The following is a 188,574-nucleotide window of genomic DNA, read 5'->3' as shown; positions in this document are numbered from 1 at the left end:
TTGAGGGAGGAGCACAAGATCAAGTTCTACAACGGCCCAGCTCCTAGAGGCCACGTCGCGAAGCTGCTTAGGTACTTCTCGGAAGCCCTCGGCGTGGAGGCCAGCGAGTTCTTCAACCCCCATAGGCTCGAGGAGACCTGCTTCGGTGCCGTCTGCGTGCTGTACGAGGCTCGGGCCACAGCACCCCGCACCTTGTTCTCGGGCGACGCGTTGGCCGTCGTGGTGAAAAGACACGTAGTGCCGACTCCGGCGCTCTACGAGAAGGTCTTTGAAAGGTTCGGGCTGGTAGCCGCGGTCAAGGCGTCCGAGCAAGGGGTGAAAGCGTTCCTGTACGGGAACGACCTCCTCCTCGAGAGCGTCCTGGAGATCTACCCACCCGTCGACAGCTACGTGGCAGTCGTTGACGGCGTAGACGGGCTCGTGGTCGGTGTAGCGAGGTGGGACACAGGGTCAAGGGTTTTCAGGAACATCTTCGACGTAGGCCTCTACTTGAGAGGATTTGGATAGCTGCTTTAGGTAACGTTTTTTAAGTTTTAGACTTAATAAATTGAGTTCAGACCCTGGTTCAATTATTTGAAAGACGGTTGCGAGGTTTGTTATGCCAAGAAAAATGAAAGTGAAAACGGTCTACGGGCTGACGATCGACCTAGTAATCGACAAGGCGGAGAAGGACAAGGTCTTTGTCGTCCTGCCGGACGGTAAACAAGTTGAGATGAAGGTCATTAAACACGACCCTGACAGGGTCATTCTGGACTACGACGGGGTATACTTCTCCATACTACTGGCAGGCGAGCACGCGTACATCAACACCCAGCCCCTCCTCGTGAGCAGCATCTCGGAGATCTACGAGGCGCCGGTAAAGAGGAAAGTATCCGAGGAGGCGAAGCCCGTAGAGCCGGGCGGTAGGGTTATCAAGGCCCCCATCTCCGGGAGGATAGTGGAGGTCAAGGTGAAGAAGGGGGACAGGGTCAAGCAAGGAGACGTCGTCGCGGTAATGGAGTCCATGAAAATGGTGATCGAGGTAAAGTCCCACCTGGAGGGCGAGGTTCTAGAGGTGCACGTTCAGAGAGGGCAGGCCGTGGGGAAAGACGCTCCTCTAGTCACGTTGAAGTAGTCTACAACGGTATGTTGGAGTGCTTCTTCGGAACTATCCCGACGTACTCCTCCCTCTTCCTCTTCACGAAGTCTAGAGCCGTCGCGATCTTGAACCTCGTCTCCGCAGGGTCTATGACGTCGTCGACGTAGCCGAGCTCCGCTGACAAGTACGGGTTGGCGAAGATTCTCCTGTACTCCTGGGTCTTCTCCTCGTAGAACTTAGCGGGGTCGGGCCTCGTCTCGGCCTCCTTCCTGTAGAGGATCCTCACCGCGCTCTCCGGGCCCATGACGGCGATCTCCGCTGTGGGCCAGGCGTAGGTGATGTCGGCGCCCAGCGACTTACTGCCCATGGCAATGTAGGCGCCGCCATACGCCTTCCTCATGATCACGGTTATCTTTGGGACGGTCGCGTCAGCGTACGCGTGGAGGATCTTGGCCCCGTGCCTTATAATCCCGCCGTGTTCTTGGTCTACACCGGGCATGAAGCCGGGTGTGTCCACGAACGTTATAATAGGCAAGTTGAACGCGTCGCAGAACCTTACGAACCTCGCGATCTTGTTAGAGGCGTCAATGTCTATGACCCCTCCCTTCTCGGCCGGCTGGTTCGCGACAACGCACACGCTGTGCCCTCCCACCCTGGCGAACCCCACGACAGCGGACTTGGCGAACTCGGGCTGTATCTCTAGGAACTCCCCGTTGTCAGCCACGCTCACCACGACCTCCTTTACGTCGAAGGGCTTTACGGGGTCTGTAGGGACAACGGCGTACAGGTTGTCCAGCCTCCTCTCAACGGGGTCCTCCGTCGGGATATACAGGGGCTCCTCGTTCGAGTTGCTCGGGAGGTAGGACAGTAGCTTCCTCGTCAGCGCGAAGGCCGTCTGCTCGTCGTCCGCGACGATGTGGGCCACACCGCTCTTAGTGGCGTGGACGTGGGCCCCGCCCAGCTCCTCGAAGGTCACCTCGACGCCCGTCGCCGCCTTGACCACCTCAGGGCCGGTGATGAACATGTATGCCTGCTTAACCATGACGACAAAGTCCATGAGAGCGGGGCTGTACGAGGCGGCGCCGGCGCACGGCCCCAGCATAACTGCTATCTGGGGTACCACACCGCTCGCCTTGACGTTGGCCGCGAACAGCAAGCCGGAGCTGTGTAGGCTCGCCACCCCCTCTTGGATGCGGGCTCCACCCGAGTCGTATAGGCCTATCACCGGTGCGCCGTACCTGACCGCCATCTCGATCAGGTGGGCTATCTTCTCTCCGTGGACTTCGCCTATGCTACCCCCGAAGACTGTGAAGTCCTGTGCGTACACGAAGACAGGCCTACCGTCGACCCTTCCGTAGCCAATTATGACACCGTCCCCGTAGATCTTCACCTTGTCCATACCGAAGAACGTGCTGCGGTGCGTCCTGAGCCACTGTATCTCCTGGAAGCTGTCCTTGTCCAGCAGCAGGTTCAGCCTGTCCCTGACCCAGAGCTTCCCCTTCTTGCGCTGCGCCTCTATCTTGTCCTGCCCGCCCCCGATCACGCTCCTATCTCTAATACCTCTGAGCTCGTTTAACAGGTCTTCGTGGCTTTTCGACATCACTTCGTCCTCCTCAGTACGCTGATCGCCGTGATAGTCCCAACACCACCGATGTTGTGAGCAAGCGCGATCTCGGGCGACGACGCCTTGTAGCCCGGGAAGTCCCCTCTCAACTGGAGGTAGGCCTCGGCGACCTGGTACACGCCAGTTGCCCCGACAGGGTGCCCCCTCGCCTTGAGCCCACCACTGAAGTTCACCTCGGGCTTGTCACCCTTGGCGAACCTGCCCTCTCTCCAGAGCTTCGGTGCCTCCCCCTTAGGGGCAAAGCCGATATCCTCCAGGGCGAGGAAGCCCGTTATGCTGAAGGCGTCGTGAACCTCTGCGTAGTCGACGTCTTTAAGGGAAATGCCGGCGCGCTTGACGGCCTCACTCGCCGCCGTGACAGTCGACTCCATTGTCAAGAGGTCTCTCCTCGAGGCCAGGTCGACGCTGTCGGTGGCCATAGCCACAGAGGCCAGCTCTACCAGGACGTCCTTACCCGTCTTCTTCGCGACTTCTTTCGCCCGCTCCTCGCCTCTGACAAGGATCACTACTGCAGCGCCGTCTCCTATAGGGGAGGCGTCGAATAGGCGGATCGGGTCGGCTATTAGTGGGCTGTTGAGGATGGCTTCGAGAGTCGTCTTTCTAGGGAGCTGCGCGTACGGGTTGTAAGACGCGTACTCGTGCATCCTAAGCGGCCAGTAGGCGAAGTCCTCCCGGTTGTATCCGAACTTCTCCATGTAGTACCTCATTACCATGGCGTTCAGGCCCGTGAAAGTTGCCCCGTAGATCAGCTCGTACTGAGCGTCTGAGGCCTGGGCGAGGGCCTTCGTGGTCTCGCTCGTGACGCCCTCCGTAAGCTTCTCCACGCCTCCCACAGCGACGACGTCTGCTAAACCCGACTTCACGAGCGCGTAGCCTGTGTACACGGCCGCCCCGCCGCTACCGCAGGCTGCCTCTACTTTGAAAGCGGGCAGACCTCTGAGCCCGGCGAAGTCCACTAGGAGAGGCCCTAGGTCGTCCTGCTCCATCAGCACGCTGGACGTCATGTTGCCCACAACGACCGCGTCCGGCCTCAAACCCCCGGCGTCCTCTATCGCCTTCCACAGGGCCTCGGAAAACAGGCCTCTAGCACTCTTTTCGAAGAACCTGCCGATCTTGGTCATCCCGGCGCCCACAACGTAAACTTTTTCCAAGGTCCCACCTGTGCCTGAATAGAGGATTCCCCTTTTGGTATATAAGGATAAATTGACTCGCTTGAAAAAAGCCTACCTACTAGTTGCCATGCCGTTTAAAAACGCAAACAGACCAATTTTCCAACGGGGTTGAGATACGAGCGCTCTGGAGTACGACGTAGTAAGGTATACTGTGAGAGTTGCGCTGAGGCTCAGCGTCGACGACTCGACGGTGAGCGTTAGAGACGCCGCAAGGGTATTGAGGTTCCTCAGAGAAAACCCCGACTACCTTGTCAAGGTCAAGAAGGGGATGCTGTACTGCGGGGTCTGCGGGAGGGGGCCGTTCACTAAGAGGGGCCTTTACCTCCACTTGACCAGGGTTCACGCCGAAGAGATCGCGCGGGCCGTCAGGCAAGCCCCCGAAAGCCTGCGTAAGCTCTAGGGATCGTAAGCTTTAAGGATACGGAAAGCTCACCTAGTATAGCGCTGGAGCTCTTTCTGTGTGGTGTCCCAGATGGTTAAGTGGGCTACAGTACTGGTCATACTTGCGCTACTAGTCTCGCTCCTCTACACCTCGCTCGCCTTGTACAGCGAGAAGAGCGAAGTCGACAGACTCACGCGAGAAAACGAGTCCTACTCCGCACTCTTGAGCAGCCTGAATAAGACGCTTGCGGAGGTCTCGGCGGAGTACTCCAGCCTACAGCTACGCTACAGAGAGCTAGAAGGCCGGTACAACGCGACCTACGCAGAATACCAACAGGTGGTGGCCTGGCTCCAGGGCAACGCATCCTACTACAAGCAGTTGCTAGCGGAGTACGAGCGGGAGGTCGAGCTACTTAACAGAAGCCTGGTGAACAACATAACCTACTACGAGAGCCTTGTCAGCGCACTGAGGGGCAATCTGAGCCACTACGTCGAGTTGGCTGGGAACCTGAGTGCCGAGCTTGAGATTGTGAGGTCGTGGCTTGCCGGGAACCAGTCATTCTTCCTCGACCAGCTCCTCCTCGTGAGCGACGAGCTACACTCTCTCAGGGCAGCGGTCTCGCAACCCCTCGGCGTACCGACACTGATCAGCAGCAACACGAGCTACGTGAACTCGTTCATCACACTAAACGTTAAGTTGGCCGGCAGTCTCGACCTGGCCCTCCCGCGGGACAATCTGATAGATGCCTTAGTCAATTACACGCTCGTGAACTTCTACTACCAGTACGACCCGGTAGTGCTGAGGGACTACTGGAAACCCGTCAACGAGACACTGATCGACAGGGGTGGGGACTGCGACGACTTGGCGTTGTTCGTCTTCTCCTACCTCTACTCTAGGGGCTACAACTACACGTACCTGGTGGCTTTCGAGAGCCGGGGTTACGGGCACGTAGCCGTGGTGACCTACGCTGGCGGTGCCTGGTACTTGATAGACCTCGCCGGCGACTGGTTCAACGGGTACAGCTGGTTCTTGAGGATCGACCTCGCCCGGGTGGCCTCCACCTACACAGTGAGGGTACCGCCACTCTCTGTCCACCCAGACGTCAAGGCCTGGTTACTCTCCAACGGGTTCGCGAGCCTCGTAAAAGTGAGGAGCAACTACGCCCCGTCCTCCGGCGACATCGCCTCGATCATGAGGTCCTGGAGCAGTTACTGGGCCTCTCTTGGCTACCCCCAGTACAGGTTCTACCTCGTAGGCTACAGCGTATACTATACGTCGAGCGATGTAGGCGACGTAGCAGGCTACCTGAGCAGCTTGGTTTCAGGCGGGGGCTAGCTCCTCCCTCTTACCCTCCCTCTTAGTTGTAGACCTGTCACGACGAATTCGCTGTTGTAGACCTTGAAGGCGAGCACGTTTACAGCAACCACTTCTGCTAAGCTCGAGGCAAGAGCCACGTAGAAGTACGTGTAGTCTCCAATGGTACTCGACAGGCTCAGCAACAGCGGCATCGGGGCGACCGTGAGGCCCGAGACTACGGAGGTGAGCGTGTTGAGGCCCAGCCCGGTGAACTGGACTATTATGGCGAGCCCGAGCATAACCATCGTAAGCGGGGTCACAATTATGCCGGCAGTCCTCTCGTCGCTGACCAGGCCCCCAATGACCACACCCAGACCGCCTGAAAGAAGTGTGCCCAGTACCGCTGTGACCAGCATGAACAGTATCGTGTTCAGGTCGATCACTTGAGACGTAGCGGGGTAGCTCACACCCGCGGCTTGGGGGGTTAGCTGGCTTGAGAGAGACATGCTGAAGAGGGACACGAAGAGACTGCCGAATAGCACGGCCCCCATTATGACGGCCGCTACGATAGAGGCTACGATCTTAGCCAGCGCTATGTAAACCCTCCTAACAGGCTGCGACAGGAGCAGCTCGAAGGCCTTCTCAGCCTTCTCCACGGCGCTTGCTTGAGTGGCGAAGCCCATAGTGAAGGACATAAGTATTGCGACGACGAAGGTCGATGCTATACCGAACCCGATGTCGGTGTTCACCCTTCCGTAGTCGAGCACCCTCCCTTCGTACACTATCTTTATGTCTAGACCGACTGTCGTGTTGCTGTAGAAGTTTATAGTAGTGTTCGACCTCAAAGCCGCCAAGGCGTACCTGAGCGCCTCGTTGAAAGAGCCCTGCAGCAGTAGGGGTGGTAGAGAGCCTATGCTGGTGAGCGACAGGGAGCCGAGAGGCGTGTACGTGACTAGCCTGGGAGTCGAGTTGAGGGCCTCGCTGCCGAAGCCTCTCGGTATTACAACTATTGTGCTGAAACCAGGTAGCTCAGAGACGCCTGTGACGAGTCTCACCCTGCCGTTCAGCGTGTTGTTTAAGTAGGCTACGAAAGCCCTAGACAAGGTCGTGTTGTCCTCGTCTACAACCCCGATTACACCTGTATTCTGGTTGACCACCGACCTTATCCCCGTGTTCATGAAGGAGCCTAGGGATACGTAGAAGAGGGGTATCACTAAGAGCGCTACGAGGAAGCCCGGGTTCTTGACGATGGCCTTCACTTCCCTCTTGAGGAGGGACCTAAACACCATGGTGCTTCACCGCCCTCAGGAACACCTCCTCGAGGTTGGAGGCCGAGTAAGCGGATTTAAGCCTTTGTACCTCCCCTTCCGCTATCAGTTTTCCCTTGTATATGATCCCTACCCTGTCGCACAGGTTCTCCACTTCGAGCATGTTGTGGCTGCTCAAGATCACGGTGATGCCCTCTCGCTCCCTGTACCTCTTGATCAGCTCCCTGACAAACATGCTCTTCTCCACGTCTAGGCCCGAGGTGGGCTCGTCTAGGACGAGAACCCTGGGGTGAACGGCCAGCGCGACGCTCAAGGCTAGAATCCTCTTCATGCCCTTACTGTACTTCTTCACCGGCTCCTCGATGAACTCGCCTAAGTCGCTTATCGATATCGCCTCGTCGATCCTCTCCTCTAGCTCCCTCCCCTTGAACCTTATCGAGAGCATGAACTCGATGAAGTCGTAGCCGGTGAGGTCTCTGTAAGCCCCCGCCTCCTCGGGGAGGTAGCCGATCATGCTCCTCACAGCCATCGGCTGGCGTACCACGCTGTAACCCTCCACGAGAACGTCGCCGCTGGTCGGCTTAAGCAGAGTGGCGATTATCCTCAGCGTAGTCGTCTTCCCGCTGCCGTTCGGACCAACCAGCCCGTAGATCTCCCCCCTCTTAACGGTGAAGCTCAGCCCGTCGACCGCGACCACTCCTCCCCGGTAGACCTTTCTAAGATTGCTAACAACGACGCTCTCGCTCATTGTACCAGCCGGTCTTCCTCGTAAGCGTCTATCACGCAAAGCATTTAAAATTAGATGTGTAGTCACGACTCACGGGGCTGTACTCGTGGCGCGGATCGACGCCGTGATAGCCGGTGTGAGGGTAGGCGACAACAGCCCTGTCAGGCTCATGGGCGTGGTCAACGTGTCCCCGGAGTCCTTCTACAAGGGTAGCGTGAAAGCGAGTGAGGGGGAGCTCATCAGAACCGTCGAGGCGTTCTTGAAGAGCAGCACCGACTTCTTGGACATCGGCGGAAGGTCTACAGCACCCTACCTTAAGACGGACGTACCGCTCGAAGTGGAGCTGGAGAGAGTCGTCTGGGCCGTGAAACTCGTCAGGGACGTGTTCGGCGACAAGATCCCGATATCCGTCGACACCACCAGGTCTAGGGTCGCGGAGGAGGCCCTGAGGGCCGGGGCAAACATAATAAACGACGTCTCTGGCCTGCGCGAGGACCCCAGGATGGCTACTGTGGCGAGAGATTACGGTGCGCCGTTGATCGTCGTTGCCAGGGTACCTTCGTACAGGAGCGGCGTCAGCCCGATCGACCAGGTCATTGAAGCGGTTAAAGACTCCTTATCCAGGGCCGTGGATAGCGGCGTCGACGAGAAGGCAATCGTCGTAGACCCCGGTATTGGGTTCAACAGGTTCCAAGAACTGCCATGGTACGTGTGGGACTCCATGGTCCTAGCCGAGCTAGAGAAGATGAGGGCGCTCGGGCGGCCCATCCTGGTCGGCGTGTCCAGGAAGTCGTTCATAGGAGAGGTAACGGGCCGTAGAGACCCCGCTGAGAGGCTGTACGGTAGCCTGGGCGCGACCGCGATCGCCGTATACAACGGGGCACACATCGTAAGGACCCACGACCCGGCGGAGACGCTTGACGTCGTCAAAGTTGCGTCCTTCATCAGGCGCCTCAAGAGCCAGTATACCTCCTGGTAGACGTGGACTCTCGTAGGCGTCGTCCAGGAGACCCCGGCGCGACAACAGCGACAGGAGATCTACTCGTCAAGGGACGTTATTTCACTCATTATCTCCTTGTACGACGGCGGCTCTCTCCTCGCAGGGACGATCTCGATGTAGACGTGCTTGAACCTAGGGTCGGCCTCCTTGACCCTGCTCTCAATAGAGTTGGCCAGCTCCTCTGCTCTCCTCACGTCCATGTTCTCGTCCACCTCTACCTCCAACACGAGGAGGTACTCGTCCTCGGTCAACATGGCCGCCTTGAAGACGTTCACGTCCTTGACTTCGCGGAGGGAGAGGACGCTGTTGAGCACTTTAACCAGTACGCTTTTCGGCGGTGCGTGACCGGTCAACACCCTGTAGAATCTGTAACCGATGGAGAAGGATATCGCGACTACGACTCCCGTTATTATTATGCTGCCTATCACGTCCACCAGGCCTGACCCCGTGTAGAGGGCTATGAAGGAGATGATCCCCACGAGGGTGTCTGCCAACGAGTCCACCATTGTGCTTTTGGCGACCGGGTCTGTGTTCTCCCTCGCCAGGTAGTAGGCACTGTAGAGTAGGGGCACGGTGTTCAGGAATGTCGAGGCCAGGACTGCGTGGAGCGAGATGGGTGTAGAGTACACCTCGGACACCCTGCCGAGAGACGATACTACCCTGTTTACCGCGAATCCTAGTATCGAGCCCGAGAAAATCATCAAAGCGATAAGGCTAGTCGCGTAAGACCTCCTCTCAACCCCGAACGGGTACTCGAGGGTTCTACGCACCCTCCTCAGCCCGACCATCATTGCTATGAGCCCAACAGTGTCCGTCAACTCGTTCAGCGCGCCTATTTGGACGCTGATAGAGCTCGAGAAGAACAAGCTTACTACGAACAAGACGGTAGAGGTCGAGTTGAAAACAATACTCAGCTCGACCGGATTCAAACTAGGATATCCACCTATGTTGATATATGGGGTTGGAACCGGGCCTTATAAAACTAGTGGCCAAGGTACTTTTCTCTCAAGTACTTCAGGAGGTACTCTACGTTGTACTCGCTGCCAAGCGCTCTCCTTAGAAGCTCCTTCGGCGGGTAGGTGCTCCCGAATCTGTGCACCCGGTTTCTCTGCCACTCCTTGATAGCGCTGAGATCCCCTTTCGTCACCTTCTCTCTCAGGCCGACTTCTCTCTCCATGGCGTACATCATCTGCGCCGCTACGATGTTCCCGAGAGTGTAGGTGGGGAAGTACCCTATAGAGCCCATGCTCCAGTGGATGTCCTGGAGAACACCCTCGCTGTGCCTGCCCGGCCTGACGCCGAGCAGCTCTTCCATGTAGTTGTTCCACAGCTCTGGGAGGTCTTCTACCTTCACCTCACCCGTTAACATGAGTTTCTCGAGTCTCGCTCTCAACACGATGTGCATGTTGTACGTTACCTCGTCCGCCTCCGTTCTAATGAGGCTCGGCCTTACTACGTTGAAGTACAAGTAGACGTCCTCCGGAGTGTACTTCTCTATGAACGGGAGGTGCTTCTTCAGCACTGGATAGATCAGCTCGACGAACTCCCGGCTGCGCCCAACGATGTTCTCCCAGAACCTGCTCTGCCCCTCGTGCACGCCGAGGCTGGCCCCCGTCGCGATAGGGGTGTACTTGAGGGCGGGGTCTATCTGCAGCTCGTAAGTCGCGTGCCCGAACTCGTGGACTGTGGATAGCAGCGACCTCTTGAAGTCGAACCCCTCGTACCTCGTGGTTATCCTGACGTCGTCCAGCCCGATCTCGATCGTAAACGGGTGGGCCGACACGTCGAGCCGGGCCCTCTCGCCCAGCGGGTAGCCGAGCATCTTCAACACCTCGCTGTTCACGGCCTCCATCCACGCCCTCTCGTACTTCACGTCCTCCAGCGGGTGCTTCTTGGGGTACCTGCCCTCTGCTTCGACCTTCCCGAGTATTCTCTTTAGCTCCGAGGTCAGAGGCGTCAAGATGTTGTCGACGTCCCTCGTCGTCAGACCCTCCTCGTACAAGTCTAGCAGCGCGTCGTAGGGGTGGTCCCTCCATCCGAGGCAGTCAGCCTTCTCCCTGGTCAGTTTCACGATCTTCTCCAGGTACGGCTTGAACTTGTTGAAGTCGTCGGTCTCCTTAGCCGCCCTCCAGGCGTGCATGGCCTCCTGCGTCGTCTTCTCCAGCTCCGCCAACAGCCGCGGGGGGATGGCCCTCATGATCCTTATCTCCCTCGCCAGAACCCTCACGACCCCCCTCTCGTAGTCGTTGAGACCCTCGATCTTCTCGGCTCTCTCGACCAGCTGCGTGAACTCGGGGCTGAGAATGAGTTTTTGGGCTAAGAGACTCAACTCGGCTCTAGCGACAGCCCTCTCCTCCACTCCTCCCCTAGGCATGTAGGTCTCGCTGTCCCACGAGAGGAGGGCCTGGGCGTGGCCTATTGCCCATATCGCCCTGTACTTCTCGAGGATCTCCTTCACGACCTCGTTTTCGAAAACCAAAGAGCCCACCAGTCCTCTTTAACTTGGGCGACAATTTAAAATTCACCGTCGGCCAAATAATAGAGTAGGTCGCACACTCGATGAGCCCACCGGTCGTCATCCTCGCGGGAGGTCTGGGCACGCGGCTCAGGCCCCTAACGGAGGTCCTCCCCAAACCCATGGTACCGCTCGGCGGGAAGCCTCTGATAGCCCACCTCGTCGAGAGGTTTCAGGAGATGGGGTTTCACAGGGTCTACATCGCCGCGAACTACAAGGGGGCCCTGGTCAAGGAGTACGCCGAGACAGCGGGGTTGCCCGCCGAGGTCAGGATACTCGACTCGAAGGACACCATAGACGGTGTAAGGCTCATAGCCGAGGAGCTGGGGGACGAGGTCGTCGTCTCCATGGGAGACTTGGTGACGAGCATCGACGTGGGCGACCAGTACAAACTCCACCGCGAGGCGGGCGCGGACGCGACCGTATCCCTGACCAGCGTGGACAACCCGCTGCAGTACGGGCTCGTGATGGTGGACGAGAGCAAGAGGATACTTTTGTTCACGGAGAAGCCTGTAAGTCTCGAGGTCTACCTCCTCAGCCTCGCCTTCTACAAGACGAAGGGTGCGAGCTCCTACAGTAACCTTGTCAACGCGGGCATCTACGTGCTGGGCGACAATGCTATGAAGCTGATAATGGCTAACAAGTCCCTGCTAGACTTCGGGAGGCACTTGTTCCCCCTCATGGTCGAGGAGGGCTACAGGTGCTACGGGTACGTTACCCCTCCGGGCGTCTACTGGGAGGACATAGGGACGATAGAGAAGTACAAGAGGGCTATGTGGGACGTGATCAGCGGGGGCGTCCCCGGCTTCAAGTTGAACGGCGAGACGGTGTCCAGCGGGGTGCACGTACACAAGACCGCGGACGTGAGGGGCGAAATACTGCCACCGGTCTACATTGGCGAAGGCGTAGTTGTAGAGGAGGGGGCTGTGGTAGGCCCGTACGTGAGCTTGGAGGGGGGTAACTTCGTCGGGCGGGGTAGCCGCGTGGAGAACTCTATACTGTGGCGGAGAGCGGTCGTCGGCCGCAACACGTACGTCAGAGAGTCTATATTGTTGAACGACTCAGTTTTAAGTGACGGTGTGAAGGTTGTCGACTCCGTTATCGGCTCGGGTAACAAGGTCGCCGAGGACGTTTTCTCGAAAGTCCTACCCAACAAGGTGGTCTAGGTGCCCCAGTTCTACGACAACAGGATAATAGGTGTCCCGAACAGGGACTTCACGCCGGACGAGGCTGCGAGGCTAGGGGAGCAGTTCGGCTCCGCGCTGGGCAAGGGCTCCTTGGTAGTTAGTGGGAGGGACTACAACCCAGCGTCAAGGATGTTGAAGAGGGCCTTCACCTCCGGGCTCATGAGCGTGGGAGTAGAGGTAATGGACTTCCACGAGTCGCTCAGCGGGGAGATCTCTTTCAGCATAAAGAGGTTCGGGGCCAAGGGTGGCTTCCTGTTCACGACCTCGCACTCCGTGAAGGACTCCATTATGCTAAAGCTGTTCAAGTCCCCCGGCTACGAGCTACTCGCGAGCAGGTTGAGCATCGGGGAGTCGGAGGTCAAGAGGGTTGGGCTGGGCGAGATAGGCTGGGTCATGTACTCGGAGTACATCCACAAGCTATACGTGTCGGCCCTCCTCAGCTTCGTTAAGGTCGACGAGATCATTACGAGGGGGTTCAGGGTCGTAGTCCACACCGCGTACTCACCCGCCGACACTATAGTGCCCGACGTGTTGAAGGCTCTGGAAGTCGACTACGTCCTCCTACACAACGTCAAGGCCAAGGCTTACGAGTCGATGTACCCGTTCACTAAAGAGCTCGAGAGAGTGGCCGACATAGTCAGGGCAACGGAGGCCGAGATAGGCGTTGTAGTGAACAACGACGCCTCCTCGCTTGTAGTTCTGGACGAGAGGGGTAGGATACTGCTGCCAGAGGAGCTGATGATGCTGATAACGCTCAACGCTCCCAGGGGCTCGCAGGTCATAGCCGAGACAAGAGTGCCGGGGGTCTTCAAAGAGCTCCTCGCCTCGAGAGAAGTGTCGGTAGCGGAGGTCGGCAGTGAGGAGAACTTGATCGACGCGATGTACAAGGCGAGGCCTTTCATAGCGCTCAGGCACACTGGACACTTCGCCGTACCCCTATTCAGCCTAGGCTACGACGCCCTCATAACGCTCGTTAAACTCCTCGAGTCTCTCGCCTTCGCGAAAACGAGGCCCTCGGCACTCGTGGACAAGTACAGGTCAAGGGCCTACGCAGAGGTGGGCAGGTTGAAGGCGGAGGAGGTCGGGGCCGCGAAGCAGGGTCTTAAGCCCACGATATACGGTTTCTCGGAGTACACGCGGGAGGTCCTGCGCTACCTGGTTTTCAACCCAGAAGACCAGACGTACTCGCTCCTGGAGGCCAGGCTCTAGGGTCACATATAAACCGGGTTTTCATCATACCGATAACTGGGTTCTAGGCGGTCGCATGCTGAGAGTAGAGGACCTCACAGCGAGTTACGGCCTCGACAGCGGCCCGGTGGTCAAGAGCGCCAGCATAGAGCTGGGAGACGGGGAGGTCGCCCTGGTCACCGGCCCCTCGGGCTCGGGCAAGACGACGCTAGTCCTCGCGATCACCGGCGTCTTAAAGCACCTCCTCAACGGCCACGTCACGGGCAGGGTCTCGCTAGACGGCGTAGACCCGCTGGACCCGCACGGCTTCCGGAGAGTCCCCCTGGTGACCGGCGTGGTGCTGCAGGACCCCGACAGGCAGATCGCGATGCCTACACCGCTCGACGAGCTCGTCTTCACACTCGAGAACGTGGGTTACGAGACCTTGGTGGCGGTCGAGAAGAGCAAGAAGGTGCTGGAGTTCTTCGGCCTCGGCGCGAAGGCAAGCGAGCACGTCGAAAACCTCTCCCTCGGCGAGAAGAGGAGGCTAACGATCGCTTCGGCGGTTGTCCACGACCCAGGCCTCTTGATACTCGACGAGCCCACCGCCAGCCTGGACCCGTGGGGGGTGAAGAACGTGGTGAACTTCGTGGACAAGGCCAGGAGGATGGGGCTCTCAGTCCTTCTAGTGGAGCACAAACCCCTGTTCTTCCGAGACTTGGCCGACAAGACCTACAGAATCGAGCGGGGTGTGCTGGTGGACTCCCCGCCGCCCCCCGCAGGCCTTCCTGTTCGGCGGTCAGCGAGAAACAGGGAGGGAGGCGAGTCGGTCCTCGAGGCCGAAGACCTGGTCGTAGGGTACGGTGAGCCCGTACTGAGAGCGGACAGCATCCGCGTGGGGAGGGGTGAGGTGGTCGTGGTCGCCGGCCCGAACGGGTCGGGTAAGACGACGTTGCTGAAGACCATAGCCGGCTTCCTCAAGCCGCTATCCTACAGGAAGGTGAAAGCGAGGAGGGCCTTCTACGTGCCGCAACATCCCGACTTCACGTTTATACACAGGACTGTCGAGGGCGAGCTGAGGGACGCGGCGAGGTCCGTGGCATTCGGCGAGCTCGCCTCCATGTACCCGTGGTTCGACCAGGTCAGACGCAGGAACCCGTTCACCCTGAGCCACGGTCAGCGGAGGTGGCTCGCCAACCTCGTAGCCTACGGGTACTCCAGGGACTTAATTCTCCTGGACGAGCCCAGCACAGGCCTGGACGACGTGATGTTCGGCGAGCTTGTGAGGGCTGTGAGGGCGCTGGCCGAGAGGGGTGCTGGGCTACTGGTCTCGACTCACGACCCGAGGCTACTCCTGGAGCTGGCCGACAGGGCGTACTTCGTGGATGGGGGGCGTTTGAGAGAGGTCGACCCGGTCTGGCTCGGGCTGGAGATGTTAAGGGCGGCGGGTGTGAGGCTTGGCTAGGCCCTCTGCATCCCTCGGCTTCCTAGTAGCCCTCGGGCTATCACTAGCGGCCTTCGTCCTAGAGAACGAGGCCGTCCTCCTCGCCCTGTCACTGGCCTGTTTAGCCGCCTCGTTTAAGAGGCTTAGGAGGGTCTACTGGGTGTACGCCCTGTACGCCGTCGGGTTGACCGGTGTATTCGTGAACGCGGTCTTGTTCAACAACACGGGGAGCACCGTGTTCCACCTCCTCGGCTACCCGGTGAGGAGCGGCGCAGTAGAGGGCTTCGTGAGGGTGTCGCTCAGGCTCCTCCTCATAGCTGCCGCTGGCTCCTGGTTCATCACCGAGTACACACCAGTCGAGGTGGCGAGGGGGCTCGAGAGGGAGCTGGGAGTTCCCAAAGGGGTCGCATACGCGGTAGCCTACGCTTTCAGGCTCATGCCCCTCGTTGCGAGGGACTACAGAGAGGTCGAGTTCGTGAGGAAGGAGAGGGGGAAGAGGGCCGTCCCGGTCACCCCGAGCGACCTGGCAAGCATAACAACTCCACTCCTGCGAATAGGCTACGAGAGGGCGTTGTGGACAGGTATCTCAATGGAGTTACGGGGCTTCAGTCTGAGGAGGGTCAAGCGGGAGTTCAGGCTTCTATACCGCTGAGAACGTTGAGGCCGTGTGGAGCCGTACGGCGGGTTCTTGTCGTCGGGTTGTGTGTAGCGAGTATGTGAAAGTATATTTGGTGAACCCAGTCAAATATCAAATTAAAGTCGTGGTGGAGTCGATGGAGGCACGAGTGTCTTTAGCAGTAATAGCTATTGTCATAGTCGTTGTGGCAGCTATAGGTATCGGCCTTTACTACCTCACAACCTACTCTATCCCTAAACCAACCGCTACACCAACCACGGCCTTTACTTCGCCAACTTCAACTATCCCTACAACAACTACGCCGCCGTTAACAACGTCGCCGGCATGCCAAAACATCCCTGACAAAATCACAATCGGGATGTCTATAAGCTTGAGCGGGTCGTTCGCCTTGACTGGTCAGCAGGGGCTATGGGGGATCAAGGCTGCGATAGACTGGGTCAATAACGTCTACGGCGGGGTACACATATGCGGTAAAACGGTGAAGCTAGACCTCAAGTACTACGATGACCAGTCCAGCAAGGACCTAATCCCCAGCTTGTACGAGAGACTAATCACGGTGGACAAAGTCAACTTCCTGTTCGGCCCATACGGGTCGCCTCTTACCATAGCGGCTGCCCCTGTAGCTGAGAGGTACGGGATGCTGCTCGTGAGCTGGATGGCCAACAGCGACAAGCTCGTGCAACAGGGCTTCAAGTTCTTTGTCATGGTCCCCGCACTCGCGAGCACTTTGTGGCACACCGCCCTTGATATGGTCCACACTCTTGACCCCAACGCTACTGTGGCGATACTCTACAAGCAGGACGAATTCAACACCATGGTAGCCCAGGGAGCCTACTCGAAGGCCCAGCAACTCGGACTTAGAGTAGTCTACTTCAAGTCCTACCCAGTCGATATTACCGACTTCACCCCCCTATTCACCGAGTTGCAGACCACACACCCCAGCGTTATACTGATATGCTCGCACGAGAGGGACGGCATGCTCGCTATGCAGCAGTTGATACAACAGAATATAAACGCCAAGCTGATCGGGATAGCAGTCGCGGCATCCCTCCCACAGTTCTACCAGAACTTCGGTAAGATGGCCGAGGGGATCATCGACGGTACGCACTGGACACCCTACGTGAAGTGGTCTCCTGAGGTAGCCAAGCAGATGGGCTACGAGTGGTTCGGCCCGACCGAGCAGGAGTTCCTACAGCTCTTCCAACAGGTCGCCGGCCCGGGTAACCAGCCGTCGTACCACGCCGCAGCGGGTTTCGCCGCGGTCCTGACGCTCGTCAAGGCCATTGAGCTGGCCCAGAGCCTAGAGCAGAGGGCCGTCAGGACCGCCTATAACGAGCTCAAGTTGATGACGATCTACGGTCCGTTCCAGATCAACGCAACAAACGGCGCGCAGATCGGCCACAAGATACTTGTCGGTCAGTGGCAGGCGGGGAAGTTCCAGGTAGTGTGGCCACCTGCCGCAGCCTCATCGAAGCCTGTCTACCCGATACCAACATGGCAGGAGAAGGAGGCTGGCGCACTGGCTACTCCCACCCCGTAGGCCTTTTTTATCCGGACCACCTAAACTCTAAATAGAGTTCGTTTAGAAGTGGGATTTTAATGACAACGTTACTAGACTTATTGACCTTCAACATCGTGTCCGGGGTGATGTTGGGGCTTCTCTACGGGCTGGTAGCCCTGGGCTTAACGTTCGTCTACGGAGTTCTCAGGTTCGTCAACTCCGCACAGGGTCAGTTCCTCATGCTGGGGGCGTACATCGCGTACTGGATGTTCGCATTGTACGGCATTTCACCGCTAGACTCTATCCCCGTAGCCGCGGTGATAGGTGGTGCTCTAGGCTTCCTGATGTTCTACGGGTTTGTGAGCAGGTTGTTGAACACGCCTCCGATCTACACATTGATCGCCGCTTACGCCGTCTCGATCATCCTGGAAGAGAGCACTAAACTGGCCTGGGGGCCAACCTACAGAGGTTTCATATACGACATAGGCTCTGTGACATTTCTCCACTTCACAGTGCCCCTACTTAAGGTTGTAGGGGCGGTCCTCAGTCTCGCGATGATCTTGGGGATGTACGTACTACTGTACAAGACCTCGTACGGTAGAGTCATAAGGAGTGTGGTCCAGAGCGACGTTGGGGCTATGCTCTGCGGGATAAACACATCGAGAGTCTACGCGGCCGCCTTCTCCCTGGGTATAAGTCTCACGGTCCTGAGCGGGGTTCTTCTCACCTACTACGTCTCAAGCGGGATAAACCCCTACATGGGTCAACCCTACACCGACATTGCGTTCGCAATATCGGTGCTAGGGGGTCTCGGTTCCCCTGAGGGAGCTCTCGTCGGGGGTCTCATATACGGTGTCGTCGAGATCCTGTCCTTTACGGTATACTCTCTAGTACCCGGCCTGAGCGCTTACGCTCTGAGTAGGTTCACCGACTTTGTAATACTAGTGCTAGTCCTACTACTCAGGCCTCAAGGCTTATTTGGGAAGAGGTGATACGTGTGAGGCCCCGTGGAAACCTCTCGCTGACAGCGGGTCTCCTTCTCCTCGCATCGCTTCTTGTACTGAGGATTCTTCTCCCCGCCTATTCTCAGCTCGTCTTCCTCATAGTGTTCTACGTCGTCCTCGGAATAGCGTTCAACATCTTCACAGGCTTCAGCGGGTACGTTTGCTTCGGCTACTCCGCGTTCATAGCCCTTGGATCTTACGGAATGGCCCTGGTGTTCAAAGAGCTGGCGGCGAGTACTGTCAACATGTTCGTTGTGATAGCAGCCGGTTTAGGTATGGCTGCGCTACTAGCTACAGTACTCGCGATCGGGATAGGCGGCGTCTCTCTTAGGTTGAGGGAGATCTACTTTGCGATCGCGACGATCGGCCTCAACAGGGCGGTGAGGTTCTTCATAGAGGGCGCTAACGTATGGGGCGGGGCCGAGGGGTTGATCATAGCTGGCAACATCATTGTCAACTACGGGGACAAGGCTTTGTCGTTCGTTTCCATCGACTTCGCCGACTACACGTTAATCGCCCTAGGGGTGATCACGTTTGTCCTCTCCTACAAAATATCGCGGTCGAGACTAGGCTACGCCCTGCTCTCGATCAAGGAGGACGAGGACGTCGCCGAGGCTATGGGGGTTAACACTACTAAGTACAAGCTAGTCGCGTTCACTATAAGCGCCGTCCTAGCCGGTTTTCTCGGGGCTATAAAGGTCTTGAAAGACCAGGCCGTCTACCCCCCAGACGCGTTCTCCCTGACTCTCACCATCGAGGCGATTCTTATCACGCTGATAGGCGGGAGTGGTACCGTGATAGGCCCCGTCGTCGGCGGCCTCGTGTACTCGGTGATGAAGTACTTCCTGACAGCATACTTCCCCGGACTTCAGCTGCTGATCCTCGCCCCCCTGCTAATTATCATCGTCGTGGTCTTCCCTTACGGCTTCATAGGGTGGCTACGGTTGAGATATAGGAGCCTAAGGGAAGTCTTGATCTAGGGTGGAAGCGTGCCCCGAAGAGAAGTATTGATTGTCGAGCACGTCTCCAAGTCTTTTGGCGGTATCAGGGCCCTGGTCGACGTGAGTTTCAAGCTTTACGAGGGCGAGAGCATCGCTATAATCGGCCCTAACGGGGCGGGCAAGACGACATTGTTCAACGTCATCAACGGTATCTACCAGCCCGACTCAGGTCGGATAATCTTCGAAGGGGTAGACGTCACCAAGCTACCCCCGCACAAACGGGCCCAGATGGGCTTGTCGAGGGCCTTCCAAATACCCCGACCTTTCCCCTACCTGACAGTCTTCGACAACGTAATGGTCAGCGCCCTATTCTCACCAAAGAAGCTCGGCGTGGACCAGGCCAGGACTGAGGCTTTAAGCACCTTAGAGCTCGTTGGTCTAATAAGAAAGAAGGACGAGCTGGCGGCGAACCTAACGGCCCCCGAGAAGAAACTGCTCGAGCTCGCGAGGGCGCTCGCGAAACAACCTAAAGTCCTCCTACTAGACGAGATAGTGGCTGGAATGCCCCCCGCTGAGGTCGACAGGATCATGAAGCTCGTCAAGGAGGTTGCCGACCGAAAGGGCATATCTTCGGTAGCGTTCGTCGAGCACGTGATTAGGGCCGTACAGCACGTGGACAGGGTCCTCTTCCTTTACCAGGGGAGGATACTGGCCGAGGGTCCACCACGCGAGGTCCTCGCAAACGAGTTGGTAAGGAGGGTCTATCTTGGAGAGGTCGTCTAACGGGTGTTCGCCGTGCTAAGGTGTGAGAACATCGTCTCCGGCTACGGGGACACTCAGATCCTATGGGACGTGAACCTTCACGTCGAGAAAGGCGAGATAGTAGCAGTGCTAGGCCCTAACGGAGCAGGCAAGTCTACACTGCTGAAGACGATTATGGGGATTGTAAGACCCTGGCGTGGCAGGGTCTACTTCGAGGGAAGGGACATAACCCCCTTACCCGTCCACGAGAGGGTCAAGCGAGGTCTCAACATGGTCCCTGAAGGGAGAGCGCTCTTTGGGGACATGACAGTGTACGAGAACATCGTCATGGCGTTGAACGCGCTACCCAAGGACAGGAGACGGGTTGACGACGTACTGGAGCTCGTCTACAGCCTCTTCCCAGTGTTGAAGGAGCGGCTGCAACAAAAGGCTAAAACGCTGAGCGGGGGCGAGCAGCAGATGCTCGCAATTGCGAGAGCATTGGTGACAAAGCCCAGAATGCTACTCCTAGACGAGCCGACGCTGGGGCTTAGCCCCAAGCTGTCTATGGAAGTGATCAAGACGGTGAGCAAGCTCAGAGAGGAGCTCAATCTAACGATTCTGGTAGTCGAGGAGAAAATAAAAAACGCGCTAGAGGTCTCGGACAGGGTCTACATTCTCAACGAGGGGCGCATAGTTAAGGAGGTCCCGAGGCCGGAGTTCCAGCGCGAGGAGGCTCTCCTCGAGAGCTTCCTGGGCCTGTAACGGGCCTCACTCTGTGACAAGGCTGTTGATGAACTTGTTCACGTCGTCGATACCGTTCTCCTCCAGGAACTTTTCGATACCTCTAACGACCTCTAGCATCGCCCTCGGGTCCACGAAGTTAGCGGTACCGACCTGTACAGCCTTGGCACCCACGAGCAGGTACTCGAGGGCGTCCTCGGCGGTCATAACCCCGCCGCTCGCTATTACTGGTACGTCTACAGCCCTAACCGTCTCGTAAACGGCCCTCAGGGTCAGGGGCTTGATCGCGGGGCCCGAGTAGCCCGCCACGACGTTGGCGAAGACGGGTCTCCTCGTCTTCAGGTCCACGGCCATAGCTCTGTAGGTGTTGCCTACCGTCAGGGCGTCGGCGCCGCTCTCGACAGCGGCTTTACCCATGGCCGCGATGTCCGTTACGTCGGGCGCTAGTTTGACTATGACCGGCTTGTTGGTCTTAGAAGCCGCGAGCCGCGTAGCCTCCCTTATACAGTCCTCGCTGAGCGCGCAGCTCCTACCCCCCTTCTCGAGGTTGGGGCACGAGAGGTTGACCTCGTAAGCCCTTATCAGGTCGCCAGCGGTTTCGAGGACCTCTATGACCGTAGCGTACTCGCTCGGCGTGAAGCCCGCTACGCTCGCGATGAAGACGGCGTCCCTGTACTTCTTCAGGGCCGGGGCCTTCTCCTCGACGAACGCTTTAGCGCCTACGCTCGGTATCCCTATCGAGTTGAGGAGCCCGCAGGGGACCTCGTGTATCCTGGGGGGCGGGTTGCCCTCTCGCGGCTCTAGTGTGACGCTCTTCAACACCACCGCTCCCAGCTGACCCGGGTCGACGAAAAGCTCGTAGGCCACCGGGTCGTAGGTGCCCGAGGCGTTCATGACCGGGTTCTTGAGCGTCAAACCGGCTATCCTGACACTCAGCTTAACGCCCACTCCACTACACCTCCAACTCCCTCACGTCGAACACAGGGCCGTCTCTACACGCAAGCTTGTAGCCGTGGACCGTCCTCACCACGCAGGATAGGCACGCACCCAGCCCGCAGCCCATCCTCTCCTCTACGGAGGCGTACGCTTTGAAGGGGGTTTGCTTCAGTAGCCTGATCAACCTCTTCGACCCGCACGTGTAGACCGCCGAGGGGTTCTCCTCGAACAGGACCCTCCTGACGTTCTCCAGGCTACTGGTGCCTTCCTCGTCGTACAGCACGTAGACCCTGGACGAGAATCCCTCGACGAGCTTGTTCCCAGTGGCGAGGTCCTCTCCACGCCCTCTGAAACTGCCCACGGTGACCACGCTACACCCTGCCTCTCTCAGCTTTTTACCGAGGTACGTGAGCGACGCGAGCCCTACACCCCTCGCGAGGAGCAGCGCCTTACCGGGGCAGTCCAGGGGGAACCCCCTCCCAAGCGGGCCGAGTACGCTGACAACGTCGCTCTCCCGTAGCTCGGCCATCGCTCTAGTACCCCTACCGGTCACCTTGTAGAGGATCTCCAGGACCCCCCTCTCCTCGTCGTAGTCGTAGACCGTGAAGGGTCTCCGCAGCAACACCTCGCGGCCGTCTACCTTCACCATGACGAACTGGCCGGGGTCCACCCGGCCTAGACTGCAACCGCCCAGCACGAGGCGCTTATACCCCCGCGCCACGCCAGTGTTCGACACCACAAGACACTCGGCTACTCTCACGAGCCGAGACCTCAGGCGCGCTTAACTATCCCTACAATTTGGACACCCATATAACGCTACCGACAACTGCCGTAGTGTCTCAGCGACTCGGCGTTTGGTTAGCGGGTTTATTAAAACCTGGTGATAGAAATCTTAATAACCAGGTTTTAAGATCAGACCCACACGGTGGTTCCATGTTACTGGAGTTGGCCTCCCTGCTAATAGTCGTGCTCACGGCGTTGGCGCTGTACTTCGCGGCTAAGAAGACGAGGTACACAGCGATCGACTACACAGTGCTGGGGCTCGTCGGCGTTGTCTTCGGCGTAGTGTTCGTACCGTGGTGGACAGCCTACTACGTGGTCAAAGCGGTAGGCGGGCCCGTGGTGGCTAGGCTGCTGACCTACGGCTTGTGGTTCATGGCGGCCCCAATGGCGGCCGTCCTCATAAGGAAGCCCCTGTCCGCCTTCCTCGGGGAGACGATAGCCGCTCTCATCGAGAGCCTCATACCCACAGCGGGCGGCTTGACAAACCTGGTCTACGGCTTTGCTCAGGGGCTAGCCAGCGAAGTGGCCTACGCCGCCGGGGCCTACAGGAGCTACGGGATAGTGGTCTCGACGCTGGCCGGAGGCCTAGCGGCCTTCCCCGCCGTGGCCCTCGACGCAGTGTTGTTCGGGGACATCTACCCGTGGGACTACATGGTGTGGATAGTACTGGGGGCCTTCGTTAGCGGCCTGATATACGGGGCTATAGCCTACCTCGTTGGGAGAGTCGTGAGGCCGTAGTCTCTTTAAACCCCTTTTTCCGAATCCTTCTTCTACTAGGGCTCTGGTTGTGGCCAAGTGCAGCCTTTGCGGCAGGCCAGCGGTGTACGTCAACAGGGTCAACAAGACCGCTTACTGCAGGCAGCACTTCATCGAGTACTTTGAGAGGAAAGTGAAGAAGACGATACGTAAGTACAGGATGCTGGGCAAGACCGAGCACATAGTCGTCGCGGTCAGCGGCGGCAAGGACTCGATGGCCCTACTCTACTTCCTATGGAAGATGTCCAAGAAGAACCCCGGGTGGAGGGTCTCAGCCCTTATCGTAGACGAGGGGATAAGGGGGTACAGGGAGTACACCATAGCGAACTTCCTCAGAGTAAACGAGAGGCTAGGCGTCCCCTACAAGATCGCCTCCTTCAAAGAGTACTTCGGGATGACGCTCGACGAGATAGTGGAGGAGGGTAGGAGGAGGGGCCTCCCCTACCTCCCGTGCGCTTACTGCGGGGTTTTCAGGAGGTACCTCTTGAACAAGGTGGCGAGGGAGATGGGCGGTACAGTACTGGCTACGGCGCACAACATGGACGACGTTGTACAGACCTTCGTAATGAACCTAGCGAAGGATACGCTAGACAAGCTGGCTAGGCTCGCGCCCGTCACGGGCATAGCGTCGCACGAGAAGTTCGTGAAGAGAATAAAGCCGTTCATAGAGGTGACGGAGAAGGAGACCAGCATATACGCGCTGTTGAACGGGCTTATAGAGCCCGAGTACCACAAGTGCCCGTACGCCGAGTTCAACGTCAGGTTCAAGATAAGGAAGATGGTCAACGAGCTCGAGGAGGCCCAGCCCGGCACTAAGAACAGCCTGCTGAACAGCTACCTGAGTATAGTCCGCCTTCTCGGCGAGAAGAAGCAGGTCGGGGAGGTGAAGACCTGTAAGATATGCGGGGAGCCGTCTTCGCACGAGGTCTGTAGGGCGTGCCAGTTCAGGATCGGGCTGGGCTTACTAGAGAAAGGAGTCTACGAGTTGAAGAGAGACCTATGAGCAGGCCGATGTACATTGTGGCCACCAGGGCCTCAAGCGACAAGGACGCGCTCGAACACGTAGTGGAGAGGTTCTACCCGGGTTGGGGTATACAGGTCGTCTCGCTGGGCGGGGTCAGGTCCAGCGAAGCGCTCGCCGAGGGCCTCCGGGGGCTCGACGGTAGGGCTCTCTACAAGCTCTACATCGCCAACAGAGAGGACGCGGAGTCCGGTGTGCTCCCCTCCCGGTGCTCGCCTACGACCGTAGTCCACGTCGTCGGGAAGGCCAGGGTGAGGAACATGAGGCTGGAGGAGATACACCACGAGGTCGAGAAGGCTCGCGCCAAGCTCCGGCTACGCTTGTACTTCGAGAACGGCTTGTACAAGTTCACCCCATCGATGCCGGGCGCCAGGCCGGTCGTGGGGGAGCCCGAGGTGTACCACGACATAATGGCCTTCAGGGTCCCCGAGTTTGCCAAGGGTGTGATAGGGCTGGAGCCCGGCTGGTACATTGCTCTAAGAGACCTCGGCGGGCGCCATATTGTGTTCAGCGGGGGTGAGCCGGCCGGGTTCTTCAAGATAAGGGACGACCTCGGAGTCGAGCCCTACACTGGGCGTAGGCCCGAGAGCGTGGACATCGCGGACTTGGCCGGGGCTAACAGGGAGTTCGTTTCAAAGCTAGTGGAGGCGACCCTGGACTGGGTGAGGAGTCTCGGCGACTACGACCACGTCCTAGTCCCGTGGAGCGGCGGCAAGGACAGCACAATGGCGCTCTACCTCGCGCTCAAGCTGTTCGGGAAGAGCAGGGTGAGTCCCGTCTTCGTCGACATCGACGTCGACTTCCCTGAGAACAAGCTCTTCGTCGAGGAGGTCTCTAGCCGGCTCAAGCTAGACGTAGTCGTGAAGAGGCTCGAGCTCAAGCCCCGTATACCAGTCAACGGGCTACCAGAGCACTCCAACAGGTGGTGTTCGAGGCTCAAGGTCTCAAAGCTGGAGGAGGCCTACAGAGAGGTATGCGCGGGAGATACGAAGTGCCTCGTGTTAGTTGGGGACAGGGACGTCGAGTCGGAGTCCAGGAGCTCTAAACCCCCGTTCTTCGCCAGGGGCAACCTCACTTACGCCTACCCTCTCAAGCAGTGGAGCACGCTCCTCCTACAGGTCGCCACCATAGTATTGGGGGTACCCCTGAACCCGCTCTACGAGCAGGGCTTCTACAGGCTGGGCTGCTACATCTGCCCCTCGTTGAGGGGCTGGGAGGTGGAGTTGATAAAAAACTCGCCTAGGCTAAACCGGCTCCTAGGAGAGGAGTCTTTCCGGGAGTTCCTGAAGAAAAGGGGGTTCACTTCGAGCTCTTGAGTTCGTTTATCCTCTCCTCAACTCTCCTAAGCGTCTCCTGGAGGTAGCTCTTGAGGCTCTCAAGGTACTGTAGCTCGGCCTCCCTACTCCAAGGAGCCACGGGGGCTGCTGTCTGCGGTGCCGCCCACCACAGGTACCAACCGGGCCTCATCCACGGGGGGAGGTGGCTCCAAGGTCCATGACCCGGCCACGGCCCGTAAGGTCCTCTCCACCACATTCGCCTCACCGAATTTAGAAACATATTTCAGTATCTTATAAACTTTTTCGTCGCAGGCGTGCGGCGTGCAGGCCGCTTCACCCTATAGGCCTCTCGACTATCTTGAAAGGCCTCCTGTAGAAGATGGCCTCCGCGAGCTTCCTCCTCCCCGAGTCCAGGATCCTCCAGAAGGTGGCCTCTGAGACCCCCATTCTCGCGGAGGCCTCGCGTACACTCAGGCCCTCCAGGTACGCGAGGCGGAAAGCCTCGACCTCGTCCTCGTACAAGACCACGGCCTCCAGGGGCGGTGAGACCTCGCCGCTCTCTAAGGGGACGTACACGACACCGTAGTACCTGTACTCGACGAACCGTGGGACGAGAGGCCTCCCCGGCCAGAACCTCCCGTGGCGTGCGCCGTAGCGTCTTCCGTGCCTAGGCAAAGGGACACCTTCGAAGAGGGCTCCCGTTAAGGTGTTGTTGGTCAAAAATACGTCACATGAGGGATTTAATTGTTTCGCGCAGGATCCTCAGGCCCTCCTTGGCCTCCTCCTCCCCGATGACGAGCGGGGGTATGAGCCTTATAGAGCTCTTCCCACACCCCAGCAGGACCAGTCCTCTCCTCAGCGCCTCCCTTACTACCCTGTTCCTGAAGTCGACGTCGGGCTTCCTGCTCTTCTTGTCTGTGACGAACTCCACGCCCCACGCTAGCCCCATGCCCCTGACGTCGCCGACCTTCTCGAACTCCTCCTTCAGCTTAGCCAGCTCTTCCCTGAACAACCCCTCAAGTCTCCTAACGTTTGGCAGGAGCGTCTTGACCACCTCTATGACCTTCAGGGCGACGACCGAGGCGAGGGCGTTGCCGCCGAAGGTGTTGCTGTGCATCCCGGGCTGCTTGAAGTCTAGCTCGGCCCTGTACACGGCTGCGCCGATGGGTACGAGGCCGCCGCTGAGGGCCTTCGCCGTGGTGATGACGTCGGGGACGACGCCGAAGTGCTCGATAGCCCACATCGCACCCGTCCTCCCCAGCCCCATCTGGACCTCGTCGTCTATTAGGAGGACCCCGTAGTTCCTCGCAAGCTTCGAGAGCTCGGTGAAGAAGTTCTTGGGGGGCACGACGTAGCCACCCTCGCCCTGGACCGGCTCGAAGAAGATCCCCGCGAACTCGTCCCATGGGGCGAGCTTGTCGAACACGTACTCCTCGATAAACTCGATCACCCTGTTGACCAGCTCGTCCGGGTGCTCGTACCCGTCTATACCCCACAGGTTCCTGTACGGGTTGGGGTACGGCACGTAGAACACGCCGGGCATCCAGGGGAACTGCCTCTTCTTATGCACGCTCTTGCTGGCCGTCAGGGCGAGCGTGCCGTGGGTCCTCCCGTGGAACCCACCGATGAAGCTTATGAAGAGAGGCCTTCCAGTCGACGTCTTGGCGATCTTGAGAGCGGCCTCGTTCGCCTCAGTCCCGCTGTTGCTGAAGAAGACCTTCTTCGGGAACTCGCCCGGGGTCTCCTCGGCGAGCTTCATGGCTAGCCTGACCTGGTAGGGGTTGTAGAAGTCCGTGCCTGCAGCGTGAGCTAGGACGTTGGCTTGCTCCACTAGGGCCTTGACCACCTCCGGGTGGCTGGGGTAGCCGAGGTTGTTTACCCCAATACTACTCGAGAAGTCGAGGTACTTGTTGCCGTCGACGTCGTACAACCAGACGCCCTCTCCTCTCTCGATCACTAGCGGTAGGTTCTCGGGGTCGTGGGTCGTTGTCGCGACGTACTTGTGGTGCAGGTAGATCCACTCACTAGACTTGCCACCCATCCTGCTCAACCCTTCGGCATTGTATGATTTATACGCCTACGGTTTATATAGTAGAGCTTTGCCTCGCCTATACGCGAATAACGGGGCGTATTGGAGCTGGTTCAGGACTATATCCTCCTGACGTGGGGGAAACCTAGGATGTCGACGAGCTCCTTCATCACGGCTAGCGTGGCGACCACGAGCGCCTCCCTGAAGGCCCTGGCCTCCGGGTCCGACTCGCCCATCACCCTGTGGGACTCGTAGAACTTGTTCACTAGGTTGCTCAGGCTCATCGCGTACTCTAGGACCCTGTTGGGCTTCAACTCCCTGTACGCGGACAAGACGACTCTCTCGAACTCGGCTAGCGCGTCCAGGATCTGCTCCTCGACCTCGCTGGGCTTGTAGCCGCCCCACTCGAGCGAGGAGGCCTCGGCCTTCAGCCTCTCCATGTTCTCCAGGGGCTCCAGCCCCTTCAGCTTCCTGAGGATGCTCTGTAGCCTCACGTAGGAGTAGAGCACCGTCGAGCCGTACAGGGCCTCCTCCAGCCTTGACGGGTCGAACGTTAGGACTTTAAAGGGCTCTACGGACAGTAGCAGCCCCCTGGCGTTCGCGACCGCCAACTCTCTCAGGGTCTTCTCGACGTCCTCCCGAGCCGCCGGCTCTAGCGTCCTGGACTTCCCGGTCTCGTAGTAGACCTTCGAGACGACCGCGTAGTAGTCCTCAACCAGCTCGTCGAGCGTGTAGTAGACCCCCCGCCTACCGCTCATCCTCATACCCTTCAGCTTCACGAGCTCGTAGACGAAGTGCACCAGGCTCCTGGCCTCCCTCTCGTATCCGAGCAGGTATAAGAGGGCCTTCACCTGCTTCTGCTCCCTCGACTGCTCGCTGGCTATGACGTTATAGACCACGTCGGCGCCCGTCTCCCTGAACTTGAACACGCTGTAGGATACGTCCCTCGTCACGTACAGGGTAGTCCCGTCGCTCCGCTCGATGATGAACTTGCCCGGCCTGTCGGGGCTGAAGAGCTCCCTGACAAAGCCGCAGTCCTCGGCAGCCTGGTCTAGGTCGACAAGTAGAGCGCCGGCCTCCCTCCTCGCGAAGGGCTTCGACTCTACTATCTTTACGACCTCGTGCGCCCCCTCCAGGACCTCCTTGGAGCTCTCCCAGTCGAAGGCGTCGAAGTGGATGTTGAGTCTGCCGAGGGTCTCCTTGAACCCCTTGACCACGCTCTCCGAGACCTCGTGGAACAGGCTCAGGGTGGCTGGGTCCTCCTCCTCGCACCTCTTCATGAGCTTCCTGACATCGTCCAGAGCCCTCCTGTCGTCGAGGATCCTGGAGGACAGGGCTAGGTAGACTTCGGGTGCCCGCACGGCGAGCCTCCTCACCAGGAAGGACATCTTCGCGTGCTCCCTCGACAACTCGGTGTACCGCTCCAAGCTGTCCTTCAAGGCCTTCAACTCGACCGCGTTCGCGAGGGCCTTCTCGAGACCCGACAGGACCGTTGCCAGTCTCCTCGCGACCTTGGCCGCGCTCTTGTTGAGAGACCTCATGGCTAGCAGAGACCTGAGTTCGTCTAAGTGGCTCCTGGGCACGGCCCCTTCTCCCCCCGCCCACTCAACGAACCTAGCCAGCGCTTCCCAGAACGCCTTCTCCGCCTCCCTGACCTCTCTCAGCAGTCTCCTCTCCTCGATGAGCAGGTTCGTCAGCGCGTAGACTATGCCGTACCAGTGGTCTGTCTTGAACTCACCGCCGGGCTGGACGCCGGCCTCTTTGAGGATGGAGACACCGTACACTAGGAACGCGACCTGCCTGCCCATGTCGTTCACGTAGAACCTCCTGTTGACTCTGAACCCTAGTTTAGACAGCAGCCTCGCGAAAGTGTCGCCGATGACGCTGTTCCTCCCGCTACCCACGTGTAGGGGGTGGACGGGGTTCGCGCTCGTGTGCTCCACTACCACGACCCTCCCCCCGCCCACGCTCCTCAGCCTCTCCTCAACCCCTCCACGGAGTACGTCGTCCAGGACTACTCTGGCGAGCCTGTTGAAGTCGATCGTCAGGTTCAAGTAGCCGTTGACAAACTCGGCCCTAGCAACGTAGCACTCGTCCTTGTACTTGCTGGAGGTGAGCGCCTCTATCAGCCTCCCAGCCGCGTGCGGCCAGTCCTTCTGGTCTACGCCGCCTAGCTTAAACAAGTAGTGGAGGGCTATGGAGTAGTCCCCGATGCTCCGGAACGGGGGCCTCGACACCTTAAGCCTGCCCGTCTCAAAGGCATCCTCGACCGCCCGCCTGTCTACACCGATCGTCGCCGGCGCGAGCTCGGCAACGGCCTCGCTTAAGCACCTCGCTATGTAGCCCTGCGGCTTACTCATCCACCACTCCCAGCGTAGTCTTACCTAAACTTAGTATTGAAGCTATTAAAACTGTTCGCTAAGAAAAAGGCAAGGCCTAGGCCGAGGATACGAGCTCGGCTAGCTTCTTCTTGAACCTGGCCCACCACTCCACGACCGACTTCTCTCCCTCGACAGAGAGCTTCTCCGTCCACGTCTTGTTAGCGTACTCGGCGGCAGCCCTGGAAATGTAGTCGAACACCTTCCTGCTCTCCCACAAGGTGGGCTCGGCAACGTGGGACTGGTACTCGGCGAGCCTCCTGTAGAGCCTCTTGTAGAACTGGACGGTGTCGTCTAGACCGTAGTAGTCGGCGTAAAGTGAGGGTAGTAGCTTCTCTGCCCAGCCCCTGTGGAACCTGCAGACCCCGGAGTCGTCTATCATCAGCTCCATTACAGCCCTCTCGTAGCTCTTGGCCGCGAACTCCTCCGGGTCTAGGAAGACGCCTGTGTAGAGCGTCCAGTACCTCCCAAGGACTGGTAGAGGGGCCACCATGCCGGGCGTCCAGTAGAAGTTCGGGGTTATGTGCCCTTCCTCGCCAAACGAGGCGTAGACCGCGAGGTCTACGAACCTAATCTTTCTCTCCTCAGTCCTCTCCTCGTAGAGGAGGTCCAGCACTTTGGCGGCCGACCTGAGACCCCTATCGGCGATGAGCCTCAGTACGGGGTTGGTGCCCCAGGCCATCGACTCGATGATCTCTTCTGCGAGGTCTGCGTTGGTCTTGCTGTGTTCCACCGTGTAGTTGAGCGGGTTGAAGAACGGCTTCGTGTGTAGCGAGACCTCCTCGGGTCTGAGCAGCCCGTTCTCCAAGGCGTCGAACACGAACGCGATCAGGTTGCTGAGCTCTATTGCGTCGAAGCCGTAGGCATCGGCTAGCTCGACGAGTCTCTCGGCCTCGTGGAGGTCGAAAACGCCGATCATAGGCCCGAGGCCGTTGTAGGGCTCGTAGTCGGTCTTGTACCTCCCCTTCCTCACCTTCTTGCACGCGACGGGGCACGGCTCTCCGCACGTCTTCCAGCTCTTCGACTCGATAGCCTCCTTGTTAAAGGGCTCCCAGTAGTACTTCATTATGTAGTTGAAGAGCTTCTCGCGCACGTCGTTGGGGAGGTAGATCATGTTCCAGTTGAACATCGGCGTCTGCGTCCTTAGGTGCGGGTAGTTGGAGCCGAAGGTGCCCCCGGTGTTCAGTTTGGGGTCGTACCTGTACTTGGTCCCCGCCTCGATCACCGCGTTTATGTACGGCTTCCCCAGCTTCTTAACGGTGTAGTCGCTGATCGCCCTGAGCTCGGTCATCTCCCTGGGCAGGTCGGCCGACCTGTCGTAGCTGCCGCTGTACGCAATAGCGGCTACGTTGTGCGCCCTCAACAAGACGCTACCTGGCCCGCCTCTCGCTGCGAGGTCCTCGCTCCCGTAGTCTATCTCGCCATTGAAGAGCGTCGCCGAGAAGAGCGCGCCCAGGCTCGTGTACTTGGACGCGGGGCCGACGGCCACCACCCTACTGTAGCCCCCCTTGAAGAAGTCGGGGTGCTTGTCGACCACGTACTTCGTCAGGGCGTAGGTGCCCTTGAGCCCCCTGTAGCCCCTCCACACGCTCTCCACCTCGCTATCCTCCACTTCGCTGAAGGAGACCTCTACAGCACCATCCTTGTGGCCCCTCAGGAGTACTATCGTGGGCCTGCCGGCCGCCCCCTCTACCACTATGCTGTGGAGTCTTGCGGCTAGTTGGTAGGCCGCCCCGCCCATCGCGGCAACGTGGAGCCCGCGGGTCTGCGGGCTCCTGAATACAGCGACCAGCCTGTGGACTCCGTAGAGCTTGCTCCCCGCCAATAGTCCAGTGCCGATCACGAGGGCGTTGTCGGGGTGGTAGACCGGCTTCTTCCACGACTCGTAGACTTCGCTGTGTAGCTTTACGCCGAGGCTGACCGGGCCCCTGACCTCGCTCAGGTCGTACTCTGCCAGCCTAGACGTCTTTTCGCCGGGGTTGACGAAAACAACCCTGTACTTCAGGCTCACCCGTAAACACCCCTGTTAACGCTATTTCCAATTCTCTATTCAAGCGGTTTTAAACGATATCCTTCCGACGCGTTGAGTTCTTTTCAACAGGTGTTTAAACGCGCGGACTAGACGGGGGCGGCCGCCTTAACACTTAAAAATTCTGGGCGTTGAATAATAGAAGAGCCAAATCGTAAGGCGAAGCGCGGTAGTGGCCATGGAAATTCTGTGGATCCTAGTAGCCGGGTTAGGGGCGTTCCTCGTCGCGTGGATCGACGGGGCGAACAACGCAGCTAACAGTATAGGCGCCCCCATCGGCTCGGGGGCCCTCAGCCTGAGGAGGGCGCTCGTCTTCGCCTCGATATTCGAGTTTGTGGGGGGCGTGATCTACGGGCGCTTCGTATCGGTGACCCTGCTCAAGGGCATCGTGGACGTAAACGCCGTGAGGCCGGTGGACTTGATCGTCGGCATGAGCGTTGCGCTCGTCGTGACAGGAGTGCTGGTGACCCTGATAACGAGGATGAGGATACCGATGAGCATAAGCCAGTCCATAGTAGGGGGGATAATAGGCTTCGGTCTAGCGGCCGGGGGGGTCAACGCCGTCCTCTGGCCCGAGGTCTCGTTTATCGTCGCAGCGTGGGTGCTGGTACCCTTCCTCGGTATAGTCGCGGGGTTTGCCGAGTACAAGTTGTTCAGCCAGGTGAGGAGGTTCGTGACCGGTAAGAGGGCGCTACTGTCTGGCATTGTCCTCTTCTACCTCACCGTCTTCATGGCGATATTCCTATACCTGCTGGAGTCGGCGAGCCTAGAGAACCTGGTATACTCCGTAACCCTAGGCCTACTAGGTGCGGCGCTACTGACCGGGGTGTACTACCGCTACGTTTCGAGGAGGATGCCCGAGGACGAGATCGAGGCCAGGGACTTCGTGTACAAGACCCTCCTCATCTCCAGCTCGGCTACGATGGCCTTCAGCCACGGGGCGCACGACGTGTCCAACCCGAGCGGACCCCTGACAGGCGTCCTGCTCACGGTGTTCACGGGCCAGGTGCCGAGCGGGAAAGTCGACATCCCCTACCCTGTCACAGTCTTCTCAGCGCTAGGTATCGCTACGGGGATACTGACGTGGGGCTACAGCGTAGTGGAGACGATCGGTGAGAGGATAACCCCGCTGAGCGTCGAGTCGGCTTTTGTCGCCCAGTTCTCGGCGTCCCAGCTGGTGCTGGTCGTCACGAGGCTCGGGATCCCGACCTCTACGACGGGGGCGATAGTAGGAGCGATAGCTGGCGTGGGGCTGGCCCGTGGAGTCTCCTTCGTGAACATGAGGCTCGTGGCCAAGATAATAGGCTTCTGGTTCCTCGGGGTCGCCTTAACAGCTCTCGCGACGTTTGGGCTGGTCTACACGATCATCTCTATCTGAAGCCAGGTCGTTATGAGGATGTGTAGGTAGTCGGCCGCCTCGGCACAGGAGTCAACAGCGTTCTCGAGGTCCCTGTTGAAGTCGTGTATCAGTATGGCGAGGGTGCTCGGCTTGATCACGTCCGCGTAAACGATGAGCTTCCCCCTGTTGTCGACGTCCACTCTGTCCGCCTCCTCTTCGATCTCCAGGACTTTGTTTACCAGCTCTAGGGCGCGCTTGTGCTCCCCGGTGATCAGCCTCTCGGTCGCCTCGGCCACGTGACTGGCTGCCTGCAACACCATGTCGGCCAGCCTGTTGAGCCCGTCCCTTATAGGGGAGGGTACCTCGAGGTAGGGCATGATCGTGAGCTCCCTAGCAGCCTCCTTGACGTTGTCGCTTATCGCGTCGAGCCTCTTGATGAAGTGGAGTATGTCCTCCTTGACGCTCGGCTCTAGTCTCGAGTTCTCGATGACCTCTATGAGCCTGAGCCTGCTCTTGTTGGCCTCGCTCCTAGTCTTCACGACCTCGGCCAGGAGGCTCCTAGCCTCGCCGACTCTGACCTCGTTGAGGAGCTTCAGGGACTTCCTGAAGAGGTCTATGGACTTGATGAGGTTCTTGAGGTACTCCCTGAGAGACTCCAGCGCCTCCTCCGGCATTATGTCGCTGAGAGATATCGGCACTATACCACCATACAGGTCTATATTAACCCACCCTCTTATAATAACCCCCGTGTATGGAGATGAGCGGGAAGGGGGCTATCGGCCTACCCGAGCCCGACAAGGAGACCTGCTTGTCCAGGCTGGTCTCGGCGAGGAGGAGTGTTAGGAGGTTCAGGGACAAGCCTCTAGATTTGAGAACGGTCTCGCAGCTTCTCTGGGTGTCGTACGGCTACGTCACCTCCAGGAGGAGGGTGGTCCCGTCCGCCGGCGCGTTGTACCCCATGGAGGTCTACCTGGCGGTGAAGACGAACGGTGTAGAGGGCCTCGACCCGGGAGTGTACCTGTACGAGCCAGAGTCGCACGGGCTGCGCCAAGTCAGGCCTGGAGACCCGGCCGGCTACCTCTACGAGGCGTGCCTGAGGCAGATGTCGGTCAAGGAGGCCCCTGTGAACATCGTGATAGTGGGGGTACCCGAGAGGATCGTTGCGTGGTACGGCGACCGGGGCTACCAGTACATGGTGTTGGAGGCGGGGCACATCGGGCAGAACATATACTTGGCCGCTACGGAGATGGGCCTCGGCACCGTGGCTATAGGGGCCTTCGACGACGACCACGTGAGGAGGGTCCTCGGCCTCCGCGAGAGCTACGTCCCCCTATACATCTTCCCCGTCGGCTACCCGAGGTGAGTCACGGCTTCCCAGACTTGAGCGATAGGAACTTCTCCACTGGGGCCACCGTCAGGGTGGCGAGCCTCCTCCTGTGGTACAGCTTGACGCACCTAACGTACACCACGTAGTCCGGGTGGGTTAGCGAGACCTGCCTCTTGACCCTCTCCGCTATGACTCTTATAGCGTCGCTCGTGTGTGCCGGGAGCCTCGTCTCCCTCCAGTACAGCCTGCCGTGGAGTGTCACCCTGTAAGTCTTGTCGACGGGTATCTTCTCCTCCGCCAGCCTGCCGGCCTCCTCGGCCACCACCTCCACGAAGGGGTCTAGGACCACGTCCACGGGTACTACCCTGTAGATAAGAGGCGACAAGGTGGCGCCCCTCAGCGTGTCCACGGCCTTGTAGGGGTCGGGGACTTTCGCGAGTATTACGGAGGGCCCCGTGTCCACGACCGTTAGGTCTCCTAACAGCCTCCTGAGCTCGCTTAGTACAGCCCTGTAGTTCTCGCCGCCCTGCTCGTGGGTTATAATCAGGTTGAAAGACAAGCCCTCAACCCTTCCAGACCTGAGCGTTAAATTGATGATAGCGTTTGATAAGCTTATAAAATTGGGCTGGACCCAGCTATGCCGGTATACGTTGTGACGGTCAGCGGGGAGATACCCTTAAGGTCTTCGAGGACCAGGCCGAGGTTCTACAGGAGGCTGGTCGAGAACCTGAGGGACGCTGTGGAGAGAGCTGGCGGCAGGGTCCTGGGGCACGAGGTGGTCGAGGCGAAGGTAATTTTGAGGACGGACGCCGACGTCACGGAGGCGTTGTCAAAGGTCTTCGGCGTCCACAGAGTGGGGGTTGTCGCGGAGTACCAGTTCAAGGACTTGAAGGACCTGGCCGCGTGGGCGAGCAGCGAGGCCAGGGACCTCGTGGCTAACAAGAGGTTTGCTGTGAGAGTCAAGAGGAGGGGCTCCCACGACTTCACCTCTCTAGACGTGGCGAGGGAGGTGGGGGCGGCCCTAAAGGAGTACTCGGCCGGCGTGGACCTGGAGAACCCGGAGGTCACGGTGGAGATAGAGGTCAGGGGGAGTAGGGCCTTCATCTACAAGAGGGCCGCCGAGGGGCCCGGCGGCCTGCCGGTGGGTGTCGAGGGGAGGGCCCTAGCCCTGTTCAGCGGCGGCTTCGACTCCCCGGTGGCGGCCTGGCTTGTGGCCAAGAGGGGTGTTCAAGTAGACTTCCTACACTTCACCCTGGGGTCTACGAGGGCCACTTACCTAGCCTTCAAGGTGGCCAGGGAGCTATCGAGCAGGTGGCTGCACGGCTACAGGCCCAGGTACGTGGTAGTGGACTTCAGGAAGGTCGTGGCAGAGGTCGCCTCGAAGGTCGGCTGGCCCATGAGGCAGGTGGTACTGAGGGCGCTGATGTACACCGCGGCGAGTAGGCTGGCGGTGGCGGGCGGCTACAACGCCATAGTCACGGGGGAGTCCATAGGGCAGGCTTCGAGCCAGACCCTCAGGAACCTCCAAGCCGTGGAGGAGTATGCTAAGCCCTCTAGACCCGTCCTCAGGCCGCTTCTGGGCTTCGACAAGGAGGAGATAGTGGCGCTCTCGAGGAGGATAGGGCTCTACGAGCTGTCATCCAAGGTCCCCGAGGCCTGCGCAATAGCGCCGAGCAGGGTCGAGACCCACGCTACATCTGGGATGGTGGAAGAGGAGGTGAGGAAAGTAGACATGGCCCTGGTCGAGAAGGCGGTCGAAAGGGCCAGGTCCTTCGATACGTTGTCCTCGAGGCCCGATGACGTGATACCGAGCGACGACGTCGAGATCGACTTCATACCAGAGGACGCCCTACTGGTAGACGCCAGGGAGTGGAGGGGGGTAGACGACGGGTCTCTACCGGGGGCAGTACCTCTCTCGAGGTTAGACCCGGACAAGGTTCCCCGCGACAGGGTGGTGGTCGTTTTCTGCGACACGGGCGCGATAAGCACAGTGGTAGCCGAGGTGTTGAGGAAAAAAGGGTTGAGGGCTTACAGCCTCAGGGGCGGGCTGAAGAGGTGCGGTGAAGGAGGCTAGTTGTGGTTCTCGTAGTCCAAGATCGAGAGCTCGATTAAGGAAAAGACCGCCTTGAAGCGGGAGATCATCTCCGCCCTCCAAGCGACCTCGTCGTAGTCCTCGTTGATCTGCCTATACGCCTCCACCACGTGGACCAAGACGGGCATTATGGGCGTCTCGCGCTCGTAGACAACCCTGTCCTCCACTTCGTCGTATACGACCGTGAGGTCGCGGTCGCTGAACCTGTAGACGTTGATCAAAAGCCACCTCCTATCCTTCCCCCTGTAAAAGACCTCGGTGTGAACCAGCTTGGGCTCGACATCCACGGACCCCGACATCTTCTCCCCACTTTATTCTTCATTAGAGCGGGCTCCTTACTATAGTGGAGGTGTTTTAAACCTTGCGGAGAAACTTCCACGGTGTTATAATACAGTATATGCCCTGAACACGGTATGCATCCCCTCCAGTCCGCAGGATACTATTTAAAGCCCCACCTAGAATATAGTGTCTGTGAAGGGCCCGTCGCCTAGCCAGGATAGGGCGCCGGCCTCCTAAGCCGGAGGCCCGGGGTTCGAATCCCCGCGGGCCCGCGTACGCTTATCTAAAGTATTAAACAGCTGGGGCCCGAGTCGAGTAGCGTTAAAAAGGGGTTTCGTTACCGTGGGCTTCTAGGCCGCCTTCCTCTCTAGGACGACTACTCCCTCAGGGTTCTTCAACCTTAGAGCCAGGCTTGACCAGACCCTGAAGACGTGGTAGCCGTCCTCGGGCCCTACGTAGTCTACTTCGGCGTTGCCGCCGTAGACCACGTCTACCACGCCCTGTGCCGCCGAGACCAGTATCCCCTTCCCATCGGGCAGGCTAGGGGTCGCCGCGACATCGTCCACCAGCGCCTTAACCCTCTCCAGGTCTGTCACCCCTGTCTTCTCGCTCACGGAGAGTAGCCTGGCGTAGTCGGCGGGGTTGAGGAAGAGCACGTACGGCCTGGGCAGCCCCTTGCCGGCGAGGTGCGCGACCGCCCTCGCCACGTCCGCGGGTGCCTGCCCAGGCGTCTCCCAGCCGCCCATCTCTAGCCTGACCCCACCCTTCTCTAGCAGCGTGGAGGCGACCAGCCGGTCCTCCTCTTGTGCTAGCGTGTAGGCTGCCTTGAGCCCCTCGGGCGCCTCGAGCAGGCTGTTTGTGGCTACGGCGTAGTCTACAGCCTTCTGCGAGACGCGGAACCTGAAGCTCAGCTCCTTGAGCGGCAGTACACTCCTACCCTCCGCCACCGACTCCACCGGCACCGCCTCCACGCCTCTCCCGGCGGTCACCGAGGGTAGCCTCCTAGCGACCGTCCTCGCGCTGGCCACCGCCTCCTTCACCCTGGAGGCCACGGCTTCCTCGAGCCTTAGCTCGGCCTTAGCGGGACCGCCAGCCCCCTGGCCGCCGTCGGGGGCTCTAAGCCCCGTCAACTCCTCGACCTCCTTCGCCCCCTTCTCCAGCTCTGCGACCTGCTCCGGGTCCATGGACTTCAGCAGGGCCAGGAACTCGCCTACGTGAGTCTTCTCCTCCCTCGCTATGTCCTCGAAGACCCTCCTAACCTTCTCGTCGTCGATGCTCCTAGCCAGCTGGAGGTAGAGGCTTATGGCGTCGAGCTCGGCTATTATGGCTAGGCGGAGGGCGTCGGCGACCTCCTCCTTGCTTAGCCTCCTCCCAGGAGGGAGTTCTAGGGGGTGTTTAGACAGCACTTGTACAACTCACCTAAGTAGAGTATTACCGCGAAAAATAAAAAATATTACTCACGCTCGGTCGTTGCGTTCTACCGGGGACGTGCTAGTGGACCCCGTGCCCCTGCTCCCGCGCGTACAGGCGCGCTTCCAGCGTTCTACTAGACTTTCCTCCTGTGCCTCTTGTAGGACTCGGCGGGCATTACCTCCATTATCTTCTCGTACAGGCCTATGTACACGTAACCCTGCTCTGTGACGTAGTAACCCGACCCTCTTCCCGCGCCCTCCCTGTAGACAAGGCCGAGGCCCTCCATGAGGGCGAGGACTTTACTGCACCTGTCGAGTGGGAGGCCGCTGGCTGTGCACACCCTCGTCTTGAGGGCTGGCTGTTCGTCTCTTATGGCTGTCAACAACTCGTACACGATGTCGTGGCGGCAGCGCTTCGCCCTCGCCAGCATGGCTACGCACACTTTAACTCGAGGTTCACGCTCTCTACTCTACTGACCTTTTTCACATCGGCCTCCTCGTCGACCTCGGCCGACTCTACGTAGACGAGCTCCCTGACCTCGGCGTCCTCCTCCACAACGACCTTGTAGGCCTCAACCCTGTTCGCCTCGGAGCCCTTCCTCAAAACGACCTCGTACCCTACCACCTTGTCGACCTCGGCGTCCTTCTCCACTGTGACTTTACAGGCGTTTATCTCGCCCCTAACCCTGGACTTCTTCCCGACCACGACCTCTCTCGCCACGATCTTCTCCGCCTCGGCTTCGCCGCCCACCCTGATCACGTCGACCTTAATGGCCTTCGCCTTGATGGAGCCCCCGACAACGACCTCGCCGCCGACGAGGCCGCCCTCAACCCTCGCAGAGCCCCCGACCTTGAGTAGCTTTTTCACGTCGGCGTCCCCTCCCACCTTGATCGAGCCCCCGACAACGACCTCGGCTGCCCTCAGGTTCCCGGTCACGCTCGCCGCGCCGCCTATCTTCAGGGCCTCGACCTCCAGGTCCCCGTCGACTTGTAGAGACCCCCCTACGTCGATCCTACCCGCTTTGATAGGGCCCCTCAACTTGACGCTACCGCCAACCCGGAGCTCCTCTATGCCCACCGAGCTCACCCTGTGACCACTTTAGTCTCACAGTCTAAAATAGGAGACTCACGAAATGTGAGCTTTTGTATACCCGTGAGTAACTAGCCCTTTAGTACAGCTTCGAAGCCCACCCTCAGAGGGGTCTGCAACGCATGGTATAGACCCGAGGACATCGGGCTTTCGCGTTTTCCTCGTCTCAAGACACCAACCTCTCTTCCAGAGACGCTGTCCCGATACGTGTGGTGCCGGCTTGAAGCCTCTGGTACCTAGCCCTTGACCTCTGACACCGGGGCCGCGTGATGTAAGGATTCGGGAGGCACCCCTACCTCTCCACGGGGGGCGCGGACTGCGGAAGCGCGTGAACAGCAGTTTTGTACCCCACGGCAAGGGTACTAGCAAATCAACCTGCGTAAACAAAACAGGCCCCGGGACCGGTCCAAGGGGTGGTCGAGTGAAAAATGGGGTGAGGGGATACAGGCTTACTTGCACTTCTTGGCCTTCTTCTCCTCGGCCTCAGCCTTGGGTTTCGCCTCGGCCTTCTCTTTCTTCGACATGCGCCCACCTCGGCCTTCACAGTAGTCTACAATGGCCTCAGTATAAAACCACTAAGAGCCGCAAGGGGTCAGCTCTCCACCTCGTCAACGCTGTAGGACCCAGGCCCGCACAGCCCTCTGGGCCCCTAGCGGCCCTACCGTTGGCCAACTTCACTACTTCTTCCACACGTATGCTTACCGCGGTACCAGACCACATCTATGACACCGCTTGCGGACCCTGACCCGTGTAGGAGAGTCATGGCCGGTAAAAAGATAAAGCACGCCTAGGGCGGGCAGTGCGGGTCTGCCGAGGGCTAGGGGTGTGGAAAAAACGGGATGGGCTCATCCCGTGGTCTTGTAGATGGTGTAGTAGGGCATCAGCATAGGAGGCCCTATCTCGACGCCGTGTACGTTCTTGGAGTGCACCACCATCAAGTTGCCCTGTAGTAGTGGTATGAACGGGGCGTCCTCCGCGAGGATCCTCTGGACCTGTACGTACAGCGCCTCTCTCTCGGACTGGCTCGTCTTGACCATGGCCTCCCTGAGCAGGTTGTCCACAGTCGAGTTCGCGTATCCCGAGCCGGTCCACTTGTTAGCCGTGCTCAGCAGGAAGGGGGAGAGGAAGTCGTCGGGGTCGATGTAGTCGGGGTACCAGCCGAACAGGCTCAGCATCATCCTCCCGTTCCTAGCGTTGTCCACGTACGTAGCCCACTCGGCGCTCTTGACCTCGACCTGTATCAAGCCCGTTGCCTCGAGCTGGCTCTTGATCAAGGTGGCGACGTCCGCCTCTGTGTCCCCGTAGTGGGTCGGTGTGTACCAGAGCTCCAGCTTCAGCTTGTTCGACTCGCTGTACCCGGCCTGCCTCAGCAGCTCCCTCGCCAGCGTCAAGTTGGGGCCGGGGCCGTAGGCGTCCTTGAAGGCGTCTATGTGGCTCCACATGCCGGCCGGTACGAGGCTGTAGAGAGGCGTCATGGTGCCGAAGAACACCCTCTCGGCGATCTCGCTCCTGTTGAGGGCCGCCGCAATAGCCCTCCTGACGAGCACGTTGTCGACGGGGCTTATCTTGGTGTTGACTATTATGTACCTTATGAAGGAGCCGGGTATGCTCTCCACGACGAAGTTGGGGTTGCTACCGAGCGCGACGTAGTCCTGGGGCCTTAGGGTCCTCCAGGCGATGTCCACTTCGCCGTTCTCCAGCGCGAGCCTCAGCGATGTGGCGTCCCTGTAGAACTTGATCACGACGGTCTTGGTCATCGGTTTCTCGCCGTAGTAGTAGGGGTTGGCCTCTAGGACTATGTACTCGTCTCTCTTGAAGTCCTTAATACAGTACGGCCCCGCCCCACCCCACGTCGCGTCGCTCACTATCTTGTCGTCGGGGTAGTTCGGGCTCACAGGGAAGTACGGGGGCGTGGCCGCTAGCGCGAGGAAGTAGCTCGCCGGGGTCTTGAGCTTGAACTTGACCGTGAAGTTGTCGAGCGCGACCACGTCGTCCACGAACTCGGTGACTAGCCAGGAGGGGTCGCCCTGGATCTTCATAACCCTCTTAACGCTCCTCACCACGTCCTGGGCAGTCACCTGCCTCCCGTCGCAGAAGTACACGTTGTTCCTCAGCTTGAACACCCATTCAGACCCGTCGGCCGAGACGCTCCAATTCGCTGCTATACCCGGTACCAGCTGGTCTGTGCCAGGCTTGTACTTCACGAGCCCGTCCATAATGTTGGTCAAGACCTCCCAAGTGAAGAAGTCGTAGGCGTTGGAGGGGTCAAGGTCTGTCACCTTGTCTGTGACCCCTATAACGATCTTCTCTGCGTAAGCGGGTGTTGTAGTCGTAGGCTGGACCGGCCTGATTGCGAGGTAGTAGTACGAGGCGACGGCCACGGCGGCCACTAGGACGACGGCTACGGCGATGAATATTCCTCTACGCATCAAACCCCCACCACTTTTCCAATATGTAATAGTCCGTTCGAGTTAAAAGCATATTTGTGATAAACATTGGTGAAGCCATATTACCGGGTGCGTAATGGCATGGGTTTGCTTAGATATGTGGCTATAAGAGGTACGTTGATCATACCCACAATCCTCATCCTCTATACCTTGGTCTTCATAGTCCTCAGAATCCTGCCGGGCAACCCCGTACTCGCCGCCCTGGGCACGAAGAACATACCGGAAGAGCAGTTGAAGGCCATCATGGCGGAGCTGGGCCTCGACAAGCCCCTCTACATTCAGTACTTCGAGTACCTCGTCAACTTCCTGAGGGGCGACATGGGGATGTCCATGGTTGTGAGGGGTAGGCCTATAGCAAGCGACATAGCCGACAAGCTCCCAGCTACGCTGGAGCTGACTGTCTGGAGCATTCTCGTGAGCCTCGTCATCGGTGTGGGGACCGGATACCTGGTCGCTAAGCGGAGGAGCAGGTACCTAGAGGCCTTCGCGAGGGTCTTCGGCTCAGTCGTGTTCGTGGTCTTCATACCCGCGCTCGGCCTAGCCCTCCAGCTGGTCTTCTCGAGCTACCTCAAGATACTGCCGACCGGCGGGAGGATATCGAGTATCGAGGGTTTCAAGCCCATTACAGGGATCTACACACTCGACGCGATTCTCGAGTTGAACCCCCGCGCCTTCGTAGACGCCCTCTCCCACCTAGTACTGCCGTCTATCACACTCGGCCTCGTCATCTCCGGGCCATACATCAGGCTGGCCCTAAACAACCTGGAGGCCGTCATGTCGTCCAAGATGGTAGACGCGTACAGGTCGAGGGGGATCAGGGAGCCCAAGGTGGTAAGGCACGCTTTCAAGCACGTCTTGATCCCCATAGTCACCTACACGGGTCTACAGTTCTCGCTCTTGATGGGAGGCGCGGTCTTGACCGAGACGACCTTCAACTGGCCGGGTATCGGGACATACCTCGTCGACAAGGTCATGTACAGGGACTACACGGCTATACAGGCTGTTATACTGATCTTCGCCTTCATAGTCGGCTTGACGAGCCTCATCGTGGACGTGGTCTACGCCTTGATCGACCCGAGGGTGAGGTACTAGGGTGGTGGGGTTGAGACTCGCCCACGTATTCAGAGACGCCTACATAGTCGCGGGCCTAACAATAATAATCGTCTTCGTAGTACTCGCCCTCCTAGCCGACGTTATAGCCCCCTACTCCCCAGTCGAGTCCGTAGGTGCGCCACTGCGGCCGCCCAGCCCCGAGCACATAATGGGGACAGACAACCTAGGCCGGGACATCTTCTCGAGAGTTGTCTACGGGTCTAGGATAGTCCTGGCGATCGTAGCCCTCTCTATAGCCTTGAGCGGCTTCGTGGGTACCCTAGTAGGCCTCGTGAGCGGCTACCTCGGTGGTCTGCTCGACAGGGTGCTGTCTTTCGTCATGGACTCGATATACGCCTTCCCATCCCTAATACTCGCCATAGCCTTCTCGGTGGCCTTGGGGCCGAGCCCCGTGAACGCCGCTGTAGCGATAGCCGTCGTCTACGTGCCGACTTACTTCAGGATGATCAGGGGCCAGGTCCTCAGCGTGAAGAACGAGGGGTTCATCGAGCAGGCCCGCGTACTCGGCCTGCCCCCCTCGAGGATCGTGGTGAGGCACATACTACCCCACGTCTCGAGGACCATGATGGTGGTCTTCAGCATGAACAGCGCCGACGCCATCTTGACGGAGGCCGCACTGAGTTTCATAGGCTTGACAGTCCAGCCCCCAACCCCGGACTGGGGGTTCGACTTGTACAAGGGGAGGGGCTTCGTCCTGGACGGCAAGTGGTGGCTCATGGCCTACCCGGGCCTCTGCATAACACTCCTGGCCCTGGGCTTCGCCCTCGTGAGCGAGGGTGTCTCGAGAATAACGGGTGCGAGGTTGAGGTAGGTTGCCCGGCCACGTCCTAGAGGTCAAGGACTTGTGGGTGAAGTACTACACGCTGAGCGGGGTGGTGCACGCGGTCTCCGGCGTGTCCTTCAAGCTGAGGAGAGGCGAGATGCTGGCGGTGGTGGGCGAGAGCGGTAGCGGGAAGTCCACACTAGCGTACGCTCTGATGAACATGGTCCCGAAGCCGGGTAAGATCGTAAGGGGGCGCGTCTTACTTGGCGGCACGGACCTGTTGACCCTCACGCCAGAGGAGCTCAGGAGGGTGAGGGGGAGCAGGATATCCATAGTCTTCCAAGACCCGTTCACCACTCTCGACCCTCTCAGGAGGGTCGTCGACCAGTTCACCGAGTTCCTCATGGAGCACGGCCTCGACAAAGCCGCGGCGCTGCGTGTAGCGAGAGAGTACACTGAGGCCGTCGGACTGCCGGGGCGAGTGCTCGAGTCCTACCCGCACCAGTTGAGCGGGGGGCAGAAGCAGAGGGTGGCTATAGCGATGGCGATCAGCCTGAGCCCCGAGGTGGTCATCGCGGACGAGCCTACTACAGCGCTGGACGTGATAGTCCAGAAGCAGATCATGGACTTGATAGACGATGTCAGGAGGAAGTACAAGTCCTCGTTCATCCTGATAACACACGACCTCGCCCTGGCCCTCGAGAGGGCAGACACCGTCATGGTGATGTACGGGGGTTACGTGATGGAGTACGCCGATAAGAGCGAGCTGGTCCGCGACATGTGGCACCCCTACACGAGGGCCCTCTTCGAGTCTCTGCCCAAGCTCGGCCAGAGGGGGCTGCCCAGCTTCCTCCCCGGCTACCCGCCCGACTTGAGGAACCCGCCCAGCGGCTGTGTGTTCCACCCGAGGTGCCCCCTGGCGAGGGAGAAGTGCCGGGCCGAGCCACCGCAGCTCGCGGAGGTCTCGAAGGGGCACTACGTGGCCTGCCACTACGCGGGGGTGGTGGGATGAGCGGCGTTGTCGAGCTAAAGGGCGTCGTCATGGACTTCGAGGTCAGCTTGCTTGGTCGTAAGAAGAGGGTGAGAGCGGTCGACAACGTGACGCTCAGCATCGCGGAGAACGAGATATACGGCCTCGTGGGTGAGAGCGGTAGCGGGAAGTCGACTATCGGGAGAATCACGCTGAGGCTCTACAAGCCTACAATGGGCAGGATCTTCTTCGAGGGGGTCGACATAACGGACTGGAGCGAGAGGAGTTTGAGGAGGGTGAGGAGGAGGATGCAGCTCATCCCCCAGGACCCCTACAGCGCCATAAACCCCGTCCAGACGTTGGGCGAGGCCCTAGCCGAGCCCTTGATCGTCCACGAGAAGCTCGATAAGCGGGAGGCCCTCGATATCACGGCGAAAGCCCTCGAGGAGGTCGGGCTTGTGCCCCCTGAGGACTTCATTCACAGGAAGCCCCACGAGCTGAGTGGGGGCCAGTTGCAGAGGGCGGTGATAGCGAGGTCCATGATACTGAGGCCGAGGTACGTGGTCGCGGACGAGCCGACCAGCAACCTAGACGCCTCTATCAGGGCCTCGATCGTCAAGCTGCTCTTAGACCTCAAGAACCGCTACGGCTTGTCCATGCTCTTCATAACACACGACATAGTACTGCTCAGCCTCATAGCAGACAGGGTCGGGGTTCTATACATGGGGCAGCTCGTCGAGGAGGGGCCCGCAGACAAGGTCGTGAAAGAGCCGCTACACCCGTACACGAAGGCCCTCCTGTCGGCCATACCCCGCGTTGGGGGCGAGGTCGAGACAGAGAAAGTAGACCTGAAAGGAGAGATAGGAGACCCTTCCAACCCGCCGCCAGGCTGCCGCCTCCACCCCAGGTGCCCGTTCGCGACGGAGAGGTGCCGCAGAGAGGAGCCGCCCCTCGTCCGCGTTAACGGGAGGTGGGCGAAGTGCTGGCTGTTCTACGGTAAGTAACTATTTTTCTGACCGTGAGACCTGCAGAGGCCGTGCCATAGCGTCCAAAGAGTCGTGTGCGGAGTTGAGCGGGGAGCACGGTTCTGTAGCCGACCACGCCCTGCTCGAGTAACCGGAGCCTCGCGCAAGTCCCTGAACCCTACTCGGGACCCCGAGAGCGCTTCACGTAGCCCTGCTGTGAGGCCGCGGCCACTTGGGCGCTTGCGACCTGTGGCGCCTCCAGACCAGGCCCCAGCAGGCCTACCTGCCTTAGGCATCCAGCTTGCGAGCTCTACCTCACGGCTGCTCGTTGGCCTACGGGCCGGTGCGCGGGCTCAACACGGTTCAAATCGAAAGCCGGGGTGGCATATGATGCGGAGGAGAGGTCTACCCGGCTTTATTGAGGTAGTCCTCGACGATCTTAGCCAGCTCGTCCATTCTCTTCACGCCCTCTACCTTCACGCTTCTTCCAATCTTACCGCCGTTCTCGACCGTCATTATGAGAGTCGTGGGAGAGGCGTGGACGTCGAACTTCTCGAACGCCTTCGAGGCCGCCTTGCTCCCGCAGTCCTTGCTGAACCAGTTGCACAGGACTACGAGGTAGCTGAAGGGGTAGGCGTCACCCAGCAGCTTGACGAACGGGTACCAGTACATGTCGTAGACTCTACATGCTGGGCACTTCGCGTTGTCGAAGTAGACCACGTAGTTGCCCGGCTCCAGCTTCTGGGTGAAGTCCTCGTCGTCGACGGATATCAGCACCCACTTAGAGTTCTCCCTCGAATACCTGTACACGCCGTGAGGCGAGTCCACGTCGACCTGGTCGAGCGAGAGCCCGACCTCGCCCCTCGCAAGAGTGCTCTTCTCCTCTGCCCTCAGCAACTTCTTCAGTATGGCGATAAGCAGGTCGCGGTCTTCCAACGCTCAAGCACCTCTGTATTAGAGGCCAAGTAATATTATTGTGTTGTTTATAAATTAAACAGCTTCAAGGCGAGCTCTATGACCCCCACGTTTAGAGTCTACAACGGAGGCGTGAACCTTGTGTTCGGCGTCAACGGCCTCGCGGAGTTAAAAAACGTGTTGTCGTCGATGCGAAGGCCTGTTATCGTGACCGGGAGGCGGTCGGCCGTCGAGAGCGGCGCGCTAGCAGAGGTCACCAAGGTACTCGAGGAGAGCGGTGTCAGCTACGTGGTGTACGACAGGGCGACCCCCAACCCGACGCTCCAGCAGGCAGAGGAGTTGGCCGAGTACTACAGGAGCGAGGGCGGCGTGGAGTTCGTCGCTATAGGTGGTGGTAGCGTGATAGACCTGGCGAAGTCTGCCAGGGTCCTCGTCGCCGGGGGCGGGAGTGTCCGCGAGTACTTCTACGGGATGAGGCAAGCGCCCAGGGAGAAGCCGCTACTGTTCGTCGTGAACACCACGCACGGGACGGGTAGCGAGGTGGACAGGTTCGCCGTCCTCACCGACGAGGGCGAGCTCGAGAAGAGGGGCTTCCCGGCGGGCTACCCCGACTACGGCGTAGACGACCCGAGGTACACCCTGACGCTGCATGTCAACCAGTCGGTCTACACCAGTATAGACGCCCTATCCCACGCGATCGAGGCGGCGACGTCCAGGGCGTCCAGCCCCTACACGGAGTTGCTGTCCGTCGAGGCGTCTAGGAGGGTCTTCGAGTACCTGCCCAGGGTAGTGGGAAACCCGAGGGACTTGGAGGCGAGGTACTGGCTGCTCTACGCATCGATGCTCGGGGGAGTCGCAATAGACCACTCGCTGACGCACCTGGGGCACGGCCTAGAGCACGTGCTCAGCGCCTACAACCCCAAACTACCCCACGGGGCTGGCCTCGCGCTCGTCCACGCGAAGCTGGTCGAGTACATCTACAAGGCGAGGCCCGAGGCGACTTGGCGGATCCTCTCCGCTATAGACCCCGGCCTGAGGCCTAGAAGCGAGGACGCTCAAAGGGCTGCGTCCGCTTTCAAGGGGTTCCTCGAGAGGGTTGGGTTCGGTGAAGGGCTGGGCGACTACGGGTTCACGCCTGGGGAGGTGGAGCGGCTGTTCAAGAGCATTGTTTCGAGGAAGAGCATGAAGAGGTACGTGGAGCTGGCCCCCTTCGAGGTGACAGAGGGCCTCCTATCCGAGGTCGCGGCGGGCCTGCCCTATTAGCAAAGTTAACTTTATTAACTTTGGTTTTAATTAAACAGTTAGGAATCCGAAAGGGTGAGTTAGATGAGTGAGCTGGGCAACCTCATATACACGCCTCAGAGGGCTAGCGGCGAGGCGATCACCAAGGTTGAGTCCCACACACCTAGGATCCACGCCCCCGACAAGGTGAGCAAGAACACCCCGTTCAAGGTCAGGGTCGAGGTGGGGCCGCACCCAAACACCGTTGAGCACAGTATCAGGTGGGTCGAGCTCTACTTCAAGGAGGAGGGCAGGGCCTTCAACCCCGTGTTCTTGGGGAGGTACGTGTTCGAGCCGGTCTACCACGAGCCCGTGGTCGAGGTAACCCTCAAGCTAGCCAAGAGCGGGAGGCTCATAGCCGAGGCGTACTGCAACCTCCACGGTGTATGGGAGTCCTCCAAGGACATACTCGTCGAGTAAAGAGGTGTCGTTTTTGGGCGAAAACAAGAAGTATTTTTTCGTGCTCAAGTCCATCGAGCTCTACAACAGGTTCCGGGCCCCCGAGGCAGAGGCTAGGCTCGTAGACGTGAGAGAAGACGGCACCGTGGTCGTCGAGTTCCAGGGGTCCTTCTGCCACACCTGCGGAATCAGGGACTGGGTCGAAGACCTCGCCTACGTGATGAAGAGCCTGGGCGGGGACGCCGAGTTAAAGGAGTACATAGAGCCGGAGGGCGAAGAGGACTATAAGAGGGTCGGCGTTTTCAGGGTAAGTAAAGTGCCGGACAGGTTCGATGAGGAATGGTCGACGAAGTAGACCTGAAGATAATCGACAAGCTGTTGAAGAACGCCCGGTCCACCTACAGCGAGATCGCGAGAGAGATCGGTCTAAGCGACGTAGCGGTGATGAAGAGGGTCCGGAAACTAGAGCAGGAGGGCGTCATAAAGAAGTACACCGCTATAGTAGACCCCTGGAAGCTCGGCTACAGTAAGGTCAGTATAACGGGTGTGAACGTCGAGCCCGACAAGCTGTTCAACGTGATAGAGGAGCTCAAGAAAAGGGACTACGTGAAGCATTTGGTAGTGACCTCCGGCGACCACAACGTGATCGCGCTCATATTCGCGAGGTCGTCCGAGGAGATGATAAAAATACACGACGAGATATCCCGGTTGGACGGGGTCGTCAAGGTCTACCCAGCTATCGTGAGCGACGTTATCAAGGACGAGATGAGGGTCTAGCCCCCCGCACCTGCCACACCCACTCAGTCTACACCCCTGCAGTAGGGTGCGGCCCTTTTGTGCGAGGTGTATTTGAAGGCGGGCTCAGTAGTATACACCTAGGTGAGACGCCCCCTGGCGGGGAAGGTAGAGGAGGTCTACTTACTGTCCAAGCTGATGTGCAAGCTGTACGCCGCGTCTAGGAGAGACACCCTCACTAACATCTCGAGGAGGCTGGGCGTGTCTGTGCAGGAGTTGAGCAGGATAATGCGTAACAAGGAGCCGGTCAGCGCTAGAAGGGCGGCCGACCTGGTCTCTAGGCTGGCACACGTCGACGAGGACGCCGAGCTCAGGAGGAGCATCCGCGAAGCCCCGCTGCCCTTCCCCCACTTGAACAACTTGACTTCACGATACCCCCTCAGCCTATACTGCTTCCTGTACAAGGCCATAGACGCGGTTAAAGACCTCGAGTTCGGCTACATAGTCACCGTGGAGGGGGCCGGGCTGGTCCTGGCCACCCTAATGGCGGTAGCCCTCGGGAAGAGGCTGGTCTACGGTATAAAGGCGGCTAAGGTGGCCGGGGGCCGCTCCTTTACAGCTGGTCAGGGCCCGGCCTACTCCCTCGACGCGACTCGTCGAACCGTCTCCTTCCCCAGCGCACTGGACCTCAAGGGGGAGAGAGCCGTTGTCGTGGACGGGGTGGTGTGGACGGGGGCGACCGTGAAGTCCATGTCCAGGTACGTCGTGAAGAAGGGGGGTGTGGTCGAGGCCGGCGTTTTAATGGTGACGACGCGAGAGGTGGTAGAGATGCTGGAGAGGGAGCTGGAGTGCCCAGTGCACGCCCTCCTGACTCTATGACGACGTGTACGCTGGCGGGGTGAAAAACCTAGGAGACGAGGACCTCCACGTCTACCTCGAAGACCCTCCCACCGCGCAGCACCTTGAGCGTCACGTAGCCCCTGTCGATAGCCTCCTCAACCGCCTCCCTCAAGTCGCTGGTCCTCGCGAGCTCCCTGCCGTCAGCCTCCAAGAGGATGTCCCCGTCCCTCAGACCGCTGTGGTGCGCGGGTGTCCCCGGGATGACCCTGGCCACTATAAGGCCCTTCTTCACTCCCAGCCTGTAGAAGCCGGCCACTGTGGGGTTGAGAGGGGCGACGTAGACGCCTATCCACGCCCTGACAGGCCTGCCGTACCTCTCGATCATGAGTATGAACCTCTTCACTGTGTTGATGGGTATGGCGAAGCCTATGCCCTGGGCGTAGGGGACGATGGCGGTCGTCACCCCGATGGCCTGGCCGCGGAGGTTGACCAGCGGCCCCCCGCTGTTACCCGGGTTTATCGCGGCGTCGGTCTGGACCAGGTCCTCGAGCATAAGCTCCTCGGTGTAGATGTTCCTGCCCGTCGCGCTCACGACGCCCATCGTGACGGAGTGCTCGAAGAGCCCCAGGGGTGAGCCGACGGCCAGCACTATCTCGCCGACTCTTATCTGCCTGGAGTCCCCGAGCTCTATGGGAGGTTTGTAGTCCGGTACCTCAAGCAGTGCGAGGTCCCTGCTTGCGTCGGCTGCTATCACACCCGCCTCGTGCGAGTAGCCGTCGCTGAAAGTCACGGCTACTCTAGAGGCGTTCTTGACAACGTGAGCGTTCGTGACGGCAATTCCCTTCCCCACTATGAAGCCGGAGCCGAACCCCCTCAACGACTCGTAGCCGAAGAAGAGCAGGGGCACCTTGATCTCTGTGGCCACCGTTATAACCGAGTCCTTGACCCTCTCGACGATGCCCGCGATCTCCTCGTTGAGCTCCTCCAGTCTCACCTAGACCACCTACTCCTCCCCTGCCTCCACTTTGTAGAGTAGGTACCTGTCGTAGAGGTCCGTGGACAGTATGTCGAGGAGGGCGATGAGTATGAGCTCCTCGTCCTGGCTCAGCTCCTCCTTATTCAAGAGCTCCACAGCCCTCTCGAGTATTCCCGCAGCACCCTCCCCGCCCTCGCCCCGCTTCCAGAGGAGCTCGATGTACTTCGCCTTCATGTTGTTGTAGAGCGTGTCCAGCTCGTCTGCCAGGTCAACGGCCTCGTCCTCGCGCAGCTGGAAGTACCTCTCGACCGCCCTAGCGAGCTCCCTTCTCTCCATGAGGACACCTGTCTATAAGTGTGGGCAAGGGGCTATATGTACATTACCCTTAGGCCTACCTAACGCCGCAAACTATTTTTACCACGCATCCACCTTATTGAGAACCGTGGTCCTGTCATGGTGGAGTTTACGCACCTCCTTTTCGCGATCCTCGCGGCCCCCTACATCGCCGCTGTCTTGATGTACACCGCCAGGGCGGTGAAGGGGCCCACTGTACCCGACATAATCCTCGCAGTCGACTGCATATCCTACGACCTCGCAGTTTTCCTAGCCCTCCTCTCGGTCTACTACCAGTCACCCCTCATGATCGCCCCGGCCATCCTCCTAGCCCTCTGGGCGTACCTACTAGACGTCTTCGCCTCCAAGTACCTGGTCTCCAAGGAGGTGGGGGCTTGACGAGCGACCTCGTCTTCTGGGCGGGGGTCGTGGTGGTCTTCGTAGGAGGGGTCTTCGACTTCATAGCGGGGCTGGGGATGCTGAGGTTCCCCAACTTCTACGTCAGGCTCCACGCGGCTACGATAGGGGCCATCTACGGCGCTGTCCTACCGCTGATCGGCGTGGCCCTCATGGCCCTCGGCTCGCCTATACCGAACAACGCCTTTATCGCGGGCGGCTGCCTCGCCACAGCGCTCGTCCTCTTCCTCGTGGCGCCCATAGGAAGCCACCTGCTAGCCTACGCAGCCCACAAGGCGAGGGCAGTGGAGTGGAGCCCCGTCGTGAACCAGCTGGGTGAGGAGGAGTGATACTGGTCTACCTCACCCTAGTCTTTGCGGGCGTCCTAAGTACGCTATTCACGTACTTGGCTGTCACAGAGAAGGACCTACTGAAGGCGGCGGCTTACTCGGCTGGGCAGAGCATCGCCTACAGCATTCTGTTCCAAGTCTTCGCGGCGACAGACATACTGTTGGCCTACATCGCCATCTCCGTCGGCGTTTACTCAGGGCTGCTGATATTCATTGTGAGTAAAACCGAGAGGTTCGAGGTGTAGGATTTGGGCAGGAGACTGCTGGGGATGGTCTTCGTCTACTCCCTCGCGCTGGCGCTAGCCCTAGTAGTCTACGCTACCGGTAGCCTACAGCCCCCCCACGAGATCAAACGGCTCGGGATCTTCTACGTGGAGGAGACCTTCTTCGGGAACATGACCGCGATGAGCCCGGAGGCCGTGACCGCTATTGTGTGGGACTACAGGGGTCTCGACACGGTCTACGAGACAGCCGTCTTCTTCCTCGCCGTAGTAGCGGGTCTAGCGGTGTTCAGGGTCTCCAAGACCCCACCGTTGAAGAGGGGCGTGGGGCTGACGGAGATATCCCGGACCTCCACGAAGATAGTGGCGGCCCTGATAGTCGTGGTCTCAGCCTCTGTAGCCCTCCACGGCCACCTAACGCCGGGCGGCGGGTTCCAGGGCGGCTCAACCCTCGCTATAGCCCCCCTACTGGTGATCCCGATATTCTCCTACTACGCGCTCCTCGCGAGGAGGCTGACCCCGGGCCTCCTCGTCGCCCTCAGAGGGCTGGCCCTGACGGCGATAGGCCTCGTGGCTCTCCTGCCGGTGTTCAAGGGCCTCGAGGTAGTGACAAACATAAAGTTCTACCCCGCCTACATCCTGGGCCAGCTCGTCAGCGGTAGCCTGCTCCTCTACAACTCGTCGGAGTACATAGCCGTAGCCTCCGGGTTCGCTGCGGTTTTCCTCTACCTGTCCTTCGAGGAGGAGTTCCACGAGGAGGAGAGGGGCGAGGACCATGGGTGAGGCCGGGCTAGTGTGGAGCCTTCTCGTAGGGCTGCTGGCAGTCAACCTCCTGGTGTCCGTCTACGGGATCATTTACGGGAGGAGCCTGACGAAGAAGCTGATCTCCCTGACGATCTTCTCGGACACGGTCTACGTCTTCTTCATAATGGTGGGCTACAGGCTCGTCTACCCCACTGTACCACCAGTCTACGTGGAGCTTACACGCGACCAGCTGGACTACCTGGTGAAGCACGCGGTGGACCCTGTACCCCAGGCCCTCGTATTGACGGGCATAGTCATCGGGATGGCCGTGAACGCCCTGATCGGCTTCGGGATCATTCAGGCCTACAGGCTGAAGAAGACCGTGACCGCGAGGGAGCTGGTCGGTTTCGAGGAGGTGGAGTAGCGTGTTCAGAGAGGTCCTAGTCACCCTCTGGCTATTCCTCTTCTACATCGTCTACACCGGCAGCACCACCCCGTACGACATAGCCACCGGCTTGGCCGTCGCCGCGCTCGTCGGGGTCCCCGCCTCGAGATTACTCGTGTCAGACGAGAAAAAGCTACTGCAGGCCAGGCGCTACATCCACCTCTTCTACTACGCGCTGAAGTACATGACCGTGATCGAGTTCAAGGCGCACATGGACGTCGTGAAGAGGGTGTTCACGACGAGGCTGAACCCGGGCATCGCGAAGATACCCGTCTACGCCAAGAGCAGGTACGGGAGGCTGTTGATAGCCGTCTCGATCACCAACACACCGGGCACGGTAGTGGTCGACGAGAGAGACGGCTGGTTCTACGTCAACTGGATAGACGTCACCTCGACCAAGCCCGAGGAGGCGAGGCTGGCTATAAGCGCAGAGTTCGAGGACTACGCATTCAAGATATTCGAGTAGGGGTGGGACCGTGAAGAGCCTGGTAGGGCTGGTCCCGCTCGCCACCGTCCTAGGGGCCTTCACAACGCCCGTCGTCTACCTCGTCACGAAGTCTAGGAGGGCCACGTTCGCTTACGCGACGCTCTTCTCCCTGTCCGCGCTCGTTCTCAGCCTGGCCGTCGCCGTGGAGGTCTACGCCGGCAAGGAGGTCGTCGTCTACAACGCGGGAGGGTGGCCGGGGCCTGTCGGGATCGTCTACGTGGTGGACGGGGTCAACGCCCTCCTCGCGCTGGTAACGGCGTTCGTCTCCTTCCTCGTCTTCGTGTACAGCTACGAGTACATACGAGACTCGGGCTACCCGTGGTACCTGATGATGCTGCTCGGGGCCGAGACGGGGCTGCTCGGCGTCATATACACGGGGGACGTCTTCAACCTGTTCGTCATGATCGAGGTCACGGCGATATCCAGCTACGGGCTCGTCATGTACTACAGGTGGAGGGCCACCTCGATCGTCTCGGGCCTGAAGTACGCCTTCATCGGCGCTCTCGGGACCACGGGCTTCCTCCTCGCACTCGCGATAGTATACGCCGTGTTCGGCAGCCTGAACCTGGTCGACATAGGCCTCAAGGCCATGGGCTACCCGGGCAGCTCGGTGACAGGGGGGCCGCTAGAAGACGCTGCGCTAGCCGTCGGGCTTGTCCTCGCCCTCTCGCTCTGGGCCTTCACGATCAAGAGCGGTGTTTTCCCCAACCACTTCTGGCTCCCCGACGCCCACCCGGCCGCCCCCACCCCTGTATCCGCCCTGCTCAGCGGGCTCGTCGTCAACGCTGGGGCGGTCTCCCTGTACAAGGTGCTGTACCTCGGCTTCAGCGCGTCTCAGCTACCCGGGGTGAGGGTAGTCGTGGAGTCGGTCTCGCTCGTCGCGCTGGTGACAGGGTTGGTCTCCAGCTTCCTGGGAGGCCTACTAATGGTCGTCCAGGCTGACGTGAAGAGGCTCATAGCCTACTCCACAGTCATGAACATGGGGTTCGTCTTCATGAGCATAGCTACGCTCTCGCCTATAGGAGTACTGGGCTTCGTCTACTACACGGTGGTCCACTCGCTGGCGAAGGCCACCCTGTTCCTCTCCGTGGGGCCGGTGATCAGGGCCGCAGCCTCGAGGAGGCTCGACAGGATAGCGGGTCTCGGGCGGAGTATACTGCCTTCGGGCGCGGCCCTCGCGGTGTCGACCCTTACGCTCGCCGGGATACCGCCCCTACCGGGCTTCCTAGGGAAGCTCCTGATATACCAAGCCCTCTTCCAGTACAACGTCGCTGCGGCTGTCCTGTTCGTGGTATCAAGCGCAGTAGGGCTGGTCTCCTACATGAGGCTCTTCTACGTCCTACTCGTCTCCCCACCAACCCAGACCCCGGCGCCCGTCCACGCGCCGCTCATGAAGAGCGTGCTAGTCGTCTTGAGCGCCCTCCTCATCGCGGCAGGCCTCGTGTTCACCTTCAGTAGGTCTGCCTTCGACTACGTGTTCTACGAGCCGGTCAAGGCCGTGGGAGACGTCGCGTCGTACCTCAGGTCTCTGAGCACCAGCCTCTACGGGCTGCCCGGATAGCGCCGTTTTTTGCTGTCGCAGTCAATACCGTTAGTCCCACCCGAGTAGCCCCTCCTTGATCACACAACGAGTGGGATTCACGTAAAATTTTGTTTGTATAATGTATTTATAAGAGTCATTACGGTTAACTTTACATGGGGGGCTACTTGGACTTCATGAATTTTGCTTTCCTCTGCCGGAGCAAGCCCGCGTCGAAGAATCTGAGGGTCGCGGTGATCGGCGCTGGGCCCGCCGGCCTCGCCGCGACGGGCTACCTTGTCTGCCGGGGCTTCGAGGTCGACGTCTTCGACAAGCAACCTCTCCCCGGGGGTATGATGGTCTTCGCGATACCTCCCTGGAGGATCCCGAAGCAGAGGGTGCTCGAAGGCGCCAAGAGGCTGGAGGAGGTCTTCGGCGTAAGGTTCTACACTAGGACGAAGGTGTTCGCTGGAGAGGTGAGGCACGAGGAGGGAGACTCGCTGGTCGAGAAAGGCGTCACCCTCGAAGAGGTCGTCAACGACTACCACGCCGTCCTGATATCGACGGGCACCTGGGAGTCGAAGATACCCAGGCTCCCGGGCGTGGGCTCCGAGGGGGTGGTCTCAGCCCTCGACTACCTCTACAGGGTCAGAGTCTTCGAGCTCGGCTTCACGGCGTCGCCTCCACCGAGGTCTAGGAGGGCTGTCGTGATAGGGGGAGGCTACAGCGCTATCGACGCGGCTGAGCAGGCCAGCAGGATGGGCGCTGACGCGACTATAGTGTACAGGAGGACCGTCAGAGAGGCGCCGGCCGGCGTATACGAGGTCGAGAGGGTCAGGAGAGAGGGAGTGGACTTCGTGGAGCTCGCCTCCCCTGTCGAGGTGGTAGCCGAGAACGGCCGCGCGAAGGGAGTGAGGTTCCAGAGGATGAGGCTAGGACCCCCGGACGAGTCGGGGAGGCCTCAGCCGGTCCCCGTCGAGGGGGCCGACTTCGTCCTCGAAGCAGACCTAGTCATCTTCGCGACAGGAGAGGCACCCACCCCGCCGGTCACGCGTAGCGAGGAGGTCTTGAGGAAGCTGGGCCTCAGCCTCAAGAAGGACGGGTCTGTATCGGTGAACAAGATCTACCAGACCAGCAACCCGAAGGTCTTCGCAGCAGGAGACGTGGTGACTGGGCCCTCTAGGGTCGGGCCCGCGGTAAAGTCCGGGCTGTACGCGGGGAGGTTCGTCGAGAACTGGCTCGAGACGCAACTGGTTAAGGCCCCACTGACTGCGAGGTGAGCCCGCGTGGCGTCCGCTCCCCAGCCCAAGTACCTTAGGGTAATAGACCTGGGAGCCTGCATAGGCTGCGGCGCGTGTGAGGCGGCGTGCGACTTCCTACACGACGGCAGGCCGTTCATCAAGGTGTACAGGACATCGCTGGGTCTGGACATACCCCTCTCGTGCTTCCACTGCTCGAAGGCACCCTGCGTAGAGGTCTGCCCGACCGGCGCCATGACGAGGGACCAGTCCGGGGCGGTGTACGTGGAGAAGAGCAAGTGTATAGGCTGCCTAGCCTGCCTCTACGCCTGCCCGTTCAGCATCCCGGAGCTGGAACCCGTCCTCAAGGTCTCCAGCAAGTGCGACCTGTGCAAGCCGCTGAGGGAGACGGGGCTGACACCGGGTTGCGTGTCTATGTGCCCGGCCGGCGCTATCCTGTACGGTGAGGAGGCCCTCGTCTACGAGGCCGGCAAGAAGAGGATAGCGGAGTCGATGGCAAAGGCTAGGTTCGAGGCGTTAAGGTAGCGGGTGTATGGACGCCCTCCACGCGGCTGCCCCGGCCCTGGCGCTCAGCGTAGTGGCCCTCGCCCTCTCGGCGGGCAGGCGCGGCCCAGCCGGGTTGCTCCCGGCTCTCTCATCGGCATGCTTGTTCGCTTTCGCCGCGCTCCTCCTGTATAACTACTCGGTAGTCGACTGGGTGTCGCTGGTACTCTCCGTGACGTCTTTCGCTCTAGTAGTTGTCGTCACGCTCTACACAACCTACTACGTTGAAGCGGAGAGGCTACCGAGGTCCCTCCCCTTGCTGGTCTCGCTGTTCGGCTTCTCCATATCGTTGACCTACCTGGCGGTGAACCTCATCTTATTCGTCATAGCCTGGAGCTTCATGGAGATAATCGGCTTCGTGCTCGTCAGGATCGGCGAGGAGTACTCGACGGAGGGGTCGCTGAGAGCTGCTAGGGGGTACCTGCTCACCTCAACGACCGCTTTCGAGATAACCGCGTTCACGCTCATCGTTCTCTCCGTCCCGTCGATCGTGTCGTCATACTCCCCGAACGCCCTGTACCAGCCCTTCGCCGGCGCCACCCCGGTGGTGGAGGTCTCAAGCCCGGTGCTCCTAGCCCTCCTCCTCGCCGGGTTCGTCGCCAAGGCGGCTCTCTTCCCCCTCCACTTCTGGCTGCCGGGAGCCCACTCGACAGCGCCCTCGCCGGCGTCCGCCCTGTTAAGCGGCCTCACGACGCCCCTCGGCTTCTACGGGCTCCTCAGGCTGAGCGAGATAGTCGACCTTACGGCTTGGTCGCAGTCGCTGGCCTACCTCCTGCTGGCCATGGGCCTGTCCTCCATCGCTTACGCGGGACTGGAGGCGCTGGGGCAGAGAGACGGCAAGATAATGCTGGCGTACACGACTATCCTGACCAACGGCTTCACAGCCTTGCTCTTCGCGCTCTACCTGTCCAGCCCTATTAGCACCCTCCTACTGGTGGCCGTAGTGCTCGTAATGCTAATGCAGATGGGCTACAAGACCGTCCTGTTCTGCGGAATGGGGCTAATAGAGCTCGCGTACGGGACGAGGTACATCCAGGGCCTCGCGGGCGTCTCCCAACAGCTCAGGACCTCCAGCCCGGGAGTGCTGATAGCGGTGTACACACTCATCGGAGTGCCCGGCACGGTCGGTTTCCTAGCGAAGCTCCTGTCGATGTACCTGCTACTCAGCGGCGTCGTCGAGGGAGGCGGCCCTCCAGCGGTCGCGGCCCTAGCGGGGGCCGCCCTCTACATAGCCCTCTCCGCAGTAGTGGGGGTGAGGGTCCTCTCGGTGTACACGGCGAGCATGAGGTCCAGGAGGCCGCCCCTCGAGTTCAAGCAACCGAACACCCCGCTTGAAGCCGCGGTTCTGGCGATGGGCTTGCTGAGCCTCGCCCCGTCAGCCCTGCTACTACAGGGCCTGGGCGGGCCGGGGTGGCTTGCAGCCCTGGCCGTGTCGACGCTCCCGATCCCGCTCTTGGTCTCCCTGCTACAGACCGCCAGGGTGGTGACCGGCGTTGCCCGAGCCCCTGCTTAAGGCCCTGGTCGACGCCCTCTCAATGGGGCTCGTGCTAGCGGGGGCCCTCTCGGTCGACTCGCGCCCGAGGCTCAGCAGGGCGCTGAGGCTGGCGGGCTTCGCGGTGCCGCTGGTCTCCCTGGTCTACGCTCCCTACGGGCTCCTGTGGTTCCAGTACTTCTTCCTGGTCCTCTCCTTCCTCGTCTCGATCGGCGTGAGCCTGCACAACGAGGACTACTACAGGATCGTGTACGGCTCGGCCTCGTACCCTCAGGCCGTCATAGACCTCAGCCTAGTCCTGCTCGAAGTGGCGTTCTCCTCGGTCAACCTCATCGAGCTATTCGTCGCCTGGTTCACACTAGACCTCGTCCTCCTCCTCGTGATCCTGCTCGAGAAGGGGATGGAGAACTACAGAGTGGCCGTCACGTACATAGTTCTGAGCATGCTCCCCTGCGACCTCTCCCTGTTCACTTTCTGGGTGCTCGTCTCGGGCCGCACAGGCGTCTACGAGGCGTTCACAGCGAGCTTCAGCGAGCTCGCGGCAACGCCCGCGAGCGTGGGCCTCCTCCCCGCCCTGCTACTCGTGGTCGGCTTCACGGCCAAGCTAGCCCAGTTCCCCATTCACATGTGGCTACCGATCGTCCACCCGGAGGCCCCCTCGCACGGCTCCGCCATCCTCAGCGGCCTGGTCGTGAAGCTAGGCGCCTTCATGCTCCTCATGACGCAGACCCTGTTCCAGTACCCGGCGGTGGTCAACGCCGTCCTGGTCGCCCAGGGCCTGGTCTCGTCGCTGTACGGTTTCCTGGCCGCGTCCGCCCAGGACGACCTGAAGAGGCTGCTCGCCTACAGCACCATAGGCCACACCGGGGTGATAACGGTCCTACTAGGCCTAAGGGGCCTACTACCCGTGGACACGGCTCTTCTGGCTGTCCTCTACGTCTTCTACCACGGCTTGACGAAGACGCTCGGCTTCCTCAACGCGGGGCTCCTAGAGCAGGTGGCCGGCTCGCACAACCTTTACGACCTCGGCTACGTGGACAGCGTGGCCCCGGAGGCCACCACGCCCGCGGTCGTGGCGGCCATGAGCCTCGCCGGCGCCCCGCCCACGCTCGGGTTCACTATGAAGGCCCTCACCATATACGCCGTCTTGACAGTTGCGCTGAGCCGGGCGGCCTCCCCCGAGGGCCCCGCTTGGTGGGCGCTTGTGGTCGCGGCCGCCCTGGTGGTCTCGAGCGTTCTCTCGGTGATCTACAGCGTCAAGCTGGTGGCCTCCTACACGTCCTCGCCAGCCAGGGCCGGGCTTAAGAAGCCGGAGGTGGGGAGGCTCGAGGTGGTCAGCGAGAGGTTCCTCTCCGGTCTAATAATCGCGAGCCCGGTTCTCGCGCTCCTGTTGCCGTCTGCCCCCGCAGTCTTCGTGCTCGTGTCCTACGCAGCCCTCGCTCCCTTCGTCATCGGGCTCCATCTCAGGAGGGCCGCGTTACCAGAGGAGAAGCCCTGGGCTACGGGTGTCGAGCTATGACGTCCTACTTCAAGTCGTCTATAGGCAGGGTGTTGGAGGAGCTTAAGGAGAAGACGGTGAGCAGGCTCAGGAGGAGGGGGCTGACCCTCCTAGACGTCACGTCTTTCACCATGAGGCTGGGCGAGAGGGTGTTCTCCACAGTCTCCTACGTATTCGAGAGGCTGGCGGTTGTCTTGAACAAGATACAGGTGAGGATGATAGAGCCCATGATCATGGCGGCCATCTGGTCGTGTATAGTCTTCGTGGTAGTAGTGCTCGCATCGCTGCTGTTTAGGTGATGGCCGTGGAGGAGGTCCTCGCAGCCACTATCGCCACGTCCGCCACACTAGTCCTGCCGCTCTTCATGGACGGCGTCGAGAGGAAGGTAAAGGCCTGGGTCCACTCCAGGATCGGCCCGCCGGTCACCCAGACTCTACTCGACGCCCTCAAGCTGTTGAGGAAGGAGACGCGCGTCTTCGGCTCGATACCATACTACTTCTACCTCTCGTCGACGGCCGCTGTCCTGACAGCACTCGGCGTGTTCAGCGCTTACATGTACTTCGCCACGCTCAACACCGCGTACGTCGTCTACACCTTGGTCTTCTACCTCACGTCGCAAGCCGCGCTAGCGTTGTCGTATTTAATCATCCCAAACCCATACAGTGTTATAGGAGGTTTCAGGGAAGTCTTCGTGTCGCTCGCCAACGAGCCCTTCATGGTCCTAGGAGTAGTCCTCTACTCGGTCTCCTTCTCGTCCCGGCCGGGTCTCTGGGGCTACGTGGCAGCCGGCTTCTCGTTCTCCGCAGTCCTTGTAGCGAGCTACGTCTCCAGCCGGAGGACTCCGTTCGACCTGAGCGAGGCCGAGCCCGAGATCGCCTCAGGGGGGTTCATCGAGCTGAGCGGCAAGGCCCTGTTCCTCGCCCTCTACAACCTCCTCTTGTCGAGGTCCCTCTCGCAGCTGATACCCCTGTCCCTCGTGGCAATGGCCGCGGGCCCGGGCGGCCCGCTGGCGCCCCTGGCCTACCTGGCGTCACTCGCCGGCGTGTGGGCGTTGTACGGGCTCGCCTCGACTCTCATGGGAAGGGCTAGAGTCGACACGGCGTTCAAGTCCCTTGTCAAGCTCTACCTTGTCCTCATAGCGGGCGCTTTCGTGGGGCTGGTGGTGTAGATGCCCGGGGTAGAGGAATACGTAAGGCTGGCCCAGGAGCGGGGAGGTAAGTGGGTCGCCCACGGTGACACGGTACACCTGGTTGTCGACCCCTCCGACCTGAGGCCCATAGCCGACAAGATCTTCAACGAGTACGGCGCGAGCTTCAGGACGTGCGTGGGGACGGACGAGAGGCCTTTGAACAACCACTTCTCCATAACTCACCTGTTCACAGACGACAGGAGCGGCCTCTACATAGCGTTGAAGTCCTACCTAGACCCTGAGAACCCCGTAGCGCCGAGCATCGCGGACGTGGTCCCGGCGGCCGACTGGTGCGAGCTCGAGGCCTGGGACATGCTGGGTATAAGGTTCGAGGGGAGGAGGCTGGAGAGGCTCGTCCTACCCTACTGGTGGCCCGAGGGCGTCCACCCCCTGAGGAAGGAGTTCGACTACAAGAGCAGGCCCGACGTCTCGCTCGCGAGGAGCGAGAGGGTCGCGCTGAGGAAGGAGGTGGGCACAGTCCCGCTCGGCCCCTACCACCCGGCGCTGCACGAGCCGGAGTACTTCGAGCTCTACGTCAAGGGGGAGAGGGTCGTAGACGTGAGGTACAGGGGGTTCCACGTACACAGGGGTATTGAGAAGCTCGCGGAGTCGAGGATGAACTACCAGCAGGTCAACTTCCTCGCGGAGAGGATATGCGGGATATGCGGCTTCGAGCACAGCACGTGCTACGCCCTCGCAGTGGAGAAGGCCGCGGGGGTGGACGTCCCGGAGAGGGCGCAGTTCATAAGGTCTATAGTACTGGAGGTCGAGAGGCTCCACAGCCACCTGCTACTACTAGGCGTCGCCTTCCACTTACTGGGCTACGACGCGGGCTTCATGCACATGTGGCGCGTCAGGGAGAGGACCATGGTGCTGGCAGAGACGCTGACCGGCAGTAGGAAGACCTACGGGATCAACCTCGTGGGGGGCGTGAGGAGGGACATCAACGAGGAGAAGAAGAGCAAGGTGCTTTCCGAGCTAGGGGGGCTCGTCAAGGACTTCAAGAGAGTCGTCGAGATCGCTGTCTCGGCCCCCAACGTAAAGAGGAGGCTGGCGGGCACCGGCCTACTCCCCAAGGAGGACGCGCGGAGGCTGGGGGTCGAGGGGCCCGTGGCTAGGGCCTCGGGGATAGACAAGGACGCGCGGAGGGACCTGCCCTACGCCGCCTACAAGTACGCCTCGTTCAGAGTACCCGTCTACACCGAGGGCGACAACATGGCGAGGGTCCTCGTGAGAGTGGAGGAGGTCTTCGAGTCCGTCTCGATCATAGAGCAGCTGCTCGACAAGTTGCCCAAGGGGCCGATCATGGCCGAAAAGGTCGAGATACCCCCGGGCAGAGTGGGCGTCCAGGTCGTGGAGGCCCCAAGGGGCGGCGACATACACTACGTCCTCACGGGTGACGGGAGGCCCTACCGCTGGAGGGTCAGGGCCCCGACCTACGCGAACATACCGGCTCTAAAGGTCATGCTGAGGGACCAGCGACTCGCGGACGCCCCGCTCACCATCGCCAGTATAGACCCGTGCTTCTCGTGCACCGACCGCGTAGTCGTCGTAAGGGACGACGGGGTGGTGGAGAGGCTGGAGGTGGGGGCGTCGTGGTGAGAGTACTCAAGCCAGTGGAGCTGATAGTCGTCGCCTCGGAGAAGGGGAGGGTCACAGTGAAGTACCCCTACCAGGAGCCTCTCGTCACGAGCGACTTCAGGGGGGCTATCAAGATAGACGCGTCCAAGTGCATAGGCTGTGGGGCGTGCGTCAAGGCCTGCCCGCCCAACGCACTGGAGCTCATGGAGTCCCCCGACAGGCTCGTGATAAGGTACTTCGTCGGCAGGTGTATATTCTGCTGGAGGTGCGTCGACGTCTGCCCTGTCAAGGCAATCGTCGGCACGCGTGAGTTCGAGCTCGCCACCGACAAGGTGGAGGACCTCTTCAACTACACGGTCCACAGGAGGGCTGAGTGCCGGGAGTGCGGCAGCGGGTTCGCCACGAGGAGGATGGTCGAGTACGTGACCGAGAAGTCCGCTGTGTCGGAGTACTACGCCAACGAGTGCCCGGAGTGCCGGAGGGCGAGAGTGCTGAAGGCGGCCGCGAGGAGGAGGGGCGGTGTCTGAGAGCGTCAAGAGGAGCATATGGGTATACCACCTCAACACCGGTGGGTGCAACGCCTGCGATATCGAGGTACTCGACGCCCTCACGCCGTGGTTCGACGCGGAGAGGTTCGGCGTCAAGCTCGTCCCCTCGCCCAGGCAGGCCGACGTGATACTCTTAACCGGCCCAGTGACTATCGAGGCCCTCCCCAAGGTCGTCAACGCGATAGAGGCCATGCCCAGGCCCAGGTACATCATAGCGCTAGGCTCGTGCGGCGTCGGCGGCGGTATATGGCACGACACCTACTCGACGATAGGCGGGGTGAGGGAGCTGCTCAAGGTCCTCGAGGCCCGCGGGGTGAAGGTGGACGGCGTCTACTACGTCCCGGGCTGCCCCGTTAGGCCCGAGAGCATACTGTACGCCGTCGCCCTCTTCAAGGGCCTAGTCGAGAAGAAGGTCAAGAGCGAGGTGGCGTACAGCGAGTGAGGTTGTGAGAGTCTACAAGTGCACCCCGAGGGAGTACAGGCCCCCGTTCCCCAGGCACTTCATAGCTGACATCCACCACTGCGTAGAGGAGGCCTCGATGAGCCCGGAGAGGGCGAGGGAGGTACTCCCCGAGGACGTCTTCAGGGAGCTGGTGAGCAAGCGGAGAGCGCTGGTCACGGACCGCGAGCATGTCGGGAGAATTCTCGGGAGGGAGCTCTTGGGTGAGAGCTACCTGGTGCTCTCTCTCGAGGGCGGCGGCCCGGGGTTGCAGTAATATAGCTTGGGGGCAGATTATGAAGTTGGGTGGAGGCGTTGTTGAAGTCCCAGATCATACACCCCGAGCTCCTCTACGAGCTGTCTAAGCTCGGGCACACAGACGTGTTCGTTATCGCAGACGCGGGGCTCCCCGTACCGCTTGGGAAGAAGAGGATAGACCTGGCGTTCGCGCCGGGTAGACCGAGGTTCCTGGAGGTCTTGGAGGTGGTGTTGAGGAACGTGGTGGTCGAGAAGGCAGTTCTAGCCAACGAGATAAAGGACCGTAACCCCGAGGTGCACAAGAGGGTACTCGATTTGATCGAGGCCAACAAGGCGTCGTGGAAGAACTTCGAGCTGAAGTACGTGCCCCACGAGGAGTTCAAGGCCGTATACGTGGCCTCGTCCAGATTCGTGGTGAGGACAGGCGAGTACACGCCGTACTCTAACATAGCCCTAGTCGCCGGCGTCCCCTTCTAGGAGTGGGGCCGCAGCCCACCTTGGGTACCGCATGTAGTAAAAAGAGCTAACGTATATATCACACGAGTTTATAGAGTTATTTCAAGTCTGTCAACGTGAGCTTCATGATAACAGTCCTCGGTAGTATACACGTGGACTTCGTAATTAGAGTTAAGAGGTTCCCACACCCGGGCGAGACAACACTCGGGCACGGGTTCACGATACTCCCCGGGGGTAAAGGCGCCAACCAGGCCGTGGGCTGCGGCAGGCTAGGGCTAAAGACCTTCATGGTGGGTAAGATCGGCAGGAGCTTCCGCGCGATGCTCGTCGACAACTTCAAGTCTAACAACGTCGACACCTCCTACATCGCGTTCTCCGACGAGCACGAGACCGGTGTAGCTGTTATCTACGTCAACGACGAGACGGGCGAGAACATGATCGCCGTCGACCCCGGGGCGGACTACGCTTTGTCGAGAGAGGACGTAGACAGGGCTGAGCCGGCTCTCTCCGCATCCAAGGTGTTCCTGACCCAGCTGGAGATACCCCTCGGGCTCGTCGAGTACTCGCTCGCGAAGGCGGGCGAGTACGTCGACTACGTGGTGTTAAACCCCGCTCCCGCAAGCAGTTTGCGGGGAGAGGTCTTGAGACACGTAGACGTTATCACGCCCAACAGGTCGGAGGCCTCGCTGCTCACAGGTGTAAGGGTGACCGACGTAAAGAGCGCGGTGGAGGCTGGTCAGAGGCTGATTGAAATGGGTGTAGAACACGTGGTTGTGACGATGGGGTCCGAGGGCGCAGTCCTCGTCGCGAGAGACTACGCGCTGTTGTTCCCGGCGTTCCGGGTGAGCGTCGTGGACACGACTGGTGCGGGGGACGCGTTCAACGCCGGCCTGGCGTACAGCCTGGCCGCAGGCCTCCCCCTCCCGGAGTCCGTGAAAATAGGCGTCGCGGCAGCTGCTATAAAGGTGACGAAGCCGGGCGCCCAGACTGGGCTGCCGTGGAAGGCCGACCTAGACGTCTTCACACAGAGGAGGGAGTTCCAGGAGTACGAGCCGGTCGTGGTGGCCTAGATGAGCACACCCCCCGCGGTCAAAGCCGTCAACTTGACCAAGACTTTCCCGGGCGTCGTCGCTCTAAACAACATCGACTTCGACGTCATGTACGGCGAGGTCCACGCCGTAGTGGGGCAGAACGGGGCCGGGAAGTCCACGCTCGTCAAGGTACTGAACGGTATACACCCCCCTGACAGAGGCGAGATCTACGTCGACGGGAGGCAGGTGAGGATCAGGAGCCCGGCCGACGCTAAGAGGCACGGTATTACTCTTGTACACCAGGAGCTCATGGTTTACCCGAACCTCACAGTAGCGGAGAACATATTCGTGTCGAGAATGTCGCGCGGCCGCACGTCCGGCTTCGTCGTAAGTAAGAGGGAGCTGGACGACTACGCCTCGAAGTACCTTAAAATGGTCGGCTTGGACGTCGACCCCTCTACGAAGTTGAGAGACCTCGGGGTAGGGGAGCAACAGCTGGTGCAGATAGCTAGGGCGCTCGCGGAGGACGCAAAGGTGATCTGCCTCGACGAGCCCACAAGCGCCCTCACACCCGGCGAGGTGGAGAGGTTGTTCAGCGTGATAAGAGACCTGAAGTCGAGGTGGAGGGCTGTTGTGTACATAACGCACTACATCGACGAGGTCTTCAGGATCGCCGACAGGGTCACCGTGCTACGCGACGGGGTGAAGGTAGCCACTAAGAGGGTCTCGGAGACCAGCGCGTCCGAGGTGGTCTCCCTCATGCTGGGGAGGAGCCTGTCAGAGTTCTACGCCTATAAACCAGCCGCCGAGACCGCAGGGCACCCCCTGTTAGTAGTCAAGAACCTGAGCACGCAGCCGACTAGGCCTTCCGAGGTGCCTCTCAGGAACATCAGCTTCGAGTTGATGAGGGGCGAGGTACTGGGGGTCCTAGGCCTCCTAGGCTCTGGTAAGACCGAGCTGGCTAAGTCGCTTATCGGTATGCAGAGGGTGGTCTCTGGAGAGGTGTGGGTCGAGGGGAGGAGGGTGGAGATAAGGAGCCCCCTCGACGCCGCGAAACTGGGGATCTTCTACCTCCCCGAGAACAGGAGGTTGGAGGGCATAGTACCTCTCATGAGCGTGAAAGACAACATCCTACTGCCGTCAATAGACCTGGTCGCGAGGTTCGTCAGGAAAAGAGTCCTAGAGGAGGCCATAGCCGGCGACTGGGTTAGAAGGCTCAACATCAAGACGCCCTCCTTGTACACGAAGGTGTCTAACCTGAGCGGGGGGAACCAGCAGAAGGTGGTCATAGCCAAGGCGCTGGCGCGCAGGTCTAGGATACTCATATTCGACGAGCCTACGATGGGCATAGACATCGGCGCTAAGGTGGAGATCAGGAGGATCATTGCCAGACTGTCCGAGGAGGGACACTCGATCATCCTGGCCACCTCCGACGTCGACGAAGCCCTCACGCTCTCCGACAAGATCCTCGTCTTGTACAAGGGGGAGGTCAAGGGTTATTTACGTAGAGGAGAAGTAAGTAGAGACAAGGTCGTGAAGTTGATGTCCGGCTACGGGGGTTGAGCCGTGGGCTTAAAGGGGACCAGCCTGTCTGCTCTCGTGAGGAAGTTTCTGTCTCTCGAGGAGTCCAAGCCGCTCGTCGCGCTGGTAGTCCTGTACCTCGCCTCAGCTGTGATCTCGCCCTACTTCCTAACGGTCTACAACCAGAAGATCCTGCTGTTACAGGCCTCGCCACTGGTCATGCTCGCCCTTGGCGAGTCCATGATCATCATGATGGGGAGTATCGACCTCTCGCCCGGCTCGACCATGGCGCTCGCAGGCCTAATAGCCGCACTCGCGAGCAACGTTTACGGGTTCCCCGTAATACTGAGCGCGTTGATCGGGGTCGGAGTGGGCGCTTTGATCGGCCTAGTCAACGGCCTGGCCGTGACCAAGGCGAAGATCCCGTCCTTCGTCGCGACGCTCGCCTCTATGGTCGCCGCTAGAGGCCTGGTCCTCCTCGTGACGGGCGGGACGTCTATATACGGGCTAGTGGGCTACGAGTGGCTTACAGACGAGACAGCAGGCCTCGCCAACATGGTCTGGCTGTTCATCGCCTTCACCGCCTTAACGTACTTCATACTGAAGAAGACCACGCTGGGCTTGAAGGTCTACGCTATAGGCGGCAACGAGGAGGCTGTGAGGTACTCCGGGTTGAACGCGGACAACGTAAAGATCGCCGTGTTCACGATAGCGGGGTCTCTCTACGCCATCGCCGGCCTGATGATGAACGCCAGGCTCCAGGCCGCCTACCCGTGGACAGGCTACGGTAGCGAGCTCGACGCCATTGCGGCCTCGGTGCTAGGCGGGATACAGCTCACAGGCGGTGTCGGGTCGCCCGTGGGCTCGTTCATAGGAGCCTACATACTGACATTGATATCAAACATACTCATCCTCCTCGGAGTGAACCCGTACCTCCAGTGGGTGGTCAAAGGCTTCATACTAGGTGTAGCGGCCCTCACGCTCACCCGCGGGCTACGCTACGTCAAGTGAGGCTACCTCGGTAAACACGTCTTCTATTTCTATTTTCTATCTCTATAAGTGCGAACTCATGTTCCGGTTAGACTTATATACTACCTGGCTGAACTAGTTATTTAAAGTGCGACAGTTGAGTCCTATGGGTAAGGCTCTGTCTAAAACCATAACCTACGTCATTATAGCTATTGTCGTCATCGCCATTGCCGGCGGGCTCGCGTACTGGTACTACAGTAGCCAGAGACCCTCTGGGATCAAGGTAGGCCTCTTCATAAGCAACTTGGGCAACCCGTACTTCGCGCTTCTACGCGACGGTGCTCAAGCGGCTGTAACCGAGCTCAAGAACAAGGGGGTCAACATAGAGATGGTGGTCTACGACGCTAAAGACGACCCCTCGCTCCAGTCCAACCAGATAGAGACGGCTGTGGGCCAGAGGTTCAGCGCCCTCGTCGTCAACCCCACGGACATACAGGCCATCCAGCCGTCCCTGAGCAAGGCTAAGAGTGCTGGCATACCCGTTGTGACGACAGACCGTGACGTCGCCGACAAGACCCTGAGGTTCGTCTTCATCGGTACCGACAACGTTAAGGGCGCTGAGCAGGCGGCTAACGCGCTGATCCAGGCCCTCACAGCGAGCGGTAAGCCGACTCCGTGGAATGTCGTGATACTCAACGGTATCCCGGGCACTACCGCCGCCATTGACAGGAACAAGGGCTTCCACAACGTCCTAGACCCGCTTGTATCGCAGGGTAAGGTCGTGATCGTAGCGGAGGAGGTGGCCAACTTCAGGAGGGACGAGGCCCTGAGCAAGATGGAGTCGATACTAGCCGCTAAGAAAGTGGACGCGGTGATAGCGGCTAACGACGAGATGGCGCTCGGCGCTATACAGGCCATCAAAGGGGCCGGGCTCACGCCGGGCAAGGACATCATAGTAGTGGGCTACGACGCCATCCCAGACGCTATCGCCGCCGTGAAAGCGGGTGAGATGTACGCCACGATAGCCCAGTCGCCCTTCCTACAGGGCTACTGGGGTGTCCTGGCCGCGTACTACAGGGTCACCCAGAACTGGAACCCACCCGCAGACTGGATCCCCACACCGACAGTCGTGGTGACGAAGACCAACGCCGACACATTCCAGCAGGAGGTCTCCACGCCGAAGCCGCTGCCGGGAGCACCTTAAACCCCTACCATTTTTCCCCTTCTCACCTCACACCGCTTTTTAACCCAGGCCCCCCTGTAGAGACACCGGGGTGCGGGGCCTTGTCGCGACAGGAGTACATTGAGGTCTCGGCCCGGGCTGGGTACGCACTCCTTGAGGTCGCCCTCGGCGTCCTAGCGCTCGCAGCCTCGAGCAAGGCCCGTTTCGTGACCCCGCTGTCCCCCGTGCCGTTCACGCTGCAGACACTCGTACTCCTCTACATCATCCTCGTGTTGAGGGAGAGGGCTTGGAGGCCCGTCTTGTCGTATACCGCCCTCGGCCTAGCGGGCCTACCGGTGTTTGCTTACGGGGGTTAGCCCGCATACGTGTTCTCGCCCACCTTCGGCTACCTGCTGGGCTTCCAACTGGCCAGCTTCGTGGGAGGGAGGCTGGCGTCCGGTAGGGTCCTGACCCCCAGGAAGCTCGTCTTGTCCTCGCTGGTCTCCACTCTCCTGATCTACGCGGCCGGCTACGCCTACTTGGCGGCGTGGCTCGCGGCTGTGGCTAGGACCAGCCTGGCCGCAGCTGTGGTGGCGGGGCTCGTGTCCGGTGTGCTCATATTCATACCATGGGACCTGCTCAAGGCGCTCGCGGCGGCCGGCCTGGTCGTCGTCACAAACAAAGTGAGGGTGAGGCTGCTCAGAGAGCTGAAAGAGCACTTGTCGCCCTAGAGAGCCCCCTGCGCCAACCCCTAACTCCGACAGGCCGCCGGCGGGCGTCTTTCCCCGAGGTCTCTACTGCCTCCCCAGGTAGCCCTCGACCTCCCTCCTCAGGCTGCTCTTCAGCTCCCTTATCCTCTCGGCCTGCTCGAGGGCCCTGTTTATCCAGTCCCTGCTAGCCTCGATCCCCTTCCTCGTGAAGTAGGCCACGGCCTCGCTCCTGCTCTTGAATACACCGGCGTCGACGAGCCTGTCTATGAGCTCCAGGTCGCTGCTGTGGATCCTGGCCGAGACGACCACGGTCTCGGCCACCGCCCTCGTGACCTCCCTGAAGACCTCGCGTAGGTTCTTGAAGGCGTCCTCGGCCGTCCTCGCCGTGTGCCTGAGCGCCTCCTCCACCATCTTCGAGAACGCGCTGCTGAGCTCCGCGGCCTTTGCAGCCGCCCTCCCCTTGTGCTCCGACACCACCTTGTCGATGTGCCTCCTAAGCTCGTCTAGCTCGGCCTCGATCCTCGACTTGAACTCCTCGACCTCCCTCTCCAACCCCTCCCCCCGGGCCTGGCCGAGGCTGGCCTCTAGGAACTTGCTGATCTCGGCGATCTCCCTCGCGATCTTCTCCAGGCCCTCTGCCAGGGCCTTGACCGCCTCGCCCTCCCTACCCTCCCTGTAGAGCTCCTCGAACCGCCTCTCCGTCTCGGAGACAAGCCCCCTGACCCTAGCCAGGAACTCCTTCGTCTTCTCCGAGAAACTCTCCCCGCTCATGTTTACCCCATTACAGTATTACAAGATTACAGCCTTTTAAGCGTTACAGGGACCCACCCCGAGGGTGAAGCAGCTGGTTGAGGAGGGTCGGGACCCCGCGCAGGATGAACAGGGTGACCTCCACAAGGGTCAAGGTCTGGTCGTGGCCGCGGACCTCACCCTCGTCGTGGAGCTAGGCGAAAAAGTGGAGGCGAGGTTAGCGGAGGACCACGCGTAGGCGTTCGTGTACAACGTCGCCCTACCACCCCTTGCAGCCGGAGCGCTGTGTAGCTACGGCGCCTCTCTGAGGCCGGAACTAGGCGCTATGGCAGTGGTGCTGTGCGACATAGGCGCCGTGCTAAACCCCCTAGGGCTGCTGAGAGCAGGGGCCAGCTAGCGCGGTCCACCCCATGCCTTGGAGTACTCTCACGGGAGGACAGAGAAGCCCGGAGTGGCAGACCTCAGAGACTACGCTTGGACGCCCAGGTCCTGCGTAACGCCGTTCGGGACAGTCTACACATACGGAGAGAGCAAAGGGCCTACAGAAGGGGACGCGCTCGACCATTCAAGAAAGTAAACACAACTATTCCGCCCCTACAGACGAGCCAATTTGGCGATTGCTCTAGCTAGGTCTCTCTATGAAGCTATGTGTTATGCGGAGAGTGATCGGCTTTTATGTGAATGTCTCGCCTCACCTCTTCGACAGCTTCTTAATGAGGTCTTGCCATGTCTTCAGACTACTGTGGAGGTTTACTATGTCCTCGTAGCCCAACACGGTGAGCCTGTCTTTTATCTTCGCAAAGGAGCCCCTAAGGCGCGGCTCGACGAGGTTCATGACTCTTGAGGCTTTGGCCACGTCGCTTACGACTAGGTACAGTTGCTCGCAGTTCCAAATATCCTTTGCGTGCGCCAACCTGGCCAGCGCCATGTCGACGTTTCCCTTGACGTCTACTTCGAAAGCCTTGAGTGGAGCGTGCCCGGGGGCGTCTCTCCAGGTAACATCCAGTTTATAGGCCTTATCAGGCGTCTCCTCATTTACCTCAACTACGAAGCCCAGCCACTCCCCTATGTCGCGAATCATTTCCACAAGCCTGCGATGACTCGGGGTCTCGGAGGTGTAGCCTCTTTCTCGCGGAGACTCCACGTCAAATCTAGCAGTGGCGACGAGAACACCCGCCGCCTTGTCTCTTATGCCATTGATAATAGTATCGATGATCCCGGGTCTTATGAGCGTGAAGCCGTGTATTTGCCACTCACTTAGAGGTCTCCTCCCCTGTGGCCGATGTCGCTACACTCTCCCAGCTTTACAGGCCTTTCATACGCAGTTAGCCCGCTGAACTGTATGACCCAGGTCGACTCTCCATTTCTCGGGAAGGGTGCTTCGCCAACTTCAACGGCACGCGCACGGTACTTTTCTTCGAACTCGCCGGCATCGACGCGGGCAACCTTTTCAACTGTGAACTCCCCGAGGAATTCCCACTCGCTCCTAGGACTTCCTAGCGATGGTTTCGCCAGCACTAGACACACGCTACCCTCAGTAAGATTGTTAATCCCTGGAGGTTGACTGCCGGGAGGAAATTGAAAAACTTCGCAACGGGCGTCGAGGCACTTGTCAAACCACTCTCGGGTTGTTAACACGATACAGCCGTACCTTCCCGCCCCAGCCAACCAAACCCCCGCCATCTAGTAGTGCAAATTGAAAAGCGAGCTTATAGTCTTTTGCCAGCTGGCGACGCCGGAACCCAAGACACCGTTAACCCTGTTGTAGATGACAAGGGACAAATGCGGAGTTCTCGGCTTCACCTCTTGATTACCTGGGCTTCGAGTACTGTCCAGACTACCGGGGCTGTCCACGTGTGGCGGTGGCTCGCTTGCCCCTGCTCAAGATTATTCCATGACATGAGCGCCGGGGAGGTCTCGTCCTCGAGCTTGTTCGAGACGCGAGCAGGGTCTCCGCCCCCTCTTGATTTCTCTCAGAGGGTTCGCCGAAGTACTGCTCAGAAAGAGCAGGGACGGTGTTGAAGTGAGGCTCGCCGCGATGACCGGCAGGCCCACATTACTCCGGCTCGGCCTAGCCTTGCTCGGCGGATCGCCAAGACCTTTTGGCTCTCGCGTAAGCCTTATTACCGCACCCCTCTCAAATATTACGCGGGGGTACACCTGACCTCGGGCAACGCTCCTCTTTCTTTCCTGGAATCAGCGCGTTTTGCAGCAGTAAGCGCTGTTGTTGACGAGGAGTCCGCTCGGGAGAAAACGGGTGGCGGCAGGCCGGAGTTCTGGGAGATGGTCTTCTGGTGGACTAGGAAGCCCCTGATCGGCGCCAGGAGCATCGTCGCCGCAGCACTACTAGGCCCGGAGGCGAGCGTAGCCGACTTCTACAGGGTCACGGGCCTGGACTCGGAGAAGGTCCCCCACCGCGTGAACCCCCGCGTCCCGCAAGGCCTCAGGGAGAGGTTTCTCAAGGTCAAGCTACTGGACCCCTTCGCAGGCTTCGGCTCGATACCCCTCGAGGCCGTGAGGCTGGGGGTTGGCGAAGTAGTGGCCGTGGAGCTCCTGCCGTCAGCGTACGTCTTCCTGAAGGCGGTTCTCGAGATACCGAAGTGGGCCGTGGACGAGGGGCTCGCAAGAGAGCTAGTGGAGGACGCCAAGAAGTGGGGGGAGTGGGTCGTCAAGGAGCTGAGGGAGGACCCCGACATCAAGGAGCTGTACGACGAGGACGCCGCAGTCTACATCGGGACCTGGGAAGTCGAGTGCCCCTTCTGCGGCAGGTACACGCCGCTAGTGGGCAACTGGTGGCTGGCGAGAGTAAGGGACTCCAGTACGGGGCGCTACACCAGGCTCGCCTGGATGGAGCCGGTAGCCGTGGGAGACCGCGTTGAAGTGAGGGTAGTAGACCTGAACAAGGAGCTGGGCTCGAAGACGATAGCCGCCGAGGTCTCCGAGGGCACCGTCAAGACCACCAGGGGCTCCTACAGGGTCCCGGAAGCCAACATAGACGCGAGAAGCCAGGTGGCCAGGTGCCTGCACTGCAACAGGGTTATGCCGGGTAGAGGAGACCAGTGGTATGTGAAGGAGGCCCTGAGGAGCTGGAACCAGGCGCTAGAGAAGTACCTCAACGGCGAGATTACGCTAGAAGACTTGAAGAAGAGCAAGGCGAGGCCGAGGCTACTGGTTAAAGTAAAGGTAGCCGGCAAGGACTTGGAGTTCGAGCCCGCGACAGCTCAGGACGACGATAAGCTGTGGAGGGCGCTTGTGAAGCTGAGGCAGATGTGGGGAGACCCAGACATACCGACAGAGCCAATACCACCATACGGAAACATAGGAGGTGGGCTGAGATTCCCAGTTCATATCATAGACAAATGGCATCAGCTCTTCAACCCGCGCCAGCTCCTAACCCTGGTCAAGCTCGTCAAGCTGGTCAGGGAGGCCGGGAGGAGGGTCGAGGAGGAGAAGCTGAGAGAAGGCTGGGACAGAGAGAAAGCACACAAGTACGCGGAAGCAGTGACAACATACCTGGCAATAGCGTTAATCAAATATGCCGATTTTAACTCAATTGTCAATAGATGGAATCCTGGATGGTTAAAATTTGAGGAAAGTTTTTCAGTAAGAGGTATAGCCATGACATGGAATTGGGCTGATAGTTTATTATCTGCTCAATTTACCGGAACATGGTCAAGAAACCTAGAAAATTCTATTGATGGTTTGTCTTATCTCGTCTCTGCTGTTAGTGGTAGTCCTAGTAGGGTTAGGGTTCTGCTCGACGATGCCACCGTCTTAGGTAAGCTTGAGGGCGAGAGGTTTGATTTGATCGTCACGGACCCGCCTTACAGGGACGACGTTGCGTATGCCGAGCTCAGCGACTTCTACTACGTGTGGCTCAAGAGGGCCTTGAGCGATGTTGATGCCGGTGCTCTGAAGCCGAGGTTCGACAGGGAGGCCTTCTTTGAGTGCCTTGACGAGGAGTGCAAGAGCTACGTCGAGGTGAGGACTCAGTGGGAGAAGTTCGCCCCCCTAGAGGTCAGCGTCAGCGAGGGTAGGGCCAGGTTCTTCAAGGAGCTAAACGGGGTCGAAGCCGGCTCTGACGCCGACTTCGTCGACAAGCTCGGCAGGGCCTTTGCCGCGATCTCGCGCCTGCTCAAGGACGATGGGCTCGTAGTCACGTACTACGCGCACACTAGTCCCGAGGCGTGGGCGGCCCTCTTGGAGGCGGGCTGGAAAAAAGCTGGCTTGATGGTCACGGCGGCGTTCGCCCTGGCGACCGAGAGCGAGCAGAGGGTCACGGCGCGCGGCAAGGTGGCCCTCGACGCCTCGGTCGTGGTAGCCTGGAGGAAGCCGCAGGGCGAGCAGAGGCTAATGCACGTATCCGAGGCCAGGCGGAGAGCCCTTGAAGAGGCCGCGAAGGCCGTTGAAGAAGCCGTAAAAGGCGGCGCTACACCGGACATTAACTTGTTCCTGAGGTCTCTGAGCGCTGTGCTGAGTGTTTTCACATCTTCTAAACTAGTACCCGAAAGAGAAACACACGAGCTAGTCCAGCAAGAAATATTTCCACTAGCGCTGAGGGGCCTGGTCGAGGGCATCTTCAAGCACGCCGGGCTCGAGAGACCCCTAGACCCCTACTCGTCATCGTACCTCGCGCTGAAGGTCACCACGAGGGCTGAAGGAGGTAAGGTCGAGAAGAAGGGGTTCAAGAGGGGCAGGGTGGACAGGACTTACGCGTCTCTGCTTGGAGTATTCGGCGGCCTGAGGGTAGATAACTTGGTTGCCAGCGGGATACTGAAGAAGGTCAAAGAAGAGCTCGAGCTTTTCGAGCCCGAGCCGGCTGAGCCCACAGCTTCTGGCATTGCGAGGGCCCTTGAGGTCCTACTCTCAGAGAAGAGGGTAGACCCGTCTAAGCCGGACAGCTTCAAGACACCAGTGGACGTTTTGCACTATCTCGAGATGAAGGCCCTGCAGCTGACCAGTGAGCAGTTCAAGAAGCTCGTTGAAGAGCTTAAAGCGAGGGTTCCCAAAGTATATGATGCAATAAACCTGGCACGCGTGCTCTACGCCGTCCTGCCCGAGGGAGATCCAGAGAGGGTGAGCTGCATGCGTGTGCTCCACCACCTGGGGCTCCTGGGGCTTGAAAGAGGTGACTCGAAATGAGTGAAGTGGGCTTGTGGAAGTACGCGAGCATCAGGGAAGACGTGTTCGACAGGTCCCTAGACGACAAGGTGGCGCCCTCGTTATCTGAAGTAGTGCTAGGCAGTGCACCCGAGATATACGTTGATTCAAAGAAGTTCGTGGAGAGCACGCACTTAACAGACTCTATGAAGGGGTTGCTGAGAGAGGTTCTTGAAGCACTCGCCTCGGGAAGCGGCAGGCTCATCGTGCTCCCCTCGGCTTTCGGTGGCGGCAAGACCCACTCAATGGTACTGCTCTACCACCTAGCCAGGAACCCTGGTAGCCCAGAGTTCACTCGTGTAGTAGCCGAGGTCGAGGGGACCGAGAGGGTGAAGCAGCTGAGCGAAGCGCTGAGGGGCGTGCACGTGGTTGTAATTGATGGAACAAGCCGCGAAACAGCGCCCTCGCCCATCCCCGGCGAGGAGCTCAAAGAAGGCGATGTGGAGGTCAGGACGCTCTGGGGCTACCTGGCTTTGAAAATCGGGCGCGACAAGTACGAGAAGATCAGGTACTACGACGAGAAGTTGGTATCGCCCGAGAAGAGCAAGTTGCTCGAAGTATTATCCGGCGAGAGGGTTCTAGTGCTCATAGACGAGCTCGGGCCATACTACAACAGGTTTAGAGCCACCGACGCGTTTGCCAAGTACGCAGAGCAGGTTGTGATATTTCTGAGAATGCTCTCCGAGTGCGTAAAGGAGGCCGGCGTCGTAGTTGTGATGAGCCTGCCTGCCGAGCCGACCGAGAGAGGCTTAGAGAGCGAGGTAGGCTACGAGGACTTCGTTAGGCGAGTTGAGAGAGAAGTGACTAGAGTCGCCATTAGAGTAGAGAGGCCCATAGCCACGAGCACGGACTTCGCAGGCGTATTGAGAAAGAGGCTCTTCAGCGAAGTAAAAGAGGAGGGGGCGCACCTCGCCACCAAGAGGCTGAGAAGCCTTGCCGTGGAGTACCAGCAGTTTGTCGAGGACAAATCCGAGGAGCTCGAAAAGTCCTATCCATTCCATCCGCTCTTTATAGTGACCCTGCAGGAGCTCGTCGAGAGGAACAGGAACCTGCAGAAAACTAGAGACGCGCTCAGAATTGCGCGAAAAGTCCTCAGAAACCTGTACAAGAAGCGGGAAAACGTCCTGCTCGTAATGCCCACAGACATAGACCCACGGGTAGAGGAAATCAGAACGGCAATAATCACTGAAAGCTACGCAAAATTCGATCTAGTCCTTACAAAAGTCGTCAACAAGATAAGGGAAATACCGCCTATGGGAGGTCTCAATCCCGAGGCGCTTCGAGACCTCGCGTATAGGCTGGTCTTATACGCGTTCTTAAGAACCTACGTGTACGACCCGCACTTAGAGCCTAGAGACGAGTTTCCAAGTAAAAAGGAGGTCGTGACAGGAGTGTACGACCCGCTCAGGTACGAGCAGTACTATATAAACCCAACTGTAGCGGCTGACTTGCTGGACAAGCTCGCAGCAGGCGATATTGAGTACAGGGTGCCACACTTCTATGGAATAGAAGGTCGATACTGGGTCACGAGACTGATCGACGTATGGGAGCGCGTAGAGAAAGAAGCCGAGACGATCGACGATCTCACGGCATTGAGCCTTGTCATGAATACCTTAGAGAGCCTGCTTGCAAAACCGCGCGAGAAGAGGGGAGAATGGCCGGAAGCAGTGCTCTTCAAAGCCAAACCTGTAGTGCTCAAGGAGCCAGCGCTCTTGGATTGGGATCCAATGGAGTACATGCTAGTAGTAATCGCACCGCCTCTTCCCGAGGTAGAGGAAGGAGCATACACTGAGGGAGTGCTCTATGACTTGGTGTACTACAAGGAGTCGGGCGCTCAGAAGTCGCCGAGAAGGTATGCAAACTCCATAGCAGTGTTGCTCTCTAACAAGGCCGATGCGTGGCGCGAAATTCTAAAGAAAGCAAAGAAGGTTTTGGCATGCGATCGACTAATGGAAACTCTCAAGAAGGAAGTTGACTCTAAGTCTTTTAAGTACATCAGAGAGGAGCTGAGGAGCCTAAAAGAAGGCTTGGAGAACAGCCTCCGCGAGAGCCTCGTCGCTGGCTACTTCAACCTAATCGCCTACCCCGACGTCGATAAGGACAGGGGCACTAATGTCGTGAGAGTACGCAGAGTAACGACACCAGCGGACAGAACCCTAGTAGAACTCGCTGAGAAAGCATTAATAGATGCAGGTAAGGCCATTAAGCGGGAGGAAGCAGACTTCAAGACTCTATTGTACTACTTTAGTGGCGGGAGTACTCAGAAGTGGACAATGAAAATAAGCGTCCAAGACGTAGTAAACGCCTTCCTCGAGAATCCAGCCTTCCCAATGATTCGTGCAAATTATATTAAAGATGCCATTAGAGACGGATTAAGCAAGCTCTTAATTGGAATTGAGAGAGAGGGTAGGGTCTACTTCAAGCCTATCGATGGAGAGCGCCCTGAGAAGCTCTTGGGCGAGATCAAGGATACAGACGTCGTACTGCCGCAAGAAGAGGCGGCAGAGAGGCAGATAAGCGAGCTGAGTAGCGCTGTAGAAGAGAAAGTGGTAGGCGATACCATAGAAAGGCGGTACTACGTAGTAGTGCGCGATGGTAGCGAAGTCCCCATTTATGAGCTGAAAAGCAAGTTCCCGGAGGACTACATATTAGTGTTCATTAACTCTGAAGTAAAGACCCGCGAAGTCGTGGAGAGGCGAGGCTTCGACCTAAAGATCGAGCCACCGATTCAGGAGTTCAGGATCTCGGAGCTACCGGAGCTGGTTACCGCCAGGATTCTCGTCAGGAGCATTGGTGGCTTTGCAGAGGAAGTCGTGATCGAGCCTCAGAGCGGCGAAGTCAAGCCGAGTAAGGGCACGCCAGACTTCGAGGCAGAGTGGGTTATCAAGGCCCCCCGAGAGCCAGGTGAATACGTCTTTACACTTAAGGCTACTGCTCCTAGCAGGGGCCTGCAACGCACAGCCTCGCTGAAGCTGGTGGTTAGAGGAGAGCTACTCTGCAGAGATGAGCCAGGCGAGAAGCTGTTACAGCTCAAAGTCTCCGGTGAAGTTGAGCCAATGTCCCTACTGAACCTGTTGGGAGTGCTGAAAACGAATGTCCGCGGCGTTAAGCTCGTAAGAAACGGGCTACTTGTAGTAGAGTCCCGCGACAAGAAAACCCCCGGAGTCAAGAGACGCGCCATTGTTCAGTTCGAGGAAGCGACACTAGACGACGTCGAAACCGTGACTAAGGCCATTTCCTCGGCTATGCGCCTATTTGCTGACATGAAGTTCACGAGCTTAGAGCTAGTAGTGCAGGGAGAGGGCGTAGTAGAGGACTTGAACAAGCTAAAAAGCGCTCATGAGAATCTCAAGCGAGGGGGAATTAAGATAGAGTATTGTTGGTGAGGTGTAAGGGCCTTGAGCTCCGAGTTCATGGGGTTCATTCTATTCAGAGGAGATAGAGCCTACTTCAAGAGGGGGGCCCTGGGGGCTAACGACATCGGCAAGCTGAAGGTAACAAAGAGCGACTTGCTAGACGCGGTCAAGCAACTAGACGCGCTAGGAAAGGTCAAGGAGACTAAGAGCGGCCTGTGGGTATACGACGAAGACCTTTACAAGAGATTGCTGGTGTTCTCGGCTCTCTACGGGCCTCTGAGGGCCAAGTCTCCGTTGAAGGCGCTGAAACTCGCCCTAGTAGTCAGGCGAATGGACGGCTACACCATCCACTTCTGGTACACGGAAACGCTGGAGAAATACAGGCGAGGAGGCATTAGAGCGCTTGGGAGGGTTTCGAGGGCAGCGAGGATACTTTATGGAGTCGAGAGGAAGTAGCGATAGAACGGTGGGAAGAGCGCTGGAACTCCTTCTCTCGCAGCTTTTTCAAGAAAACCCTCTTTTCAAGCTACGCTTAAGGGGGTACGAAGGCTACCTCCACCAAGCCGAGCTTATTTACAGGCTAGCGCTCAGGAGACCCATAAGAGCACTCATAGCTGATGAAATAGGGCTTGGCAAGACCATTGAAGCGCTAATGCTAGTGAAATGGGGTTTTGAGAGAGGGCTTTTCCACCGCAGAAGCGCCCTCGTGCTTGTCCCAAGAAGCCTTGTGGGGCAGTGGAGAGAAGAGGCTAGGCGCTTTGGCTTTAAACCCTTCACTGACTTAGAACTGATCGACTATGGAGGGGGAGCAGAACCCGAGCTGTTCATCCTCAAAATCGACACTGTTAAGAAGGGAGAGCACAAAGAAAAAGTGCTCAGGCACGACTGGGGAGTTATTGTCGTAGACGAAGCACACAGGCTAGGACTAGACACTATGAGGTACAAGCTCGTAAAGGAGCTTGTGAAGAATAATCCAGAGGCTTCTGTAATCTTCTTGTCGGCAACGCCCCACAGAGGTGACGAGGAGCAATATGTGAAGCTTTTGGAGCTATTGGATGAAGCAGTCAATAACTTGAGAAGGATTGCGCCCAGAGACTTCTATGCAAAGACTATTAACACCCTCGTGTTTAGGCGATCCAAGAAAGAAGTTAATGAAGTGTATGAAAAGGAAAAGATATTCGTCGACGCAGAGCTCGAGGTAAAGACCGTTGGGCTATCGAAAAACGAAGAAGACTACATCACCAGCCTCGACAAGCTGACAAGGGAGCTACTCTTGAAGGCGAACGCAGTAAAAGAGGAAGTAAAGCGAGCAGTCGGCCTACTCGCGGTTTTAGTGGACAAGCGGGGGCTCTCTAGCCCGAGGGCGGGGTGGTTGACGTTTCATAGAATACGACATAAGGTTATGTCCCCTGAGAAGGGCGGCATAAGCGTGTCCAGCATTCCTGAAAGCCTAGAGGGTTATGCTGAAGAAGAATACGTCGCGGAGAAGGATCCGGACGCTCTACTAGAGGAAGCTGAAGAACTCATCAGGGGCGAAGTCGCGCGTATTTTGGCGCGCTTTAAAGAGCGGTTTGAGTACCTCGCAAAGCTAGCAAAGTCCGTTGAGGAGACCGACAGCAAGGTCCGCGCCTTGCTAGACTTGTTGCAAGAGCACGTTGGGAAGGGGGAAAAAGTAGTGGTCTTCACAGAGTACGCGGACACGGCCGACTACATCTACGGTAAGATCAGCTCTGAGCTAGGTTGCGAGGTCAAGAAAATCACGGGGAGGGACCTTGAAGCGCAGGGACGCGCGGAAGACGCAATAGAGAATATCAAGAAATGGCTTGCTGAACCCCAGCCCCGCGTTTTGGTATCGACTGATGTAGCATCTGAAGGCTTGAACCTCCAATACGCAAATGTCGTGATAAATTACGAGCTACCTTGGTCCCTGGTCAAGCTGGAGCAGAGGATTGGGAGAGTTTGGAGGCTGGGCCAGTCCAGGGACGTGAAAATATACTTGATGCTACTAGACCACAGCTTTGAAAAAGCCGTGTTCGACTCCTTTTACAGGAAGCTGGCAGAGTCGGTCAAGGCCTACATAATTCCGAGCGCCCTTACCATACTCAAGACTAAAGAGGGGCTAGAGCTGCCAGCCTCTGGCGTGGTTGAAGAGGCTGGGTTAAAGCCCTTTGAAATGTGGCTCAAGTACAAGCTTGACAGAGAAGAAGGCTTAGGAGAGCTCGTGAGCAGTCACTTGGAGAGGCTTAAGAAGCGATTTGCAGGAGGGCAGGTCTCTTACATTTACTCAGAGGGTCGTACTCGTTCAGGACTAGCTGTTCAGCGACTCGAACAACTATTAGAGAAAACCATCGGCTTTAAGTCTAGGGAAGAGCTAATTAGGGTTGAGAGAAAGATTGCCAAGCTCCTAGGCTACGATGATGCAAGGCCTCCTGAGCACCTTTTAAGGAAGATCGCCTCTGCTATTCAAGAGGAACGTGCCACTTATGCGTGCAGTGGAATTAGCGCCCCACTCGTTATTCTAAAGGCGTGTGTGGGCTTTTCAAGCGGTGAAAACGCCGTTTGCTGGATACTAGTGCACGACGAGTCTAAAAGCGGTGAGAAGAGAATCTACGGCGTTAAAGAGCTACTAGACAGCGTAGAGAACGCCTTCAGCAGCTGCGTCGAAGTCGGCAGAGCCACCTCAAAGGTTGTGGAAGAGCTGTGGAAGGGCATTGAGGAAAGAGCACGTCTTAGAGTAGAGAACTTCCTGAGAGAAGCAGTACAGGATCTGCTACACGGATTCTCCAAATACGTTGAAGCTACTAAGAGCAGTCTAAGGCCGAGAACTCCCGAAGAACTCCGCATAACGCTGTTCAAGCCACTTGTCATAGCTGTGCCCTTGAACATAGTAGAAGAGTGGTGGAGAGAATGGACTGACAGCTCTATTGAGAGCTACGTGAGCGTAGGCGAAGTCACCGAGGAAAAACTGGAAGTGGAGAAAGTCGGCAGGGAGATCCTAGAGAAAGTCCTGCAGGCGAGATACGAGATGACCTACGTGGGGGATACGAAAGCCCCCTTTGACTACATTGCTAGGAAGAGAGATACCCAAGAAACGGTGTTCATCGAGCTCAAGACGCTCAGAAGGCCGGAGAAGGGCCGTCACTACATAGTGTACACCGAGAACGAAAAGGCATTCGCGGAACGAGCGGAGAGCGGAAAACACGAATACTGGCTCTACGTCGTAGACTTGGCCGAGGGGGAGGTCAGGGGCTATAAAAACCCGCTTACATCAGGCAAGCTCAAGTTCTTCAAAGAATACACAAGAAATGGCAGGAAGTTTTACGTGTGTGACGAGAGTGGAAAGCCAGACCACAACGAGAGGTTTTCCCCCAGCTAGGTAAGGCGAGACTGTTCGGCCGGCCGCCCTCGGCGTCCCTCCTTTTTTTACGTTGGCCCCCTAGCCGGATGGCCGCAGTCGCCGGGCCTCCGAGGCCGGTGTAGCCCTTTTCCAGGGCTTTTTCTAGTAGCCCTTGACCCCTGCGTGCACCGGCTTACCTTCCCGTGGGACTGCATGCCTATCGGAGACCCGGGAACTCGGCTAAACAACGTAGGCCGGGGTCATCGGTCTCTGCAACAGTTGCCACCACCTGCGCTGCCGTACACGTTGAACACCACCGGCTTAACGGCCACGTACTCGACCTCACCCCATTACGCCCTCGGCGGGCAATGTTGATAGATCCCCCACACAGACCCCGTTATCTCGTAAGCCTCCTCCTTGAGGAGGCAAGATTCTTCGCGGGGCTCCTCATCTCTATCTCAGCTATCGCGCCCGCGCTCTTGCTGCTCCTCGTACAGAGGGCTCTTGGTTTCAGCTAGTGCTAACTCATGAAGGCCGCTTTATTCGAGCCGGGTCTGAGGTGGGCGTACAAGGAGCATTGCGAACGACGGCCCCCGTAGTCCGCCCTAGTTCCCGCCGTCCATGGAGGCCCACGGGGTATCGCCACCGCCGGCCAGGAGGATCTAGGCTATTAGCCCGGCACGGCTACTAGGAGTCTAGGGGCGTGGGCCCTTGGCCCGGAGCAGCGCCGTCAACGCCATGAGGCACTGCGCAGACACACTCGCCGAGTTGAGGAGGTGCGCCAAGCTCCTCCCGGGTTCGAGGGTCTCGCTCACCGAGAGCTGCGAGGAGCTGCTGGACAAGTTCCAGGAGTGCGTCGCCCTCTCCTTCGTCCCCCTCGAGGAGGTGGAGAGGGCCCGCCGCTACGTACAGGAGCTGAACAGCCTGCTCTCCGAGGTCACGGCGCTCCTCGGCGGGAGGGGCTGGGCCCTGCCCAGGGAGACCAGCGACTTCTCGAGAGACCCTCTCGAGCACCTGAAGAAGAAGATCACACTCTACACCTACGACCTCCTCAGGAGGAAGACTACTGTCGTTGAGTACGCGCCGAAGGCGAGGTCCGCGCTGGGCTCCAGTATGAGGTCTAACCTCAGGATAGTCTACGAGGTCTACGTCCTCGCATCGGTGGTCAAGCACCTCGCCGAACACGGGGCGAGGATAGTGTACCCGGAGCACAAGTTCGTCCACTTCGACAGGCAGGGGAAGCAGGCCTCCGGCTCCATACCCCCGAACCTGGCCGTGGAGCTGGACGAGGGGGTCCTCAGCTTCTTCCTGGAGGCCCCCAGGCCCCTGGGCTGGAGGGGCCTCAAGGACCTGAGCAGGGTGTGGAGGTTCTACGTGACTCTCAGGCCCGACATCATGGTCTACTCCGGCCTGGTCCTGGACATAGTGGACCCCTCGAGCAACGGGCCCCCCGTCAAGCGGCCGGACGTGATAGTCGAGTGCAAGGAGCTGGAGGACTGGTACGCGAGGACCAGGGAGCTCAAGGGGCCTGTGAACCCGTCTCTCAGCTTCAGCGAGTGGTTCAGGAGGTGGTTGTCCGGCCTCTGGAGCGGGCTGGCCGACGTCCTCGGAGTGGACCCCAGCGTAGTGAGAGAGGTCGCGGAGGGGGAGAGGAGGGGCGTGAGGGTCACGGAGGCCCAGCTCGTCAAGTTCTACAAGGCCTTCTACGACCCCAGGAGGTTCTACCTCGTCTCCTCCCCCAGGCTGCCCGGCTACGTCCGCTCCGACCTGGAGTCCTCGGGGATAATGGTCTACGACGGCGTGAGGATCGGGGAGCCCGGCGCACTGAGGGAGCTCGCCGAAGAGCTCGCGAAGTTCGCGGAGCCCGTGAAGGAGCCCTCGAGGCACTTGAGGAGGGTGAGAGAGGCCCTCCGAGGGCTGGGTCTTGAGCTCAGCGAGGACGAGCTGTCGAGACTACTAGCCGAGTTCGCTCTCAGCAGGCTGGGCGAGTTCAAGGACTTCACTCTGTCTAGAAGGGTCGAGACAGTCGCGTAGACAGCCGCGCCCAGGACGCGGCGGGGAGCCGGTCGAGATCCCCGAGACAGCCCTCACTGCTCGGGACGCGGCCTCTAGGCCTCATCCCGGCCAGTAACCTACTATGTCTCACGCCCTTAAAGCCTGACATGAGGAGGGGGTCAGTAGTGCGCGACCACTTCACCCCTCAGCCCTGCAGCCCTCTTCACCCCCCGGCTCAGAGGCCCCCCAACAAGCCTTCATCCGATCTCCGAGTCGTGGAGTCGTCGTCACAGCCCCTATAACAGTGTCCGTGTTTCACCGGTATAAAGGCCTAGCCGCACTCCAAACGATAGGCCGGTAGAGGCGGCCGGGCCCACTCCACCGCTCCTCCGGCGACCGTGCCCGTTTATTACCTCGCTAAGCCCTCATAGATCCGTGTGCTGCCTATGGCTTCGGGCATGTCCGCAAAGAGGCGGTGGATGGCCAGCGAGAGGATCGCGCTGAGCGTTCTCAGCGAGATGGGTTTCAGGGTGCTGGAGACGGGTAGGAGGGTGGTGGTGAACGGGGTCGAGGTTGGGGAGGTCGACGCGATCGCCGAGGACTCCGAGGGGAACGTCTACGCGGTCGAGGTGAAGGCCGGGAGGCTCGACGTGAGCGGTGTCAGGCAGGCCTACGTAAACGCCCTGCTCGTGAACGCCAAGCCGATGGTGGTGTGCAAGGGCTTCTCGGACGACGCGGCCAGGGAGCTCGCGGAGAGGCTGGGTGTCAGGGTGGTCCAGTTGTCGGACGTCTTCCTGGTGGAGAGCGAGGAGCTCTACGCCCTGATGAGGGAGGTCGTGGAGGAGGTCTTGGCGGACTACCTAGAGGTCTTCTACGGCTACAGCCCCCAGATCAAGCAGGAGCACCTCGAAGTGCTGCAGGCCATAGCCTCGTCTGCCGACATCGGCGACGCGGCCGGTAAGCTGGGAGTCGACGCGCAGGCCCTCGCCAAGAAAATCGAAGAGCTGAGGAGGGCGGGCGTACTGCCGAGGTGGGCGGTCAAGTACTTATCGGTGAGGAGGGTGGCACAGGTCCTCGTGTGGAGGCGCAGCCTCGCCAGCGCGCTGGAGGAGAGCAGTAGGCTGGTGGAGACTGCGAGGGCCCTGAGAGAGGAGCTCAGGGAGCTCAAGGCAGCGGTCAGCGGCCTCGCCGCACAGCTGAAGAGGCTGTCGGAGACAGCCGCGGCGGTGGAGGAGAAGTCGAGGGCCTCCCAGGCCCAGGGGCAGCAGTAGGGGCCCCGGCACTCCAGGACGCGGCGGGGCCCGGGTGGTGTCTAGCCCACCCTGTTAGGCAGGCTTTGGGGGGGTGCGTTAAAAGAGGTCTCAGAGGGGCGTGTAGGCGGGTGCTACGTGGGCGGCCTCCCACTACTCCATATGCTCTCGAAGTAGCTCGTGACCTCCTGTGCCAGCTTGGTCGAGTCGACTAGCAGGGTCGTCTCGTGGTTCCTCGTCAGCGCGCTCTCGGTCCAGTTGTGGCTGCCTATGAAGACGTACTTCCCGTCGATGATGACTATCTTGGCGTGTGTGGTGACGCTCTTCGACTCGTCCAGCTTGACGGGCACGCCGTTTTGAACGAGGTAGTTGATGGTGTCGGGGTAGCTAATTAGCGTCTGGTCGTCTACGACCACCCTCACGTCTACGCCCTTCTTGTAGAGGTCTACGAGCTTCCTCAACAGCTTGTTCACCGGGTCGTCGGGGTAGCTCGGGTCGTACTTGACGACGTACATCACGACGTAGACGCTCTTGTTCGCCCTGTCCAGGTAGTAGGTCAGGTTACCGTAGTACGCTCTGTCAGGCAGGAAGAAGACTCCCCCCTCGGGCACCGCTGGTTGCTGCACCCCGGGGGCCGCCACGTGTAGAGCCACGTAGTAGCCCACCACTAGGCCGGCGATGAAGACAGCCACGAGGGCGCCCAGGCCCACGCCCCTCAACGCGAACACCCCTATCTCGATCAGGGGGTGGACGGCTTTTAGGCTTTGTATTCGTAGACCCTTTGATCGCACGGTCAGCAAGGTAGAGGGGCCCTCGGCGGACGGGGCCTTAACCTCCTTATTAGACTGTGTAAAGACAGTTGCACGAGAGTCTACGGGATGCAGTGCCCTCCAAGGGACAGGCTACTAGAGGCGTTGGTTGAGGGGCTTGTCAGCGCTTTCAAGGGCGTCTTCGGCGATAGGCTTGTCTCCCTCGTCCTCTACGGCTCCTAGGCAAGGGGGGACTACAGGTCTGACAGCGACATTGACCTGATAGTAGTGCTGGAGGAAGTGGGCGACAGGCTGGAAGTACACAGAGAGCTGGACCTAGTCGAGGAGGCCCTGCGACCAGTCTTCGACTGCTTGAGAGAGGCGGGGCTAAGGCCGGTCCTGTCCCCCGTCGTCTTGGACAGGGAGTCGGCCTCTATTACTAGACCTCTCTACCTCGACGCCGTGTTCGACGCGAGGGTCCTCTACGACAGGGGCGGCTTCATGACGGGTGTGCTAGAGGGGGTGAGGAGGCGGCTGGAGGAGTACGGTGCGGAGAGGAGGAGGGTAGGCAGCAAGTGGGTGTCCGTCTTGAAGAGGGAGTACAAGTACGGGGAGGTGATCGAGCTTTAACAACGTCGAGATGGCGAAGTCCTACCTCGAGGAGGCGGAGAAACGGGTAAGGGTTGCCGAGACGATGTTGGGCGAGGGCTCCTACGCGTACGCCATAAGGCAGTGCCAGGAGGCTGTAGAGCTCTCCCTCAAGGCGTCGCTGAGACTGGTGGGCGTAGAGCCCCCTAAATGGTATGACGTCGGCCCCGTTCTAGTAGAGCTCTCCGACAGGTTCCCCGACTGGTTCAGAGACAAGATACCCGAGCTCGCCGCCATCTCGAGGTGGATGAGGAGGGAGAGGGAGCCCTCCATGTACGGCGACGAGGAGACGGGACTACCCCCTTCCAGGCTCTACACGAGGCCGTACGCGGAGAAGGCCGTAGAGGCGGCGAAGCTCGTGGTCTCCTAAGCCAGGCGCCTACTATCCGAGTACACGCGAGGGCCGGGCTGACCGCCACGCAGCAGCGCTCGTTATCCTCGGGCCGGCCCTCCTGCTACGTGGCCACCCTCGCAACCCTCCTCGTGGCCACCACCTCAGTACCGCAGACGTCTCTCAACACTACGTCGCCTATGTTGACGGGCGCCGTCAAGACGGCGTCCTTTAGCTTCTCCATTACCAGCCAGATACAGTCTTTGGGTACCGGGCGCCTCGTCTTGACGGAGACCGTTGGCACGTCGCCCCCAACAACTCTAACGACGGATATGACGTAGCGCGTGGGAGCCTCTATCTCCTGCCTCGCGTACTCCACCCCTCTCGGGCACCGGTTGCCGGTGACCTCGACCACTCCGCCCCTGACCACGACCCTCATCGTACAGCTGGCGGGGCAGACAGCGCACACCAACTCCACCGCGCTCACCTCTTCACCACCTCCACTGTGACCCTATCCCCGTCCCCGAGCACCCCCTTCAGCTTCTCTGCTCTGAGCCTGAACCTCAGCATCTCCGGCGGCCTGACCCCGAGCTGCGGGACCCTCAGCCCCGCCTCCGGCACCTGGAGGACAACGTCCTGCTCGGGGTAGGACACCCTGGCGTAGAAGAGGGCGTCCCTCTCGCCGGACAGGTACTGCGGGACGACCAACCTCACGTTCCTGCCCTTCACCACTCTCACCCTCCTCCCCGTAGGCCTCCCACCCGACTCCACGTACGCCCTGGCCCCCTCGGCTGCCAGCTCCCCCTGCTCAACTGCGTAGTCGACGAGGTCGTTTACGACGAGGGAGTTACCGGCGGCGAAAACGCCCGGTATGCTGGTCTCGAGCAGCTCGTTCACGGCGGGCCCCCCAGTGGCAGGGTCAACCTCGACGCCCGCCCTCTCCAAGAGGTCGATGTTGGGCCTGAGGCCGGCCGAGACCACGACCGTGTCGCAGGGTATCTCGAACTCGCTGCCGGGTACGGGCCTCAGGCTCTCGTCAACCCTCGCGACAACGACCTTCTCCACCCTTTTCCTCCCCTCAACCCTTAACACGACGTGGCTCAACAGAAGCGGGATGTTGAAGTCCCTCAGGCACTGCACCACGTTCCTCATGAGCCCTCCCGGGTACGGCATTACCTCGACCACCGCCTTCACCTCGGCCTTCTCGAGCGCGAACCTCCTAGCCATTATCAGCCCCACGTCGCCTGAGCCTATTATCACGACCCTCTTGCCCGGGAGGACCCCGTAGATGTCCATGAGGGTCTGGACCTCCCCGGCCGTGTAGACCCCGTCGGGCCTGCCCCCGTGAACGCCTATCTCGAAGAGAGTCCTCTCCCTGGCGCCGGTGGCGTACACGACGGCCCTTGCCCTGGCCACGACTACTCCCTGCCGGGTCACTATGTCCAGCCTCTTCCAGCCGTCCGCCTCAACGCTCAGCGAGAGGACGTGCGCTCTGACCCAGTACTCCACCCCCTTAGACTCCAGCCTGTCGATGAGCCTAGCGATGAACTCCCCGCCCGTCAGGTCCTCCTTGAAGTAGTGAAGCCCGAACCCAGTGTGGACGCACTGGAGGGGGATGCCTCCCAGTCTCTCCCTGTTTTCGACGAGCAGCGTTCTAAGCCCCAGGTCGCTCGCTCTAATGGCCGCGGCGATACCCGCCGGCCCTCCCCCCACAACCACGACGTCGTACTCGGCCCTCTTCACACCTCCCCCCTCCACGCCGCCTTCACGTCTCCTACGCCCAGGCTGCTGTACTTGACTACCACGTCCTTCACCTCGACGCCAGTGAGCTCGGAGACGATCTTTGCGACCCTCGCCCTGCACAAGGAGCCCTGACATTTGCCGAACCCCACGTACACCCTGAACTTCAAGCCGTCCAGCGTCACGGTCTTCACCCCTATCCTCCTCATTCTCTCCACCGCCTCTGCTACCTCGGCCTTCGAGACGAATTTGCAGTAGCAGACGATCTCCCCGTAGTCCGGGTTCTTCTTTATGAGCTCGTCTAACTCTTGGAGGCTGCGCCCTCTGACCCTGGTGATGTCCTGCCTAACAGGCCTCCAGTTCCTCTTCTCGACCAGGTCTAGGGAGTACTCGCGGGCGAGTAGTTCGAGGACGTAGTTGGCTATAGCGGGGGCCGCTGTGAGGCCCGGCGACCTGATCCCAGCCACGTTGACGAACCCCCAGGGCTCCGCGTATGCCTTTATCAGCCAGTTACCACCCGGCGGCTCCGGCCTGAGGCCGGCGAAGAACCTTATCACCCTCTTAGGGTCGGGCCTCTCCCTCAGCATCTTGGACGCCTCGTTCAGCAACAGCTCTACGCCCTCCCTGGTAGTCGAGACCTCCTCTCTAGCCTCCTCTGGTAGGTCCTCGGCGGTAGGCCCGACCATCAGGTTCCCGTGGACGGTGGTTATCGCGTAGACGCCCTTGGTCTTCGGGGTCGGGACCGTGTGGAGGACCCTCTGGGGTTTCAGGGGGTAGTCCTCGTCGAAGAGGAGGTACTGCCCCCTCCTCGGCCTTACACGGAACCACTCTTCGACCCCCGCGGTGTGGGAGACCCTGTCGGCGTAGAGGCCCGCCGCGTTCACTACTATGTCGGCTGCTATAAAGCCACGCTCCGTCTCGACACCGGCGACTCTCCCGTCCTTCACCACCACCCTCTCCACCCTGGTCTCGGTGAGGAGCCTGACGCCGTTCTCCACAGCGTTCTCGACTATGGCTACCACAGCCTCGAACGGCGATATCAGCCCGGCTGTCGGGGCGTAGAGCCCGCCAACAGCCTCTGGGTTGACGTTCGGCTCCAGCTCCCTCAGCTCCTCCCTCCCCAACAGCCTAACCCCCGGGACACCGCTGGCCTCGGCTAACCTCAAGTACTTGCGAACCTCCACCTCTTCTTCCTCGTTGTGGTAGACGATGACCTCGCCGGGCCACCTCGCCGGTATGGAGAGCTCCCTGACCCACTCCCTCCACAACCTGTTGCCCTCGAGGCAGAGCCTGGCCCTCAATGGGTACTTCTCCGGGTCCTCCTCGTGGCATGGGTGCATGATGGAGGTGTTGGTCTTGCTCACACCCCAGCCGACGTCGGGCTCCTTCTCGACTACCACGACGTCCAGGTCCTCGAACCTGCTGAGAACCCTCGCAATTGAGGCTCCGACAACGCCCGCACCCACGATAACGACTCTTAGCCTGGCCACCCGCCCTCGCCCCGCTACTCGTACCCGTAGGCCCAGGGGACCTCTCTAGCCCAACCCAGGGCCCTCTTGACTGCCTCCCTCCAGCCCTTGTAGAGTCTCTCCCTCTTGTCCGGGTCCATCCTCGGCTCGAAGACCCGCCCCGGCCTCCACTTCCCGGCCAGCTCGTCTACGCCTCTCCAGAGCCCGGCGGCGAGGCCGGCCAGGTAGGCCACGCCGAGCGAAGTGGTCTCGAGCACGACGGGCCTGACCACCCTCACACCCAGTACGTCGGCCTGGAACTGCATGAGGAAGTCGCTCCTCGAGGCCCCGCCGTCGACCCTGAGCTCGCTAATCCTCTTGCCGGTCTCCGCCTCCATGACCTCCACAACGTCCCTGGTCAAATAGGCTATAGACTCGAGCACGGCCCTCGCGATGTGCCTCCTCTCGGTACCGCGCGTCAACCCTATGATCAGGCCCCTGGCGTACGGGTCCCAGTAGGGCGCTCCGAGCCCCGTGAAGGCCGGCACGAAGTAGACTCCACCAGTGTCCTCGGCGGCCTCGGCGAGTGGGTTCACCTCGGCTGAGACCTCTATTATCTTCAAGCCGTCCCTCAGCCACTGGATCGCCGCGCCCGTCACGAATACACTGCCCTCCAGCGCGTACTTCGCCTTCCCGGGCTCCGTCGAGTAGTAGACGGTTGCTAGCAGGTTGTGCTCCGAGTAGACCGGCCTGTCGCCGGTGTTCATGAGCAAAAAGTTCCCCGTCCCGTAAGTGCACTTGACGTCCCCCTCCCTGAACCCGGCCTGCCCAAAGAGCGCTGCCTGCTGGTCGCCGGCGTCGCCGGCCACTGGTATGCTGCGGCCGCCGAAGAGCCCGGAGACCTCGGGCCCCGTGTACCCGTAGAAGGCCATGTCACTAGAAGGCCTCGGGAGGGGTAGAACGTCGATGGGTATCCTCCCCTGTACCTCGAGCAGGTCGGCGCTCCACTCCAGCCCCGCTATGTCGAACAGCATCGTCCTCGAGGCGTTAGAGTAGTCTGTTACGTGGGCGCCCCCCCTCTCCGGGGTTAGAACGTCGCTCGAACCCCTCGTCAGGTTCCATATGAGCCACGTGTCCACGGTCCCCGCGAGCACCTCCCCCCTCACGGCCCTCTCCCTAAGGCCGGGTACGTTGTCTAGTAGCCACCAGAGCTTGGTGCTGGAGAAGTAGCTGTCTGGGACGAGCCCGGTTTTCCTCTTGATCAACTCGAAGTAGTTGGAGCGAAGGTAGTCGACCTCCCTCGCAGTCCTCCTGTCCTGCCAGACTATGGCGTTGTAGACGGGTCTACCGGTCTCCTTCTCCCAGACCACGACCGTCTCCCTCTGGTTAGTGACCCCGATGACAGCTATACTGCCCGGGTCGACGCCGGTCTTCTCGAGCACTTCTCTGATGCAGGCCTTGGTGTTCAGCCATATTTCGAGGGGGTCGTGCTCGACCCAGCCGGGCCTAGGGTAGATCTGCCTGTGCTCCCTGTAAGCCCAAGCTCTCTCGACCGGCGCCCCCTCCTCGTCGAAGAGCATGACCCTGGTCTCGGTAGTCCCCTGGTCTATCGTCAGCACGTACCTCTCTCCACCCAAAGCCGGCACCCAGCGCCTACACAAAACTTTTTATTGTTACGGTAAAAAGAATAATCGGTGCCTCCTGTGGGATTCCTTGTACTACTCGTTTCAATCCTGGCCGGGGTCCTCCTGGTCCTAGCATTCGCATTGGTGGCTGTGGCCTCCGCGGCTTCTAGGAGGCTCCTCAGACCCCCGAGAAGAGTGTCCAACTGGACTCCGAGGGACCTCGGGCTAGACTACGAGCCCTTCGCCTTCACCACAAGGGACGGGGTGACCTTGAAGGGCTGGCTCGTCAAGGGCAGCCGGGAGAAGGCGGTCGTGGTGATACACGGCTACACGTCCAGCAAGTGGGACGAGGACTACATGAAGCCGGCTATCGAGGTTCTGGGGAGGGCGGGGTACACCGTCGTCGCCCTCGACATGAGGGCGCACGGGGAGAGCGGCGGCGATATAACCACGCTGGGCTACAGGGAGTCCGAGGACGTCGTAGACCTGGTCTCCTACCTCAGGGGGATGGGGTTCAAGAAGGTAGCCCTCTACGGCTTCTCAATGGGCGGCGCCGTATCGCTGATCGCCGCCTCGAAAACGAGCGTCGACGCCGTCGTCCTGGACAGCCCCTACGTCGACATCAGGTCCTCGGGGAGGAGGTGGATCTCTCGAGTGAGGGGGCCGGTGGGGGCGCTGCTCAGGCTGTCCTACCCCCTGATCATCCTCATGGTCTCTAGGAGGGCGGGGGTGCCCGTGAGCAAGCTCGTGATGTACGAGTACGCTAGAAAGGTGGGGGCGCCGGTCCTCCTAGTAGCCCCGAGTAGAGACGACCTGATAAGCGCCGAGGAGTACCGCGCCCTAGCCTCGAGGCTTTCCGAGGCCACCAGGGCGCTGGAGTTCTGGGTAGTCGACACCGGGCACGTCGGGGCGTGGAGGTCGCTTAGGGCCGAGTACGAGAAGAGGCTCCTAGCCTTCCTCGAGAGGAGCATGCAGGGGGTGGCTGGGCGGTGAGACACCTCGTCTTCCTAGCCCTCCTGGTCCTCGCCTACTTCACAGCCAACTACATGTACGCCGCTGTCGTGAAGCCGATGTGGAGGGAGGGGGTCATACCCGGCAGGGAGTTCGAGTACGAGGCCATAGCAGGCCTCTACCTGGTCACCATACCCAGCATCATAGCGATAGCCCTCAGCGTCCCGATGGGGGTCGTCGCAGACAAGGTCGGTAAGGTGAAGACGATACTGTTCTCGGGCCTGTTAATGGGGGTCGGCCTCGTAATGGTCGGCGCCTCGACGAGCTTCCTCCTCCTCTCAGTCGCATTCACGCTCTTCGCGGTAGGGATGCAGGGGGTCTACCCTGCTCTAATGGGCTCTATAGCCGACACCGTACCCGTCTCCAAGAGGGGGCTGGGCTACGCCGTCTACTATGCGAGTACAGTGGTCGGCTACCCGCTCGGCCTCGTGACTGGCCTCCTGCTGTCCTGGAGACTGGGCTACACCTTCCTCGGGGCGCTGGTCATCGCCCTCACCATCGCGGCCGTTGCGGCCCTCTCCAGAGCATACAGGAGGCTCCGGGTAGAGGCGGGCGGGGTCTCGGAGTACAGGGCCTCGGGCGTCCTCAAGTCCATAGCCTCCCCCGCCGTGGTCGCCCTGCTAGTCCTGATCTTCTTCTGGGGGATGCCGTGGGGGGCGATCACAAGGTACGCCGTCAACTTCCTCGAGGACGCGTGGGGGGTGGGCAGGGCGGTCGCCGCAACCATACTCACGCTCGCCTCGATCTCGATAATCGCGGGGCACGTCGCGGGCGGCGTCCTCGCCGACAGGAGGGTGAGGGCCGGCGACGTGCTCGGGAGGGTGAAGGTGAGCTTGCTCGGAGTCGCCGTAGGCATAGCCGTCATGCTCAGCTTCGTCCTCTACCCGTACCCCTACGGCGACGAGAGTCTAGCCTCCCTACTGCCCCCGGCAGCACTCGCTCTGCTGGGCATGATGTTCACCACGCTCTCCTACCCGAACATAAGCAGCGTCCTGAGCGAGGTAGTCAGGAGGGAGTACAGGGCGACCGTCTTCGCGGTCTTCAACATACTGAACAGCCTCGGCTGGGCCGTCGGGCCGACGCTGTACGGGGCCCTCAAGGCGTTCCTCGTCGAGTCCCTCGGCTACAGTATACCGTTGGCGTCGAAGGTCTCCATCGCCACGGTGGTCCTCCTCTGGCTCGTCCCGCTAGCGGTGTGGGTGTTAATGCTCGGCCTCTACCCTAAGAGCAGGGTGGAGGAGGGGTAGGGGTATGAGGCCCCTCCTAATAGGCCACAGGGGCTACAGCGCGAAGTACCCGGAGAACACGCTGCTCTCGTTCATGGCCGCCCTCTACTACGGAGCCGACGGCGTGGAGCTCGACGTCTGGGCGGCCGGTGACGGGAGATCCGTCGTCATACACGACGAGGACACGGAGAGAGTGGCGGGCGTGAGATTCCCCGTGAAGGGCAGCAGCGTTAGCGAGCTCAGGAGGGCTTACCTCGGGATGGGGCAGGTGGTCCCCACACTCGACGAGGTGTTCCGGGCCCTCCCCGCCGGCAAGCTCTTGCTCGTCGAGGCCAAGGACGTGGACGTCGTAGGGGAGGTGGTCGGTCTCGCCGTGGAGCACGGGAGGCTCGACGAGACCGTGCTAATAAGCTTCATACCCGAGGCCCTCGTGAGGGCGAGGGAGCTGTCGAGCAGGCTAATGATAGGGCTGAACGTGGACAGCCTGGAGAAGGCCGAGTGGGGGCTGAGGAGGAGCGGGGAGATAGGGCTACACACCATAAACCCGCCCGTGGAGGGGCTCGAGGCCTTGGGCGGGAAGGCCCTGGACTACCTCGAGAAGGCGAGGAGGGCGGGGCTCAAGGTCTACGTATGGACTGTGAACGACCCCCAGCAGGCCCTGAGGTGGGCCCCCCACTGCGACGCCATTATAACAGACGAGGTCGAGAAGGTGGGCCGCGCGCTGAGAGGCGTCGGGGAGTAGAGCGGAAGCCGGCCTATCGGGGCGCGGGCCCCCCCGATCTCCTCACACCCGGCACACCACCGCCTCCAGCAAGTCGGGCCCGCTCTTCCGCTCATCTACCCGCCTGACCCGCGTCGCCTCCCCCAGAAGGTAGGCCGCTCCACCTTTGTTTACTCGCGCCGGGTCCGAGACAGACCTGTACCTCGTGCCGGAAGCGGCCTTAAACCCCCGTTGGCTAATAAGGGCACTAAGGGTGATGACGGCATCCTAGCCCGACCGCGGTGAGGAGGGTCGCGGAGCTGACATGACCCCACCCCCCCGACTCGCTCGGCGAGTGGCCGGCGGGGGCTGAGCCGCCGCACCCAGCGTCTGTGAAGGCGTAAACCGACCGGGGTGAGAATCTCTAATCTAACTCCCATAGAACGCTGCGCGTCCCTCCGAGTGCGAGGCGCGTAGCGAGGTCAGAGGGTGGCCCTGACGGCCTTGTCCACCAAGTAGACCTCTACCGGGTCGCTCGGCTCGCGCAGCCTGAGCTCCGGGGGCCACTTGGTCAAGGAGTCCTCCCTGGCCTCCACCCTGTAGACCCTGCCCCCCACCCTGAGGGCCAGGGAGCCGCACCAGTACGCCAGGTTGAGGAAGAGGTTGTAGAGGTCCTCCACGCACACCGGCGAGCCGTGCTCGGGCTCCCCGGGCACCTCGAGGAGTATGGAGTCCCCCCTCAAGACGTTGTTGGCGAGCTGGTGTAGCCTCTGGTCGGCGGTGAGGAAGCAGACCTTCCTCCTCGTGTCGGCGAGCTCCTTGAGGGCGTCTAGTATCGCCTTGTCCCCCCTGGCCTCCCGGACGCCCGACGGCACCACCTTGTTGAGGGCCTCCGCCCTCTTGAGGGCCAGCGTCATCATCTTGCTCTTGGTCGTCAACTTCTCCCCGACGACGTGGTGTACTATGTCGCCCCAGACGGGGGCGACCACCTCGACCTGGTTGTAGTTCCTCCTCAGCTCGTCGAAGAACCTCCCGTGTACGAGTATGTTGGTGTCCGGGACGACGACGCCCCCCTCCGCGAAGCAACTCTCTATCCTCTCGCGGACCCGCCCGTGGCTCTCCAGCACCAGCAGGCTTGAGACGGCCTCTCTGAAGGCCTCGACGTCCCCCCTCCCCGCCTCGTGGTAGTTCTCGAGCGTCAGCCCCGCCTCCGCGAACCTGAACCTCGCGAAGCCCCCGCACGCCTCGACCTCGAAGTACTCCTCGCCGGACAGGCTGTAGAGGTTGACCAGCGCGTGCAGCGTCTCGGGGACGACCCTCAGGGGCTGCGGGGGCCTCAGGTGCTTGTAGGCCTCGCGGGCCCCGCCTACGTCCACCCAGACCTCGCGCAGCTCCGGGTGGAACTCTATGAACTTGAAGGCCCACCTGGGCATGTAGCCGAAGAACCTGTAGCCGTACCTAGCCTCGTCCCTCACGAGGAGGTACCTGGCCCGGCAGCCTGTTGCCTTCAGGCACTTCTGGAGGAGGAACAGCGCGTAGATCTTCCGGCCGGGGGTTATGTCGAGGACCACGCCGTCCGGCAGTTCGAGGGACGCCCAGGCCCTCAGGTCGTCGCCCAGGACCACGACTCTGAGGCCCGCCCCCACCGCCTCCGCGAGCTCCCGCAGCCGCCGCTGCTCAGCGTCGCTTATCTGCGCCTCCGAGACGACCACTACCTCCTCGAAGCGTTCGCCGGTGAGGAGCTCGTAGCCCAGCGAGCCCGCCAGGACCTGCAACCTGGGCGAGTACTGTAAGACCAGCCTCATCCGACTGTACCGTGTCTAGACTTCTCCCCCGGGGCTGATAAGTCTTCCGGGCTCGGCCCGCGCCCTACTGGGGCCCGCCCGCGGCCGCCCTGGGCGCGCCCCTCTCCGCGCCCAGCTCCGCTGGCTCGAGGAAGACGTGCCCGAGCCCCGCGGCCCTCCCCGTCCCCGTCCCCAGCGCTACCGCCGCCGCGAGCACACCCTCGATGGCCTCCCTCAGCCCCAGCCTCTTGCTGTACTCCTCGTAGTAGTAGTCGTTCACCGCGTACTTCGCGTAGCCTATTAGCCCCGGCTCGGGCCGCTTCTCGTAGACGAACCATGTCAGCTTGACCGTCTTGAGAGCGGTGTAGGTCTCGTTGAAGACCCTGTCCAGGACCCTGAGGAGCTTGAGGAACCTGCCCCGCTTGAACCCCCACCTCTGGTAGACGTAGATGTAGGCGGGGGTGGAGAAGACGTTGAGGGGCGACGGCAGGAAGGACTTGTGCCTCCCCCTCCTGAACGGGTTCCTGAGCTGCGTGGGGCTGGAGAACACCACCTTGAGCCCTCCCTTGGAGGCGGCCTCGTCCAGCAGCCTCGAGGCCAGGGAGTGTGGGTCTATGTACTCGACCTGCCTCACCGAGACCCTGACCTTCTGCTTCATGAACTCCAAATACCCCTCCAGGCTCGTCAGCCCCGATAGCACTCTGCCGGGGTCTAACAGGCTGGTCGAGAGGCCCAGGTAGAAGGTGTACAAGCCCTCGAGGAAGACGGGCCTCGGGACCCCGTCGTCGCACCTGGCCAGTCGGCCCCCCTTACACGAGAGCCTGGTGTAGACGGCCTCGACCCTGCCGCCGGACTCCCTGTAGAGGGGGGAGACGTGAACGAGCTTGGGGGGAGAGCCCGAGGAGGGCTGGAAGTGCGGCGCGAGCTCCGGCACCGCCGTGATGACGAGGGTCTTCGACAGCTTGCCCGTGTAGACGAAGCCCCTGAACCCGTCGAGGTAGGCGGTAACCTTGAAGAGCGCCAGCTTCGACTCTCCAGCCGACATGGAGACCAGCGGCTAAACTCTATTGTAGCAGGGGCTTTTTAGCGTACCCCACGCAACACCCAGCACAACAAGTGAGGTGCGGCAACCCCCTCTCCCAGGCCTCGACCAGGCCGCTGTACCCTCCCCTCGCTACGAGCGAGACGGCGTAGTCGGCGACTATGACAGCGCCCGCGACGGAGGCGACGAGCCTCAGCTCCTTCTCTCAATACCAACCTTTCTTCCCCAAACTCTAAGAAAATTGTTCTCAATCTTTATCTTGCTTCTCCAACTCCTCAGTCCTTTTGAGGATGTTTTCCCAGAATTCATCCTCAAATTGATTAGCTTTACATGTTCGCAGCCAGAAATGCAGCGAATTGAATGTTGGGTTATGGAAACACTACTTTCTTTTTTCAAAGCACCTCACTATGAATTTTGACCCTGCGTATTCAACTATCTTTATCTTCCCCTCTGCCTCAAGCTTTGCTATAAGCTCTTCAGGATCTTCTGAAATAGCCTTGAGAGAGTTTAGGGCGTGTTCAAGTCTTATTGGGTGTACTGAGGCTGTTGAGAGAATCCAGTCCTCTGGGCTTCCATGTGCAGATGGTGGAGGGGGCTCTGGTGTGTTGAGAAGCTCAACCTTTCCCTCTCCCAGCATCTTCCTAAATATTTCATATACCTCAACAAGTTTTTCAGGGCTTGGAGGCCTTGCGAAATGCTCTGCCGGTGGCCTTATTGGGATGGATATGTACGCTTTTGCGGGATTTATCAACTTTATAAATGACGCAACCCTTTCCATTATTGCAGCGTCTGCATTCACTTTATCGACGAGCATTGTTTCTGTTATGAGCACCCCCCTGAAGCTTTTTGCAAACTCCTTCACGCCATCAAGAATAGATGAAAGAGATAGTTTTGGGTGGGGCCTGTTTATCCTTCTCCACACATTCTCATCAACAGCATCAATCTTCACAGATACTAGATCAGCTTCCAAAAGATCCATTCTAGCATCTTCGAGGTGTAGAAGAGAGGAGTTTGTGATGACAGCCACCCTCGGATATACGCTCTCCTTTATCTTCCTAATCTCGAGCCCAATATTCTTGTCTAGAAGAGGCTCGCCATCTGGAACAAACGTAACGTAGTCGATTCTTCCCCTAAACTCGTTCACAGCTCTTACAACATCACCAACAACATCTCTCCAATCGTAGAACACTCTCCTCTCAACAGTAAGGTTCGTTGTTTTGCCAAGCTGGCAGTAGATGCAGGAATACGAACAGGTTTTATATGGAACATTATTCACCCCCAGGCTAACCCCAAGCCTCCTAGAAGTAACAGGTCCAAACACATACCTTGGCGTAGCTACCAACCAATACAGAGCTAGACTATACAGATTTAAAAAACATTGGCAAGGTAGCAACCCCTATTTAATTTGAACAGCTAAACTGGTAAAGGGTGTGAGACCGCCTTTGCTAAAGCCCCGTTTTGTATTTACACTCATTGTCCTGGCCATAGCAATTTTCATAGCTAATGCTGTTAAACCGGATGCATACACACCTATTTACAGTGGCGATGGCTGGGAGATAGACGTTGTTTGCTAAGTCTACAGAGTTGTTGATGGAGACACCTTTACAACAGCCACGAGGGTGGCAAGCATATCTCCAGCTACCTTTCAATTCTTCATTATTGCTTCTTGACCTTGAACACTATCTCACCTAGAGGGCGTGAGTATTCTACTCTTTCAATTCTTCATTATTGCTTCAGGATAAAGTCCCAGCGCCTAATGTTGTCCACCTCTCTCTTCCTTTCAATTCTTCTTGATTGCTTCTACCCTCTTCCCGCTGTCGCTCGCGGGTAGGAGGACCTTCCTTTCAATTCTTCTCGATCGCTTCTTCAACACTACGACTAATATCGTGGACGACGAGAGGCAGTTTACTTTCAATTCTTCTTGATTGCTTCTGAGTGAAAACGAGTGAGAGGCTCTCGGGTATATTCTCGACGCCACTCTTTCAATTCTTCTCGATTGCTTCATGTTAGCGGACATAATAGACCGCATACGCGACTACGTCTCACTACTACTTTCAATTCTTCTTGATTGCTTCACATTACTGTGTTGTACAGCGAGAGGTCCACGTAGATGTTCTTTCAATTCTTCTTGATTGCTTCCTGGAGGCGTACCAGCGGATACTACAAGAGCAGAAGGACCTTTCAATTCTTCTTGATTGCTTCTTGACGTGAAGCGCATGCCGTACACGAACGTGGATGGTAACGTCTTTCAATTCTTCTTGATGCTTCAGAAGGGCAGGCTATTCAGAAAAGGTGTAGCACACGTAGTTGACTTTCAATTCTTCTTGATTGCTTCAAGAGTGATAATGCAGACCCTGAGGATCGTCAAGACAGCGGCCTTTCAATTCTTCTTAATTGCTTCATGCGACTCGTGCTGTTAAATGCCCTGCCACTCAACGCCTTCCAGTTCTTTCAATTCTTCTTGATTGCTTCACCAAGATCAACTCGAAGACCGAGATCACGACGATGCTGACTAACTTTCAATTCTTCTTGATTGCTTCATACGCATAACGGTATATATACTACGTAGTGTAGACAAACTTTCAATTCTTCTTGATTGCTTCGACTTCGCAAAGCAGATCCTCGACATCGCGCTGACGACCACTTTCAATTCTTCTTGATTGCTTCGACAGGAATCCCATCCAAGCGGGCACATTCCAAAAGTCCGGCTTTCAATTCTTCTTGATTGCTTCAAAACCCATGTGATCAATCAATTACTCGGAAAATATGATAACTTTCAATTCTTCTCGATTGCTTCCGACTTTCGCTCCTTATTTGGTTGTTTAAACTGGATCGGCTATTTAAGCCTTTACGCCCCCTGGTTTTTGCCTGCCTCGGCGGCCTCTTCGGGGCCTGATCGCCCCAGCCCCCTCTTGCCCGGGGGCTCTGCCTCCCATGGCTCTCATGGGACGACCTCTTCTGGTTCCTGCCTCCTGTCTCGTTTTATGCCCGGTGTAATGTCCCCTCTTTACACGTGTGATCGGCCCTCGGCGTGTTCCCGTTTTCCGCCCCCGCGGCGCGGGCTCCCCGGCGGCTGCCCGTCCCATGTAGCACGTGGGACTTCCCCCTGGCGTTTGACCGCCTGTTTTAAATCCCTGTCCTCCCAGAGCCTCCCCCGGGTGCCGGGGTTGTTCGCCAGGAGGCTTGTCCTGAGGAGCGTCCGCAGGCTCTACGCGTGGTCTAGGGCGGACCCCGTGGAGGAGGAGCTGAGGGGGTGGAGCTGGGACAGGCCGCCGGTTAAGCCCAGGGCCTACCTGGGCCTCGGGGGTGAGCGAGGTGGCGGGCAAGTACTGCCCGACGAGGAGGGACGTCTGGCTGAGGGGGAAGGCCTCGTAGGACCTGCTACACGAGACCTCGACTAGCAGGGGCTCGGGCAGCCCCTGCCTCAGGCACTGGGCTCTCAGGGACTCGAACGCCCTCCTAGACCCGGGTGCGAGGGGGCTGCAGGTGACCGCCACCGCCTGTCCCCGGGCGAGGCCCTGCAGTGCACCAGCATCCTGAGGACGGAGTCCTCGTGGAAGCCGAGGGGGGCTACGAAGACCCTCAACGGGGCACCCAGACCAACTGAGGGGGGCCGGGGGTAAAAAGCCCTCCCGCGGATGCAAAGTCCCACGCGCGCCATGGGAGGAAAACAGGGAAGAGGGCGCGGCCACAGCAGTCGAACAAGCCAGGTCGCGGCGGCCAGGCGATCACACGTGTAAAGAGGGGACATTACACAGGCCAGCAGGCCCGACGGGAAGCAGGCGCATGCGGCGATCGTCCCACGACAGGCATGGGACCACGCAGGACGAGATACAAACAACAGGTGGCGATCAGGCCTCGCAGAGACCGAAGAGGTGGCAAAAACCAGGGGGCGTAAAGGCTTAAATAGCCGATCCAGTTTAAACAACCAAATAAGGAGCGAAAGTCGGAAGCAATCAAGAAGAATTGAAAGTCGACAACGCCCTTCGGAGCCCTCTTCTTGAGGCCGACGAGTAAGAGGACGTCGTGAAGCAATCGAGAAGAATTGAAAGGAAGTAGTGGTCGAATACCATTTCTTCGCCGTGGTCGTTCACGAAGCAATCGAGAAGAATTGAAAGCCACTTTATTACATTATAATAAGAAGGGGGGTTTTAAAGGGAAGCAATCAAGGAGAATTGAAAGGTAAAATTGTAAGGCCTTCCAATTTTTACTTTTACATGGGAAGCAATCAAGGAGAATTGAAAGAAGTCGATGATGTCCACTAGCCTGGCCCTCTTCTTAGCGCTGAAGCGATCAAGAAGAATTGAAAGCGTACATTTCACAGTCAGCGGACTGTCTAGCCGGATCTTAGAATAGAAGCAGTCAAGGAGAATTGAAAGGCTTTGTGGGAGGTGTTTGAGCTGCTGTCTTCTCCGTGGGTGTGTTCAGCGGTGCGGGGCCCGGCCTCATCCCCCGCCGCTGTGGGTGTTGGCCGGGTGTCGCGGCCCGCCTCATCTGTGGTCTTCCTGTTGTCTCGGGGGGCTTTAAGCCTGCTCCTCCCAGGCTAGGGCTCCCTCGTGGGCTGCGGGTGCTGGGACGCTGGGGGTCACGGCCCTGGCCACCCCCGCTACAGCCTTCTCGTCGAGCTCCACAGGCTTGTACTCGCCCGCGGCGTTCTTGAGGGCGCCGAGCTCTATCCCGGTGAGGGCCGAGTAGTACTCCAGCCACTTGTCCGGCCGCCTCCCGTACTCCTCGACCGCCTCCCTGTAGGCCCGGGCAGCGGCCGCGGCCAGCCTCCCGCCCAGGCTGTTGGAGACGCCGAGCGTGCAGCAGAACTCCACGCCGAGGTCGTCGGGGCCGAGCACGGGCTTGAAGCCCCTCCCCGCGAGCTCGAGGTAGACTGGGTGCCAGGCCACCACGAAGCCCCTCCTCGGCGGTCTGGAGGAGACCTGGGAGGGGTCGTCGAAGTAGGCCGTCCCCTCGGCCTCGAGGAGCCCCCGCGAGACGGCGACGCCCCTCGCGTAGTCCATGATGCTTATCATGCTGGAGTAGACGGGGCCGGGCCTGCCCGACTACATCACCCTGAACCCGCCCCTGACCCCCGCCGGCACCACCCTGAAGGTCCTGTAGGCCGGGTAGAGGTAGAGCTGGCCCGGGAGGGGGGAGAGGGCCATGTCCACAGCGCCCTCCGCCAGGGCCCTGGTGGCCCTGAGGCCGTCCCTGAACACCACGACCTCCACCCTCACACCCCGGGACTCCAGCCTCTTGACGAAGCCGCCGAGGAACAGGTACTCGCTCGAGTAGACGAGGCCGAGCCTCAGCACCCTCCCCGCGGGCTCCCGCGCCCCCTCCGAGAACCCGGGGTACACGTAGACCACCTTGCTCCTCCCCACCACCTCCCTCGCGATCAGGCCCTGCCTCTCCAGCTCCGCGAGTATCTCGCTCACCCTGCTCTTACTGGCCCCGAGAGCCCTGTGTATAAAGGACTGCGGTACCCTCGACCCCTGGTACCCGCTGAGGAGCTCCCAGACCCTCTCCCTCAGGCTACCCGGCATCCTCCACCACTAGGCCCTTAAAACCGGGGCCGGTAATATGCCTTAACGGGGGGTCGAACATGTGTTCGGGGAAAAAGGCCGGCAGGCTGCTGGCGGCCCTAGAGCTCGCCCTGCTCGCCTCCCTCTTCGCGGTCCCCTACACGCTGCTGGCTGGCTCCAGGGGCCTCGAGCTCCTCGCCTACTGGACGCTGGCGACCGTCGCAGTGGGGCTGCTGGTCCTCCTACACCTCGAGCTCGAGTCGGGTGAGGGGGAGTGAACGCCGCCTTCTTCCTAGCCCTGCTCCTCTACGCGGCGGCGGGGACGGGTCTGGCCCTGTTCTCGAGGAGGTACTTCAGGAGGGACATAAGGGACTACTACGTCACGAGCGGGAGGCTGGGGGGCGCCGTCTCGGCGCTGACCTACGCCGCGACCACCTACAGCGCGTTCATGATGCTCGGCCTCGTAGGGCTCGCCTACGCGACGGGCGCGGGGGCGCTGGGCTTCGAGCTGGCCTACCTCGCCAGCACGGCCGTCCTGCTGTCGACGGCCGGTTACAGGGTACACAGGCTGTCGAGGGAGAGGGGCTGGGTCTCCCCCAGCCAGATGCTGGCGGACATGTACGGCAGCAGGGCGCTCGGCGTAGCCGCCTCCCTCGTCTACCTCTACGCGATGCTCCCCTACCTCGCCGCCCAGGTCCTCGGCCTCAGGATAGTCTTCGGGTACGGGGGGCTCGGGGAGGCCGAGTCCCTGGCCGCCTCGGCGCTGCTCGTCTACGCGTGGATAGCCGTGGCGGGGATGTGGAGCGTCGCCCTGACCAACCTGCTACAGGGCTCGCTCATGCTGTTCGGGGGCCTGGCCTACCTAGGCTGGCTACTGCTCTTCTTCACCCCCTCCAGGGGCCTGACGCCCGGGAGGCTACTGGAAGACCTGGGCTCCGCCGGCTACCTGGGCCTCACCGGCTTCTGGACGCCCAGCGTCTTCCTCGCCTACACGATACCCTGGGTCTTCTTCGCCGTTTCCAACCCGCAGGTCGTCGCGAAGCTCTACCTGCCCAGGAGCGGTAGGGCGTACAGGGAGACGGTGGCCTACTTCTTCGCGTACGGGCTGCTCTACACCCTGGTGGTCGTGGCCGCCGGCCTCGCGGCCAGGGGGCTGGCCGTAGAGGGCGTGCTGCCGGAGGACATACCGAGGGACAACGTGACCCCGACACTGCTGGGCTACATGGACCCCGCCCTGGGCTCCGTGGTAGCCGTCTCCATCATCGCGGCCACGGTAGACACGGCCAACAGCATCGTTCTCGCCGTCTCCAGCAGCGTTGCTACCACGCTGGGGGCGAGGAGCGTGAACGCGGCGAGGGCGCTGGACGCGGCCCTGGTGGCGGCCGCCACGGCCATAGCCGCCCTCAAGCCGGGCTTCATCGTCGACCTCTCCGTGCTCACCAGCGTGATACTGCTGCCCGTGGGCCTCCTGACCCTGGTCGGCGCCTACACCGCCGGCGAGCGCAGCGCGGCGCTGAGGTACGGCTCCCTCGCCTCCCTCCTGGCCGGAGCGGGGCTCGCCACCTACTACGCCGTCGCGCTGGGCCCTAGGAGGGCCTTCACGTACACGGTGGCCGGGCTACCCGTCTCCGGCCTGGTCGCGGCCGTCTCGGGGGCGGCGCTACTGGCCTCCTACGCCGCCCACAGGCTCTCCCGGGGGTCACCCCGCAGGCCCTGAGTAGGAGGCTTTTTCACCCCTCCGCCAAGCCCCTGAGCCCGGCGGGCCTGTCAGACTTATATCTCCGGGGCCCGATCCACGGAAACCAGGTACGGGTTCTCGGAGGCCCCGCTCTACAGGGGAGGGCTAGAGGACGTAGCGAGGCTGTACACGCTCCTGGGGGACGAGAGGGGGCTGGTCGTCTACGGGTACAGGCTGGACGGCGGGTCGATAGGCTTCGGCGTTGTCCGGGGCGCGTCCGAGCTCCCCCCGAGAGTGGAGGCTGAGGCGGGGCCGGGGCGCTACAGGCTGAGGAGCGGTGTGGGCTTCACCACCTCCCACCAGTCGCCCAAGAACTACCTACACCCGCCGAGGCAGGTGGTGGTGCGGTCTCTCGACCCCTGCCTCTCGTGCTCGGTCCACAGAGTGGTCCTCGAGGCGTAGCGGGGGCCCGGCGAGCACTCGGCTCTCCGATACGTCGGTGGAGGAAAAGTATATATCTGAATGGGGGGATCAGGCCTTCTCCGGTGGGCGGGAATGGGCCTGGGGGACGTCGCCAGGGTCGTCGAGTCGATAGTCTACACGCCGACCTACACACTCCTGGGCGTGGACTACAGGGGCAGGGTAGTCTACCAGACTATGGAGGGGGGCTTCAACTCGATATGGGCCTACGACCCGGCTACGGGGGAGAGGAGGAGGCTGGTGTCGGCCACCGTCCACTGGCCGGGCGAGGTCAGCCTGGACAAGCGTAGATTACCGTTCACCCGCGACGTGGGGAGGGGGAGGGAGGCCCAGGTGATAGGGTTCGTGGACTTGGAGAAGGACGAGGAGGTGGTCGTGGAGAACATGGAGCCGGTGAGAGTCCTGGGCTTCAGGGACACGGGCAGCGAGATCGCGTTCGCCGGCGCCTCGGCGGCCAGGATATCGCTGTATGTCTACAGGAGGGGTAGAGTAGAGGAGGTGCAGCGGCTGGACAGCTACGCTCACGTCTCGGACTTCGACGGCAGGCTGGTAGTCGGCTCGGGTAACCTGAGGAAGAACCCGAGGTCAAGCGAGATATTCGTCTACGACGCGAGGACCGGGGAGATGAGGGTTGCCACCCCGAGAGAGGGGAGCGTCAACGAGTCCCCGGCCATAACGAGCGGGGGGAGGGTGCTGTTCGAGACCAACGCCTATACGGGGGACGCGAAGGAGCTGGCCTTCTACGACACCACCACCGGGGAGTTCCAGAGGCTCAGGTACCCCGGCTCGGACTACGAGGCCTACGGGCCCGTCGAGCACCTCTTCTACAGGGAGTTCGGCGGGAGGCTCTTCGTGGTCGGGAAGAAGAACGGTAGGTCTAGGCTGTTCGTCGACGGCAGGGCCGTGGAGACCCCGCCCGGCACGGTCGTCAACGCCTACCCGCACGGCGAGAGGATCTACTTCACCTACACCAGCCTGAGGAGGCCCACGGGTATATACGCCTACGAGGGGGGCTCGGTGAGGGAGGTTCTGGTCTCCAAACTCCCCCCAGAAGTCGAGGAGGCCCTCGGGGAAGTAGACTTCGTCGTAGTGAAGTCGCCCGACGGGGTCGAAGTCCCCACCTTCGTCTTCAAGTCTAGGAGGCCTAGGAGGGAGTTCGTGGTCTACGTCCACGGGGGCCCCTGGTGGGAGACGGCCGACGAGTGGAACACCCGCGTAGCCCCCCTCGTCGCCATGGGCTTCAACGTGGTAGCCCCGAACTTCAGGGGCTCGACCGGGTACGGGGAGAGGTTTAGGCTTATGGACATAGGGGACCCGGGCGGCGGGGACCTACTCGACGTCGAGGCCGCTACTAGGTGGGGCCTGGAGGCCGGCCTGGGCGAGAGGGCCTTCATATGGGGCTACAGCTACGGTGGCTACATGACTCTCTGGGCGATGACGAGGAGGCCGGAGCTCTACAAGTGCGGCGTAGCCGGCGCCCCCGTAGCCGACTGGGCGGAGATGTACGAGCTCAGCGACGCGGTGTTCAGGGAGTTCATCGACATCCTCTTCGACAAGAAGAGGGAGCTGTGGAGGGAGAGGTCGCCAAGCACCTACGCTGAAGACCTCAAGAGCCCGCTAGCCATAGTCCAGCCCCAGAACGACTCGAGGACGCCCCTACAGCCTGTCCTCCACTTCGTCGAGAAGCTCATGAAGGCGGGGAAGACGTTCGAGCTCCACGTCATACCCGACATAGGCCACGCCATAACGAGGCCCGACAAGCTAGCCCAGGTATTGGTGTACGCCGCGTACTTCCTCGACAAGTGCTCGCAGCGCTGAACCACCCCAATGTCTACTAATTTCTAATCCCACATATATTGGCAAAAGCACATGTTTATATACCGCCCCCGTGTTTAGAGAGGACTATAAAAGTGGGGTGAGAAACATAGAGGCGCGCGTCTTAGCATCCTTAATCGTGTTTGCCCTCCTCGCACAACTGGCTGGGGCGCTACCCCTCGTAGCAAGGGCGGAGGCGCAGCAGCCAACGGTTTTCAACTACATCATCAGAGACCCGAACATCGTACCCGGCGGCGTCTTTAGGGACCCTATGATGGGAGAGGCCAATACGCTGAACCCCTGGATGTACACGACGTCCTGGGAGTACATGATCCTCGGCGTGGTCTACGACACTCTGACAACGGTCGCCCCCGACGGCAACATCGTGGGGGTACTGGCGAAGAGCTGGGAGGTGAAGGACAACGGGACAGTCTACGTATTCCACTTATACGAGAACGCCTCCTGGCACGACGGCCTCTTGGTCACAGCCGGGGACGTCGCCTTCACCTACAAGTTCCTGAGGGACTACGGTAACCTGACCAGGTTCAAGGATTACGCGCCCTACATAAAGGACGCCAAGGCCCTCGACAACTACACCGTGGAGATAGACCTGACGCAGCCCTACGCGCCCTTCCTCACCCTCGTGGCCTCCTCGATATTCATAGTGCCCGAGCACATATGGTCGAAGATACCTCCCACTCAGGTGCCGACGTACAAGAACGAGCCCCCCGTAGGCAGCGGCCCGTTCATATTCAGGGAGCACGTCTCGCAGCAGTACTACATGCTGGTGGCCAACCCCAAGTACCACCTGGGCAGGCCCTACATAGACACCTACGTGCTACCCGTCATACCAAACCCTGACGCGATGCTGCTCGCCCTCAAGAGGGGCGACGTGGACGACGTAACGTGGAGCGTCCCATACGCGACGATACCAGACCTGTTGAAAGACCCCAACATCAGGATATGGAACGTAACCGAGCTGGGCTCCAGGTTCATGTACTTCAACTGCATGAGGTACCCGATGAACGAGACGCTGTTCAGGCAGGCAGTCCACTACGCTATAAACCTGACCGAGGTCGTCGACGTGATATACCAGGGCTACGCGCTACCCGGGTCCCTGGGCAAGATACCTCCTATAGAGCAGCCCTGGTACGACCCGAACCTACCCCCCAAGGAGGTGAAGTACCCGTTCAACCTAACTAAGGCGGCCGAGCTACTAGACCAGCTGGGCCTGAAAGTGGGCCCCGACGGCTGGAGGACGTACCCCAACGGCACGCCGATCACCCTGACGATATACTCGCCGGCCTACGACCCCCTCAGGGTTAGGGTCGGGGAGCTACTGGCCAGCAACCTGAGGAAGATCGGCCTGAACGTCAAGCACATGCCTCTCGAGTGGACGACCCTGGTCTCGAAGCTGATCTCGGGAGACTTCGACATGCTGATAATCGGAGGCCTGGGCTCGATAGACCCGGACCTCCTGAGGCAGATGTTCGCCTCTAACGGGACTTGGAACATGGGCCACTGCGTCATACCAGGCCTAGACCCGCTACTCCAGCAGCAGGCCGTAACGCCAGACATCGAGGCCAGGAAAAAGATCGTGTGGAGGATCGAGGAGATACTAGCCGACTACGTACCGATACTCAACTTCGTCCACCAGCAGTTCGTCTTCGCGTACAGGGTGGACAGGTGGGCCGGCTGGGTGCTGTACCCGCTGGCCCCGCCCGACAACTGGTTCAGCCTCATGAGCCTCTACAACATCCAGGCGCAGCAGTACAAGCCGTCGGCCCCCGTGGTGATAACCTACACCACAACCCCCACGGCGACGGCGGCGCCCACCCAGTACACCACGCAGTACACTACTACTACACTGCCCACTACTACAACCCCCACACCCACGACCACAACGGCGGCGCTGACCACCACGCCGACCACAGCCCCGGCTAGCACGGGAGTCCCCGTCGCCATCGTAGTAGCGGGCATCGTAGCGGTACTAGCAGCCGTCGCGGGAGCCGCCCTCTACACCTCTAGGAGGAAGTAGGGGGAGGGCGGTAGATGGGTAAACTAGCCTATTTTTTGGTCAGGAAGGCCGTCGCGCGCTTCGTGACCTTCTTCGTGATCCTCACCCTGACCTTCGTCATCCCCCGCCTCCTACCCGGCGGGGCCTTCGCCTACCTGGTCGCCAACCCGAGTGTACCGCCAGACATGAGGAACGTCCTTATACACGAGTTCGGGCTCGACAAGCCCGTATGGGAGCAGTACGCGATCTTCCTCAGGCAGTTCTTCACCACTGGGAACCTGGGTATATCCTTCAGTAGGCTCGAGCCCGTCAGCCAGGTGATAATGGAGGCCCTCCCTTGGACGGTGTCGCTGGTCACCGTCTCGCTACTGGTGTCGGCTGCGATAGGCATGCTCTCGGGCATGTACGCCGCGTACAAGAGGGGGGGTAGGTTCGACACGGCCTCGATGAGCGCCTTCATGTTCGTCAGGTCGATGCCGGGGTTCTGGCTCGGCATGGTCTTGTTAATAGTTTTCGGCTTCTACCTGGGCTGGGCGCCCCTCTACGGGGCCTACACCTACGGCGCTACTTACACGAGCCCCTGGGCGAGGGTCGCGGACATACTCTACCACATGTGGCTGCCGATGCTCACCCTCATAGTCCTGACCATACCGGGCTACCACATACTGATGAGGAACAGCGTGGTGAACATACTGGGCGAGGACTACATAGTCGTCGCGACCGCGAAGGGGCTTTCGGACAGGCAGCTACTCCTCAGGCACGCCTTCAGGCCGGCCAGCCTACCGGTCGTGACCTCCCTGGCCATAGACGTCGGCTTCTCGATAAGCGGGGTGATGCTGATCGAGAACGTCTTCTCCATACCGGGCGTCGGCAGGCTGGCCTACCAGGCGGTCTACCAGCAGGACTACCCCCTACTACTGGGTATAGTGGTGTACACGTCAGCCCTCACCCTGTTCCTGGTGACCGTGGTGGAGGTAATGTACAGCTTCATAGACCCCAGGGTGAGGCTGGAGTGAAGGGCGCCGGCTACTCGACTACCCAGCTACTCAAGGACCTCGTCTCGGCCGTGCTCAGGAACAAGAAGGGGCTGGCCGGGGTAGTCCTCTTATCGGTGCCCCTCGCGATGGCGATAGCCCCGCAGTCGATAGCCCCCTACAACCCGAGGGACATAGTCGGCCCCCCATTCCAGCCCCCCTCCCTACAGCACCTGCTCGGCACGAACGACGCTGGCTACGACATCTTCAGCGAGCTCGTCTACGGGTCGCGTATATCCCTGCTCGTCGGCTTCGCGGCGGCGATATCCGCGGTCGTGCTCGGGACGGTGGTGGGTCTGCTCGCTGGGTACTACGGGGGTGTACTCGACGACGCGCTCTCCACGGTCACCGACGTGATGTTGCTGCTCCCCGTACTGCCGTTCATGATACTCATGGCGGCGATACTCGGGCAGGGCTACCAGAACATCGTCTTGACCATAGCTGTCTTCACCTGGCCGGGTATAGCCAGGCTGGTGAAGGCCCAGGTGGTCTCCCTCAAGAGCGCCCTGTACATCGAGGCCGCCAAGGCCTACGGAGCCAGCAACGCGAGGATAATGAGGGCGCACATACTCCCCCAGCTCTACCCTCTACTCGTAGCCTTCGTGATCCTGAGGATTGGGGGAGCGATAATAGCCGAGGCCTCGCTGAGCTTCCTCGGGCTGGGGGACCCGACCCAGGAGTCCTGGGGTAGCATGATATACTGGGCCATGAACAGCGGCGCTATATCGAGCGGTAAGTGGTGGTGGATCGTGGCCCCCGGCCTCATGATAACGCTCACGGTAGAGGCCACGGCCCTTATAGGGGTCGCCATAGAGGAGTTCGTCAACCCCAGGCTGAGGAAAGCCTGAGGAGGGCGCTTCAAGTCCCTAGCCCACGAGCTCTCTGAGGCTCTTGACCTCCACGATCCCTTGAGCCCTGCTCCTCAGCCTTTCCTCCTCGGTCACGGGGGTCAAACCGTACCCCTCCGCGAGGACTATGTAGGACGCGTCGTAGACCGCCACCCCTAGAGCCAGGGCCTTCTCGTAGATCCCCCTCTCGAGGCCGGCTGGAGACAGGGCTACCATGTACTTCAGGACCTCGGCCAGTACAGCCGCCTTCTCAGCTCTTATAGCCCGGTGAAAAAGACCTCCTCCCACACCCCGTTTAGCGCCTCGTAGAAGGTCAGCCACTAAACGTAGTTCCGCCCGAGTAGGTCTAGCCTCCTCTCCTTCAGTGCTAGAGTAGAGAGGAGGAGTCGAAGAGAAGACCCCTCCACAACGCGCCGCCCGGCCCTCTCTTATGTGGCCGGCTATCCTCTCTATGTCCAGCGACTCCAGGACGTCCCTGTTCTCCTCGAGCCGCCTCCCGAGCAGCTCGAGCCCCTCTTCTCCACCTCCTCTTCGAGCACCCTCCTGAGGAGCTCGGAGACGTTTATACCCGGCCTCCTCGCCCTCTCAACGACGTCCCTCCTAACCTTCGTGGAGACCGTGACGTAGTCGCCCAACGTGTCACCCTTCTATGACTACTTTTCAAGGATACCCTATAGAGGCTCCACGGGACGGTCCAGGGACGGTCTCGGGGGGCACGCGTTGACCCCAGGCCGTTTTAAGTCAATTGTCGCGGGGAGAAAGCTCAGGCCTATTCACGCAACGCCCCACAGCTGTAGGGCTTGGAGACGATAACATGGAGCAAAAAGGGCTTTGGAATTCTCCTTGGTTTTAGTACGTAACGTTATGGTTGGAGTTTGGGAAGGGAAGCGGGCTGCGAGGACCAGCAGGAGTCACTTGCAAACGGCTATTACCGCGGCTCCCCATATCTCGACGTCTAGAGGTCTTACACCATGAGTGTACTGATGGATGGTGAGCTCGAGTCCCTGCTCAGGGAGGACCTGCCCCACTTCGACTTGACAACGCTCTACCTAGGTATAAGCGAGGAGAGGGGGACTGCGAGGCTCGTGGCAAGGAGTAAGGGTGTTCTAGCAGGGGTCGAAGAGGCCGCGGCAGTCTACGAGAAGGTGGGTGCTAGTGCCGAGTGCCTAATGCGGAGTGGGTTAGAGGTGGTTGAGGGGTCTGTAGTGCTGGAGGCGAGGGGTGGAGCCGGTGCGCTACACGCCGCGTGGAGGGTCGCGCAGGCCCTCGTCTCCTACATGAGCGGCGTGGCCACCTACACACGCTTAATGGTCGAGGCGGCGAGGAGGGTTAACCCGAGAGTCGTCGTGGCGACCACGAGGCAGACCCCACCGGGCTTTAGGAGGCTCTGGCTGAAGGCCGTCTTGGCTGGCGGGGGCGTAGTCCACAGGCAGAGTCTCTCGGACGAGATCCTCTTGTTCAGGAACCACCTGGTTTTCGCCGGGGGCAGGGGGCTGGGAGAGGTGGTGAGGTCTCTTAAGGCCAGGGTGGGCTACAAGCGGGTGGGGGTCGAGGTGGGCAGCCTCGAAGAAGCATTCGAGGCGGTCGAGGCTGGTGCGGACTACGTGCAGTTCGACCACGTAGACCCGGCCACCCTGAGGAGCTGGGTGTCGAGGCTGAGGAGCGAGTTCAGCGCTGTGTCGATCGGGGTCGGAGGCGGAGTAGACCTGGAGAACGTGGGCGATTACGCCGCGACGGGAGTAGACGTCATAGTGACCTCGGCCCCCTACCATGCCAAGCCACTGGACTTCACCACTCTCTTCAGCAGACAGCCTTAGCTCCCTCGGTAGGCCCCGCTCCAACGTCTAAGGGGCGGCCTGTAACATCTGACAGTCGCACAGTCCTCAGGGGAGAAAGGAGGGGAAAGGGGCCGGCCCCCTTTAAAAACGGGCTAGGGGTCTACAGGCCTAAGATCAGTTTTATCAGGGCCATCCTAGTGTACAGCCCGTTCTTCGCCTGCTCGAAGTACATTGCTTGGGGTAGGACGTCGACGTCTGTGGTGAGCTCCCACACCCTGGGTAGCGGGTGGAGGATTACTGGGATCCTGCTGAACTTCTTCAGGTAGTCGTAGGTGATGATGTAGCTCCCCTTGAGCCTCTCGTAGTCCTCGGGCTTCATCCTCTCCTTCTGCAGCCTCGTAACGTAGAGGACGTCCAGCTTCTCCATCACGTCGTCGGGCTTCTCGTAGAGCTCGTACTTCACCCTCCGCTGGTCGAGCACCTTCAAGACCTCCTCTCTAGGCGAGAGCTCCTTGGGTGAGATGAAGTAGATCTCGACGTCCCTGAAGTTGGAGAGCGTGTAGGAGAGACTGGAGATAGTCCTCCCGTACCTCAGGTCGCCCATCATGCCCACTTTCACCCCGTCCACCCTGCCGAAAACCCTCCATATAGTGTAGACGTCCAGCAGGGCCTGGGTGGGGTGCTCGTTATACCCGTCGCCCGCGTTGATCACGGGAGCCTTACATATCTCCGCGGCCTTCTTCGCGAACCCCGGCTCCTTGTGCCTGACGACTACTAGGTCCGGCCCGTAGCTGTCGACGGTCCTCAAAGTGTCCTCGGGCGTCTCCCCCTTCGCCATGCTGCTGACCTCCTCCGGCCCGAGGTCCACGACGGATCCGCCCAGCTTGACCATTGCGAACTGGAAGCTGAGCCTAGTCCTCGTGCTCGGCTCGAAGAACGCTGTGAACATCACCCTGCCCCTCGCGATGTCGAGCCTCTCACCCCTCTCCACGGCTCTACGGAGGTCCTCGGCGACATGTATCAGTAGCTCGACGTCGCTCCTAGAGAACTGGAGGGCCGACACTACGTCCATGCCCTTGTACAAGGTTTTCACCCGACCCGACAGGTATATTATCGGCGCCGGAGCGGTAAATAGATTGCGTAGAGAGCAGGCCCACCAAATATTTACGGGCGGCCGCAGCGTACTTACGCGCTTAGATTTAAAAACCGGCGTCAAGATAGGAAGCAAGGGCACTTGCTGGTAGTAGCCCTAGATCCACCCTTCAGCCCGGTCCTTGGAGAAGACTACCTGAGAATAGTTAGAGAGGTCGAGCCCTACGCACAGGGCTTCAAGGTGGGTCTACCACTCATTCTGAGAAGAGGGGTCGGCGCCGTAGGAAAGGTCAAGGAGGCCACGGGCAAGCCCGTCATAGCTGACTTGAAGCTGGCCGATATAGGGGACGTGATGGCCAGCGCCCTAAGCGTCCTCGCCGAGCAGGGCGTCGACGCTGTCATAGCACACGGCTTCGTCGGCGTGGAGGGCTCGCTGGACAAGCTCGTGGAGGAGGCGGAGAAGCTGGGCGTCGAGGTGATAGTAGTGGCCTCCATGAGCCACAAGGGGTCCGAGAAGTACATCGACAAGCACGTGACCGAGATAGTCGAGGACTCCCTGAGGCTCGGGGTCCACGGCCTCGTCCTGCCGGCTACGCGGCCTAGTCTCATCAGGCTCGCCCGCGGGCTCGTCGGCGGGTCGCTGAGGATCTACTCACCGGGCGTCGGGTACCAGGGCGCCCAGCCCGGCGACGCCCTCTGCGCCGGGGCCGACTACGAGATCGTGGGGCGGGCTATAACCCGGAGCGAGAGCCCCGGGCAGGCGGCGAGGGCGGTCCTCGAGAAGCAGCTCGAGAGGGTGAGAGCTTGTCGTGGATAGCCGCCGACCTGTACAGGCGCGGGATGGTCAAGCTAGGGCTGTTCAAGCTGACGTCCGGCCTCGAGAGCCCGTTCTACATCGACTTGAGGAGGCTGTACAGCTACCCCGAGCTCGCGGTGCGCGTTGTCGAGAGGGCTCTCTCGACGGTCCCCTTCCACGGCGTCGAGGTCGTGGCAGGCGTAGAGACCGCCGGGATACCCCTCGCAGCGTTCCTAGCCTGCCGCACCGGCCTCGCGATGGCCTACGTTAGGAAGAACAGGAAGAACCACGCGACGGGCCAGGCCGTCGAGGGGGACGTCGCGTACAAGAGAGTCATGGTGGTGGACGACGTGGTCACGACAGGGGGCACGTTGCTGAGGTCCATAAACTACCTGAGAGAGGCCGGCGCCACCGTGGTCAGGGCCCTCGTGGTCGTGGACAGGGAGCAGGGCGCGAGGCAGCTCCTGGCGAGCAACGGGGTCGAGTTCTACGCCCTGACGACTGCCAGGGAGATCTTCGAGACCCTCTGGAGGGAGGGTCTTATCGCACACGAGGACTACAGGCGCGTAGTAGACTACCTGGACTCCTTCAGGCAGTCCTAGCTCTTTTTTCCCTCCGCCCAACGCCCCTTACTGACCCGTTGTAGAACTTGAGAGGCCGTGTACTCCGTTACGGGGGCGCTTACAGCAGGCTACCCCCACACCGTGGAGAGCCGCCTAGGCCTCACGCTGGTCTCCTTCTTGAGCCCCTTATTTTCAGCAGCCCAGCGACTATTAAAGCGAGCCCCAACAGTATCGTGCCCGCGGCCAATACCGGCAGGTTCTCGACGTAGGGCATCGCGTTGTAGGCCCTCTCGCTGGCGTAGTAGACCTCCCTCATCCTGGCCGCCGCCTCGCCGACGCCCCCGAGAGCGTTACTGAGAGAGGTAAGCCCGAGCTGGCCGAGCACGCTCGCAAGCTTATCGGTGTAGTTCCCGAGGGTAGCCAGCGCGTTCATCGAGGAGACGTAGGGTTGGGAGTGGGTGAGGTTGTAGAGCCTCTCGACCTCCTCTCTCGACACCTTCACGTCCCCGGCGACTAGGGCTAGAGCGGCTCCTACAAGGAGGAGGCAGAGGCCGAAGCCGGCTAGGAAGCCCCCTAAAGTCGAGGCCACGAGACCACCCTCCCAGTCTAAGCAGGGCTAGGGAATAAAAAAAGTACCAGGTCTCATCCGCCCTCGTAGAGGGGAGGCATCACTGCGACCACGTCTGCGTCCCTGAGCCTAGTCGTGAGGGCCGCCTGGAGGTCCCCCACGAGGAACCAGACGAGGTTGAGCCTCTCCTCGAGCCTCCTGTAGGACTCGAACTCCCTCAACTTCTCGACAAGCCTCCTCAGCTCCACCTCCTCCTCGTCGAACTCGACGTCGACGAACCTCCTCCCGAAGATGCTCGCGGCCTCGCCCACGAAGAAGACTCTTACTCTCAACTACCCTCCTCCCAGGGCCTTGGCGAGGGCCTTCACTATGTTCACGTAGCCCGTGCAGCGGCAGAGGTTGCCGCGTATCAGGCTCCTTATCTCCTCCTCGCTGTAGGCCCTCTTCTTACTCCTGAGGTACTCTCCCACCATGACGAACCCCGGTGTACAGTAGCCGCACTGTATAGCCCCCTCCTCCACGAGCGCCCTCTGCACCGGGGTCAGGTTCCCGTCCTCGGACACGCCCTCGACGGTGACGACCTCCCTCCCGTTCACGTCCACCGCGAGTGTTAGGCAGGAGAGGACAGGCTTCCCGTCGACGAGCACCGTGCAGGCACCGCACTCGCCTATGCCACAGCCGTACTTCGTGCCCGTCAGCTTCAGCTTGTCCCTCAACACGTTGATCAACAGCTCGTTGGGCGCTACGTCGACCTCGACGGGCCTCCCGTTGAGCTTGAAGCTGATCCTCAAGCCCTCCCACCCCTACTCCTCTCGAATGCCTTAAGTAGGGCGTCGTAGACCAAGACCCTCGAGACCTCCCTCCTGTACCACGCCGAGGCCCTCACGTCCGTTATAGGGTTGACCTCCTCGCTGACGGTCCTCAGCAGTTCGATTAGCCCCTCCTCACTCACTCTCCGACCCTTCAGCACGGCCTCTGTCTTCCTGGCCCTCATAGGAGTCGGGGCGACCGACCCCAAGGCCACCCTGGCCTCCTTGACCGCCTCGCCCTCGAACTCCGCGTAGACCGCCGCGCTGGCTATCGCCAGGTCCATGCTAGTCCTGGACAGCTTCACGAAGGCCGAGGACCCGCCCTTCGCGGGCACCCTGACCTCCACGAGGAGCTCGCTCGGCTGCATCACGGTCTTACCGGGGCCCACGAAGAATTCCTCGAGCTTGACGGTCCTCACCCCCTTCACGCTCGCCAAAACAACCTCGGCGTCGTAGACCAGGAGAGGGGGCGCGGCGTCCGCGGCGGGGGAGGCGTTGCAGAGGTTGCCCGCTATAGTGCCCATCACTCTTATCTGCAGCCCGCCCATCTGCTTGACGGCGTCTGCGAGGGCGGGGAATCTCTCCACGACCGGGTCCTCCTCGAGGTCGTGCCAGGTCGCGAGGGCCCCGATCCTGAGGACGCCCTCCTCCAGCCTTATGTAGCGGAGGCCGGGTATCCTCTTTATGTTGACTATGTACTTCGGGCGCAGGGCCCCGGTCTTCATCTTCACGAGGAGGTCCGTGCCACCCGCGAGCACCTTGGCGTCGCCGCCTAGCCTGTCAAGTAGCTCTAGGGCCTCGCCGAGACTCTTTGGCTCGTAGTACTCGAAGCTGGGCAGTATGTGCGTGTTCATGTAGTTTATAACCGAGGGCCTCAAGCCGGTCCCCCCCTCTCCTTTATCAGCTTCAAGAGCTTGTCGGGCGTGAGAGGCAGCTCGTAGACCCTTACACCGGTCGCGTTGTAGATGGCGTTGCAGATGGCCGCTGCCGCAGGGTTCATGGCCGCCTCCCCCAGCCCCTTCGCCCCGAAGGGGCCGGAGGGCTCCTTGGTCGAGGCGATCACGACCTTGAAGTCCTCTAGGCGGGGCAGGTCCTGAGCCGTGGGTATCTTGTAGTCGGTTATGAGGAACCTGTTGGCCAGCTCGCCTGTCTCCGGGTTGTAGGGGGTGTCCTCCGAGAAGACCATGCCCCAGGCCATCGCGAACCCCCCGTGCAGCTGGCCCTCCACCATGTCGGGGTTTATCGGAGTACCCACGTCCGCGCCCGCGACGACCCTCACGGGCCTGACCTTACCGATCCAGGTGTCGACCTCCACCTCGACGTAGTACACTGTGAAGCTCGGGGGCGCGCTGGTAGCCCTGTAGGTCACCACCGCTGCTATAGTCCCCCAGTTCTTCTGCCACACCTTCCTCGCCAGCTCTCTCAAGGTTATGCTGTACTGCGGCATGCCCTCGACGTAGATCACCGCGTCCTCCCTGGCCGGGTCGTACCTGATCCTGAGCGCCTCAGGGTTGACGGCCATGGGGAGTAGCCTAACGGCCGCCTCGAGTATCTTCTGCTTTACGATGGCCGCCGCCCTCCTGGCCGCCTCACCGCCCACGAAGACTCCTCTCGAAGCGTGCGTACAGACGTCGTACGGGGTGTTCTCCGTGGTGGCCAGGGCGAGGTTTATCCTCTCCGGCGGCACCTGCAGTTCCTCGGCTATGATCTTGACGTGGGCGTCCAGCGTCCCCCCGCCGTGGTCCTGTAGCGCGGTGATGTAGTCCAGCGTCCCGTCCTCGTTGAGCTTGAGCACCGCCCCGGTGAAGTCTATGACCTCACCCGAGATGGGGCCCCCCGCGCCAGACGTGTGGAAGCCCCTGCCGAGCCCCACGCCCCTCCTAAAGCGACCCTTCTTCTCCTCCGGCCTCCCCCTCTTATCCCAGCCGATGAGCTCCCTGCCCTTCAGCAGCAGCTCCGGTACCCCGTCCGACTTGATGACAGACCTGACCGTCGGGCCCTGGCCCCAGAATATGTCGCCCCTCCCGACGTAGTTCTTCAGTCTGAGCTCCACGGGGTCCACGCCCAGCTCCTCCGCCAACTCGTCGATCACCGTCTCCACAGCCCACTGGACCTCGGGGGCCCCGTAGCCTCTCAGGGCGCAGCTGGGTACTTTGTTGGTGTAGACCGCCACGCCCTCGTACCTTATGTTCTTCCACTTGTACATGGAGACGAACCAGCCCAGCGAGGTGCCGAGCAGCGGGTAGGCCTGGATCTGGTGGGCCCCGATGTCGAGTATGTTGTGGAACTCCCCCGCAATTACCTCGCCGTCCCTCTTCGCGCCCACCTTGAGCCTCATGTGGAAGACGTAGTTGGAGTGGTCTAGCATGTCCTCTTCTCTAGTGTACGCGATCTTCACGGGCCTACGGGCCTTAAGGCACAGCGCCACAGCGATCGGGACCAGGTAGTTGACCTGGATGCTGGACCCGAAGGACCCTCCTATAGGGACTTTGACTACTGTGATCTTGCTCTCTGGTATGTCGAAGAGCTGGCTGATCAAGATCCTGGTGTTGTGTATCGTCTGCGTAGTCGCGTATATGGTCAGCTTACCGCCCGGCTCCGGTACGCAAAGGACCGCCTTGGGCTCCAGCTGCATGTGGTACCTCTTACCGCTCCTGAAGCTCCTCTCGACCACGACGCTGGCCTCTCTAAACGCCTTGTCGACGTCCCCCTCCGTGTACGAGAGCCTGGCGGCTATGTTCCTCTCGACCTTGAGCACCTGGTCGCCCTTCATGATCTCCTCGTGTATGAGGGGGGAGGAGGAGCTCGTGGCCTCGAAGGGGTCTAGTACCGGCTTGTAGACCCTCTCCACCTCTATCCTGATCGACTCGAGGGCCCGCTGCGCGAGCTCCTCGCTCGGGGCCGCGACCGCGGCTATCGGCTCGCCTATGTAGCGCGGCCTCTTGGTCAGTATGAGGTGGTCCTTGAAAGTGACCTCGTCGACGCTCACCAGCCTGGGGTTGAAGAGCTTGTGCGGCACCTCGTCGGGGGTTATGGCGACCGCCCCGAGTCTCTCGGCCTCGGACACGTCTACCCTAGCAATGTCCGCGAACGCGTAGGGGCTCCTGTATATCCTGCCTATGAGCATCCCCGGGACCTCGAGGTCGTTGGCGAACTTGAGGGCCCCCGTCACCTTCGGGATGGCGTCGTGCCTAGGAGCGCGCCTTCCTATAAATACGTGCTCGCTCATCGTCTCCACTCGATTAGTTATATCTACATGATAGGATATATGTCGTTATTGAAGTGGGGGACATGAACGTCCTCGTGAGAGGGGGACTAGTCGTAACACCCGAGTACGTTCACCAGGCAGACGTCCTCGTGGAGAACGGGGTGATCAAGGAGGTCGGTAGAGGGCTGAATGCGCCTCCCGGCTTCGAGGTCATAGAGGCCGGCGGGATGCTCGTCCTCCCGGGCGTGGTAGACGAGCACGTCCACATGCGCGAGCCGGGCTTGACCTACAAGGACGACTTCGAGCACGGTACCAAGGCGGCTGCGGCGGGCGGCGTGACTACGGTCGTCGAGATGCCCAACACGCTCCCACCCGTGGACTCCGCCGAGAGGGTTGCCGAGAAGGCCAGGCTTCTACAGGGGAGGGCCTACGTCGACTTTGCCCTCTACGGGGTCCTCCACGACGGGAGCGTGGGCAGGATAAGGGAGATGCTCGACGCGGGCGTCGTGGGGTTCAAGGTCTTCCTCGGCCCCACGACCGGCAACATACCGCCGCCCAGGCTGGGGAGCCTCGTGGAGGTGATGGAGTCCTCGGAGAAGTACGGGTTCACGGTCGCCTTCCACGCCGAGACGCACGAGCTGGTCGAGTACTTCACGGCGAGGTACAGGGCGCAGGGGTCTAAGCCCTCCCTCCACGACTTGGCGAGGCCGCCTCTGGCGGAGGCCCACGCCATTAGAACGATAGGGTCGATACAGGAGCACGCCGGGGGCAGGTCTCTGATAGTCCACGTCTCGTCGAAGCAGGCGCTCGAGGCCGTCGAGGATTTCAAGAGGAGGGGCGTCTCCATGTACGCCGAGACCTGCCCGCACTACCTGGTCCTGTCGGCAGACGACTACGAGAAGTACGGCCCCCTAATCAAAGTGAACCCGCCTATAAGGGGGAGGGACCACGCCGAGGCCCTGCTCCGCGGGGTGAACAGCGGGCTGATCGACACCATCGGCAGCGACCACGCGCCCCACGCTCCCGAGGAGAAGAGCGGGGACATATGGTCGGCGGCCTCGGGTATGCCCGGTGTCCAGACGCTGCTCCCGCTCATGCTCGACCTGGCGCTCAGGGGCTTCATCGACGTGAGGAGGATACCCCTACTAATGGCGAGGAACCCCGCCAAGCTGTTCAAGCTCTGGCCGTGGAAGGGCGAGATAGCACCCGGTAGCTCCGGGGACCTCGTCGTCGTAGACCCGAGAGAGGAGTACGTGGTCAGGGAGGAGGACTTGTACTACAAGCACAAGCTGTCCCCCTACATAGGCTGGAGGCTCAAGGGGAGGGTGAAGTACACGATACTGAAGGGGGTAGTGGTGGCTAGAGACGGAGTCGTGGAGGGCAAGCCGGTGGGCTCCTGGGTCAAGCCGGTCCGGTGAGCGGCGTACTCTTAGATTAATTAGAACTTATTTTATTATCCAAAAACAATTCTAACACGTGGGTGGTCTAATGACGGGTGTCTCGCGTAGGAGCAGGGCGATCAAGACCTCGCCTCACAGGGTTCTCGTAGCGCTCGCAGACCAGCTGAGGAGGAGCGGGAGGAGGGTCATAGACTTCACGGCGGGGCAGCCCGGCCTACCGCCGGACGCTAGCGCGCTAGCCGAGTTCATAGAGTTCGTGTCGAAGAACACATTCACGGCCTTCCGCTACGCCCCCACCCAGGGGCTGCCGGAGCTGAGGGAGGAGATTAGCGCCGACCTCAGGAAGTACGGGGGCGTGGACGTCCCGCCCGACAACATCGTGGTCACGGCCGGGGGGCTGGACGGCATCATCCTCTCGCTGTACGCTACCACGGACCCCAACGACAGAGTCCTGCTCCTAGAGCCCTGCTACAGCATGTACTGGGACACCCTTACCTTCCTCGGCTTGGAGGCCGAGTGGTGTAGCGAGAGCGTCGACACGGGGTTCCAGCCGAGCGTGGACTGTATCCTGGACAAAATGAAGAGGGTCAAGGCCGTCCTCTTCGCCAGCCCCGACAACCCGACCTCGAGGGTTATAAGCAGGGAGGTCGCGAAGGCGATAGCCGAGGAGGCCTCGAGGAGGGGCGTCTGGATACTCTACGACGTGGCTTACAAGCACCTGGTCTACGAGGGGGGGCACGTCTGGTTCGAGAAGTACGTGGAGAACCCCGACGTGCTCGTGAACATCGGCAGCTTCTCCAAGGACATCGCGATACCTGGCGGCAGGCTCGGCTACGTTTACACGTTCAACAAGGAGCTAGCCCGCGAGATGGTGAAGCTCAAGGGGATACTCGGCATCGTGGCCCCGGTACCTATGCAGTGGCTCGCCACGCTTTACCTGAGGAAGGGGTATAAGGAGAAGTACCTCGAGTACGTCATCCCGATCTACAGGAGGAGGAGGGACGCCGCCTACGAGGCTGTGAGAAAGTACCTCCCCAGGGCGAGGGTCGTGAAGCCCACCGCCAGCATGTACGTGTTCCCAGACCTCTCCAGCTACCTGGCCGAGATGAAGGTCGGCGACCTCGACCTGGCCGTCAAGCTAGCGGAGGAGAAGGGCGTAGTCGCGTTGCCGGGCTCCATATTCGGCCCGTCCGGGGCCAACCACCTGAGGATAACCTTTGTCACCAACGACGAGAAGACCATTGAAGAAGGGGTCAGGCTCATAGGGGAGTACCTGGGCGAGGCCTAGTGTCCGCCTACACTGTTAAGGGGGTCTACCCCGTCAGGCTGGAGAGGAACTCCGTCGTCCCAGACGCCATCGCTACCGCCGTGCTCGAGAGGGGGCTGAGGGGAGGGTTGGTGCTGGCGATAGGGGGCCTGAAGCACGCGGAGCTCGGCGTCTACGACAGGGGGGCCGGCAGGTACGTTGTACAGACGCTCGACGCGGCCGCAGACGAGACGCTCGAGGTGGCGCCGATGCTGGGCAACTACCTGGTGACGAGCAGCGGCCACGTCTCGGTCCACCTCCACGTCAACCTGGCGTGGCGTAGGGGTAGCGCCGCCGGCCACCTGGTCAGCGGTCTAGTCGACCCGTTTCTAGAGGTGTTCCTCGTAGAGGTCGGCGACGTGGTGAGAGAGGTTTTCTTCCACAGGGACGTCTAGCCTCATGTACGTCTTCACCACCTTCACGGAGAGCGGCTACAGGAAGCTGGCCTCCTTTGTTAGGCGTGCGCGCGGGTCGGTTGCCGTACCAATCCCGGGCTCCCTGTGCGAGGACGCCCGCCGACTAGGCCCGGACACCCTGAGGAAGAGGGGGGTCCCCGCGAGCTTCGCGAGGGTCTGGCGGCCCGTCCTCGACCTGCTCGCCTCCACGAGCCTGCCGCGCGTGGAGTGCTACCTCGGCGAGGTGGACTTCGAGGAGGCTAGGTACAGGGCCGTTGATGTGGCCTCCCTCATCATTAGAGCCGACGTGTACGGGGTAGCCGACTTGGAGGAGTGGGTGCGGGTGTTCAGGAGAGACGCCCAGCCGGTACGGGAGTTAGGGGAGTTCACGGTCGTTGACGACTACGTCAAGGCCTACGCGACCCTCAAGGCGAACCCCGGCGCCCTCTACACCGCCCTCGAGGAGGTCGTCCCAACCCCCTTCGACCTACTCGCCCTACTCGCACTAGGGGAGCTGTGCCGAGACTTGTTCGGCAGGCTCGTGGAGTTCTCCCTGAGGTACTTCAACGACTACCTGTTGAGGTCCGTGAACCTGACGAGGGCCTACAGGAGGCTCGTCAGGGACCGGGAGTACATTGACTTCCTCGCCTCGCACAACATACCGGTCTTCAAGTAGATATATACGTATACGTGTAGTACTTGTTAACTAGGGGGTGCTACATGTCCCCCACACTCTCTGGAGGGGTATCCGAGAGGGTCGTCGAGGTCCTCAGGAGGTATGCTGACAGAGAACACCTGGAGAGACTCCTCGCGATCCCGGACCCCCGCCTCCACACCTGGGTCGCAGACGTAGCGGAGACCGCCGACCCGGAGAGGATCTACGTCAACACGGGCTCACCAGAGGACTTGGAGTACATAAAGAGGCGTGCCTTAGAGAACAGGGAGGAGCTCCCGACGAAGTACAAGAACAAGACCGTACACTTCGACGGGCTCTACGACCTGGCGAGAGACAGAGAGAACACCAGGATACTGGTCCCGCCCGGGACAAGTATAGCCATGGTGAACACGCTCGAGAGGGAGAGGGGCCTAGCCGAGGTAAGGGAGCTCTTCAAAGGCGTGATGAGAGGGAACACGATGTACATCGGGTTCTACTGCTTCGGGCCGAGGGACTCGCCGTTCTCCCTCTACGGGGTCCAGATAACGGACTCGGCGTACGTGGCGCACAGCGAGAACATACTGTACAGGGTCTGCTACAGCGTGTTCGTGGAGAGGGGCGGTAAGCTGAAGTACATGAGGTTCCTGCACGCGACAGGCGAGAGGAACGAGCTGGGCTGGAGCAAGAACGTCGAGAAGAGGAGGATATACATAGACCTCGACGACCACATAGTCTACAGCGTGAACACCCAGTACGCCGGGAACACGGTGGGCCTGAAGAAGCTCTCGCTCAGGCTGTGCGTGAACCAGGGCAAGAAGGAGGGGTTCCTCTGCGAGCACATGTTCATAGTCGGGGTCAGGGGGCCGGGGGGCCGGGTGACGTACTTGACAGGAGCCTACCCCGCCGGCTGCGGCAAGACGTCCACCGCTCTAGTGGCAGACACCCTGGTCAGCGACGACCTGGCCATAATACACGCCTACAACGGGGAGGCCAGGGCGATAAACCCCGAGGTGGGCTCCTTCGGGATAATAGACGGGATAAACCCGGTCGACGACCCGGAGATCTACAAAATACTCCTAGACCCCGAGACAGAGGTGATCTTCAGCAACGTCCTACTCACGGAGGACGGGGACGTCTGGTGGAGGGGGAGGCCCGAGCCCCCCAGGAGCGGGTTGAACTACGCGGGTCCCTGGAGGCCGGGGCTTAGGGACGATAAAGGGAGGGAGGTGCTCCCGTCCCACCCCAACGCCAGGTTCACGACGTACCTCAAGTACCTGAAGAACCTGGACCCGAGGATAGAAGACCCCATGGGCGTCCCCGTGGAGGCGATGATATTCGGCGGGAGGGACTCGGACACGAACGTCCCGGTTGAGGAGGCCTTCGACTGGGTACACGGCAACGTGACGAAGGCCGCTGCCCTCGAGTCGGAGAGGACAGCCGCGGTTCTCGGCCAGGTTGGGGTCAAGGAGTTCAACCCCTACGCCATACTAGACTTCCTCTCGGTGTCCCCCGGCGAGTTCCTGAGGCTTCACCTGGACTTCGCGGGGAGGTTGACCCGCTTACCCAAGATATACAGCGTCAACTACTTCCTCAGGGACAAGGAGGGCAGGTTCCTGAACGAGAAGACCGATAAAGTGGTCTGGTTGAAGTGGATAGGGCTGAGAGTGCACGGCGACGTGGAGGCTCTCGAGACGCCGACGGGCCTCATACCAGTCTACGAAGACCTGGCCAAGCTGTTCAGAGAGGTGCTTGGAAAAGAGTACACGGAGCAGGCCTACAGGGAGCAGTTCAAGGTCAGGGTGGCCAAACAGATAGAGAGGGTCAACAGGGTTGTAGAGGTGTACAAGAAGATCCCCGACACTCCCCCCGTGTTCTTCGACGTGATGGGGGAGCAGCTGAGGAGGCTCGAGGAGGCGAGGCTCAGGTACGGGGACTACATTGACCCGTTCCAGCTGGACAAAAAGTAGTCTGTCAGTATATCAGGTAGGCCTTCTTCAACATCTCGTTAGAGAGCAGGCTCCTGCCGTCTCCCTCGAGCACGACCCTCCCGTTCTCGAGGACGTAGCCGCGGCTTGAGATCTCCAGTGCGTTCTTGACGTGCTGCTCCACTACCAGCATCGTGAGCCCGTACTCCTTGTTCAGCTTAACTACGAGGTCGAAGAGCGCTAGTACCACCTTAGGCGCTAGTCCCAGGCTCATCTCGTCGACCAACAACAGCTCGGGCGAGGTCATCAGCCCCCTGCCAAGCGCAAGCATCTGCGCCTCGCCACCCGACAGCGAGCCCGCTAGCTGGCCCCTCCTCTCTTTCAGCCTCGGGAATATGCTGTACACGAGCTCGAGCCTCTCCCTCACCTTCGACTTGTCCCTCTCTAGGTACGCCCCCGCTAGCAGGTTCTCCTCGACGGTGAGGTTCGGGAAGATCCCCCTGCCCTCCGGCACCATTGTGAGCCCCAGCGCCACTCGCTCGTGGACTCTCTTGCCGGAGATGTCGGCCGACTTGAAGACGACGCTCCCGCTGTACAGCGTGGTGTAGCCCATGATAGTCCGCAGTAGTGTAGTCTTGCCGGCGCCGTTGGGGCCTACGACGGCGACTATCTCGCCTTTGTCGACGTAGAGGGAGACGTCGTGTAGGACCTTGAACTCGCCGTAGCCCGCGTTAACCCTCCTAAGCTCGAGTAGGCGGGTCATCCGACCACCTAGACGGGCTTGATGCCCAGGTACGCCTCTATCACCCTGGGGTTCGAGGCGACCTCCTCTGGGGGGCCCTCGGCGATCACCCTGCCCTCGTGGAGTACCACGACCCTCTTGCTCAGGGACATTACGAACCTCATGACGTGCTCGACCACGACGAGGGTCAAGCCCCGGTCGCTCCACACCTTCTTGATGACCTCGGCCAGCCTCTCCTGCTCGTGGGGCCTGAGGCCGGCGGCGATCTCGTCCAGCAAGAGGAGTTTGGGCCCGGTGGCCAGGGCTCTAGCCAGGTCTACAAGCTTGTGCTCCATTAGCGTGATCTCGCTCCCCAGCCTCCCCCAGTCTTCCCTTGGTAGACCGATCAACTCGAGGACCTCGACGGCTGTTTTACGGGCCTCCTCCACGCTGTCCGTCCTCAAGAGAGCCCCTGTTGTCACGGCCTCCAGGACGGTCAGGTTCCTGAAAGGCCTCACCTTCTGCCACGTCCTAGCTATACCCAGCTTCGCCACCTCGTGGGGCTGTAGGCCGGTTATGTCCCTACCCATGAAGAACACTCTGCCCTTGTCCGGCTTGTACACCCCGGTGATACAGTTGAACAGCGTCGTCTTGCCCGAGCCGTTGGGCCCTATGAGGCCGACTATCTCCCCTCCACCCACACTGAGGGTGACGTCGCTTAGCGCCACTACACCGCCGAACCTCTTCGTCACGTTCTCGACTCTCAAGACAACGTCTGGAGCGCTCACTTCCTCCACCACCTCCTCAACTGGTTGAAAAGCCCGGCTAGGCCCTCTGGCTTGAGGATCCCGACGACTATCAGGGCCACGCCGTAGAGGAGGAGGTCTAGGCCGGGGATGACCCCGCCCAGGGTGCTACGCAGGTACTCGCCTAGAGCCCTGAACACCACGGCGGCCGCTATCGCCCCGCTAATAGAGCCTAGGCCCCCGATTATCCCCATTATAGCGATGCTTATAGCGAGCCCAGCGTCGAAGAGCCTGTACGAGAAGCTCGAGTATATGACCACCTGCAAAAACCCGGCCGCGCCCGTTATGAACGAGTATATAGCTAGAGCTATCAGCTTGTAGAGCCTCGTGTCGACTCCTACGGCCTCGGAGACGAGCTCGTCCTCCTTTATATTCCTCAAGTAGTAGCCGATCTTGGAGCCCGAGATGTAGATGTTGACGAGTATGACCGCCAACAAGACCACGTCGACTATGATGAAGAGCTCGAAGTAGGTCCTGGGCCTCAGGTACAGCCAGCCCCACTTGTTCGGCAAGTAGAAGTCCCAGGGACCCATGAAGTACCTGAACAAGTTGTTCAGTATGACGACAAGGGACGCCGTCATCAGGGCGTACCAGACCTCTCTAACCCCGAACCTGAACGTGGGTATACCAATCAACACTGCCAGACCCGCGGCGACGGCGCCGCCCGCCCACACGCCCACTACGGGCGGTAACCCTAGCCTCATCCACAAGAGCGAGGTCACTATACCCCCGAGAGCCATGTAAGCGCTCGAAGCCAAGTCCAGCTGCCCGGTCAGGCCGCCGATGATATTCCAAGCTGCGACGAAGGCCGCGAACAGCGCGACCTGGGTCAGTAAGAGCATGTAGTAGTTGTTCCCCGACACTAGGAAGCCCACTGCCAGTAGGGCGGCTTGGAAGAGGGCGATCGAGAGTAGAGTGCTCCTCGTCAACACCTCTCTTCACCTCTTCGCGAAGAAGCCCCTCGGCTTAAACCACAGTATGAAGAAGAATATCAGGTAGACCACGGCCATCTTCACCGAGGGGCTTATGAGGCTGCCCATGGACTCGGCTATCCCGATGATCACGGCCGAGACTACCAAGCCCCGTATGCTGCCGAGACCCGCGAGTGCGACTGCTACCCACGAGACCAGGCTGAAAGAAGTCCCGAGGTAGGGCCACACCTGCCCCATCTCCATCCACAGTCCCGAGGCGACCCCTACCAATACCATTCCGACCGCGAACGTGAGCAGGTAGACTCTCTCGACGTTGATGCCCATGAGCATGGCACTAGACCTGTCGTCTGTGACAGCCCTCATTGCCAGGCCTAGCCTAGTCCTCGACAAGAACTGGTCCAGCAGGAACAGTACGAGGACTGACACCGCCGCCGACAGCAGCTTCGACTCGTATATTACAAACGGCCCTATGCTCAGGCCTTCCGAGAAGACGGGGTTCGGGTACCCCCTCGGCTCGGCCTTAAAGTAGCCTAGGGCTATATTCTGGAGCACGAAACCTAGCCCGACCGTTACAGCTATCTGGATAAGGGGCTCCTTGCCGAGGACGGGGTTTATCAGCCCTTTCTGTATCGCGAGCCCCAAGACGAACAGTACTGGTAGTACTAGGAGCATCGACAACAACGGGTCTATGTTTAGGTATGTCGATATCAGCCACACGAAGTACGCCGAGATCATTACTAGGTCTCCGTGGGCGAAGTTGATTATGTCCATGACCCCGAATATGAGGGCTAGGCCTGAGGCTACTATCGCGTAGAACAAGCCTAGGAAGACACCGTCTATAACCTGCTGTAAAACGGCGACGAGTAATCCTCCAACCGACATCTATACAACACCCTGTACATGCGTGTACGGATGTGTCCTCTGTATATAGGTGTGGGACGATTCTTAATAAAATTGGCTTGGTTAGGGAGCAGTCGAGGACGTAAAAAATCAGCTACTGGGTCTGGGGAATACGGGTTGGACGCCCTCCTGTGGCTGAGGCCACACAACGACAGGTGTTAGAGTGCCGTTTATCAACTGTACTTGTAGTATGGCTGTACCCGCGTACAGGTTCTCGCCGTTCGGCGCGAACTTGATCCTGCCCGTCGGGTAGAGCTGGGCGGCTATGCTGTTGCTCTCGTTCAGGTCTAGGCTGAGGAAGGCCTGCCTCAAGTGGTCTGGGTTCAACGGGTCGTCCGGGAACATCTGGCCGGCCTTCTCGAGCGCCTCGTAGGTCGTGAAGAAGGAGTAGAAGACCTCGCCGGCGGCCTCGGTCGGCATCTTACCGTACCTCCTCATGAACTCGCTGACCAGCTTCTTGTTCCACTCCGTGGGCTTCGCCGGGTTGTAACTGTAGGTGTTGGTGTAGTACAGGACGGCGTCGCCGGCCGCCTTAATGGAGTCCGGGTCCGTGAAGCCGCACGCGCCGGCGCCGGCTATGAACTTGGGGTTCAGCCCGGCCGCCTTCGCCGTCTTTGCGAACAGGACCCCGTCGCTGAAGTAGGGGACGGCTATCACGATGTCCGGGTTCAACCTCTTGATCTGGTCTATGATCGGGCTCATGTCCGTGATGTCGTACGGGTAGGTTATGTGCGACGACACCTCCACGCCGTACTTCACTAGCTGGAGGTGGGCTCCGTTGCTAACCGTAGTCCCGAACACTGAGTCCTCGTTGATGATCACGGCTGTTCTAATGGTCACGTTATGCTTCTTAGCCATATCCATGACGAAGTCCACGGCCGAGACTCCGTGAGCGCTGGCTCTGGGGGCCACTCTGAAGAAGTACATCCAGCCCTGGTTAGCCAGGTCGTCTACTAGGGCGTCCGTGACCAGGATGACCTTGTTCTGCTCGGTCACAGTACCCATCGCCATCGTGAACCTGCTGATGTACGCCCCGTATATTATGGGGACGTGGTACTGCGAGATCAGCTTCTCCGCCGCCAGCCTAGCGGACTCGGGCGACGTACCAGCGTCCTCGACCACGATGTCCAGCTTCGCGCCCCCGAGCGACCTGACCCCGCCGAGCTCGTTGTTGATCATGTCCACGACAAGCCTGGCGGCGTCGACCGCCTCTCTACCGAATATAGCGTAAGGGCCCGTCAAGGGCTGGACGACGCCGATGACGACCTTCTCAATCTTAACCTTGGTAGGGGTTGGAGACGGGGAGGGTGTCGCAGCGGGCTTCGAGGTGTAAATGTAGTAGCCCAGCGCAGCCGCAACTATCGCTACGATCACCACTATAGCGATTATTAAGGGGGTTCGGGAGGGTTTACTAGCCATAGAACCGACCCTTCTCCTTGTACATATATGTGTAGTATGGTGAAATAAAAACTTTAGTGGGAACACTGTTTAATCGCGTCGATTCACTTGATTAGCCTTGAGACAGCCCTGAGGATCTTAACGTAGCCGGTACACCTGCACAGGTTACCCTCGATAGCCTTCTTGGCGTCCTCCAATGTCTTTATCAGCCCCTTCTTCAACCCTGCGTACACTGTCAGGATGAAGCCCGGTGTGCAGAAGCCGCACTGGACAGCCCCCTCCTCTACCAGGGCCTTGACTATCCTCCCCGCTAGCTCGTCCCCCTGGAGGCCCTCGAGCGTCACCACCTCTCTGCCCTCGACCTGCGGCGTTAGGACTAGGCACGAGTACACGGGCTCGCCGTCGATCAGGACGGTGCAGGCGCCGCACTCGCCCCTCTCGCACCCCCTCTTCACGCTCGTGACCTTCAGCCTGAGCCTTAGTGTGTCGAGCAGCACCTCGTTGGGCTCGACGTCCACCTCGACGGGCTGGTTGTTCAGCTTGAAGGAGACCTTCACGCGCCTCACCTCCTGAGCCTCCCCGCGACCTCCCTCAGGGCGTCCCTGAGTAGAGCGGAGGCGAGGTGCCTCCTGTACTCTGCCGTAGCCCTGACGTCCGTGATCGGCGATATGTCTTGCTGGACCAGCCTTGAGGCGGTTTCAATAGACTCGTCGCTCAACCCCTTCTCGTTCAGGTACTCCTCTACGGTCGCGGCCCTGACAGGCCTCGGCGCCACGGAGTTCAATGCAACCCTGAACCTCAGCTCTCCCCCGGGTCTGACCTCGACTCCCAGGGCCAGCCCTACTACAGAGAGCGTGAAGGCGCTCCTCCGGCCGAACTTCCTGTAAGCCCAGTACTCGCTAAGCCCCTCCACCACCGGGACCTCGAACTCGGCGATCATCTCACCGGTCTCCAGGGCTGTTTTACGTGGGCCCAGCACGAGCTCCCCTAGCGCAATAGACCTCGAGCCGCGGGGCCCCCTCAGCTTCACGAGGGCGCCGTGGACTAGTAGAGGCGGGGCGGTGTCGGCGGCTGGCGAGGCGTTAGCTATGTTCCCGCCTATCGTGGCGACGCTCCTGATCTGCCAGCTAGCCATGTTGTACACTGCTTGGTGGAGTAGGGGTAGCTTCTTCTTGACCACGTCGGACCTCAGAATCTCCTCCAGGGTCGTCAAGGCGCCGATCCTTACCTTGGAGCCCTCGTCGACTACGTACCTGAGCTCCCTCAAGCCGCCCAGGTCGATGACCGCCCTCGGCCTGTAACGCCCTATTTTCAGGTCTACTAGCAGGTCTGTACCCCCAGCCAGGTACTTGTAGTCGCCCAGCTTGCTAGCTAGCTCTACAGCCTCCTCGACGCTCCTAGCCCTGTAGTACTCGAAGGAGGGTAGCTTGTAGAACATCCTATCACCTCTTTAGAGAGCCTGTCAGCTCCAGGACGTACTCCGGGGTGATGGGAAGCCTGGTCACGTTGACGCCGAGGGCGTGGGAGACAGCGTTGGCGATAGACGCCGGGATCGGTATCAGCGCCATCTCGCCCACTCCCTTAGCACCCATAGCACCGTACTTGTAGACGTCCTCCACGTAGACCGGCTTCTCGACCTCCGGCACCTCCATAACCGTGGGTAGAACGTAGTCCGTGAAGTCCGCGTTGAGTATAGAGCCCTTCTCGTCGAAGACGAGCTGCTCGTAGAGGGTGTAGCCTATACCCTGCACGACGGCCCCCTCGACCTGCCCCTCGACCTGGACCGGGCTTATGATCCTACCGGAGGCAAGTGCCGGCCACACCCTCAAGACCCTGACTACCCCTGTCTCGGTGTCCACCTCCACCTCGCTCACCACCACGATGTAGCTGAAAGCCGGGTAGGCGAAGCCCTGGCCAACCGTGTCGTCGAACCTGCCCTTGGGTAGGAAGAAGTAGCCGGTGGCGGAGAGCTCAACGCCCTTGGCGTAGGCCTCCCTCACGAGGTCCACCCACCTCACGTACTTCTCCGGGTTGTCCCTCGGGTAGACCCTCCCGTCTCTGAACACGAGCTTGTCGGGCTCGACCCCGAGAATGTCGCCGGCGAGCCTGGCGAGCCTCTCCCTTATCTTCCCGGCCGCGACCTCGACGCCTATGCCGCCGATACCAGTCCCCCTCGAGGCGTGTGTAGCCCCCGTGTCCGGGGCCTCTGTCGTGCCGAAGACGACCCTGACGTTCTCGGGCGGGACGCCCAGTATCTCGGAGACTATCTGGACGTGCGAGCTGGTCGGGCTGCCCTGGCCCATCTCGACTATCCCCGTGTAGACCGTGACAGACCCGTCCTTCTCCACCTTCACGACGGCGTTGGACCAGTCGGGGACGCCCCTCGAGGTGCTTATGCCGTGCCAGGCGACGCCAACGCCTATACCCCTCCTCCACCTACCGGCCTTCTTGTTGTACTCGCTGTACTCCCTCCTCTTCTGGAACCACCCGGACTTCGCGGAGACCTTCTCCAGCGCCTCCCCCACGCCGACCGAGTGGTCTAGGACCTGGTTTGTGAGAGTCCTAGAGCCGGGCCTGAGGATGTTCTTAAGCCTGAACTCCACCGGGTCCAGCCCCAGCTTCTCGGCTAGCAGGTCCATCTGCCTCTCGGCCGCGAACTGGACACTGGGGTTGCCGAAGCCCCTGAACGACCCCTGGTACACCTTGTTCGTGTAGACAGCGTAGCCGTCCACTCTCGCGTTGGGCACCTCGTAGGGGCCCGAGGCGTGCATCGTGGCCCTCCACAGTATGAACGGCGCCCTGTTGGCGTAGGCCCCTGTGTCGTGTATGATCGTAACGTCGATCGCCGTCAGTTTACCCTCCTTGTTCGCCCCGCTCTTGTACCGTATTATGGTGGCCTCCCTCTTCGGGTGGACCTTGATCGACTCCTCCCTCGAGTAGACTATGAAGGCCGGCCTCCCCGTGAGGTAGGCCACTAGAGCGGCCTTCGCGACCGTGAGGGGGCCCTCGTCGTCCTTCCCGCCGAACCCGCCGCCCAGGTATGGGACTACCACCTTCACCCTGCTAGCCGGCAGGCCCAGCACTCTCGCCGTGATGTCCCTGGCGAGGTGGGGGTGTTGCGCGGCGCCTACTACCGTCACCCTCCCCTCCGAGTCCGGTAGCGCTAGTGCGGCCTCGGTCTCTAGGTAGGCGTGGTCCTGGTGGTGGGTCCTGTACTCGTTCTCAACGACGGCGTCTGCCTCGCTGAACCCCCTCTCGACGTCGCCCTTCCTCACCTTCGTCCTGAACGCGATGTTCGACCCGGCCTCCTCGTGTACTAGCACGTCGCTCCTCGACATGGCCTCCAGCGGGTCGAGGACGTAGGGCAGAGGCTCGTAGTCGACTTTAACGAGCTGCGACGCCTCAACCGCTCTCTCCCACGACTCTGCCGCGACGAGTGCCACGACCTCGCCGGCGTACCTGACCTTACCCTCCGCTAGCAGGGGCTGGTCGGGCAGCGCGTAGCCTACCTGGTTGACGCCCGGTATGTCCCTGTGCGTGACTACAGCCCTGACCCCGCTGACGCCGAGCGCCTCCTTCAAGTGGAAGCCCCTAATCCTCGCGTGTGGGTGAGGGCTCAACACCTGCTTCACGAACAGCGCGTTGCCGTACACGTACTTCACGAAGTAGTCCTCTGTGAACAGGGCTCTTCCCAGGGCTTTCTCGAGCGCGTCGACCCTCGTGAACTCCCTGCCCACGACAAAGTAGGACTCTGCCGACAGGTACTTCTCGAGTATAGAATACGGGTCCTCGAGGGACAAACTGGTAGCCCTCGGATATTAAGTCTAGGCCCCGTAGAATAATAACCTTGCTTTTTCACTCAACTAGAGCTACTTCGGCGTCCTCAGCTTGTAGAAGACCGACTGGACTACTGTGCCCTTAACCCCCTCCAAGTAGCGCCCCACTATAACCCCGTTGGACAGGAGTAAGTACTCCCTCCCGTTGGGGTAGACCACCACTATCATCCACTCGCCCGACCTCACCTTGCTGGCCAGGTAGTTGGCTTTGGGCAGCCCGTCCGAGGCGTGAACCAGCTCTACCTCCCTCAGGTACTGGGCCCTAACTAGTGCGAGTGACAAGTCTACCTTGATGTCCACTGGTAGCGACTCCCAGAAAGGCTTCTCCTCTACTTCCACTCGTGGGGCTCTAGGGGGTCTGAGCCTCTCGGCGATGTCGACCTTTCGGCACCTCCCCTCGGCGAGGGCGGTGTAGTTGGAGAACAGGGTTGAGTAGACCTTGGCCAGCTCCCTCTTGGCAAAGAAGCCCCCGGCGACCTCGTACTCCAGCTTGAAGAAGGCGCCTCCGAGGTAGTAGAGCCTCAGCCACTCCAGGTAGGCGCTCGCCCTCGGCTCGGGGCCCTTTCTCAGCTCTATCTTCCAGCCGCGGGGCTCCTGCCAGAGCTTGTACTCGCACACGTGGTCTACCGGCTTAGAGAATTTCACGCTTACACTGTCACCAGATATCTCGCAAGATGACACCACGGGTAGTATCCCGAGGAACAAGCAGGGCTCTAGTAGCAAGTAGTCCACGAAGCTGGGCGGGCACCTGCCTACCTCTATCTGAGTGGACATCATCTGGACAACGCTAGCATATTTTTCAACTGAGCAAACCATGTAATAATATGGGCGGAAGGCTTTTAAATAGTCAGCTCAATTAAGCCTCGAGGTGTGGGGCAACGTGTCTCAACGCTTCCTCCACCAGCGTGTTCGAGAGCGCCGCGTCGTTCAGCCCCTCCTTTACTAGCCCTCTCACGAACAGCATACTAGCCTCACGCGGGTCGAGCCCGCGAGAGACCAGGTAGAAGAGCTGCTCGGTGCCCAGCTTTACGTTCCTGGCGTAGTGCCTGGCCTCCGCGACGTTATTCGTCCTGACCTCTAGCCTCGGCTGCATGAGGGCTAAGCCCCCTAGTTGGAGGGCTTCAATGCCGTAGACGAGCGAGCCCTCCTTAGACCCCTCTTCGGCTACAAGAGTGCCCCTGGCCGCAGCCGTGGACTCGCCCAGGCTTACGAGCAACTGCCTCACGTGGAGAGCCGGGCCATCGCCTCTCGCGCGGCCGAGCACGTCGACGTCTACGACGCTCCTCCCTAGCGCTAGGACGACCGCCTTCTCGTTGAGCGACGCCGAGTCTACCGAGACGAGCTCCTCGACTTTGAGGACGCGGGAAGACTCGACTAACACGGCTCTCTCGCTCGCGCAACAGCCTAGCCTCGAGGCCAATCGGAGGTAGCTCGCCAGCCCCTCGCCAGCCTTAACTCTCAGCAGGAGTCTAGACCCGGGCTCAGCGTCCAAGGTCAGAGACAAGCTGAGAGACCCCTTCGTGTTGAGGTTGAGCTCCAGCACGTACAGCCCGCTACTACTGACCACCAGGTTGAGGCCTACCGCAGAGAACAGGCTGCCGGAGTTTACCTCTACTACAGCCTTGCCCGGCGCGCCGCCGACCTCTATATCGTACCGGGCCGACTCGTACCTCTTGTGGAGTAGACAGTAGACGCTACTACAGTCGCCCGCGTACTCGTCTCGTGTTGGAGACTGCGCGACCCTAGCGCCCTCGACGAGGACAACGGGCTCGCCGATACTGCCCGCTCTAGAGGCCTCCTCGACCAGCCTCGCGTACTCGTAGGGGTTGATGTAGTGCTTTATTGTCGGGGAGTCTCCTACGAACTGGAGCAGGCTCTTCAACCGACACCACCGTACTCCTCGAACTCCAGCTCGACCACCCTCTTCAACATGCTTGCGAATTCGAAGGGCAGCTTCCTCAGTACGTCTCTAACAAAGCCGTTTACTACCAGAGAGACGGCCTCGTTCCTCTTCAACCCCCTTGACATCAAGTAGAACACCTGGTCCTCGCTCAGCCTGAGAGTTGAGGCCTCGTGGCCTACGTCGGCGTCTCTCTCGAGCAGGTGGACGATCGGGTAGGTGTAGGACCCGCTCTTCTCGTCGAGTATCAGGCTCTCGCACTCGACGTGGCTGACCGAGCCAACAGCCCCCTTGTTGACCTGCGTGAGCCCCCTGTAGACGCTGAGGCCGCCGTTTGCTACGATACTCTTCGACAACACCCTGCTAGAGGTCCTCGGAGCGGCGTGTATGACCTTAGAGCCCGTGTCCTTTATGTAGCCACCGTTGCTGATGCTGAGGAGGGTCGAGACGGTCTTGGCCCCCTCGCCCCTGAGGACGGTGGAGGGGTAGGTCACCGTGATCTTGCTGCCTATGCTCCCCTCCACCCACTCCACGAAGGCGCCCTCCTCCGCGACGGCCCTCTTGTTGTTGAAGTTTATGACGTTCCTGCTCCAGTTCTGAACCGTGACGAAGGAGACCCTGGATGAGGGGTGGGCGTATATCTCGACCATGCCGTCGTGGAAGCTCTCCCTCCTAAGCCTGGGCGCGCTGCATCCCTCTATGAAGACCAGCTCGCTGCTATCGTCCGCTACTATGAGCGAGTGCTCGAACTGCCCCTCCATCTCCCTACCCAGGAAGAAGAAGGCCTCGACCGGGTAGGGGACTCTCACCCCCCTCGGCACGTAGACGAAGACGCCGCCGCTCCACAGCGCGTAGTGTAGTGCGGCGAACTTGTGGTCCGTGTAGGGGAAGACCCTCGAGAAGTACTTCTTCACCAGGTCGGGATACTTCTGGACGGCTTCCTCCATCGGCACCATTACGACGCCCAGCCTCCTTAGGAAGTCCTTCATGCCCACGAAGACGCTTTCGCTGTCGAGCACGGTCGTGAGCCCGGCTAGGTACCTGGCGTACGCCTCGGGCAGGCCCAGCCTCTCGTAGATCCTCCGCACCTCCTCCGGTAGGTCGCTCCAGTCGCTCGCCACCTCGACGTCTGGCTTCGTGTAGAGCGTCGTTATCTCGTCGAGGTCTATTCTCTGGATGTACGGCAGCCACTGTGGTGCAGGGGCCTCCTCGAAGTACTCTAGAGCCCTGAGCCTGAGCCTCCTCATCCACTCGGGCTCTTTCTTGGACCTGCTGATCTCCTCTACTAGGCTCCTGCTGACCCTGCCCGTTATCTCAACTCTGCTCCTGTACTCCACGCCCGTGAGCTCCTCTAGCTCGAAGCCCCGGATGTCAAAGCCCATTATGGGACACCACGGAGGAGTAGCCCTCCCTGGCTATCTTGTCCACTAGCTCGACTCCCCCAGAGGCCACGACCGCACCGTTGTGCATCACCAGGACCCTGGAGGGCCTGACGAGCTGTAGTAGCGAAGGGTAGTGGGTTATCAGGAGGACGCAAGCCCCCTCCCTCGCGACGCTGTTTACGTAGTCGGCGAGGAGCCTCACCCCCTCCAAGTCGAGCCCGCTGTCCGGCTCGTCCATCAACAGGCACTTGGGTTTCAACAGGAGGGCCTGGAGGAACTCCGACCTCTTCTTCTCCCCACCCGAGAACCCCTCGTTCAGCCCCCTGTCGAGTAGCTCCCTCTTGAGGCCCACCTTAACAGCGGTCTCCTCCAGTAGCGAGCCGACCCCCTCTACCTGGCGCCACGAGGTGTTGATTGCTTTGAACAAGTCCCTTAGAGAGACCCCTTTCACCTCGACGGGGTTCTGGAAGAAGAGGAACAACCCCCTCCTGGCCCTCTCGTAAGGCTGGAGGCTGGTGATGTCCTCCCCGTTCAGGACGACCCTCCCTTTCACGACCCTGTAGCCCGGGTGTCCCATAACCGCGTAGGCGAGACTGGTCTTGCCGCTGCCGTTAGGCCCCATTAAGGCGACTATCTCCCCGTCCCCGACCTCGACCGTGACGTCTCTGACGACCAGCTTACCGCCCACTTCGACGCTCACGCTGTCTACCAGCAGCAAAGTAAACACCCTAATGCAATGACAGGTTTGGTTAACCTAATAAACTTAGTGGGACGGGTGGAGAGAGGGTTATCGGTTTGAAAATAAACAAATCCCACTCAGGGACCGGCTACTTCGTACGCTATGACGGTCAGAGGCTCGCCGCTACAGTCCTGCTCGCAGTAGACTCCCTGCACAGCCCCGTTCTCGACTACCACGTACCTCTTGCCCGAGGCGTAGGTCTCCACGACGAGCCACGTCCCTTTAGCGAGCTCGCCCGAGACCGCCTGCTCCAATCTGGTGCTCGCGGGTAAAATCTTGAACGACCGCGACCCCCTCATGAGCCTCGCCCTAACCCTAGAGTCGGACAGGTCGTACTTGAACGCGGCGGCGGGCTGGGGAGGCGGCTGCTTGGCCTCCTCCGCTCTCGCCGGACTCGGAGGCTGCTGAACAGCTCGCGGCGGCGGGGGCGGAAGCGGTGGCGGGGGCCTCTCTTCCCGGGCGGGCCTCCTCTCCTCCAGCGGCTGTCCGAGCCTCGAGCACACGACCGGGATTACTCCCCGCAGCGCTAACAGGTTCGTCTCGAGGCTTCTCTGGGCCTGACCCCTCACCCTAAACCCAGCCTCGAGCTTGTAGTCTATGATGAGGTTGTTGCCCTCGAGTATCAGCCAGAGCTCGGTCAACCTCGCCCTCGGCTCCCCCTCCTCCAGGTAGTCTAGGGAGAGGGCTATCTTGGTCTCGGTCTTCTCTAGAACGGTGTAGACCGCTACGGCCTTAAAGAGCTCGTCGCCGAAGGCGAGCCTCACCGTGTCCCCCGACGCGGCGCAGTCGGAGACAACGGGTATCATCTTCAGTATCTCGCACGGCTTGGACATGAGCCTCTTGACGCAGTCGACGTCCTCTTGCCGTATGCTGACGTTTAGAGCCAAACGAGATCCCTTTACTCCTATGTAGGATTTTAACACTTACATAATATAACGTTGTTTTTAATTGAGCACGTCAAGGAGGGAGGGCTGCTATGCGACCTGTCTGTCAGTTAAAGGGGCGAACTTCGACTGGTCTATTTTCTCGAAGACCTTGTCTAGTACTGCCCTCAGGCTGACCTCGCCCGGTATACCAGCCGCTCTCGCGTGACCGCCGCCGCCCAGGTCTCTGGCGATCGACGAGACGTCTATGTAGTCGCTCCTCAGGCTGACGCCGCGCGGGTACCTGACTATGTATAGGTGGGCTATCAGGCCGTTCTTCTCCGACACGTCGACGATCTCGCCCGGGTGGATCCGCGGGTCCACGTCGGGGAATATCATTATCCTGAACCCGTCTCTCTCGACGACGTCCATCCTGGCGATCGCCTCCCTTATCAGGTTTTCGTAGACAACCGAGACCTCTCTGTTGTACAGCTCGATCATCCACGCAGGGGCCAAATCCCTCCTCTTGAAGGACTCCAACGCCTTGTACCTCACCTCCCAGCCGTACCACCTCAGCACCCTCCTCCACCTCACTGTGAGCTCGTACTTGTTGAGGAAGAAGTCGTCGTCGTAGGAGAGCTTAACGAGCTCCTCGACGAACTTGTCGCCTCTCAACCCGAGTTTGCTGGCGACGAGGTCGGCCGAGGTGTAGTTCGGGTCGACCACGTACGTCAGCACGTCGTCGAAGCCCACTAGCTCTCTGTACACGCTCGGGTCCCACTCGTGGTGGTCTAGCCAGTAGACCCTGATCTTCCTCCTCTTGGCCTCCTCGAGGAACGCGATTAGGGCCCTCAGGCTAGACGCCTGGGGGTTCAAGTCCGCTATCCAGACCTCTCTAACTGGCGGGGTCTGGCGCAGGACTTCTAGGAGGTAGTTGGGGAGAGAGGTCACCGATGCCAGTATCTGCTGCACCGGCCTGACCTTGAAGTAAATGAAGGCCGCCGACGCGAGGCCGTCGATATCCCAGTGCGTTATCGAGACTCTACCCACCACTACCTACCCGGGGCGTGATAGTTAATTTGTAAGCACTGTTTAAAAAACTAACGTGGATTATGCGGGAGCCTCTGCGCGACATACAGGCTCCTCGTGTACGAGGACACTACGCTGCTGTCGCTGAGCAACAGAATAGAGACGGGCGCCTCACCAGCAGACGTCGCCCGGACCCTGAACGCAACGTTGTTGACCGTCCTAGCCTTCAGGACGACCTGCCTTGGGGCCCCGGCGATGTCCCTGACAACGTAGGAGTCCACGAGTATGCTCACCTTGACGTCCCTGTCGAGGTTGTTCTCCACGGACGCCACAAGCTCGCACTCCCCTCCCATGTAGACGTCCCCCCTGACCTTGACGTCCACCACCCTGACGTTACCGAGCCTGTCCTGCAGTACCCTGTATGCCTCGTCGAGCCACGCGTTTATAACCCCGGGGCTCCAGAACTCCGCCCACCAGTAGTCGCTGTCAAGGGCGTGCCACAGGGCGTACCTCGCGGACGCGCTGTAGCTGTCCCTTCCCTGGATCATGTTCTCGTAGGCCCTGAGGAGCCTCAGGGCCTCGGCCACCCTCGTCCAGTGCTTCTCCTGCTCAGCGACCTCTCCGCGCCACTTGTTGAAAGTCCCGAGCCACGTGTTGGTCGGTATGTTGGTGAGCACCCTCCTCGCCGGCACCTCCTCCAGGGCCTCCCTGAGGTGCGTCGTCTTTATGAAGTTGAAGTCGGACAAGGCCTCGAGGTAGAGGAGGAGCCTGTCCGAGAAGTACGCTGTGAGGGGAGGGTTTTTCGAGAACGCCATCCAGTTCTCGCCGTCGAGCGCCACCGTCACTATCTTCGCCGCCTTCTCCAGCCACTTCCCCGCCACCATGTACGCGAACTCGTACGCGTTCCTCCAAGCGTGTAGCTCGGATACGAAGTTGTTCTGGAAGCTCAGCACGTTGCTCAGGTAGCTGTCCCTGAAGAACACGGTTATGTGGCTCCTGGTGGATGGGTCTAGGAGGATGTACGGCTCGTAGTGCGTCCCCCTCTCGCCCTCCGAGTAGTAGAAGTGGTTGGCGTCGTCCAGCACCGTGTACTCCAGCCCGTTGTCCTGGAGTATCTTCACGAGCTTCATGGAGAACGCCATCTCGGGGGTCCAGAACCCCAGGGGCTCGTACCCGGCTAGGACCTCCTTGCTCACCTTAACCCCGTAGGCGACCTCCTCGGCGACGACGTCGGGCGCGTCCAGAACGTCCGTCAGAAAGCCCAGTATCGTGTGGGCGTACACGCTGGTCAGAACGTCTATCCTCCCTTCCTTGGCGAACTCTACGTAGGAATTCAGCGTCTCCTCCACCAGCTTCACCTCGTCGCTCTCCCTGGGGAGCACCCTCCCGTCTTTGAAGACCACGCGGCCCTTGACAGCCATGTCCCACTGGTAGAGCAGGCTGGGGCTGAGGTTGAACGTGGCGTAGTAGCTCGGGTGGTTCTCCAGCAGGACCGTGTGGTAGTGGTAGGGGCCCCGGCCGTAGGGCTTGAGTATGTCCTTGTAGACGTAGGAGAAGGCCCAGTCCGCGTGGTACCTGCCCGCGGGGTCGTAGTTGGGGGCCTGGTGGTTGTGCCAGACAAAGGCAACTTTAACAGGCCTCCTCGACGACGGGTCGGCCGTGATGTAGGCGACTTCGTCTACCACCGTGGAGTCGAGGTAGAGCTTCAGCCTGTGTACACCGGGCTGTTCGATCAAGGAGACCGATGTTATGTCAACGACTCTCTCCCCCTCCTTCAAGTTCACCGTCTTATCGGCCTGGACAGCGTTCTTCTCGTCGACCAGCCTGACTCTCAGGCTCCTCTCGTTCCCCCTGTTCTCGAGGAGTATGTGCGCCTTGGCCTCCCCGCCGGGCTTGTAGAGCGGTTTGTCCAGCACGAGGTAGGCCTCTACGCCGTTTACGTGTTTAAAAGGGACGATGCTAGACAACTAAACCGCCCCGTAGACCTCGAGTAGCCTCGAAACAGACCTCGCCCAACTAAACTCCGCCGATCTATGGGCACAAGATCTCCTTATAATCGAGGGAGCTCTGGGCTCCTCTATGAGCAGCCTCCTTATTGCCGGGTCCATTATCCTTCCGGGCACCCGGTTAGATCGGGCCGCGCCGTCCTCGGCGGCCATGAACAGCGTTAGGTCTGCTAGGTAGGAGGCTAGCTGCCCCACAGACCCGTTCTCGAAGAGGACCCCCGTCCCACGCAGCCCGTGCACCCGTACGTCGAGGACTGTAGTCTTGAACCCACCGGTGTCGCTGGCCAGGACGGGGGTGCCCGAGGCCATGGCCTCTAGCGCGACGAGGCCGAAGGGCTCGTAGTAGCTCGGGGCGACAAACACGCTTGCGGCGTAGTGGGCGGGGACGAAGACCCTCTTATCCACGTGGCCGAAGACTATCTTCAGGTTCTTGTCGAAGAGCCTAAGCCTCCTGACCATGAACTCGAGAATGCTCTCGGAGCCGGGCACTGGGATAATCATTAAGAGTACCCTGACCATGGGGTTCCTGACCAGGACCTTCTCGAGGGCGCTGAGCAAAAGGTCGAAGCCCTTCTGCCTGGAGACCCTACCGGTGGCCAGTACCAGGTCTCCGTCCTCCTCGAAGCACTGGTGCCAGGTGTCGCTTGCGGCGTCCACTCCCAGGGCCTTGAGCGCCCTGTACGCCTCGCCGGACAGCGCGCTGACGCTCCCCGAGCACAGCTCCTTGAACACGGCCCTCCTAGTCAGGGCTCTGTCGGCCACCCCCCTGTCTCCCGCCAGCTCCTTGACATACTTCTGGACCAACTCGGGCGTCCACGAGCTCGCGTTGGGCACCGTGAGGACTCTCAGGCCGTGGTTGAGGCCCACCCACTTCTCAACGGTCCTAGCGTAGTCGTCGCTAACGGTGACCGTGGTGTCGGAGACGAGGGGGACTAGCCTGTCGACGAACCCTTGTGAGGCCTCGTAGTAGTACCTCAAGTCCCTCACGCCGTGCCTACCCCTGACCTGCTTCCCGCCGGTCAAGGACTCCAGGTCCTCTAGTCTCGCCCTCGACTTCGAGAGCAGGTGGACGTGGTAAACGAGCCTCGTCTTCACCCCCTTCTCGAGGGCCAGGCTGTTCACCGCGACAATCGACAGGCCGGAGTGCCAGTCGTTGGCGTGGAGGACGTCGGGCCAGTCACCCTCGTCCAGGTACTTCTCGTAGAGGGCCTTCACCACGCGAGTGAAGACGAGGGCCTTCGCGTAGAGGTCGCCGCCGTAGACGTCGCTGCTGTTGAAGAGCCCGCCGCTGACTATGTAGTGCCTCAGGCCGGCCAGGTCCGAGGAAGACACCCTGTAGACCTCGCCTTCAACCCTGTACTCTAGTAGCACGTCCCCCTCGGGGGTAAGCCCGTGCGAGGGCGTCACCAGGACGGCGTCGACCCCCCTCTCGCTGAGGCCCTTGGCCAGCTCCGGCGGTACTTCGGCCAGACCGCCGACCTTCCTCGTCGTCTTGGACTCGAAGGTCAGGATCCAGGCCCTCAACTCTAGACTACCACGCGACCCTCGTCTCTACGGTGAGCCTGACCTCTCTCCCCGGGTCTAGCTCGACGTAGTCCACGAAGTGCACCGCTAGCCCCTGGAACATCTCCATGAGGCCCTTCTCCGTCCTCGCCAGAGTAGACAGCGGTGCCGCCCACACCTCCAGCTCTCTACTCGCCGACAGCTCTACGTCGGGGTAGACCGGGCTCGACACCCTTACAGAGCTGGCTCTGCCCACGTACCTGTCCCTGACGCTCAGACGCGAGCCGCCCACCGCGTACGAGAGCTCCCCCTCGCCCACCCTGTCTATCTTGGGCGCCAAGTGGTACTCGTAGCCTACCTTGGCCCTTATTACACCGCCCCTCAGGTTCCTCACCGCGTAGTCGATCGCGTAGCCGTTGCCCAGGAACCTCACCCTCTTCTCCACCTCGACCTCGGCGACTCTACTCCCGAAGACGTAGTAGCCCCCTGTAGCCCTCAGCGTCACCCCCTCCTTGTCCATGTGGGTCAGGTAGTGCCTAGCCAAGGCGAGGTCGCCGAGGTCCTTGAAGGGCGTGTTCCACAGCCAGTCGTCTATCCCCGTGTCGGTGCTCCACAAGTGGACCCTGGCGCTGACGCGCCTGTACCAGTCGGGCGCGAACCTCGCACCCTCGAGGTATGGCTCCGCGTACCTGCTCATCGTGTCCTGGAGGTTGTGCTCGAGCCCCTTCCTCTTGACGTCGAACTCGAAGACAGTGCCGCCGTCCCGCAGGTCTACGTAGACGTTGTAGTCCCTGCTTTCGACCAAGAGCTCGTCTAGGCCGTCGTAGTCGAAGTCCTCCAGGAGGAGTTTACGGGCATCCTCCTCGAAGTAGCCCGCGGCCTCCTCCGCCGCTCTCTCAGCCTTGATGTAGTTCTCGTAGATCGCCTGCCTGAGGTGAGCCAGGTATACGCCTCCGAACAAGCCGTGCCAGTAGGCGTCGTTACACTGGGCTAGCAGGTAGCTCTTCCAGGCCTCCTCCAGCCCGCCGCCCGCGCGCTCCAGCTTCCTCCTCACCCACAACATCTTCTTGTGCATGTTGTTGACCTCGGCGTACTTGGCGATGAAGTTCCTGAAGAACCCGCCGCTCCACTCCAGCATCTTGTCGTAGCTGCCCGGGGGCAGGTAGACCAGGCCCCTGACGCCGAACTGCTTCAAGTACTCGGAGGGGTGTACGGTCTGAATCTCCCTCTCGAGCCTAAGCTTGTTCAGGAACTCCCTAAGCCACCACCTGGCCCAGCCCGGGTCCCTCCACTCCCCGAACTTCTCAGCGTCGCTACCCCAGACAAGCACCGGGTTTTCTAGGCCCCTGACCCTGGACTTCATGAAGTCGATAACTCTGTCCGGGTGCTCCCAGGGTAGGACGTAGCGGAGGGCCGTGTCTATGAAGAACGCCGCGAGCCTACTCCCCGCGTCCTCTGTCAGCCAGGGGTACAGGGAGTCGCTGCTGGTCTTGTTCGCCCTCTGGAGCGTCGAGTCGTCTAGTAGGACGTACTCTATACCGCTCCTCGCGAAGTGCCCGACGAGCCCGGGCTCCCAGACCCTCTCCGGCAGCCAGGCACCCCTCGGCTTGAGCCCGAAGACCTTTTCTGCGAGCCTCGCGTACTCCCGTAGCTGGAGGTCCCTGTCCTCCCCGGGGAGTATGGGGAGGATCGCCTCCCCCAGGCTCCCACCCAGTACCTCGATCACCCCGTACTGCGCCAGCTTGGCTAGCTCGTTGAGCCACTCAGGGTAGTACTCGCTGGCGTACAGTAGGAGCGGGCCGCTCACGTGTACCGTGAACTTGAGGTCGCTGAACTCCTTCAGCACCTCCAGTAGTAGCTTGTAGCTGTTTTCGAAGACCCTGTCGCTGACCCTCTTCAGCTGCCCTGTCGGCTGGTGGAAGTGTATTGCGAATACGAAGTAGCCGGGCAAGGCTACGCACCCAGGTACTCCCTTATGTACCTCGCGATCAGCTCCTTGGCCTCGCGGGGCTCTCTCTTCTCGGCCTCACTAATCCTATCTGCTAGGTCGCCGAGCATAAAGACGTTTCTCACCCAGCTCGAGAAGTCGCCCCTCCTCGCGTGGAATAGGACTATGTCGTCCGGCACGGCCCTCACCTGGTCGGCGAGCTCCAGTAGGCTCGAGGCCCTGAGGCCGATGAAGCCCTCGAGCGGAGAGTAGAAGTAGAAGGCCTTCTCGGGAGGCGTCTTGAACCTCCTCGCGAACCCCCTCGGGTTCCTCGCTATCGAGTTGGCCACCAGCACGGACAGGACCCCCACGGTTTCCATGAAAAGGGCGTAGGCGTCCGGGGCGTTCTTGTAGGGCGAGAAGTAGGCGTGTACCTCGCCTATGCTGCCGAACTTAGTGGCTTGGTAGTACAAGTGGTCGCTTATCGTAAGGAGCTTCCACAGCCTCCTCAACCCCGGCTCGTCAAGTGCCACCACGTAGTAGTAGAGGTCGTAGAGCGCCTTCATAGAGGCCTGTTGCATGCTGTTCCCCAGCCAGGCGCTCAAGTCCCGCTCGTCCGCCCAGCTTATAGAGGACCAGGGCGGGACGTCGAAGACGTCCCTGGCCGGGTACTTGTCTACAACCTCACTCGGCGTCGAGAACGAGAGGTTCGAGTACTTCAGGACCTCGCCGGGGAGCCAGCGGAGGAACTCGTGTATGCCGGTCTCAGGCCAGTGGTGCTCGCCGAAGGTCTCGTAGTCCACGGCTATCATTATAACGTCGCCGGGGGTGGCGGCCAGCCAGGCCGAGTACTTGTCCGCTGTCAACGGGTACTGGTCCCAGTTCCTGTCGCTAAACCTGAACCCGACGTCGTCGCTCAGCCTGTAGTTCCTCGTCAACACCCTTATCTCGCTACCGTACGCCTTGTAGACGTAGTTCGGGGACCTCCAGCCCAGGACCCTGTCGACGCCCTCCGTTAACACGACCTTGTAGCCCAGCCCGGCGAAGACGGCTGCTATGTCGTTGTTGTACGAGAACTCCGTGTTCTCGATGCTGGTAGGCCTGTAGCCGACGACCTCCTCCATTAGCTTCCTGTGCTCCGTGACCTGCTCTACGAGTTCCCTGTACTCGGGGACGCCGAGGAATGCGACCATGCTGTGGTAGTAGGTCTGGCTCGCGAACTCCACCAGGCCTGTCTCCGCCAGCTTCCTGAAGAGCTCGATCACCTGCGGAGCCCACCGCTTAGCCTGCTCTACGAAGACCCCCGACACCGAGTACGTGACCTTGAACTTCCTGTCCCAGTCCTTGTAGCGGTTGATGTTCTCCAGTACGATCTGAGTGGCGGGTACGTAACACTTGGCCGCCGCCCTCTCCATCACGAGCTTGTTCAGGGGCTGGTCGAAGAGCGCCTCCTCCACGTCCCTCGGCGTGAGCTCGCCTCTAAGGGCCCTCTCTACAAGCCTCTGGTAGACGTTCCTAGCGAGGCGGTAGGGCTGGTGGACCTCGAACACGAAAACAACGTCGGGCATTTAAACACCAGTATTACAGACTGCTCTTAGCCAAATAAACCATCATGTCAGTAGCTTTAAACATGCGATTAAACTGTTCAGTATAGGCGCAGCAAGCCGAGTAAGGGTATGGGGGCCCAGTCAGGCCTGTACATCAGCTCGTAAGCGAGCTCGTAGAGGGCCCTCTCGACGATCCACGGCTTTAACAGGCTATCCACGTCTCGTAGCAGCCTGTCGCCCAGGCCGTGCAGGCCGAGGGGGCCCGTCCTCGCGAGGTAGGAGTACACCATTGAGGTCAGGTGGGTCCTCCTCCACGCCTGCGCGGGGTCTTCCTCGAGAACTCTCCTCGCCAAGCCGTCAACGCTGCCTCCGAGCGTGTTGAGCAGGGCCGCGAAGGATAGGTAGTGGAAGCTCCTCACGAGCGACGCGACGTCTCTTAGAGGGGGCTCCTTCTCCAGCCTCTCTTCAAGGCTCCTACCGGGCTCGCCTTCGAAGTCTATTATGTAGAACTCGTTCTCGCCGGGGTCGTAGATCATCTGGAGTAGGTGGAGGTCCTGGTGTATCCTCGCCTTGTACGCGTGGACGAACCTGTCCAGGAGGCTGCGCGCCTCTTCGACGGCTTGTAGACCCCTCTTCTCGAAGACCTCTCTCCAGAAGGCCAGCCACTCGAACCCCTTAACCCTCGCGTTCTCGTCGAACTTCTCCAGTATGAACTTCGCCCTCTTGCTGAGTCTCTCCTCCCACTTCAACACGTCTCTGTCTGACACCTCCTCGACGCCGAAGAAGCCCCTGTCGCCGGGCTTGTTCAAAGCGCTGTGTAGGCCGCCTGTTATCACGCCCAGCTTAGCCGAGAGGCCGACGTTCAGCCTCGTCCCCGGGTTCTTCAGCCACTCGGTGAGCTCGACGTAGAACGGGTAGCCGGCGTCGTTGTAGCCGGGTATGTACTGGAGGAGCATGGCAATGGGCTCGCCGTCCTCGTAGACGAGGCCTCTCACGCGGGGGGCGTTCTTGAACCCCTCCCTACTCAGCTTCACGAGGCACTCGTACTCCATGTTAACCCTGGGGAGAAGCCTGTAGCTCTTCAACACCAACCTCTCGCCGCCCGCAGTCTCCACTAGAGAGAGGACGTTCGTGGAGTCTAGTGTGAGAGGCTTAGCCGAGACCACGACTAGGGTTAGGTCGCCCGACAGCTCGACGTCTACGCCTGGCACCCTCTTCACCGCATCGAGGAACCTCTTGTCGTACTCCGCCTCGTATATGAACCGCCCCCTGTAGGGTATCAGCCTGTCGCTTGGTAGACCGGGGTGGTCGCCGAGAATGAAAGAGGCCTGGTATAGGTTGTCCCCGTCGCTGAACTTGAGGTGGGCGATGTCCTCTACGAAGGCCGTTTTAACTAGGACCGGTCTTCTCCCCCCGGTCTTCCACGGCCACCATCTAGCTCTAGTGATGTACTCCTCCAGTAGCCCGAGGGCCCCGCTCCACTCACCCGCTCCCGACATTACTTCTCGACCGCTACCAGCTGGAGGATCATCTTGAGGTAAGAGAGCAGGTCGTTCGAGTTCTTCACCCCACCGCTCTGGATGAGGCTCGCCAGGTACTCGTCCCCGACGGCGTCTCTAGCCCAGTTCGCCAAGTAGCCCTGGGCGATGTGCTTGTCCACAAGGGTCTTGTCCACGAGGTCGTAGGCCAGGAGAGCGTAGAGCTGGGCGTAGCTCCTGAAGCTGACTGGCACGGGTTGCCCCGTGGAGGGGTCGGTGATAAGGTACGCGGGGACGTCTCTCTTCGTCCTCAGGTTCAGTATGGTCTTCTTCAGCTTCAGCCCTTTCTCGGTCAGAACGAGGCCCTTCTCGCTCCTCGCCACTAAACCGTCCTTCTCGAGCTGGCGAACGTACTTCCGCAGACTTGACATGGTCAAATCAAGTTTCTGCTGAACGTTACTCAGATCCAAATAGCCGTTTTCATCGCTCAATAACAGGATCTTGAGGTGGGACTGCTTCAAGAGGCGATCCCTCACTCAAATAAATAGCGGGTGTTGTTAAAAACTTATCCAGCCGCCTACCTAGCTAAGAGGATCTTCTCGGGGCTCACGCTCTTGACTCCCACGTACAGCAGTAGTAGGCTGACCGCTACCAGGACCGCCAGGTGTAACATGGAGTAGTAGACCATCCCGTACACGTAGTCCTGTATTACCAGTATCGAGTGCGTGTAGGGTATCGCCATCAACGGGTATAGGATGCTGGGCTCGATCTTGGGGTAGTCGATCATGAAGCCCGAGAAGAACAGCGCCATGCCGATCATGTTGACCATGGTCGCGATGTTGCTCGCGCTCCTAACCCCTTGGGTTCTAGTCACGAACGGGGTCGCGATCGCCACCGTGACGAGGATCGTGAAGAAAGCCGTAACAGCGTGGAGGAGCACCAGCTTTAGGTCTATGACAAGCCAGAAGGAGCCGCCGACGGAGAGGGCTATCAGGTACATGTAGACCATTAGGCTCGCCACGTCCGAGAGGCTCGACACTAGCCCGAGTATAGACGCCGCTATCAGCTTACCCGTGATGACCTCCGAGACGCTCAGCGGTGTGGCGAGCAGTAACTCGATGGTCTTCCTCTCCCTCTCGCCCACAATACCGTCTACCACGTACATAGAGGCTGGGGATACGACGAAGATCAGGCCGAGTATCAGGACCTTGGCGAGGAAGGGCTTGATCTGCTCCAACGGCGAGGCGGGGGCTCCCGAGGGGGTGATAACGAGGACGGGGCCTGCTACGACCGGCTGGAGTACGGAGTTCACGCTAAAGGACCCGGGGCTGAGCCCGGACATCAAGGCGAGCTGCCTGACCTTGACCTCCGAGAGGTTCCTCGAGAACTGGGAGAGCGTAGAGAGCACTGTGTTCTCCGCGTTGAGAGCCGGCTGTACACTGGCCTTCCTTATTATCTCGACTCTCGCCTGCTGCGTGAGGCTGGTAGCGTTGCGCGAGAAACCCCTCGGTATCACGACTACCAGGTCGTAGACTGTTAGGTTGCCCGGCTCGGATGTGTAGGCGTGGACGTGGCATCCAGCGGCTTCGAGCGCCCTCGTCAGGTTGCCGACCAGCCACTCGGAGGACACGGTCACGTTGAGAACAGGGTCGCTGTACGTAGAGTCGTCCCTGTCCACAACGGCGACGTTAACTGGTTGCTGTGTCGACAGCAGGAGGACTGTGAGCCCTATGAGAGGCATCGACACTACCGGGAGTAGGATTGCTGCGAACAACGTCTTCTTGTCCCGCCACAGGTCCAGCAGCTCCTTCCACACCACGACTTCCACGGCCCTGGGATTCACCTCAACCACCCGTCGCCTTCACGAAGACCTCCTCGAGGTTGCTGGCGCCGTACCTGCTCTTCAAGTCCGACGGGCTGCCCACCTCCACGACGCGGCCCTTGTTGATGAACGCGACCCTGTCGCACACGTACTCGACCTCGAGCATGTTGTGGCTGCTGAGGATTATGGTCGACCTGTTCTCCCTAGCGAAAGCCTTTATCAAGTCCCGCACCTTGATGCTGGAGTAGACGTCGAGCCCGCTCGTCGGCTCGTCCAAGAGGGCCACCTTCGGCCTCCTCATCAAGACGAGGCTGAGCAGCAGCCTCCTCTTCATCCCCTTACTGTACTCCCCCGCCTTCTTGTAGAGGTCCCCGCCCAGGCCGCTCACAGCGGCGCCGTACCTCACGGTCTCGTCTACGTCGCCCCCGTAGATGCTCGCGTAGAACTTCAAGTGCTCTAGACCAGTCAGCCGGGTGTAGACGTCCGCCTCCTCCGGGAGGTAGCCGAGGACCCTCTTCACCTGGCCGGGCTCCTTAAACGGGTCTAGACCCATTACGGCGACCCTCCCGCTGTCCGGCTTGACGAGCCCGGCGATCATCCTGAGCGTAGTGGTCTTCCCCGCCCCGTTGGGCCCTATGAGGCCGAAGACCTCGCCCTCGTAAACCTCGAGGGTCATGTCCTCGACAGCCACCACCCTACCGAACGCCTTCCGCAGGTGCTCTACTCTGACGGCTACGGCCAAGCCGCCACCCTCCGGTGATAGCCGGGTATTACTTGCACTCCGTGGAGGGGGTGTCCCTGGGTACGGGTTACCTATAAAAATTAACACACGCATCCAAATTAAGTGAACGGGGTATTGTTTTGAGCCCTAGCTCTGTTTACGACCGCGTGAGAGCTTTCCTAGACAAGTACGGTGACAAGGGCTTCCTTGTTTTAAAGGCTGCTCTCGAGGTGGCTGGAGACCCGAACGTCGACCACAGGTACGGCGACTTCAGCTTCAAGCACCTGGTCCTCAAGCTAGCGAGGCTGGGCTTCAACTACAACCCAGTCAACCTACTGAGGAGCCTGGAGAAGGAGTACGGCGTCGTGGAGAAGTCCTACACCTCCAGCAACCAGACGTGGTGGAGGTTCGTAGACGTCGAGGCCGTGAAGAGCGCTGTATACGAGGGCGCCGCTGACTCCGACGACCCCCGGCTGGCTCTGCTGAAGCTGAAGTACGAGAGCCTGGAGCCCGCCAGGGTGAGGAGCACCCTCTTGAAGCTCGCCTCCAAGCCCAGCCTCAGCAACGTCGACAAGGAGTTGTTCAGGAGCGTCGTCTTCAACGAGTTGACCAAGCTAGTGGAGCTCTACTACGAGATGTCGAACTACGAGGAGTACTTCGCTGCCCAGTTGAGCGAGGTGAGAGAGCTCCTCAGGCTAGCCGAGCTCGTGTCGGCGAAGATGTCAAAGGATAAATTGCCGGGCGAGGGTAAACTCCGCCAAGAAGAGACCCTGAGGGCCTTCGGACTGCATGATAATACATGACATCGCTAGTAAGAAGATCCTCCCCCACCTCAGGGGGCTCTTAATCCACGAGCTACACCGCAGGAACATAAGCCAGCACAGGATATCCAAGCTCCTCGGCGTCTCCCAGCCCCTGGTCAACAAGTACTTGAGCAAGCCCTACAACGGGTACAAGGAGAAGCTCGTCGCGATGGGGTTCTCCGAGGGCGAGATCCTCTACGTGGTCAACAACCTCGCCTCATACCTCGAGAAGGGCGACGTCCTCAGGTTCGTGATCGTCTCCAACTACTACGTCAACGAGTTGGCGACGAGGTACGCCTGCCGGCACTTGTACTGGCTGAGGGAGTTCTGCGTGAAGGGCTCTCTGGTTGACCCGTTCATCGACGAGTACAAGGACTTCGTCAGCAGGCTGCTGTCTAAGCCGGTGCTCTACAAGCTAATACCCGAAGTGGGGACGAACATAGCCTACGCACCCCGCGAGGCAGTGGACCCAGGCGAGGTGATAGCCCTCACGGGGAGGATAGTGAGGCTGGACGGCGAGGTGGCCTACGCGGGCGAGCCGATGTACGGTGCCAGCAGGCATCTCGCCAGGATACTCGTGCTAGCCCAGAAGTACAACAAGGGGAAGAGGGTCGTGATGAACGTAGCGAACCTGCCCTGGGTAAGCGAGGTCTCGGCTAGGATTGGTCTGAAGATCGTCGAGACAGGCCCGCACGACAGCCAGGACTCCTTCTGGAGAGCTGTTCAAGAGGCCGTCGCCCAGAGGCCGGACGTGATCGTGGACCAGGGCGGTAAGGGGCTTGAGCCCAACATCTACCTCTTGGCGCGCGACTTCGTGGAGCTGGAGAACGTGCTGGACTACATACTGCAGCACGGCGTGGTCTGACATGCCTGTCTACGCCAAGTACTGTGTCGTGGGAGGGGGTGCTGTAGGGTCCGTTCTAGCCTTCTACCTGTCGAGGGGGGACCCGGGGCAGGAGATCGCCGTCTTCTACAGGAGGAGCGAGTCCGTGAAGGCGATCGAGAGGACGGGTGGAGTTCTAGTAGAGTTCGGGGGTGGCACGAGCCTAGTCCGCGTAAGGCCCCTCCTCTACACCGAGACCGGGGTGGAGTGCGGCTACGTTATAAACGCAGTTAAGGCCGTCGACGTCCCCTCCACGATGGACTTGATGAGGGCGGTCTCGAGGTCGGCCCGCTCGATCCTAATGGTGCAGAACGGGCTCGGGAGTCTCGAGCTGGCCGAGGAGGCCTTCCCCGACAAGTGCGTAGCGGCCGGCGTCGTCTACTTCGGGGCTGAGAGGGTTAGAGACGACTACGTGAAGCACACGGGAGGCAACTCCGTTGTCGTCGGGTCGAGGAGAGGGTGGTGCGGAGGCCTCGACGAGCTGGCCGAGTCGCTCAGGAGAGGCGGCTGCGACGTCAAGGTGGTGGACGACATAGACTTCTACAGGTGGCTCAAGCTCGGCTTGAACAGCGTCGTGAACCCCCTGACGGCGATCGCCCGCGCCAAGAACAAGGTCGTGTTGCTGGAGGAGGCGAGGCCCCTGGTGGAGATGATACTGGGCGAGGTCGTAGAGGCGGCGAGGCTCCACGGCGTCTCGCTCGACAGGGAGAAGCTCCTCAGGCACGTCCTCAACGGGGCGAGGGCGACGGGTGAGAACTACTCGAGTATGGCGCAGGACTTGATGAGGGGGAGGAGGACCGAGGTAGACTACATCAACGGGTTCGTGGCGAGGACCCTAGAGTCCGCTGGTTGGAATATAAGCGTGAACAAGGTTATCACACTACTAATACACTTGATCGAGGGATGGCATGAGCAAGAAGGTCACAGTTAGAGACATCATGAAGAAGAAGGGCTCCGAGAAAATAGCCGCTATAACAGCCTACGACTACACCACGACTAAGATCGTGGACCAGGCGGGGGTCGACATAATCCTCGTAGGAGACAGCGTGGGCATGGTCGTGCACGGCCTCCCCTCCACACTCCCGGTGTCGATGGACATGATGCTGCTCCACGTGGAGAGCGCCGCGAGGGCTAAGCCGAGGGCGCTGCTAGTGGGCGACATGCCCTTCCTAAGCTACGAGGCGAGCGTCGAGGACGCTGTCTACAACGCTGGCCTGATGCTCAAGAAGGGGGCCGAGGCCGTCAAGATCGAGGGGGGAGCCGAGATGGCAGACGTCATAAAGGCCATGGTCAGAGCCGGCATCCCTGTCATGGGCCACATCGGGCTGACGCCCCAGAGGTACTTGGTCCTCGGGGGCTACAGGAGGAGGGGGGTGAAGGCGTCTGAGGTAGAGAGGATCGTCGAGGACGCGAGGGAGATAGAGAAGGCCGGGGTCTTCGCGATAGTCATAGAGTTCACCGCCGCCGACGTAGCCGCTGAGATCACAAAGCAGGTCTCGGTGCCGACCATATGCATCGGCAGCGGCTGGATGTGCGACGGGCAGATACTGGTCCTCCACGACGTGCTGGGACTATCGGAGTCGACTCCCCCGTTCGCCAAGAAGTACGCCGACCTGAGGGGCGCCATCCTTAGTGCTGTGTCCGAGTACGTGCGGGAGGTGAAGGCCGGCCTGTTCCCCGGGAGGGAGCACTCGTTTTTCTCGGAAGCTTATAATCGAGGCGGCGAGTAGTTAAACAGGGGGTTTAAATGGGCTTGAAGTACAAGCTACTCTACCTCGTCATCGACGGGGCCTCGGACAGGTTGAGCGACCCCGTCACAACGCTTGAGGCGGCCCACAAGCCATACCTAGACAAGCTCGCGAAGTACGGGGTCTGCGGCCTGATGTACACCGTGGGCAGGGGGGTAGCGCCGGAGAGCGACGAGGCGGTGATATCGCTGCTGGGCTACGACCCCCACGAGGTGTACACCGGGAGGGGGCCTATAGAGGCGGTTGGCGCGGGCATGTCCTTCAAGGAGGGCTACGAGATCGCCTTCAGGTCGAACTTCGCCACTATCGAGGCCTCTACTTGGCGGATAGTAGACAGGAGGGTGGGCAGGAGCCTCTCGAGCGAGGAGGCTAAGGTTCTTGCCGGGCAACTAGACGGCATGGAGCTGGGGATACACGACGGCTACGCGAGAGTCAAGGCCACGATCGGGCACAGAGCAGTGGTGATAATCGGGAGCCGCTCCCGCAGGCTCTCCCCCATGGTGAGCAACAACGACCCCGCCTACGTGAGGAAGGGGCTGATAAGCGTGGCGGTGAAGGACTTCAAGCCGTACGTAGCGAGGGTAGAGCCCCTCGAGGACACGCCCGAGGCGAGGGCGGCCGCCGAGCTCGCGAACGCCTTCGTGGAGAAAGCAATAGAGGTCCTAGACAAACACCCGGTGAACGAGGAGAGGCGGAGGAGGGGCCTGCCCCCGGCCAACGCGATCCTCCTCAGAGACGCCGGAGGGTCGCTACCTAGAGCTACACCGCTGACGGAGAAGTACAAGTGCAGGTTCGCAGTCCTCGCCGAGATGCCCGTCGAGGTCGGTATAGGCCGGATATTCGGCGCCGAGACAGTGGTACTCGACCCCCCGAGCGGGGACCCGAGGAGGGACTACGAGGAGAGGTTCGAGGCAACTATGAAGGCGCTCAGCAACAACGAGATCGTGTACGTCCACCTCAAAGGGCCGGACGAGCCCGGGCACGACGGGGACTTCGAGCTGAAGAAGAGGAGGATCGAGGAGATAGACAAGTACTACGTGAGCCTCCTGGTCGAGAACAGGCCGAGCAGGCTCGCCGTGATAGTGACAGCCGACCACTCCACCCCGCCTAGCGTGGGGGCGCACACCGACGACCCGGTCCCAGTGGTCTTCAACGCGGAGGGCGTCGCGCCAGACGACGTGGACGCCTTCACGGAGAGGAAGTGCGCCGGGGGGAGGCTGGGGGTCTACGAGCACGGGTGGCAGCTGCTCCCAGACCTCTACTCCAGGTTCTTGGTGTAGAAGCCGTTGAGCAAGGAGGGAGTTTTCGCCCGCGTCCCCCTCCACGTATCCGGCTTCTGGGCCCCGGTCAAAGGCCCCGACGCCCTGCACACGGGTAGTTTAGGGGCCGGGCTCGTCCTAGACCTCTGGGTAGTCGCGAGGCCCACTGGTAGCGGCTGCTGGGTTGAGGTCAACGGGGTAAGGGCGCTGGAGGGCCACGCCCGCAGGATCTGCGGGCTGGAGGGCTTCAACTTAGGCGTATCCGCGTCGTCTCCTGTAGGCCTGGGTAAGGGCTTCGCCCTGTCCAGCGCCCTGTCGCTCTCCCTCAGCACCCTGATCTCGGCGGCTCTGGGCAGAGGAGTCTCCGAGAGGTCGACGTGGAGCGCCCACGTAGCCGAGGTAGAGCACAGTACGGGTCTCGGGGACGTAATGGCCCAGTTCCACGGGGGCCTAGTGGTCAGGACCAGGCCCGGACCCCCGGGCGTCGGGGAGGCCGTGGTTGTGAGGGGTCTCAAGCCCACGCTTGTAGTCGCCGAGCTGCCGGGGTCTGAGCCCACGCCGGCGGTTCTCTCCAGGCTAGGCCCGTGGGCCCGGGAGCTGGTTGAGAGAGCCGTGGAGAGGCTCTTGGAGGCTCGCGACCCCACCCTCTTCTTCGAGCTGTCGAGGTCCTTCACGAGGAGGCTTTTCGACTACAGCAGGGTGGAAGACCTGCTCGCGGGCGTTAGGGGGGTGGCGGGGTTCTACTTGAAGAAGAGCGCCCTCGTGGTATGGGTTGAGAGGGAGTGGAGCCACGACCTTGCCTCTTTATTAAAGGGTCGTGGGCTAAACACGTTTGAGACGACGGTGTCGGAGAAAGGTGTCGGGCTTGTACATTCCACCGAGCCACCCGAGGCGGGAGAGCCTGCTGATAAGGGAGAGGCTGGTCGAAGGCTTTAAGAGGGGGTACGTCGTCCCAGAGGGTCTCATAGCCCATGGGCGGGGCGAGTGCTTCGACTACCTGATAGGGGAGGAGACGAGGGAGTTCGCCCGTAAGGCGGTGAGGGCCGCAGCCGCCGCGCTACTCCTAGCGAAGCACCCGGTCATATCTGTCAACGGCAACACGGCCGCTCTCGTCGCAGAGCACGTTGTAAGGCTCGCGGAAGAGGTCCCGGCGAAGATCGAGGTGAACCTCTTCTACAGAACACGCGAGAGAGAGGAGCTGATCGCCAGTGTCCTGAGAGAGGCTGGCGCACGAGAGGTGCTGGGGGTCGGCGATGACGCCTCCGCGACCATACCGGAGCTGTTCAGCGAGAGGAGGAGGGTGAGCCCCAGGGGGATCCTCGTAGCGGACGTCATACTGGTACCCCTCGAGGACGGGGACAGGACGGAGGCCCTTAGACGGATGGGTAAGACCGTCATCGCGGTCGACCTCAACCCGCTCTCTAGGACCGCGAGGGCGGCGAGCATAACGATCGTAGACAACATTGTGAGGGCCATGCCCGCCCTGGTGGAGGAGGTGAGAGAGCTCAAGAAGAGGCCCAAAAACGAGCTCCAGGCCATACTAGGCTCGTACGACAACAACCAAGTGCTCGCGGAGGCACTGGACTTCATAAAGACCAGGCTAGCCGAGATAGCGCGTAGTATGCGTGGCGCTAGCCATTGAGAGGGCTACAACGGGGCTGGGCGGAGGCGGGGTAGGGGAAAAGGACGCCATTAGACCCGATGAGGTAGGCGAGCCCCACTCCCATTCGGGCAGACTACTTGTAACTACCGAGCATCACCCCCATACCCACCACCGAGAACATCGGGCCCCCCGTTGGTCCCCGCGCCGTCCTTTTCACGAACCCCCTAGCGGCCCGGTCGCCTGGCGAGGAGGCCCAGCACCTGCTGGACTACTCTCTCGGCACTAGTCGACGCCTCGAAGGGCTTTAGCTCGAGCACTGCTACGTCGGAGCAGCCCAGAGACTCCAGCAGCTTCTTAGCCTCGGCGCCTTTGCCTCCCCAGCCGTGGACGTCTACGAATAGCACCTTACCGCAGCCCGTCTTGTGCGCCACCAGCTCGAGCGTGTACTTGACGAGGGGGAACGTACTGTTCTCGTAGACGGTCGAGACGACCACTACTAGGCCGGCTCCGAGGGCGCCGTTGACGATTTCGCTGACGTGGTGCCGGTGCTTGTCGGTGAAACCGTGCGAGCTGACCTCCACGCCCTCTTCTTTGAGGCGCCGGCTCAACTCCACCACTAGCCTCTCAGAGTGCCCGTACATGGAGGCGTATAGCAGCACGACCTTACCGCCTCTGCTAGTCGACCAGTCCAGGTATAGGTCGAGTAGACCGCTCGCCTCCGCTCTATCTAGGACGAGCCCGTGGCCGGGTGCCACAAGCTCGCTCGCCGATATCGCCTCTTTTAGCTTACCGGACGCCTTGACCAAGAAGTCCCTGTAGTGGGCCACCACGTCGGCGAAGTACTTCCGTGCGAGGGCGTAGTACTCCCTCCTCTGCTCCTCGCCGAGCTCTCTTAAAGCCACGGCCCTGTGGGAACCGAAGGAGCCGAAGACGTCGCAGGTGAAGAGCACGCCCAGCTCCTCCACCTGCGTCACGATGGTCTCTGGCCAGTGGAGCCACGGGACGTGGCTGAACCTAAGGGTTAGCGGGCCCACCGGCAGCCTCTCGCCGTCGGCCACCGGCTTGAAGTCGGGCTCCAACCCGTAGAAGTCCTTGATGAGCTTCTTGGTCAGGGGGTGGCCGAGGACCCTCAAACCCTTTCTAGCCTCGAGCACCTCGGGTAGGGACCCCGAGTGGTCGGGCTCCATGTGGTTGACGACAACGTGGCTGAGCCTGTCCAAGACGCCCAGCTGCCTAAGCTTGTCGACGAGGAGGGGGCCGTAGCCCGTTTTCCAGCCGTCTACGAGGATTGCGCCCTCCCCGTAGTCGACTACGTAGGCGTTGTAGGAAACGCCCTCTGGGATCTCCCAGAGGGCCTCGAAGAACCTAGTCTCGCCGTCGACCAGCTTCAGAACCCTGACGCCGGGCTTTACCTCGCCTGTGACCACCTGGAATGACCCGTGGTCCTCCACCGAGTAAGCCGGCAACATAGACCCTCACACTCCGTTATATCAGTGAATTCTAATAAGGATAGGACCGGCGATCTTCGGGGTTTTGCCACCCACCAGCTAGTACTAGAGAACTTGTTTCCCCCCGTTTAGACGTTGGCCACGGTACACTGTACTCCCAGCGAGTAGCGGCAAGTCGCTTTTCGCCCAAGACCCCACCTACCAGGGTACGGGGCTTAAGGGGCTCGCGAACGCACTCTCTCGGAGCATAGGGTATGAAGCTGGAGTACACAGGTGGCTTAGTGAGAGAGCAGCTGCACGCTGTTGCTTGGCGATGCCGCTAGCGCTATAACACTTGAGATCAACCGCCGCGGGTACAGCAGGGTTGGTACAAGGTCAGATTCACGAGTCAGGCCGACGGAGTTGGACGTTGCAGGTTGTACACACCCCTCTAGAGGGTCGCAAAGGTTACATCACGCCAGCCATCGACGCCTGTGCGTACCGGGTGTGGGATGGGAGGGGATGAACCAGCCTCTGTAGTGTGTTGGTCGACCTTACAGGACAGCCTGTAAAGGACTAACGCGAAGGGCTTTGGTTGTTTGGAAGGGAAAAACTACTTGATCTTCCTCCTAGCCAGGAGGACGGCGACGTACCCGATTACCACGATAGCCACTAGCGAGCCTACGTAAACGGGGTCGGTGTACCTCTCCGTAACGGTCACGAGGCTGACAGAGGTCTCGGTCCTAGTACTTGTCTGTGTTAGGGTCTGCCACGCTGTGACTGTAGACGTTACGTACGAGGTGACCGTCTCCGTCTTCGTCTCCACCGACACTGTGAATATGGGGCTCGTTATCGGTAGTGGGGTCCCAGTAGAGTTCAGCGGTGGCTGTATGCCGAGCAGCGCGGCAATAGTCGGCGCTACGCTGGTGGACTGGACCAGCCCGAGGACGCCGCGCCCGACGCCGGCCCCCACTGCGGCGAAGACCGCGTAGAGCTCGGGGTAGTAGGGCAGGTCCTGGTGGTTAGCGGTAATGGTCTTCAGCGGGACTACGTCGACAAACGGGCTCCCGGTGGGGGAGAAGCCTCCCAATGGAGCGTAGCCGGGCTTCGCGCTGATAACCACGTCCCCGACCCTGTCCCCCAGAGACCGAAGGCAGCGGCCTCGCTCTTCTTCATGACCACGCTGAACACCGGCTCCTGAGTCACGGGGTCTCTGACAGAGGCGAGGACGTCCATGACCTTTGCGACTACGCTGTCGTAGTCTGACGGGTCTACGATCCCGCCTGCCTCCCTACCCTTCAAGTTGATGAATACCTGGTTGTACCCGTTGTACCACGCAACCGTCTCGTTCAGTAGGACTACTCCACCACTCCTCTTCAAGAGGCCGGCGTTCTCGAGGATGTTGTTTACGTACACCAGCTTGGCCACGGGCCACTGGCCGTGGTCCGACACAACGATGACCGCCGTGTTCGAGAGGTCGACCTCCGTGAGTATCATTTGTACGAACTCGTCAGCCCACTTCACAGCCTGCTTCACGTAGTTGACGTACTTGGGTGCTGTCTTCGGGTCGTAGTAGGGCATGCTCATGTCTGTCAGGCCGAGGAACTGGTGGTAGACGTTGTCTACTATCGGGGTGTAGGTCATCAAGAGGTTCCAGTCTGTGTCCTTGATAAGCCACCTCGTGAACTCCATGAAGAACCTGTTCGCGAAGTAAACCGTCTCCATGTAGGTGTCCTCGTCGTACCAGCCGTTTACAAGACCGAAGTAGTCGCCGTCCGTTATCATACCCGTCTTCGTCACGACCTCGTTCCAAACCCTCCAGGCAACATCCCTATTACTGAACCACCTAGTTGCGGTCTCAAACGGCCTCGTGAGGCTCCTGTATACCCTGAAGTTTGTCAAGGAGAGGTTGAGGGCCTTGAAGAGCGGCGCTATAACGTAGGTGTTCCCCTTGTAGACGAGGGTTGTGTTCAGGGGCTTGCTCCACTCCCCCTCTCGAAGGACAGCCAGGGCGTTACTCAGGTCCTTAGACCTCGGGACTATAGCGACCCTGTCGGGGGTGCCCGAGCCGGTGGTGTCTACTATGTAGAAGTACCATGTCTCGTCGCCGAACGTGAATGAAGCCTCCCAGGCCTTGTACACGGTGAGCCCGGGCAAACTACCGGACCAGCCGGAGGCCTCCGTCACGTTCACGTAGTAGGCGGCGGGGACCGAGCGGTTGGTCGTGTAGAGGGCCGAGTAGGACGGCGGGCCCATGAAGGAGTCGTAGGGGTTGAACACCATCGAGCTCCTCATCTTCCCCTCCCAAGCCCACGGGTCGCTCTGCGGGAAAGCGGCCACCACGGCCTTAAGGCCCTGCCTATCGGCGGCCATCCAGAGGGGCTCAGCCAAGAGCATTGAGCCATTGAAACCGGAGAAAGTCGCGGTTAGCGGTGTCCCGGGCAGGTGGATGGCGTTGCCCGTGATGCCTGTGACGCCCGGTGGGGCGCCCGTGGATATCACTGCGTGGCTCACAGCAGTCGAGGACGGGAAGCTGACGACCATCCCCCTAGCCAAGTAGCCGTGCTCGAAGATGTACCTGAACCCGGGCAACTCGGTAGCGAAGACCGACCTGTTCAACAGCATGTCCCAGACCATGTCCGACCTGAGCGCGTCTATACTCAGTAGTACGACTTTAGACGCCGGAGGCTTGTACGAGGCGTAACTCGGCGGTGTGACCGAGACCAATAGGACTGCGAGCACTATTGCGAGGACGAGTGCCCTATTCATACAACGCCCTCATTAGAATGGATTTGTCGGCGCGAGGATATAAGTCTGCGGAGGACGGGGCGTTCAAGAAACCAGCGACGACGAGCACGCAGCACCTAAGCTAGGTGACAAGCCACAGAGTGGAGTTGCTGGTGGCTTGGCCGGCCGGGCTCAGCCCTTTTCTTCACTTCACCAGTCCGTGGAGGTGCATTTCATCACTACTCTAACTATCCCGCTAAAACGGCTTATATTCCCCCGACATGGACGGAGGCGTTCAGTCGTAGACCCACACTTTCTTCCTAACCTCGTCTATCAGTATTATCGCTGCCGACGGTAAGAAGGCTATGACCGCTAGTTCGACCGGCCCTAACGGCACTACGTGGAATAGGCTGTTGAGCGGGGTGTACAAGACGATCAACTGGAGCCCCAACGAGGCCAGGAGCGCCGGTGGCAGCCACTTGTTCCAGGCCAGCCTGAAGAGCGAGTGCCGCTCGCTACGCGAGGCCACTGCTCTACCGAACTCTGAGAGGGCTATCGTAGTGAAGGCGACCGTCCTGGCGTACTCGAGCCCCTTGGATAGGGACTGTGCGAACAGCCCTATCGTGAAGGCCGCTATGACTAAACCGGTGAGGGTGTAGTAGAGCAGCTTCTTCCCTGTTACCAGCCTCGCCCCTCTCGGCCTGGGCGGCCTCGTGTAGAGGCCCGGCTCGGGGGGCTCTAGGCCCAGTGCGAGGGCTGGGAAGGCGTCTGTCGTCACGTTGATCCAGAGGAGGTGGACCGGTTCGAGGATGTAGGGCAGGCCTAGGAGCTCCGCGCCGAAGACGGAGCCGACCTCGCCGAGGTTGCAGGATAGGAGGTAGGAGATCGGCTTCTTCAGGTTATCGTATATCAACCTCCCCATCTTTACCGCCTCCACGATCGTAGCGTAGTTGTCGTCTAGTAGTACCAGCTGGGAGACCTCCTTAGCGACGTCCGTCCCCCTGACCCCCATCGCGACCCCGACGTCGGCCTCCTTGAGCGCCGGGGCGTCGTTCACGCCGTCCCCCGTCATGGCGACCCTGTACCCCCTCTTCTTCAGCGCCCTTACGATCCTCAGCTTGTGCTCGGGCGTTACCCTCGCGTATACGACGACCTTGTCAACTACCCTCTCGAGCTCCTCGTCGCTCATCTTGTCGAGCTGCCAGCCCTCCAGGACGCTGTCCTCGCCGACCTCGAGGCCGATCATCCTCGCAACGGCCATGGCTGTGAGCTTGTGGTCCCCCGTGACCATGACCGTCCTCACACCCATCCTCTTGGCCTCCTCGACCGCCTCCCTCACACCCTCGCGTGGAGGGTCTATGATGGCCATCAAGCCGGCGAAGACGAGGCCGTTCTCGGGGTCGTCCCCCTCGCCTGACAGCCTCTTGTACGCGATGCCGAGCACCCTGAACCCCTGTGAAGAGTAGTACTCGATCCTCTTCATGACCGTCTCCACGTCTAGTGGCGTAATCGCCTCTTCGCCCGCGGGCCGCAAGATGCCCGCGGAGTTCTTTAGTACCACCTCGGGGGCGCCGGTGACCACGGAGACGAGGCCGGCGTTGTGCTCGTGTACCGTGCTCCTCATCTTCCTGAACCGGTCGAACGGGTTCTCCGAGACGAGCCTGTACTTCTCCTTGACCTCGCCGACCCTACCTGGGCCGACGACCTTTACACCCATCACGAAGACGGCCAGCTCGGTCGGCGACTTCCTAGTCGCCAGGCTCTCGAGGCCCGCGACGTCTATCGTGTAAGCAGTGTGTGCTAGGGCCAGCTCGCCCACTTTCTCGAGCAGGCGATCGTCGGCGTCTCGCGTAATAGGCCTCGCCTCGCCCTCGACTCTGAAGCCCTCGCCCGTGAACTCGAACTCGCCGCCTGTCGTCCAGAGGTACTTGACCATCATCTCACCCCGAGTCACAGTACCCGTCTTGTCCGTGCAGATCACGTTGACCGAGCCCAGCGCCTCGACGGCGGCCAGCCTCCTCACGAGGGCCTTCTTCTCCGCCATCTTCCTAGCCCCTATCGCGAGCAGGCCCGTCGCAATGGCGGGGAGCCCCTCCGGGACTGCTGCGACGGCCAGCGCTATGGCTACGAGGAGGGCTGTCAGTACGCTGGTCTTCTCGACGAGGAGTGTAGTCGCGAAGACGACGCCGGATATCCCGAGTATTACAAAGCCCACTTTCCTACCCAGGTCCTCCAGCTCCACCTCTAGGGGCGTTGGCTGCTCCTCCGCCTCCTCGACGGCCCTCGTTATCCCCCCCAGCACTGTCCTCGGCCCTGTTGCCACCACGACGCCCCTGCCCCTCCCCCGAACCACAGTGGTTCCCATGAACGCCATGTTCACCCTGTCGCCGAGGGGGGTCTCAGGCGGGAGTACTTGCTCGTGGTCCTTCTGGACTGGGGTGGACTCGCCCGTGAGAGAGGACTCGTCTACCTCGAGGTTGTCGCTCAATACAAGCCTGAGGTCGGCTGGTACCCTGTCCCCCTCCTCTACCAACACTATGTCTCCCGGCACCAGCCTGGAGGTCTCCACGACCTTGGTAACGCCGCCCCTGACAACCTTGGCTGTCGGCGACGCGAGCTTCCGCAACTCTTGCAGCGCTCTCTCGGCCCTGTACTCCTGGACAAAGCCCATAACGCCCATGACGAAGACCACGGCGAGGATGAGGGCGGCGTCTAAGAGCTCCCCTAAAAACCCCGAGATCACGCTGGCGGCCACGAGGATCAGTATCAGGGCGTTCGTGAACTGCCTCGCGAAGATCAGGGCCGGGTGCTTCCGCTTGGCCTCGAGGATGTTCGGGCCGTAGGCCTGGAGCCTCCTCTCCGCCTCCTCCTCGCTTAGACCCCGGATGCTCGACCCCAGCTTCTCAAGAACCTCTTCCACGCTCAGCGAGTGCCACGGAGCGATCTCGACGCTTGTCTGCCCCAATATGGTACCCAGAACGAGTTAATACCAGTGACCGGGTAATATAAGAGTGATGGTAAGCCGGGTGGTCTAGCGTCGATACAAGGGTAGGCGGTTTAGACCGTCCATGGCCCCCGCGGGCGAGGCTTCAGGAGCCCCTGCGAGACGGCTACGCTAGGTGCCTCGTCTGCGAAAGGAGGTGTACTATACCTCCCGGTGGGCGTGGGGCCTGCTGGAACTACACTAACGTGGGCGGCGTCCTCTATGCGACGGGATACGGGAAGCTGAGCGCAGTCGAGGTCAGGCCGATCGAGATCAAGCCCCTGTTCCATTACTGGCCTAACTCCCTGGCACTGACCTACAGCAACTACGGCTGCAACTTCTACTGCCCCTGGTGCCAGAACGACCACTTGAGCTACGCCAGACCACCGGAGCACGGCGAGGTCACTCCGCCTGAGCAGCTGGTGGAGCTCGCTCTCGTCAGCGGGGCAGACGGGTTGTCGGCGAGCTTCAACGAGCCCGCTACACAGTTCGACTACGTCGTCGACGCTACTCTACTCGCTAGAGAGAGGGGGCTCTACTCAATGGTGGTCACCAACATGTACTACACAGAGAGCGCGGTCAGGAAGCTGGTAGAGGCCGGCGTCGACGGGTTCTCGGCCGACATCAAGGGCTGCCCGGGTATGACGAGGGCGCTCAAGGGGGTACACCACGAGGTGGTTTTCAGGAACGCGAGGGCAGCACTAGACCTAGGCGCGCACGTCGAGATGGTCTACCTCGTCGTGACAAACACGAACGACAGCGAGGAGTGCTACAAGTGGATAGTGGACAGGCACCTCGACCTCCTCGGCCCCGACGTCCCCCTCCACGTCAACAGGTACTACCCGGCCCACAGGTGGAGGGAGCCCCCCACACCGCTCAGTAAGCTCGTTGAGATAAGGGAGTACGCTAGGAGGAGCGGGCTGAACTACGTCTACGTGGGGAACGTCGGAGACCCGGAGCTCGAGACGACCCGCTGCCCGAGGTGCGGGAAAGTGCTGGTCAAGAGGTCCGGTTACAGGGTAACACACTTCAACGCTGTTCGAGAGGAGGGGAAGTACAAGTGCCCGAGGTGCGGGCTGGCAGTACCGATAAGGGGCAGGTACGTGCCGTGAGAGCGGATTTCGCGTAGGGTCTTCAGAGGGAGGAATTCCTTTCATCTGGTCAAGGCGACCGAAAGGTCATCATCCGCGTCTACAGAAGTTATTTTACTCCGCTCTTAAATCCTAGACTATAGGGTGGTCTCCTTTACACGGGAGCCTGTTCTACCTACCCCCAGGCACCCGTCTCGCGCTGATGGGTAACGAGGCTATTGCGAGGGGGGCGTGGGAGGCCGGCGTCCGGGTGGTCACGGGCTACCCCGGGACGCCCTCCAGCGAGGTCATCATGACTTTCCACGAGGAGGGGAGGGGTCTCCCAGTCTACGTGGAGTGGGCTGTCAACGAGAGGGTCGCCTTCGAGATAGCCTACGGAGCCGCTGTAGGCGGCGTAAGGGCGCTGGCCACGATGAAGGCCCCGGGCCTGAACGTAGCCAGCGACCCCGTGCTCTCGGCGGCCTACTCGGGCGTCGAGGGCGGGCTTGTGATACTGGTTGCGGACGACCCAGGCCCTCACACCACGCAGACGGAGCAGGACAGTAGGTGGTACGCTAAGCTCTCGAAACTCCCCATGTTCACCGCGTCTACCCCGCAGGAGGCCAAGGACACCGTGAAGAGGCTGTTCAGGGTCAGCGAGGAGCTGAAGCTACCGGTCATCTTCAGGACGACGACCAGGCTCAACCACGCGGTGGGCGACGTAGTCCTAGGCGAGGTCGAGGAGCACGGCGTGAGACCGTCCTTCAAGAAGGACCCCCCGAGGTTCGTGAGGGCCGGGATGAAGTGGAACCTGGAGAGGCACGCCTGGTTGAACGGTGTTTTGAGGAGGGTCGAAGGGGTAGCGTCCAGGCTCGGCTTCAACAGAGTGGAGGGCTCGGGCGAGTACTGCGTGGTCACAGAGGGCGTCGCCTACAACTACGTGTACGAGACCCTCAGAGGGCTGGGGGAGGCGCGAGTCAAGGTCCTGAGGGTGGACCAGCTGTACCCGGTCCCCAGGAAGTTCCTCGCGGAGAACCTGTCCAACTGCCGGAGGGTGATCGTTGTCGAGGAGCTGGACCCCTACCTCGAGGCCGAGGTCAAGAAGCTCGCGTACGAGGAGAGGCTCGACGCCGAGGTGGTGGGGAAGGAGGAAGGCCTCCTCCCGCTGGAGGGCGAGCTTAACCCGCCCCTCGTGAGGGGGGCCTTGTACAGGTGGCTCGGGATACCGCAGGGGCAGGGCTCCGCGCAGGCCCCGGACGTGAGAGTGCCCGAGAGGCCTCCCCCTCTCTGCCCGGGCTGCCCGCACGCCTTCAGCTATATAGCGCTGAAGCTAGGTATAGCCAGGGCCGGGTACAAGCTCAGCGAGGTCCCGGTCTTCGGCGACATCGGATGCTACGCGCTCAGCGTGAACAGGCCTATCGAGGCGATCTGGACCGAGCACAGCATGGGGGCGAGCATATCGATGGCCGTCGGGCTCAAGGTAGCCGGCTACGACAAGCCCGTGGTGGCCACTATCGGGGACTCGACCTTCTTCCACGCTGGTATACCATCTCTAATAGAGGCCGTCCACAAGCGCGTCGACGTACTGGTGCTAATCCTGGACAACAGGGTTGTAGCCATGACGGGGCACCAGTCTACGCCCGCCTGGGAGGTCACAGAGTCGGGTAGACAGGCCAAGAGAGTGGACATAGTCGAGCTCGTCAAGTCTATCGGGGTGGACGAGGTGGCGGTGGTAGACCCCTACGACTTGAACAAGATGGCCGAGGCGGTGGCGTCCATGATCAAGAGGCCGGGCGTCAAGGTCTTGATAGCCCAACACCCGTGCCGACTAATGGAGGTCAGGCAGCTCAAGACCGTCAAGAAGTACAGGGTTATAGAGGACAAGTGCACGGGTTGCAGGGCGTGCGTCAACGTGACTGGCTGCCCAGCACTCTACATCGAGGACGGGAAGGCGAAGATCGTGGAGGACGACTGCACAGGCTGCGGTCTGTGCGCTAGGTTCTGCCCGTACAAGGCTATAGTCGAGGTGGGCGGGGCTTGAGCAGGTTGTTCAACATCCTCATATCCTCGGTAGGCGGGCAGGGCGGGCTGACGCTGTCGAGGATAATGGCCGTGGCCGCTGTGAGGCAGGGGCTCAGCGCGAGGACTGGGGAGACGCTGGGGATGGCGCAGAGGTTCGGCAGCGTTCTCAGCTTCGTGAGAGTAGGCGAGGACGTCCAGTCACCGATATTCGGCCCGGGCGAGGCGGACTACATCATCGGCCTGGAGCTCTTCGAGACTGTGCGGGCCACGAGGTACCTCCGCGACACCGGGGTTGTCTTCGCAGCCGACGAGTACAAGCCGCCGGTCAGCGCCAGCCTCAGCCCGAGCCCGGCCTGGGCGAGGGAGAGCGTCCTAAGGTCGCTGAAAGAGGTTGTGGGCGAGAAGCTCCTAGTGGTCCCCGCCAGGGACCTAGCAGTGAGGGCCGGCTCGGCTAGGGCCATTAACGTGGTTATGCTGGGGGTCTTCAACGCGCGCGCACGCCTCTTCGCCGACGACGTCGTGTACGAGGCTGTCAAGAGCGTGCTCCCGGGGAGGTCGGGGGAGGTCTCCGTCAAGGCTTACGAGCTGGGCAAGGCCTTCTACGCAGAGAGGGCGAAGAGCGCCTGACCCCCGGGGTGGTAGCGTCTGGGGATCAGGCTGTGCGTAGGTAGCGTGAACCCGTCTAAGCTGCGGGGGGTCGTGAGCGCCTTCCAGAGCTACTTCCCCGTCTCCGACGTTAGAACGGTGAAGGTGGAGACCGGCCTGCCGCCACAGCCGATCGGCCTCGACGTGATCGTCAGGGGCGCGGAGCTGCGGGCGAGGCTGGCGATGAGCGGGGACTGCGACTTCAGCACGGGTGTCGAGGCGGGTTTCTACAGGTTCGGCTCCACCTACTTCGACGTCGAGGCCGCGTACGTCATCTCGAGGGAGCTAGGGGAGTCGCTAGGGTTCTCCCCCTCCTTCCCGGTTCCGACGTGGTTCGTCGACGAGATACTGTCGGGGAGGTTCAGGGAGCTGGAGGAGATCGTCGACAACCTCTACAAGACGGAGAACATAGGGGAGAAGACCGGCTTCATCTCGCTCCTGACCAGGCACGTAGTAGTGAGGTCCGAGCTGTCGAGGCTGGCCACTCTGATGGCGTTGACGAAAATACTAAATAGAGAGCTGTACGAGAAAGGCGCTCTACGCTAGCCCCTTCTCCCTCCTGATGTACAGGTCTATCTCTTCCGCAGCCCTCTTCCCGTCTGCCATGGCCTCGACGACCGTTGACTCGCCTCTTATAGCGTCGCCCCCCGCGAACACGCCGGGCAGGCTCGTCATGAGGTGGTCGTCTACGGCTACCGTCCCGTCCTCGTTGAACCCCAGCCCGCTCTCCTCCGCGAGCATCCTGTTGGGTTCCAGCCCTATCGCTATAATCACCGTGTCCGCGGGGATCTCGACGTACCTGCCAGTCCCGACGATCTTCTTCTTGCCCCTCTCGTCGAGCTCGTTAAGGGGCTCCATGACCTCGAACCTCACAGCCCTAACGAAGCCGTTCTCGTCGCCGAGGAACTCGACCGGCTGCAGGTAGTACCTGAACTCCACGCCCTCCTCTTCCGCGTGCAGCACCTCGTCCCTCCTAGCCGTCTTCAACATGTCCTCCCTGTCCCTCCTGTAGACGACGACCGGCTTGCTGCCCAGCCTCAGAGCTACCCTCGCCGCGTCCATGGCGGTGTTACCTCCCCCGATTATCAACGTGGTCTTCCCGACGCTGATCGGTGTGTCCCACTCTGGGAAGAGGTGCGCCCTCATCAGGTTGACCCTGGTGAGGAACTCGTTAGCCGTGTAGACGTTGTTCAAGTCGACGCCCGGGATGTCGAGTAGCTTGGGTGTACCGGCGCCGCTGCCGATGAAGACGGCGTCGTACTCGCTCAAGAGCTCGTTCAGCAGCACGGTTTTCCCCACCACGTGGTTCAGCCTTATCTCGACGCCTAGGTTCTCGACCTTCTTGATCTCGTGGTCTAGGACGCCCCTGGGCAGCCTGAACTCGGGTATCCCGTACGCCAGCACGCCCCCGGGCCTGTGGAGGGCCTCGTATACGACGACTTCGTAACCTCTAAGCCTGAGCCAGCCTGCCGCTGACAGCCCGGCGGGGCCCGAGCCTACCACCGCTACCCTCCCCTTGACCCCGCTGTTCCTGGACACCATCTCGGCCAGGATCTTCTCGTCCAACCCGTTCTCCCTCGCGTAGTCTCCGACGTACCTCTCGAGGAGGCCGATGGAGACGCTCTCGCCTATCTTGGAGACTACGCAGCTGCCTTCGCAGAGCCACTCCTGGGGGCAGACCCTGCCCGTTATGGAGGGGAAGAGGTTGTCCTCGTAGACCTTCCTGGCGGCCGCCTCGAGGTCCCCCTTGACAATGTACTCTAGGAAGGCCGGGACTTTGACCCTCAACGGGCACGCCTTAGTGCACGGGGCGAACCAGAGGGGGCAGCGGAGGCACCTCGAGGCCTCTCTAACAGAGGTCTCGTAGTCGTAGCCCAGGACCACCTCGCCGAAGCTCCTCAGCCTCTCGCTTACGGGCAGGACCTTAGGTGTAAACCTCTTCTTGACTACTCGGGACAAGACAGCTCACCTCGCCAGGTACTTGTCCAGTGCGATCTTCTCGACCTTCTTGAACCTCGCGTCCCTCCTAAGGACGTCGTCCCAGTCGACCAGCCTGGCGTCGAACCAGGGGCCGTCTCTACACGCGTAGGCTATCACACCGTTGTACCTGACTCTACAAGACCCGCACATCCCCGTCCCGTCCACCATTATCGTCCTAACTAGAGCGTAGACCCTCGCGTTTAGCCCCGCCGTAGCCTCGGCGAGCTTCTTGAGGTTGGCCAGAACACCCCCGGCGAAGACGGCCTTCACCTCCCTGCGAGCCAAGAGCTCCCTCAGCAAGTCGATGTAGTGCCCCTTGTACCCGGCCGTGCCGTCTAGCGTCGTTATGAAGTGCTCGTCAACGTACTTCTTGGCCAAGTACTTCTCGGGGTACACCTCCTTCTCGGTCTTGAAGGTCTGGATCGAAATCACCTTATTGCCCAGCTTGGCGAGCTCCTGGGCGAGACCCAGCTGCTCGGCGTGGCCGCAGACGGCGTCTGACGCCAGCACGACTGTCCCGTAGCTCTCCAGCTTCAGGGGCCTACCTAGAGGGCCCGCTACAGCATACAGCGAGCTCCCCACCTTGAAATCTCTGTAGAGCTCAACCGAGGTCTTCCCTAGCTTCTTAATGAACATCCCCACCCTACCACCGTTGATAGTTGCGACCGACATGGGGACGCGCTCCCCCTTCTCGTGGGTCACGATTATCACGAACTGGCCTGGACTCCAGTGCCTGGAGACGTGGGGGGCCTCCACCTCAAGGTAGTAGTCCTGCTCGTTCAGGTCCTCCTTCATCGTCACACGGAACATGTTAACACCTTTTGTTTAACCTACCTAACAATTACCATTGGAAGGATATATAAACGGGTATGTAGTAGACGTTCGGCTATGTACACCGCGCTCTCGAGTCCGGGGTAGGGCTTAGCCGTGTAGTAGCGGGTGAGGGGGTGTGCGGTGACCTCGGAGTGTCGCGAGGAGCTGGTCTCGGAGGCCAAAGAGCTGGTCGTGAAAGCCCTCCACGACTACTTGTCCTCTCGTTGCCGGGCCCTCGTCTCGGCTGTGGAGGTAACGGGGCAGAAGAGGGTGACCATATCGCTCCGCGGGTTGTACAGGCGTTTCACTCCTACAGCCGACTTCGACAAGTTGAGCCGGGCCCTCGAGTACCTGCTAGAGTGTATGCCGGGGGAGGAGCTGAGAGCCCTCCTAAGGGCTGTGGAGGTCGGTGCGAGCGGGAAGGAGTACTACGTCGTGGTCGAGTCCGCTACACTGAGAGAGGTTTGCCGTAGCCTGGCCGGCGGGGACCTTTAAATCCGCGGAAAGAGGGTTTCAACACTGGATGAAGAGCCGTCGAGCGGCCGAGCGGTGAGGAGATCCCCCAACGGACGTCGCCTGTCCTACTCCTCACCCCCGGCTCTCGAGCCGGACGAGGCGTAGCAGTAAGACTGCCGAAACAGTGCTCGAGAGGAGGCTGAAGACCGCCACTAGGCTCGGGGAGGAGGCGGCGAGGACGAGTACGACGAAGCCGCCTACCATCCAGGAGAGGCCGAAGAGCACGCTGAGCAGCCCGTAGGCCAGGGGCCTGAGACTCCTGTCCACCACCCCGACCAGCCCTGCCCTCACAATGCTCTCCTCGCCGCTCATCACGATACCCCATGCCAGTGAGGACAGGAGGGCTAGCACCCTGAGCCTCGTGGAGAGGAGGAGCGCGAACAGCGACGAGAGTGCTGGGAGTACGAGGAGGGTCTTGAACGAGTGCTTGTCGTAGAGGACCCCGAGAGGGACTGCGACTACAGCGTCGACGAGCATAGCGGCTGTGTAGGCTAGCCCCACCTCCACGTCGCTCATGAGCCCCCACGTCTTGTAGAGGTAGGACGCCACGGACCAGTGTATGAAGCCGAGACCGAGAAAGCTGATCGAGGCGGTGTAGAGCCAGAACCTCTGGCCGAGCTCCCTCATGCCCGCCCTCACACTCCTCTTCACCACACTCCTCACACGAGGGTAGAGGACCGCCGAGGAGACCACGAGCGCTATGGCGACTAGGCCCGGGGCGAGCAAGAGGCTGAAGGCTAGCGGGTAACCACCCAGGCTGAGGCCCGCCACCACTATCAGGGGGCCGGCGAAGGCGCCTACCTGGTCGAGGAGCTCGTGTACCCCGAAGCCCTTCCCTACACCTAACGGCTCCGCTACCTCGGAGAGTATCACGTCCCTGGCCGGCGTCCTCAGCCCCTTACCCACTCTGTCCACGGTGTAGAGCAGGACGGCCTGCCCCCACGACGCTGCGAACGCGAGGAGGGGTATGCTCAGGCACGTCACGGTGTAGCCCGTCACCGTTAGAGCCCACAGCGCGGCCGAGGAGCCCATGTAGGTTGCGAGGAGGCCGCTGAGGAGCCTGAGCAGCGTCCCCACGAACTCGCCGAGGCCTATCAAGCCGACCATGACCTGCGGCGTCTTCAGCGACTCTAGGAAAGCCCCGCTGACGCTCCTGCCACCCTCGTAGACCACGTCGGCCATTAGCGACACTAGGCTCAGCAGGATGAAGACCAGCAGAGTCCTCCTCAAAGCATGCCCTCCCCCCGCTTGTATTGTCCGCCCCAGTAAATAACGGTTAGCCCGGAAGTAAAGGGGGCTACTTGCCCAGGGCGGCCCTGGCCCTGTCTACGAGCTCCATCATTAACTTGCTGAAAAGGAACCCACGCGCCCTCTCGCGGGCGTTTCTCGACATCTCCTTCCACTTCTCCTCGTCTTTCAACAGCGCGTCTACAGCGCTCGCCGCGCCGTTCACGTCGTCGGGGCCGTTGACGTGCACACCGTCTACCCCGTTCCTAACTAACCACTTCTGCCCGTAAACCGCCGAGGTCACCACTGGGACCCCGCCGTACATGAACTCGAGCTGTGTGAGGCCGAAGCCCTCCATCCGAGACATTATGACGTTCAGGTACGAGGTCTTGATCAGCGCCGCCTTCTCATCGTCCCTCAACTCCCCTGTCAACACAATGTTCCTCAGGCCTCTCACAGCCCTCTTCACCTCCTCCCACTGGTCTCCCGGTCTACCAGCTATCACGAAGAAGACGTCCCGCCTGTCCTTGAAATGCCTCGCGACCTTTGCAACGGCCAGGGGGTTCTTCCTGTACTCGACAGTCCCCAAGTAGGCGACTACTCTCGCGTCCTCGGGTATCCCGTACCTCTCCCTGAAAGACCCCGCGTCAGCCCTGTCCACGAGCTCCGCGAAGTCGTCGTCGAGGCCTCCCGGGAACAAGTGTATGGAGTCCGGTGGGGCGCCCATGGTGACCATCTCCTCAGCTTCAAGGGGGGTGAGGACTATGATCATCGAGCTGGCCTTGAAGATGGACGGTAGTGCTGTCGTGTTCCAGGCCATCCTGTAGGTCCTCTCTACGAGGGAGTACCTGAGAGGGTCGGGGGGCTGGTAGTGGCTCATGTGGCCCATGACTGTCGGGGGTATACTCTCGCCAAGGCTCTTCATGAGCTTCTTCCAGAGGATCCACCTAGCGGTCTCCTCCGGCCCGTTCCACAGGGTCGAGTGAGTCGCGACGAAGTCTAGGCCCAGCTCCTTGTCTATGTTGTTGAGTACCGTGACGAAGTCCCTGAACACAATCCTCCTCGGGGGCCAGGTCGTCTTGTAGCTCGCCACCCTTATGGTTGGGAGCCTTATAGCGGGGTCCTCGCTGTAGACCACGTAGTTCTTACCGGTCAGCTCCGCCTCCCTCTCGCTAACCACAGGGATACCGTCGTGGTATATGCTAGTGATGTACCAGGCCTCCAGGCCGAGCCTCTTCGCGAACTTGACCATGCGCTCCGCGACTAGCTCCTGCCCCTTGCTGGCAGAGGACTGGTACATTATGCTCGCGAAGTTCATTGCTTTTTAACCCTGCCCAGGATGTCGGAGACGATCTTGCCCACCGTTAGGATGATCATTATCACTGTCAGGCCCCAAACAACCGGGATGAGTATCTGCGTCAGTGTCTTCACGTTTAGCCCGCCGACGTCGAGCGCGAAGACCAGCACCGCCAGGTAGAAGAGTAGCCTGAGGTACTCTCCTACGGGGGTGAGGAACTCGAGCGTCCCGCCGGGCTCGCCGCCCTTGTACACGTAGCCTACGAAGGCGTCGACGAGGACGAAGCCCACGACTATCACGATGAAGGCCTTCACGAAGCCGAAGACGTAGACGTTTACTATGTCCAGTATCACAGCCGCGGCGGCAGTGTTGTTGACGAGGCTGAACCACGTGGCGAGGCCGAGCAGGGTTCCAGCGACCAGTACGACCCACATCGAGACCCTACCAAAGAACTCGCCTACGGTCATGCCCGACCTCAGGATCGCCCTCCCCAGGTGGAACTTTATCATCCAGTCCGAGAAGCCTGTCTTCCCCGCCATGTAGGTTATGAAGTACTTCACGAGCCTGCCAATAACGTAGGTGACGATGACTATTGCCAGTAGTATCAGGGTGGCTATTACGTAGTCTAAGAGGACGCTAGTGGAGAAGAACATCCGTAAGCCACCTGTGTAGGTCCTCGAACCCGACTATGTAGTCGAAATTTAAAACTCTAACCATGTGCCTGTTGTACTCGTGGAGGACGAGGACCTTCACGTCCGCCTTCTCGAAGGCTGGTACGTCGTTCTCGCTGTCGCCGAAGTAGTACACCCTCCCGACCCCCAAGAGCCTCCGTGCCACGTCTATAACCCGCGACTTGTCGGGCCTCGCCGCGTAGACGTCGACGAACGGGCTGCCCCGGTACCTCAGCACGTACAACCCGCTCTTCTCGGCCTCGTCGAGGAACGAGCCCAGCCCCTCGGGCTCACCACCGCAAGCCCTGTAGTCTACAGACACGCCCAGTAGCCTCTTCTCCAGCGACCTCTTCTCCTCCACGAAGACGCACTTCTCCCAAGGGTACATGTGCACGAGCCTCTCGAGCCCCTCCGAGCCCCCCCTCTCAACCACCTCCCTCGCAAGCAGGTAGTAGTCGCCCGCCACGATCTCGAGCCCGGAGACCAAGCCCAGTAGCCTAGCCCACGGGGCCCTCTTCTTCACAAACCAGTAGTCCTTACTTGTAGCGACGCCTAGGAGGAACTTCTCGGAAAGGCCCTCCAGCACGGACGCGAGCTCGCGGGAGGGGAAGGCCCTCTCCCTCGGGGCGTCGATAGGGCTGAGAGTGCCGTCGTAGTCGAAAATCAACGCCTCCATCCCAACACCACAAAAACTACTAAGAAGGACCACCCCATATAGCCTAGAGACTTTTAATAGCGTTAACGAAGAGAATAGTATAAGTAGGGGTTGTTTTGTAAAAACTAGCTCTGACAGGGCTGGGATAACCATTGAGTCGCGGCTACCAATGGTTTGTCGATGCGGCGCCGTCTCGGATAGCCTTCAGTACACGACCAAGGCCGGGAAAATACACTGTACTGCTGTTACTTGTGACCCTAGTCCTCATAGTAACGTCGCAAACCCTAGTAGCCACAGTCTTCAACTACAGCCCTGTTACCTCTAGAGTGCAGCCGACCGCACCTCCAGTTACACTACGAGGAATACCCGCCTGCCAGTTACTCAATAGAACAAGCAGGGGGGCCATATACTACACAGACTTCGAGCAGTATCCTCCACCGGGATGGGTAGCTAATGGTGGATCTTGGTCGAGCACGACAGGATACAAGGGGTATGGTTTATCTGGAAACGACGACAATAAGGGCATTGGCAAGACATCCCAGTACTACTATAACTCGTCCGTATCATCTTACTCCTCACTCTGGTTCTCGGTGAAGACGGAGCGCACTACTGGAAATGGGCGGTACGGACTGGCTATCCTGGACCCAGGGTTGGTATCGATGGTAGCTATAGAGATCTACGATAAGGGGGGGACATTCGAAGTCCGGTCGTTTTCTGGGTCGTGGAAGCTACTGAATTCCACGCCTATTCCCAACTACGCCTCGGGCAACTGGTACGTGATAGTCGTCAACTACACCTACTCGGCGGGAACTCTCGATCTCCAAGCGAGAGTCTACGACGTCTCGGGGAACTTGCTTGCCCTAGTAACGTATTCGGTACAATTCACGCCCGGATACATAGGGTTAATCGTCGATGTCGCGTCTTCGGTATTCGACGACTTCATCATCTCCGTCTCCGACCCCAGGTACATTTTCTTCTCTAACATACCCGCGGGCTACAGTGTTGAGGTCTGGGACAACCTCGGCAATTTTGTTTCCTCCGGGGTCTCGCCCGGGGCCACTCTGTCTCTCAACGTTGTCTCCGACATAGTTGTCGGGACAGGCACAGACGGCAAAATACTGGTTAAGACCCCGGACGGGACTACGTGCCTCACCTACACGGCGCCGGACTCTATCTTGGGGGGAGACGTGTACAGCCTTGTGCTCGGGTCTTTAAGCTATAAGCTTGGCGCGAACAGTACCTCGATAAGCGTTAGTGCGACCTTGTCCAGCTCGCCGTCCTCCTACACGGTGGTCGCTTTTCTAAACGCGTCGAACACGGACTCCAAGCCCTACTACGCTAGGCTGATCCTCGATACTGCTAGTAGTAACCTAACCGGTTTAACAGCCAATATCACACTCAGCTCACCCGGTGGGGACTCGACGCCTATCACAGTAGTCAACGGTGTCGCGCAGACGACCTCGACGAGCTTTGTCCTACTACCAGCAGGCGGATACGTTGTCGCCAATTTAACGGGCTACGCGACTGCGGGTAGTAGCGGCGTCCTGAGCATGCTACTAGAGTACTGCTCCCTCGGCAACGAGCAAGGAGTGTGCGTGTACTACCCTGTTACGCTCTCCTACAAGGCGTGACGACCTCGAGCCGGCCGTCTCCCAGCAGGCCTAGTCCAGCGGCTTGGCAATGTAGATCCCGTCCTGGTTCTCGACGACTCTGGCCCTGACCCTCCTCGGGGTGTAGTCTTCGACGCCGACCAACGTGACGACCACCCTCTCCTCGGGGTCGACGGCGATCGCCTCCCCCCTGAGCCAGCCTGGTAGCCTCACGTGGAGGTCGACGACCTCGCCCCTCCTGTAGATCAGCGGTATCCTCGGGGCTCTCCTGAACCCCATGTCTATCTTCCTGTAGTCGAGGACCACGTTGAACCTCTCCTCAAGGGCGTGGATGTAGTCGTAGAACTCTCTCCAGGAGGGCTCCCTAGCCCCGGGGACCTTCCTCCCGTACTTGTGGACCTCGTACTTCTGGACCCCGAACCCGGGGAACCTCTTCCCGACGCCTGTTCTGAGGCCCCACTCTATTATCGCGGCGACGTCCTCGTCGTTGACCCCCGGTATCCAGACGGGCGTGAGCATGACGTCTATCCCGGTCTCCCTCACCGTGTACTCCACTAATTCCACGACTTTCTCGACCCTGTACCAGGGGACGCCGGTCAGCCACCTCGCCTTCACGGGGTCCAGAGTGTCGACGCTCACGTTGAGCCTGTCGAGCCCTGCGTCCCAGAGCCTGTCCACGAGCTGTCTAGTGAGCGTGAAGCCCCTCGTCTCCATCGCCACTCTGGGCACGAACTTCTTCAGCCCCTCCACGACCCGGACTATGTCCGGGTGCGTCGGGGGCTCCCCTACGCCGTCGAGCAACGCCTCGACCACCTCCCCGTTCTTCAGCCTGTACGCCAGTCTCGCCCAGTCCAGTAACCAGTCGGCGTCGACCACGAACTCGCTCAGCCTCCTCCTCGAGTAGGGCCCCGCGTCGACGCTGCAGTAGACGCAGTTGTAGGGGCAGAGGGTCGTGGCCCTGACCTGGAGTACGTTGGTCCCCCTGTCCAAGACGCCGAACGCTATGTGCCCGAAGAGCGGGAGGTCGTCGACGTAGACTAGGGTCCTGCCGCCCCACACTCTAGTCGTCTTCAAGGGCCTACACCGCTCTCCTCGCCTAAGTCTCGCTGGGAGAGTGCCGGTCTACTGCTCACACCAGCACGCTACTGTTACTGTTTATTAATCGCTTCGGATAAAGATAGAGGGGAGACTGGGAGAATGGTTATACCAGGGGGCAGCTACAGGAGGGGCCCGCCCCCCTACCTCACCATAGGGCTGATCGCCGCGAACACGGCTGTCTACGTCTACACCAGCTACCAGAACTACTTCTTGGAGTCCTCGGCGGGGTCTATCTACAGCTTGGGGTTCACCCCCTACCTGCTCTTCTCCAGCCCTGTCCAGGGGGTCGCCAGGGTCTTCACAGCGATGTTCACTCACGCGGACATACTCCACATATTCTTCAACATGTACTTCCTCTACTTGTTCGGCTACAGCGTGGAGAACTACCTTGGCAGGCTCAGGTACCTCCTCGTCTACTTCGCCTCCGGGGTCGTCGCAAGCCTCTTCCACACCGCCTTCTCCTCCGTGTCGGACTGGGGTCTTCTCATGACGCCCGCTGTGGGGGCCAGCGGGGCGATATCGGGTGTCCTGGGGGCGTACCTCATACTCTTCCCCAACACCAAGATGAGCATGTGCACGATACTCGTCATCCTCCCCGTGTGCTTCCCGGTGGCCTCCTACGTCTTCATGATACTCTGGTTCGCTCTCCAGGTGGTATACGGGTACTTCACAGCGACCACCATCGCCACCTTCGCCCACGTCGGGGGCTTTTTGACCGGCATACTGGGCACGTGGCTCATAGCTCGGAGGCTCACGAAGCAGTACCAGCAGACTACCGGGATGTCGCTGGCAGACATACTGGGCTCGCTGGGGATTATACTCAGGGGTAGGAGGGGCCTGGGTAGAGCGGCGAAAGGCGTCCTAGTGGCCCTCATACTCGCCGTCGTGGCAGGCTACCTCTACGGCGCCCTGGGGTCGGTCTTAGCAAGGCCGCAGACCTACGTCTTGAGCGTGAGCGCCGACGGCTTCGGCGACCAGGTCTTGATGGTCCTCCAAGGCGGTGGAGTCTACGTGACGACGAGCCAGGTAGACGAGGTGAGGGTACTGATCAACAGGCTACAAGACACGTTCTTCTACGACCCCAGCTCGGCGAACAACACTAGGGTCGTACAGGAGTCGTACATCACGCAGGTCTCAGGCGTATCTGTACCCGTCGAGCTCAGAGCCGAGGTCACGTACGGCTACGGCGGCGTACTGGAGAACGCGACCGGCGTCATGCTGTCCCGCGTAGTCAACGTCAACCCCTACACTGGGGTCGGGCGGCTTGGGCCGAGTATACAGGTATCGTTCAACATCAGCGCCGCCGAGGTAGACTGGGCCGTGGGCGTCCTAGCCCTAGACGTCCTGGCAGTCGTAGTCTCGTCTGCCACCGTTGTGGCTGTATTGAGGTCCGAGGAGGCCTCGGCCATAGGCGAGGAGCTCGACCTACTGCCCTTCGCCTAGCCCGGCCTCGAGGACCCGCGGCTCTGCCTTACTCTCATAGGAAGGCCTCGAGCAGGGTACATGCTCTCTGAGGGGCTCCAGCACTTCAGCGCCCGAGAACGAGTGGGGCGGTGGAGGGGCTGTATTCGAAAACTACGTCGATTGCGCCGCCCTAACCTCGAACATTCTCTTGACCTTTATAGCCCTTATAGTCTCCTCTCTGTAGGCCTCGTCGAACTTCATCGACAGGTACCTTATAGTCCTCTCCAGGCGCGGGATGTAGACTTTCTCCAGCATGTTGACCACCCGCTTGAGCCTGGAGATCTCTGCCCCGATGTTCACTAGTGTCTTCTCGTACTCCACCACCCTAGCTACGGACTCCAATATGTCGTTCCTGACAGCTTGTAGAGGGGCCAGCTCGGGCAGCAGGCCGGGCTGGGGCTCCAGCCTAGTAGAGGGCTCGTAGGTGAACGTCCAAACCCCCAGTATGTTCTTGTACCTCGCGTTCAAGTAGGCCTCCTCCTCGACGGCCGCGGCCTGAATCTCCACAGCCCGCCACCCGTGAATCGACATAGCCGTGTAGTAGGAGCCCAGGGCCTCGGAGAGGAGCTTGTTCAGCCTCCTCCTCTCCTCGACGAGCTTGATGAGGGTCTCGCGGAAGGTCTGGAGTAGGAAGGACTCCCTGTCCTTGAGTATGTTGTAGTACCTCCTCGCCAGGGACAGCCTCTTCCTCAGCCTGATAAGCTCCAGTTTCGTGGGCCTGCTGATCTTGATTAACTGCGTGCTCACCTAGACACCCTGTACTTCGGGTGGTACTTCTTCACGTACTCGTCCCTGATCTTCAGCTCCTCTTCTGGGAGTATGGCCAGCAGGTCCCAGGCGAGGTCGAGCGTCTCCTCTATACTCCTCCTCTCCGTCTCGCCCTGGTTTATGAACTTCAGCTCGAACTCGTCGGCGAACTCGAGGTACTTCTTGTCCTTCTCGCTCAGGGACTCGACGCCGACGATCGCGATTATCTCCCTGAGTCTCTGCCCCTCCGCATACGCCGACATCAACTGGGAGAACACCTGGTGGTGGTCCTCCCTGGTCTTGCCTGGCCCTATACCCTCCTTCATCATTCTCGAGAGGGACAGGAACACGTCGACTGGCGGGTAGATGCCCTTCCTCCACAGGTCTCTCGAGAGGACTATCTGGCCCTCGGTGATGTAACCGGTGAGGTCCGGTATCGGGTGTGTTATGTCGTCGTCGGGCATTGTGAGGATAGGCATTATGGTGACGCTCCCCTTCTTCCCCTCCACCCTACCCGCCCTCTCGTACATCGTGGCCAGGTCTGTGTACATGTAGCCCGGGTAACCCCTCCTGCCGGGCACCTCCTCCCTAGCAGCCGATATCTCCTTCAGGCTCTCGCAGTAGTTCGTCATGTCCGTGAGGATCGCCAGGACGTGCATGTCCTGCCTCCACGCCAGGTACTCCGCGGTGGTGAGCGCGACGCGTGGTAGGGCGAGCTTCTCCACGGGGGGCGCCGAGGCGGGTGCCAGGAACGCCACCGTCCTGTCAATGGCGCCCATGCCCTTCAGCTCGTTTATGAAGTACATCGCCTCCTCGAACGTCACCCCCACAGCGCCGAAGACGACCGCGAAGCTCTCGCCGCTTCCCTTCACGCTCGCCTGCCTCACTATCTGCATCGCTATCTTGTTGTGAGGTAGCCCGGACCCAGAGAATATGGGGAGCTTCTGCCCCCTCACGAGAGTGAGCATGCCGTCTATGACCGATATGCCCGTCTCGATGAACTCCGAAGGCGGCATCCTTAGAGCTGGGTTCAGGGGGTCGCCGTGTATGTCCAGGTAGTCCTCCGGGAGTATCTCTGGCCCCCCGTCTATAGGCTTTCCAAGCCCGTTGAATATCCTGCCCAGCATGTCCGTGGACACGGGTATCTTGAGCGTCTCGCCTCTCAGCCTGACGACCGTCCTACCCGGCGTTATCCCCAGGGAGGAGCCGAAGACCTGTACGACCGTTATCTCCTGGCTTATGTCAACGACCTGCCCTAGCCTCGTCTCTCCCTCCACGTCGATCTCGACCAGCTCGCCGTAGGCCACCTTGGGTAGCGACTTGACGAAGACCAGCGAGCCCTTGGCGCCGGTGATCTGCCGGGTCTCCCTGACGTAGAGGGGCATGGCCTCAACCACCCGTCAGCTTCTTTACCTCCACCTCGAGGGTCTGTACGTAGTCGTTGTAGACCTTCTCCACCTCGTGCGGCGCGTAGAGCTTGAGCTTGTAGACCATGTAGGGTGACTTCAACTCCCTGATCTTGAACAGAGGCACGTTGCTCCTTATCAGCGAGAGTGCTACCTCGTGGAACCTCCTTATCGCCTCCATGATCAGGAACCCCTTCTCGAGTGGTGAGAACGCGTCGTTGGGGTCGTAGGCGTACTGCTGGAGGAAGCCCTCCCTGATCATCCTCGCGACCTCGAGCGTGAGCTTGTCCTCCTCGGGTAGGGCCTCGGGCCCCACCAGCCTGACGATGTCGAGTAGCTCGGCCTCGCGCTGCAGAATCTTGGCGAACATGTTCCTCGTCTCGTGCCACCTCCCCGCAGAGCGCTCGTCGAGGTACTCCTTTACGTAGTCTACGTAGAGGCTGTAGCTCATCAGCCAGTTTATAGCGGGGAAGTGCCTCCTCGTAGCCAGGTCGTAGTCGAGAGCGTACAGGGCCTGGACGTACCGTAGCGTGTTTCTTACAACGGGCTCGCTGAAGTCGCCGCCCGGCGGCGAGACTGCGCCGAATATTGTCACGCTACCCCTCCTCTCCGGCCTACCGAGGGCAACGACCCGGCCGGCCCTCTCGTAGAACTCGGCGAGCCTCGAGGCGAGGTAGGCGGGGAAGCCCTCCTCGCCGGGCATCTCCTCCATTCTCCCGCTTATCTCTCTCATCGCCTCCGCCCACCTGCTCGTCGAGTCTGCGACAAGCAGCACGTCGTATCCCATGTCCCTGAAGTACTCCGCGAGCGTCACCCCGAGCAGGACGCTCGTCTCACGGGCGGCCACCGGCATGTTGCTCGTGTTGGCTATGAAGATGGACCTCTCCATCATCGGCCTGTTCCTCCTAACGTCGTGGAGCTCGAGGAAGCTCTTTAGGGCGTCCGCCATCTCGTTGCCCCTCTCGCCGCAGCCGACGAAGATCGCTATGTCGGCGTAGGACCACTTGGCTAGCGACTGCAGCAAGACCGTCTTGCCCGTCCCGAAGCCGCCCGGCACAGCCGCTTTGCCGCCCTTCGCGATGGGGAACATCAGGTCTATCACCCTGATACCGGTGATCAGGGGCTCGGAGGGCGGGAGCTTCTCCTTGTAGGGCCTGGGTATTCTCACGGGCCACCTGTGGTAGAGCTTCACCTCGTGCTTCCTGTCACCCGTCTCCACGACCGCCACAACGTCATCCACCCTGTACTCTCCGTCGCCGGCCCTCCACTTCAGAGTCCCGCTAACCCCCGGCGGGACCATGATCTTGTGCGTGACGATCGGCGTCTCCTGTACGAGGCCTATAACGTCGCCGGGCTCCACCTTGTCGCCTACCCTCACCCTCTGGTCGGCCGCGAACACCCACTTAGTCGACCTGTTAAGCGAGTTGACCCTGACCCCCCTCTTGATGAAGATGTCGTTCACGGCCCTGGCGATCTCGACCTCCGGCCTCTGGAGGCCGTCGTAGATAGTGCTTATCAAGCCCGGGCCCAGCTCAGCCGACAGGAGCTCGCCCGTGGCCTCCACCCGCTCGCCGACCGTTAGCCCGGTCGTCTCCTCGTAGACCTGGATGTAGGCCCTCTCCCCCCTGACGCTTATAACCTCTCCTATCAGGCCCTCCTCGCCGACGTAGACGACCTCGTACATCATGGGGGACGGGATATCGGTCGCGACCACTAGGGGGCCGGCTATCCTGTGTATCCTACCGGTCCTGGAGGGCAAGCTAAACACCCAGCTGGTATCCCACTATTCGTGAAGCAAACTTCAAGTAATAAGCCTTCGGATCTGATTGAAGAAAAACGTCTTTGTCTGGTACGAGGGTCACCACTGGTCCGAACCCCTTCTCGTTCAACGCCATGACGTCCAGCCCGGCTTCCCTGGCAAGGGACTCCTCGACGAGGATAGCAGCTGTGTTCTTGTCGTTTTTGAGCTCGCTTATTACTCTCTCCACCTCGTCCTTAGTTGTTGCGACCACGTCCTTCAGACCGATCAGCCTGTAGAAGTGCTCGTGTTCTCTCCTCGAGACGACCACCACTCTTCTCCGCTCAACCGACACGCAGGACCCTCCTCGAGACGAGGACTCTCAAGAGCTTGGACTCGTAGTACCTCGTTATCAAAAAATGGGTTAAGAGGTTGAGTAGACCGCCCGGGAAGTAGAGCGCTGTCTTAGATGTCTCGGTCACGATTTTCGCCTCCTCGGCAAGGTACCTTACGGGGTCTTTCTCCCAGAGCGACGCTATGCTCGGAAACCTACTCAAAGCGCCCGAGTAGTAGACCAGGCCCGCGCCTCCAAGCGGCCTCACCAGCTCGTTGAACGCGGCTTCGGTGTCCATCACCTGCTTCAACCCCAACTTCTTCCACGACAGCGCGTGCCTCACGAAGATGCCGTAGAGAGCCAGCGCAACTACCGATAAGGGTCCGCTAGTCTCCTCACCCGTATCCTCCATAGAGCCCCTCAACTTCTCTACGTACCTCTTGATCAGGCAGCCTAGGTCGCCCTCGCCACAGGCTCTCACGAAGGCGTACTGGCTGGAAAGCCTCCCCGAGTCTACTAGCGCCAACTCGAGGTCCTGGAGCAGTAGTAGGTCTTTTACAACCCCCCTGTAACCTTCCGGGAGGGCCCCCGAGACCTCCCCGACCTCCCTCAGGAGGATTTCCCTCAGCGACTCGTCCAGCTCCTGTAGCGTGGTAGCCCCGATCGCTTTCGACAGCTCGAGCCTCGAGTAGGGTGCTGATTGGAGTCTCGAGGCGTCTAGCTCTAGCCCTTCGAGGACTAGACCGATGAGCTCCTCGAGGTAGGGCGGCTTAGACAACCTTAAGTAAAGTAAGGCTGCTGCGTCCTCCTTGGTCAAACGGCGAAGTCCCTCGACACCTCTTTTTGGAGCGTGGTGAGGGCCCTCTTAAGCCGGGTGTTGTAGGTATTATCTACGACGACCTCGCCGCCGCAGCACGAGATTCTAACACCACCCACGATGCCTGGGTCCTCGCGCACCTGGTACTCGAGCCCCTTCTCCTTCAACAACCGCTCCACTAGGGCCCGGTCAACCGGCGAGACGTACACCTCTATGGGAGATTGCGGTTTAGCCCTACCACCTAGTTCGCTGAGAGACTCCTCTAGAAGTCTCTTGAGAGACTCCTCTCTCCTACCGCCTCCCAAGCTCCTGAGAAGAGCTATCGCCCTCTCCTCTATCGCTCTAGCCACCTCGGCCTTCGCGCTGGACACAATGAGGCGGGCCCTCCTCCTCGCTTCGCCGATTCTGCTCTCTACCTGTAGCTCGGACCTGATCTTGGCCTTCTCGCTCTCGATAAACCTCTTCCTCCTCTCCTCGGCGTCCTTTACTATGGCCTCGGACTTCTTGATAGCCTCCCTTATAATCTCGTCTGCCTCCGCCTTCGCTCTTTCGAGGACAACCCTCTTGAGCTCTTCTACGCTCATTTCCACTACCTTCGGCTCTCAGTGGACTGCTACCACCCGACGATGATGAAGGCGATGACCAGGCCGAAGACCATACCGAGTATGCCGATTAGCTCCTCGTAGGCGGCCAGTATTATGCCGGTTCCGAAGATACCTCCCTTCGTCTTTATTAGCTGGGCGCCAGCCTGCCCACACACTCTCCCCTGCATCCAGGCCGACACCATCTCCGCGAACCCCACGAATAGGCTCACGCCTAGCACTACGCCGGCTATCTCTGGGGTTAGAGCACCGCCGTGTTTCGACAAGATGCTGGGTAGGATCATGTAGTACATCAAGAACATGTAGACGAACCCGTAGACCAGCGTCTGCGTCATCGGCAGGAAGGCCAGGATGAACACCCTACCTCTCTGCCCTGGATCCTCGCCCACGGCGGGTATTCCGGACGCCGTCGCCTCGGTTATCCCTATGGTTGTCCCAATGGCTGCTAGGCCTTCAGCAAGTCCTGGTCCAATGAAGCCCAGCACCGTAACCCAGTCAGTCACACTCCACCACCGCAGAATTGAGGATGCATAAGAAGATTAAAAATTATGAACTATTTCAGCCCACCGCCGACTCTCACCACGAGGTTGCCGACACCGCTTGGCGCGATCCTCCGCCCACCGCCCTCATAAAACTTGGACGAGACCTCGTACATTATTAACCTCAGAGAGTGGACGAAGGGGCTTATAGAGGACAAGCCGAGGTTCACGACGTGGAGGGAGAGAGCGGCTACTAGCCCTACGAAGAACCCTATGACCGGGTAGATCGAGCCAGCCGCGCCAGCGACGTTGAACACGAGCGAGTTGATTAGCTCGGCCATAATAGCACCTCCAAGGGCTATACCAGCAATCCTGACGAAGGACAGGACGTCGGCCATCACCCCCAGCACGTCGAAGATCCAGAGCATGACGCCGAAAGGTCTGTCGACAACCGACTTGAAGACTGCGTACGCTACCAGGACCCCAACCGCGAGATTGGAGACCATGTCGCCCGGTATGATCCTAAGTAGTCCTAAGACGTCTACGTTGAACCTGAACATCACCTTGATAGCGGGCGGGGCGATCAACATCAGGGATATCAAGAGCATTTCCGACACCGCGCCTACCCTGTTTTTGTTCACGAGGTTCTTGTAGAGGCCTATCCCGTGGGACATTAACACCATGAAGTACCCGACGCCTAGCGCTAATCCGAGGTACCTGATTATAACAGGGCCGATATCCTCCAAGGCCCCCAACTTCGGTGGTAGGCTCGGTATGACCGAGGGGATTACCATGGTGATGTATTGGCCTAGTAAGGAGCCGAAGAAGCTGCCCGAGAGGAGGCCCGTTACAATGCCTGTCACGCCCGCGTAGGTGGCGATCTTTATCAGCCTACGCAGCGTGTCCTTGTTCTCGACGAAGTAGGGGAGGACCAGCCTGGCACCTATGATCAGGCCTATGCCGTACCCGACGTCGGGGAACATCAGTGAGAAGAAGACTAGGTAGAGGTACGTTAGGAGCGGTGTGGGGTCCCACTCTGTCGGTGAGGGGTAGCCCATTATCTCCGTAAAGAGCTCGAACGGCTTAAAGGGCTTGAGGTTGTTGAACTCGACAGGCGGGTCCGGGGCCTCCTCGAAGAGCGCTACGCCCCTGTTCTCCCTGGCCACCCCCTCCACCTCCTTTGCCCTCGACTTCAGCGTCCAGCCAGCGATGAGGGTCAGGTACCTCGATTCGAGCGCGTCTCTCAGCACGCCGATCTTCGACTCCACCGTCTCCGCGAGAACCTTGGCTAGGGCTATCTCGTACACCTTCCCCCACACTACCTCGCCGACCTTCCTCCTCAGGTCCCCGACCCGCGCCCTCGCCTCGTTAAGCCTCTGCTCGATGGCCCGCTTCAGCTGCCCCAGGTCTCCGAGGGGGAGTCCCGCGACCTCTACTCTCAGGCGCTCGACATCCTCCCTGACCCCCTCGTAGGACTTCCTCTCGAAGACGAGCACTGCGACATCTTTACCGGGCTGGGCCTCGAGCCTGGTGAGGGTCTTGAGCGACGCCTCCTCTAGCTTAGCGACCTCCTCTCTACTCCCGTAGACCGTCCTCACCACGACTATGTCTCCGTCGTACTCTAGTACGAGCCCTTCCGCCCCCCGCCCCTCCACGGCGTCGACCACCTTCTTTAGAGCGGCGAGCCTCTCTGCCCTCTGCTCCAGCTCCGCGAGCTCCCTCTCGAGCCCCCTGACCAGCCTGAGAGTGTCGAGTAGCTCGTTGTACAGCTTCGCGAGCCCCTGGTCTAGGTCCCAGGGGAGATCCTTCACCTCGACCTCGACGGGGGCGGCCAGCCTGTTGGAGAGCTCCTGTACTAACTTCGCTGTCTTGGACGCGAGCTCCAGCCTCTCCGCCAGCTTCTCGGCCTCCCTCCTCGCCTCGCCTGCCGGAAGGGGCTCTAAGAGGCTCTTCTTGACCAGCTCGTCCAGCACCCTGTCGGCGCTGTCGGCCGGGACTACTATGTACGTCTTCACGGCCACGTCCGGCCTGTTGAGGAAGAGCTTGGACAGCTCGACCAAACCTCAGCCGACCTCTACGCCTGCTACGAGAGACGCCAGCTTCTTCGCCCAGGCCTCCACCTTCGGGGCCGCCCTCTCTCTTAGCGCCCTCGCCTTCTCCTCCGCCTCAGCCGTTATCCTCTCCACCTCTTTTTCGACCTCCTCCTCCAGCCTCCTCTTCTCCTCGGCTATGATCGCCTCGTAGGACCTGTCTCTCAGGATCTCCTCCGCCTTCCTCCTCGCGTTCTCCACTATCTCCTCAGCCTTCCTCTTAGCCTCCTCCAAGATCTTGAGGGCCTCCGCCTCTATACTGGACACAAGGTCGCTCAATAAGCAACACCCAGCTACCCTTGAGCACTACAGTCTAGCTCTATTACGCGAAGGGGTTTTTATAACATACGCGTGGGCAAAAACGGGGTGATGGATCTTTAAGACTTCCACGACCTCTTCCTAGGTCGATAAACGGCGTCTAGGGAACTGTGGCAAAATCACGTGGAGGTCTACCGGAGCCTGGACGCCGCGTACTACTCGTCCGGCTTGGCGACTTTGCGGAGACTCCTCTGGTCGTTCACTAGGACTCACACACGGTTGTCGACTTCACCCAGTTGCCTGGCCGGGTCCCGGTACTGCGCGTCCTC

Annotated in this window: 180 protein-coding genes, 1 tRNA gene, 2 pseudogenes and 2 CRISPR repeat arrays; of the genes and pseudogenes, 96 read left to right on the top strand and 87 right to left on the bottom strand. The window is 60.3% G+C overall.

Going from position 1 to position 188,574, the window contains the following annotated elements:
- Together WLZ34_RS07235 and WLZ34_RS07230 are read left to right on the top strand one after the other, a co-directional pair.
- Nucleotides 1-507, top strand: a complete 507-nt coding sequence (locus WLZ34_RS07235) for a hypothetical protein (RefSeq protein WP_434731354.1) — start codon at nucleotides 1-3, stop codon at nucleotides 505-507.
- Between the two features lie 91 nt (nucleotides 508-598).
- Nucleotides 599-1,114, top strand: a complete 516-nt coding sequence (locus WLZ34_RS07230; RefSeq protein ID WP_434731353.1) for a DUF2118 domain-containing protein — start codon at nucleotides 599-601, stop codon at nucleotides 1,112-1,114.
- Nucleotide 1,115: 1 nt separating this feature from the next.
- Here the strand turns inward: WLZ34_RS07230 and WLZ34_RS07225 are convergent, their stop codons facing one another.
- Nucleotides 1,116-2,678 carry an acyl-CoA carboxylase subunit beta gene (locus WLZ34_RS07225; RefSeq protein WP_434731352.1) on the bottom strand — a complete coding sequence of 521 codons (1,563 nt, stop codon included), beginning with the start codon at nucleotides 2,676-2,678 and terminating at the stop codon, nucleotides 1,116-1,118.
- Nucleotides 2,678-3,853 (bottom strand): thiolase domain-containing protein, encoded by a 1,176-nt coding sequence (locus tag WLZ34_RS07220; RefSeq protein WP_434731351.1) that lies wholly within the window; start codon nucleotides 3,851-3,853, stop codon nucleotides 2,678-2,680. The genes WLZ34_RS07225 and WLZ34_RS07220 overlap by 1 nt, the downstream gene beginning before the upstream one ends.
- Nucleotides 3,854-4,025: 172 nt before the next feature.
- On the opposite strand from WLZ34_RS07220, the gene WLZ34_RS07215 reads away from it, so the two are divergent.
- On the top strand, nucleotides 4,026-4,274 hold the full coding sequence (locus tag WLZ34_RS07215) for a hypothetical protein (RefSeq protein ID WP_434731350.1): 249 nt from the start codon (nucleotides 4,026-4,028) through the stop codon (nucleotides 4,272-4,274).
- A gap of 72 nt (nucleotides 4,275-4,346) precedes the next feature.
- Entirely contained in the window at nucleotides 4,347-5,591 is a 1,245-nt protein-coding gene (locus tag WLZ34_RS07210) for a transglutaminase-like domain-containing protein (RefSeq protein ID WP_434731349.1), read from the top strand.
- Here the strand turns inward: WLZ34_RS07210 and WLZ34_RS07205 are convergent.
- Both WLZ34_RS07205 and WLZ34_RS07200 read right to left on the bottom strand, forming a co-directional pair.
- Nucleotides 5,588-6,841: an ABC transporter permease gene (locus tag WLZ34_RS07205; RefSeq protein WP_434731348.1), complete on the bottom strand. Its 1,254-nt coding sequence runs from the start codon at nucleotides 6,839-6,841 to the stop codon at nucleotides 5,588-5,590. The genes WLZ34_RS07210 and WLZ34_RS07205 overlap by 4 nt on opposite strands.
- Nucleotides 6,831-7,568, bottom strand: a complete 738-nt coding sequence (locus WLZ34_RS07200; protein WP_434731347.1) for an ABC transporter ATP-binding protein — start codon at nucleotides 7,566-7,568, stop codon at nucleotides 6,831-6,833. The genes WLZ34_RS07205 and WLZ34_RS07200 overlap by 11 nt, the downstream gene beginning before the upstream one ends.
- 85 nt (nucleotides 7,569-7,653) lie before the next feature.
- On the opposite strand from WLZ34_RS07200, the gene folP reads away from it, so the two are divergent.
- Nucleotides 7,654-8,526, top strand: coding sequence for a dihydropteroate synthase (gene folP, locus WLZ34_RS07195; RefSeq protein ID WP_434731346.1), 873 nt, complete (start codon nucleotides 7,654-7,656; stop codon nucleotides 8,524-8,526).
- A gap of 59 nt (nucleotides 8,527-8,585) precedes the next feature.
- Here folP and WLZ34_RS07190 read toward each other — a convergent pair whose 3' ends face one another.
- On the bottom strand, nucleotides 8,586-9,476 hold the full coding sequence (locus WLZ34_RS07190) for a cation diffusion facilitator family transporter (RefSeq protein WP_434731345.1): 891 nt from the start codon (nucleotides 9,474-9,476) through the stop codon (nucleotides 8,586-8,588).
- A 53-nt stretch (nucleotides 9,477-9,529) separates the two neighbouring features.
- Nucleotides 9,530-11,026 carry a carboxypeptidase M32 gene (locus tag WLZ34_RS07185; protein WP_434731968.1) on the bottom strand — a complete coding sequence of 499 codons (1,497 nt, stop codon included), beginning with the start codon at nucleotides 11,024-11,026 and terminating at the stop codon, nucleotides 9,530-9,532.
- Nucleotides 11,027-11,106: 80 nt separating this feature from the next.
- Between WLZ34_RS07185 and WLZ34_RS07180 the strand changes: the two genes are divergently transcribed.
- The 9 genes from WLZ34_RS07180 (at nucleotide 11,107) to WLZ34_RS07140 (ending at nucleotide 20,449) form a co-directional block, all read left to right on the top strand.
- Nucleotides 11,107-12,228: a sugar phosphate nucleotidyltransferase gene (locus WLZ34_RS07180; RefSeq protein WP_434731344.1), complete on the top strand. Its 1,122-nt coding sequence runs from the start codon at nucleotides 11,107-11,109 to the stop codon at nucleotides 12,226-12,228.
- Nucleotides 12,229-13,458 carry a phosphoglucomutase gene (locus WLZ34_RS07175; RefSeq protein ID WP_434731343.1) on the top strand — a complete coding sequence of 410 codons (1,230 nt, stop codon included), beginning with the start codon at nucleotides 12,229-12,231 and terminating at the stop codon, nucleotides 13,456-13,458. It begins immediately after the preceding gene.
- A gap of 55 nt (nucleotides 13,459-13,513) precedes the next feature.
- Nucleotides 13,514-14,881 (top strand): ATP-binding cassette domain-containing protein, encoded by a 1,368-nt coding sequence (locus WLZ34_RS07170; RefSeq protein ID WP_434731342.1) that lies wholly within the window; start codon nucleotides 13,514-13,516, stop codon nucleotides 14,879-14,881.
- Nucleotides 14,874-15,512 carry an energy-coupling factor transporter transmembrane component T gene (locus tag WLZ34_RS07165; RefSeq protein WP_434731341.1) on the top strand — a complete coding sequence of 213 codons (639 nt, stop codon included), beginning with the start codon at nucleotides 14,874-14,876 and terminating at the stop codon, nucleotides 15,510-15,512. The genes WLZ34_RS07170 and WLZ34_RS07165 overlap by 8 nt, the downstream gene beginning before the upstream one ends.
- A gap of 268 nt (nucleotides 15,513-15,780) precedes the next feature.
- Nucleotides 15,781-17,037 (top strand): amino acid ABC transporter substrate-binding protein, encoded by a 1,257-nt coding sequence (locus tag WLZ34_RS07160; protein WP_434731967.1) that lies wholly within the window; start codon nucleotides 15,781-15,783, stop codon nucleotides 17,035-17,037.
- Between the two features lie 59 nt (nucleotides 17,038-17,096).
- Entirely contained in the window at nucleotides 17,097-17,990 is an 894-nt protein-coding gene (locus WLZ34_RS07155; protein ID WP_434731340.1) for a branched-chain amino acid ABC transporter permease, read from the top strand.
- 5 nt (nucleotides 17,991-17,995) lie between these two features.
- The gene (locus WLZ34_RS07150; RefSeq protein ID WP_434731339.1) at nucleotides 17,996-18,982 is read left to right on the top strand and encodes a branched-chain amino acid ABC transporter permease; all 987 of its coding nucleotides are present in this window, start codon (nucleotides 17,996-17,998) and stop codon (nucleotides 18,980-18,982) included.
- A gap of 9 nt (nucleotides 18,983-18,991) precedes the next feature.
- The gene (locus tag WLZ34_RS07145; protein ID WP_434731338.1) at nucleotides 18,992-19,726 is read left to right on the top strand and encodes an ABC transporter ATP-binding protein; all 735 of its coding nucleotides are present in this window, start codon (nucleotides 18,992-18,994) and stop codon (nucleotides 19,724-19,726) included.
- Between the two features lie 3 nt (nucleotides 19,727-19,729).
- On the top strand, nucleotides 19,730-20,449 hold the full coding sequence (locus WLZ34_RS07140; protein WP_434731337.1) for an ABC transporter ATP-binding protein: 720 nt from the start codon (nucleotides 19,730-19,732) through the stop codon (nucleotides 20,447-20,449).
- Between the two features lie 6 nt (nucleotides 20,450-20,455).
- Here the strand turns inward: WLZ34_RS07140 and WLZ34_RS07135 are convergent, their stop codons facing one another.
- The gene (locus WLZ34_RS07135; protein WP_434731336.1) at nucleotides 20,456-21,376 is read right to left on the bottom strand and encodes a dihydroorotate dehydrogenase; all 921 of its coding nucleotides are present in this window, start codon (nucleotides 21,374-21,376) and stop codon (nucleotides 20,456-20,458) included.
- Nucleotides 21,377-21,380: 4 nt separating this feature from the next.
- Nucleotides 21,381-22,124, bottom strand: coding sequence for an FAD-binding oxidoreductase (locus WLZ34_RS07130; RefSeq protein WP_434731335.1), 744 nt, complete (start codon nucleotides 22,122-22,124; stop codon nucleotides 21,381-21,383).
- A 173-nt stretch (nucleotides 22,125-22,297) separates the two neighbouring features.
- Here WLZ34_RS07130 and WLZ34_RS07125 point away from each other — a divergent pair, with 173 nt between their 5' ends.
- The 3 genes from WLZ34_RS07125 to WLZ34_RS07115 are packed head-to-tail and all read left to right on the top strand — an operon-like array spanning nucleotide 22,298 to nucleotide 25,240.
- Nucleotides 22,298-22,885: an ECF transporter S component gene (locus tag WLZ34_RS07125; RefSeq protein ID WP_434731334.1), complete on the top strand. Its 588-nt coding sequence runs from the start codon at nucleotides 22,298-22,300 to the stop codon at nucleotides 22,883-22,885.
- Nucleotides 22,886-22,934: 49 nt separating this feature from the next.
- Nucleotides 22,935-23,906 carry a TIGR00269 family protein gene (locus tag WLZ34_RS07120; protein WP_434731333.1) on the top strand — a complete coding sequence of 324 codons (972 nt, stop codon included), beginning with the start codon at nucleotides 22,935-22,937 and terminating at the stop codon, nucleotides 23,904-23,906.
- Entirely contained in the window at nucleotides 23,903-25,240 is a 1,338-nt protein-coding gene (locus WLZ34_RS07115; RefSeq protein ID WP_434731332.1) for a phosphoadenosine phosphosulfate reductase family protein, read from the top strand. Before WLZ34_RS07120 ends, WLZ34_RS07115 begins: the two co-directional genes overlap by 4 nt.
- Here the strand turns inward: WLZ34_RS07115 and WLZ34_RS07110 are convergent.
- The 5 genes from WLZ34_RS07110 to WLZ34_RS07090 all read right to left on the bottom strand — a co-directional run bounded on the left by WLZ34_RS07110 (nucleotide 25,224) and on the right by WLZ34_RS07090 (nucleotide 31,619).
- Nucleotides 25,224-25,457 (bottom strand): hypothetical protein, encoded by a 234-nt coding sequence (locus tag WLZ34_RS07110; RefSeq protein ID WP_434731966.1) that lies wholly within the window; start codon nucleotides 25,455-25,457, stop codon nucleotides 25,224-25,226. The two genes, WLZ34_RS07115 and WLZ34_RS07110, sit on opposite strands and share 17 nt — an antisense overlap.
- Before the next feature lie 77 nt (nucleotides 25,458-25,534).
- Nucleotides 25,535-25,876 (bottom strand): DUF134 domain-containing protein, encoded by a 342-nt coding sequence (locus WLZ34_RS07105; protein WP_434731331.1) that lies wholly within the window; start codon nucleotides 25,874-25,876, stop codon nucleotides 25,535-25,537.
- A gap of 52 nt (nucleotides 25,877-25,928) precedes the next feature.
- Nucleotides 25,929-27,242, bottom strand: coding sequence for an acetyl ornithine aminotransferase family protein (locus tag WLZ34_RS07100; protein ID WP_434731965.1), 1,314 nt, complete (start codon nucleotides 27,240-27,242; stop codon nucleotides 25,929-25,931).
- A 107-nt stretch (nucleotides 27,243-27,349) separates the two neighbouring features.
- Nucleotides 27,350-29,590 carry an arginine--tRNA ligase gene (gene argS, locus WLZ34_RS07095; RefSeq protein ID WP_434731330.1) on the bottom strand — a complete coding sequence of 747 codons (2,241 nt, stop codon included), beginning with the start codon at nucleotides 29,588-29,590 and terminating at the stop codon, nucleotides 27,350-27,352.
- 76 nt (nucleotides 29,591-29,666) lie between these two features.
- Entirely contained in the window at nucleotides 29,667-31,619 is a 1,953-nt protein-coding gene (locus WLZ34_RS07090) for an aldehyde ferredoxin oxidoreductase N-terminal domain-containing protein (RefSeq protein ID WP_434731329.1), read from the bottom strand.
- A 196-nt stretch (nucleotides 31,620-31,815) separates the two neighbouring features.
- On the opposite strand from WLZ34_RS07090, the gene WLZ34_RS07085 reads away from it, so the two are divergent.
- Nucleotides 31,816-33,015 (top strand): inorganic phosphate transporter, encoded by a 1,200-nt coding sequence (locus WLZ34_RS07085; RefSeq protein ID WP_434731328.1) that lies wholly within the window; start codon nucleotides 31,816-31,818, stop codon nucleotides 33,013-33,015.
- Here WLZ34_RS07085 and WLZ34_RS07080 read toward each other — a convergent pair.
- On the bottom strand, nucleotides 32,994-33,674 hold the full coding sequence (locus WLZ34_RS07080) for a DUF47 domain-containing protein (protein ID WP_434731327.1): 681 nt from the start codon (nucleotides 33,672-33,674) through the stop codon (nucleotides 32,994-32,996). The genes WLZ34_RS07085 and WLZ34_RS07080 overlap by 22 nt on opposite strands.
- 53 nt (nucleotides 33,675-33,727) lie before the next feature.
- On the opposite strand from WLZ34_RS07080, the gene WLZ34_RS07075 reads away from it, so the two are divergent.
- Nucleotides 33,728-34,339 carry a SagB/ThcOx family dehydrogenase gene (locus WLZ34_RS07075; protein WP_434731326.1) on the top strand — a complete coding sequence of 204 codons (612 nt, stop codon included), beginning with the start codon at nucleotides 33,728-33,730 and terminating at the stop codon, nucleotides 34,337-34,339.
- A gap of 1 nt (nucleotide 34,340) precedes the next feature.
- Here WLZ34_RS07075 and WLZ34_RS07070 read toward each other — a convergent pair whose 3' ends face one another.
- A complete protein-coding gene (locus tag WLZ34_RS07070; protein ID WP_014737636.1) occupies nucleotides 34,341-34,862 on the bottom strand; it encodes a THUMP domain-containing protein in 522 nt (173 codons plus the stop codon).
- A gap of 78 nt (nucleotides 34,863-34,940) precedes the next feature.
- Here WLZ34_RS07070 and thiI point away from each other — a divergent pair, with 78 nt between their 5' ends.
- Nucleotides 34,941-36,377, top strand: coding sequence for a tRNA uracil 4-sulfurtransferase ThiI (thiI, locus tag WLZ34_RS07065; RefSeq protein ID WP_434731325.1), 1,437 nt, complete (start codon nucleotides 34,941-34,943; stop codon nucleotides 36,375-36,377).
- Here thiI and WLZ34_RS07060 read toward each other — a convergent pair.
- Nucleotides 36,374-36,694, bottom strand: a complete 321-nt coding sequence (locus WLZ34_RS07060) for a hypothetical protein (RefSeq protein WP_434731324.1) — start codon at nucleotides 36,692-36,694, stop codon at nucleotides 36,374-36,376. The two genes, thiI and WLZ34_RS07060, sit on opposite strands and share 4 nt — an antisense overlap.
- Before the next feature lie 177 nt (nucleotides 36,695-36,871).
- On the opposite strand from WLZ34_RS07060, the gene WLZ34_RS07055 reads away from it, so the two are divergent.
- Nucleotides 36,872-36,946, top strand: a tRNA-Arg gene (locus tag WLZ34_RS07055).
- 78 nt (nucleotides 36,947-37,024) lie between these two features.
- Here the strand turns inward: WLZ34_RS07055 and WLZ34_RS07050 are convergent.
- The 4 genes from WLZ34_RS07050 to WLZ34_RS07035 all read right to left on the bottom strand — a co-directional run bounded on the left by WLZ34_RS07050 (nucleotide 37,025) and on the right by WLZ34_RS07035 (nucleotide 41,605).
- On the bottom strand, nucleotides 37,025-38,080 hold the full coding sequence (locus WLZ34_RS07050; protein ID WP_434731323.1) for an encapsulin: 1,056 nt from the start codon (nucleotides 38,078-38,080) through the stop codon (nucleotides 37,025-37,027).
- Between the two features lie 140 nt (nucleotides 38,081-38,220).
- Nucleotides 38,221-38,517 carry a winged helix-turn-helix domain-containing protein gene (locus WLZ34_RS07045; protein ID WP_434731322.1) on the bottom strand — a complete coding sequence of 99 codons (297 nt, stop codon included), beginning with the start codon at nucleotides 38,515-38,517 and terminating at the stop codon, nucleotides 38,221-38,223.
- Between the two features lie 2 nt (nucleotides 38,518-38,519).
- A complete protein-coding gene (locus WLZ34_RS07040; RefSeq protein ID WP_434731321.1) occupies nucleotides 38,520-39,173 on the bottom strand; it encodes a polymer-forming cytoskeletal protein in 654 nt (217 codons plus the stop codon).
- Between the two features lie 848 nt (nucleotides 39,174-40,021).
- Nucleotides 40,022-41,605, bottom strand: a complete 1,584-nt coding sequence (locus tag WLZ34_RS07035) for an ABC transporter substrate-binding protein (protein ID WP_434731320.1) — start codon at nucleotides 41,603-41,605, stop codon at nucleotides 40,022-40,024.
- A gap of 99 nt (nucleotides 41,606-41,704) precedes the next feature.
- Here WLZ34_RS07035 and WLZ34_RS07030 point away from each other — a divergent pair, with 99 nt between their 5' ends.
- Genes WLZ34_RS07030 through WLZ34_RS07015 form a run of 4 tightly spaced genes read left to right on the top strand, consistent with a single transcriptional unit; the run spans nucleotide 41,705 to nucleotide 45,473 of the window.
- Complete coding sequence (locus tag WLZ34_RS07030; RefSeq protein WP_434731319.1) at nucleotides 41,705-42,715, top strand: ABC transporter permease; 1,011 nt, start codon at nucleotides 41,705-41,707, stop codon at nucleotides 42,713-42,715.
- A 4-nt stretch (nucleotides 42,716-42,719) separates the two neighbouring features.
- On the top strand, nucleotides 42,720-43,547 hold the full coding sequence (locus WLZ34_RS07025) for an ABC transporter permease (RefSeq protein WP_434731964.1): 828 nt from the start codon (nucleotides 42,720-42,722) through the stop codon (nucleotides 43,545-43,547).
- 1 nt (nucleotide 43,548) lies between these two features.
- Nucleotides 43,549-44,511, top strand: a complete 963-nt coding sequence (locus WLZ34_RS07020; RefSeq protein WP_434731318.1) for an ABC transporter ATP-binding protein — start codon at nucleotides 43,549-43,551, stop codon at nucleotides 44,509-44,511.
- Nucleotides 44,508-45,473, top strand: a complete 966-nt coding sequence (locus WLZ34_RS07015) for an ABC transporter ATP-binding protein (protein ID WP_434731317.1) — start codon at nucleotides 44,508-44,510, stop codon at nucleotides 45,471-45,473. The genes WLZ34_RS07020 and WLZ34_RS07015 overlap by 4 nt, the downstream gene beginning before the upstream one ends.
- Before the next feature lie 366 nt (nucleotides 45,474-45,839).
- On the opposite strand, the gene WLZ34_RS07010 is transcribed toward WLZ34_RS07015, so the two are convergent.
- Nucleotides 45,840-46,370, bottom strand: coding sequence for a hypothetical protein (locus WLZ34_RS07010; protein ID WP_434731316.1), 531 nt, complete (start codon nucleotides 46,368-46,370; stop codon nucleotides 45,840-45,842).
- A 78-nt stretch (nucleotides 46,371-46,448) separates the two neighbouring features.
- Here WLZ34_RS07010 and WLZ34_RS07005 point away from each other — a divergent pair, with 78 nt between their 5' ends.
- The 5 genes from WLZ34_RS07005 (at nucleotide 46,449) to WLZ34_RS06985 (ending at nucleotide 49,643) form a co-directional block, all read left to right on the top strand.
- Nucleotides 46,449-47,612: an iron-containing alcohol dehydrogenase gene (locus tag WLZ34_RS07005; protein WP_434731315.1), complete on the top strand. Its 1,164-nt coding sequence runs from the start codon at nucleotides 46,449-46,451 to the stop codon at nucleotides 47,610-47,612.
- 63 nt (nucleotides 47,613-47,675) lie between these two features.
- Nucleotides 47,676-48,050 (top strand): class II SORL domain-containing protein, encoded by a 375-nt coding sequence (locus WLZ34_RS07000; RefSeq protein WP_434731314.1) that lies wholly within the window; start codon nucleotides 47,676-47,678, stop codon nucleotides 48,048-48,050.
- 4 nt (nucleotides 48,051-48,054) lie between these two features.
- Nucleotides 48,055-48,384, top strand: a complete 330-nt coding sequence (locus WLZ34_RS06995) for a hypothetical protein (protein WP_434731313.1) — start codon at nucleotides 48,055-48,057, stop codon at nucleotides 48,382-48,384.
- A complete protein-coding gene (locus WLZ34_RS06990) occupies nucleotides 48,369-48,806 on the top strand; it encodes an Lrp/AsnC family transcriptional regulator (RefSeq protein ID WP_434731312.1) in 438 nt (145 codons plus the stop codon). The genes WLZ34_RS06995 and WLZ34_RS06990 overlap by 16 nt, the downstream gene beginning before the upstream one ends.
- A gap of 102 nt (nucleotides 48,807-48,908) precedes the next feature.
- Nucleotides 48,909-49,643 carry a phosphoribosyltransferase family protein gene (locus WLZ34_RS06985; protein ID WP_434731311.1) on the top strand — a complete coding sequence of 245 codons (735 nt, stop codon included), beginning with the start codon at nucleotides 48,909-48,911 and terminating at the stop codon, nucleotides 49,641-49,643.
- 28 nt (nucleotides 49,644-49,671) lie between these two features.
- On the opposite strand, the gene WLZ34_RS06980 is transcribed toward WLZ34_RS06985, so the two are convergent.
- Together WLZ34_RS06980 and WLZ34_RS06975 are read right to left on the bottom strand one after the other, a co-directional pair.
- Nucleotides 49,672-50,598 carry a S1C family serine protease gene (locus tag WLZ34_RS06980; RefSeq protein ID WP_434731310.1) on the bottom strand — a complete coding sequence of 309 codons (927 nt, stop codon included), beginning with the start codon at nucleotides 50,596-50,598 and terminating at the stop codon, nucleotides 49,672-49,674.
- 9 nt (nucleotides 50,599-50,607) lie between these two features.
- Nucleotides 50,608-50,916, bottom strand: coding sequence for a hypothetical protein (locus tag WLZ34_RS06975; RefSeq protein WP_434731309.1), 309 nt, complete (start codon nucleotides 50,914-50,916; stop codon nucleotides 50,608-50,610).
- A gap of 117 nt (nucleotides 50,917-51,033) precedes the next feature.
- Here WLZ34_RS06975 and WLZ34_RS06970 point away from each other — a divergent pair, with 117 nt between their 5' ends.
- From WLZ34_RS06970 to WLZ34_RS06860, 23 genes and pseudogenes are all read left to right on the top strand, one after another.
- The gene (locus WLZ34_RS06970) at nucleotides 51,034-51,312 is read left to right on the top strand and encodes a monovalent cation/H+ antiporter complex subunit F (protein WP_014737657.1); all 279 of its coding nucleotides are present in this window, start codon (nucleotides 51,034-51,036) and stop codon (nucleotides 51,310-51,312) included.
- Nucleotides 51,309-51,659 (top strand): monovalent cation/H(+) antiporter subunit G, encoded by a 351-nt coding sequence (gene mnhG / locus WLZ34_RS06965; RefSeq protein WP_434731308.1) that lies wholly within the window; start codon nucleotides 51,309-51,311, stop codon nucleotides 51,657-51,659. Before WLZ34_RS06970 ends, mnhG begins: the two co-directional genes overlap by 4 nt.
- Nucleotides 51,656-51,904, top strand: coding sequence for a hydrogenase subunit MbhD domain-containing protein (locus WLZ34_RS06960; RefSeq protein ID WP_428727381.1), 249 nt, complete (start codon nucleotides 51,656-51,658; stop codon nucleotides 51,902-51,904). The genes mnhG and WLZ34_RS06960 overlap by 4 nt, the downstream gene beginning before the upstream one ends.
- Before the next feature lie 3 nt (nucleotides 51,905-51,907).
- The gene (locus WLZ34_RS06955; RefSeq protein WP_434731307.1) at nucleotides 51,908-52,663 is read left to right on the top strand and encodes an MnhB domain-containing protein; all 756 of its coding nucleotides are present in this window, start codon (nucleotides 51,908-51,910) and stop codon (nucleotides 52,661-52,663) included.
- Nucleotides 52,656-53,048 (top strand): sodium:proton antiporter, encoded by a 393-nt coding sequence (locus tag WLZ34_RS06950; protein ID WP_434731306.1) that lies wholly within the window; start codon nucleotides 52,656-52,658, stop codon nucleotides 53,046-53,048. The genes WLZ34_RS06955 and WLZ34_RS06950 overlap by 8 nt, the downstream gene beginning before the upstream one ends.
- A gap of 1 nt (nucleotide 53,049) precedes the next feature.
- Nucleotides 53,050-53,535 carry a Na+/H+ antiporter subunit E gene (locus WLZ34_RS06945; RefSeq protein ID WP_434731305.1) on the top strand — a complete coding sequence of 162 codons (486 nt, stop codon included), beginning with the start codon at nucleotides 53,050-53,052 and terminating at the stop codon, nucleotides 53,533-53,535.
- A 10-nt stretch (nucleotides 53,536-53,545) separates the two neighbouring features.
- On the top strand, nucleotides 53,546-55,117 hold the full coding sequence (locus WLZ34_RS06940) for a proton-conducting transporter transmembrane domain-containing protein (RefSeq protein ID WP_434731304.1): 1,572 nt from the start codon (nucleotides 53,546-53,548) through the stop codon (nucleotides 55,115-55,117).
- Nucleotides 55,118-55,251: 134 nt separating this feature from the next.
- Nucleotides 55,252-56,355 carry an FAD-dependent oxidoreductase gene (locus WLZ34_RS06935; protein ID WP_434731303.1) on the top strand — a complete coding sequence of 368 codons (1,104 nt, stop codon included), beginning with the start codon at nucleotides 55,252-55,254 and terminating at the stop codon, nucleotides 56,353-56,355.
- Nucleotides 56,356-56,361: 6 nt separating this feature from the next.
- The gene (locus tag WLZ34_RS06930; protein ID WP_428727375.1) at nucleotides 56,362-56,859 is read left to right on the top strand and encodes a 4Fe-4S dicluster domain-containing protein; all 498 of its coding nucleotides are present in this window, start codon (nucleotides 56,362-56,364) and stop codon (nucleotides 56,857-56,859) included.
- 7 nt (nucleotides 56,860-56,866) lie between these two features.
- Nucleotides 56,867-58,390, top strand: coding sequence for a proton-conducting transporter transmembrane domain-containing protein (locus tag WLZ34_RS06925; RefSeq protein WP_434731302.1), 1,524 nt, complete (start codon nucleotides 56,867-56,869; stop codon nucleotides 58,388-58,390).
- Nucleotides 58,371-59,888, top strand: coding sequence for a proton-conducting transporter transmembrane domain-containing protein (locus WLZ34_RS06920; protein WP_434731301.1), 1,518 nt, complete (start codon nucleotides 58,371-58,373; stop codon nucleotides 59,886-59,888). The genes WLZ34_RS06925 and WLZ34_RS06920 overlap by 20 nt, the downstream gene beginning before the upstream one ends.
- Nucleotides 59,885-60,166 carry a hypothetical protein gene (locus WLZ34_RS06915; RefSeq protein ID WP_428727372.1) on the top strand — a complete coding sequence of 94 codons (282 nt, stop codon included), beginning with the start codon at nucleotides 59,885-59,887 and terminating at the stop codon, nucleotides 60,164-60,166. Before WLZ34_RS06920 ends, WLZ34_RS06915 begins: the two co-directional genes overlap by 4 nt.
- A 5-nt stretch (nucleotides 60,167-60,171) precedes the next feature.
- Nucleotides 60,172-61,035, top strand: coding sequence for an NADH-quinone oxidoreductase subunit H (locus tag WLZ34_RS06910; RefSeq protein WP_434731300.1), 864 nt, complete (start codon nucleotides 60,172-60,174; stop codon nucleotides 61,033-61,035).
- On the top strand, nucleotides 61,036-62,658 hold the full coding sequence (locus tag WLZ34_RS06905; RefSeq protein WP_434731299.1) for an NADH-quinone oxidoreductase subunit C: 1,623 nt from the start codon (nucleotides 61,036-61,038) through the stop codon (nucleotides 62,656-62,658). It begins immediately after the preceding gene.
- A complete protein-coding gene (locus tag WLZ34_RS06900; RefSeq protein WP_434731298.1) occupies nucleotides 62,652-63,164 on the top strand; it encodes a 4Fe-4S binding protein in 513 nt (170 codons plus the stop codon). The genes WLZ34_RS06905 and WLZ34_RS06900 overlap by 7 nt, the downstream gene beginning before the upstream one ends.
- Nucleotides 63,157-63,627 (top strand): NADH-quinone oxidoreductase subunit B family protein, encoded by a 471-nt coding sequence (locus WLZ34_RS06895; RefSeq protein ID WP_428727368.1) that lies wholly within the window; start codon nucleotides 63,157-63,159, stop codon nucleotides 63,625-63,627. Before WLZ34_RS06900 ends, WLZ34_RS06895 begins: the two co-directional genes overlap by 8 nt.
- A 4-nt stretch (nucleotides 63,628-63,631) precedes the next feature.
- A complete protein-coding gene (locus tag WLZ34_RS06890) occupies nucleotides 63,632-63,901 on the top strand; it encodes a hypothetical protein (RefSeq protein WP_434731297.1) in 270 nt (89 codons plus the stop codon).
- Between the two features lie 38 nt (nucleotides 63,902-63,939).
- The gene (gene rbsD, locus WLZ34_RS06885; RefSeq protein WP_434731296.1) at nucleotides 63,940-64,359 is read left to right on the top strand and encodes a D-ribose pyranase; all 420 of its coding nucleotides are present in this window, start codon (nucleotides 63,940-63,942) and stop codon (nucleotides 64,357-64,359) included.
- A gap of 104 nt (nucleotides 64,360-64,463) precedes the next feature.
- Nucleotides 64,464-65,408: a ribokinase gene (gene rbsK, locus WLZ34_RS06880; protein WP_434731963.1), complete on the top strand. Its 945-nt coding sequence runs from the start codon at nucleotides 64,464-64,466 to the stop codon at nucleotides 65,406-65,408.
- Complete coding sequence (locus WLZ34_RS06875) at nucleotides 65,409-66,932, top strand: sugar ABC transporter ATP-binding protein (protein WP_434731295.1); 1,524 nt, start codon at nucleotides 65,409-65,411, stop codon at nucleotides 66,930-66,932.
- 3 nt (nucleotides 66,933-66,935) lie between these two features.
- The gene (locus WLZ34_RS06870; RefSeq protein ID WP_434731294.1) at nucleotides 66,936-67,901 is read left to right on the top strand and encodes an ABC transporter permease; all 966 of its coding nucleotides are present in this window, start codon (nucleotides 66,936-66,938) and stop codon (nucleotides 67,899-67,901) included.
- 124 nt (nucleotides 67,902-68,025) lie between these two features.
- Nucleotides 68,026-69,063 carry a D-ribose ABC transporter substrate-binding protein gene (locus WLZ34_RS06865; RefSeq protein ID WP_434731293.1) on the top strand — a complete coding sequence of 346 codons (1,038 nt, stop codon included), beginning with the start codon at nucleotides 68,026-68,028 and terminating at the stop codon, nucleotides 69,061-69,063.
- Nucleotides 69,064-69,248: 185 nt separating this feature from the next.
- A pseudogene (locus WLZ34_RS06860) lies at nucleotides 69,249-69,752 on the top strand (biotin transporter BioY).
- Nucleotides 69,753-69,815: 63 nt separating this feature from the next.
- Here the strand turns inward: WLZ34_RS06860 and WLZ34_RS06855 are convergent.
- Nucleotides 69,816-70,502 carry a M protein gene (locus WLZ34_RS06855; protein WP_434731292.1) on the bottom strand — a complete coding sequence of 229 codons (687 nt, stop codon included), beginning with the start codon at nucleotides 70,500-70,502 and terminating at the stop codon, nucleotides 69,816-69,818.
- A gap of 64 nt (nucleotides 70,503-70,566) precedes the next feature.
- Between WLZ34_RS06855 and WLZ34_RS06850 the strand changes: the two genes are divergently transcribed.
- A complete protein-coding gene (locus WLZ34_RS06850; protein WP_434731291.1) occupies nucleotides 70,567-70,719 on the top strand; it encodes a hypothetical protein in 153 nt (50 codons plus the stop codon).
- A gap of 6 nt (nucleotides 70,720-70,725) precedes the next feature.
- A complete protein-coding gene (locus WLZ34_RS06845; RefSeq protein WP_434731290.1) occupies nucleotides 70,726-70,878 on the top strand; it encodes a hypothetical protein in 153 nt (50 codons plus the stop codon).
- 294 nt (nucleotides 70,879-71,172) lie between these two features.
- On the opposite strand, the gene WLZ34_RS06840 is transcribed toward WLZ34_RS06845, so the two are convergent.
- Nucleotides 71,173-71,562 (bottom strand): hypothetical protein, encoded by a 390-nt coding sequence (locus tag WLZ34_RS06840; protein WP_434731289.1) that lies wholly within the window; start codon nucleotides 71,560-71,562, stop codon nucleotides 71,173-71,175.
- 176 nt (nucleotides 71,563-71,738) lie between these two features.
- A complete protein-coding gene (locus tag WLZ34_RS06835; RefSeq protein WP_434731288.1) occupies nucleotides 71,739-72,164 on the bottom strand; it encodes a hypothetical protein in 426 nt (141 codons plus the stop codon).
- 477 nt (nucleotides 72,165-72,641) lie between these two features.
- On the opposite strand from WLZ34_RS06835, the gene WLZ34_RS06830 reads away from it, so the two are divergent.
- The 6 genes from WLZ34_RS06830 to WLZ34_RS06805 all read left to right on the top strand — a co-directional run bounded on the left by WLZ34_RS06830 (nucleotide 72,642) and on the right by WLZ34_RS06805 (nucleotide 85,600).
- Entirely contained in the window at nucleotides 72,642-75,623 is a 2,982-nt protein-coding gene (locus tag WLZ34_RS06830; RefSeq protein ID WP_434731962.1) for a DUF1156 domain-containing protein, read from the top strand.
- Nucleotides 75,620-79,027, top strand: coding sequence for a DUF499 domain-containing protein (locus WLZ34_RS06825; RefSeq protein ID WP_434731287.1), 3,408 nt, complete (start codon nucleotides 75,620-75,622; stop codon nucleotides 79,025-79,027). The genes WLZ34_RS06830 and WLZ34_RS06825 overlap by 4 nt, the downstream gene beginning before the upstream one ends.
- Nucleotides 79,028-79,039: 12 nt before the next feature.
- Nucleotides 79,040-79,453: a hypothetical protein gene (locus tag WLZ34_RS06820; RefSeq protein ID WP_434731286.1), complete on the top strand. Its 414-nt coding sequence runs from the start codon at nucleotides 79,040-79,042 to the stop codon at nucleotides 79,451-79,453.
- Between the two features lie 10 nt (nucleotides 79,454-79,463).
- Nucleotides 79,464-82,373, top strand: coding sequence for a helicase-related protein (locus WLZ34_RS06815; protein ID WP_434731285.1), 2,910 nt, complete (start codon nucleotides 79,464-79,466; stop codon nucleotides 82,371-82,373).
- 672 nt (nucleotides 82,374-83,045) lie between these two features.
- Complete coding sequence (locus WLZ34_RS06810) at nucleotides 83,046-84,368, top strand: hypothetical protein (RefSeq protein WP_434731284.1); 1,323 nt, start codon at nucleotides 83,046-83,048, stop codon at nucleotides 84,366-84,368.
- A 407-nt stretch (nucleotides 84,369-84,775) separates the two neighbouring features.
- Nucleotides 84,776-85,600, top strand: coding sequence for a recombinase RecB (locus WLZ34_RS06805; RefSeq protein ID WP_434731961.1), 825 nt, complete (start codon nucleotides 84,776-84,778; stop codon nucleotides 85,598-85,600).
- Nucleotides 85,601-85,713: 113 nt separating this feature from the next.
- Here WLZ34_RS06805 and WLZ34_RS06800 read toward each other — a convergent pair whose 3' ends face one another.
- Entirely contained in the window at nucleotides 85,714-86,370 is a 657-nt protein-coding gene (locus WLZ34_RS06800; protein WP_434731960.1) for a phospholipase D-like domain-containing protein, read from the bottom strand.
- Between the two features lie 213 nt (nucleotides 86,371-86,583).
- On the opposite strand from WLZ34_RS06800, the pseudogene WLZ34_RS06795 reads away from it, so the two are divergent.
- A pseudogene (locus tag WLZ34_RS06795) lies at nucleotides 86,584-86,958 on the top strand (nucleotidyltransferase domain-containing protein); the annotation flags it as partial.
- A gap of 10 nt (nucleotides 86,959-86,968) precedes the next feature.
- Nucleotides 86,969-87,346 (top strand): HEPN domain-containing protein, encoded by a 378-nt coding sequence (locus WLZ34_RS06790; RefSeq protein ID WP_434731283.1) that lies wholly within the window; start codon nucleotides 86,969-86,971, stop codon nucleotides 87,344-87,346.
- Nucleotides 87,347-87,431: 85 nt separating this feature from the next.
- On the opposite strand, the gene WLZ34_RS06785 is transcribed toward WLZ34_RS06790, so the two are convergent.
- Genes WLZ34_RS06785 through glpK form a run of 4 tightly spaced genes read right to left on the bottom strand, consistent with a single transcriptional unit; the run spans nucleotide 87,432 to nucleotide 92,132 of the window.
- Nucleotides 87,432-87,794, bottom strand: a complete 363-nt coding sequence (locus tag WLZ34_RS06785; RefSeq protein WP_434731282.1) for a DUF1667 domain-containing protein — start codon at nucleotides 87,792-87,794, stop codon at nucleotides 87,432-87,434.
- Nucleotides 87,791-89,050: an NAD(P)/FAD-dependent oxidoreductase gene (locus WLZ34_RS06780; RefSeq protein ID WP_434731281.1), complete on the bottom strand. Its 1,260-nt coding sequence runs from the start codon at nucleotides 89,048-89,050 to the stop codon at nucleotides 87,791-87,793. Before WLZ34_RS06780 ends, WLZ34_RS06785 begins: the two co-directional genes overlap by 4 nt.
- Entirely contained in the window at nucleotides 89,047-90,537 is a 1,491-nt protein-coding gene (locus WLZ34_RS06775; RefSeq protein WP_434731280.1) for an NAD(P)/FAD-dependent oxidoreductase, read from the bottom strand. Before WLZ34_RS06775 ends, WLZ34_RS06780 begins: the two co-directional genes overlap by 4 nt.
- A 14-nt stretch (nucleotides 90,538-90,551) precedes the next feature.
- Nucleotides 90,552-92,132 carry a glycerol kinase GlpK gene (gene glpK / locus WLZ34_RS06770; protein ID WP_434731279.1) on the bottom strand — a complete coding sequence of 527 codons (1,581 nt, stop codon included), beginning with the start codon at nucleotides 92,130-92,132 and terminating at the stop codon, nucleotides 90,552-90,554.
- 66 nt (nucleotides 92,133-92,198) lie between these two features.
- Between glpK and WLZ34_RS06765 the strand changes: the two genes are divergently transcribed.
- From WLZ34_RS06765 to WLZ34_RS06755, 3 genes are read left to right on the top strand one after another with little or no spacing between them, the layout of a single operon-like run.
- Complete coding sequence (locus WLZ34_RS06765; protein WP_434731278.1) at nucleotides 92,199-93,113, top strand: alpha/beta hydrolase; 915 nt, start codon at nucleotides 92,199-92,201, stop codon at nucleotides 93,111-93,113.
- Complete coding sequence (locus WLZ34_RS06760; RefSeq protein ID WP_434731277.1) at nucleotides 93,110-94,378, top strand: MFS transporter; 1,269 nt, start codon at nucleotides 93,110-93,112, stop codon at nucleotides 94,376-94,378. Before WLZ34_RS06765 ends, WLZ34_RS06760 begins: the two co-directional genes overlap by 4 nt.
- A gap of 4 nt (nucleotides 94,379-94,382) precedes the next feature.
- Nucleotides 94,383-95,099: a glycerophosphodiester phosphodiesterase family protein gene (locus tag WLZ34_RS06755; RefSeq protein ID WP_434731276.1), complete on the top strand. Its 717-nt coding sequence runs from the start codon at nucleotides 94,383-94,385 to the stop codon at nucleotides 95,097-95,099.
- 440 nt (nucleotides 95,100-95,539) lie between these two features.
- Here the strand turns inward: WLZ34_RS06755 and WLZ34_RS06750 are convergent, their stop codons facing one another.
- The 3 genes from WLZ34_RS06750 to WLZ34_RS06740 all read right to left on the bottom strand — a co-directional run bounded on the left by WLZ34_RS06750 (nucleotide 95,540) and on the right by WLZ34_RS06740 (nucleotide 99,225).
- A complete protein-coding gene (locus tag WLZ34_RS06750) occupies nucleotides 95,540-96,862 on the bottom strand; it encodes a hypothetical protein (protein WP_434731275.1) in 1,323 nt (440 codons plus the stop codon).
- A gap of 64 nt (nucleotides 96,863-96,926) precedes the next feature.
- Nucleotides 96,927-97,886, bottom strand: a complete 960-nt coding sequence (gene cas6, locus WLZ34_RS06745) for a CRISPR system precrRNA processing endoribonuclease RAMP protein Cas6 (RefSeq protein ID WP_434731274.1) — start codon at nucleotides 97,884-97,886, stop codon at nucleotides 96,927-96,929.
- A 376-nt stretch (nucleotides 97,887-98,262) separates the two neighbouring features.
- Nucleotides 98,263-99,225, bottom strand: a complete 963-nt coding sequence (locus WLZ34_RS06740) for a radical SAM protein (protein WP_434731273.1) — start codon at nucleotides 99,223-99,225, stop codon at nucleotides 98,263-98,265.
- 300 nt (nucleotides 99,226-99,525) lie between these two features.
- Nucleotides 99,526-100,085: a CRISPR direct-repeat array (repeat unit 24 nt; unit sequence CTTTCAATTCTTCTTGATTGCTTC).
- A 108-nt stretch (nucleotides 100,086-100,193) separates the two neighbouring features.
- Nucleotides 100,194-100,680: a CRISPR direct-repeat array (repeat unit 24 nt; unit sequence CTTTCAATTCTTCTTGATTGCTTC).
- 361 nt (nucleotides 100,681-101,041) lie between these two features.
- Between WLZ34_RS06740 and cas4 the strand changes: the two genes are divergently transcribed.
- Nucleotides 101,042-101,284: a CRISPR-associated protein Cas4 gene (gene cas4 / locus WLZ34_RS06735; protein WP_434731272.1), complete on the top strand. Its 243-nt coding sequence runs from the start codon at nucleotides 101,042-101,044 to the stop codon at nucleotides 101,282-101,284.
- Nucleotides 101,285-101,322: 38 nt separating this feature from the next.
- On the opposite strand, the gene WLZ34_RS06730 is transcribed toward cas4, so the two are convergent.
- The 3 genes from WLZ34_RS06730 to WLZ34_RS06720 all read right to left on the bottom strand — a co-directional run bounded on the left by WLZ34_RS06730 (nucleotide 101,323) and on the right by WLZ34_RS06720 (nucleotide 103,417).
- The gene (locus WLZ34_RS06730; protein ID WP_434731271.1) at nucleotides 101,323-101,469 is read right to left on the bottom strand and encodes a hypothetical protein; all 147 of its coding nucleotides are present in this window, start codon (nucleotides 101,467-101,469) and stop codon (nucleotides 101,323-101,325) included.
- A 937-nt stretch (nucleotides 101,470-102,406) separates the two neighbouring features.
- Nucleotides 102,407-102,904 carry a hypothetical protein gene (locus WLZ34_RS06725; protein WP_434731270.1) on the bottom strand — a complete coding sequence of 166 codons (498 nt, stop codon included), beginning with the start codon at nucleotides 102,902-102,904 and terminating at the stop codon, nucleotides 102,407-102,409.
- A 30-nt stretch (nucleotides 102,905-102,934) separates the two neighbouring features.
- Nucleotides 102,935-103,417, bottom strand: coding sequence for a DUF7343 domain-containing protein (locus WLZ34_RS06720; RefSeq protein ID WP_434731269.1), 483 nt, complete (start codon nucleotides 103,415-103,417; stop codon nucleotides 102,935-102,937).
- Nucleotides 103,418-103,476: 59 nt separating this feature from the next.
- Here WLZ34_RS06720 and WLZ34_RS06715 point away from each other — a divergent pair, with 59 nt between their 5' ends.
- The 7 genes from WLZ34_RS06715 (at nucleotide 103,477) to WLZ34_RS06685 (ending at nucleotide 111,268) form a co-directional block, all read left to right on the top strand.
- Nucleotides 103,477-103,674: a hypothetical protein gene (locus WLZ34_RS06715; RefSeq protein WP_434731268.1), complete on the top strand. Its 198-nt coding sequence runs from the start codon at nucleotides 103,477-103,479 to the stop codon at nucleotides 103,672-103,674.
- Complete coding sequence (locus WLZ34_RS06710) at nucleotides 103,671-105,113, top strand: sodium:solute symporter family transporter (protein WP_434731267.1); 1,443 nt, start codon at nucleotides 103,671-103,673, stop codon at nucleotides 105,111-105,113. The genes WLZ34_RS06715 and WLZ34_RS06710 overlap by 4 nt, the downstream gene beginning before the upstream one ends.
- Nucleotides 105,114-105,368: 255 nt before the next feature.
- Complete coding sequence (locus tag WLZ34_RS06705) at nucleotides 105,369-105,536, top strand: hypothetical protein (protein ID WP_434731266.1); 168 nt, start codon at nucleotides 105,369-105,371, stop codon at nucleotides 105,534-105,536.
- 93 nt (nucleotides 105,537-105,629) lie between these two features.
- Entirely contained in the window at nucleotides 105,630-107,372 is a 1,743-nt protein-coding gene (locus WLZ34_RS06700; RefSeq protein ID WP_434731265.1) for an alpha/beta fold hydrolase, read from the top strand.
- A gap of 136 nt (nucleotides 107,373-107,508) precedes the next feature.
- On the top strand, nucleotides 107,509-109,407 hold the full coding sequence (locus tag WLZ34_RS06695) for an ABC transporter substrate-binding protein (protein WP_434731264.1): 1,899 nt from the start codon (nucleotides 107,509-107,511) through the stop codon (nucleotides 109,405-109,407).
- 14 nt (nucleotides 109,408-109,421) lie between these two features.
- The gene (locus WLZ34_RS06690) at nucleotides 109,422-110,402 is read left to right on the top strand and encodes an ABC transporter permease (protein ID WP_434731263.1); all 981 of its coding nucleotides are present in this window, start codon (nucleotides 109,422-109,424) and stop codon (nucleotides 110,400-110,402) included.
- Complete coding sequence (locus tag WLZ34_RS06685; RefSeq protein WP_434731262.1) at nucleotides 110,399-111,268, top strand: ABC transporter permease; 870 nt, start codon at nucleotides 110,399-110,401, stop codon at nucleotides 111,266-111,268. The genes WLZ34_RS06690 and WLZ34_RS06685 overlap by 4 nt, the downstream gene beginning before the upstream one ends.
- 18 nt (nucleotides 111,269-111,286) lie before the next feature.
- On the opposite strand, the gene WLZ34_RS06680 is transcribed toward WLZ34_RS06685, so the two are convergent.
- Complete coding sequence (locus WLZ34_RS06680; RefSeq protein WP_434731261.1) at nucleotides 111,287-111,556, bottom strand: hypothetical protein; 270 nt, start codon at nucleotides 111,554-111,556, stop codon at nucleotides 111,287-111,289.
- Between the two features lie 161 nt (nucleotides 111,557-111,717).
- Nucleotides 111,718-111,903: a type II toxin-antitoxin system CcdA family antitoxin gene (locus tag WLZ34_RS06675; protein WP_434731260.1), complete on the bottom strand. Its 186-nt coding sequence runs from the start codon at nucleotides 111,901-111,903 to the stop codon at nucleotides 111,718-111,720.
- A gap of 336 nt (nucleotides 111,904-112,239) precedes the next feature.
- On the opposite strand from WLZ34_RS06675, the gene modD reads away from it, so the two are divergent.
- On the top strand, nucleotides 112,240-113,085 hold the full coding sequence (gene modD, locus WLZ34_RS06670; protein WP_434731259.1) for a ModD protein: 846 nt from the start codon (nucleotides 112,240-112,242) through the stop codon (nucleotides 113,083-113,085).
- 121 nt (nucleotides 113,086-113,206) lie between these two features.
- Here the strand turns inward: modD and pyrB are convergent, their stop codons facing one another.
- On the bottom strand, nucleotides 113,207-114,130 hold the full coding sequence (pyrB, locus tag WLZ34_RS06665) for an aspartate carbamoyltransferase (protein ID WP_434731258.1): 924 nt from the start codon (nucleotides 114,128-114,130) through the stop codon (nucleotides 113,207-113,209).
- 150 nt (nucleotides 114,131-114,280) lie between these two features.
- Between pyrB and pyrF the strand changes: the two genes are divergently transcribed.
- Nucleotides 114,281-114,955 carry an orotidine-5'-phosphate decarboxylase gene (gene pyrF / locus WLZ34_RS06660; protein WP_434731257.1) on the top strand — a complete coding sequence of 225 codons (675 nt, stop codon included), beginning with the start codon at nucleotides 114,281-114,283 and terminating at the stop codon, nucleotides 114,953-114,955.
- A complete protein-coding gene (gene pyrE, locus WLZ34_RS06655) occupies nucleotides 114,943-115,536 on the top strand; it encodes an orotate phosphoribosyltransferase (RefSeq protein WP_434731256.1) in 594 nt (197 codons plus the stop codon). Before pyrF ends, pyrE begins: the two co-directional genes overlap by 13 nt.
- 121 nt (nucleotides 115,537-115,657) lie before the next feature.
- On the opposite strand, the gene WLZ34_RS06650 is transcribed toward pyrE, so the two are convergent.
- Genes WLZ34_RS06650 through WLZ34_RS06630 form a run of 5 tightly spaced genes read right to left on the bottom strand, consistent with a single transcriptional unit; the run spans nucleotide 115,658 to nucleotide 120,103 of the window.
- Entirely contained in the window at nucleotides 115,658-116,086 is a 429-nt protein-coding gene (locus WLZ34_RS06650) for a hypothetical protein (protein WP_434731255.1), read from the bottom strand.
- Nucleotides 116,087-116,139: 53 nt separating this feature from the next.
- A complete protein-coding gene (locus tag WLZ34_RS06645) occupies nucleotides 116,140-116,397 on the bottom strand; it encodes a hypothetical protein (RefSeq protein WP_434731254.1) in 258 nt (85 codons plus the stop codon).
- Nucleotides 116,398-116,856: a (2Fe-2S)-binding protein gene (locus tag WLZ34_RS06640; RefSeq protein ID WP_434731253.1), complete on the bottom strand. Its 459-nt coding sequence runs from the start codon at nucleotides 116,854-116,856 to the stop codon at nucleotides 116,398-116,400.
- Nucleotides 116,853-117,752: an FAD binding domain-containing protein gene (locus WLZ34_RS06635; protein ID WP_434731252.1), complete on the bottom strand. Its 900-nt coding sequence runs from the start codon at nucleotides 117,750-117,752 to the stop codon at nucleotides 116,853-116,855. Before WLZ34_RS06635 ends, WLZ34_RS06640 begins: the two co-directional genes overlap by 4 nt.
- Entirely contained in the window at nucleotides 117,749-120,103 is a 2,355-nt protein-coding gene (locus tag WLZ34_RS06630; RefSeq protein ID WP_434731251.1) for a xanthine dehydrogenase family protein molybdopterin-binding subunit, read from the bottom strand. The genes WLZ34_RS06635 and WLZ34_RS06630 overlap by 4 nt, the downstream gene beginning before the upstream one ends.
- 62 nt (nucleotides 120,104-120,165) lie before the next feature.
- Here WLZ34_RS06630 and allB point away from each other — a divergent pair, with 62 nt between their 5' ends.
- The 5 genes from allB to WLZ34_RS06605 all read left to right on the top strand — a co-directional run bounded on the left by allB (nucleotide 120,166) and on the right by WLZ34_RS06605 (nucleotide 125,805).
- Nucleotides 120,166-121,500 (top strand): allantoinase AllB, encoded by a 1,335-nt coding sequence (gene allB, locus WLZ34_RS06625; protein ID WP_434731250.1) that lies wholly within the window; start codon nucleotides 120,166-120,168, stop codon nucleotides 121,498-121,500.
- A gap of 70 nt (nucleotides 121,501-121,570) precedes the next feature.
- Nucleotides 121,571-122,770 (top strand): pyridoxal phosphate-dependent aminotransferase, encoded by a 1,200-nt coding sequence (locus WLZ34_RS06620; protein WP_434731249.1) that lies wholly within the window; start codon nucleotides 121,571-121,573, stop codon nucleotides 122,768-122,770.
- A complete protein-coding gene (locus WLZ34_RS06615; protein WP_434731248.1) occupies nucleotides 122,770-123,183 on the top strand; it encodes a PPC domain-containing DNA-binding protein in 414 nt (137 codons plus the stop codon). Before WLZ34_RS06620 ends, WLZ34_RS06615 begins: the two co-directional genes overlap by 1 nt.
- A 4-nt stretch (nucleotides 123,184-123,187) precedes the next feature.
- Nucleotides 123,188-123,859, top strand: a complete 672-nt coding sequence (locus tag WLZ34_RS06610; protein WP_434731247.1) for a hypothetical protein — start codon at nucleotides 123,188-123,190, stop codon at nucleotides 123,857-123,859.
- Nucleotides 123,860-123,903: 44 nt separating this feature from the next.
- Nucleotides 123,904-125,805, top strand: coding sequence for a phosphoenolpyruvate carboxykinase (GTP) (locus tag WLZ34_RS06605; RefSeq protein ID WP_434731246.1), 1,902 nt, complete (start codon nucleotides 123,904-123,906; stop codon nucleotides 125,803-125,805).
- A 4-nt stretch (nucleotides 125,806-125,809) separates the two neighbouring features.
- On the opposite strand, the gene WLZ34_RS06600 is transcribed toward WLZ34_RS06605, so the two are convergent.
- From WLZ34_RS06600 to WLZ34_RS06495, 22 genes are all read right to left on the bottom strand, one after another.
- Nucleotides 125,810-126,526: an ABC transporter ATP-binding protein gene (locus WLZ34_RS06600; protein ID WP_434731245.1), complete on the bottom strand. Its 717-nt coding sequence runs from the start codon at nucleotides 126,524-126,526 to the stop codon at nucleotides 125,810-125,812.
- Between the two features lie 8 nt (nucleotides 126,527-126,534).
- Nucleotides 126,535-127,272 (bottom strand): ABC transporter ATP-binding protein, encoded by a 738-nt coding sequence (locus tag WLZ34_RS06595; RefSeq protein WP_434731244.1) that lies wholly within the window; start codon nucleotides 127,270-127,272, stop codon nucleotides 126,535-126,537.
- Entirely contained in the window at nucleotides 127,269-128,222 is a 954-nt protein-coding gene (locus WLZ34_RS06590; protein WP_434731243.1) for a branched-chain amino acid ABC transporter permease, read from the bottom strand. The genes WLZ34_RS06595 and WLZ34_RS06590 overlap by 4 nt, the downstream gene beginning before the upstream one ends.
- 6 nt (nucleotides 128,223-128,228) lie before the next feature.
- A complete protein-coding gene (locus tag WLZ34_RS06585; protein ID WP_428727653.1) occupies nucleotides 128,229-129,104 on the bottom strand; it encodes a branched-chain amino acid ABC transporter permease in 876 nt (291 codons plus the stop codon).
- A 108-nt stretch (nucleotides 129,105-129,212) separates the two neighbouring features.
- Complete coding sequence (locus WLZ34_RS06580; RefSeq protein WP_434731242.1) at nucleotides 129,213-130,541, bottom strand: ABC transporter substrate-binding protein; 1,329 nt, start codon at nucleotides 130,539-130,541, stop codon at nucleotides 129,213-129,215.
- Nucleotides 130,542-130,624: 83 nt separating this feature from the next.
- Entirely contained in the window at nucleotides 130,625-131,077 is a 453-nt protein-coding gene (locus WLZ34_RS06575; RefSeq protein ID WP_434731959.1) for a (2Fe-2S)-binding protein, read from the bottom strand.
- 5 nt (nucleotides 131,078-131,082) lie between these two features.
- A complete protein-coding gene (locus tag WLZ34_RS06570; protein ID WP_434731241.1) occupies nucleotides 131,083-131,958 on the bottom strand; it encodes an FAD binding domain-containing protein in 876 nt (291 codons plus the stop codon).
- Between the two features lie 4 nt (nucleotides 131,959-131,962).
- The gene (locus WLZ34_RS06565) at nucleotides 131,963-134,320 is read right to left on the bottom strand and encodes a xanthine dehydrogenase family protein molybdopterin-binding subunit (RefSeq protein ID WP_434731240.1); all 2,358 of its coding nucleotides are present in this window, start codon (nucleotides 134,318-134,320) and stop codon (nucleotides 131,963-131,965) included.
- Nucleotides 134,321-134,389: 69 nt separating this feature from the next.
- Complete coding sequence (locus WLZ34_RS06560; protein WP_434731239.1) at nucleotides 134,390-135,172, bottom strand: hypothetical protein; 783 nt, start codon at nucleotides 135,170-135,172, stop codon at nucleotides 134,390-134,392.
- Between the two features lie 40 nt (nucleotides 135,173-135,212).
- Nucleotides 135,213-136,238: a SufD family Fe-S cluster assembly protein gene (locus WLZ34_RS06555; protein ID WP_434731238.1), complete on the bottom strand. Its 1,026-nt coding sequence runs from the start codon at nucleotides 136,236-136,238 to the stop codon at nucleotides 135,213-135,215.
- Nucleotides 136,235-137,638, bottom strand: a complete 1,404-nt coding sequence (gene sufB, locus WLZ34_RS06550) for a Fe-S cluster assembly protein SufB (protein WP_434731237.1) — start codon at nucleotides 137,636-137,638, stop codon at nucleotides 136,235-136,237. The genes WLZ34_RS06555 and sufB overlap by 4 nt, the downstream gene beginning before the upstream one ends.
- Nucleotides 137,628-138,365 (bottom strand): Fe-S cluster assembly ATPase SufC, encoded by a 738-nt coding sequence (gene sufC / locus WLZ34_RS06545; RefSeq protein ID WP_434731236.1) that lies wholly within the window; start codon nucleotides 138,363-138,365, stop codon nucleotides 137,628-137,630. Before sufC ends, sufB begins: the two co-directional genes overlap by 11 nt.
- A gap of 89 nt (nucleotides 138,366-138,454) precedes the next feature.
- Complete coding sequence (locus tag WLZ34_RS06540) at nucleotides 138,455-139,264, bottom strand: hypothetical protein (protein WP_434731235.1); 810 nt, start codon at nucleotides 139,262-139,264, stop codon at nucleotides 138,455-138,457.
- An 87-nt stretch (nucleotides 139,265-139,351) separates the two neighbouring features.
- The gene (locus tag WLZ34_RS06535; RefSeq protein WP_434731234.1) at nucleotides 139,352-140,290 is read right to left on the bottom strand and encodes a DHH family phosphoesterase; all 939 of its coding nucleotides are present in this window, start codon (nucleotides 140,288-140,290) and stop codon (nucleotides 139,352-139,354) included.
- 50 nt (nucleotides 140,291-140,340) lie between these two features.
- The gene (locus WLZ34_RS06530; RefSeq protein WP_434731233.1) at nucleotides 140,341-142,236 is read right to left on the bottom strand and encodes a glycoside hydrolase family 57 protein; all 1,896 of its coding nucleotides are present in this window, start codon (nucleotides 142,234-142,236) and stop codon (nucleotides 140,341-140,343) included.
- Nucleotides 142,237-143,799, bottom strand: a complete 1,563-nt coding sequence (locus WLZ34_RS06525; protein ID WP_434731232.1) for a glycogen/starch synthase — start codon at nucleotides 143,797-143,799, stop codon at nucleotides 142,237-142,239.
- Between the two features lie 7 nt (nucleotides 143,800-143,806).
- Nucleotides 143,807-145,729, bottom strand: coding sequence for an alpha-amylase/4-alpha-glucanotransferase domain-containing protein (locus tag WLZ34_RS06520; RefSeq protein ID WP_434731231.1), 1,923 nt, complete (start codon nucleotides 145,727-145,729; stop codon nucleotides 143,807-143,809).
- A gap of 2 nt (nucleotides 145,730-145,731) precedes the next feature.
- Nucleotides 145,732-147,273, bottom strand: a complete 1,542-nt coding sequence (locus WLZ34_RS06515; RefSeq protein ID WP_434731230.1) for an alpha-amylase — start codon at nucleotides 147,271-147,273, stop codon at nucleotides 145,732-145,734.
- 77 nt (nucleotides 147,274-147,350) lie between these two features.
- Nucleotides 147,351-148,751, bottom strand: coding sequence for an alpha-amylase (locus tag WLZ34_RS06510; protein WP_434731229.1), 1,401 nt, complete (start codon nucleotides 148,749-148,751; stop codon nucleotides 147,351-147,353).
- Entirely contained in the window at nucleotides 148,751-149,266 is a 516-nt protein-coding gene (locus WLZ34_RS06505; protein WP_428727319.1) for a winged helix-turn-helix domain-containing protein, read from the bottom strand. Before WLZ34_RS06505 ends, WLZ34_RS06510 begins: the two co-directional genes overlap by 1 nt.
- Nucleotides 149,267-149,307: 41 nt before the next feature.
- The gene (locus tag WLZ34_RS06500) at nucleotides 149,308-150,573 is read right to left on the bottom strand and encodes an ABC transporter permease (RefSeq protein WP_434731228.1); all 1,266 of its coding nucleotides are present in this window, start codon (nucleotides 150,571-150,573) and stop codon (nucleotides 149,308-149,310) included.
- A gap of 1 nt (nucleotide 150,574) precedes the next feature.
- Nucleotides 150,575-151,294: an ABC transporter ATP-binding protein gene (locus WLZ34_RS06495; protein WP_434731227.1), complete on the bottom strand. Its 720-nt coding sequence runs from the start codon at nucleotides 151,292-151,294 to the stop codon at nucleotides 150,575-150,577.
- Between the two features lie 119 nt (nucleotides 151,295-151,413).
- Here WLZ34_RS06495 and WLZ34_RS06490 point away from each other — a divergent pair, with 119 nt between their 5' ends.
- Genes WLZ34_RS06490 through WLZ34_RS06460 form a run of 7 tightly spaced genes read left to right on the top strand, consistent with a single transcriptional unit; the run spans nucleotide 151,414 to nucleotide 157,608 of the window.
- The gene (locus tag WLZ34_RS06490) at nucleotides 151,414-152,076 is read left to right on the top strand and encodes a hypothetical protein (protein WP_434731226.1); all 663 of its coding nucleotides are present in this window, start codon (nucleotides 151,414-151,416) and stop codon (nucleotides 152,074-152,076) included.
- On the top strand, nucleotides 152,063-152,941 hold the full coding sequence (locus WLZ34_RS06485; protein WP_434731225.1) for a thiamine-phosphate synthase family protein: 879 nt from the start codon (nucleotides 152,063-152,065) through the stop codon (nucleotides 152,939-152,941). The genes WLZ34_RS06490 and WLZ34_RS06485 overlap by 14 nt, the downstream gene beginning before the upstream one ends.
- A 1-nt stretch (nucleotide 152,942) precedes the next feature.
- Nucleotides 152,943-153,890 (top strand): ketopantoate reductase family protein, encoded by a 948-nt coding sequence (locus tag WLZ34_RS06480; protein WP_434731224.1) that lies wholly within the window; start codon nucleotides 152,943-152,945, stop codon nucleotides 153,888-153,890.
- Nucleotides 153,868-154,689: a 3-methyl-2-oxobutanoate hydroxymethyltransferase gene (panB, locus tag WLZ34_RS06475; protein ID WP_434731223.1), complete on the top strand. Its 822-nt coding sequence runs from the start codon at nucleotides 153,868-153,870 to the stop codon at nucleotides 154,687-154,689. Before WLZ34_RS06480 ends, panB begins: the two co-directional genes overlap by 23 nt.
- A 17-nt stretch (nucleotides 154,690-154,706) precedes the next feature.
- Entirely contained in the window at nucleotides 154,707-155,987 is a 1,281-nt protein-coding gene (locus WLZ34_RS06470; protein WP_434731222.1) for an alkaline phosphatase family protein, read from the top strand.
- A gap of 6 nt (nucleotides 155,988-155,993) precedes the next feature.
- Nucleotides 155,994-156,902: a pantoate kinase gene (locus tag WLZ34_RS06465; protein WP_434731221.1), complete on the top strand. Its 909-nt coding sequence runs from the start codon at nucleotides 155,994-155,996 to the stop codon at nucleotides 156,900-156,902.
- Nucleotides 156,832-157,608, top strand: coding sequence for a 4-phosphopantoate--beta-alanine ligase (locus tag WLZ34_RS06460; protein ID WP_434731220.1), 777 nt, complete (start codon nucleotides 156,832-156,834; stop codon nucleotides 157,606-157,608). The genes WLZ34_RS06465 and WLZ34_RS06460 overlap by 71 nt, the downstream gene beginning before the upstream one ends.
- A 185-nt stretch (nucleotides 157,609-157,793) precedes the next feature.
- Here WLZ34_RS06460 and WLZ34_RS06455 read toward each other — a convergent pair whose 3' ends face one another.
- The 4 genes from WLZ34_RS06455 to WLZ34_RS06440 form a co-directional block, all read right to left on the bottom strand.
- Nucleotides 157,794-159,035: an MBL fold metallo-hydrolase gene (locus WLZ34_RS06455; protein WP_434731219.1), complete on the bottom strand. Its 1,242-nt coding sequence runs from the start codon at nucleotides 159,033-159,035 to the stop codon at nucleotides 157,794-157,796.
- 574 nt (nucleotides 159,036-159,609) lie between these two features.
- Complete coding sequence (locus tag WLZ34_RS06450; protein ID WP_434731218.1) at nucleotides 159,610-160,086, bottom strand: hypothetical protein; 477 nt, start codon at nucleotides 160,084-160,086, stop codon at nucleotides 159,610-159,612.
- Nucleotides 160,044-161,765: an alkaline phosphatase family protein gene (locus WLZ34_RS06445; RefSeq protein WP_434731217.1), complete on the bottom strand. Its 1,722-nt coding sequence runs from the start codon at nucleotides 161,763-161,765 to the stop codon at nucleotides 160,044-160,046. Before WLZ34_RS06445 ends, WLZ34_RS06450 begins: the two co-directional genes overlap by 43 nt.
- 253 nt (nucleotides 161,766-162,018) lie before the next feature.
- Entirely contained in the window at nucleotides 162,019-164,688 is a 2,670-nt protein-coding gene (locus WLZ34_RS06440; protein ID WP_434731216.1) for a cation-translocating P-type ATPase, read from the bottom strand.
- A 224-nt stretch (nucleotides 164,689-164,912) separates the two neighbouring features.
- Here WLZ34_RS06440 and WLZ34_RS06435 point away from each other — a divergent pair, with 224 nt between their 5' ends.
- From WLZ34_RS06435 to WLZ34_RS06420, 4 genes are all read left to right on the top strand, one after another.
- Complete coding sequence (locus WLZ34_RS06435; protein ID WP_434731215.1) at nucleotides 164,913-165,818, top strand: radical SAM protein; 906 nt, start codon at nucleotides 164,913-164,915, stop codon at nucleotides 165,816-165,818.
- 181 nt (nucleotides 165,819-165,999) lie between these two features.
- A complete protein-coding gene (gene iorA / locus WLZ34_RS06430) occupies nucleotides 166,000-167,817 on the top strand; it encodes an indolepyruvate ferredoxin oxidoreductase subunit alpha (protein WP_434731214.1) in 1,818 nt (605 codons plus the stop codon).
- Entirely contained in the window at nucleotides 167,814-168,425 is a 612-nt protein-coding gene (locus WLZ34_RS06425) for an indolepyruvate oxidoreductase subunit beta (protein ID WP_434731213.1), read from the top strand. Before iorA ends, WLZ34_RS06425 begins: the two co-directional genes overlap by 4 nt.
- A 45-nt stretch (nucleotides 168,426-168,470) precedes the next feature.
- A complete protein-coding gene (locus tag WLZ34_RS06420) occupies nucleotides 168,471-168,989 on the top strand; it encodes an inosine/xanthosine triphosphatase (RefSeq protein WP_434731212.1) in 519 nt (172 codons plus the stop codon).
- On the opposite strand, the gene gltA is transcribed toward WLZ34_RS06420, so the two are convergent.
- Together gltA and WLZ34_RS06410 are read right to left on the bottom strand one after the other, a co-directional pair.
- A complete protein-coding gene (gltA, locus tag WLZ34_RS06415) occupies nucleotides 168,981-170,402 on the bottom strand; it encodes an NADPH-dependent glutamate synthase (protein ID WP_434731211.1) in 1,422 nt (473 codons plus the stop codon). The genes WLZ34_RS06420 and gltA overlap by 9 nt on opposite strands.
- A gap of 6 nt (nucleotides 170,403-170,408) precedes the next feature.
- Nucleotides 170,409-171,233 (bottom strand): sulfide/dihydroorotate dehydrogenase-like FAD/NAD-binding protein, encoded by an 825-nt coding sequence (locus WLZ34_RS06410; RefSeq protein WP_434731210.1) that lies wholly within the window; start codon nucleotides 171,231-171,233, stop codon nucleotides 170,409-170,411.
- 144 nt (nucleotides 171,234-171,377) lie between these two features.
- Between WLZ34_RS06410 and WLZ34_RS06405 the strand changes: the two genes are divergently transcribed.
- Nucleotides 171,378-171,731, top strand: coding sequence for a hypothetical protein (locus tag WLZ34_RS06405; RefSeq protein ID WP_434731209.1), 354 nt, complete (start codon nucleotides 171,378-171,380; stop codon nucleotides 171,729-171,731).
- 93 nt (nucleotides 171,732-171,824) lie between these two features.
- Here the strand turns inward: WLZ34_RS06405 and WLZ34_RS06400 are convergent, their stop codons facing one another.
- From WLZ34_RS06400 to WLZ34_RS06385, 4 genes are all read right to left on the bottom strand, one after another.
- Nucleotides 171,825-172,982, bottom strand: coding sequence for an MFS transporter (locus tag WLZ34_RS06400; RefSeq protein WP_434731208.1), 1,158 nt, complete (start codon nucleotides 172,980-172,982; stop codon nucleotides 171,825-171,827).
- A 67-nt stretch (nucleotides 172,983-173,049) separates the two neighbouring features.
- A complete protein-coding gene (locus tag WLZ34_RS06395) occupies nucleotides 173,050-174,297 on the bottom strand; it encodes a glycosyltransferase family 4 protein (protein ID WP_434731207.1) in 1,248 nt (415 codons plus the stop codon).
- Nucleotides 174,294-174,929 carry a hypothetical protein gene (locus WLZ34_RS06390; protein ID WP_434731206.1) on the bottom strand — a complete coding sequence of 212 codons (636 nt, stop codon included), beginning with the start codon at nucleotides 174,927-174,929 and terminating at the stop codon, nucleotides 174,294-174,296. Before WLZ34_RS06390 ends, WLZ34_RS06395 begins: the two co-directional genes overlap by 4 nt.
- Complete coding sequence (locus WLZ34_RS06385) at nucleotides 174,913-175,623, bottom strand: trehalose-phosphatase (protein ID WP_434731205.1); 711 nt, start codon at nucleotides 175,621-175,623, stop codon at nucleotides 174,913-174,915. The genes WLZ34_RS06390 and WLZ34_RS06385 overlap by 17 nt, the downstream gene beginning before the upstream one ends.
- Nucleotides 175,624-176,261: 638 nt before the next feature.
- Here WLZ34_RS06385 and WLZ34_RS06380 point away from each other — a divergent pair.
- Nucleotides 176,262-177,233 (top strand): hypothetical protein, encoded by a 972-nt coding sequence (locus tag WLZ34_RS06380; RefSeq protein WP_434731204.1) that lies wholly within the window; start codon nucleotides 176,262-176,264, stop codon nucleotides 177,231-177,233.
- A 30-nt stretch (nucleotides 177,234-177,263) separates the two neighbouring features.
- Here WLZ34_RS06380 and WLZ34_RS06375 read toward each other — a convergent pair whose 3' ends face one another.
- The gene (locus tag WLZ34_RS06375) at nucleotides 177,264-178,286 is read right to left on the bottom strand and encodes a radical SAM protein (protein WP_434731203.1); all 1,023 of its coding nucleotides are present in this window, start codon (nucleotides 178,284-178,286) and stop codon (nucleotides 177,264-177,266) included.
- A gap of 123 nt (nucleotides 178,287-178,409) precedes the next feature.
- On the opposite strand from WLZ34_RS06375, the gene WLZ34_RS06370 reads away from it, so the two are divergent.
- Nucleotides 178,410-179,753 (top strand): rhomboid family intramembrane serine protease, encoded by a 1,344-nt coding sequence (locus tag WLZ34_RS06370; RefSeq protein WP_434731202.1) that lies wholly within the window; start codon nucleotides 178,410-178,412, stop codon nucleotides 179,751-179,753.
- A gap of 132 nt (nucleotides 179,754-179,885) precedes the next feature.
- Here the strand turns inward: WLZ34_RS06370 and WLZ34_RS06365 are convergent, their stop codons facing one another.
- Genes WLZ34_RS06365 through WLZ34_RS06325 form a run of 9 tightly spaced genes read right to left on the bottom strand, consistent with a single transcriptional unit; the run spans nucleotide 179,886 to nucleotide 188,266 of the window.
- Entirely contained in the window at nucleotides 179,886-180,521 is a 636-nt protein-coding gene (locus tag WLZ34_RS06365) for a V-type ATP synthase subunit D (RefSeq protein ID WP_434731201.1), read from the bottom strand.
- Nucleotides 180,518-181,906 (bottom strand): V-type ATP synthase subunit B, encoded by a 1,389-nt coding sequence (locus WLZ34_RS06360; RefSeq protein ID WP_434731200.1) that lies wholly within the window; start codon nucleotides 181,904-181,906, stop codon nucleotides 180,518-180,520. Before WLZ34_RS06360 ends, WLZ34_RS06365 begins: the two co-directional genes overlap by 4 nt.
- A gap of 4 nt (nucleotides 181,907-181,910) precedes the next feature.
- Nucleotides 181,911-183,686, bottom strand: coding sequence for a V-type ATP synthase subunit A (locus tag WLZ34_RS06355; RefSeq protein WP_434731199.1), 1,776 nt, complete (start codon nucleotides 183,684-183,686; stop codon nucleotides 181,911-181,913).
- A gap of 1 nt (nucleotide 183,687) precedes the next feature.
- Nucleotides 183,688-184,020 carry a V-type ATP synthase subunit F gene (locus WLZ34_RS06350; RefSeq protein WP_434731198.1) on the bottom strand — a complete coding sequence of 111 codons (333 nt, stop codon included), beginning with the start codon at nucleotides 184,018-184,020 and terminating at the stop codon, nucleotides 183,688-183,690.
- Nucleotides 184,010-184,816: a hypothetical protein gene (locus WLZ34_RS06345; protein WP_434731197.1), complete on the bottom strand. Its 807-nt coding sequence runs from the start codon at nucleotides 184,814-184,816 to the stop codon at nucleotides 184,010-184,012. Before WLZ34_RS06345 ends, WLZ34_RS06350 begins: the two co-directional genes overlap by 11 nt.
- Entirely contained in the window at nucleotides 184,813-185,400 is a 588-nt protein-coding gene (locus tag WLZ34_RS06340) for a V-type ATP synthase subunit E (RefSeq protein WP_434731196.1), read from the bottom strand. The genes WLZ34_RS06345 and WLZ34_RS06340 overlap by 4 nt, the downstream gene beginning before the upstream one ends.
- A 29-nt stretch (nucleotides 185,401-185,429) precedes the next feature.
- On the bottom strand, nucleotides 185,430-185,921 hold the full coding sequence (locus tag WLZ34_RS06335) for an ATPase (RefSeq protein WP_434731195.1): 492 nt from the start codon (nucleotides 185,919-185,921) through the stop codon (nucleotides 185,430-185,432).
- A gap of 50 nt (nucleotides 185,922-185,971) precedes the next feature.
- Nucleotides 185,972-187,957, bottom strand: a complete 1,986-nt coding sequence (locus WLZ34_RS06330) for a V-type ATP synthase subunit I (protein ID WP_434731194.1) — start codon at nucleotides 187,955-187,957, stop codon at nucleotides 185,972-185,974.
- A gap of 3 nt (nucleotides 187,958-187,960) precedes the next feature.
- Nucleotides 187,961-188,266 (bottom strand): hypothetical protein, encoded by a 306-nt coding sequence (locus WLZ34_RS06325; protein ID WP_434731193.1) that lies wholly within the window; start codon nucleotides 188,264-188,266, stop codon nucleotides 187,961-187,963.
- Nucleotides 188,267-188,574: the final 308 nt, after the last annotated feature.

Origin of the sequence: Thermogladius sp. KZ2Tp1 (assembly GCF_051131135.1) — an archaeon.
Classification (GTDB): domain Archaea; phylum Thermoproteota; class Thermoprotei_A; order Sulfolobales; family Desulfurococcaceae; genus Thermogladius.
Note: the sequence above shows the minus strand (reverse complement) of the source record. Positions and strands in the feature narration are given on the sequence as shown.

Coding starts and splice junctions, on each gene's coding strand:
- WLZ34_RS07230 (WP_434731353.1), top strand. CDS start 599: ATGCCAAGAAAAATGAAAGTGAAAACGGTCTACGGGCTGACGATCGAC.
- WLZ34_RS07225 (WP_434731352.1), bottom strand. CDS start 2,678: ATGTCGAAAAGCCACGAAGACCTGTTAAACGAGCTCAGAGGTATTAGA.
- WLZ34_RS07210 (WP_434731349.1), top strand. CDS start 4,347: ATGGTTAAGTGGGCTACAGTACTGGTCATACTTGCGCTACTAGTCTCG.
- WLZ34_RS07205 (WP_434731348.1), bottom strand. CDS start 6,841: ATGGTGTTTAGGTCCCTCCTCAAGAGGGAAGTGAAGGCCATCGTCAAG.
- WLZ34_RS07200 (WP_434731347.1), bottom strand. CDS start 7,568: ATGAGCGAGAGCGTCGTTGTTAGCAATCTTAGAAAGGTCTACCGGGGA.
- WLZ34_RS07180 (WP_434731344.1), top strand. CDS start 11,107: ATGAGCCCACCGGTCGTCATCCTCGCGGGAGGTCTGGGCACGCGGCTC.
- WLZ34_RS07170 (WP_434731342.1), top strand. CDS start 13,514: ATGCTGAGAGTAGAGGACCTCACAGCGAGTTACGGCCTCGACAGCGGC.
- WLZ34_RS07155 (WP_434731340.1), top strand. CDS start 17,097: ATGACAACGTTACTAGACTTATTGACCTTCAACATCGTGTCCGGGGTG.
- WLZ34_RS07125 (WP_434731334.1), top strand. CDS start 22,298: ATGTTACTGGAGTTGGCCTCCCTGCTAATAGTCGTGCTCACGGCGTTG.
- WLZ34_RS07115 (WP_434731332.1), top strand. CDS start 23,903: ATGAGCAGGCCGATGTACATTGTGGCCACCAGGGCCTCAAGCGACAAG.
- WLZ34_RS07110 (WP_434731966.1), bottom strand. CDS start 25,457: ATGTGGTGGAGAGGACCTTACGGGCCGTGGCCGGGTCATGGACCTTGG.
- WLZ34_RS07100 (WP_434731965.1), bottom strand. CDS start 27,242: ATGGGTGGCAAGTCTAGTGAGTGGATCTACCTGCACCACAAGTACGTC.
- argS (WP_434731330.1), bottom strand. CDS start 29,590: ATGAGTAAGCCGCAGGGCTACATAGCGAGGTGCTTAAGCGAGGCCGTT.
- WLZ34_RS07085 (WP_434731328.1), top strand. CDS start 31,816: ATGGAAATTCTGTGGATCCTAGTAGCCGGGTTAGGGGCGTTCCTCGTC.
- WLZ34_RS07075 (WP_434731326.1), top strand. CDS start 33,728: ATGGAGATGAGCGGGAAGGGGGCTATCGGCCTACCCGAGCCCGACAAG.
- thiI (WP_434731325.1), top strand. CDS start 34,941: ATGCCGGTATACGTTGTGACGGTCAGCGGGGAGATACCCTTAAGGTCT.
- WLZ34_RS07060 (WP_434731324.1), bottom strand. CDS start 36,694: ATGTCGGGGTCCGTGGATGTCGAGCCCAAGCTGGTTCACACCGAGGTC.
- WLZ34_RS07045 (WP_434731322.1), bottom strand. CDS start 38,517: ATGCTGGCGAGGGCGAAGCGCTGCCGCCACGACATCGTGTACGAGTTG.
- WLZ34_RS07035 (WP_434731320.1), bottom strand. CDS start 41,605: ATGCGTAGAGGAATATTCATCGCCGTAGCCGTCGTCCTAGTGGCCGCC.
- WLZ34_RS07030 (WP_434731319.1), top strand. CDS start 41,705: ATGGGTTTGCTTAGATATGTGGCTATAAGAGGTACGTTGATCATACCC.
- WLZ34_RS07015 (WP_434731317.1), top strand. CDS start 44,508: ATGAGCGGCGTTGTCGAGCTAAAGGGCGTCGTCATGGACTTCGAGGTC.
- WLZ34_RS07005 (WP_434731315.1), top strand. CDS start 46,449: ATGACCCCCACGTTTAGAGTCTACAACGGAGGCGTGAACCTTGTGTTC.
- WLZ34_RS07000 (WP_434731314.1), top strand. CDS start 47,676: ATGAGTGAGCTGGGCAACCTCATATACACGCCTCAGAGGGCTAGCGGC.
- WLZ34_RS06990 (WP_434731312.1), top strand. CDS start 48,369: ATGGTCGACGAAGTAGACCTGAAGATAATCGACAAGCTGTTGAAGAAC.
- WLZ34_RS06975 (WP_434731309.1), bottom strand. CDS start 50,916: ATGGAGAGAAGGGAGCTCGCTAGGGCGGTCGAGAGGTACTTCCAGCTG.
- WLZ34_RS06970 (WP_014737657.1), top strand. CDS start 51,034: ATGGTGGAGTTTACGCACCTCCTTTTCGCGATCCTCGCGGCCCCCTAC.
- WLZ34_RS06950 (WP_434731306.1), top strand. CDS start 52,656: ATGGGTGAGGCCGGGCTAGTGTGGAGCCTTCTCGTAGGGCTGCTGGCA.
- WLZ34_RS06935 (WP_434731303.1), top strand. CDS start 55,252: ATGGGGGGCTACTTGGACTTCATGAATTTTGCTTTCCTCTGCCGGAGC.
- WLZ34_RS06925 (WP_434731302.1), top strand. CDS start 56,867: ATGGACGCCCTCCACGCGGCTGCCCCGGCCCTGGCGCTCAGCGTAGTG.
- WLZ34_RS06915 (WP_428727372.1), top strand. CDS start 59,885: ATGACGTCCTACTTCAAGTCGTCTATAGGCAGGGTGTTGGAGGAGCTT.
- WLZ34_RS06905 (WP_434731299.1), top strand. CDS start 61,036: ATGCCCGGGGTAGAGGAATACGTAAGGCTGGCCCAGGAGCGGGGAGGT.
- rbsK (WP_434731963.1), top strand. CDS start 64,464: ATGATAACAGTCCTCGGTAGTATACACGTGGACTTCGTAATTAGAGTT.
- WLZ34_RS06875 (WP_434731295.1), top strand. CDS start 65,409: ATGAGCACACCCCCCGCGGTCAAAGCCGTCAACTTGACCAAGACTTTC.
- WLZ34_RS06865 (WP_434731293.1), top strand. CDS start 68,026: ATGGGTAAGGCTCTGTCTAAAACCATAACCTACGTCATTATAGCTATT.
- WLZ34_RS06855 (WP_434731292.1), bottom strand. CDS start 70,502: ATGAGCGGGGAGAGTTTCTCGGAGAAGACGAAGGAGTTCCTGGCTAGG.
- WLZ34_RS06840 (WP_434731289.1), bottom strand. CDS start 71,562: ATGATTCGCGACATAGGGGAGTGGCTGGGCTTCGTAGTTGAGGTAAAT.
- WLZ34_RS06835 (WP_434731288.1), bottom strand. CDS start 72,164: ATGGCGGGGGTTTGGTTGGCTGGGGCGGGAAGGTACGGCTGTATCGTG.
- WLZ34_RS06825 (WP_434731287.1), top strand. CDS start 75,620: ATGAGTGAAGTGGGCTTGTGGAAGTACGCGAGCATCAGGGAAGACGTG.
- WLZ34_RS06805 (WP_434731961.1), top strand. CDS start 84,776: ATGGCTTCGGGCATGTCCGCAAAGAGGCGGTGGATGGCCAGCGAGAGG.
- WLZ34_RS06790 (WP_434731283.1), top strand. CDS start 86,969: ATGGCGAAGTCCTACCTCGAGGAGGCGGAGAAACGGGTAAGGGTTGCC.
- WLZ34_RS06755 (WP_434731276.1), top strand. CDS start 94,383: ATGAGGCCCCTCCTAATAGGCCACAGGGGCTACAGCGCGAAGTACCCG.
- WLZ34_RS06750 (WP_434731275.1), bottom strand. CDS start 96,862: ATGAGGCTGGTCTTACAGTACTCGCCCAGGTTGCAGGTCCTGGCGGGC.
- cas6 (WP_434731274.1), bottom strand. CDS start 97,886: ATGTCGGCTGGAGAGTCGAAGCTGGCGCTCTTCAAGGTTACCGCCTAC.
- WLZ34_RS06725 (WP_434731270.1), bottom strand. CDS start 102,904: ATGATAAGCATCATGGACTACGCGAGGGGCGTCGCCGTCTCGCGGGGG.
- WLZ34_RS06720 (WP_434731269.1), bottom strand. CDS start 103,417: ATGCCGGGTAGCCTGAGGGAGAGGGTCTGGGAGCTCCTCAGCGGGTAC.
- WLZ34_RS06715 (WP_434731268.1), top strand. CDS start 103,477: ATGTGTTCGGGGAAAAAGGCCGGCAGGCTGCTGGCGGCCCTAGAGCTC.
- WLZ34_RS06700 (WP_434731265.1), top strand. CDS start 105,630: ATGGGCCTGGGGGACGTCGCCAGGGTCGTCGAGTCGATAGTCTACACG.
- WLZ34_RS06690 (WP_434731263.1), top strand. CDS start 109,422: ATGGGTAAACTAGCCTATTTTTTGGTCAGGAAGGCCGTCGCGCGCTTC.
- modD (WP_434731259.1), top strand. CDS start 112,240: ATGAGTGTACTGATGGATGGTGAGCTCGAGTCCCTGCTCAGGGAGGAC.
- WLZ34_RS06630 (WP_434731251.1), bottom strand. CDS start 120,103: ATGAGCGAGCACGTATTTATAGGAAGGCGCGCTCCTAGGCACGACGCC.
- allB (WP_434731250.1), top strand. CDS start 120,166: ATGAACGTCCTCGTGAGAGGGGGACTAGTCGTAACACCCGAGTACGTT.
- WLZ34_RS06620 (WP_434731249.1), top strand. CDS start 121,571: ATGACGGGTGTCTCGCGTAGGAGCAGGGCGATCAAGACCTCGCCTCAC.
- WLZ34_RS06610 (WP_434731247.1), top strand. CDS start 123,188: ATGTACGTCTTCACCACCTTCACGGAGAGCGGCTACAGGAAGCTGGCC.
- WLZ34_RS06605 (WP_434731246.1), top strand. CDS start 123,904: ATGTCCCCCACACTCTCTGGAGGGGTATCCGAGAGGGTCGTCGAGGTC.
- WLZ34_RS06600 (WP_434731245.1), bottom strand. CDS start 126,526: ATGACCCGCCTACTCGAGCTTAGGAGGGTTAACGCGGGCTACGGCGAG.
- WLZ34_RS06585 (WP_428727653.1), bottom strand. CDS start 129,104: ATGTCGGTTGGAGGATTACTCGTCGCCGTTTTACAGCAGGTTATAGAC.
- WLZ34_RS06580 (WP_434731242.1), bottom strand. CDS start 130,541: ATGGCTAGTAAACCCTCCCGAACCCCCTTAATAATCGCTATAGTGGTG.
- WLZ34_RS06570 (WP_434731241.1), bottom strand. CDS start 131,958: ATGTTCTACAAGCTACCCTCCTTCGAGTACTACAGGGCTAGGAGCGTC.
- WLZ34_RS06560 (WP_434731239.1), bottom strand. CDS start 135,172: ATGGTTTGCTCAGTTGAAAAATATGCTAGCGTTGTCCAGATGATGTCC.
- sufB (WP_434731237.1), bottom strand. CDS start 137,638: ATGGGCTTTGACATCCGGGGCTTCGAGCTAGAGGAGCTCACGGGCGTG.
- WLZ34_RS06515 (WP_434731230.1), bottom strand. CDS start 147,273: ATGCCCGACGTTGTTTTCGTGTTCGAGGTCCACCAGCCCTACCGCCTC.
- WLZ34_RS06510 (WP_434731229.1), bottom strand. CDS start 148,751: ATGTCGGGAGCGGGTGAGTGGAGCGGGGCCCTCGGGCTACTGGAGGAG.
- WLZ34_RS06485 (WP_434731225.1), top strand. CDS start 152,063: ATGATAATACATGACATCGCTAGTAAGAAGATCCTCCCCCACCTCAGG.
- WLZ34_RS06480 (WP_434731224.1), top strand. CDS start 152,943: ATGCCTGTCTACGCCAAGTACTGTGTCGTGGGAGGGGGTGCTGTAGGG.
- panB (WP_434731223.1), top strand. CDS start 153,868: ATGAGCAAGAAGGTCACAGTTAGAGACATCATGAAGAAGAAGGGCTCC.
- WLZ34_RS06470 (WP_434731222.1), top strand. CDS start 154,707: ATGGGCTTGAAGTACAAGCTACTCTACCTCGTCATCGACGGGGCCTCG.
- WLZ34_RS06445 (WP_434731217.1), bottom strand. CDS start 161,765: ATGAATAGGGCACTCGTCCTCGCAATAGTGCTCGCAGTCCTATTGGTC.
- iorA (WP_434731214.1), top strand. CDS start 166,000: ATGGGTAACGAGGCTATTGCGAGGGGGGCGTGGGAGGCCGGCGTCCGG.
- WLZ34_RS06410 (WP_434731210.1), bottom strand. CDS start 171,233: ATGTTCCGTGTGACGATGAAGGAGGACCTGAACGAGCAGGACTACTAC.
- WLZ34_RS06395 (WP_434731207.1), bottom strand. CDS start 174,297: ATGAACTTCGCGAGCATAATGTACCAGTCCTCTGCCAGCAAGGGGCAG.
- WLZ34_RS06390 (WP_434731206.1), bottom strand. CDS start 174,929: ATGTTCTTCTCCACTAGCGTCCTCTTAGACTACGTAATAGCCACCCTG.
- WLZ34_RS06385 (WP_434731205.1), bottom strand. CDS start 175,623: ATGGAGGCGTTGATTTTCGACTACGACGGCACTCTCAGCCCTATCGAC.
- WLZ34_RS06380 (WP_434731204.1), top strand. CDS start 176,262: ATGGTAGCTATAGAGATCTACGATAAGGGGGGGACATTCGAAGTCCGG.
- WLZ34_RS06370 (WP_434731202.1), top strand. CDS start 178,410: ATGGTTATACCAGGGGGCAGCTACAGGAGGGGCCCGCCCCCCTACCTC.
- WLZ34_RS06360 (WP_434731200.1), bottom strand. CDS start 181,906: ATGCCCCTCTACGTCAGGGAGACCCGGCAGATCACCGGCGCCAAGGGC.
- WLZ34_RS06340 (WP_434731196.1), bottom strand. CDS start 185,400: ATGAGCGTAGAAGAGCTCAAGAGGGTTGTCCTCGAAAGAGCGAAGGCG.